Source organism: Caecibacteroides pullorum (assembly GCF_019239235.1).
Lineage (GTDB): Bacteria > Bacteroidota > Bacteroidia > Bacteroidales > Bacteroidaceae > Bacteroides > Bacteroides pullorum.
Genome location: NZ_JAAZTS010000004.1, coordinates 1 through 213,517, shown reverse-complemented (window position 1 = coordinate 213,517; position 213,517 = coordinate 1). Strand labels below are relative to the sequence as shown.

The following is a 213,517-nucleotide window of genomic DNA, read 5'->3' as shown; positions in this document are numbered from 1 at the left end:
CAAAATATCGAGATTATCTTCAGAATATCGCTGCTTGAAAAAGTTAACAACGCTCTTATCGTTGATAAAGAAAAGAGGGTGAATCGCGTATTACGACACACCCTCTTTTTTGTTGTTCTGTTGCTGGTGATTGATGAGATTTTTATGTAACCGGCTCTGTTTGTCGCTTTTTTATATTATCTTTGTTGTAAGGATTAACAACTTGGTAAGAAGAATATGAATGCGAATATGTCCAAACCTCAAGTCATCGTGTCCATGACTTCCTTTCCTGCTGCGATATCATATGCAGAACGGGCTATTCTGTCTCTTTTGGAAGGTTCTGTCCTTCCTGATAAAGTGGTGCTTTATCTTACCGTTTCACAATTCGGTGAAAATGGAGTTCCACAAAGCTTACTTGAACTGGCAGATAGAAATCCAATATTTGAAGTACGAAACTATGATCGGGATATCCGTTCATATCGGAAATTAATTCCGGCTTTGCACGATTTCCCAGATGCAATAATTGTTACGGTGGACGATGATGTCGCGTATCATAAACACATGCTGCGTGATTTACTGCGTTTACACGAGCAGTTGCCCAAGGCGGTATTAGCACATCGGGCCAAACGTATGAAGCCAGGACTTCCTTATCGTAAATGGACTAAATACAGATGGTATAGTTTTGTGCTGAGGAAGATACATATTGGCTTTAAGAATATACAGACTGGCGTAGGGGGAGTGTTGTATCCACCTCATTCTCTGAAATCGGAGATGCTGGATGTGGATCTGTTCACCCAAATTGCTCCAACAACAGACGATATTTGGTTTTGGGCGGCAGCTGTGGCTAATGGAACTCCGATCGTTCCTGTTCCCTTTGGATATAACAAACCTAAAGGGTTGGAAAAACCACGCGAATTGTCGTTGAAAACCACCAATTTTAAGTCGGGTATGGACCGAAATGCGGCGGCGTTGAAAGCGATTGTGGAGAAGTATCCTGAAGTTGGTAGAAGAATAGGATATGATATTAAAACAAATCAATCAGAAAATGAATGATAGACCGAAGGTGATTGTTTCATTAACTTCGTTTCCTGCAGCAATTCCTTATGCGGTGCAGGCAATACGTTCAGTGCTTGAAGGTTCGTTATTACCCGATAAGTTGGTGTTGTATTTGGATACGGACAAATTCCCGGGCGAGGTGCTTCCTCCGGAACTCGAAGCGCTTAAGGCCGAAAGCTCGATTTTCGAAGTTCGGTTTGATCCTGCCGAGATACGTTCGTATAAGAAATTGATTCCTGCATTGAGAGATTTTCCCAATGATATTATCGTGACTATTGATGATGACATCCTTTATCATGCGGATCTGTTACACGATTTGGTTGTCATGCACAAACGAGTGCCCGATGCCATTGTTGCACATCGTGTAAGGAAGGCTAGATTAAATGTTCCTTATCGTAAATGGAGAAAATACCATTGGTATGATTTTGTTTTTAAAAAAATCCATCGTACTCACTTGGCAATGCAGACGGGTGTGGGTGGGGTGTTATATCCACCTCATTCATTGGACGAAAAAATGCTTGATCCCTCTCTTTTTATGGAGTTAGCCCCTACTGTTGATGATGTATGGTTTTGGCTGGCAGCTGTGTCGCGTGGTACTTACGTGGTTCCTTTGCCCAATGGGAAACGAAAGCCCTTAGAAATAGGTAAACCTGGAGAAATTTCCTTGAAAACGGTAAATACCAATCCGGCTGACGATCGTAATCGTAAAGCGCTTGACAGAATTCTTGAACATTATCCGGAGATTAAACAAAAACTATAGAAAACAGTCATTTTAATATTGTTGAATGATCTACTATTTATCTAGAGACTATAAGTCCAATCGCATCAATGATGCTGGTAGCAAAGCTCGTTTGGACGTTGAGCAGGTTATGGATCAATTGGGATTTTCCCCAGCAGGGAAACGCCATAGCATCACTAAAAATCGGTTGTTCCATTTTGTGCGTACGATCGCCATAGTTGTTCGTATGTTGTTGTACGTCAATAAAGGCGACGTACTGATTTTACAATATCCTACGAAATATTATTCTATTATTTGCCGCTTGGCTCATATGCGTGGAGCAAATGTGATAACATTGCTACACGATTTGATTTGTTTTCGTAACAAACATAGTTCTCCTCAAGAGGAAATATGCCAGTTGAATAAGTCGGATGCAATTATCGGTCACAATCCAGCCTTTTGTAAATGGTTGTGTGATAACGGATTTGTAGGATATAACGGAAAAAAAATTATAGAGCCTCTTCGCATATTTGATTTCTTGTCTAGCTCCCAATCTCCGGACCGGAAAAAAACGTGGCCTTTGCATAAAGTCGTGTATGCCGGGCAATTGGCGCGTCGGAAAAACAATTTCCTATATGAACTGGGAACTTATGTTGAAGGTTATACCTTGAATGTGTATGGCAAGGGATTTGATAAGTCGAGTGCAGAATGTCCGGAAAAGTTTGAGATAAAAGGTTTTATGTTGCCCGATAAGTTGATTGAAAGTGCTGAGGGAGATTTTGGACTTGTGTGGGATGGAGACTCGGTTGACAGCTGCAGTGGAGATTGGGGAGAATATCTGAAGGTCAATACACCTCATAAGATTTCTCTGTATATTCGTTGTGGTTTGCCTGTTATTGTATGGCGCGAGGCTGCAATGGCTGGATTTATAGAGGAAAACGGTGTTGGAATATGCATTGATTCCTTACGTGACATAAAGAAAATCTATGAGTGTTTAACACGGGATGAGTATGAACAGATGTGTGATAATGTGCGTCGTGTAAGTGGTTTGATGTCTGAAGGAGGGTATTTTAGCAGGGCCATATCTAAAGTCGTTTCTCGTGTTACTGATTTAAAATAGAAATGATTTATTAATATTCTTAGGCACGAACGGGGTAGAATTCTATGAATAAATGCAATTGCTATTTATGTTATTCTGAGTTATTCGTGCCTAAGAGTTTTAAGGAGGTAATTTTATCCTAAGTTGGAATGTGTTAGCAAATTTTCCACGATCTGGTGCATGTCATAATATTTATATTCAGCTAGTCTTCCACCGAAAATAACTTTTTCTTCTTTGTCTGCCAGTTCCTTGTATTGTTGGTATAGACTGTTGTTCCGTTCATCATTTACTGGATAGTAAGGTTCCATTCCATCTTTCCATTCTGTAGAATATTCTTTGGAGATGATAGTTTTAGGGCAGCTATATACGTCTTGGCCGAACATTTCAAAATGTTTGTGTTCGATGATGCGCGTGTAGGGGATTTCCCTATCTGTATAGTTGACGACTGCATTCCCTTGATAGTTAGGCATATCCTGTATCTCTTCTTCAAACCGTACGGTACGATATTCCAACTTGCCAAAACGATAATTATAATATTCATCGATTTTTCCGGTGAAAACAATCTTATTTGCTAATCCTTCCCAATAAGACCGGTTTGCAAAGAAATCCACTTCTATCTTTGTTTCGATGCCGTCCAATAAACCTTCAATCAGTTTGTTGTATCCACCTATAGGAATGCCTTGGTATTTGTCATTAAAATAATTGTTGTCGAAAACGAGTCTGACAGGCAGACGTTTGATAATGAAGGCTGGAAGTTCCGTACATTTGCGTCCCCATTGTTTCTCTGTATAACCTTTTATCAGCCGTTCATAGATATCTTTCCCTATTAACATCTGTGCCTGCTCTTCCAAATTACGTGGAATCGTCACCCCATCATTTCTCATTCTGGCTGTTACTTCAGCCTTTTGCTCTTCAATTTTTGCTATTGCTTCAGCAGGGGTTGTAACTCCCCACATCTGATAAAAGGTATTCATATTGAAGGGCAGGTTGTATAGTTTGCCTTTATAGTTGGCTATAGGAGAATTGGTATATCGGTTGAATTCAACAATGGAATTGACAAAATCCCATACCTGTTTGTTGCTGGTATGGAAGATGTGTGCGCCATATTTATGTACGTTTATTCCTTCTACGTTTTCACAGTACAGATTACCGCCCAAATGAGAACGCTTGTCTATCACTAGGCAATGTTTACCTTGCTTGGTAGCAAGATGGGCAAAAGTTGCTCCATACAAGCCGGAACCGACAATCAAATAGTCATACTTCTTATCCATATTGTCAAATAGTGATACTTTCGAATGGAATGTTGTGTATTTTAGCAGCATATACAGGGAATTCGCTAGGGTACATGTATGGAGTTCCTATTCGATAAATTTTTTGGGCTTCGCTGAGCATATAAAAATCAATAAAAGATTTCAGATATATTTCGTATGAATTTTGGGGAATGTTATTCTTTTGCCCATCCATATGAATTAAAGTTCCTGGAATGATGTGCACTCCTTCTATTTGGACTGCCTTTTTCAGGAATGTTATGCTATCTGACGTGACTAATAAAGCTTTATCTTTGTGCATGGCTTTTAAGTTCTTTATGGAATCAAGGCATTTTTCGATGAGTTTTTCTACCTCATCTTTATTGTTGAGGGATTTAAAATGATATTCTTGAAAGTCACCAAGTAGATTTTGGAAGCGGAATACTGCAGCGTAATAGTTGTCACCCAATTCTTTCTTTATAGAAAGAATTCGTTCTTCTAAAACTGGCCCTGGGTGGAATAATTCACAAAACAATTCACCCCATCTGAATTTCCTTCTATTCTTATTTCCATTTGTATATGCATTATTTATATGTTCTAAACAATCCCTGTTACTATAATAGTGGACTTGTTTGTTTGTTTTTAATTTTAAGAGTCTTTTTGCAAGGTGCTCCCCCCTCATATATAACACTCTGCAATATTTAGGGTTGTCTGTATATTCATTCTTTTTAAGAATCCAATCGTATGTGGCTGGTAACAAATAGTCTTCTAACTTGAATGGATATGTATATCTAATCCTGAAAGGTATGTCATGATATTTGCAGTATGCATATAAAGAAATGATACCCTTAAACCTGTCACACATCCCTCCATGGAATGATTGTCCGTCAATCATGGCAATATATATGGGACTTTGGGCTTGCGGCTTGTTAAGTTCTTTTGATTTTAGTGCGATTTTTATTGTAAGTAAGAGCTCTTTAAAGAAGTGCCTAAATTCTAATAGTCTGTATTTTCTTCCGTAGTATGTTGCCATTGTTATGATTGCGGTTAATTGAAGATAATGTAATCAATATTTGTTTTAAAGTGAAATGGACAATGGATTAGCAGTGAAAGAACTATCGTTACCTCCTGTAATCCGTTCTTTACCAAAGATAATGGGAAACCAGAATTTTTGCATCTTTTCTTTATACCAGGCATGGCAACCAAAAGGTAGGCGGTTCTTATTTTCTTTGTAGCAAAGAGAAGGATACTTGTCGAAACTGAACTGTAATGCCTTTTTATAATCGGGGTAGGAAAAATTCATCCCATGTTTGTTTACTTCAATTGCGAAAAATAAGTCTTCGTTAGAAAAGTGTTTTTGTCGGGATTGATGGATATGAATGGCATCTTGTAACTGTTCTGTAGCTTGCAAATGACTTGATACTTTGCGCAAAGAGAAACCTCCATTTCCCACTTTGAAATCTTTTTCTGTACGGTATCGGTTGTGGAAATATTTGCGCCATTGTTTAAATAGTGGCAGTTGGAAAAGCATGGGTACTAGCCACGGTGCACCAATATAGTCATATCCTTCATTACACCAGTCTAGTAATTCATCACGGAAAACAAAAACATCCAGTTGACAGATTAGCAGATAGTCTGAATCACGGAAGCGCCTATAGAAGTCTGCTGACATCATAAGGCGGTTGTATCCAGCAATGTTACGGAAATATTCATCATCAAAAGCTTCCTCTTGGCATCCTGGAAATTCTTTTAATAATTGACTTATGTCCAATCCCATTGGGCGGATGAAAACAAATGGGTATGCTTTTAGAACTTGTCGGTTCTGTCGTAGAGAAATCCATTCATATTGTTCCAATCTTTCTTGATAGACTGGGACAATCACTTTCACGAGTGTGCGAGATGTATCCATATCTTTTTATTCCTCGATGTCGTTCAAGTCATATTGCTCGAAATAACTGAAGTCTCGTAGTGTGTTGATCCGTGCCCGTCCGCGTGCCCGTTTGGCAAGGAATTCTTCGTATGACTTTACTGCATAATGATTGATGCGTATGACATCCTGTTGCGGTTTACGGTCACCAAAGTGTTTTTTGATGGGGATACCATGGGAATCAGCTGGACGTCCCGAAATACGTGCTGCTTCATGACATCCTATCATGGTACAGACACGGCGTGGGTCAGCAATGCTTTTGACGTGGGTATTTAGTCGATGTTCGGGGAGAGAATGCTTGCGAAAACGTTCCATGATGCCTCCCGGTTCACGGGTCTTTGCACCTCCACTGCCATAGACTAACCAATTGATTTCTACGACTGCGAATTCCTCCATGCGATGCAGGAATTCTGGAATTGTTCGATCCTTTATCGGTACGATATATTCGTCAAGGTCAATGACTGCAATCCAGCGTGCTTCCGTCCGATGTCTTTCAAAGCAGTCGTCGTAGGCAGCTAGTTGTTGTTTTCTACCGGGCCAATAACGGTATTCCACTAGTCCAGACTTAATATAAGGTTCAAGTACTTCTTTGGTACAATCTGTACTTTCGTTATCGTAGATATAAAACTTTTCAACACCTTGTTTGTGGTGCCATTCTATCCATTCCTTGAAATAAGGCCCTTCGTTTTTGGCTATAGCACAAACCGTCAGATAATATTGTGGAACAGTGTGGTCATGCTTCATCCGATATTTCAGTCTGATCGCATTGAAAAGTCCATAGCGCAAAAGACCGCGCCATCTGTTTCTAGTCATTTTGTGGGGAATGACCCCCGCTATAATTTCTGCAAGAACTTTATTCATGGCTAATTTATAAAGGATTAGGTCATATTAATGTTCAAAGCTTGACTTTTCCGGTAAAATGTGCTCAAAGGCGTTTCGTATATTCTCCATGACTTGTGCATAGTTTCGAATATGTACATTATCGTTTAGACAGACCAATGAGTATGATTGTTCATAAATAGCTTTTACAGCCTGTTTGGGCCGTATCATGAGGGGGAACATTTTGGTGTCTCTGTAGGTATTGTACGGTTCAAAATTTCCCCGACAGATTTGCCAGGTACGGAAGAGCTCTGGTGTATAGTCAGTCAGAGCACGGAATCGGTTGGCTGATGTCTCGGTCAGTTCTTTGCCGGCGACAGCCCATACTTCTTCAAAAGTGGTTTTCAGATAGGGTTGTGCATTGTGTGGCGTACGGAGGGTGATAAATTTGCTATAGGGTTTCAGAATATAGTTCCAGCGGGCTCTTGAACCATAGCTTTTGTGGAACCATTTATCGTGGAAGCGGTTCATCACCTCTTTCTTGTCAAAATGGCGGTTGATGATTTTCAGATTGTTCTTAATTCTTTTATACCATTGCGACCATGAAGGGTTGTATAGGAAAGTAGCAATGTCGCAGGGCAACCCATTTTTGAAGAAACGTTCTGTTCCAATGGTACTCGTAATGTAAAAGTCATCGTTGAAATAGACAAAGTGTTCTGCCAAGTCGGGTATTTTGTGCAGATACCGTTCGATCACCACAGAATTGTAAGTGGGCAGGAACTCCTCTGGAATATAATCCTTATGGTTCACCAAATGGATTTTAGGGTTGTTCTCATCCAGCCATTCTGGTTTCTGTCCACTAGTCACAAAATGTATCTTGCGCACCCAAGGGGCGAACTTCTCCACTCCACGGAACCAATACTTCAGGAAACCGTAATCGCGAAAACGGGCTTCAGAGACTCCGTTCTTGGTATTGTCCTTATTACCGGAGTATTTCATAAAATCCGCTTGCCATTTTGGATCATTCATGTCAACCCATGTGATGATAAAATCTATATCCATAATTATGAGAACTTTCTGTGAAAACTTTTTGGTCTTGAGGCTCTAATTAATTGTTCGTCTCCAGCTTTTCTGCGTGCTTGAAGCGATTGTGGGTCCACAAGTATAACTCCGGTTGGCGCAGAATGGTTTGTTCTAGTCGCTGAAAATAGAGTGTTGTCAGTTCAAAATCTGGCAGTGATTGGAGATTTTCGTGAAGCTGAGTGAATTCGGCTTCGTAATAACCTCTTTTCTTCCTTTTTACGTCAAGGTAGAAGGCCTCAAATCCGTAATGCTTGGTAATTTTTTCTGTTCCTGTCAACACGGGAGTACTGTGATGCAGGAAAGGCAAGAAGAAACGTGATTCTTGTTTTCTAGGTGATTGATCGGCTATAAATCCAATAATGCAGACTTCGTGGCGATTGGCCAATTCTGTGATGCAACGGGCTGTTTTGTGCATCTCTACACAAGTTCCCCCCATACGTTCTCGAATGTGCATCATCAGTTGTTCCATACTTTTGTTGCGTAACTTATGGTAGATTTGGATACCTGTTGCGCTCTTCTCCAACCACAAGGGCATGGAGGATACCCATTCCCAATTTCCATAGTGGCCAATATAGATGGAAACGGATTTACCTTGTCTCAGCATTGAATTTACAGCTTCTGTATTTGTGAACTGCATTCTTTGTTTTATCTTCTTGGGGGATATGGAAGCTAACTTGCAGCTCTCTAGGGTCATGTCGATAAAATAGTGATAGAATTTTTTTTCTATCTGCTTGATTTTAGACAAACTTTTTTCAGGAAAAGATTCCGTTAAGTTTTTTCGTACAACCTTACGACGGTAGCGAACAATGTAGTATAACGGATAGAACAAACCGTCTGACAAGATGTAAAGCATACGGAAAGGAATGTATGACAGTAGCTTTAGAAAAAAATGAAGCAAACGGTATATCATAATATATTCATTATTGCTTTAGGGAATTTCCTGAAAATACGTTGCAAATATACAAATAATATACGGAACGGGAAAAACATAGGTGATGGAATGTGCCATTATGGCTATCCTATAGTGTTAGTCCGTTTATCCCACGGGTTTTGTTTGTGTGTACCCTTCTTTTTTCAGTAATTCGATAACCTTTTGTTTGAAGTCGCCTTGTACAATGATTTCACCGTCCTTGGCACTACCACCCACACCGCATTTGCTCTTTAGCATTCGGCCTAGTTCTTTTAGATCATCGTCGGTGCCTACAAAGCCGGTAACGAGGGTCACTACTTTACCCCCACGGTTCTTACGATCTAGTTGTACTCGCAATTTTTGCTGATTGGGAGAGAGGGTTTCAGCCTCTTCTGTATTTCCTGTTTCGTATTGGAAGTTTGGGTTAGTAGAGTAGACCACATTCAAACGGTCCTTCCAATCATTATTTTTGGTGTCTTTTGCCATTATGGGAGTTGATTATAAATTTTGCATCAAAAGTACGCTTTTGAGATGAAACTTCCAATCCGACGTAGAATTTATGTTAAGCTTTTCTGCGCATTTTCTCGGACATTGGAAAAAAAACAGTACTTTTGTCCATTACAATCTGATAAATTTATAGAAAACGATGAGCAGTTTGTTGCAGAATAGAGAGTCCTTGCGGGTGCCGGAGCCGACGTTGCGACGCCTTCCGTGGTATCTTTCTAATGTCAAGTTGCTGAAACAGAAGGGAGAACGTTTTGTCTCCTCAACTCAAATATCTAAAGAAATCAATATCGACGCTTCGCAGATAGCTAAAGATCTTTCGTATGTCAATATTTCGGGACGTACGCGGGTGGGTTATGAGGTAGATACGTTGATTGCCGTGCTGGAAGATTTTCTGGGCTTCACTAATTTGCATAAGGCTTTTCTCTTTGGCGTGGGAAGTCTGGGTGGTGCTTTGCTTCATGATTCAGGTCTGCGTCACTTTGGGCTGGAGATTGTGGCGGCTTTCGATGTCAATCCTTCGCTGGTGGGTACGAAACTGAATGGCATTCCCATTTTCCATACCGACGATTTCCGTCAGAAAATGCAGGAGTACGATGTGAATATTGGGGTACTGACTGTGCCCATTGAGATTGCTCAGCAAATAACGGACTACATGGTGGAGGGCGGCATCAAGGCCGTGTGGAACTTTACGCCTTTCCGTATCCGTGTGCCAGAGTCTATTGTTGTGCAGAATACTTCGCTTTATGCTCATCTGGCGGTAATGTTTAACCGCCTTAACTTTAACGAAATCAAGTAATGAAGATTATAGCTGTAGGAATGAACTATGCCCTGCACAATCGTGAACTAGGGCATGAACAGGAAAACAAGGAGCCTGTGATTTTTCTGAAGCCCGACTCGGCTATCCTGAAGGATGGCAAACCTTTTTTCCTTCCTGATTTTTCGAACGAAGTGCATTATGAAACCGAAGTGGTAGTTCGCATCTGTCGCTTGGGCAAGTGTATCGCGCCGCGTTTCGCTCATCGTTATTATGATGCTGTGACGGTGGGTATCGATTTTACAGCTCGCGACATGCAGCGCCGTTTCCGCGAGGTGGGTAATCCATGGGAACTTTGCAAGGGGTTCGATGGTTCGGCTGCTATTGGTAATTTTGTACCGTTGGCTGAGGTTGGAGGCGATGTGCAACGGTTGAACTTTCATCTCGATATAGATGGAAAAACTGTGCAACAAGGATGTACTGCCGATATGTTGTTCTGTGTGGACGACATTATTGCTTACGTCAGTCGTTTTATGACCTTGAAGATTGGCGACCTGCTCTATACTGGCACTCCCGTAGGAGTGGGCCCCGTGAGCATAGGGCAACATTTGGAGGGCTACCTGGGCAACGATAAACTGCTTGACTTCCATATCCGATAGACTACCCTGCAGGGGTACTGATGAATTTTCAATTATCAATTCTTCATTCTTAATTATGAAAATACGTGTAGGTTTTGGCTTCGATGTTCACCAGTTGGTGGAGGGCCGTGAATTATGGTTGGGCGGTATTCGCTTGGAACACGAGAAAGGACTTTTGGGGCATAGCGATGCTGACGTGCTGATACATGCCATTTGTGATGCCCTGTTGGGAGCCGCTAATATGCGCGACATTGGCTATCATTTCCCTGATACGGCAGGTGAGTTCAAGAATATTGATAGTAAAGTACTGCTGAAGAAAACCGTGGAGCTGATTGCTACAAAGGGTTATAAGGTAGGCAACATTGACGCCACCGTTTGTGCTGAGCGCCCTAAGCTGAAAGCACGTATTCCTGAGATGCAGCAGACTTTGGCTTGCGTGATGGGGGTGGATGTGGATGATGTTTCTATCAAAGCTACTACGACCGAGAAGCTGGGTTTTACTGGTCGCGAAGAAGGTATATCGGCTTATGCGACAGTACTGGTAGAAAAACTCTAAGTGCTGGGATTTTATTATTCATAATCATATATTTTAAATCTCTATGAAACGTGTTTTGTTTTTTCTGTTTCTGATGGGCGTAGGACTTGTTTCCTTGTATGCCCAAAAATCAGCCTTGAAGTTCAATGAGGCGGGTGAGTTCAAGATTGTTCAGTTTACCGACGTTCACTTCAAGTATGGCAATTCAGCTTCGGACATTGCGTTGGAACGTATTGATGAAGTGCTGAAGGCCGAGCGTCCTGACCTGGTTGTATTGACAGGTGACGTGATTTATGCCAAGCCGGCCGACAAGGGAATGCGTACAGTGCTCGAACGGGTGTCGGCCCATAATGTACCATTTGTCGTAACGTTCGGAAACCATGACGACGAGCAGGGCATGACCCGCACACAGCTATATGATATCATTCGCTCTGTGCCGGGCTGTCTGATGCCTGACCGTGGTGAGCAGGCTTCACCTGATTATACCTTGACGGTGCAGTCGTCCGACGGCAAGGGAAGCCATGCCGCCGTGCTCTATTTCTTCGACTCCCATTCCTATTCCAAATTGAAGGATGTGAAGGGGTACGATTGGTTGACGTTCGATCAGGTGGAGAACTACCGCCGCCAGAGCGCTGCGTTTACGGAGGCTAACGGAGGCCAACCCTTGCCTGCTCTTTCTTTCTTCCATATTCCGCTGCCTGAATACAACCAGGCTGCCTCCAGCGAAGGAGCCATCCTGATAGGTACACGCATGGAAAAAGCTTGTGCACCTGCCCTGAACACGGGAATGTTCACTGCCATGAAAGAAGCGGGCGATGTGATGGGTGTCTTCGTGGGCCACGACCATGACAACGACTATGCCGTGATGTGGCATGGCATCCTGCTGGCCTACGGACGCTATACGGGCGGAAATACCGTCTACAACCACCTGCCCAACGGTGCCCGTGTCATCGTACTGAAGGAAGGCCAGCGTACGTTTGATACGTGGATCGATCTGGCTGGTGGACAGCAGGTGAACCGTTCGACCTATCCTGACAGCTTCGTGAAGAAATAATCGTTCATTGAAGCCTGACGTAATGCAGCCTCGTGCAAGGTGTAGCTCCCACCATATAGGTGCGGGCCACCCGTGCCGAGGCTATTTTTATGGTTTCGCCCACCTGATAGGCGTGCTCGGTGGCGGGTAGTGTGCAGGAGTGGCGGCTGGCCGTGCGGGCATTGACGGTCAGCGCGACGCAGTTGCCCGACGCGTCCTTCAGCTGGAGCTGCTGGCGTACGTAGAAGAAGGCCGTGCCGTTTCGCACCCGTGTCTTGTAGGGATTGTCTTCCACGCGCACGGCGGTGACCCTCAGCGTCAGGTTTTCCAGTCTGTCGCCTTCCTTGCCCAGAAAAGTGCCGGTGGGCTTTTGGTGCATCTTGCGGCGCTGGATGTCCAGGTAGGCGGAATGGTAGATGCGGGCGATGAGCACGAAACGTGCCTGCTTTGGGATGCGTGGTTCGAACTTGTAGGCTATCCAGCCCAGGTAGGCAGGGTCGATGTTCAGTATCTCGTGAAGGAAGTGGCCGCGGTACTTGCCGAAGGGGATAAGGTCGTCGCCCCTGCTCTGCATGCGCTTGGCGTTGTATTCCGTCAGATACAGGCTGCGGATGGAGTAGAAGCAGAGGGTGCTGGCCATGCGCAGGGCTTCGTGGACGTCGGCCGAGAGGTCGCAGAGGTAGAAGATGGACTGGCGGCTGGGCAGGGGAGAGTAGACCCACAGAGTGTACTGCGGTTTTCCCTCGCGCGGAAGCACGACCAGATAGGCTCCGGCCTCCTTGTAGGAGGCTCTGCCCCGGTTGTACAGGTTCAGTTTCTGGTACAGCAGGGCCTGTTCGTTGTCCGATAGATTCGGTAGTTTTGGTTGGGCCATAAGCTGTTTTTCTTTCGTCCAAGATACGGTTTTTTTCTGAAAAAAGCAAGCCGTTGGGCGGAAAATTGAGGGAAGGCTAGGGAAAAAGTGACGTTTCGGTAAAGTACAAAGTGTCGCAGATTATGGCTGAATATCGGCAAAAAGATGTCTGATGGCTTTTTTTGCTGACTGGCTCCTTTTATGGAGAGGTTGAAATAGAGGGGAAAACGGGGCTGAATAGGCCTTCTCAGTGGGGCGGAAGCCTGTCTACGGGCATCCGATTGTATGTTTTGGGGCGGCGGAAAGTATGTTTTCGGATGGAAAAAGCAATGTTTTCTGTCAGAAAAGTGTATGTTTTCTGCTCCTAAAGTGCCACTTTACGCTGCTGAAGTTCATAGTTACGCCGCCAAAGTGCCACTTTTCTGTTGTTTTCGTCTCTGGCGGCGGTCGTTTTCTTCTATTTCAAATGTAAAGACTTTGCTATCCTTCTGATGGATAGCTTGATACGGAAAAACACTTCGTTCTTTGGCGACGGCCTTGCCTTTGGGCGGAAATACGCGATTCTCAGGCGGTCGGGAAATCAATGTGTCATTTCGTCAGAAGCGGACCATCAGCTCCAGTACCACCTTGTCCTGCTCCGATTCCTTGGCGATGCAGCCTTCGGGGTAGAAGTATTTCTCGTAGTTCAGGCGGATGTCCGTGCGGAAGGCCTTGCTGAGGCTGAAAGTGATTCCGCCCGTCAGTCGGTGGCGCTTGTAGTCGGTAATGGTCAGGGCACCCGTGGCTTCGTCGCGGGTCTTGGCGTCGCTCTGGTCGGTCATCATGTCGTAGCGGGCCAGGAAAGACATCTTCTGGAAGACTTTCTTCAGAGGCTGGTCGTAGTTGATGAAGGCGTCGACGGAGTGCACATCCTTGAAAGCGTTGTCCGAATACTGCTTGTAGAGGTATTCGCCTTCGATATGAAAGCGGCCTGCCTCATAGTAGGTGCCGATGTCGTAGGAGCGCATCCATACGTCTTCGGGCTTGATGCCCTGCACGCTCAGGGTGAGGTTCAGTCCTTCGGTGGGCAGGACGACGGCCTTGGCAGAGTAGTTCACCTCCTTGTGCCACACCTTCTGGTTGGTCAGTCCTGTGCCGTTGTAGAGTCCTCCTTCCAGTTTGACGGGCAGGGCTGTGGGCAGTTCGTAGCCCAGAGTAAGGCCCACGTCGCGCACGTTGCCCACCTGCTTGGCGATGAACGAACGGTTGGCGAAGTATTGCTGGTGGGGTGAGCGGTGGGCGTCGATGGTGAAGGGGACGCGCATCTGTCCGGCCGTCACCGTCAGTCCCTTGGCGGGGAAGATGCGGGCATAGGCATCGAGCATTTTGATCTGTCCTTCGTCCGAGAGGTCTATTTCCGCCTTGTAGGCCACGATGGGCAGGATGTTGCCCGTCAGGCTGACGCGTGCGTTGCGCACCTCGAAGCGGCCGGCTCCCATGCCCGTCTGGTATTCGTACTTGGCACGGATGGTTCCGTTCACTTTGGGCAGGTAGTCTTTGGTTTCCAGCTTTTCCTTGTCGATTTTCTTCCCGTCTTCATCGTTTCCCGCGCTTTGGGCGGAGAGGGTGGACGCGGCCATCAGGACGGCCGCCAGCAGGAGGATTGTTTTTTTCATTTTGATCGTTTGATTGTTTTTTCATTGATTTTCGGGGGCAAAGCTCGGAAATATGTGTTATGAAGATGTGTCATACATGTTTCGTTTGTGTTACAGCGATGAAAGTGCGGATATTTTTCTTATTTTTGTCCAAAATAAGAAAGAGGAGGAAATGCCGATGAAGGACTTTGCAGCCATCGATTTCGAGACGGCCAACGGCGAGCGGAGCAGTGTGTGCAGCGTGGGCATCGTCATCGTGAGGGACGGAGTGGTCAGGGAGAAAATCTACCGACTGATACGTCCCTTTCCCAACTATTACAGCTACTGGAATACGCAGGTGCACGGGCTGACGCGGCAGGACACCGACCGTGCGCCTGAGTTTCCGGCCGTGTGGCAAGAGGTGGCTCCGCGGCTGGAGGGCCTTCCGCTGGTGGCCCACAACAGCCCTTTCGACGAGGGATGCCTGCGGGCAGCTTTCAAGGCTTTCGGTATGGGCTATCCTGACTATACCTTCTATTGCACGTGTCGTGCCTCTCGACGTACCTTCGGCAAGCAGCTGCCCAACCACCAGCTTCAGACGGTGGCCGCCCGATGCGGCTACGACCTGACGCGCCACCACCATGCCCTGGCCGACGCCGAGGCTTGCGCCTGCATCGCTTTGGCCATTTTGTAGGCGGGGCGTGCGGAAGAATGGGCAAAAAACAGTACCTTTGTCTTTCCATAATAGAACCAACAATTTATGAACGGACCTGAAAAGAGAGTTTTGGTGGGCATGAGTGGCGGCATAGACAGCACCGCCACGTGCCTGATGCTGCGCGAGCAGGGCTACGAGATTGTGGGCCTCACCATGTGGGTGTGGGGCGACGAGCCGGTGGAGGCACGCCGTCTGGCCGAGAGTATGGGCATCGAGCACCACGTGGCCGACGAACGCGAAGACTTCCGCCGTACCATCGTACAATATTTCATCGACGAATACCGTGCGGGACGCACGCCCAACCCCTGTGTGATGTGCAACCCGCTGTTCAAGTTCCGCATCCTGACGGAGTGGGCCGACCGCCTGGGTTGTGCCTACATCGCCACAGGCCATTATACACGCATCGAAGAACAGAATAGCAAACGCTACATCGTGGCGGGTGACGACGACAAGAAGGACCAGTCGTACTTCCTGTGGCGGCTGGGGCAGGACGTGCTGCGCCGCTGCCTTTTCCCCCTGGGCGAATACACCAAGCTGAAGGTGCGCGACTACCTGCGCGACAAGGGCTACACGCTGAAGGCCGACGAGGGCGAGAGCATGGAGGTGTGCTTCATCAAGGGCGACTATCGCGATTTCCTGCGCGAGCACAGCCCCGAGATAGATACCGAGGTGGGCAAGGGGTGGTTTGTGAATGCCGAGGGCGTGAAGCTGGGCGAGCACAAGGGCTTCCCGTACTACACCATCGGGCAACGCAAGGGGCTGGAGATAGCCTTGGGCAAGCCGGCCTACGTGCTGAAAATCAATCCGCAGAAGAACACCGTGATGCTGGGCGACGCCGAACAGATGAAGACGCGCTACATGCTGGCCGAGCAGGACTGCCTGACGGACGAGGCGGAGGTGTTCGGAAGCGACAGCCTGACGGTGCGCATTCGCTACCGCAGCCGTCCCATTCCCTGCACGGTGAGCCGTCTGGAAGACGGACGCCTGCTGGTGCACTTCGAGGAAGAGGCATCGGCCATCGCACCCGGCCAGTCGGCGGTGTTCTACATCGGCCGTCGCGTGGTGGGTGGGGCGTTCATCGCTTCGCAACGGGGAATAGGGATGTATGTTGAGAATTGAAAATGGATAATGGAAAATTGAAAATGATATGAAACGAATGATTGGGTTATTGGTTGGCATCCTGACCGTCCTGTCGGCGGGTGCACAACAGGACACGCTGAAGTATCGCATCTGCCTGAAGGACAAGGCGGCTACGGAGTACTCCTTGCAGCGTCCGGAAGAATTCCTGTCCGCGAAGGCTTTGGAGCGCCGCCACCGCCAGGGATTGGAGGTGGACTCTACCGACCTGCCTGTGTGTCGAAGCTATGTGGACGAGATACGGCGGCAGGGAGTGAACATCGTGGTGACGGGCAAATGGGAGAACTTCGTGACGGTGTCGTGCAACGACTCGTCGGCCATCGGCCGCATCGCCGCCCTGCCTTTCGTGCGCTCCGCCGAACGGGTGTGGATGCGCCCTGCCAAGGAGGTGGTGACGCCCCAACGCGACTCGCTGGTGAACCGCCCCGAGAAACATCCTGAGAGCTACTACGGTGCAGGCGCCGCACAGATACAGCTGAGCCGCGGCGACAAGCTGCACGAGGCGGGCTTCCGCGGGCAGGGGATGACCATTGCCGTCATCGACGCGGGTTATCACAACGCCGACCGCATCACGGCCTTTGACATGAACCGCGTGCTGGGTGTGAAGGACTTTGTCAATCCCCGTGCCGATATCTTTGCCGAGCAGAGCCACGGCATGGCCGTGTGGTCGTGCATGGGGTTGAACCGTCCGGAGGTGATGGTGGGCACCGCTCCCGAGGCTTCCTACTGGTTGTTGCGTAGCGAGGACGACTACTCCGAGAACCTGGTGGAGCAGGACTACTGGTCGGCCGCCGTCGAGTTTGCGGACAGCGTGGGGGTGGACGTCATCAATACGTCTCTCGGTTATTACACCTTCGATGACCCTTTGAAGAACTATGAGTTCCGTCAGCTGGACGGCCGGTACGCACTGATGTCGCGCCAGGCTTCGCATGTGGCCGATAAAGGCATGGTGCTGGTATGCAGCGCGGGCAATGCGGGAGCCGGTCCGTGGAAGAAAATCACCCCTCCGGGCGATGCCGACAACGTGCTGACCGTGGGAGCAGTGGGCAAGGATGGCGTGCTGGCCACTTTCTCGTCCATCGGCAATACGGCGGACGGCCGCATCAAGCCCGACGTGGTGGCTGTGGGCTACAAGGCCGACGTGATGGGTACCGACGGTAACCTGACGCAGGCCAACGGTACTTCGTTCGCCTCGCCCATTATGTGCGGCATGGTGACCTGCCTGTGGCAGGCCTGCCCCAAGCTGACGGCCAAGGAGGTAATCGAACTGGTACGTCGTTCGGGCGACCGCGCCGCTTATCCTGACAATATTTATGGCTATGGCGTGCCCGACCTGTGGCAGGCCTATCAGGAATACCTGTCCCAATCCCGCTGACCATGGACGCTTTATCCCTATACGACCTCAACGCCCTGGTGCGCCGAAGCCTGGAGCAGTGTCTGCCCGATGAATATTGGGTACAGGCCGAGCTGAGCGAGGTGCGCATGCATCCCGCTACGGGGCATTGCTACGTGGAGTTCGTGCAGAAGGACCCGCGGGGCAACAACCTCGTGGCCAAGGCGCGCGGTGTCATCTGGAGCAACGTCTTCCGCCTGCTTCGTCCCTATTTCGAGGAAAGCACGGGGCAGGCCTTCGAGGCAGGCATCAAGGTGCTGGTGCAGGTCAGCGTCTCTTTCCACGAACTCTACGGCTTCAGCCTGACCGTGCATGACATCGACCCCACCTATACGTTGGGCGACATGGCACGCCGCCGCCGCGAGATACTGAAGCAGCTCGAGGACGAGGGCGTGCTGACGCTGAACAAGGAGTTGCCCATGCCCGTGCTGCCCCGGCGGGTGGCCGTCATCTCTTCGCCCACGGCGGCGGGTTATGGCGACTTCCGCCATCAGTTGGAGCACAATCCGCGGGGCTATGCCTTCCAGGTGACCCTCTTTGCCGCCGCCATGCAGGGCGACCGTGTGGAGGCATCCATTCTCGAGGCGCTGGATGCCATCAATGGCCGGGCGGAGCAGTTCGACGTGGTGGTCATTATCCGTGGCGGAGGCGCTACGTCCGACCTCTCGTGCTTCGACACCTACCTGCTGGCCGCCGCCTGCGCCCAGTTCCCCCTGCCCATCATTACCGGCATCGGGCACGAACGCGACGACACCGTGCTCGACTCCGTGGCTCACGTCCGCGTGAAGACCCCGACCGCCGCCGCCGAATACCTCATCGCCCGTATGGACGAGGCTGCCGACCGCCTGAACGACTTGGTTGTCCGTCTGCACGAAGGTGTGACCGCCCGCCTGGAGCAGGAGCGCCGGCGTCTGTACCAATGCCGCAACCGCATCCCCGCGTCGGCCGTCCGCCGCGTGTCGTCCGCCAAGCTGGAGCTGCTCACCGCCCGCAAGGACCTGCACCGCTCGGTAGAGACGCTGCTGGCACGTCACCGCCATCGGCTGGAGCTGCTCCGCCAACGCCTGGCCGACGCTTCGCCCGAGAAGCTTCTGGCCCGTGGCTACAGCCTGACGCTGAAGGACGGGCGTGCCGTGAAGGACGCCTCCCGGCTGCACGAGGGCGACGTGCTGGTGACGCAGGTTCATAAGGGAACACTTACTTCCATTGTAAAAAACATCAAATAGCAATCAAGATATGCCCGTACCCAAGAAAAAAGAAACCTATTCGCAGGCTATGGCCCGCTTGGAAAAGATTGTCAACCAGATTGACAACAACGAACTGGAGATAGACCAGCTGGCCGAAAAAATCAAGGAAGCCAACGAAATCATCGCCTTCTGCGAGAGCAAACTGACGAAAGCCGACCGGGAAATCGAAAAAATACTGGCCGAAAAGCAAGAAAGTGAAGAATAAAGAGTATTTTTGTTGCAAGTTGTACTATAGGAATACTCAAAATACAAAAGATATGAAAGAAATTGATTGGTCAAATCTGTCCTTCGGATACATGAAGACAGACTACAACGTGAGAATTTACCATCGTAACGGTCAGTGGGGCGAGCTGGAAGTATGCAGCGAGGAAACCATCCCCATGCACATGGCAGCTACCTGTCTGCACTACGGACAAGAAGCCTTCGAGGGCCTGAAGGCCTTCAAGGGCAAGGACGGCAAGGTGCGCATCTTCCGCCTGGAGGAGAACGCCGCCCGCCTGCAATCCACCTGCCGCGGCATCCTGATGCCCGAACTCTCGACCGAACGTTTCCGTGAGGCTGTGCTCAAGGTCGTGAAGCTGAACGAACGCTTCATCCCGCCCTACGAGAGCGGCGCGTCGCTCTACATCCGTCCGCTGCTGGTGGGTACCGGCGCACAGGTAGGCGTGAAACCCGCCAATGAGTACCTGTTCCTGATCTTCGTCACGCCCGTAGGCCCGTACTTCAAGGGCGGATTTGCCACCACTCCCTACGTCATCACGCGCAAATACGACCGTGCGGCTCCGCTCGGTACCGGTACGTTCAAGGTGGGCGGTAACTATGCAGCCAGCCTCCGTGCCAGCAAGGAAGCCCACGAGGGCGGCTACTCTGCCGAGTTCTACCTCGATGCCAAGGAGAAGAAATACATGGACGAATGTGGTGCCGCCAACTTCTTCGGCATCAAGAACAACACCTACATCACGCCGCTGTCCACCTCCATCCTGCCCAGCATCACCAACAAGAGCCTGATGCAGCTGGCTGAGGACATGGGCCTGAAGGTAGAACGCCGTCCCATCCCCGAAGAAGAGCTGGCTACGTTTGAGGAAGCCGGTGCCTGCGGTACGGCTGCTGTCATCAGTCCCATCCAGCGCATCGATGACCCCGAGAACAACCGTTCCTATGTTATCTCGAAGGACGGCAAGCCGGGTGAAATCAGCTCCAAGCTCTATCACAAGCTGCGCGCCATTCAGTATGGCGACGAGCCCGACGTACACGGCTGGGTAACCATCGTAGAATGACAGGCGTGAACGGAGACATCCAGATAACGACCCTCGTCGAGAACGTTGTTTACGGCAAGGGATTGCAGGGAGAGCACGGGCTTTCCCTGCTTGTTGAGGTAAGGGACCGCAAGGTACTGTTCGATACGGGAGCATCCGACCTTTTCATCCGCAACGCGCGGCTGATGGGCATCGACCTGCGCGAGGTGGATTACCTGGTCCTTTCGCACGGACATCGTGACCATACGGGCGGCCTGCACCATTTCTTGCGGCTGAACGAACGCGCCGCGGTGGTGTGCAAGCGCGAAGCCTTGCGTCCAAAGTTCAAGGACGAGCGCGAGAACGGCCTGATGCACCCCGATACCCTCGACATCGCCCGCTTCCGCTTTGTGGACGATACGGAGGAACTCCTGCCGGGTGTTTTCGTCTTTCCTCGTCTGCCTATAGCTGACGAGGAAGATACCCACTTCGACCGTTTCTACACGCTGATCGACGGAGAACGGCACCCCGACAGTTTCGACGACGAACTGGCGCTGGTGTTGAAGTGCGGACGCGACGTGGCCGTGCTGAGTGCCTGCTCGCACCGCGGCATCACCAACATCCTTCGTACGGTGCTGGATACCTTCCCCAACGCCAATCTGAGGCTGGTATTGGGCGGCTTCCACATCCGCACGTGTGGGGCCGGGAAGAACGAAGTGATAGCCCGCTACCTGGCCGATCACCTGCCGCAACGGCTGGGCGTATGCCATTGTACGGGCATCGACCAATATGCATTGTTTCATCAAATCTTCGCCGGCCGGCTGTTCTATAACTACACCGGTTGGGTGGAGACTTTCTAAATTATGGGAAAAGGAAAATTAGCCAAGTTTGCAGATATGCGGGATTACCCGCACGTGTTTGAATACCCCTATTCGGTTGTGGACGATGTACCCTTCGACATGAAGGGCCATTGGGGTGAAAGGTTCTTCAAGAACGACCGTCCTATCGTGCTCGAACTGGGTTGCGGTCGCGGCGAATACACCGTAGGTCTGGGCCGCCTCTTCCCCGAGAAGAACTTCATCGGGGTGGACATTAAGGGCGCGCGCATGTGGACGGGAGCCACCGAGTCGCTTCAGGCAGGCATGACCAACGTCGCCTTCCTGCGTACCCAGATTGAGATCATCGACCGCTTCTTCGCACCGGGCGAGGTGAGCGAGATATGGCTCACCTTCTCCGACCCGCAGATGAAGAAGGCCACCAAGCGCCTGACGTCTACCTACTTCATGGAACGCTACCGCCGATTTCTCGTGGATGGCGGACTGGTGCACCTCAAGACGGACAGCAACTTCATGTTCACCTACACCCGGTATATGGTGGAGCACAACCACCTGCCCGTTGAAGTGATGACCGAAGACCTTTACCACTCTGGCCTGGCCGACGAGATACTCGGCATCCGCACTTATTACGAACAGCAATGGCTGGACCGCGGGTTCAACATCAAGTACCTCCGCTTCCGCCTGCCGCACGAAGGCACCCTCACCGAGCCCGATGTGGAAATCGAACTGGACGATTACCGGAGCTACAACCGCAGCAAGCGGAGCGGACTTCAGACAAGCAAATAAAAACAGATATATTATGACTCTCTATCCGAAACTCATTCTCGACGCACTGGCCACCGTGCGCTACCCGGGCAACGGCAAGAATCTTGTCGAAGCCGAAATGGTGGCCGACAACCTGCGCATCGACGGTATGAAGGTCAGCTTCTCGCTCATCTTCGAGAAGCCCACCGATCCCTTCATGAAGTCCATGCTGAAATCGGCCGAAACGGCCATTCATACCTACGTGTCGCCTGACGTGGAGGTGACTATCAGTACCGAAAGCCGTCAGGCTGCCCGCCCCGAACCGGGCAAGATGCTGCCCCGTGTGAAGAACGTCATCGCCGTCTCCAGCGGCAAGGGTGGTGTGGGTAAGAGTACCGTGGCCGCCAACCTGGCCGTGGCCCTCGTGAAGCTGGGCTACAAGGTTGGCCTGCTTGATGCCGACATTTTCGGTCCCTCCGTCCCCAAGATGTTCCAGGTGGAAGACGTCCGTCCCTATGCCGAGCGCATCGACGGCCGCGACCTCATCATTCCCATCGAGAAGTATGGCCTGAAGCTCCTTTCCATCGGCTTCTTTGTCAACCCCGAGCAGGCTACCTTGTGGCGTGGCGGCATGGCCAGCAACGCTCTGAAACAGCTCGTGGGCGACGCCGCCTGGGGCGACCTGGACTACTTCATCCTCGACACTCCTCCGGGTACCAGTGACATCCACCTGACGCTGCTCCAGACGCTCGCCATCACGGGCGCCGTCATCGTCAGCACGCCGCAGCAGGTAGCCCTGGCCGACGCACGTAAGGGCGTGGACATGTACACCAACGACAAGGTGAACGTACCTATTCTGGGACTGGTGGAGAACATGGCATGGTTTACTCCCGCCGAACTGCCGGAGAACAAGTATTACATCTTCGGTAAGGATGGTTGCAAGCAACTGGCCGAGGAATTGAAGGTGCCTTTGCTGGGCCAGATTCCCATTGTGCAGAGTATCTGCGAGAGCGGTGACAAGGGTACGCCTGTGGCTCTCGACTCGGATACCGTTACCGGCCGCGCCTTCCTGCAACTGGCTGCTGCCGTGGTGCGTCAGGTAGACAAGCGCAACATCGAGATGGAACCTACACGGATTGTGCAGGTGAAGAAATAAGCATTCACCACAGAGGACAAGGGCGTCCTCTGTGGTGAACCAATTATGTAAAGAGAGAATTTCCTATTGCAGGCGGAACACGACCGGGAAAGTGTACTTCACGTTCACGGGTTTGCCGTCCTTGGTTCCGGGTGTCCAGTCAGGCATAGTAGTGGCTACGCGCAGGGCTTCCGCATCCAGGCTGGGGGCAACGCCTTGGACGATTTGGGCGTTGGTCGCCTTGCCATCGGTGTTGATGATGACCGATACTACCACTCGTCCCTGTATGTTATTGGTGTGGGCTTCGGCCGGATAGCGGATATTCTTGCTGAGGTGTTGCATTAGTCCCGTCATACCGCCGGGAAATTCGGGCATCTTGTCCACGGTTTCATAGACTTCGCCCGTTACGGGGGCGTCGGGGTTTCGGTAGCCTACTACTATCATCTCGTCTATCTTCTCCACCGGTTCGGGCGTCAGGCGGAACATGACGGGGACGGTGTATTTCACGTTGACCGGCTCGCCTTTCTGCGTGCCCGGTTTCCACTTGGGCATGCCGCTGATGACACGGATGGCTTCGGCGTCCAGGGCGGGATCAACGCCTCTCAGGATGCTCACGTTGCCGATGCTGCCGTCCTTGCCGACCACGAACTGCACGGTGACACGTCCCTGTGTCCCGTCCTTATGAGCCGCTTCGGGATAGCGGATGTTGGCGGACAGGTACTTCATCAGTCCCGGCATGCCTCCATCGGGGAATTCCGGCATCTTTTCTACGACTTCATAGACTTCCTCACCGCCATCGGTTGGGGCGTTTATGGCCTGTTGCGGTTTCAGGACGATAACCATGTTATTGGAGTCCATCTTGGACAGGGTTTTGGGATTTCCTGCCCAGCCCAGTATCTGTGCGTCCTTGCCTTTGTACAGGAATGCAATGCTGGCTTCGGGTGACGTTTCTATGCGGAATTCTCCTTTATCGTTGACCGTGCTTGTGGTCATTGACTGGAACTTCCGGTCGGTGATAATCTGTACGTTGCCCAGCGGATTGCCCGCTTCGTCTACAATCTTTCCTTTGTACGTCACCTTGTCGGACTTCTCCTGCTGGGGCAGGGGGACGATGTTTTCAGGCTGAGGCTGCACGTCGGGCGTTTCAGCTGGCGTGACGGCCTCGATGACTTCGGTTGTAATCTTCTGTGTGGCGCGTGCCACGGCCTCGATGTTGCTGACGATCATCAGCAGGGCGGCCAGCGGGAGGAACATCAGGTATTTGGTTCTCCCTATTGCTCGGGTTCTTCGTTTGTTCATCATAATGATACGCTTTTTTAAGGGTAATACATTGAAACTGTTATAGATGGTTGCTGCAGCCTTATGATGTGACAAACCCAACAGGTGGTATTGGTAGGTGCGGGAGTCGTGGCCGGTCTCCAGGACTTTTTCATCGGCCATGTACTCCAGGTTGGTGCGTATTTCCCGCTTCATGAGCCAGGCAAAGGGGTTGAACCAGCAGATGATGCATGCCAGTTCGCCCGTCAGCACGTCGATGGAGTGCCATTGGCGGGCATGGGTGCGCTCGTGGGTCAGAATCTCGTGCAGCTCGTCGCCGGTGTGGGCGTCGGAGCAGACGAATATCCAGCGGAAGAACGAGAAGGGGCCTTCTGCGCGGGGCAGGAGGTGTACGGTGGTGCCGTCTATTTTCTGCGTGGGGCAGCGGCGTGCCAGGCGGACGATGCCGGCCAGCTGGACGAGGAAGCGCAGGGCCAGCAGGGCGGCCACGAGCCAGTAGGCGACGACGATGCCGTCGGCCATCAGTTGCCGCCAGTCCGTTTCGGGCTGCGGCGTCAGGGTCAGCTCGGGCAGCACCACGGCGGCGTAGAGGTCGGCCATGGCTGCCATCGGCTCCTGCTGCACAATCCACTGCTGGATGTCGAGCAGCGGTACGGCGGCCGATACGGCGAAGAAGCAGAGCAGGGCCGTCCGCCGCCAGGCGAAGAACGTGTCCTTGTAGAAGAACAGCCGATAGAAGGCGTAGAACAGGGCTATCGCCACGTTGATTTTCAGAAAATAGACCATATCTTTCAATTAAAAATGAAGAATTAGGAATGAAGAATTAAGAATGTGGCGGATGAAGAACTTTTCTTGTGCGATGGAGAAATTCTTCATTTGTCCGCAAGGCGGACATTCTTCATTCTTCATTGAAAAGGAATTTTTCACTTTTCCTTTCCTTTCTCAATCATCTCAATTATGTCTTTCAAGTCGTTGGCCGAAATCTTCTGCTCCTTGGCGAAGAACGAGACCATCTCCTTGTACGAATTGGCAAAGTAGTTGCGGACGAAGCCGCTCATGAACGTCCGCTTGTATTCGCTTTCGCGGATGAGCGGGGTGTAGCGGTAGGTGTTTCCCACGCGGCTGGGCTTCACGTATTGCTTCCGCTCCAGGTTTTTCACAATCGAGGCCACGGTGGTGTAGGGCGGCTTCGGTTCGGGAAATTCGGCGAGGATGTCCTTCACGTAGCAGGACTCCAGCTTCCAGATGTACAACATCACTTCTTCTTCTTGTCTTGTCAATTTTTCCATGGAATACAGTTTTAGTTTGAATTCTATGCAAAGCTACGAATATTTCGTAATATTTCAATAGGCAGAAGGTTAATAAGTTTAAAAGGACGGGATTTATTTGTCTTTGGGCGGGCTGCCAAAAACTTTTGGGAGAGTTTCCGAGGTCTCGGACGGGCAGCCAAAAACTTTTGGGAAGGTTTCCGAGTGCTCGGACGGGTCGCCAAAAACTTTAGGGAGGGTTTCCGAAGGCTCGAACAGGTCGCCAAAAACTTTAGGGAGGGTTTCCGAGGTCTCGGACGGGGCGCCAAAAACTTTTGAGAGGGTTTCAGAGTGTTCGGAGGGCAGCCAAAAACTTTTGGGAAGGCTTCCGAGGTCTCGGAGGGGCTGCCGAAAACTTTTGGGAAGGCGTTTCCGCCGTCACTCACCGCGCAGGGCTTTGTAGCGCCTGTAGGCTTCGATGACGTGACGGCGGCTTTGCAGGATCTGCCAGCGGTAGACGAGGCAGGTGGTCAGGAAGTAAATGCCGGTTTGCAGCCAGAGGGCCTGGTATTCCCACTGCACTTCGTTCAGCGTGGCCCCCATGCTGTTGATGCGCACGTAGCCGTTGATGCCGAAGGTCGACGGGAACAGGTACGAGAAGTAGCGCCAGAAGGGCGGGATGGCTGAGGCGGGCCACGAGATGCCCGAAAGGAACAGCAGCGGCACGGAGGTGAAGACGAACAGCAGCATGCACGTCTCGCGGTTGCGGATGGCGATGGAGGCCGTCATGGCGAAGAAGATGCAGGCGCTCAGGTAGGGCAGGGTGAACAGGATGAGTTCGCCCGGCAGGGCTATCTGGTTGAGGCTGAAGAGCCAGGGTACGACGCAGAGCACGTAGGCTGACACCAGCGCATACACCAGGAAGTAGCTCAGTCCCTTGCCCATGACGATGCGCAGCGTGCCGTTGTAGTGGCGGTTGATGGGCACGAGGTCGCGGAACTGGTTCTTCTCGCGGGCCGTTCCGGCCGAGAGGCCGATGCCCAGTAGCAGCGTCTGCTGGATGATGAGCATCAGCACGGCGGGTATCAGGAAGGCGGCAAAGCCGTTGGTGGGGTTGTACAGCGCCACGTCCTTGTATTCGATGGGGTAGGCCGTCACCTCGTCCTGGCGGTCGGTGGTGTTTCCGGCGCGGGCTATCTTGATTTCCGTGTTCATCTCGAGCGACACTTCGGTGTTGGCGCTCAGCATGGCTTTGTAGTACATCAGTCCGCTCATATCGCAAAAGATGCTCACCTGCGTCTGCCGTCCGGCGGCAATGTCGTCGCTGAAGGTTTCGGGCAGGTAGACGATGCCGTAGGCGTCGCGGTTGCGCAGGGCGAGCTTGGCTTCCTCCATGTCGGCGCAGTGGGCCACAACGCGGATGTCGGGGCTGGCGTCGAGCATGCGCACGTACTGTCGGCTCAGCGTGCTGCGCGAGTCGTCCACCACCACGGCGGGCACGTCGCGCAGCGTCTCGTTGGTGTAGATGAACGAGTAGATCAGCGGGTAGACCAGCGGTACCAGGATGAAGAAAATCAGTACCCCCTGGTCGCGGAAGGTCGTGCGGAATTCCTGCCGCCAGATGTAGAACAGGTCGTAGACGCCCTGTCTGATATGTTGTTTGAACGTAGGTTTCTTTTTCATCACGGTACGTATTTATAGTAAATGAGGGCTGCTTTCAGTCGGTGGGCGATGAAGAACGGTAGCATCATGAACAGCAGCAGGGCCACGTAGTTGGTCCATGAATAGATCATCGGATACCCGTTCAGCGCCTGGTCCACGTAGATCAGGAAGTAGTGGCGCAGCGGGAAGAGGTTGGCCAGCGCCTGCAGTGTGGGGTGCATGCCCATGGCCGGGAACGACAGGCCGCACATCGAGAACGACAGCACGCCCCATAGCGAAGCGAAGCTCAGCCCCAGGCGCAGCGTAGGCAGCACGCCTATCATCAGTACGCCCATGCCCTGCGAGGCCAGCACGAGACACAGGGTGGCAAAGAGCATTGGCAGGATGCCGCTGTTGCAGGGGAAGTGCAGGAAGCCGTAGAGGTAGACGTTGTAGAGGATGCCCATCAGGAAGAAGACGACGGTGTGGGGCAGGAGCTTGCCGGCCAGCGATATCCAGATGGAGTTGTTGCCCGTGCGCAGCCACTGGCGGGCGGTGCGGTCCTTGATTTCCACGCCGATGGAGAATACCGTCACCATGAAGATGAGCAGCATCAGCACGCCCGGCGCGAACGTGTTGTTCAGGTAGACCGAATAGTTAATCCACGGATTGTTCAGCGGATGTGTGTCGATGACGATGGGCTGCAGGAATCCCATGGCCTGGTCTTCCGTCGCTCCCTTGGCGTAGAGCACCGAGCGGGCGGCGGCTCCCGAGGCCAGTTCGCTCATCATCTTCATGTCCTTGTAGAGCAGAGAGCCGGCAATGAGCAGCGTGTTGTTGGTGTAGAACGACACCTTGGGCTGCCGCTGGGCCTGCGCTTTGGAGGTAGTCCCTTCTGGAATGTAGTAGAAGCCGTAGATGTCGCCCCGCTGCATGGCCTGGCGTGCCTCGGTCACGTTGGGGTAGTGGGCCACGACGGCCGTCTGTTCGAAGGCGTCGAGGTTGCGCACCAGTTGCCGCGAGGTGGTCGTCATGTCTTCGTCCACCACGCCCACCGGCATGTTCTGCGGCAGCCCCGAGTCCATCAGCGTGGTGAAGAACACGTAGCAGAACAGCGGTGCCACTACCATGCAGAACAGGTAGAGCGGACGGGAGACGAGGCGCTTTCCTTCACGCTTCATCACGTTCCACAAGGCTTTGTATTTCGTTGCGTTCATTTCGATAATTGATAATTGAGAATTGAAGATTGAAAATGGGAGTAATCTTCATTCCTCATTCTTCATTCTTCATTTTTCCAGCACCACGCTCATGCCCGGCCGCAGTCCGTCGACCTTCTCCACTGGGCTGGCCTTCACTTCGAACGTCTTCAGGTCGAACTGGCCGGTGGTCTTCGTGGCTTTCCAGGCAGCGTAGGTGCCCAGGTCCTTCATATAGTACACTTTCAGACGGATGTCACGGTCCAGTGCCGGTACGTAGGCTTCAAACTCTGTACCCACGCTCAGCCCCTTCAGCAGGTCCTCGCGTACGTTGAAGCTCACCCACATGTCCTCCATCACGGCGATGTTCATGATGGGCGCTCCTGTGCCTACCAGTTCGCCCACTTTGGGGAAAATTTCCGAAACCTCTCCCGCCGTCTGGGCAATGAGGTATGTCTCGGCAATGTACGATTGTACTTCGGCTACAGCTCCTCGTGCACGTTGAACCAAAGCTGCTGCAGCTGCCTTGTCTTCGCGCTCGGCACCGTTCTTGGCCATGTCATACTGCGACTTGGCAGCCTTTTCCGTAGCGATAGCCGCGTCGCGCTGTGCCGTCACCTCGTCCAGCTTCTGTGCCGACATCACTCCCTGGTCGTACAGGTTCTTCACGCGTTTGTACGATTTTTCGGCAATGGTCACGCCGGCACGTGCTTTCTGCCACATTTCATAGGCGCCCTGGATCTGCTCCTGGCGTGCTCCTTTGATGGCTTTTTCGTTCTGTGCTTGTGCAGCGGCTTCGGCTGCCTGTGCCTGTTCCAGCTTGGCCTGTACGTCTGGCGCTTCCAGCAGGGCGAGCGTATCGCCTGCCTTCACTTGTTGTCCTTCTTTTACGCGGAACTCCAAGATGCGTCCCGGCACTTTGCTCGATACGCGGTATTCGTTGACGTCTGCTTGTCCTTGGACGATTTCCGGCCCTTTGTGAAGCATGAAGAAACCTACTAGGGCCACTACTGCGATGACGCCTACCAGTGTCAGGAAGGCCAGCAGCATGTTACTGTTTTGCGATTTTGTATCCATTTCGATAATTGATAATTTTATAATTGATAATTGAGAATTGATAATACTTCATTCTCCATTTTCAATTCTCCATTGATGTGAGTTCTCCCGTAGCTTTCTTCAGATAGAGATCTGTCAGTTTCACGTCTATCTGGGCGTCTATCTTCTCGGATTGGGCGGAAAGCCAGGCTGTGTGAGCTTCTAATACATTGCTGGCAGGGATTACTCCTTCCTCGAAGCCCAAGGTGGCGTAGCGCAGATTTTCATCTGCTTTTTCAAGGTTCTTTTCAGCCATTACCAGTTTCTTGGCTGCTTCGTTCACCTTGAAGGCGGACTGGCTTACCTGTAACTGGATTTTTTCTTTCGCCTCTTCCAGCTGATAGCGTGCGATGTTAGCTTCTGCCTTGGCTGCTTTCACCTTATTGATACCTTCGCCCCAGTGCCATAAAGGAACTGATACCATGACACCTACATTCCACATGCCTTTGAACTTCTTTTCGAAGCTGTTCAGTACGGACGGATTGGTAGCCATATAGCTTCCCATCAGGGCGATGGAAGGCAGCATTTCCGAACGGGTTACGTTCACCTTTTGATCATAGATTTTGGATGCCAGTTCCAAGCTACGGACTTCAGGGCGTATGGCATAAACACTTTCCATATTGATTTGGTTGCTAGCTATTCCGGCTTCTTCCAGGTTTTCTTCCCGTTCGTCCTCCAATACGATATCCGTCGTCAGGTCCAGTCCGCACAGTTGGCATAACAACATGCGCGACAGACTTAGCCCATCGTCCACTTTGGTCAGCGTCATTTCCGCTTCGTTAACTTTCACCTTCACTGACAGGCCATCGGCTTTTGTCGCTACTCCTTCGTTGATCATTTTGTCGACATCGCTTTCCAATTTCTTCAGCAATTCCAGATATCCTTCAGCCAGTTTCCTTTTGTGTACCAATGATACAACCTGCCAGTAGGCCTGGTCAGTGTTCAGTATCACTTCCTGCATGCCCGTGCTGTGCTGTTGGCGTGCCAGTTCTTCGGCATATTTGGTTATTTTATTGTAGGCTCGTATTTTTCCACCCATGTATAGGGGCTGTGTCAGGGTAATGGCGCCGACATACATGTTTCGTGTATCAGTGCGGAAAGCATCTACTAAAGAACTTCCTACCTGATTTAACGGACCTGCCAGGTCTACACTTCCAAAAGCTTGTAACAGCTGCATGAATTGTGGGTTTTGTAGCAGGCCTGGGTTTTGTGCAATCATGTTTTGTACTCCGTTCTGCAAAGCACCGCTCAGGTTGGTACCGATATTGGATAAAGCATCTTTCTGTGCATCACTCAGCAGTGATATTTCCTTCTGATTACGGATGTAGGCACCTGTTGCATCGAACTTAGGTAAATAATTTGCAAAAGCAGCCTTTTTTTGATAGTGTGCGGCGTTAATCTTCTCCTGGCTTATCAATAGCTCCTTGTTGTTGGCCATTGCTAATGCACGACAACTATCCAGGCTCAAGACCTGTTGTGCGCCTACTACATAGACCGATAAGCTTAATAAGGTGGAACATAAGAACTTTTTCATTGCATTCATACGCTATATCGCTTTTATTTTGATTGCCGAAACAGTCGGCAATGATTGCATAAACAACAATGCAAAGATAAAAAAGTTCTGTATACAGGTTTAAAAAAAACTGTTAACTTACGTTTTTGTGATAAAGCAAAGGGATAAAGCAGGACTTCTTTCTCGAAAGTCTTGCTTTATCCCTTTATGGTTGGTTGAGGATTCTTTAGGTTTTTATTTGAGTGAAAAACTTTGCGAGCCAATTAAGATTCCATCCGCAAAGATGTCGACACGGTAATTGCCTGCATATAGATATTCTTCTACATTCCAATATACTGTGACCGCTTGTTCTTCGCCTGTGTATTCAATGTATTTCTTGATGGAATAAGTCAGGTTTCGATTTTCGTATTTGAATGTATTTGCCTCGCTTTTGGTCAGTACTCCATTATCAGGTTTGGTGATGCGCAGATACAATGTCTTTTCACCCGTTTCAGCTGTGATATTTTTCACGATGCTGAAATCTATTTTGAATTTTACCACATTCTTCACCTTATCTGTTTCGCGTCCGCGCTTGTTTTGTGCCTCAATGCGAATATTGGTTACGTCAAGCTGTGCAGCTAATGCGACTTTTTCATTCAATGTCTTTTTCTCTTTAGACAGGCTGGTTATCTGTCGGGAGGCATCGTTATATTTGCGTGTTACGTCTTTGATTACTTCTTGCTGGCGGGCAGTCAGCTGGTTGAGTGAGTCGATCTGATTGATATAACTGATCATGACTTTTCTCAAGCTGGCCAATTCTTTTTTCAGTCGGCGTATTTCTGATGCATTGCTGCTTTTTACTGTCCTTAATTCTTCCAAGAGGCGTTGAGTTTTCAATTGTTCTTGTTCCAACAGAACGGAAAGCGAATCATTTGAAATTGTCAGTTTCAATTCGTCATATTGTTGTGCGAAGCGAGTGTATTCGTTTTCCAAATCTTCTTTTTCCAATTCGAATTCTTGTACCAATTCTTTGTTGGTTGTTTTTTCCATAACCAGTAATGTGGTTACTCCTATCAGCAGTAGGACGAGGGCGCTTCCTATGATAATCAGTGATTTGTTTTTATTCATTGTTTTGATTTGCTTATTGTTATCATTGTTTTTGGGCTTTTTCAGCTATGCATTTATACATTTTCAGCTTATTGTTTATTACAGGGGGCAAAAATAGGAATTAATTGTCAATTTGTTAACATTACTTGGAAGGTAAATGTTCATTTAACTAAAATTATTATGGAAAAATTTCTTTAATTGATAGTCTCGTCGTACTTTTGCACTGTCTTAAACAACTTTAAATAAAAGATTTAATTATGTCAAAAGTAACCGTAGTAGGTGCCGGTAATGTAGGCGCTACATGTGCTAATGTGTTGGCTTTTAATGAAGTGGCCGACGAGGTGGTAATGCTGGACGTAAAAGAAGGCGTTTCAGAAGGTAAGGCAATGGATATGATGCAGACAGCTCAGTTGCTGGGCTTTGATACGGTAATTACCGGCTGCACCAATGATTATGAGAAGACTGCCAATTCTGATGTTGTTGTCATCACTTCAGGTATTCCTCGCAAGCCAGGAATGACTCGTGAAGAACTGATCGGCGTTAATGCTGGTATTGTTAAGTCTGTAGCAGAAAATATCTTGAAATATTCTCCTAATGCTATTTTGGTCGTTATTTCCAATCCGATGGATACGATGACTTATTTGGCTCTGAAGTCTCTTGGCTTGCCTAAGAACCGTATTATTGGTATGGGTGGCGCATTGGATAGCTCACGTTTCAAATATTTCCTGTCTCAGGCTTTGGGTTGCAATGCTAATGAGGTAGAAGGAATGGTGATCGGCGGACACGGCGATACGACTATGATTCCTTTGGCACGCCTGGCTACTTATAAAGGACAGCCTGTAAGTACCCTTTTGAGTGAAGAAAAATTGAATGAGGTCGTTGCCGCTACAATGGTAGGTGGTGCTACTCTGACTAAATTGCTGGGTACGTCGGCTTGGTATGCACCAGGTGCTGCAGGAGCGTATGTCGTAGAGTCTATTTTGCATAACCAGAAGAAGATGATTCCTTGCTCTGTATATCTGGAAGGCGAATATGGCGAAAGCGATATCTGCATCGGTGTTCCTGTTATTTTGGGTAAAAACGGCATTGAGAAGATTGTTGAGCTGGAACTTACTGAGGATGAAAAGGCGAAGTTCGCTGCCAGCGCTGCTGCTGTCCACAAGACAAATGCTGCTCTGAAAGAAGTGGGTGCGCTTTAATTTAGTTTTTTATAAATATACATGGCCTTGTAACTTCTGAAAGGAAGTTATGAGGCTTTTTTCGTTTTTTTTACTTGTTTGATTGTTCGTTCAAAAAAATGGACTATTTTTGTGGAAAGAAGCAGGTTGAAAAGTATATATTTATGAAGAGAGTTTTAATAAAAGGGCAGGTTGTATGGATATTAAGCTTCGTGATTGCCTTGTTGGCGTGTTGTGCCGAAGGGGAGAAGAGAGAGGAAGTATCTGAACAGGATGCTTTCCAGGCTTTTTTTGCCAGTCATAGTGACTCTATCTCTGTCGCTCCCCGTTGGATGAGAGCGGAGGCACTGAGGCGAATGAATGAAGCAGAAGATAGTCTTGTGAAGTATAATTACCTGTCTTTGACGCTGAAAACTTATCTGATGACTTCACAAATTGATTCAGCGTGGTTGGTGTTGCATCATATTCAGCATTTTGCTGCACGCCAACCTTTCTCTCCACAAGTAGCAGACTTACAGTCCGAGTGTTTGAATATGGCTGGCAATCTGTTTGCCCGTACAGGTGTGATGGATTCAGCTAAAAAGGCCTTTCAATCTGCTTATGAATATCGGCTGAAGGGGACGCGCATTGCTGATGTGCCCGATATCCTGATGAATCTTGCAGATGCCTGCAACCGTTTGGGAGAGTTAGATTTGGGGGCTTCCTGGTATCGAAAAGCTTTGTTGCTGTGCGACTCCTTGGAGTTGCCGTCTACCAAGCGTACTCCGATTTACTATGGGTTGGCGCAGGTTTACGTTGCTCTACGTGATTTTGATCAGTGTGATTATTACTACAATCTGGCTGGTCAGGAATATGAGCGGATGCTCCCTTATGAGAAATACATCTATTTGAATAATCGGGGAACGTCCTATTATTATCGGGGGGATTGCCAGACGGCCATGTCTTATTTTCGAAAGCTTGTTGAATTGACAGGAGGATATCCTGACATGATGTTCGAACAGAACTTGGGAAAATTGAACCTGAGCGATTGCTTTTTACAATTGCAACAACCCGATTCCGCGGCTCGTTATATGGATGAATGCCGGCCTTTTTTCCAAAAGATAGGGATGACGACTGCTTTGTATTATCTGGATACACAAGCTATTGCACAGGCATTGCTTCAAAAAGAGTTTGGTGAGGCCCGTCGTGTGCTGTCTCATAGTGTGACGCCTCCCGATATTGATCCCGACATGGTACATATCCGCAATAAATATCTGCAACAGTTTTATGAGGAAACGGGAAACTACAAGCAAGCTTATTATTATCAAAAAAACAACTTGAGGTTGGATGACTCCATCCGCAACGAACGTGTTCGGATGCATACGGCCGATTTGGCTTTGCGCTATCAGCAGGACTCTACCCTGCTGGCCCATCGTGTCATGATACGTGAAACTGAGAATGAGGTGCTTAGGCTCAGGCAGGCTCATCTGATTGTAGCTTGCATGGCGGTTCTCGCTTTTTTGGTAGCTGTTTTCCTCTATTTGTATAATAAGAAGAAGCGTGCGTTGATGTTGGTGGAGAATCGTCGTATGGTTTCCTCCCTGCGTTTGGAAAACATTCGCAACCGTCTGTCTCCTCATTTTATTTTTAATGTACTCAACCAGGAGATGCTGAGCCGCAAGCAAGAGACCGAGCAAAAAGAACTGGCTTCTTTGGTGAAACTGATGCGAAGAAATTTGGAATTGGCCGAACAGTTGTGTGTTACGCTGGAAGAAGAATTGGATTTTGTCAAGACTTACATAGATTTGGAACGGCGTTCGTTGGGAGACAATTTTTTCCCTGTTATCCAGATTGCGCCCGATGTGCATCCAAGTTTGGTATTCCTGCCTTCTATGTTGATCCAAATACCTGTAGAAAATGCTGTGAAACATGCGTTGCGTGGAAAGGAAGGAGAGAGACGGCTTTGGATTGATATCTGTCGTCGTGATTCAGGTGAAGTCAGCATTCAGATTACAGATAATGGGGGAGGATATCGTCCCAACAGCCTTCATCGGGGAACGGGTACCGGTATGAAAGTCGTCATGCAAACCATTCAGATTCTGAATGCAAAGAACAAACAGGCGCTGGATGTGGAAGTTCACAATGTGGTTCTCCCCAGTGGTGAGACGGGATGTCAGGTTTCATTTCTTTTGCCTGTAAAGTACGATTACAGACTTTAAACGAGAAAAAAGAATTGCCGAATAATCCTTTATTTTTGTAGAATAGTTCCACTATTTAAACAAATAGTGCAAGACTTTCATTTCATTCTTTGCATTGGATTAATTTAATGCCTATATTCGCTACAGAAACAACGACAAATTAGTATGTGTGCATATAAGGTCATAGTAGTGGATGATGATGAAATGGCGGCGGAAGCTTTAGCGTTTGAGCTGGAGAAGAAGCCTGAGTTTTCACTGGACGGCATTGCTCGGAATGCGCGTCAGGGTAAGAAGTTGATTGCTGCAGTACGGCCAGATTTACTATTTCTGGATGTTGAGATGCCTGAGATGACAGGTATGGAATTGTTGCGCGATATTCGTGACAGCATTATCTGGAATATGAAAGTTGTTTTCTATACAGCCTATGACAAGTATATGATAGAGGCTATACGGGAATCGGCTTTCGATTATTTGCTGAAGCCTTTTCAGCCTCAGGAGTTGGATCAGATCCTGCATCGTTTTCTGCAACAGATGCAAGGAGGACAGCGGACAGGACTCGCTTCGATGCCATCGTCGATAAGCGATACGTTTATGGTATATACGCCGACTAATGATATGCGTGTGTTGCGGACCTCAGAAATTGGTTTTTTCCGTTATTCTTCCGAACGTAAGTTGTGGGAGGTCATTCTGAGCAATGATCCTCCGTTGACATTGCGCAGGGGTATGACGGCCGATTTGATTATTCGCAACTTGCCTAGATGCGTGCAGATCCACCAGTCCTACATTATCAATATGGATTATCTGATGTTGATAAAGGACAATCGTTGCCTGTTGTATCCTCCTTTTGACAGGGTGACAGAGCTGCTTGTCTCAAAAAAATTCAAGAAAGAATTGCAGGATCGTTTTTGCTTGTGAAAGTAAGACGACCGTTATATATATTGGTTAGGGAGTCAGCATGATTTTCGTGTTGACAAAAAAAAGAAAGCGTTAGGAGTAGATCCTAGCGCTTTCTTCGTATATAACAACAACCTGTTTGAAACAGTTGGTTGCGGATTATCTTTATTTGATCTCGAAACCTTTGTTGCGCAAAGTCACATTCAGCACCTTGGTGTAGTTGGCATATTGCTTTTCATCCAAGGTATTTTTCATCAGCTTCAGGTTACCGTAGACTGCGTTGCGCAACATCTGTTCGCGATTCTTTTTCGCCTTGGTTGCACGTGACATCTCTCGGTTGAAGAAATCGATGATGTTTGCTACTTCCTCATGCTGCTTGCTATCCAAATCCAAGTATTTGCTCAATCGGGCTACGTTAATAGAACCGTCCCATTTTGCAGTTTCAGTTACAGGTTGGTTACCTGCAGCAAAAGTTGTAACTGTCAGGCAGAATGCTGCCACGAATGTTAATCCTAAACGTTTCATAATACTTCTCATTTTTGTTAATCCTAAAAACTAATCCTATAAATCCAATAGCTAATACCTATTGAAACTAGGGCTGGGCGCCCAGCCTTTCTTTTTACCGATGCAAATATATGGATGTGTTTTATAACATAAAAATGATTGATAAAGAAAATGCTTTCCCAATCCTCATTTCTTGATATAAATCAAAATTTCAATCAATATAGAGTGTATTTCTTATAATTTGTAACATATTTGTAATAAAATGTAGATTATTGTTTCATATTGTTTTTTGGGGAATTTGGGCGAGGAGAAATGGCTTGGGCATAAAAAACAGGCAATGCATGGGTTGGAAGCCTTCTGCATTGCCTGTAATGGAGTATAAGTGTTTAGCGCGTTTTAGTCTTGAAGCTGGTGGTGCATGGCTTCTGCTGCGCGTCGTCCGTCGCCCATGGCGAGAATGACGGTCGCTCCACCGCGCACGATGTCACCGCCTGCATAAATGGTGGGGATGCTGCTCTGCATCTGTTCGTTGACGGCGATGGTGTTCTTGCGGCCCAGCTCCAGTCCTTTGACGGACTTGGGCACAATGGGGTTCGGCGATACACCTACGGCTACTACAGCCATGTCGATATCGAGTGTGACAGTAGCACTAGGGATGGGCACAGGACTGCGTCGTCCGCTGGAGTCGGGTTCGCCAAGCTCCATTTGTTGGAGGATGACTTGCTTCACGGCTCCCTTCTCGTCAGCGATGTATTCGAGCGGATTGTGCAGGGTCAGGAATTCGATGCCTTCTTCCTTGGCGTGCTTCACCTCCTCCAGGCGGGCGGGCATTTCGGCCTCGCTACGGCGATAGACGATATATACTTTCTCGGCACCCAGACGCTTGGCGGTGCGGCAGGAGTCCATGGCTGTATTTCCGCCGCCCACCACCATGACGCGCTTGGCGGGGTTGATGGGGGTGTCGGTTTCGGGGTTGGAGGCGTCCATCAGGTTGACACGCGTCAGGTACTCGTTGCTCGACATGATGTTCACGCTGTTTTCGCCAGGGATGTTCATAAAGTTGGGCAGGCCGGCACCCGAGGCGATGAACACGCCTTTGTAGCCTTCCTTCTGGAGTTCTTCCACACTTTCTGTTTTGCCGATGATGCAGTCCTTGACGAACTTCACGCCCATCTTCTCGAGGTTGTTGATTTCCACGTCCACAATCTTGTTGGGCAGGCGGAATTCAGGGATACCATATTTCAATACGCCGCCAATCTCGTGCAGGGCTTCGAAGACGGTGACATCATAACCATACTTCACCATGTCGCCTGCAAAGCTCAAGCCGGCAGGGCCTGAACCTACAACGGCCACCTTGATGCCGTTCTTGGGAGCCAGTTCGGGCAGGATGATGTTGCCGCTCTCGCGCTCATAGTCGGCCACGAAGCGCTCCAGGTTGCCGATAGCCACGGCGGGTTCGTTCATCTTCAGGTGGATACACTGGCTTTCGCACTGCTTCTCCTGCGGGCAGACGCGTCCGCAGACGGCAGGCAGCGAAGAGGTGTGCTTCAGCACGCGGGCGGCTTCGAGGAACTCGCCGCGCTCCACGTTCTTGATGAACGAGGGGATATTGATACTGACAGGACATCCTTGCATACACATCGGGTTGGCGCAATCTAGGCAACGCTTGGCTTCGGTCATGGCCTGTTCCTTGGTATAGCCTGTGTTCACCTCCTCCGTACGGGTTGTGGCGCGATAGACGGGGTCGAGTTCGTTCATCGGGCAGCGGGCGATGGCGGTACGTTCCTTTGGCTTCATGCTCTTGCGCAGGGCCTCACGCCAGGGGGCTTTGCGGTCGAGGAGCTCTTCCATCGGGGCGTTGGCCGTCATGGCTCTTCCTGCGGCAGCCGTCTCGGCCGATGCTTCCTCTTGTGGCGTGGCATGGCAGACAGAGGCTTCCAGATGGCTCAACTCTTCGCGCTCCACGTCCTTGAACGAACCCATGCGCTTGAACATTTCGTCCCATTCCACCTGGTGGCCGTCGAACTCAGGGCCGTCCACGCAGACGAACTTCGTCTTTCCGCCCACAGTGATGCGGCAGGCACCACACATGCCCGTGCCGTCCACCATGATGGTGTTCAGCGATACGTCGGTCGGAATGTTGTATTTTTGGGTCAGCAGGCAGCAGAATTTCATCATGATGGCAGGGCCAATGGCGAAACATTTGTCCACCTTCTCGCGCTTGATGACGCTTTCGATGCCTTCGGTCACGAGGCCTTTATTGCCATACGAGCCGTCGTCGGTCATGATGATGACCTCGTCCGACGACTTCCGCACTTCATTTTCGAGGATAATCAGGTCTTTGGTGCGGCCGGCCAGGACAGAAATCACACGGTTGCCTGCCTCTTTCAGGGCTTGGATGATGGGTAGCATCGGGGCCACACCCACGCCACCACCGGCACATACCACCGTACCGAAGTTCTCGATGTGTGTGGCTTGTCCCAGCGGACCCACTACGTCGAGGATATAGTCGCCTGCGTTCAGCTGGCACAACTTGGTGGACGAGAGGCCTACTTCCTGCACCACCAGCGTAATGGTGCCCTTCTGTACGTCGGCTCCTGCGATGGTCAGCGGCATGCGTTCGCCCTTGGCGTCCACGCGGACGATGACGAAGTGGCCTGCCTTGCGCGAGCGGGCAATGAGCGGGGCTTCCACTTCAAATTTGAACACTTTCTCCGAAAATTGTTCTTTGCTAATGATTTTGTTCATTATCTATAAATTTTGTTTGTATAATTACGTAATTGCTTTCAGATTGATAGATTTGCAAAGATACGGCTTATTTGTTAAAATCAAAGAAAGATGGGGCAGAAAGTTTGAGAGTCGAGGAGTTGGGGAGAGGTTTAGAAGCCAAAAAGTTAAGGAGCCAAGCCAATGCCTTGGTGTTCGAAACCTGACATTGAGCTTAACTCCTTAACTTCTGTATGCTGAATTCTAAAATCTCAGCTCTGAAATCTGAATCTTATTTTGTGCGGATCTTATATCCTGACACTCCATAATAGAGGATGAACAGGAAGCACGGCAGGCAGAGCCAGTAGGCCTGCTGGGGGCTGGTTACGTCCTTCAGCCATCCGTAGAGGGTGGGGATGACGGCACCGCCGAACATGGCCATGATGAGCAGCGACGAACCGGCCTTGGTAAACTTGCCCAGGTCGGCCATGGCCAGCGGCCACAAGGCAGGCCACATCAGCGAGCAACCCAGTGCCATGAACGAGATGAAGTAGATGGAAATCTCCTGCGGAGTCAGCACGACGAGCAGCGAGCCGATGACAGCCAGGATGGAGCACACCTTCAGCGCGGCGGCCTGGCTGATGTATTTCGGAATGAAGATGATGCCGCAGATGTAGCCGATGACGATGCCGATGGGGGCAATCCAAGCGTAGTTGGCGGCACCCGGCAGGCCCAGCGAGTTGGCATAATCGACGAGCGTACCCAGCGAAACGGTTTCAACGCCCACGTAGAGGAACAGGGCGAGGCAACCCAGCAGCAGGTGGGGGAACTGGAAGACGGACGTCTTGCCGGCGGCATAGCTCGATGCGCTGGAAGTGGTGTCGTCTTCGTCTTCACCCTCAGCCTTCACTTCGGGCAGGGGAGCGAAGAAAGCCATGATGCCCAGGGCTACGAAGGCGCAGATGATGATGACGAACGGCTTGTTCAGGTCTTCAATGCCGATGAGGTTCACGTCCTTGCCCAGCAGCCACACGATGAAGATGGACGGGATGGGCCAGGCCAGCTTGTTGCAGATACCCATGATGCTGATGCGCTTGGCGGCACTCTCCAGCGGGCCCAGGATGGTGATGTAGGGGTTGACGGATGCCTGCAGGTAGGCGTTGGCCGCACCGCTGATGAACGAAGCCAGCAGGAAGAGGCTGAAGCTCTTGTAGTCGGCCGAGAGGATGAACAGGTAGAAGGCCACGGCAAAGATGATGAACGACAGCGACATCGTGCGCTTGTAGCCGATGGCCTTGATGGTCAGTCCGGCAGGATAGCCGAATACGAGGAAGGGGATGAACGTCGCGGCGATAATCAGGTAGGAAGCGGCGTTCGAGATGCCCAGCGAGCCTTGCAGAACGGGTACAAGCAGTGAGTTGATGCCCAGCGCGAAGCCGATGGCGAAGAACATGATGCCGATGAACGTCAGCGGCAATGCGAAACTTTTGTTTTTTGCATTCATGATAAAATAGATTATTGGGTTAGAATTTTATTTAATTGATCATTGAGAATTGAAAATGGAGAATGAGCGCCATCCCTCCATTTTCAATTTTTCAATTCTTCATTTTTCAATCAATGATGTCGAAGCCGCAGTAGGGCACCAGTGCCTTGGGGATGCGGATGCCTTCGGGCGTCTGGTTGTTCTCCAGCAGGGCGGCCACGATGCGCGGCAGAGCCAGTGCAGAGCCGTTCAGCGTGTGGCAAAGCTCGGTCTTCTTCTCCGCCGTGCGGTAGCGGCACTTCAGGCGGTTGGCCTGATAGGTGTCGAAGTTGGACACGGAGCTAACCTCCAGCCAGCGTTTCTGTGCTTCGCTGTACACCTCGAAGTCGTAGCAGATGGCAGCCGTGAAGCTCATGTCGCCGCCACAGAGGCGCAGGATGCGGTAAGGCAACTCCAGCTTCTGGAGCAGGCCTTCCACGTGGTCGAGCATCTCCTGATGGCTCTGCTTGGAGTGTTCGGGCTTGTCGATACGCACCAGCTCTACTTTCGAGAACTCGTGCAGGCGGTTCAGGCCGCGTACGTCCTTGCCGTAGGAGCCTGCCTCGCGGCGGAAGCACTCGGTGTAGGCGCAGTTCTTGATGGGGAGCTGCTTCTCGTCGAGGATGACGTCGCGGTAGATGTTCGTCACGGGCACTTCGGCCGTGGGGATGAGGTAGAGGTCGTCCACCTCGCAGTGGTACATCTGGCCTTCCTTGTCGGGCAGCTGGCCTGTGCCGTAGCCCGAAGCGGCATTCACCACCGTAGGCGGCATGATTTCGGTGTAGCCCGAAGCGCGTGCCTCGTCGAGGAAGAAGTTGATGAGGGCGCGTTGCAGGCGAGCCCCCTTGCCTTTATAGACGGGGAAACCTGCGCCGGTGATCTTCACGCCCAGGTCGAAGTCGATGATGTCATATTTCTTCGCCAGTTCCCAGTGGGGCAGGGCGTCCTTGGGCAGCTCGGTTTCCATACCGCCCATCTTCACCACGAGGTTGTCCTCGGCCGTAGCGCCTTCGGGCACTTCGTCGTAGGGCACGTTGGGGATGGTGTAGAGCAGCTGTTGCAGGTCCTGTGCGGCCTGGTCCATGTCTGCCTGCAGAGTCTTGTTGGCTTCCTTCAGCTGGCCTACACGAGCTTTGGCCGTTTCTGCCTCGTCCTTCTTGCCTTCCTTCATCAGCTGGCCGATGGATTTGGACAGTGTGTTCACCTCGGCGAGGTTGTTATCGAGTAAGGTCTGTGTACTTCTACGCTTGTTGTTCAGGGCCAATACCTGTTCGATGGCCTCTTTGGCATTCTTGAAATGCTTCTTCTCCAGTCCGCGTACTACCGCGTCTGTGTTTTCTGTGATTTGTTTGATGGTAAGCATATCTTGTTTCGGTTAAGAATTATTTCTTGTTTTCGTGCGACAAAGGTAACTTATTCTTTCTTAAAAAGAAAGGGATGCAACCGTTTTTTCGATTGCACCCCTTGTCTTTATGTTGTCGGGAAACTATTATGCTTCTGCGCTTTCAGCCGGGATAACAGATACATAGCGTCTGTCTTCGCGACCTACTTTGAACTGTACTGTTCCATCTACCAAGGCGTAGAGAGTGTGGTCACTGCCCATGCCGATGTTGTTGCCCGGATGGAATTCTGTACCTCTCTGACGAACGATGATGTTGCCTGCCTTGCAAGCCTCGCCACCGAATATCTTAACGCCTAATCTCTTACTTGCTGATTCACGGCCGTTCTTAGAACTACCAACACCTTTTTTATGTGCCATTTCTTCTTACTGTTTAAATTTGATTAAGCTACTACTTCTTTGATTGTCAGTTCCGTAAACTGCTGACGATGACCGTTCAGCTTGCGGTAACCTTTTCTTCTCTTCTTGTGGAAAACGAGCACCTTGTCGCCCTTTACCAGCGGAGATACCACTTCGCAAACTACCTTTGCGCCTTCTACCGTCGGCAGGCCTACGGTTACGTTTCCGTCTTTGTCTACCAAAAGAACTTTCTCAAATTCTACTGTCGCACCAGCTTCTGCGTTCTGGATGTGGTGAACGAACAGCTTCTTGCCAGCTTCTGCTTTGAACTGCTGGCCGTTGATTTCTACAATTGCGTACATGCTTATAAATGAACTATATAAGTTAGCTCCGTCGGGTGGTCTCCAATCACTTGGAAAGCTCTTCGTCGAACCCGTTTCGGAATAATCGGGCACAAAATTACTGCTTTCGCGCGAAACGTGCAAATGTTTCTGCAATTATTTCTACTTTCAAAATGACCAGGCTCGTTAAAAGCAATCAGACAATGCTATTTATTAACACAGATATTAGCAGTTTCCCATTTATATGTATCAGAACATTTAATATTCAAGACTTGATTTCCTACCTGCATACGGAAATCACCTTTCTCAAGTATCCATTTTCCGTCAGCACCTACAAAAGCAAGATCACTTCCTTTGATAGTCAATGTTACAGTTTTGGTCTCACCTGGCTGTAATTCCACTTTCTTGAATGCGCGCAGCCTGCGATTCTCTGGTGTGAGCGATGCTACCAAATCGCTGCTGAACAACATTACAACTTCTTTACCTGCAATCTTTCCAGTATTTGTAACGTCTATTGTAAATTCCAGTTTTTCGTTTTCAGTAAAAGTATCTTTGTTCACACGCAGATTCCTGTAATCAAAAGTAGTATAACTCAAACCGTAACCGAAAGGCCATTGAACAGAAATTACAGCATCATAATCGTATGCACCTTCCATCTTATCCATTTCCTCGCTTACACGATAATCGTATGTAGTAAGTTCAGCTTGGTTTCTTGGATATGTATATGGCATCTTAGCACTTGGATTTGCATCACCGGCAAGGATATTTGCCAATGCATCTCCACCATAATTACCAGGCAACAAGATATTGATTACACCGTCTGCCAAAGGTTCAATGTCACTTATAATACGTGGACGACCGCCATTTATTACAAGAACAATAGGCTTGCCTGTCGTAGCAAGAGCTTTAACAAGGTTACGCTGGTTTTCAGAGATTGCAAGGTCTGCCAGATTTCCAGGAGTCTCGCAATATGAATTTTCGCCTATACATGCGATGATTACATCTACATTCTTTGCTGCAGCCACAGCTTTTTCTATTTCAGGAGTGCTTTCTTCGTAATACGCTCCTTCGGCAACGTATGTAACTCCTTGTTCTAGGGTTACCAAATCAGCGCCAAACTTGTTGCTTACAGCTTCGTAGATGGTATTATACTCACCTGCAAAACGGTCGGCAAGATGTCCTTGCCATGTATAACTCCATCCGCCGTTAAGGCATCTCATTGAATTTGCATTAGGACCTGTCACGAGGATTTTCTTACCTTTTGCCAATGGTAATATGTTATTATTGTTTTTCAGCAATACTTCCGATTCTTCGGCTGCTCTAAGTGCGATTGCGGCATGTTCCTTACTGCCGAATTTAGGATAATCCTTATAGTCAGTATTAGGTTTTTCAAAAAGTCCCAAACGGTATTTCAGACGGAGAATACGACGTACGGCATCATCAATACGACTCATCGGCACTCTTCCCTCTTCTACCAATTCCTTCAACAGTGTACAGAAATCAAGATTGTAAGGTTCCATAGCCATATCGATACCCGCATTGATGGCAATTTCAATAGCTTCCTTTTTGTTGGCTGCTATTCTTTCACGAGTATATAGGTTATTAATATCCGCCCAGTCGGTAATCAACATTCCGTCCCATTCCAGATCTTCTTTAAGCCATTCTGTGAGTAACTGCCTGTTGGCATGCACAGGCACACCATTAATGGAAGCACTGTTTACCATTATTGTCAGCGCACCAGTTTCTACGCAAGCCTTAAACGGAGCAAAACACTTCTCTCTCAAATCAGATTCTGATATATATGCAGGAGTACGGTCTTTACCAGTACGGGACATGCTGTAACCAAGGTAATGCTTGACAGAAGCAGCTACACGGTCTTCTGAAACATGATTAGGGTCATCTCCCTGAAAACCACGAACAGCCTCACTGCCCATTATGGCATTAACCAGACAGTCCTCCCCATAATTTTCCCAAACACGCGACCAGCGAGGATCTCTTGCCATATCCACCGTTGGTGAATAAGTCCAAGGACAGTTGCTTGCTCGTGTCTCGTATGCAGTTATAACGGCCGACTCGTATGTCAGTTCAGGATTAAAGGATGCACCAAGATTGATATTCTGCGGGAAAAGCGTTCCACCAAGGGTATAAGTAGTACCATGATTCTGATCCAAGCCGTAAATACAAGGAATACCTATTTCCTTCATAGATACTTCCTGAATATAACCGATGATTTCTTTCCATTTCTCACGGCTTTGAGCAACCGGTCCGGGAGCATTCAGTACAGATCCGACCTTGTACTTTCCAATTGCATTTTTTACTTTTTCCTTATCCAGTTTGAACTCTCCGCCCACCACATTGCCAAGAACATCTATTGACAGTTCTGTCATCTGTCCGACCTTTTCTTCCAAGGTCATTCCCGCTAATGTAGCTTCAACCTTCTTCTCTATTTCTGTATCTTTCGTCAAACTGACAGGAGTTGCCGCCTGTACGAAGCAGGCAGCATTTCCTATTATTGACGATACAAATAATACTTTTCTTAAATTCATATTTATCAATCTTTTTCTTGGTAAATAAATTATTCTTCGTAAGTAATTCTATCAACGTAATATCCGAAACCTACACAAAGGAATCCATCTTGCGAATTCAACAAGTCAAGTATCTCATGTGACATAATTATGTCACTAACACCGTCCGCATAAACATCAAACTCAGGGTACCCGGGAAGTTCTGTCCACCATCCGGAAGAGAATCTGATTTTATGATAGCTATCATCAGATTTAATTGAGTAATATACCTTTAATTTTGTTCCTACAGGCAAATTCTTCACATCATTCTGCACCGCATCAAACAACCTGTTTGGATCACCTTCAGGTAAATCCCATGATACATAATGATGTCCATTCCATAATTCAACTTCCAATGGAGAGTCTTTTACCGTAACTGCAAGTTCTGTCTTTATCTCACCATCAATAAAGAAACTAACATTTTCTCCGGATTTGGATATACCTGTCAATACATAATCTCCGTCTGCAATTGCAGGTGAAATGAATGTAAGACGAGTTGAATACTGTTCAACGAATGTAGTGATTGTATTTCCACCCAATGACAACGAAACGACCTTGTCAAGATTCAAACCGGTAATAGTCCACTCAGCATCAGGACGTTTGTTTTCAGGTCCTGCAGTAATCAACGGCTTGGAAGTAACATCCATTGTATTAGCACCGTATCTACTGCCTTCCACATCTATAAATTCCACACGATACTCACCGTCAGACAATTCTGAAGGAATTTTAAATTCAATATAACCATCTGATTCCACGTATGTTATATCAGAGATTTCCACTTCCTGATTAGTTTTAGACTCGGCAATGTTTATCTGCTTTAATGCTACTTTTGCAACCTTTTCAAGATTTGTTCCACTAAGACGTGCCCATCCTCCAGTTGCGACAATACGTTCTGATATTACTTCTTCACTCTGAGGATCTTCAGCCAAAGCTTTTATTTTTACAAGTCCTTCACGGAAAGTTGTCTTTCCTACAGGAGTGGAGACATCAACCCTAAGATGATAAACACCAGCATTAAGATTCATCTCGAGCGTCTTTTCTGTTCCGACTTCTTCACCGTCAAGAGTCCAAACCACAGAAGTGAAATCAGCAGGCGTAGTTGTTACTGTTATTGAAAACAATACATCCCTGTCTATTTCAGAAATAGTTCCCAGTCCACCATTAGCGTCACGCTCCGGAAACGTAGGAGCTATGATACGAGGCTCGTCATCTGCTGTTGCAGTAGAAAATGGCTCTTCTTCACTACAAGATGTAAAAGAGAAACCTGCACCGAGCAATATAAATAATATCCAATATATATTTTTCATTTTAATACGAAATTTAAATTGTTTAGTGTTGGAAAAAACTGGGCGGAAGCTCTTGCACAAATCAAACGGAATACATATCTTTGCGATATTAAAATGATATCACTTTAAAACAATGCGTATGGAAACAAAAGAAATGAATTTCAAAGGTTTTAAGATGAACGGCTTCCTGGCCCTGTTTCTCTTTCTGTTTGTATGGGCGGGTGCCACGGTGTGGTGCTTCGTGACGGGCGGCGTGCTGCTCTATGTGCTGGGGACGGTGATGTCCGTGTTGTGGATCATCCTGAACTGCGGCTACATGATGCTGGAGCCCAACGAGGCACGGGCCATGGTGTTCTTTGGCCGGTATAAGGGCACGTTCCGCGAGACGGGCTTCTTCTGGGTGAACCCCTTCATGGAGGCCAAGAAGCTGTCGCTGCGTGCACGCAACCTCGACGTGGAGCCCATCAAGGTGAACGACAAGATAGGCAACCCCGTGCTGATAGGCCTCGTGCTGGTGTGGCGGCTGAAGGACACGTACAAGGCGATGTTCGAAATCGACTCGCAGACCATGGCCAGCGCGGGCACCACGTCGAGCGACGGCAAGGCGGTGAACATGGGCAACGCCGTGGCCAACCGCATGAACGCCTTCGAGAACTTCGTGAAGATTCAGAGCGACGCCGCCCTGCGCCAGGTGGCCGGGCAGTATGCCTACGACGACAACGAGGGCGCCGACGGCGAACTGACCCTCCGCTCGGGCGGCGAGGAAATCAACGACCAGCTGGAGCAGAAGCTCAACGAGCGCCTGGCCATGGCGGGTATCGAGGTGCTGGAAGCCCGCATCAACTACCTGGCTTATGCGCCCGAGATTGCGGCCGTGATGCTGCGCCGCCAGCAGGCGTCGGCCATCATCAGTGCCCGCGAGAAGATTGTCGAAGGGGCCGTGTCGATGGTCCACATGGCGCTGGACAAGCTCTCGAAGGACGAAATCGTGGAGCTGGACGAAGAGAAGAAGGCGGCCATGGTGAGCAATCTGCTCGTGGTGCTCTGTGCCGACGAGGCTGCCCAGCCGGTGGTGAATACGGGGACGCTGAACCATTGATGGCTTAAAAACACGGAAGCGTTATGTTCGGATTGAATCAAGGCAGTGAAGTAATCTATCAGTGCAGCACCCGCCTGACGGCCGGCTCCGGCATCGGAGTGGGGGTGTTCATCGCGCTGGTGTTTGCCTGGATACTCGGCCGCGACTGGCTGCTGATGGACAAGGGCAACCTTTGGATGATTGCCGTCTTCATGCTGGTGGGCGTGCTCATCGCCCTGCGGGGCGTCTACCTCTATTGCCGTCCGCGTGTGGAGACGAGGCACATCGTGGTGGGCAACCTGACGCACCGCCTCTACCTGCGCAACAAGCCCCTCTTCGTGCTCTTTACCGGCGGCGTGTATGCGCTGGTGGTGGTAGGGGTGACGCTCGTCTTCGACCTGATAGAGTGGGCGGTGGAAGGCTTCGATGCCGCCGTATGGGCCGACCGCTTCCGCCTGCGCAACCTGATGATTGTGGCGCTGGCCTTTGTGGGCGGCGCGCTGAAGTATTACCTGGATTATTACTATTACAGCCGTTGGCTGAAGAACAATGGATAATTGATAATGGACAATGGATAATTGGAGGCTTATTATAGGAGTTTTGCTCTTCCTGCTGGGCGGAAGTGCCCTGAAGGGATGGGCGCAGGACGACCGTCGGGTGCGTGCGGAGCGCATTTACGAACACCTCATCGAAGGTCGGGGCGACAGCATCTATGCCGCCCTCAACGACGAGGCGCAGCGACAGCTCTCGCCCGCCGTGTTTGCCGACACCTGGCGCCAGCTGACGGGTCAGTTTGGCGCATTGCAGTCGGCTGGAGCCTGGACGCAGGAAGCCGTGCAGGGTGTGGAGCTGTGCCGCCGCGACCTGACCTTCGAACGCTACCGCCTGCGCCTGCTTGTGGGTTTCGACGCCGACGGGCGGCTGAACACCATTCGCGTGGTGCCCGCCCCCGAACCTGCCGGAGCGCCTGCCGTGGCCTTCGACCGCACGCTGATGGAAGAGCGCGACACCGTGGTGGTGACCGACGGCTACCGCCTGCCCGCCACGCTGACCCTGCCCCGCCTGAAGGAGGAGGGCCGGCGCGTGCCCTGCGTAGTGCTGGTACACGGCTCGGGTCCCAACGACCGCGACGAGACCATAGGCCCCAACAAGCCCTTCCGCGACCTGGCCTGGCTACTGGCCTACCGCGGCATTGCCACCCTGCGCTACGACAAGCGCACGAAGGTCTACGGCGCCGATTGCGTGCCGCAGGGCCGCCGGCTGGACATGGATGTGGAGACGGTGGACGATGCCCTCTCGGCCGTCCGTCTGGCAGCCGGCCTGCCTCAGGTGGCGGCCGACAGTGTCTTTGTCCTCGGCCACAGCCAGGGCGGCATGATGGCCCCGCGCATTGCCCAACGTTCGCCGCAGGTGGCAGGCATCATCATCGTGGCCGGACCTGCCCGTCCCTTCGAGGACCTGCTGGTGGAGCAGTCGGAATACCTCGCCTCGCTGACCACGCCCAGCGAGCAGACGCGTGCCCGGCTGGACGAGCTGAAGCGGCAGGTGGCCAACGTGAAGCGCCTGGGCACGCCCGCCTTCAGCGACACCATCGCCCTGCCGCTGGGCCTGCCCAAGGGGTATTGGGAATTTCTACGCGCCTATCGCCCCGTGGAAGTGGCCTCAGCTCTGACCTGCCCCCTGCTGGTGCTTCAGGGCGAGCGCGACTATCAGGTCACCATGCAGGACTACGGCCTGTGGCTCATGGGCCTGCTCACCCGTCCCAAGGCGCAGCTCAAGTCCTATCCCGCGCTGAACCACCTGTTGCAGGAAGGCAAGGGCAAGTCCACCCCGCTGGAGTATAACGAGGCGCGCCCCGTGCCCTCCTGCGTGGCCGACGACGTGGCCGGCTTCATCCGCGGCAGGGATGTGCGTTGATTGTTGTTTGTCTGGTAAAAATACGTATAAAGTGGCAACAAAGAAAGAAAATACAACCAAGAGTTTTGTCCTGCGCGTGGACGCCGCCACGATGGATGCCATCGAGAAGTGGGCGGCCGACGAGTTCCGCAGCACCAACGGCCAGCTCCAATGGATCATCAACGAGGCCCTGCGCAAGAGTGGGCGGCTGAAGAAGGCGAAGAAGCGTCCGGCCGATGAGGACCCCGCGGACGAAGCGGAGGGTAAGACTCCCGAAAAAGAATAAGACGATGGAAATGATGAAAAGACAGATGATATTATGGATGGCAATGCTCTGCCTGGTGCTGGGTGTGGAAGCCCAGCCGGTGGCCCGCACAGACTGGTCACGAGACTTGGACTCGCTGGCCCGATGGCTGCCCCAGCGGCACTACGACTTCTTTACCGTCCGTAGTCGAGCCGATTTCGACCGAGGTATTGAGGCCTGGAAACGCCGGAGCCGCAATGGGCTGTCCGACCTGCAGATGTCCTTGGGGCTGCAGCAGTGGATTGCCACCTTCGGCGACCTGCACACCAACCTGAACTTCACCCCTCTGCTCGACCGCAACCGCCTGCTGCCCCTGGGCCTGAAGTGGATGGCCGATGGCTTGTACGTCGTTACCGCTCCCGTGGGGCAGGAAGCCATGTTGGGTTGTCGGTTGGTGGAGCTGAACGGTACTGCTGCCGAAGTGGTGGCCGACAGCCTGGGCACCCTCTTCTCGGCCGACAACGAGGCGGTGCGCAAGACGATGGTGCCCAATTACCTGTGCTTCGTCCAACTGCTGGAACACTTCGGATTCGTGTCGGACGGTCGCGTCACGCTCAAGCTGGCTTCAGCCGATGGCAGCCTGCAGGAACACGAGCTGACGTCCGGCCCCATAGACCCCAAGCAGCTGGCTACCTTCCGTCCGAGCGGCTTGCCCCTCTGCTATCGGAATGCCCGTACCCTTTTTACCCTGCACTACGAGGCGGCGGACAGCCTCCTCTACATCCAGTACAACAAGTGTTGGAGCAGGGAGCTGGAAGAAGCCAATGGCAACAAGTCGGTAGCCTCCCGTCTGCCTTCGTTTGCCGCGCTGGAGGACAGTGTGTTCGCCACGCTCCGCCATCGGCCCGTCAGCAGGCTGGTGTGGGATGTCCGCTTCAATGGGGGCGGCAATTCGCAGCCGGGCACCCGTCTGGCTGAAAAGCTGGCCGACTTCATGCATCGGATGGACAACCCGCCCCGCGTTTATGTGGTGTTGGGGGCGGCCACCTTCTCGTCCGCCATTCTGAATGCGCTGGACTTCAAGCGCCTGTTGGGTGCCTGCTGGGTGGGAGAGGAAACCTCCGGCAAGCCCAACCATCTGGGCGAGGTGCGCAGCTTCACCCTGCCCGCTTCGGGCCTGCAGGTGCAATACTCCACCAAGTATTTCAAGAACGTGGACGAAGAGGTCGATACGCTGGTGCCCGACGTGCACATCCCGATGACTTTCGACGATTATCGGCAGGGAGTGGACCCTGTCTATGAGTGGATTAAAAAACAATGACGATTATGATACGAATCAAGTCTTTCAATCTGTTTGGTGTGAACTTGGGTCCTTTCTCGGCCCACGATTGTCCCGATGTACATTTCCGCCCCGCCGTTGTCGATTGGGTGATGGAAGGCGTGGCCCTGCTTCTGGTCGTGCTGGGCTGGGTGGGCGTGCTTTGGCAGTATACCACGCAGGGCGGACAGGCGGATGGCAATATGTGGGTATCGGCCCTCCTGTCGACGCTCGTGTTCGCGCTGATGGTGACGGGTGCCCGCCTGCCCGTGCGCTTCATCCGCTTCCCTGTGCGCGTGAATGCCCGCAACGTAGGGCAGCAATACGTGTGCGTAGTGCGTCTCCTGCGGGCGTTCAACGTCTGCATCAGCCTGCTCTTTGCCGTCGGCCCCTGGAGCGACCACCATCTCTGGGCACGCATCGCCTGCCTGGCCGCGCTGGTGCTGATGGCCCTCTCTCTGGCCGTCTATTACGTTGTGACCCTGCGGCTGAAGTGATGTAAATATGTTTTATCGCTCCGAATCGGAGGCCCGCACTCCCGCCTTCGCCCGCCGACCGGATGGAGCAGTTTCTTCCAGTGTTGATTATCAGGCATTTGCAAACTTTCTGGCGTCTCTCTCGAAGACTCTAGGGAGTCGTGGCTCGACACTCTAGGGAGTTATGGCCGATGACTCTAAGGAGTCTTGACCCATGACTCTAGGGAGTCTTGACGGGTGATTTCGGGGTCTGAATGTTGTGTAAAGATGATTTACCGTTCGGCTCGGTCTCGGTGTGTGTGGAGAAGGGGGGCACGCACAGCTGCGCTTGACAAATTGGGAATAATCTTCCTCAATACCTCAAACCTCATGCCTAATACCTAAAACTGACTATTCCCCTCTTCATAATACCTTTTTTTAGGTATTGCCCCCTTTGAACTGTCCCCGTACCTTTGCGCCAACAAAAATTATAAAAAATAAGTGAAATGAAACAAAAGGTATGGGGCCTGTCATTGGGCCTGATGCTCTGTACAGGAGCACTTTACGCCGACGAGGGGACAACCTCTCAACGGACGGAGCCCGACGGACGGGCCAAGCTGGCAAGTATCGAAGCTGTACAGCAAACCGACGCCGAAGCCGCTCCCCGCAAGCGGCGCTTCACTATCGGCGGCTATGGGGAAGCCGTTTACAGCTACAATTTTTATAGTGACAACTACCTGCGCTACGACAGCCCGCAGAACTACAAGGACGACACGCACGGACGCTTCGACCTGCCCCACGTAGTCATCATGCTGGGGTACGACTTCGGCAAGGGCTGGACCATGGGTACCGAAATCGAATTTGAACATGGCGGTACGGAGAGTGCCGTCGAGATTGAGGAACACGAAGGCGGTGAGTACGAAAGCGAAGTGGAGCGTGGTGGCGAAGTGGCCCTCGAGCAGTTTTGGATTCAGAAGTCCTTCTGCCCCCAGTTCAACATCAAGCTGGGCCACATGGTAGTGCCCGTCGGCATGACCAATGCCCACCACCTGCCCACCGAGTTCTTCGGTGTCTATCGACCCGAGGGCGAGAACACCATCCTGCCCTGCACGTGGCACGAGACGGGCGTCAGCCTTTGGGGCCGTGCCGGCCAGTGGCGCTACGAAGCCATGCTTCTGGCAGGCCTCGACTCCGACCGCTTCGGCAGCAAGGAATGGGTGAAAGGTGGAGCGGGCAGCCCCTACGAATTCAAGATAGCCAATTCCATGGCGGGCGCCTTCCGTGTGGACAACTATTCGGTGAAAGGCCTGCGCCTCTCGCTCAGCGGCTATGCGGGCAACTCCTTCAGCAATACTCTGAAGAAGGCCACCAACGCCGTTTACGACGATGTGAAGGGAACGGTACTCATCGGCGCGTTCGACTTCTGCTACGACGCCCACAACTGGGTGGCGCGCGGCTCGTTCGACTATGGCCACCTGTCCGACGCCGACCTCATCACCCGCTACAACCAGAGCTTCTCCAAGGACTCTCCCTCGCCCAAGCAGCCCGTGGCCTCGAGTGCCATTGCCACAGGTGTGGAGGTGGGTTACGACTTCCTTTCCCTCAACCCCAGACGTGCCGACAAGGAGCAGCGCCTCTACCTCTTCGGCCGCTACGAGTACTACGACTCCATGTACAAGACTGCCAAGGCCGTGACCCACTACGAGGAGTATGGCCGCCAGCGTCTGGCCGTGGGCGTCAACTACTATCCGCTGAAGGAAGTCGTGCTCAAGGGCGAATATTCCATCGGCCTCCTCAAAAGCAAGTTCAACAACGAGCCTGCCGTGTCGGTAGGCGTGGCCTATGCGGGCTTTTTCAACTTGTAATAACTCATAATAATCAAAACATAAGACACAATGAAAACGTTTCTGAAATTTCCGCTCTGTCTGGCTCTGGGAGCCATGATGGGCATGAGCATGACATCTTGTAGTGACAACGACGACCCTATCGACGGAACCGAGCTTTCGGCTCAGGAGAAGGCCTTGAAGGAAGTGGTGGCCGACTTTGCCGACAAGACCGTGATTCCTTCGTATCAGGGCATGGCCGACGCCGCCATGAGCCTTCACAGCTTGTGCATCGACATCCGCACGAAGAAGCAGGCTGGTACGCTGACCACCGCCGACGTAGAGGCCGCCTGCGAGGCCTGGAAGCTGGCGCGCGACTATTGGGAGAAGAGTGAGGCCTGGCTGTTCGGCCCTGCAGGCGACTACAACGTAGACCCCCACATCGACTCCTGGCCGCTGGACAAGACGGGTATGGACGCGCTGCTGAACAACCCCGCCCAGATGGCGCAGATGGACGACGAAGGCAACTATGTGGGCAATTACCTGGGCTATGCCCTGCAAGGTTTCCATGCCATCGAGTACCTGCTCTTCGAGCTGACCAACACCAATGCCAGCGGCAACGCTACGGCCAGTTCGACCAGCGTGGCCCACAACCTGAACTACACCACCGAAGAGCTGAACTACCTCGTAGGGCTGGCAGGCGACCTGCGCAACCAGTGCATCCTGCTGGAGGCCTGCTGGGCAGGAACTGAGAACGTATCGGCCGAGAAGCAGCAGATTCTGACCGACACCGAACTGGACAAGGGCAAGAACTTCGGCGATAACATCAAGAATGCAGGCGCGGCAGGCAGTGAGTACAAGAACTACCTCGACGTGGTGTACGACATGATAACGGCCGGCATACAGAACATTGCCAACGAGGTGGGCAACATCAAGATTGGTAACCCCACGGGCAAGGGACTTCCCTCGGGCGGCATGGAGTACGACCCCAGCTACATCGAGTCGCCCTACAGCCTGAACTCCATCCGCGACTTCCTGGGCAATGTCATCAGCATCCGCAATGCCTATCAGGGCTCGCCCTCGGTGGACGGTACCATTCAGGTGGCAACACACACACTGAGCACCTACGTCGCCACGCTCAATGCCGATTTGGACAGCCGCGTGAAGGCCGCCATCCAAGACGCCTACGACAAGATAAGCCTGATGGGCGAACCCTTTGCCTACACCTGTGGCGCGGCCGAGTACGATAAAGTCAATCAGGATGCCATCGATGCCTGCAATGTGATGAACGATATCTTCGACGAGGTGAAGACGTTGTTGCAGGCCAACCATTAAAGATAGAACAGAAAAAAAGAAAAGTCAATGATGAAAAAGACCTGTTTTTATGTAATCCTTGGAGCCGCTCTGAGCCTGACGGCCTGTAGCGACGACGACGTGAAGGGCGACAACCCTTCGCCCGAGACGCCCGATGAGCTGCCCGACTGGTACTATACGGGCGGCGAACTGGGTACCACCTCCAACTCTACCTCGACGGCCTTCGAAGACCCTACGGCTGTAGTCGAGGCCGACGCCACCATGAACGCTGCCTTCAACCGTGGCGAGCAGTTCTTCGAGAAACCTTTCACGTCCAACTTCGACGGCATGCGCCATGGCCTGGGGCCGCTCTACATCCGCTCTTCGTGCATCCATTGTCATCCTGGCTACGGGCATGGCAAGAGCCAGAACAGCGGCACGTTCAACACCAACGAGATAGGAAACGGCTATCTGCTGGTGGTTTACAACCCCGAGACCGAGGCCTATGTGCCCTGGCTGGCAGGCATGCCGCAAACTTATGCCGTGGCCCCCTTCAAGGCGCCGCTCGACGAGTCGCAGATTACCATCACCTGGCATGAATATACCGACGCCTTCGGCAACAAGTTTCCCGACGGCGAGACCTACCAGCTGCGCTACCCCGAGGTGGACATCCCCAGGAGTGCTATCTACGTGGCCAACCGCGGCTACGACGTGGGCGAGTACGAGGTGCGTCTGGAGTCCACTATCGGCATCTATGGCACGGGCCTGCTCGATGCCATCAGCGACGAGGACCTCAAAGCCGAGTACGCCAAGCAGGAGCAGGACGGCTACCTGCCCAATGGCCTGAACCCAAACATCTTCGCCAACGGCGACTGGACGGGGCAGTATGCCAACACCGCTCAGGGTGGCGACGGTACGAAGTATCCCTACCGCTATACCTACGCCCTGAGCCGTGGCCCCTTGCAGGACGCGGCGGGTGCCAATGCCTTCTGGAACATCACCAACGCCACGCGCAGCGACCGCCGCTTCCATTACCTCGACGCGGCAGGCTCCTACGCCCAATATGCTTCGCAGGACCCTGACATTCAGGCGGGCTTTCCCAGCTACATCGCCAAGGTGTCCACACCCGAGGAACACCCTGAATGGTTCACGGACAACGTGGCGGACAACATCTACAACTACCTGACGTCGAAGACGCTGCCCGTCGAAGTGAGCGACCAGGACTACATCGACCTCATGGTGTGGCATCGGGGCCTGGCCGTGCCTGCCGCCCGCAATGTGGACGACGAGGACGTGCTCCGCGGCAAGGAACTCTTCTCGGAGATAGGTTGCGCCTACTGCCACAAGCCCACCTGGACGACGGGCGACGACGAGATACGCGACCCTGCCCGCTTCTTCACAGGCGACAAGGCCAAGCAACTGCCACGCTATCCGCATCAGAAGATTTGGCCCTACACCGACATGGTGCAGCACAAACTTCACATGGTGAACGACATCCGCACTGGTTGGTGCCGCACCACGCCGCTCTGGGGGCGCGGCCTGCACCAGCGTTGCACAGGGGCCGAGTATGCCGACCGCCTGCACGACTGCCGTGCGCGCACCACGATGGAGGCCATCATGTGGCACGGCACCAGCGAGCAGAGCGATGCCTACTACACCGTCCAGAAGTTCCGCGAGCTCTCGAAAGAGGACCGCGAGGCGGTGGTGAAGTTCATCGACTCCATCTGATGGCTCCACGCTTCACTGATTACACTGCTTTGCACAGATTAAAACATAGAGTTCGTCTGTGTAAAGCAGTGCTTTCTGTGGTGGAAAGCACTGTTTTTCCTATAAACTCTTTTCTGGTATGAAAATCTTGCGAAATCTTTCCTTCGGCCTGCTGGGCCTGCTTGTCTGTGTATTGATGGCCGCCACGTGTGTGGAGAAGGTGTGGGGCACTCCCTTTGTCGTGCGCCACGTCTATGGCTCGCCCTGGTTCGTGGCCTGCTGGGCGCTGATGGCCGTTACGGGTATGGGTTATCTGTGGCGCCGTCGGGTGCAGAAGCGTCGGGCTGCTTTTCTGTTTCATCTCTCCTTGGCGCTCATCCTGCTGGGGGCGCTGGTCACCCACGTGTGGGGCGTACAGGGGCGCGTACACTTGCGGCAGGGCGAGGCGGTGGAGGCCTTTACCCTGTCCGAGGGGCGGACGGCGGCCTTCCCCTTCCGCCTCTCGCTGGAGGAGTTCAGGGTGGAGTATTATGCGGGCACATCGGCACCGAAAGACTTCGTGAGCCGCTTCACGCTGGCCGCAGGCGATGAAGTGCATCAGGGCGAGGTGTCCATGAACCGCATCTTCCGCCATGAGGGCTACCGCTTCTATCAGTCGGGCTACGACTCCGACGGACAGGGCGTCACCTTGTCCGTGGCCTGCGACCCTTGGGGCATCGGCCTCAGCTATGCGGGCTATGCCTTCCTGCTGCTTTCGGCCCTGGCCTTCTTCCTTGAGCCTCAGAGCGGGTTCCGACGCCTGCTCCGCCATCCTTCGCTTCGGTCGGCGGGCGTGGCAGGCCTCTTGCTGGCCGCTCCCTTCGTGCGGGCGGCCGAAGACCTGCCGCGCACCTTGCCGCGCGAGACGGCTGCTTGCTTCGGTCGGCTCTATGTCTACTACAACGACCGCGTCTGCCCCCTGCAGACGCTGGCCAAGGACTTCACCATGAAGCTCTGTGGCAAGCCCACGTATCGGGGCCTCACAGCCGAGCAGGTGCTGACGGGTTGGTTCTTCTACTACGACGACTGGAAGCGCGAGCCGTGCATCCGCGTGAAGAGTGCCGACGTGCGCCGCCTGCTGGGGGTGGAGGGGGGCTATGCCTCGTTGCAGGACTTCTTTGGCCCTGATGGCTACCGACTCGATGCCGAAGCCTTGGCCGACGCTTCTATGGCCGACGCGAAGGCCGTGGGCGAGGCCAACGAGAAGTTTAGCCTGGTGAGTAGCGTGGCGACAGGGGCGGCGTGGCGCATCTTTCCCTATATGCCCCCGTCGTCGGCCGATGCTTCCCGCCTGGAGTGGCTCTCCCTGGCCGACCGCCTGCCGCGCGACATGCCCCTCGAAGAAGGCACCTTCGTGCGTGGGGCGATGAACTACGTGGCCGAGCAGGTGGCGCGCAAACACTTTACGGAGGTGGAGCGGCTGGTGGGCAAGATAGGCCGCTACCAGCAGCGCGTGGGTGGGGCGTTGCTGCCTTCTGACCTCCGCTTTCGTGCCGAGCGGGTCTATAACCAGGTGAACGATAGCTTTCCGCTGGCCGTGGCCTCTGTCGTGCTGGGACTTTTCTCCTTTGTTTATTCTGTCCGCTGCCTGATGCTTCATCGGCGGGAGAGGCGAGGGGTAAGTCGTGTACTGCTGGGCGTATTGGCTCTGATGGCCTGTTGGCTGGCAGGCCTGATGGTGCTTCGTGGCCTGGTGAGCGGCCACCTGCCCATGTCCAACGGGCACGAAACGATGCACCTGCTGGCCTTTTGTGCCGCCCTGCTCACCCTTGTCTTCTATCGTCGCCTGCCTTTGACACTTCCCTTGGGCTTCCTGGTGTGTGGGTTGGCGTTGGTGGTGTCCATGCTGGGCGAACGCAATCCGCAGGTGGGCCAACTGATGCCTGTCCTTGCCTCGCCCCTGCTCAGTGTGCATGTGGCGGTCATCATGGTGGCCTACGCCCTGCTGGCCTTCGTCATGCTCAATGGGGTAGCGGCACTGGTTCTGCTTGCTTCGCGCAGGGAGTGTGAAGCTCAGGTGGAGCGCCTTCAGGTGGTGAGCCGCCTGCTGCTCTATCCGGCCGTCTTCCTGCTGGCGGCAGGCATCTTCATCGGAGCCGTGTGGGCCAATGTGTCGTGGGGCCGCTACTGGGGATGGGACCCCAAGGAGGTGTGGGCGCTGGTCACGATGCTTGTCTATGCCCTGGCGCTCCATCCTGCTTCGTTGCCCTGCTTCCGCCGTCCGTTGTTCTTCCACGTATTCAGTGTGGTGGCCTTTTTTTGTGTGCTGATTACTTATTTTGGTGTCAATTTCCTTTTGGGAGGCATGCACAGCTACGCATGAAGCGTGCTTCCCTATTTCTTCTTTATTTTCAGACTTTTTCAGTTAAAAGATACGGTTGTTTAAACTTTAATCCTTTTCTTTGTTCTAAGTAATATATTCAAAAACTGAACAGACATCTATTAGAGAACGAATGAAAGGGAAATGTTTATGAGAGGTTTACAATGTATCTGCAAGATTGCTTTGTGGAGCATGCTCCTTGGATGGGGGATATGCGCCCAGGCACAATCGTACGAAAAATTATGGAAGCAAGTGGAGCAGGCACAAAAAAAGAGTCTGCCACAGACAGTCGTGAATTTGACAGGTGAAATCTGCCAGAAAGCATTGGCCGAAAAAAACTCGCCACAACTGCTGAAGGCCTATCTCTGTCGGGCTGCTTTTCAGGAGCGTCTGACTCCAGACAGTCTTTATACACGCCTGAACGAGATGGAGCAATGGGCCGCTACGGAAACAAATGAAACCGACCGTGCCATCCTTCATTCGATCTTGGCGAGCGAATATGCCGGCTATTGGCAGAATAACCGTCGTGTCATTGCCGCACGAACAGACTTGGCTACGGACAAACAACCAACTGACGTTCGCGAATGGACACCTCGTCAATTTGTGGAGAAAGTGGATGCTCATGCTCTGGCTTCGACCCACGATGTCGATAGGCTCATCAAGACCTCGACAGACGGCTATCAGCCTTTTGTGGAGCAGGGCGAACAGAGTGCTTACTACAGTCACGACCTCTATCACCTGCTGGCGCGTAGGGCCATCAGTGCGTTGAAATCCATGACGGGAGCGAGAGCCGACTCCTTGATGCAAACACGCATCGCTACCCTCTACCAACAGATGATGGATACCTATGCTGCTCGCCCTGACGGAGCGGATGCTTGCCTGCTGGCCACGCTCGATTATTGGGAGTGGAAGAATGGTAGTGCTTCGCAGGATGAGGCTGCTTACCTGCAAGCTCTTGACGAATTGATGACTCGCTATACCGATCGTCCCTTGTGTGCCGAAGTTTACCTGCGTAAGGCCCAATGGATGAGCCGTGGAGGGGAAGGACGAAGTGTGGGCGAGGCCATCCGCCTGTGCGATGAGGCTATTCGCCGCTATGCTTCCTATGCGCGCATCGGGCAAGTGAAGCAACTCCGTGCTGAACTCTTGCGCCCGCAACTGGCTATTTCTGCCGAAGGTATAGGCTATCCAGGCGATACCTTGGATTTGCGCGTGCGCTATCGTACGATGGATGCACCTGTCACATTGAATATCTATGCCACGAACCTGAGTGGCTATTCTACTCGCTATGATTGCAATAACGATAAGACTTTCCGTAGCTTGTCGCCTCGCCGAGTCTATAGTCGGCAACTCACTTTGAATCCTTTGCCTGCTGAACATAAGTCGGAGGCTGATCTTCCTTATCTGGAGAGCATCACAAACCTGCCCTTGCCTGTACCTCAGGAGGCGGGTGTCTATGTTGTGGAAGTCGTTCCTCAAGCCAAGAATGGCCGCACGAGCCGTTGCCTCTTGCCTGTGAGCCGCCTGCGTGCCCTGACGCTCGACTTGGGCGAAGGACAGATAGAAGTGACCACACTCGACGGTCGTAGTGGCCATGCTGAAGGGGGCGTCTGCGTCTGCTTCTATTCATCGAGCGACGAAGAGAACCGCCGCCTGCTGAAAGAAGTCGTGACCGACGAGCAGGGAAAAGCCCTTGTGACTCTTGAAAAGTATGACTATAACACCTGCTATACCCTTAGTAAAGGAACAGACACGGCATTGCCTTCTACAGGTGTGTATTTGAGCCGCTTGTCACGAACCTCGACCGATAATCGCTACGAACTTTCGCTCCTCACCGACCGAAGCATTTATCGCCCTGGTCAGACCGTTTACTTGAAAGGAGTTGTATATAATAAAGGAAAAAACAGTGCCCAAGTGGTAGAGGGCGAATGGGTGAGCCTGGAACTGCTCGATGCCAACCTCAAACAAATAGCCACCCGACGTGTACAAACCAATGAGTTTGGTTCCTTTACCGTTGACTTTGCTCTGCCTTCCGTTTGTCTGAACGGTCAGTTCATGGTGCGTGCCCAAGGATATATATTGGGTGCCGCCCGCTTCCAGGTGGAAGAGTACAAGCGCCCGACGTTCGAAATCACCTTCCAGCCCGTCACCATTCCCTATTGTCTGGGCGAGACAGTAACTCTTCGTGGCGAAGTGAAGGCTTTCAGTGGGGCCTCTGTTCAGGAGATGCCACTGGCCTGGAGCTTAAAACGATATGACCGCCTGCGTGGCTATCTGAATACGGACAAAATGCTGAAGGCCGACACTGTTCGGCTTGATGCGCAAGGTCGCTTTGCCATCGACATCCATTTGGAAGGCGAAGTGGCAAAGGCTCTTCAGCCCTGGCAAGTCAGACAAGGTTATACTTTCGAAGTAGAAGCGGCCGTTACCGACGAGGCAGGCGAAACGCAAACTGCCTCCTACACTCTTTCGGCCAGCTCGCAGGCATTCAACCTGAACCCATCCATCCCCACGCAAGTGTGCAAGGAAGACACTACCCAATGGATGATTCATGCTTCCAATCCCCAAATGTCGCCCCTCACACTGATTGCTGACTGGCGTATCGAGCCTGAAACGGAAGATGGAGAATTGATAACAAAGGATGCCAAGCCCACCTTGAGCGGGCGATGTCTCACAGGCAAGAATAATCCTTCAGACACTTGGCATAATGTACCTTCAGGCCGTTATCGCCTGACGGCATGGGCTACCGACTCGTTGGGCCATCGGGTGGAGAGTACCGCTTCGTTCGTCCTCTTCTCGAAAGAAGACCGCCGTCCGCCTGTCCACTCTCCTTTCTTCTTCCACGAACGGAATATGGAGGTGGCTGCTGGCGAAAAGGCCTCTTTTTGCCTAGGTACTTCGTTCAAGGACGCTTGGGTGTGGATGGATGTCTTTACAGGTGGAAAGCGCGTGGAGAGCCGCCTGTTGCAACTCTCAGACACCCTGATGTGCGTCGAGATGCCTTACTTGGACAGTTACGACGAAAGCGTCACGCTCCTGTTCAACACCCTGAAGGAAGGCGAGCTGTATAGCCGAACCGCTTTCTTGAAGCGCATCCAGCCCAATCGCACCCTGCAGATGAAGTGGGAAGTCTTCCGCGACCGCCTGCGTCCTGGTCAGGAGGAAGAATGGCGTCTTGTGGTGACTACGCCCGAAGGCCTGCCCGCCTCGGCCGAGATGCTGGCGTTGATGTACGACGCTTCGCTCGACAAGCTTTATCCCAACCGTCAGTCATGGGGAGTCTTCTTTGCTCCGCAACTCGACTGGCGCAATGTGCGTCTGAATACGGCCAGTCGCCTCTATCTGTCGCCCTACTTCACGATACCCGACTGGAAAATACCTGGCTGGTCGTTCGATCGCTTCTGCTCGCCGTGGCTGGTACCCCAGGTCATAGAGATACGAGATGACGCTCTCGTCGTAGGATACGGTTCCAGCCGGACGCCCACCTTGGTAGGAGGAACCGTCTTGCAGAAGTCTGCCTCCAACGCTATCTTCAACACGAAGGAAGAAGCTGGCCTTGCCGTGGAAGTCCCCTACGCACCTCCTACGGCCGACGATGTCTTGTTTGAAGAAGAAGTGGTGAATACCGCCGAAACCCTCCAACCCGATGCCGACCTCCGCACCAACTTTGCCGAGACGGCCTTCTTCTATCCCCAGCTCCGCACCAACGAACGGGGCGAAGTGGTTGTGGCCTTCACCCTGCCGCAAAGCCTGACCCGATGGAACTTCCGCGGCTATACCCATACGAAGGACATGCAGACAGGTTTGCTCGAAGCATCGGTTGTCAGCGCCAAGGAATTCATGCTGCGCCCCAACCTGCCGCGCTTTTTCCGCATGGGCGACCAGGCTCAGGTGGCCGCCACGGTGAGCAACCTGACCGAGGGCACGATAAAAGGGCGTGTGACATTACAATTGTTCGACCCCACAACCGAAAAAGTCATCCTGACCCGCCGCGAAAAGTTTGAAGCGGAAGCCGGCCGCAACGCCGCCGTCGGCTTCGCCTTCAATGTGGACGACCGTTATCCCCTGCTGGGCGTACGTCTCACGGCCGATGGAGGTAACTTCAGCGACGGCGAGCAGCATGTTCTCCCCGTGCTCAGCAATCAGGAGTATGTGACGGAAACCTTGACCTTCGACTTGAAGGGCAACGATGCCTGCACGCTCCGCCTCGATACGTTGTTCAACCGTAACAGCTCCACTGCCACCCAACGGCGCCTGACCGTCGAGGTGACGGGCAACCCTGCCTGGATGGCCATACAGGCCCTGCCTTCCTTGACGCAACCCGACGGCGAGAATGCCATCTCGTGGGCCGTAGTCTATTATGCCAACACCTTGGCCGCCGCCATCGCCCAGTCGCAACCTCGCATCCGCGAAGTCATCGAGGCTTGGCAAGCCAGCGGGCAGAGCAAGGAAACCTTCCTCAGCCGTCTGGAGCAAAATGAGGATTTGAAAAATATGTTGTTGAGTGAAACGCCCTGGCTGGCCGAAGCCACTTCGGATACGGAGCGCATGCAACGCCTCGTACAGCTGTTCGACGCCAACCGCCAACGCAACCTCACTCTCTCGGTCCTTACCCGCCTGAAGGAATTGCAAGGCGAGGACGGCGCCTGGAGCTGGTACAAAGGTATGGGCAGCAGTCGTGACATTACCACCTACATCACCACCCTGCTTGTGCGCCTGCCCCTGCTGACAGGCAGCCCGCTCGACGCCGATGCTTCGGCGATGAAGCAACGTGCCTTTGCCTACCTGCATCAGGAAGCCCTCAAGGAGTACAAACGCCTGCGCGAAGCCGAACGCAAGGGCACGCAGATAACCGCCCTTTCGGCCGATGCCTTCGACTACCTTTATCTGCTGGCTATGGATGCCGACGCGATGAAGCAGGCTGACAAGGAGGTACACAACTACTTCCTCTCGCTTCTGCCCCGCCAGCTGACCACGGCCTCCATACAACGCAAGGCGCAAACCGCCGTCATCCTGCAAGCTGCAGGGCGCAAGGCCGATGCCCAAGCTTTCGAAGCCTCACTCAAGGAGCACCTTGTGCAGGAAAAGACGATGGGCGCCCACTTCGCCTTCAACGACAGCTACTATAGCTGGGGCATGATGCCCGTCACCACCCACGTGGCCGCCATGGAAGCCCTGTCGCGCTTCGAAGGCAACGCTACTATTATGGAAGAGATGAAACGCTGGTTGCTGAAGCAGAAGCAGACGACCCAATGGAATACGCCCGTCGCCTCGGCAGACGCCATCTATGCCCTCTTGTGCAACGGTCGCAACTGGCTGGCCGACCGTGGCGACGTCACTCTCACCTTGGGGCATGAACGCCTCCGTACTACTGACGCTTCCGCCCGCTCGTTGCAAGGCTTGGGATACATCAAGGAAACTTACGAGGAAGGCAACGCCGCCCTCAACGCCCGTACCCTCGAAGTGGAGAAACACGACGAAGGCATGGCTTGGGGAGCCGTCTATGCTCAGTATCTTTCGCCCGTGGCCGATGTCCGAGCACAAAGCACTGGTTTGTCCATCGAAAAGCAATGCTTTGTCGAGCGTAAAACAGCCTTTGGCCGTTCGGAACTCCATCCGTTGGAAAAGGAAGGCGGCCTTCGCGTAGGCGACAAGCTGGTCATCCGCCTTGTGCTCCGCCTCGACCGCGCCATGGATTACGTTCAGCTGAAGGACAGCCGTGCCGCCTGCCTCGAGCCGACCGCCACGCTCTCGGGTTACCGCTGGACAGGAGGATTCGGTTACTATGCTGAGACGAAGGATGCTTCGACGCGTTTCTTCTTCGACCACCTGGGCAAGGGTACCTACGTATTGGAGTACAGCTGCCGTGTTTCGCAAGTCGGCACCTACCAATCGGGACTTGCTACCGTCCAATGCGCCTATGCGCCTGAGATGGCTGCCCATTCCTCGGCTGGTACACCTCTGCAGGTGAAGGAATGAGTAGGGAAACCAAAAACTTGCCTAAAATATGTAGAGCAGGATGTTTCTTCGGCTTGAATTTTGTAAATTTGCGGCAAGTAATAAAGATAAAGACGAAATAGATGAAACGATTTTTTGCGATAATTGCTTTGAGCATGGGGTTGACGGCTACGCTTTCGGCACAGGCACGCTTCACTTCGAGCACCCAAATGCAACACTTGGGGCAGATTGAATGGAAGCGTCCTGTAACCGTGCAGTACACCATCACCAATACGGGCGACGAGCCTTTGGTGCTTTCCGAGGTGGAACCCGATTGTGCCTGTACGGCCGCCCGCTGGACAAAGACCCCCATCGCGCCTGGCGATAAGGGAACGGTGGAAGTGACTTTCGATGCCGAAGCGTTGGGACATTTTCAGAAGGCCGTGGCTATATTCACCAATGCATCCCCTAATTTGGTGTATCTGAAGTTCGATGGTGAGGTGGTGACGGAAATCAAGGACTTTGCCCGTACCCATCCCTATCTGGTAGGACAAATACGCATCGACCAAAACGAGATAAACTTCCCTGACGTGCAGCATGGCGAGCATCCTGTGGTATATCTCAGTGTGGTAAACCTCTCCGACAAGCCTTATGAACCTGTCCTGATGCACTTGCCACCCTATCTGGAGATGAAGGCCGAACCTGAGGTCTTGCAGCAGGGCGAACGTGGTACACTGACCTTGACATTGAACTCTGAGAAACTGACCGATTTGGGTTTGACCCAGTCGTCTGTTTACCTTTCTCGCTTTTTGGGCGATAAAGTCAGTGAGGAGAATGAACTGCCCGTTTCTGCTATCCTTTTACCTGATTTTTCTGGGTTGACGGAGACAGAGCGCCTGAATGCTCCTGCCATTCGCCTTTCGGCCGAGGACATCGACTTGAGCGGCGATTTGGCGAAGAAGAAACGTGCGCGGCGAGACATTACCGTGACCAATACAGGGCGTTCGCCTCTTCAGATCAGTAAGCTTCAGGTGTTTCACCCAGCGGTGGGCGTCAGCTTGAAGAAGACCGTCCTCCAACCTGGTGAATCCACCCGCTTGCGTGTTTCTGTTACAAAGAAAAATATAGGCAAACATCGTCGTCACTTGCGTCTGTTGCTGATTACGAACGATCCTACGCAGCCGAAAGTAGAAATCAACATTAAAGCCAAATAACCATGGAACATCCTGAAAACTGTGCTGAATACAAGGGCTTGACCGTCAACGCAGGCGTTGAGCAACCCTCGTCCGTGAATCCTTATCTGAAGAACCGTCCGCGGCGTAAGAAACGCGAACTGACCGTGGCCGACTATGTGGACGGCATCCTGAAAGGTGACGTCACTGTTTTAAGTCAGGCTGTGACTTTGGTCGAGAGTGTAAAGCCTGAGCATCAGGCCGTGGCTCAGGAGGTTATCGAGAAGTGCCTTCCCTACTCGGGCAATTCTGTCCGCATTGGCATCAGTGGTGTGCCAGGTGCTGGTAAGAGTACGTCTATCGATGTTTTCGGACTTCATGTCCTCGAACAATATGGAGGAAAGTTGGCCGTGTTGGCCATTGATCCCAGTAGTGAGCGTAGCAAGGGCAGTATTTTGGGCGACAAGACTCGTATGGAGAAGCTTTCTGTCCATCCGAAATCCTTTATTCGTCCCAGCCCTTCGGCAGGGTCGTTGGGAGGAGTTGCACGCAAGACGCGCGAAACCATTATCCTTTGCGAAGCTGCCGGCTATGATAAGATTTTTGTCGAGACCGTGGGTGTAGGGCAGAGTGAGACGGCTGTCCATTCAATGGTCGATTTCTTCCTGCTCATCCAGTTGGCAGGTACGGGTGACGAGTTGCAGGGCATCAAGCGTGGTATCATGGAGATGGCCGATGGCATTGTCATCAACAAAGCCGATGGCGACAACATCGAACGCGCCCGTTTGGCTGCTGCCCAGTTCCGCAATGCCCTCCATCTTTTCCCTGCTCCCGAGAGTGGATGGACACCCCAAGTGCTGACCTATTCAGGTTTCTATAACTTGGGTGTAAAGGAGATTTGGGACATGGTCTATAAATATATTGACTTCGTGAAGGAGAACGGTTATTTTGTCTATCGCCGCAACGAGCAGAGCAAGTATTGGATGTACGAAAGCATCAACGAGCACCTGCGCGATAGCTTCTATCACAATCCAAAGATCGAAGCTTTGTTGGCCGATCGTGAGCAACAGGTTCTGCAAGGCAACCTGACCTCGTTTGTAGCTGCCAAGTCGTTGCTCGACACATACTTTGAAGATATGAAAGGCGGTGAGTAAGGGGAGATCAGAACCCCGTAACAAACTCATCGAAGCTGGTGTCGGTAATGCCAATCTTTTCTTTCAGGCGCATTTTCTTACGTGATATACTTCCCTTGGCTATGTGGTAGATTTCTGCCAATATGGCCAAGGGAAGTTCCATTTTCACCAGGCAACAAAAGTCAATCTCTTCATCCGTTAGTTGTGGATAAGTTGTTCGTAAACGTCGGGTGAAGTAGTCGAAGCAAGCGTCAGTATTATTGCGTAAAGTTTGCCAGTCTTCTTGGGAAAGGTGAAGGGCGCCTGCCTGGTTTCGACTGCGCATGAGCAGGGGAATGGTGATTTCGTTCAGCTGCTTAAAGTATTCTATCTTCTGGGTTAGTTGGGCGTTTTCGAGTTGTTCCTTTGCTTCCTGTTCTTTCAGATAGCGTATTTCCATTTCCTGTCGGGATAGTTGTGCTTGCATCAGGTCGCGGTTGAGCAAGGCTTGACGGCGGCGGGTGTAGATGTAGTAGATTCCCCACAAAATGATGAGAAAGCCAACGAGAATAGCCAGACGGTAGACTTGTAGTATGCGACGTGTCAGTTGGCTTTCACTTCTTTCGATCTGTTGTTGTTGCTTGCGATATTCGCTGATGGCGTGTACTTTGTCCAATAGTTCGGCTTTTTTATCAGCATCGAGCGAGTCGCGATAGCGCACGTGTTCGCGCAAGAAGTCAAAAGCTTTGAGGTTTTCACCGCGATGGTATAGGGCTTCGGACATATAGCGGTAGGCATCCGTTTTGCGAGACAGGGGATACATTTCGGCTATTTGGCGGAAGTAGTAGTGTGCCGAGTCGTTGCGGGCGATGTGGAAGCGGATGCCTTTGCAGAAGGTTCGGTAGAAATTCTGTCGCCCCGCACCTGTGGCGATAGCACGTTCGATGTCTGCCAGGGCGGAGTCGGGTTGCTCCATATAGAGATGGACTACGGCCATTTCGGCTTGTAGTTCAGCTTGCTTTTCAATGCTGACGGAAGCGGCGTATTGGTCGGCCATGCGTAGTTCTGCCAAGGCTTGGTCAAATTCTTTTTTGCTTTTGGAGCGGCTGCTTCGGATAAGTCCGATGCGTACCAGCATCAGGCTGTCCTGTTCTTGCAAGGCCTTGTCGAGGGCTTTGTTCAAGAGGCGTGTCTCTTGTGAGGCGAAATGATTGAAGCGGCAAAAGTCAGCTTGCGCGATGTCCAGCTCCATTTGCAGGCGCGACGGTGATGGAGTGGGGAGGTACTGGCGGGCTTTCTCGTAACACTCCTGAGCGCGTAGCAGGAAGAAATCCTGATGCAGCTTTTTTCCTTTGAAGAAATAGATGAGGCTGATGTGAAGCGAATCGTCTGCTTCTATGGCCTGCTGTAGCCCTTTGTCGAGCAGACTGTCTGGTAATAGAACGGAGTCGTGCAGGGCAATGCTGTCCCAAAATAAGCTCGGGAATTCTTCGTGGCGGTGGTTGCACGCACTTAGCCATGAGGCAAACAAAAGGAATAACAGGACTTTTCTCATAATTATTGCAAATATATACAGAAAGTCTGAAACTTCCTCGTGAAGCTCTATTTTTTTGCTTTTGGAGGACGTCTGCTGTTATTTGTACATCGTGTACATTATCGTTTAGCTATTTATCCATTTGAAAAACAGTGATTTGTTTCTCTTTCTTATGTACATCGGGTTTGCTTGTCCGCTTGTGCGTTATCCTATAATTTTGCCGTCGAAAGTCATCACTAAGCGATGCAATGGCTGGATTTTGACAAGATTAACCATCTATACTATCAATACGCTATTTTGTGATTTTATGAAAGAGAGAGTTTTGACATTGATTATGTGTGTGTGCCTGGGTGCGGGAGCGCTTTGGGCACAAGTGAGGCAAGTAACGGGCGTGGTTACTTCTGCGGAAGACGGACAGCCTGTTATCGGCGCTTCGGTGCTGGTGAAAGGAGCCTCGCAAGGTACAGTGACGGACGTGGATGGCAAGTTTGCCTTGGACAATGTACCGGCTTCAGCCAAGATGCTGGTAGTCTCGTTCGTTGGTATGAAGACACGTGAGGTGCCGGTGAGCGACCGCGTGGAAGTTGTGTTGGAGAGCGATCAGCAAGTGCTTGATGAAGTGCTTGTTACGGTGGCGTACGGTACGGCCAAACGTTCGTCGTTGACGGGAGCTATTTCTTCTGTCGATCAGAAGCAGATCGAGCTGCGCCCTGCTTCGAGCGTTACTTCCGCTTTGGAAGGAAGCACTTCAGGTGTGCAGATCAACAGCACTTACGGAGCGCCGGGCAGCTCGCCTGAGATCCGTATTCGTGGCATCGGGACGGTGAACGGTTCCAGCTCGCCCCTGTATGTGGTGGACGGCGTTCCCTTCAGCGGAAGTATCGCCGACATCAATCCTGCTGATATTGAAAGTATGTCTGTGCTGAAAGATGCCGCTTCGTGCGCTCTTTATGGTAATCGTGCTTCGAATGGTGTCATTCTGATTACCACCAAGAAAGGTACGGCTGGAAAGCTGAGTTTCAATCTGAAGGTGAATCAGGGTATCTACACGCGAGGCATCAAGGAATATGCCCGTACGGATGCGCGGCAGTTTATGGAAGCCAGCTGGCAGAACCTGCGTAACGCCCGCATTTCCGCAGGCGACGCTCCCGACGTGGCAGCCCGCTATGCTAGCGAAAATTTGATTGGCGAGCAGCTTTACCTGAACATTTTCAACAAGCCCGACAAAGAGCTGTTTGATGCTGACGGACGCCTAGCTGCAGGCGTGCAGATATTGCCCGGTTACGCTGAAGATCTCGATTGGTACAAGGCGGCCATCCGCAACGGCCACCGTCAGGAGTACCTCTTCAGCGGGAATGCCGCCAACGAGAAGAGCGACTATTACTTCTCCCTGGGTTACCTCGACGAAGAAGGCTATGTACGCAACTCGAGCTTCAGCCGCCTGTCGGCCCGTGTCTCCGTCAACCTCACCCCGGTGAAGTGGCTGAAGGCGGGAGTCAACCTGTCGGGCAGCCATCAGAATTCCCAGATTACGGCCGGCGACCAGGATGCGTCGTTCACTAATGCCTTCATGTATTGCCGCCAGATTGCGCCCATTTACCCTGTGCATCTGCATAACGCCGATGGCTCTTACCGCCTGACGGCCGACGGGCAGCGACAGTACGATCCCGGCTACTACACCGACGACAAGGGCGTTGAGATAGCTACCCGCAATCAGTATGCCGACCGCCACGTGGTATGGGAAAACGAACTGGACAAGAACGAGACCGTGCGCAATACGTTGCAGGGCATCGCCTATATGGACGTCAAGTTCCTGAAGGATTTCACGTTCACCGTAAAGGGCGACATGAACCTGAGTCAGTCGGACAATACGGCTTACGACAACGCCGTCATCGGCAACGGAAAGGGTAGCAACGGCCGCGGACGCCGTGAACTCTACCGCTACAAGAGCTACACCTTCCAACAGCAGCTGAAGTGGACGCATCTCTTCGGCGGGCATTTGCTGGACGTGCTGCTGGCGCACGAGAATTTCTCCTATAACTATAATTTTCTGTATGGATTCAAGACGTCGCAGATTTTTGCCGGACGTCCCAATTTCAGCAACTTCACCGAGATGACCAGCCTGGACAGCTACGAGAACAACTACCGCACGGAAAGCTACCTGGGACGCATCCGCTATAACTACCGCGACCGCTACAATCTCGAAGTATCTTTCCGCCGCGACGGTTCCTCGCGTTTCCATCCGGACAACCGCTGGGGTAACTTTGGCAGCGTGGGAGCCAACTGGATCATCAGTGAAGAAGATTTCATGAAGGATGTCAGCTGGGTGAACGACCTGAAGCTGCGCGCCAACTACGGCCAGGTGGGCAACGACGCCGGAGCCGGATACTACGCCTACATGAGCCTCTACTCCGTGGAGCAGAACGCGCATAAGGGAGCGCTCTACCTGACGCAGAACGACTCTTACGACCTGAAGTGGGAAACAGGTGAGGCCTACGGTGTGGCCGTTGAGGCACGCCTCTTCGATCGCTGGAACCTGAGTGCCGAGTATTTCGACAAGCGCAACAAAGACCTCCTGTTCGACATCTACCTGCCTCTTTCGGCCGGTGGCACTTCGACCTCTGCCGCCGAGTCGACCGTGACGCGCAACCTGGGAACCATCTCCAATCGCGGCATCGAGGTGAACACCGACGTCGACGTCTTCCGCAACCGGAACTGGACCATTAACCTGGCGGCCAACGCCACCTGGTTGAAGAACAAGATCGTGAAATTGCCCGATCAGAACAAGGACGGCATCATCTCCGGTCCCTACAAGATTGTCGAAGGCAAGAGCCGTTACGAATTCTTCACCTACACTTTCGAAGGCGTGGACCAGCTGACGGGCAATTCGCTCTACAAAGCCAATCTGAAGGACTATTACGTCACCCTGCCCGACGGCACGACGCTGGGCAACAAACAGAGCGGCGTTGACATTACCAAAAAGGCAACGGTGATTGGCGGCGTTCCTTACGTGACCAACACTACCTACGGCCAGCGGGAATTCCACGGATCGGCCCTCCCCACGGTGTATGGCAGCTTTACGGGCACCATCGGCTACAAATCGCTCACTCTCTCTGCTCTCTTCACATATTCGCTGGGCGGAAAGACGATGGACGGTGTCTACCAGTCGCTGATGACTACCGGCACCAGCCCGAGCAACTATCATGCCGACATCATGCAGTCGTGGGCGAAGGCTCCCGAAGGAATGGACGAACATTCGCCCGACCGCATCCGGAAGGACGGCATTCCGCAAATCAACAGTACGTTGAGCTCGGACAACAATGCCGTCTCTTCCCGCTGGCTCACTTCGGCCGACTATCTGGTGGTGAAGAACATCACCCTGGCCTACCGCCTGCCGCAGGCGTGGGTCACCCGCATGGGACTCCAGGCCATGGGACTGAACGTCAACTGCGAGAACCTCTGGACCTTCACCGCCCGACAGGGCATGAACCCCCAGCAGTCTTTCTCTGGCGGACAGGGCAATTACCTCGTGACGCCGCGCATCTTCTCCGTGGGAGTGAGTGTGACTTTGTAAAACCGTAAACACCGAATTCGTATGAAACTGAAAAATAGATTTTTCCTGGCCGCCGCGGCAGCGCTGCTGTCTGCCTGTTCGGCCGACTACCTCGACACCCTGCCGCAATCGTCTACCGACACGGGCACCGTCTTCGAAACGACCGAAAACGCCCGCATGGCCGTCAACGGACTCTGCCTCATGATGACCCAGCAATACCTCGGACAGCAGGGCGTCAACGGCGAGGGAACCATCAAGACCTGGTATGGCAACTATCCGGGCAACGACTTCCAGAAGTGCAACCTGACGGGATGGGCGCCCATCATCAACGCCACGTACATGGAACGTAACTCCGTGCTCTACTGCTACTATCCGTGGTTCTACTATTATAAGCTCGTGGGCAACGCCAACCGCATCCTGGCCAACATCGACAAGGCTGTGGGGGCGGAAGAAGAACGGCTCTTCATCCGTGCACAGGCGCTCACCGTCCGTGCCTACGCCTACCTGATGCTTAGCCAGCTCTACTGCCACCGCTGGGCGGACAGCAACCAGGGCGCCTCGCGCGGCCTGCCCCTGCGCATCGACACGTCGGACGGCGACCTGCCCGCTTCGACCCTGGCGCAAGTATACACGCAGATCTATACCGACCTCGACGCCGCCATCGACGGCTATACGCGCAGCGGCCTGACGCGCCCCCGCGACGACAACCACAGCCCCGACCTTGCCGTGGCCTACGCCATCTATGCCCGTGCCGCCCTGACGCGCGAGGACTGGGCCGCAGCCGCCAAGTATGCCCCCCTGGCACGCAAGGACTATCCGCTGATGAGCAATGCCGACTACGTGGACGGCGGGTTCAGCACCCCCAACAGCGAATGGATCTGGAGCAGCTACAGCGCTCCCGACCAGACGCTCTACTACTTCTCCTTCTTCGCCCAGCAGGGCAGCAACTCCAGCGCCAACATCTGCCGCAGTTATCCCTGTGCCATCAGCAAGGAGCTCTACGACCGCATCCCTGCGACCGACGTGCGCCGCCGCATGTTCCTCGCCCCGCAGGAGGGCGATGCCTACAACACGGCCAATGGTCGCGTCACCGCCGGCCCTTTGCTGGAGCGCGCCCGCCGCGACTACGCCTCGAAGCTCTTCTCTTCGAGTCTCATTTACGCCTACATGCAGTTCAAGTTTCTCTGCACCGGCCAGCCCGGCGTGGGCCAGCTCAATCACTTCCGCTCTGCGGAGATGTACCTCATCGAGGCCGAAGCCCTCTGCCGCCTGGGCGGCATGGACGCCGACGTGCAGGCCCTGATGCAGGCGCTGGTAAAGGACAGCGGCCGCGACCCGCAGTATGCCTGCACCAAGACGGGCGCCGACCTGCTGGAAGAAGTCAGGCTCTACCGCCGCATCGAGCTTTGGGGCGAAGGCTTCGACTGGTTCGACCTGAAGCGCTGGCGCCTGCCCATCGAGCGCCACGCCCATCCCACGGGCAGCTTCCACGCCCAGTTCGCCGTCAGCGTGAAGCCCGAGGAAGGCAACCAGTGGACGTGGGTCTATCCCGCCAAGGAGGTGGACTACAACGGCGCGCTGGACAGTTACATCGAGTGATAGAACTTCTTTACCCTAACCAATTTCATATTTTTTTCTTCATCTATTCTCTCTGATGTCAGGTCGGGAGGCCCGGTTTCTGCGGAAGCCGGCGTCTCCCGACGTTTTTTGTATAAAAACAAAAAAAATATTTTGTCTTTTTATTTTTTGTTTGTTGAAATTCACTACATTTGCGGCATTTAATATCTAACAAAATAAAAAGACATGGAAAAAGAAGTAATGATGAACGGCGAGAACGTTCGTGAGGCTTATGAAGCCCCTAAGTGTGAAATGATTGAAATGCAGAATGAAGGTGTATTGTGTGCAAGTGATGTAACCAATACCAGGTGGGATGGATTGCAGGAGAAAGATTATAGTAGTGTATGGGATTAGTGAAAAATTGTATGAGACAAATGAAAACAAGAAATTTTTTATGGACTTTGCCCTTGGCTGCTGTAACGTTGGTAATGGCGGCTTGTAGTAATGACGAAATCATAGGTGGTGAGAGCCAGTTAGGTGAAACGGTAAAGATGACTTTTACGGCCGATGCACCGCAGACGCGTACTATTTTGCTACCTGTTGAACCAAGTACTGACTGGCGTGGGGTAGAATGGCAATTAGGAGATGCCATTTCTGTATTTGATAAAAACAATGCCAACAATTGTTTTGGAAATTATGATGAAGACGATTTAGGTAAGTTCTCCGGTACAGCTGTGGAGAGCGATTCTTATATAGCTGTTTATCCATATAACAAACAAATGGTATGTAATGGCAAAACAATTTCAGGTTTGTCTCTTCCTTTCACTCAAGAGGCTGTAGCGGGTACTTTTGCACAAAATTTGAGTTTGGCATGGGCACAAACGACTTCTGGCAGTATGTTTCTAGAATTTCATCATCTTTGTGCGGTAGTAAAGTTTAGCATTTTTGGTCAGGAAGCGGAACAGGTGGAAACTGTGACATTGACCGATAATGCCCAAAAAACATTGGGATATGATAAATTTGGTATAGTTATTCAAGGTGAAGGCGAGGAAGAACAGGCTTCTCTTAATGAGAGAGGAGAGTCTTTTTCTTCTATCGTGTTGAATGCTCCCGAGGGCGGCTTTGTTTCTGGTTCTGATTATTATTTTGTAATACTTCCAGACAAAGAACAGGCAGAGAACGCTCCTTTCCAATCGGGGCTTACCCTTTCATTTAAGATGAAAGATGGAAATACTATAGAAAAAAGAACAGACAAAGCGATAGAGATGAATGTCGGTGAAATTGCTAATTTGGGTAGCATTTCGTTGGAAGAAAAGAAGATTACGAACAAGGAATTAATTGATGCATTGGAAAATGTTGTTGTGTATCCTGAAACGTTCGATAAAGATGAAAATGGTTTTGTACCCATTACAGGAAAAAATGAAGATATAATAGCTGGAATAGTATCCATGAATATAGATAACTACTATCCTTTCTTGACGGATCTTTCCGGTATTGAATATTTATCTAATTTGGAATACCTATATTGTTCTCAGCTTGAGATCGAATCATTAGATGTCAGCAGCCTGAAAAAATTGAAACAACTGAGATGTAATGACAATCCTGATTTAAAGACTCTTAATGTTAGTGGCTTGACAAATTTAGAAACATTGGAATGCTCCAATACAGGGTTAACGTCATTGGATGTGCGTGGATTAGAAAATCTGCAACAGTTATTGTGCGAAAATAGCAAATCTTTGTCTTTGACGTTGGGAACTCATTTAAACTTGATAGAATTGAGTTGCAATGGATGCAATTTATCTTCACTGGATGTCAGCAGTTTTACGGCCTTGGAAAAATTAGATTGTGGTAATAATCAGAATTTGAAATCTTTGACGCTTGGTAATTTGTCTGCTTTGACTTATTTAATGTGTTATAGATGCCAATTATCGACGCTGGATGTCAGTGGTTTGACCAATTTGTCTGATCTAGATTGTGCAGAGAATAAACTCTCTGAGCTCGATTTGAGAAAGAATGAAAATCTGACTTCTTTGTATTGTGGCGAACAGGTAGATTGTAATGACGACAATAAGATGCGTCTCTATTTACCGGAGAGCCTGGTAGATATGTGGAATAATGATTGGGAAAGTTCTTCTAGGTATGTTGAGTTAGTAACTGAATAAATTTATAAAATTAAGGCTATTTCAGACCTGCGAACTCCCCCCGCCGCTGGCAGGGCGTTTTCTCGCATCGTGAAAAGCTCCCGCCGTCGGCAGGGCGTTTTCTCGCATCGTGAAATGCTCCCGCCGTCGGCAGGACGTTTTCCCGCATCGTGAAATGCTCCCGCCGTCGGCAGGACGTTTTCTCGCTCCGTGAAATGTTCCTGCCGTCGGCAGGACGTAATTGCAACGATTGAATCTTTAAAACAGAAGAGCCTATGAAGGAAATTTTGTACAACTTCTCGCGCGTCCGTGCCAAGAATGCGCAGCACGTATTGTTCCTCACCCATGCCCTCGCGGCCATTCCGCAGGAAGTGGCCGAGGCCCGCGGCTTTGCCGCCCGTCTCACAGCCTTTGCCACGGCAGCCGCCAACGAGCAGGAATGCTTCCGTCCCGGCAGAGCGTTTCTGGATACGGCCGACATCGTGGCCGCCGACCGCGCCCGCGACGAGCTGTTCTACTTCTACAATCAGGTGATCCAGGCTTATGCCTCCTACCATCCCGACGCCGAACGCCGCAAGGCAGGCGCGACGCTGGCCTTCGCCTTCCGCGAGGCGGGAAACGTGGCCAAGGCCGACTATGCCTCGGAAACGGCTTCGCTGACCGACCTTGTCGGGACATTGCGCAGCGAACCCTATGTGGCCGCTCTCGCCGTCCTCGGACTGGACGAAGCGCCCGACGAGCTGGAGGCGGTGAACCAGGCCTTCGACGCCCTCTTCGTGAAGCGCACGGCCGAGGAGCGCGACCGCGCCCAGTCGTGGAACATGAAGACGCTTCGTCCCCTTTCCGACGCAGCCTTCGACGACTTGGCCAAGGCCATCAACGCCCTCTACATTTCCAACGAACTGGTCGCTGGCGATGAGGCCATCCGCACGGAGCTGGGCAAGGTCATCGACGACGTGAATGCTGTCATCGTCCGCCTGAAGAAGACGATGAACCAGGGCGCGGCTGGCGTAGATCCCAGTGAAGACGAGCCGGGCGACACCACGCCTACGCCGGAGCCTGAAGAACCCGAACCCGGCGGCGACGAAGGCGGAAGTCCGTTGTAAATGGAGAATTGATAATGGATAATGGAGAATGGAAAATGGCAAACTTTCTGTTCTCCATTTTTATTTCTCCCCGCAACGCCCTTGCTTTTCTCCCGCTTTGTGCTAACTTTGCCGTCAGTAAAACCAAGATATGGAATTCACGTTGGTACAAGTTTTAGTACAATGGCCCATGCCAGAGCTGCCTGAGGATTGTCATTAGCCATAGAACATCGTTTTGTCCTTGTATTCTGACCGACTTTTACAGGTTTGGAGTTGATGCTGAAAATTTGGAAACAACGCCTTTACGAGATAGATAGTGTATTGACACGATTCCCGGAGAAATCCTTGCGGATTCCAAGGATTATTACGATTTTTGCTATGAAATTATGTATAAACAGACAGATGGCAGTCAATAACCAGACTACACACTGATTTACTGAAAAGTCTATCATCTGTGCACTTGTTCATGTGCAGATGTTTTTGAGAGATTAATTCAAATATCATCCATATAATTAATTCAATCGTACCATGAAAATGTATAGATTAACTTTAGGTCACATCATGGCCATATTGTTTTTTTCATTGGCAAGTATTACAACTTTTGCACAATCACGGGTGCAATCCGTATCCTTGGCAGGCAATGCTTATGTTACCCAACGTGCTGATAAGGTCCATATTTCGGATAACGGTGTGGAAAACTGGAACAGTCCCCAGACCACTGTCAGTGCATACTTTCATGTCGACAAGCCGCAGACCATCACACTATCGCTCCAAGGCACAGGTCACGCCACTATGCGTATGACATGCAACGGCAAAGAACAGGACATCAAGTTCGACAGCGACGAACCGACCGTTGCCGGGAATCTGAAAATCAAGATCAGTAAGCCCGGTTATGTCCGTGTGGACCTCAAAGGCATGAAGCGTGATGGCGGGAACTTTGCCAACATTACCAACCTGATGGTTGCATATACAGATGGCAACATAACGTGTGTACACGATTTCTCCAACTACTGGGGACGACGAGGTCCGTCTGTGCACTTGGGTTATACTCTACCAGAGGGGAATGATTATGAATGGTTCTATAACGAGGTGACTGTTCCACACGAGGGCGAAGTGATGCATAGCTACTATATGGCGGCAGGCTTTGGCGAAGGATACTTTGGTATGCAATATAACTCAAAGACAGAACGGCGCATCCTCTTTTCCGTATGGAGTCCGTTTGACACACAAGACCCGCGTAATATTCCCGAAGACCAGCGTATACGCATGCTGCGCCAGGGCGATGGAGTGAAAATCGGAGAGTTTGGCAACGAGGGTTCGGGTGGCCAGAGTTTTATGATTTACCCGTGGAAAGCAGGTACGACATACTCATTCCTGATGCATGTACGCCCCGACGGAAAGGGCAACACGATATACACGGCCTACTTCTATGCCACGGAGGAAGGAGAGTGGCGCCTGGTTGCTGAGTTCCTGCGTCCACAAACCAACACATGGTACACCCATCCCCATTCTTTCCTGGAAAACTTCAATCCGGAACAAGGCTATCTGACACGTAAGGTGCAATTTAAAAACCAATGGGCACGTACTACAGACGGCCGTTGGGTGCGTCCTTTGAATGCAACCTTTACCAACGACGGCACAGCACAAGCTGGTGTGCGTCTGGACTATGCGGGTGGACAAACTGCCGACGGAAAGGCTCTGTTCCTGAAAATGGGCGGTTTTTTCGACGAGAATGTCCAAGCTGGTACACGCTTCCCTCTGCCTGCTTATGATACCACACAACCCCCACAGATCGATTGGCAGGCCCTGGAAGAACTTGGAAAAACAAAGTAAATACATCGCGATTACTGCGAATTCGGGGAGAATGATACAGACGGCATAATCAAAATACAATGTCATCCTGAACGCAGTGAAGGATTTCAATGCACAGACAGCTGCTTGCGAGATTCTTCACTGTGTTCAGACTATACCTAAATATAAAAATAAGAGTTGTTTTAAGCGAAGCTAATGACAAAATACTGACACTTTTCTATTTCGAGATATTCTTATTTTTATTTTTTCATTTTTCATTTCTCCCCGCAACGCCCTTGCTTTTCTCCCGCTTTGTGCTAACTTTGCCGTCAGTAGAACCAAGCTGAAACAAGATATGGAAATACAAGCCAACTATATCCGCCGCATTGAGATCGACGGCCTGTGGCACCGCTACAACGTGGCCTGGGACCTGCGCCCCGACGTCAACATCCTGGCCGGCATCAACGGCGTGGGCAAGACCACCATCCTGAACCGCTCCGTGGGCTACCTGGAGCACCGCACCTCGGGCGAGGTGAAGAACGGCGAACTGGAGGGCGTGCGCGTCTACTTCGACCGCCCCGACGCCACCTCCATCCCCTACGACGTCATCCGCTCCTACGACCGTCCGCTCGTCATGGGCGACTTCACCGCCCGCATGGCCGATCCCAACGTGCGCTCCGAGCTCGACTGGCAACTCTACCTGCTGCAGCGCCGCTACCTGGACTATCAGGTGAACGTGGGCAACCGCATGATCGAGCTTCTGGGCAGCGACGACGATGCGCAGCGCGCCCTTGCCCCGCAGCTCTCCTTGCCCAAGCGCCGCTTCCAGGACATGATCGACGAGCTCTTCGGCTATACACGCAAGACCATCGACCGCCGCAGCAACGAAATCGCCTTCTATCAGGACGGCGAACGCCTGCTGCCCTACAAGCTCTCTTCGGGCGAGAAGCAGATGCTCGTCATCCTGCTCACCGTGCTCGTGCGCGAAGGCACCCACAGCGTCCTCTTCATGGACGAGCCCGAAGCCTCGCTCCACATCGAGTGGCAGCAGAAGCTCATCGGCATGATCCGCCGCCTGAACCCGCAGATGCAGCTCATTCTTTCCACCCACTCGCCCGCCGTCATCATGGAAGGCTGGCTCGACGCGGTGACGGAAGTGAGCGAGATAACAACGGAAATGAAGAATGAAGAATTAAGAATGAAGAATTAACAATGTACAGTCTCTTCTTTCGCCATTCATCAATTATTCTTCATTCTTCATTCTTCATTCTTCATTTTTATGTCTCTCACCCTCCGCCATAACCTCACCTCCGACTACTTGGACGCCGCCCGCCGCCTGTCGCCGCCGAAGAAGCGCCGCCGCATTGTGGCCTATGTCGAAAGTTACGACGACGTGGCCTTCTGGCGCACGCTGCTCTCCGAGTTCGAGACCGACGAACGCTACTTCCAGGTGATGCTTCCCTCGCAGACTTCGCTGTCGAAGGGAAAGAAAACCGTGCTGCTCAACACGCTCAATGCTGACAAACTGGGCGGCAGCCTCATTGCCTGCGTGGACAGCGACTACGACTTTCTGATGCAGGGAGCTACCGCCCTGTCGCGCCGCATCAACCAGAACCCCTACGTGCTGCAGACCTACGCCTACGCCATCGAGAACTACCTGTGCTACGCCGAAACCCTGCACGACGTCTGCGTGCAGGCCACGCTGAACGACCGTCAGCTGCTCGACTTCCCCGAGTTCATGCGCCGCTATTCACGCCTGGCCTATCCGCTCTTCCTGTGGAACATCTGGTTCTACCGCCGCCACGACAACACGACCTTCCCCATGTACGAGTTCAACCAGTGCGTCCGCCTGCAGGACGTCAGCCTGGCCCATCCCTACCGCTGCCTGGACGACGTGCGCCGCCGCGTCGACGCCAAGCTTTCCGAACTGCGCACCCGCTTTCCGCAGGACATCGAGCACATCGACGCCTTGGGCGAGGAACTGACGCAGCTCGGCCTGACGCCGGACACGACCTACCTCTACATTCAGGGCCATCACCTGATGGACGGCGTGGTGATGAAGCTGCTCAACCCCGTCTGCACGCAGCTGCGCCGCGAACGCGAGAAGGAGATTCGCCGCCTGGCCGTTCACGACGAGCAGTTCCACAACGAACTGACCGCCTACGAGAACAGCCTGGCCGCCGTCCAGCTGATGCTGAAGAAGAACGACGGCTACAAGGGCCTCTACCTCTACCAGTGGATGCGCGAGGACGTGCAGCGGATACTGGAAATGAAATAAAGAATTTAGCTTATGGAACTATTGAAACGTATTGACGAACTCTTGATAGGCTGGGGAATGAACCCAGCCACAGCCGACTGGCTCGACCAGTTCATCGCTTTCATGCTGGTACTGCTCCTAGCCTTTGTCGCCGATTTTATTTGCCGCAAGGTGTTGCTCAGGGCCATCGCCCGTCTGGTGCAGAAGACCAAGGCTACGTGGGACGACATCCTGTTCGACCGCCGCGTGATGGGCTATCTCAGCCACATGGTGGCGCCCGTCATCATTTACCTGTTCATTCCGGTCGTCTTTGCCGATACCGACTCGGTGACGCTGAACTTTATCCGCCGCCTGTGCTACATCGTCATCATTCTTTCCTTTCTCTTCTTCATCAATGCCTTCCTCAAGGCCGCCTATACGGTCTACAGCGAGAAGGAATCCATGCGCGACCGTCCGCTGAAGGGCCTGCTCCAGACGTTGCAGGTATCGCTGTGGACCATCGGAATCATTGTGGTCGTAGCCGAACTGCTGGGCAAGTCGCCTCTGTCGCTGCTGGCCGGACTGGGAGCATCGGCCGCCATCCTGATGCTGGTGTTCAAGGACAGCATCATGGGCTTCGTCAGCGGCGTGCAGCTCTCGGCCAATGACATGCTGAAGGTGGGCGACTGGATCACGATGCCCAAGTACGGAGCCGACGGAACGGTCATCGAGGTGACGCTGAACACGGTGAAGGTGCGCAACTTCGACAACACCATCACCACCATTCCGCCTTACCTGCTGGTAAGCGACTCCTTCCAGAACTGGCGCGGCATGCGCGAGAGCGGTGGCCGTCGCGTGAAGCGCAGCATCAACATCGACATGACCAGCGTACGTTTCTGCACGCCCGAGATGCTCGCGAAGTACCGCAAAATCCAGCTGCTGAAAGACTACATCGACCAGACCGAAGCCGTGGTTCACGCCTACAACGAAGAGAACGGCATCGACAACGAGGTGCTGGTGAACGGCCGCCGGCAGACAAATCTTGGCGTATTCCGCGCCTACCTCACCGCTTACCTCAAGAGCCTGCCCGTCGTGAATAAGGAACTGAACTGCATGGTGCGCCATCTGCAACCCACCGACCACGGCTTGCCCATTGAGCTTTATTTCTTTTCTACGATCAAGGATTGGATTCCCTACGAGGGTGTGCAGGCCGATGTTTTCGACCATGTGCTGGCCATTATTCCCGAGTTCGACCTTCGCGTTTTCCAATCGCCTTCGGGAGCGGACTTTCAGCGGTTGGCGGAGAAACAGCATTAGAAAACTGTGGTTTCGTTTGTCGCTGCTCTTACCTTTGCGTATATTTGCGCTGAAATTTATATTAATACATTAAAAAAGAAGAATTGATTTATGAAGACGAGAGTATTTTTAGCTGTAGCGTTGGTGTTTTCGTTGGCTATGATGTCCTGTGGCAACAAGAAGGCGGCAGAGGCAAATTCGGAAACGGCCACGCAAGTTTGTGATTCTGCATGCACAAAAGGCGCAGGAGAATGTTGTGCCAACGATAGCGTTTGCAAGGGAACCTGTAACGGAACTTGTGCCGGCGATTGCGAGAACGCATCCTGCCCGAAAAAGGCGTGCGACAATGCTTGCGAGAAATAACCTTTCGATAAAGAAATAAAAAAGATCGGGGCGTGTCCACAGAGGATACGCCTCGATTCGTTTCATATTAACTGCAATAATATGCGTATTGTTATAGAATGTCGCATTTTGATTGAAAAAAGTAACGGATTTGTTTGCATGCTATGAAATAATCTCTACCTTTGCAGCGTTTTAAAGTCAAAAAGAAGATAAGATGATTCAGAACTTTACATATATTCTGCTGTGCGGCATTATTATTCTGCTAGGAAGATGTAGCGGAAGTGAGTGTCGTGCGTGATTATATGTATGTTGAATGATATATGAAGCCTTTCTCACTTCCGTAGTGCGAAAGGCTTTTTTGTTGGACATAACTATAAATACGATATACAAGATGAGTGACAGATTATTTATTTTCGACACAACGCTCCGCGATGGTGAGCAGGTTCCGGGATGTCAGTTGAACACGGTAGAGAAAATCCAAGTGGCCAAGCAACTGGAACTGTTGGGCGTGGACGTTATTGAAGCGGGCTTCCCCATTTCAAGTCCGGGCGACTTCAATTCGGTGATTGAAATATCCAAAGCAGTGACATGGCCTACCATCTGTGCCTTGACACGTGCCGTACAGAAAGATATCGACGTAGCGGCTGAAGCCCTGAAATATGCCAAACACAAACGTATCCACACGGGTATCGGTACTTCGGATTCGCACATCCGCTATAAATTCAACTCCAATCGTGAGGAAATCATCGAGCGCGCCGTGGCTGCCGTGAAGTATGCCCGCCGCTTTGTGGACGATGTGGAGTTCTATGCCGAAGACGCCGGACGTACGGAGAATGAATACCTGGCCCGTGTCATCGAGGCCGTCATCAAGGCGGGAGCGACGGTGGTGAACATCCCTGACACGACAGGTTACTGCCTGCCTTCGGAGTATGGTGCCAAGATCAAATACCTGATGGAGCATGTGGACGGTATTCACAACGCCGTTATTTCCACTCATTGCCATAACGACCTGGGTATGGCAACGGCCAATACGATGGCAGGTGTATTGAACGGCGCCCGTCAGGTGGAAGTGACCATTAACGGTATCGGCGAGCGTGCGGGCAACACGTCGCTGGAAGAAATCGCGATGATCATCAAGTGTCACAAGGACATCGACATCGAGACGAACATCAATACGCAGAAAATCTATCCAACAAGCCGCATGGTGTCCAGCCTGATGAATATGCCTGTCCAGCCCAACAAAGCCATCGTGGGACGTAATGCTTTTGCCCACTCTTCGGGTATCCACCAGGACGGCGTGTTGAAGAACGTACAGACGTATGAAATCATCGACCCGCACGACGTGGGTATCGACGACAACTCCATCGTACTGACCGCCCGTAGCGGACGTGCTGCTTTGAAGAACCGTCTGCATGTGTTGGGCGTAGAACTGACACAAGAAAAGCTGGATAAAATATACGAAGAATTCCTCAAGCTGGCCGACAAGAAGAAAGACATCAACGACGACGACATCCTCGTCTTGGCCGGTGCTGACCGTACCCAAAATCATCGCATTAAGTTGGAGTATTTGCAAGTGACCAGTGGTGTGGGCGTTCGCTCTGTAGCCAGCCTTGGTTTGAATATCTCGGGCGAAAAGTTCGAGGCGGCCGCCAGCGGAAACGGTCCGGTAGATGCTGCCATCAAGGCTTTGAAGAAGATTATCGACCGTCAGATGACGCTGAAGGAATTCACCATTCAGGCTATCAGCAAGGGTAGCGACGATATGGGTAAGGTACACATGCAGGTGGAGTACGACAACCGCATCTATTACGGTTTTGGTGCCAATACCGATATCATCGCCGCTTCTGTCGAGGCGTATATCGACTGTATCAATAAGTTTAAGTCATGATTTTAATAGTAACCATTGATAGATATGAATACACTCTTTGATAAAATATGGGACGCCCACGTGGTACAGAAGGTAGAGGACGGCCCTACACAACTTTACATCGACCGTCTCTATTGCCACGAGGTAACCAGTCCGCAGGCTTTTGAGGGTTTGCGTGCCCGCGGCCTTCGTTGTTTCCGTCCTGAGAAGATATTCTGCATGCCCGACCACAACACGCCGACGCATGATCAGGACAAGCCGATTGAAGACCCGGTTTCTCGTACACAAGTAGATACGTTGGCTAAAAATGCCGAGGAATTTGGCTTGACACACTTCGGCATGATGAATCCAAAGAACGGTATCATTCACGTCGTAGGTCCTGAACGGGGACTGACGTTGCCAGGTATGACCATCGTCTGCGGCGACTCGCACACTTCGACCCACGGAGCAATGGGAGCCGTAGCTTTCGGTATCGGTACCAGCGAGGTGGAGATGGTGATGGCTTCGCAATGCATCCTTCAGACGCGTCCCAAGACGATGCGGATTACCGTCGATGGTCAGCTGGGCAAGGGTGTAACGGCCAAGGACCTGGCTCTCTACATGATGTCGAAGATGACAACCAGCGGTGCCACGGGCTATTTCGTGGAATATGCGGGCGAGGCCGTACGCAGCCTGACGATGGAGGGCCGTCTGACTTTGTGTAACCTCTCCATCGAGATGGGGGCACGCGGCGGCATGGTGGCACCCGACGAGGTGACCTTCGCCTACATCAAAGGTCGTGAATATGCTCCGAAGGGCGAAGCGTGGGACAAGGCTGTGGCTTATTGGAAGACGCTGAAGAGCGATGACGATGCCGTTTTCGACAAGGAAGTGCGTTTCGACGCCGCCGACATCGAGCCGATGATTACTTACGGTACCAACCCCGGCATGGGCATGGGTATCACCGCTCACATCCCTACGACCGAAGGCATGGGCGAGGCGGCACAGACTTCGTTCAAGAAATCACTGGGTTACATGGGCTTCGAGCCGGGCGAGTCTCTGTTGGGCAAGAAGATCGACTACGTTTTCCTTGGTGCCTGCACCAACGGCCGCATCGAGGACTTCCGTGCTTTTGCCTCCATCGCCAAGGGACGCAAGAAGGCTCCGCACGTGGTGGCTTGGCTGGTGCCCGGCTCGTGGATGGTCGATGCGCAGATACGCGAGGAAGGACTCGACAAGATATTGGCCGAAGCTGGTTTCGAAATCCGTCAGCCGGGCTGTTCGGCCTGTCTGGCGATGAACGACGACAAGGTGCCTGCAGGCAAGTATGCCGTGTCCACGTCGAACCGCAACTTCGAAGGACGTCAAGGCCCCGGTTCGCGCACACTGCTGGCCAGCCCGCTGACTGCTGCCGCGGCCGCCGTGACGGGCGTGATTACCGACCCGCGGACATTGCTGGATTAAAACAGTGTTTTGTAGTCCGTAAAGCATTGCTTTAGGGACTGCAAAGCATTGCTTTATTGAGAACAAAGAAAAGATGTATCGTAACATTCAATAGACGAATAATGAAACAGAAATTCAACATCATAACCTCCACCTGCGTTCCCCTTCCGCTGGAGAACGTGGATACTGACCAGATTATCCCCGCCCGTTTCCTTAAGGCGACAACCCGCGAGGAGAAGTTCTTTGGTGACAACCTCTTCCGCGACTGGCGCTACAACGCCGACGGCACACTGAACAAGGACTTCGTACTGAACAACCCTGCCTATAGCGGTTGTATCCTCGTGGCCGGTAAGAACTTCGGTTCGGGCTCCAGCCGCGAACATGCTGCCTGGGCCATCGCCGGATATGGCTTTCGCGTGGTTATCTCCAGTTTCTTTGCCGATATTCACAAGAACAACGAACTGAACAACTTCGTGCTTCCCGTCGTGGTGAGCGAAGGTTTCCTGAAGGAACTGTTCGAAAGCATCGCTACCGACCCCAAGACTGAGGTGGAAGTGAACCTGCCCGCCCAGACCGTGACCAACAAGGCAACGGGCCGTAGCGAGACCTTCGAAATCAATGCCTACAAGAAGCATTGCCTGATGAACGGACTGGACGACATTGATTTCCTCGTGGAAAATAAAGATAAGATAGAAGCATGGGAAAGCAAGTCAAAATAGAAATCATGGACACCACCCTGCGCGACGGGGAGCAGACCAGCGGCGTGTCCTTCGTGCCCCATGAGAAGCTGATGATAGCTCGTCTGCTGCTCGAGGAGCTGAAGGTGGATCGCGTCGAGGTTGCCTCCGCCCGCGTGTCCGACGGCGAGGCCGATGCCGTACGCATGATTTGCGACTGGGCTGCTCGACGTGGCCTGTTGCAACGTGTCGAGGTGCTCGGCTTCGTGGATGGGCATGCGTCTGTCGACTGGATACACGCCGCAGGGTGCCGTGTCATCAACCTGCTGTGCAAGGGCTCGCTTAAACACTGCACCTACCAGCTGAAGAAGACGCCTGAGGAACACATCGCCGACATCCGTGCGGTGGTGGACTACGCCGAGGGGCTCGACATGGAGGTCAATGTTTACCTCGAAGACTGGAGCAACGGAATGAAAGACTCGCCCGAATACGTCTTTCAGCTGATGGACGCCCTTGCCGATACGGGTATCCGCCGCTTCATGCTGCCCGACACGTTGGGCATACTCAACCCCCTGCAAGTCATTGAGTTTATGCGCAAGATGAAGAAGCGCTATCCTGATACTCATTTTGACTTCCATGCCCACAACGACTACGACCTGGCCGTATCCAACGTATTGGCGGCCGTTTTGAGCGGTTGCCGCGGCCTGCACACCACCATCAACGGCCTGGGCGAACGTGCCGGCAACGCCCCGCTGGCCAGCGTGCAAGCCATCCTGAAAGACCACTTCAACGCCGTGACGGGTATCGACGAGAGCCGCCTGAACGAGGTGAGCCGTGTGGTGGAGTCGTACTCTGGCATCGCCATCCCTGCCAACAAGCCCATTGTGGGCGAAAACGTCTTCACGCAGGTGGCGGGCGTACATGCCGACGGCGACAACAAGCGCAACCTCTATTACAACGATCTGCTGCCCGAACGCTTCGGTCGCCGCCGCGAGTATGCCCTGGGCAAGAACTCTGGCAAGGCCAACATCCGCAAGAACCTGGAAGATCTGGGACTGCAGCTCGACGATGAGTCGATGCGCAAGGTCACCGAGCGCATCATCGAGCTGGGCGACAAGAAGGAGCTCGTCACGCAGGAAGACCTGCCCTACATCGTTTCCGACGTGCTGAAGCACGACGTCCGCACCGAACGCGTCAAGCTGAAGAGCTACATCGTCAACCTGGCCTACGGGCTGAAGCCGATGGCCACCATCAAGGTGGAAATCAACGGCAAGGAGTACGAGGAGAACAGCAGTGGCGACGGTCAGTACGATGCCTTCGTCCGCGCCCTGCGCAAGGTGTATAAGGGCACGCTGGGCCGGCGCTTCCCCATGCTGACCAACTACGCCGTCAGCATCCCCCCCGGCGGGCGCACGGACGCTTTCGTACAGACGGTCATCACGTGGAGCTTCGACGACAAGGTGTTCCGCACCCGCGGACTGGACGCCGACCAGACGGAGGCGGCCATCAAGGCTACGATGAAGATGCTGAACCTCATCGAGGACGGCTTTGGAGAGCCTTCGGACCCCCCTTTGCAAAACACCGGCGTGTAGCCGAGACCGGAGCAGCGTGTAGTTCGGAGCGGAGCAGCGTGTAGTTGTGACCGCACCGGCGTGTAGTTCGGAGCGGAGTGGCGTGTTTCCGGTCCGTCTCTCGGAAGAAGGTTGGGAAGCAGTGTAGTTTTAAGAAAAATTAGAGCCGGAGATACGGAATAAAATGTTTATTTTGAGCGTCGAAATAAAGGAAGAATATGAAAAAGATAAGCCTGAAACCTTGGCAGCGCTACGTGCTGGTGTTCCTCTTGCTGCTGGCCATTAATGGTTTTCTACGCTGGATAAGCCCCGGCGAGGAGTGGAAGGATGGCAACCTGCTGGTGAACCTCGTGGCGACGGCCGTGCTTACCGCAGGTTTCATCGCCGGCGACCGCGTGCGCCTCAAGAACAAGAAATACAAAGATAAAGTGGAAGAATTACTAAAAAACAACGAATAAACAACATGGAACTGAAAGTAGCAGTGTTGGCCGGTGACGGTATCGGCCCCGAAATATCCGCCGTAGGCGTGGATGTAATGACCGCCGTATGCGAGAAGTTTGGACACAAGGTGTCGTACGAATATGCCCTCTGCGGCGCGCACGCCATCGACGAGGTGGGCGACCCTTTCCCCGAAGAGACCTATCAGGTATGCAAGAACGCGGATGCCGTGCTCTTCTCCGCCGTGGGCGACCCCAAGTTCGACAACGACCCTACGGCCAAGGTGCGTCCCGAACAGGGACTGCTGGCCATGCGTAAGAAGCTGGGGCTCTTTGCCAACATCCGCCCGGTGCAGACCTTCAAGTGCCTCCTGCACAAGTCGCCCCTGCGTGCCGAACTGGTCGAAGGCGCCGACTTCCTCTGCATCCGCGAGCTGACGGGTGGCATGTATTTCGGTGAGAAGTACCAGGACAACGACAAGGCCTGGGATACGAACTACTACACCCGTCCCGAGGTGGAGCGCATCCTGCGTGTGGGTTTCGAGTACGCCATGAAGCGCTGCAAGCATCTCACCGTAGTCGACAAGGCCAATGTGTTGGCCTCTTCCCGCCTTTGGCGTCAGATTGCCCAGGAGATGGCTCCGCAATATCCCGAGGTGACCACCGACTACATGTTTGTGGACAACGCTGCTATGAAGATGATTCAGGAGCCGCATTTCTTCGACGTCATGGTGACCGAGAATACCTTTGGCGACATCCTCACCGACGAGGGTTCCGTTATCAGCGGTTCGATGGGGCTGCTTCCCTCAGCCTCTACGGGCGAGAGCACGCCGGTCTTCGAGCCCATCCACGGTTCGTGGCCGCAGGCCAAGGGGCTGAACATCGCCAATCCGCTGGCACAGGTGCTGTCCGTGGCCATGCTCTTCGAGTACTTCAACCTCAAGGAAGAGGGTGCCTTGATACGTCGTGCCGTCGATGCTTCGCTCGATGCCAACGTACGCACCCCTGAGATTCAGGTGGAAGGCGGTGCCAAGTACGGTACGAAGGAGGTCGGCGCCTGGTTGGTAGATTATCTGAAAAAAGCCTGACGTACCATGATAGCCAGGAATCTCATCGACCTTGTGGGCCGCACGCCGCTTATGGAGCTTGAGGCCTACAGCCGCTTGCACGGCTTGACGTGCCCGCTGGTGGCGAAGCTGGAGATGTTCAACCCCTCGGGCAGCGTCAAGGCACGTACCGCCCTAGCCATGATCGAGGATGCCGAGGCGCGCGGCTTGCTGCGTCCGGGCGCTACGCTCATCGAGCCCACCAGCGGCAATACGGGCATTGGACTGGCTATGGTAGCCACTATCAAGGGCTACCGCCTTGTCCTCACCATGCCCGAGACGATGAGCCTCGAACGCCGCAACCTGCTGAAGGCGCTCGGTGCGGAGATCGTGTTGACACCTGGTGTCGAAGGTATGGCAGGTTCCATTGCCAAGGCCGAAGCCCTGCGCGACGCTACGCCCGGCGCCGTCATCCTCCAGCAGTTCGATAATCCCGCAAACGCCGCCGTGCACGAGCGCACCACCGGCGAGGAAGTGTGGGCCGACACGGACGGGCAGGTCGATGTCTTTGTGGCGGGCGTCGGTACGGGCGGCACCGTCAGCGGCGTGGCCCGTGCGTTGAAGAAGCATAACGCTGCTGTACGTGTGGTAGCTGTTGAGCCCGCTTCCTCGCCCGTACTCAGTGGCGGTAAGGCGGGGCCGCATCGCCTGCAGGGCATCGGCGCCAACTTCGTGCCCGGCAATTACGATGCTTCTGTCATCGACGAGGTGCTTTCCGTGGCCGACGACGACGCCTTTCGTGCCGCTCGTGAACTGGCTGCTACCGAAGGTCTGTTGGCGGGCATTTCTTCGGGGGCTGCCCTCCATGCCGCGTGCACGTTGGCTTCCCGTTCCGATCTGCAAGGCAAACGCATTGTGGTGCTCCTGCCCGATACAGGCGAGCGCTACTTGTCGGCGGGATTGTATTGATTGCGCATCGTTATTAGTATATTAATTAGAATAAATATGAGGAAAATCGTCCTATCCATCCTTTTAACTCTGGTCTCTTGCCTTACAGCTCTGTCGCAAACCTATGATGAATGGTGTGAACGTGCCGTAGCCGCTACGGAACAAGATAGCCTTGAATTAGCAGAAAAGTGTATCCGTCAGGCCTTGAAACTGGAGCCAGCCAATCCGCGCAATGCCCTTCTCTTTTCCAATTTGGGTACCATTCAACGTAGCCAGCGTCGCTATGAGCAGGCTTTGGAGTCTTATCGATTGGCTTTGAACATGGCTCCCATGTCTGTACCTATTTTGATGAATCATGCTACTCTTTCGCTTGAGCTGGGGCATAATGATAAGGCGCGTGCTGATTATTCACAGGTTATTGAATTAGAGCCTTACAATGTTGAAGCATTATTGATGCGAGCTTATATTTATATGCAGCAACGTGACTACAAGTTTGCTCGCCTTGATTACGATACGCTTCTGAAAGTGGATCCACAGAATTATAGCGCTCGTTTGGGACTGGCAACTTTGTGTCAAAGGGAAGTACGTTATGACGAAGCGTTGGTCGTGTTGGATGGTATGCTGGCCGATAAAGGCGGGACGAAACCTTATACTACTGGTGAATTGGCCACTGTTTGTGTGGCTCGTGCCGGTGTGGAGCTTGACATGTTGAAGCCCGACCAAGCCTTGCTGGATTTGGATGAGGCCATTCGCCTTGATCCTCGTCAATCGGAAGCTTATCTGATGCGTGGTCGTGTACATCTGATGTTAAAGAAGAAAACACTGGCCAAACGCGATCTGGAAAAAGCAGTATCGTTGGGCGTGCCTCAAAGTGAGGTACGAGAGTTGATGAATCAATGCAAATAGGAAAGTAGAGTATCAGACAAAATTTCGGATGAGCTTTACAAACTCTTTCCCATATTTCTTTTTCTTATAGTCGCTGATGCCGCTTACGTTGCCGAAAGCGTCGAGCGTGGTTGGTCGTTGAACGGCCAGCAGATGCAAAACTTTGTCGGACAGGACGAGGTAAGCAGGCAGTACCTCTTCGTCAGCCAGTCGTTTGCGTAGGCTTCTAAGAGCTTCGAAAAGGTCGGTGCTTTCTCCGCTTTCCATGCCCAGAGACAGTTCGCGCATGACGGGAGCAGATGTCCTTTTTCTCCTTCCTCGTGTGGCCGATATCTCTTCTCTACGTATCACTACCAGGTGTGCCTTTTCCCTGCCAAATAGCACATCACTTCCGGCTGGAGTAATCTTCAGATGGTTGCTTTCGTTGTAGGCCACCTCGAAATATCCCATTTGCAACATCTGTAGCAGGTAGTCCTGCCAGTCGCGGGCCGGTATATCGCGTCCGGCACCATAGGTTTTCAGTTGGTGATAACCTTTTTCTTTCAGTTCTGCATTCAGATTGCCGCGCAGGATGTCTACCAGCATCGGGGTGCCTACCTGCTGGTTGGTACGGGCGATAGCACTCAATGCTTTTTGCACGATGATGGTACCATCGAATCGTTCAGGAGGATTTTTGCATACGTCGCAATTGCCGCAATCGTGCATTCGTTGCTCGCCGAAGTAGTTCAGCAGGATGCGTCGGCGGCAAATGTCGGCCTCGGCATATTGTTGCATGCGCTGGAGTTTTTCTAGATTGATTTCACTTTGTCCACTTTCGGTTGCAAATTTGGTTAGCATGATGAGGTCGGCCATCGAGTAGAACAGCAGCGTGTCGCTTGGCAGGCCGTCGCGTCCTGCACGTCCTATTTCCTGATAGAAACTCTCGATGCTCTTGGGCAGGTTGTAGTGGATGACCCACCGCACGTTGCTCTTGTCGATGCCCATGCCGAAGGCGACGGTGGCACATACCACTTGTACGCGGTCGTTGATGAAGTCGTCTTGCGCACGGTTACGCTTTTCGGTTTCTAGTCCTGCATGGTAGATGGCGGTTCGGATACCGTTTTTTTGTAGCATTTGTGCCACGTTTTCCGTATTTTTTCGGCTCATGCAATAGATGATGCCACTTTCTCCCCGATGTTGGGCAATGAATTCAAGGATGGCTTTATTCTTTTCCTTCGATTGGTATCCCCGTTTGACGGTGAGGCTCAGGTTAGGACGGTCAAATGAAGAAAGGAAGATACGAGGCTCTCGCAGGTGAAGTTGCTTGACAATGTCTTCGCGTGTCAACTTGTCTGCCGTAGCGGTAAGGGCGATAATGGGTGTTTGTGGGAAGAGGCTACGTAAAATGCCAAGTTGGGTGTATTCGGGGCGGAAGTCGTGTCCCCATTGCGAGATGCAGTGTGCTTCGTCGATGGCGAAGAAGGAAACGTGTATGTCGCGCAGGAAATAATTGGCTTCTGCCACCAGCTTTTCGGGAGAGATGTAGAGTAACTTTAATTTCCCTTCCATGCAGGCACGTCGAATGCGTAGGTTTTCCGTTTCGTCGTTGTTGCTGTTCAGAGCTGCTGCGGCAATACCATTGTTTCGGAGACTCTCTACCTGGTCTTTCATGAGTGAGATGAGTGGTGATACCACAATGGCAGTCCCTTTGCAAATGATGGCTGGCACTTGGTAGCAGACAGACTTCCCGCCACCTGTCGGCATCAGCACCAGTGCATCTTTATTCAGTAGCAGGTGGCTGATAATTTCCTCTTGTAATGGACGGAAATCGGTATATCCAAAATAGGTTTTAAGTACTTGTTGTATTGGGTTCATCAGTTGCTGTCTGCTTTTTTTCTTGGGCAAAAATACAGCAATTATTTGAATATCCGTTTCTCTCTTCTCATGAATGTTCGGAAAAGCTTTCTTCAATTTTGGAGGGAAGTGTTAAATAATTATTCCTTTATTCAACTTTTTTTATCCTTTCGACGTTGAAAAAAAGTACCATAATTCTTGCATATTTCAAAAAAAAAACAGACTTTTGTCAAGCCTTATAAAATAGGCAATTAATGTACAACCCCTAACCAGTTTATTTGATGAGTGATTTAGAAAACAAAACGCAAGAAGAGGCTCCGAAAAAACGCCCCTATAATTTGCGTGAGAAAAAAGAAAAAGATGCGGCTTATCGCGCATTGATCCGTCCAGAGTTGGCTGACGAACTGTATGACAAGATCCTTAATATCATTGTTGTGCAGAAAAAGTACAGAGATCGTGACTATTCTGCCAAAGATTTGGCCAAAGAGTTGGAAACCAATACCCGTTACTTGTCTGCTGTAGTCAATTCTCGTTTCGGAATGAATTATTCCTGTCTTTTGAACGAATATCGTGTGAAAGAAGCTATGCATTTGCTGAAGGACAAGCGGTATGCCGACAAGAATGTGGAGGAAATCAGTACGATGGTAGGTTTTGCCAATCGTCAGTCTTTCTATGCCGCTTTCTATAAGAATGTAGGCGAAACTCCTAACAGCTACCGCAAGAAGCATGCGGAAAAGAAAAAATAATCCGACTCCTGAAGAGGAGATAGATTGAAAGGAAATATCTGGGGATTTTCCCTCCCCGGATACTTCCTTTTTTATTTGTAATCCCAATAAGCTGATAATATGAAAAAGCATTTCTTTTCAATGGTAGCTGCCTTGTCTATGCTGACGGCATGTGGAGGCGCTTCTCAACAAACGACTGCTGAGGCAGAAAAATTTGATTATAACGTGGAACAATTTGCTGATTTACAGATTTTACGCTATCGCGTACCTGGATTTGAGGAACTCTCACTCCAGCAAAAACAACTGGTTTATTATCTGACAGAAGCCGCTTTGCAAGGTCGGGATATTCTCTTTGACCAGAATGGTAAGTACAATCTTCGCATTCGTAAGGCATTGGAGGCCGTTTATACAGGTTATAAGGGCGACAAACAGTCGGCCGACTTCAAGGCAATGGAGGTTTACCTCAAGCGCGTATGGTTCTCCAACGGCATTCATCATCACTACGGATGCGAGAAGTTCGTACCGGGCTTCACACCCGAATTCTTCAAGCAGGCTTTGGCCAGTGTCGATGCTTCTGAGCTTCCTATGGCCGAAGGGCAGACGCTGGAGCAATTCTGTGACGAGATTTTCCCCGTCATTTTCGATCCGGCCGTGATGCCCAAGCGCGTCAATCAGGCCGATGGCGAAGACCTGGTGCTCACCTCCGCTTGCAACTACTATGAGGGTGTAACGCAGAAGGAAGCCGAAGACTTCTACAACGCTCTGAAAGATCCCAAGGACGAAACGCCCGTTTCCTATGGACTAAACAGCCGTTTGGTGAAGGAAAACGGCCGTGTTCAGGAAAAGGTATGGAAGGTGGGTGGACTTTACGGTCAGGCACTCGAGAAGATTGTCTACTGGCTGAAGAAAGCCGAAGGCGTAGCCGAGACACCCGAACAGAAAGCCGTCATCGCCAAATTGGTGGAGTATTACGAAACTGGCGACCTGAAGACCTTCGACGATTATGCCATCCTGTGGGTGAAGGATCTGAATTCGCGCGTGGATTTCGTGAACGGCTTTACCGAAAGCTATGGCGATCCGCTGGGTATGAAGGCCAGCTGGGAGTCGCTTGTCAACTTCAAGGACCTCGAGGCTACTCGTCGTACGGAAACTATCAGTGCCAATGCTCAGTGGTTCGAAGACCATTCGCCCGTGGACAAGCAATTCAAGAAAGAAGAAGTGAAAGGCGTTTCGGCCAAGGTTATCACCGCCGCCATCTTGGCTGGCGACCTCTATCCTGCCACGGCCATCGGCATCAACCTGCCTAATGCCAACTGGATACGTAGCCAGCATGGCTCCAAGTCGGTGACCATCGGCAACATCACCGATGCCTACAACAAGGCCGCCCATGGCAATGGCTTCAACGAAGAGTTTGTTTATAGCCAAGCCGAACTGGATAATATCAACAAGTATGCCGACCTGACCGATGAACTTCATACCGACCTGCACGAATGCCTCGGTCATGGTTCGGGCAAGTTGCTTCCTGGTGTCGATCCCGATGCCCTGAAGGCTTACGGCTCTACTATCGAAGAAGCCCGTGCTGACTTGTTCGGCCTCTACTATGTGGCCGATCCCAAGCTGGTTGAGTTGGGACTTCTGCCTGATGCCGATGCCTACAAGGCCCAGTTCTATACCTACCTGATGAACGGCCTGATGACTCAGCTGGTACGTATCGAGCCGGGTAATCAGATTGAGGAAGCCCACATGCGCAACCGTGCCCTCATCGCTCGTTGGGTGTACGAGAAGGGAGCGGCCGACAAGGTGGTTGAATTGAAGAAGAAGGACGGCAAGACCTACGTGGTAGTGAACGACTACGCCAAGGTGCGCACCCTCTTCGGCGAATTGCTGGCCGAAATCCAGCGCATCAAGTCGACAGGCGACTTCGAAGGTGCCCGCCAGCTGGTCGAAAACTATGCCGTGAAGGTCGATCCCGAACTGCATGCCGAGGTACTCGAACGTTACAAGAAACTGAACCTGGCTCCCTACAAGGGTTTTGTCAATCCGAAGTATGAGCCTGTGACCGATGCCGAAGGCAACATCACCGACGTGAAGGTGACCTACGACGAAGGCTATGCCGAGCAGATGCTTCGTTATAGCAAGGACTATGCAACCCTGCCTTACGTCAACGAATAAGGTCTGACGTACGCTATACCTGTCTTTAGGCACGGATGCCACGGATTTTCACGGACAAACCGATGTGACAATTCGTGTCGTTCGTGCCTAAAGTGTCCAAAGAAACAGTCTTATATTGTTATTTTCTATATATTTGAATGATGGATTTACACGAACAACTGAAAGATATCAAGACCCAGCTCCGCCTTTCGATGAACGGAGCTGTGTCGCAAAGTATGCGCGAGAAGGGGCTTGTCTATAAACTGAACTTTGGAGTCGAGCTGCCCCGCATCAAGGGGATTGCTGCCGCCTATGAAAAGGATCACACTTTGGCTCAGGCTTTATGGAAGGAAGATATCCGCGAGTGCAAGATACTGGCCGGTTTGCTCCAGCCTGTCGAAACCTTCCTGCCCGAGATTGCCGACATATGGATAGACACCATGCCCACGGTCGAGATTGCCGAACTTACGTCGATGAACCTTTTCCAGCATCTGCCCTATGCACCCGCCAAGGCTTTCCGTTGGATAGCGGACGAACGCGAGTTGGCGCAGGTGTGCGGCTTTCTCACCATCGCCCGTCTGCTTCAGAAGAAGGGCGATATGGAAGATCGTGTGGCCAATGAGTTTCTCGACCAGGCCGTGTCGTGTTTCCTCGCCGGTTCTTATGCAGTACGCAATGCCGTTTCCGCCGCCCTCCGCCGCTTCATGGAGCATAGCGAGGAACATGCGTTCAGGGCTTGCCGATGTGTGGACGGTATGAAAGATTCTTCATCCGAGAGTGAACGCTTGCTCTACGAGGTGGTAAGTGCGGTGGTCGAATGACTTGGTGGTGGTTGTAACTTTTCCCGCTTTTCCTTTTGCTTTCCACAAAAAAGGCTTAACTTTGTTGGCTGATAAAAAAGAAAATGGACTGAAGGATGGAGGTTCAAAATGTGAAAGATACGGTCAAGCAGATATTCACCGAATATCTCAATGCGAACGGGCATCGGAAGACTCCCGAACGCTATGCCATACTTGATACCATCTACTCCATCGACGGCCATTTCGACATCGACACGCTCTACTCGCTCATGGCCGACCAGGAAAAGTTCCGCGTCAGCAGGGCTACCCTCTACAACACCATTATCCTGCTCATCAACGCGCGGCTGGTCATCAAGCACCAGTTCGGCAATTCGTCGCAATACGAGAAGAGCTACAACCGCGATACGCACCATCATCAGATTTGTACCCAGTGTGGCAAGGTGACGGAGTTTCAGAACGAAGACCTCCAGCACGCCATCGAGCACACCAAGCTCAGCCGCTTCAACCTGACACACTATTCTCTCTATATCTATGGGTTGTGCAGCAAGTGCGAGCGGGCCAACAAGAAAAAATTGAAAAACAACATTCATAAGAAAGAAAAATGAAAGTAGATGTACTGTTAGGATTACAATGGGGCGACGAAGGCAAAGGCAAAGTCGTCGACGTACTGACGCCGCGCTATGACGTGGTGGCCCGTTTTCAGGGTGGCCCGAATGCCGGCCATACGCTGGAGTTCGAAGGCCAGAAGTATGTACTCCGCTCGATTCCTTCGGGAATTTTTCAGGGCGACAAGGTGAATATCATCGGTAACGGCGTGGTGCTCGACCCGGCCCTCTTCAAGGCTGAGGCCGAAGCGCTCGAAGCCTCGGGTCACGACCTGAAGCAACGCCTTCACATTTCGAAGAAGGCTCATCTCATCATGCCTACCCACCGTCTGCTCGACGCCGCCTATGAGGCTGCCAAGGGCGATGCCAAAGTGGGTACGACAGGCAAGGGCATCGGTCCTACCTATACCGACAAGGTGAGTCGCAACGGTTTGCGCGTGGGCGACCTGCTGCACAACTTCGACCAGAAGTATGCCGCCGCCAAAGCCCGCCATGAGCAGATACTCAAGAGCCTGAACTTCGAATACGACTTGGCTGAGGCCGAAAAGGCCTGGTTCGAAGGTATCGAATACCTGAAGCAATTCCAGCTGGTGGACAGCGAACACGAAATCAACGGTCTTCTGAACGAAGGCAAGTCCGTCCTCTGCGAGGGTGCACAGGGCACGATGCTCGACATCGATTTCGGTTCCTATCCTTTCGTTACTTCGTCCAACACCATCTGTGCGGGTGCCTGCACGGGTTTGGGCGTGGCTCCTTGTAAGATTGGAGATGTCTATGGCATCTTCAAGGCCTATTGTACGCGCGTAGGTGCCGGTCCTTTCCCCACCGAGCTCTTCGACGAGACGGGCGACAAGATCTGTACCCTCGGACACGAATTCGGTTCCGTTACCGGCCGTCGTCGTCGTTGTGGATGGATCGACCTCGTAGCATTGAAATATGCCATCATGGTAGACGGCGTGACGAAGCTCATCATGATGAAGAGCGACGTGCTCGACACGTTCGAAACCATCAAGGCTTGTGTGGCCTACAAGATGAACGGCGAGGAAATCGACTACTTCCCCTTCGACATTGCCGAGGGCGTGGAGCCTGTCTACGTAGAGCTGCCCGGTTGGCAGACCGACATGACCAAGATGCAGAGCGAGGACGAGTTCCCCGAAGAATTCAATGCCTACCTGTCCTTCCTCGAAGAGCAGCTGGGTGTGCCCATCAAGATTGTGTCCGTAGGTCCCGACCGCGAACAGACCATCGAACGATATACCGAAGAATAATTCGGATGCGATAGACAAAACGTAGGCTTTCCTGTCCGTTTCAGGAAGTCTACGTTTTTTGTTCCTTAAAACATAGTTTTCATTCACTTAAAACACCCTTTTCTTCATGAAGACACATCTTTTAGCTTTAGCCCTTTTAGTAGGGGCTTGTTTGTCACTTCCCGTACGTGCTCAAAGTTATACGCCTACGGAAGAAAATCTGAAATCTCGCCAAGAGTTTCGTGATGCCCGTTTCGGCATTTTCCTCCATTGGGGCTTGTATGCCATGCTGGCTACAGGCGAATGGACAATGACCAACAATAACTTGAATTATAAAGAGTATGCCAAATTGGCAGGCGGATTCTATCCTTCGAAATTCAATGCCGCCGAGTGGGTGGCCGCCATTAAGGCTTCGGGTGCCAAGTATATCTGTTTCACCAGTCGCCATCACGAAGGTTTCTCCATGTTCGATACGAAATACTCCGATTACAATGTGGTAGACGCTACGCCTTTCAAACGCGACATTTTGAAGGAGCTGGCCGACGAGTGTCACAAGCAGGGCATCCGTCTGCATCTCTATTATTCACACCTCGACTGGTATCGTGAAGACTATCCTTGGGGACGTACGGGTAGGGGAACAGGCCGTCCTGACGCCAAAGGCAACTGGCCGAGCTATTATCAATTCATGAACAACCAGCTGACGGAGCTGCTCACCAACTATGGCCCGATAGGTGCCATCTGGTTCGACGGCTGGTGGGATCAGGATCAAAATTCCGATTTCGACTGGCAATTGCCTGGTCAGTATGAGCTGATACACAAGTTGCAACCCGCCTGCCTCGTGGGCAACAATCATCATCAGGTGCCTTTCGAGGGCGAGGATATCCAGATTTTCGAACGCGACCTGCCGGGTGAAAACAAGGCCGGTCTTTCGGGTCAGGACATCAGCAGCCTGCCGCTGGAAACGTGCGAGACAATGAACGGCATGTGGGGCTATAAGATTACCGACCAGAATTATAAGTCGACTAAAACCTTGATTCATTATCTGGTAAAAGCCGCCGGCAAGGATGCCAACCTGCTGATGAACATCGGCCCCCAGCCCGACGGATGTTTGCCTCAGGTAGCTGTAGAGCGTCTGAAGGAGATGGGCGAATGGATAAAGACCTATGGCGAAACCATCTATGGTACACGTGGCGGTTGCGTGGCTCCTCATCCTTGGGGTGTGACTACGCAGAAGGGTGATCGTTTGTTTGTCCACATCCTTGATTTGCAGGACAAGGCACTCTTCTTGCCTTTGGAAGGCCAGAAGGTGAAACGTGCGATGGATTTTGCAAGCCGTCAGGCCTTGAAATTCAAGCGGGTGGATGGTGGCATCGTTCTTCAGCTTGACGAAATCCCTACAGAAGTGGATAAGGTTGTAGAATTGCAACTTGATTGATTGGGACGTAAAACAATGGAAAATTTATAATCTGTGTTAATTCCTGAGGCTACTTGCCTGTCATCGCTTATCTTTGGCAAACTATTTGCACTTGGTAGAAAAACGCATATTGTCAAATGATTAAAATAATAGAGAATAGATTATGGTAATAGGAATGCAATGGATTATATTTATCGGCGTAGCCGTTGTGAGCTGGTTGGTGCAGATGAACCTGCAAAACAAGTTCAAGAAATACTCGCAAATACCTACAGGTAACGGTATGACAGGTGCCGACGTGGCTCGTAAGATGCTTAACGACAACGGCATCTATGATGTGCAGGTTACTTGTACGCCCGGTCATCTGACCGACCACTACAACCCTGCCAACAAGACCGTCAACCTGAGCGAGAGCGTTTACTCCAGCAACAGTATCATGGCCGCCGCCGTAGCTGCCCATGAGTGCGGACACGCCTTGCAACATGCCCGTGCCTATGCGCCGCTCACCCTGCGCAGCAAGCTGGTGCCGGTCGTTTCGTTTGCTTCAAACATCATGACGTGGGTACTGTTGGCCGGTATCTTGTTGCTGGACGTCAATTCGAACTTCCTGCTGGCAGGTATCATCCTCTTTGCGGTGACCACGCTGTTCAGCTTCATCACTCTGCCGGTGGAAATCAATGCCAGCCGCAGGGCGTTGGTATGGCTCAGTGCGAGCGGCATCACCAACTCCTACAATCACGCTAAGGCCGAAGACGCCCTCCGCTCTGCCGCCTACACCTATGTAGTGGCCGCCTTGGGTTCGTTGGCTACGCTTATTTACTACATTATGATTTTTATGGGCCGTCGCGAGTAATGTCGCTTTGTCGATAGCCTTTGTAAAGAATGGTTACGGCCGATATCTTTCTTCCTTTTTCGAGGAGAATAGATGTCGGCCGTATTTCTTTTTATAAAGATGATGCTTGTTTGGCGAAAAATGGTTATCTTTGACCGCTGGTATTGTTAACTTTAACCAATTTCTATATGATTAAAATCCGTTTTGTTTCGAAGGCTTTGTGCCTTGTTGTATTTTCATTGTTTGTGCAGATGGGTTTGTATGCCCAGAATGAGAAACCTTTTGTTATTCCCGAACTGAAAGAGTGGAAGGGGAGTGAAGGGGTTTTTACTCCTTCGGCTGATATGCGTGTCGTTTATGCGCAGGAAGCCTTACGTTCTGTGGCCGAAGCCTTTGCCGCCGACTATGGGCAGATGTTTGGACTCACTCTTGAAGTAATTCAGGGCAAGCCTTCTGCTGGTGACATTTATTTTACGCTGAAGAAAGACAAGAAGTTGGGTCGAGAAGGTTATGCTATCCGTACGGATCGCTACGTCACCGTCTCTGCCCCTGAGGCTGTTGGTGCCTACTGGGCTACGCGAACTTTGCTCCAGATGAGTGAGCAGACAGAAAACCATCAGTTGCCGAAAGGTCAGTTGCGCGACTGGCCCGACTACGCCATGCGCGGCTTTATGATGGATTGTGGGCGCAAGTTCATTCCCATGTCCTATATGCGCGACCTGGTGAAGATGATGGCCTATTATAAGATGAACACCTTGCAGGTACACCTCAACGACAACGGCTTCAAGCAGTTCTTTGGCCACGACTGGGGACGCACCTACGCCGCTTTCCGTCTGGAGTGCGATACCTATCCCGGCCTCACCGCTCGCGACGGTTACTACACCAAACGCGAGTTTATCGACTTCCAGGAAGAGGCTGCTTCACGTTTCGTAGAGATTATCCCCGAAATCGATGCGCCTGCCCATACGCTGGCTTTCACCCATTACAAGCCTGAGATAGGTAGCCAGGAATATGGTATGGACCATCTCGACCTGTTCAATCCCGAGACTTACAAGTTCATGGACGGCCTCTTCAAGGAATATCTGGAGGGTGACAAACCTGTATTCCGCGGCCCGCGTGTCCACATCGGTACCGATGAGTACTCCAATAAGAAGAAAGACGTAGTCGAGAAGTTCCGTGCCTTCACCGACCATTACATCCGTCTGGTGGAAAGTTACGGCAAGCAGGCCTGCGTATGGGGCGCTCTGACTCATGCTGCCGGCGAAACGCCCGTCAAGTCGGAGAACGTTATCATGAGTGCCTGGTACAACGGATATGCCGACCCCAAGGAGATGGTGCGTCAGGGTTATAAGCTCATCAGCATCCCCGACGGGCTGGTTTACATTGTGCCTGCTGCCGGTTATTACTACGACTACCTGAACACTCAATACCTCTATGAGAAGTGGACGCCTGCCCATGTGGCTAAGGCTGTCTTCGAGGAGAAAGATCCTGCTATCTTGGGCGGCATGTTTGCCGTATGGAACGACCACGTGGGCAACGGCATTTCCGTTAAGGATATCCACCATCGTCTCTTCCCCGCCTTGCAGACGCTGGCTACTAAGACTTGGGGTGCGCAGGTCGATTTACCTTATGCTGACTTCGACCGTCTGCGTCAGGGCTTGAGCGAAGCTCCTGGCGTCAATCAACTGGGACGTATTGGACGCACCGAAGGCCTGGTTTATGAAGTGGCCGAAGTACATCCAAATACCAATCTCGCCCACGAGGAGATTGGCTACGGCTATACCGTCAGCTTCGACCTCGAGGCAGCTGACGAGGTTCCCGGTACTGAGCTGTTCCGTTCGGATAACGCAGTCTTCTACCTGGCCGACCCCATTAGCGGACGTTTTGGCTTTGCACGCGATGGCTATCTGAACTCCTTCCAGTTCCGTCCCTATCCGGGCGAAAAGCTGAACGTGCAGGTGAAGGGGGACAATCGCTCCACTTCGCTTCTCATCGATGGTAAGATCGTCGAGACGATGGACATCCAGAAACGCTACTTCAACGGTGGCAAGGATTCCATGAACTACGTCCGCACCCTCGTATTCCCGCTCAAGAAGGCCGGCTCATTCAAGAGTAAAATTACCAACTTGAAAGTTTACAACCATTAATCCCTTATCCCTTATGAAGAATCTCAATCTCCCCGCTTCCCTGCTGTGCTCGCTTTCAGGCACGGCGGTCGTACTGCCTCTTCTTTCCTCCTGCTCTGCGCAGAAGAAGGCCGAAGCTAAGCCATACAACATCGTCTACATCATGACCGACGACCACACGGCGCAGATGATGAGCTGCTATGACCAGCGCTACATCGAAACGCCCAACCTCGACCGCATCGCCGCCGATGGTGTGCGCTTCACCAACAGCTTTGTGGCCAATTCGCTGAGTGGTCCCAGCCGTGCCTGCATGATTACGGGCAAGCACAGCCACGCCAACGGCTTCACGGACAACACGACCTGCGTGTTCGACGGCTCCCAGCAGACCATGCCCAAGCTGCTCCAACAGGCGGGCTACCAGACGGCCATTGTCGGCAAGTGGCACCTCGAAAGCTTGCCCACCGGCTTCGACTATTGGGAAATCCTGCCCGGCCAGGGTGACTATTACAATCCGCGCTTCATTACCATGCAGAACGATACCGTTGCTGAGAAGGGTTACCTGACCAACCTTATCACTGACAAGAGCATTGACTGGATGGAGAACCAGCGCGACAAGGATAAGCCCTTCTGCCTCTTCATCCACCATAAGGCTATCCATCGCAATTGGTTGCCCGAGCTGAAGTACCTCTCCTTGTACGAAGACAAGACTTTCTCTATGCCCGATAACTTCTATGACGACTACGAAGGTCGTCCGGCCGCTGCTGCTCAGGAGATGAGCATCTGGAAGGACATGGACATCATGTATGATACAAAGATGTATCGCAAAGACCTGAAGTCGCCGCTGAAGGGTGCTTACGAAGCTTATGTCGGCCGCCTTACGCCTGAAGAACGTGCCCAATACGATGCCTTCTACGCGCCCATCATCGAGGAGTTCTACAAGAAGAACCCGCAGGGCCGCGACCTGGCCGAATGGAAGTACCAGCGCTACATGCGCGACTATGCCAAGGTGGTGAAGTCGCTCGACGATAACGTGGGCCGTGTGCTCGACTACCTGGAGGCGCAGGGCCTGCTGGACAACACCCTCGTGGTCTATACCTCCGACCAAGGCTTCTACATGGGCGAGCACGGCTGGTTCGACAAGCGCTTCATGTACGAGGAGTCCATGCGTACGCCGCTCGTGATGCGTCTGCCCAAAGACTTCCAGACCCGTGGCGACATCCCGCAGATGGTTCAGAACATCGACTACGCGCCTACCTTCCTCGACCTGGCCGGAGCACCTATCCCCGACGATATCCAAGGCGTCTCCCTGCTGCCCCTGCTCCGTGGCGAAAAGCCGGCCGACTGGCGCAAGTCGCTCTATTACCACTTCTACGAGTATCCGGCTGAGCACATGGTGAAGCGCCACTATGGCGTGCGCACCGAGCGCTACAAGCTCATCCACTTCTACAATGACATCGACGAATGGGAACTTTACGACCTGCAGGAAGACCCCACTGAGATGCACAACCTCTACGGCCAGCCTGGCTACGAGCAGGTGACGGAAGACCTCCGTGCCGAGCTGAAGAAGCTCCAGGCCCAGTATCAGGACCCCATCGAAGAGAAGCTTCAGGCCGAAAAGGCGCAGAAAAAGTAAACTTTATTATCTATCGGATGAGTGGCAGGCCCCCGTCGTCTGCCGCTCATCCCCCTCTTTCCCTGTTGGCAGAAGCAAAGGTATGCCATCTTCTTCAGGCGGCCAAAAACGGGGTATTTGTATGTCCTAAAAATCTGTTAACGAAAATCAGATTTCGTGTTAATAAAACTAATGCGTTGATTTGCAGGGAGGAAAACGATACTTTCGTGCGTACAAAGCGGTGCTTTCCGATTGGCAGCGCAGCGTGCGTGTGCTGTGGATTTTGGTGTTGCACTTCGCTTTGTGTTTTTTATGTCTGCACGGTTCTTGTGGCTATACTTTCAGGAAAGCGTTTATTGGCTTGGGAAATAGTAGATAAAAGCGTGACGTGTGACAATTGTGACAAATGACAATTAGTAAATCTGTCACAGAAAAACGGGAAATAGAAAATTAATACTATATATATTATATATAAATATATAATATATATAGTATTAAAATATTTAACACTCTCTTCCCGATTCAGGTTAAAAAGTCGATTTTACTAATTGTCATTTGTCACAATTGTCACACTGTCACGTTTTCGTTTCTTTCCAATCTCCAAAGAGCAACACATCCTGTTCTTCTTGAATCGTTGTATTTAGAAGCGTAGAACAACCAAAAACAATCAGAAATATCCAAGCATAAATCTTTAATTATCAGTATATTCTAAAAATTAACACTTTTCGACTGCTTTTTGATGCTTCCCAAATTTCCACATATTTTTGAGACGTATTTCTGACGTGGAGAATTTGCGGGGCTTGTTTTTTGTCACACCGTGCAGACAGTTGACAAGGGTTTACAACCGTTTACAACAAGCGACAATATCCGCCCCGACATTCAGTGACGGTGGAACTCAAATGAAACTTGACAAATGGAACTATAGTGATTCACAGGCTGTTCGGCTCACCATACGTTATGCATTTAACTCTACGATGAGCAAATATAAAGGAAGGGGTGCCGGTCAAAGTGAAAAGAATCGTTTATAAGATTCAGATTTAGAGAATTACTTTACTAAAAAGGGAGAACCTGACGGAAATACGCCGAAAGATTTTCCTTTTTTTTCTCCGCTCGATGCTCGTAACTAATTTACCTTTGTAGCACTTGAAAGAAATTTTGAATAAAAATGTTACCTTTGTTATTGATGTTATCAGCTTAAACAATGAGTTAAAACAGAAGTGGAATATCGGAAACGAATTGCAAGGAAAAGAGAAGAAACGACCCAAGTTGATGTCCTTTTTGAGTTAATAATCAATAAAAGCGTTAAATCTTCACCCTTTAGAATGTACAATTAAAGACAATGACCATATTTCGGACTTATTATCTATAAAATATTGAGTAATAATCGGTTGTAAATACTAGCTATGTATGTTTCAGTTTTTCAGACTGTTAAGTGTTTTGTTGATTGCAGATGCCCTGAAATGATGCTTGTGCTCTTGGTAATTCGCCAGCTTTTGAGTATCTTTGGGATGGCAATGGAGACAAGAACACTTTACAACGATTTCCCGACTTTTCTGAAGCGCTTTTTCCCCGGCAAAGTGCAGAAGATTTCGCTTAATGCGGGATTCACGTGCCCCAACCGTGACGGAACGGTGGGTTACGGAGGATGTACGTATTGCAACAACCAGACGTTCAACCCCGAATATTGCCGTACAGAGAAGACAGTGGCCGTGCAGTTGGAGGAAGGGAAACGCTTCTTTGCGCACAAGTACCCCGAAATGAAGTACCTGGCCTACTTCCAGGCCTACACCAACACGTATGGCGAACTGGAGGCGCTGAAGCGCAAGTACGAGGAGGCATTGGCAGTGGACGACGTGGTGGGGCTGGTCATCGGTACGCGTCCCGACTGTATGCCCGATGCCTTGCTGGACTACCTGGAGACGCTGGCTAAGGGGACATTCGTGCTGGTAGAGTATGGCATCGAGAGCACGCTGGACCGCACCCTGCGCCGCATCAACCGTGGACACACGTGGCAGGCGGCGATGGACGCCGTGGAGCGTACGGCCGCCCGCGGGCTGCCCGTAGGCGGACACGTCATCCTGGGGCTGCCTGGCGAGTCGCGCGAGGACATGTTGGGACAGGCGGCGGACATCTCGCGTCTGCCACTCGACACCCTGAAGCTGCACCAGTTGCAACTGATACGCGGTACCCGCATGGCGCGCGAGTACGAGGAGCGGCCCGAAGACTTCCACCTGTTCGACGACGTGGACGAATACATCGCTCTGGTGGTGGATTACATCCAGCGTCTGCGCCCTGACCTGGTGCTGGAGCGCTTTGTGTCCCAGTCGCCCAAGGAGCTGCTCATCGCACCCGATTGGGGGCTGAAGAACTACGAATTCAACCACCGCCTGCAAAAAAGAATGAAAGAACTGGACGCCTGGCAGGGAAAGTTGTATAATCAATAAAAATATTGTATTTTTGCACCACGTATCATGACTGGAATGAATCCAAATAAGACTATCAAAGTATGAATCAGAAAACATTGATTAAAGGAAAAGTACATTACGTGGGAGTGAACGACCGTAACAAACACCTTTTCGAAGGAATGTGGCCTTTGCCCTACGGTGTTTCTTACAACTCGTATCTGATAGACGACGACATCGTGGCGCTGGTGGACACCGTGGACGCGTGCTTCTTCGAGACGTATCTGCGCAAAATCCGTTGCATCATCGGCGACCGCCCTATCCAATACCTCATCATCAACCACATGGAGCCCGACCACTCGGGATCTATCCGCCTTATCAAGCAACACTACCCCGACATTGTCATCGTGGGCAACAAGCAGACCTTCGGCATGATCGAGGGCTATTATGGCGTGACGGGCGACCGCTACGAGGTGAAAGACGAGTCGATGCTCGACCTGGGCCACCATAAACTGAAATTCTACCTGACACCGATGGTACACTGGCCCGAGACGATGATGACTTTCGACGAAACCGACGGCATCCTCTTTGCCGGCGACGCTTTCGGCTGCTTCGGCACGCTGGATGGCGGCTTCCTCGACACACGCATCAACCTGGACAAGTACTGGGAGGAAATGGTGCGTTACTACTCCAACATCGTGGGTAAGTATGGCAACCCCGTGCAGAAGGCACTGGCCAAGCTGGGACACCTGCCCATTACGACCATCTGTTCAACCCACGGGCCGGTTTGGACGGAGAACATTGCTCGCGTGGTAGGCGTTTACGACCGCCTGAGCCGCTACGAGGCCGAGGAAGGTGTGGTCATCGCCTACGGCAGCATGTATGGCAATACGGAGCAGATGGCCGAAGCCATTGCCGCCGAGCTGTCTGCCCAAGGTATCAAGAACATTGTGATGCACAACGTAAGCAAGAGCAATCCTTCGTATATATTGAAAGATATCTTCAAATATCGCGGCCTCATTGTGGGTAGCCCCACGTACAGTAACCAGATTTATCCCGAAGTGGATTCGCTCCTCTCCAAGATACTGGTGCGCGAGGTGAAGGGACGCTATCTGGGCTGGTTCGGGTCGTTTACGTGGGCAGGTGCCGCCGTGAAGCGCATCGCCGAGTTTGCTGAAAAGAGCAAGCTGGAAATTGTGGGCGACCCTGTAGAAATGAAGCAAGCCATGAAGGAGATTACCTACGAGCAGTGTGAGAACCTGGCTCGCGCCATGGCCGACCGCCTGAAGAAGGATCGGAAATAAATATTACTAACCTTATAAATTAATCAGACATGAGACTAATCATTCAGCCGGATTACCAATCCGTATCGAAGTGGGCAGCTCACTATGTAGCTGCGAAGATCAAGGCCGCCAATTCTACGGCGGAGAAACCCTTTGTATTGGGATGCCCCACAGGTTCTTCACCCCTGGGCATGTACAAGGAGCTGATTGACCTGAACAAGAAGGGACTCGTTTCCTTCCAGAACGTTGTTACTTTCAACATGGACGAATATGTAGGCCTGCCGAAAGAACACCCTGAAAGTTACTATTCTTTCATGTGGAACAACTTCTTCAGCCACATCGACATCAAGCCGGAGAATACCAACATACTGAATGGCAACGCTGCCGACCTCGACGCCGAATGTGCCCGCTACGAGGAGAAAATCAAGTCGTACGGTGGTATTGATCTCTTCATGGGTGGTATTGGTCCTGATGGTCACATCGCCTTTAACGAGCCGGGCTCTTCCCTTTCGTCTCGTACCCGCCAGAAGACGCTGACCACGGATACTATCATTGCCAATTCACGCTTCTTCGACAACGATGTGAACAAGGTGCCCAAGACGGCTTTGACCGTAGGTGTAGGCACTGTACTCAGCGCCAAGGAAGTAATGATCATTGTAAATGGCCACAACAAGGCACGCGCCCTGTATCATGCCGTAGAAGGCCCTGTAATGCAGATGTGGACTATCAGTGCCCTGCAGATGCACGAGAAGGGTATCATTATCTGCGACGATGCCGCTACTGATGAACTGAAGGTGGGTACGTACCGCTACTTCAAGGACATCGAGGCCGACCACTTGGATCCAGAGTCACTTTTGAAGTAAAACTTTTTAAATGAAGAATGAAGAATTAAGAATGAAGAATTTCCCAGCGTACGGAATAATTCTTCATTCGGAGGCGAAGCCGATATTCTTCATTCTTCATTTTTTTATCCTTCCTCCAGCCATCCGGCTCCCTGGCGTATGATTTCCGCCTCGCCCTGCGTACAATCCACTACCGTAGAACCTTCCATGTTGCCGATGCCGCCGTCAATGACGAGGTCCACCGTGTCGCCCCATTTCTCGTCAATCAGTTCAGGGTCGGTGACGTATTCGATGTCTTCATCTTCGTCGTGAGGCAGGGTAGTGGTCATAATGGGTGCATCCAGTAGGCGTGCAATTTCTCGGATAATGGGGTTGTCGGGCATGCGGATGCCTACTTCCTTGCGGTTGCGGAAGATTTTGGGTAGGCGTGTAGTGCCGTTTAGGATGAAGGTAAACGGGCCGGGCAGGTTGCGTTTCATCAGCTTGAAGGTGGCGTTGTCCACCTTGGCATACTCGCTGATGCTGCTCAGGTCGTAGCAGATGATGGAGAGGTTGTTCTTCTTGGGGTCGATGTCCTTTAGACGGCAGATGCGTTCGATGGCACGTTCCTTCAGGCCGTGGCATCCGATGGCATACATGGTGTCGGTAGGATAGATGATGAGGCCGCCGTCGTTCAGTAGGTCGACTACGCGTTGCAGGTCGGCGGGGTTGTTGTTCTTGTTGTAGAGTTTCAGTAGCATGACTTTGGGCAATAATGGTTACGCAAATGTAGTCATTTTTCCCCTCTTTGCGTTTATTCTTTCCGCATTTCCTTATCCAGTTTCTTGATTTTTTTCCACGCTTCCTTAAACTTGGGGCAGAGGGCCACGGCTTTCTCATAGTTGCGCAGGGCAGCTTCCTTCATGTCGTGCTTCAGGCATTCGTCGCCCATGTTGATGTATTCGCGGGCATATTTCACGAGGGTCTTCTCCTTTTCGAGTGCGGCGGTACGCAGGGCACGGTTTTCTTCGCGCAGACGGTTGATGACGTTCAGCTTGCGGCGGATGAGGCGCTGGGCGGCGGGGCGTTCGATGTCGTAGCGCGAGTGGATGGCCTTGAAGAACTCCGTGAGGAAGGTATCGAAGTCGCCACGGTCGAAAGCCTTGGTTGCGGCAGCATATTGCACGTCGGCCTGTGCCTGCTTCAGGGCGCGGTCGATGGCCTGGCGGTTGTTGAAGCGTTCGGCGAATTGTACGATTTCGGGGCGGACGAAGACATCGGCACGGCTGACGGGCTTTCTTAGGCGGATACCTTCGAGCGAGGTACATCGGCTCAGGGCCACGTAGGTCTGCCCGCCCGCAAAGACACCGCCCGTGAAGTCGATGACCACGCGGCTGAACGTCAGTCCCTGGCTCTTGTGGACGGTGATGGCCCACGCCAGACGGACGGGAAACTGGGTAAACGTGCCCAGTTCTTCTTCCTCGATCTGCTTCTTCTCTTCATTGTAGGTGTAGCGGATGTTGCGCCATGTCTCGCGGCGTACGTCGCAGGCACGGCCGTCGTCGGTGGTGATGTAGAGCGTCTCGCCGTCGAGGTCGAAGCCGCTCACCACGCCGATGGTGCCGTTTACCCACCGGCGTTCGTAGTCATTCTTGATGAAGATGACTTGTGCGCCAGGCTTTAGTACCAGTTCCTGCGAGGTGGGCAGGCTGCTTTCGGGAAAGTCGCCGTGCACTTCTCCGAGGAAGCTTTCGGGCTGGCCGGGGAGCTCCTTCAGGCGTCGCTCGTTGATGTAGTCTACGTTGTCGCGGCGGGTGGCCAGGGTGATGTAGAGGTCGTCGGCGTCGGCGGGCTCGGTGGCTGTGGTGTAGCGGGTGTTGAGCAGCTGGAGGTCAGCGGAGCCGGCGGTGTTGTTGCGGATGTGGTCCAGCACGCCGATGAATTGCGGGTCGCTCTGGCGATACACCTTCTGCAATTCGACCGATACCAGTTCTATCTGGCTGAATACACGGGCCGAGAAGAAATAGGGCGTGGGGTAGAAGCGGTTCAGGATGTCGCGCTCGTCAGCCTTCACCACAGGCTCCAGCTGGAAGACATCGCCCACGAGCAGCAGCTGCTTGCCGCCGAAGGGTTCGCGAAGGTTGTGGCTATAGACGCGCAGGATGCGGTCGACGGCATCGATGATGTCGGCCCGCACCATTGAAATCTCGTCGATGATGACCAGCTCCAGCTCCTCGAGCAGCTTGCGGTGGGGCTTGGTGTACTTGAAGAACTCGTGGATGCGTCCCTTCTGCAGGCTCAGGTTGGGATCGTCGGGCAGCAGGGGGTGGAAGGGTAGCTTGAAAAAGCTATGCAGGGTACTTCCGCCCGCGTTGATGGCGGCGATGCCTGTGGGGGCTAGTACGACATGTTTCTTGCGTACGTTGTCGCAGACGTAGCGCAGGAAGGTCGATTTGCCCGTACCGGCCTTCCCCGTCAGGAAGAGCGACTGGCGGGTGTACTTCACGAGGTTCAGGGCGTCCTGAAACTCACGGTTGCTGGTGTCGGGGAGGAAGGCTTTATCCATTCTCCATTATCCATTTCTGAATGGCTTTCGCTATACCGTCTTCGTCCACCGTATCGGTGATATAGTTGGCGGCGGCTTTTACTTCGTCACGGGCGTTACCCATGGCGATGCCGATACCTGCATGGCGAAGCATGGAAATGTCGTTACCTCCGTCGCCGAAAGCAATGGTGTCTTCGAGGCGAATGCCGAAGTGGCGGATGATCTCGTCGATACCCCGTTGCTTGGTGTTGCCGCGAGCGGTGACATCGACAAAGGCCGGATGCCAGCGGCCCATCTCGCAATGGGTGAGGGAAGGCACTACTTCCGCCTCTTGTGTCTCGTCAAGGAAGGGTGTCAGCTGGAAGATTTCCTTGCCGTCGATAGCTTCATGGAGAGGTGTGTCGGGGAGGGGTGTCGTGACACGCAAGTGTTCGTGGAAGATCTGTTGCACGCGCTCGTCGGGCTGGCAGACGCAGATGGTGTGTTCGCCCACTACGATGCAGGGGATGCTCCGCTGGGCACAATAGTCGGTGAGCGTGCGGACGTCGTCGGCTGGTATGGAGCTCTTGTAGATCACTTGGTCGCCCACGAAGCAATAGGCGCCGTTCATCGTGACATAACCGTCTATCAGTCCTCGTTCCTGCAAGGGACCCAGGTTGTTGATGATGACGCGCGGACGGCCGGTAGCGATGAAGATGCGGTGGCCTTTGGCCTTGGCGGCCGACAATGCCTCGACGGCCGAGGCGGGTATCTCGTGGGTGCGGAAGCTGACGAGCGTTCCGTCGATGTCGAAAAACAGAGCTTTGGTCATTGCGTTCAATTCTTTATCTGGGGCACAAAATTAAAGATTTTAGGCGGAATAATCTAGTGCATTCTCTTTCCTTTTTCAGGAAATGGCGAAGATATTTCGTACATTTGTACCCCCTAACCTATAACAAGTTTTTGTATATGAAGAAACATGTTTTGAAAGATTGGCTGGTGGCCGTTCGGCCCTGGTCGTTTCCTGCCTCGGCTATGCCTGTGGCGGTGACGTTGGCTTATCTCTATTGGATGCAACAAGACGTGAACTGGACAAACGGTGTATGGGCGTTGCTCAACATCATCGTGTTTCATGCCGCAGGCAATACGTGGAGCGACTATTTCGACTACAAGCACCACGTGGATCGCGAAGACACCCATGGCGTGCGTACGCTGACAGGCGGCCTCTTCCGTCCGCAGGAGATTTTCCGCCTTTCGCTCTCGCTGCTCGTGGTGGCGCTGATAGCAGGTGTCGGATTGATGCTTCGGACAGGGCTTCCCCTATTATATATAGGTATCGGCGGAGCGGCTTGTACGCTGCTCTATCCGGCGTTGAAGTATCGTGCGCTGGGCGACGTGGTTATCTTCGTGGCTTATGCGCTGCTGCCCATGTTGGGCACGGCCTATGTGGCGACGGGTACGATGGATTGGTCGACGATGTGGGCAGGTGTCCCTGTGGGGCTCATCACCGTAGCTATCCTGCACGCCAACAACACGCGCGACATTGAAACCGACGTGCGGGCCGATATCCGTACCTTGGCCATGACGGTGGGTGCACGGACGTCCATGCTGGTTTATTATCTGGAAGTGTTGCTCCCCTTCGTGTGGATCATCGGCTGTGCCGCCACAGGAGTCTTTCCTTGGTGGAGCCTGCTGGTGCTTCCTGCGCTGATACCTGCCGTGGGCAATGTGCGTCTGATGGCTTCTTACTCGATGTGTGGCATGGAGGGCATCTCTCGCCTCGACGAGCTGACGGCCAAGCTCCAGTTATTGTTTAGCCTGCTTTTTGCCTTGTCGTTCGTTTTAGCCCGTGTATTCTCATGAAAAGATTGGTCCTGTCCATCGTGCTGGCCACCGTGTTGTGGTCGGTCATGTTTTCGCCTCTGACGGCGCCGCATGTCAACTTTTGGCTGATGATGTCTCTTTCGGCTCTGACGCTCTCCGTCTTGTCCCTTCGTTTCGATGCAGGTTGGCGGCGTGAGTCTGATAGCAGCTGGACGAATCTGTTGCTGGGCATAGTCATTGCCGTGGCTTTGTGGGGCATCTTCTGGACGGGCGATAAAGTGTCGACGTGGCTTTTCGACTTCGCCCGCCCGCAGGTTAATCTGATTTATGGCATGAAGGAGGGAGCATCGCCTTGGTTGCTCTCCGTCTTGATGCTGGTATTGATAGGCCCTGCCGAAGAAATCTTTTGGCGTGGATATGTGCAACGCACGCTTTCGCGGCGTTGGACTCCTAATGCCGGCTTTGTGGTGACGACGTTGGTTTACGCGTTGGTGCATGCTGCTTCGTGCAACTTCATGCTCGTGATGGCGGCACTGGTGGCAGGCGTGGTGTGGGGCGGACTTTACCGCTTGTATCCGCGACGTATGTGGGCCATCATCGTGTCGCATGCAGTGTGGGATGTGGCGGTGTTCGTCTGGTTCCCCATCTGACGGAAGATTGGCTTCGGTCAGGGCGCGCTTTGGCGGGCAGAGTGGAAAGCACTGTTTTCTTCTCGATAAAACGATGCTTTCCCATCAAGAAAACATAGTTTTACGGATAAGTGATAGATGGAATAAAGAAGTGAAACTTTATAAATCAAAAGGAAATGCAATATAATTTCGATGAAGTAATAGATCGCCGCGGCACCGATTCGGTGAAGTGGGACGGTATGAAGAACGTTTGGGGGCGCAACGACCTGACGGCTATGTGGGTGGCCGATATGGATTTTCGTACGCCGCCTTTTGTGATGGATGCCTTGCGCCATAGGCTGGAGCACGAAGTGTTGGGATATACCTCGGCTTGTGAAGGTTGGGACACCACCATCTGCCGCTGGTTGCAGAAGCGCCATCAGTGGGAAGTACGCCCCGATTGGCTGACGTTTGTGCCGGGTATTGTGCGTGCCCAGGCTTTTGCCCTGCTCTGCTTTACGCAGCCGGGCGACCGTGTGCTGGTAATGACGCCCGTCTACCATCCCTTCTTCCTTGTTACCGAACGGCTGAAGCGCGAGGTCGTGTGTTCGCCGCTCGACCTGCGCGACGGGCACTATCACATCGACTTCGACCGCCTGCGTCGCGACGTGCAGGGATGCAAGGCACTCATTCTCTGCAATCCTCACAACCCTGGCGGGCGTGTGTGGACGGTGGACGAGCTTCGTCAAATTGCCGACATCTGCAAGGAAAGCGGTACGTTGGTCATTTCCGACGAAATCCATGCCGACCTCACCTTGCCGCCCTACAAGCATCATCCTTTTGCTTCGGTAAGCGAGGCGGCTGCTTCCAATTGCGTTACCTTCATGGCGCCCAGCAAAACGTTCAACATGCCTGGCATTCAGAGTTCCTTTGCCATCGTGCCCGACGACACTTTGCGCGAACGCTTCCAAACCTTTATGGAGGCGGGCGAATTTTGTGAAGGGCATCTTTTTGCTTACATTGGATGCAAGGCTGCTTTCGAGCACGGCGAGGAGTGGCTGGAGCAGATGCTGGCTTACATTCAGGGCAATATAGACTTCACCGAAGCCTATCTGAAGGAGCATATCCCCTCCATCGGCATGATACGCCCACAGGCTTCCTATCTCGTGTTTCTCGATTGTCGTGCTTTGGGGCTTAGCCAAGAGGAGCTGGAGCATTTGTTTGCCGACAAGGCCCGTCTGGCACTGAATTCGGGCACTATGTTTGGCGAGCCCGGCCGTGGTTTCATGAGGCTCAATGTAGGTTGTCCGCGCCAACAGCTTCGTAAAGCTCTCCAACAATTGGAAATGGCTGTTAATATGCAATAATCAAGCTGTTAAAACACTATGGAATACAAGGTTTATCTTTTCGACTTCGATTACACGCTGGCCGACTCGTCGCGAGGCATCGTCACTTGTTTTCGCCATGTGCTCGACCGTCATGGCTACACTTCGCCTACGGATGATGACATCAAGCGCACCATTGGCAAGACGTTGGAAGAGTCTTTTTCTCTATTGACTGGCGTGACGGATGTTGCCTGCCTGGCCGAATTTCGTCGTGAGTACGTGAAGGAAGCTGATGTCTATATGACGTCCAATACAGTACTTTTCCCCGAAGTGGAAGGCGTGCTTCGTCGGCTGAAGGCGGGTGGTGCACAATTGGGTATCATCTCTACGAAGTTTCGCTATCGCATCCGTGAGCTGCTCGTGGCCAAAGGATTGGACGATGTGTTCGACCTTATTGTGGGTGGTGAAGATGTTTCGGCTGCCAAACCTTCGCCTGAAGGCGTATTGATAGCTTTGGATCGCTTGCATGTCCGTAAGGAAGATGTGCTTTATGTGGGCGATAGTGTGGTCGATGCCGAGACGGCTCAGGCGGCCGATGTTAGCTTTGGAGGTGTCACCCATGGTGTTACGACGTATGCAGAGCTTTCCGCTTATCCTCATCGGCTTATTATGGCGAGTCTTGAGGAATTGGTTTAAACCAAAAAGAAGCGGCCAATTATTTGGTCGCTTCTTTTATGTGGTGTCACCAGGAATCGAACCGGGGACACAAGGATTTTCAGTCCTTTGCTCTACCAACTGAGCTATGACACCATTGCTTTTGATTTGCGGTTGCAAAGGTAGTGAAAAATTTGGATTCTGCAAGCGGTGAGCGAATAAAAAACACTGGTTTAGGAGTAACTTCCTTATAACCAGTGCTTAATGAATGAATCTTTTTTTAATTATTTTCTTGTTGTTTCCCTTATTCGGCAGGTTCAGTCGTGTTTCCACCATTTTTTAGAGGATTCCATCCTTGGGCTTTCAATTCGAACTCCTGACCGTCACGGGTAATGAGGGCACAACCCAGCTCGGGTTTGGTGATGTGTCCTATCAGCTTGACGCCTTCCATGTCGGCCACTTTTTCGTGGTCGGCGATGGGCACAGTAAACAACAATTCGTAGTCTTCGCCTCCGTTCAGTGCACAGGTAGTTAGGTTCATATTGAACTCTTCGGCCATGACTGCCGTTTGGTAGTCGATGGGGATGTGTTCTTCGTAAACGCGGCAACCTACCTTGCTTTGCGAGCAGATGTGCATCAGTTCGGACGAGAGGCCATCGGAGATGTCCATCATGGCTGTGGGCTGTACGCCTACCTTGTGCAACCGCTCGATGATGTCTTTGCGGGCTTCGGGCTTGAGTTGGCGCTCCAGCAGGTATTCCTTGCCGGCGAAGTCGGGCTGTACGTCCTTGTCGGTACCTTTCAGTACGGCCTTCTCGCGCTCCAACAGCTGGAGACCCATATAGGCCGCACCCAAATCTCCGCTAACGCATATCAAGTCGGTTTCCTTGGCGCCGTTGCGATAGACGGTTTTGCCTTTTTCACCTTCGCCGATACAGGTAATACTGATGGTGAGGCCTGTGTAGGACGAGCAGGTGTCACCACCCACGATGTCCACATTGTAGGCCTCGCAAGCCAGACGGATGCCGGCATACAGTTCCTCCATATCTTCCACGCAGAAGCGTTTGGACAGTCCCAATGAGACGGTAATCTGTTTGGGAGTGCCGTTCATGGCGTAAATGTCGGAGAAGTTGACCACGGCGGCCTTGTAGCCCAGGTGCTTCAGAGGCACATAGGTCAGGTCGAAGTGTACGCCTTCGAGCAGGAGGTCGGTGGTGACCAGCACTTCCTTGTCGGCAGGATAGGAGAGCACGGCGGCATCGTCGCCGATGCCGTAGCGGGTCGATTCGTTTTTAGGTTGGATACCTTCGGTCAGATGGTCTATGAGGCCAAACTCGCCGAGGGTAGCTATTTCTGTTCTCATCTTTACTTGTTTATAATATCAAATATCGTTTGTCTCAAGCACGGTTGATGAGTTCGCGCATGATTTCGGTCATGCGGGGTTGGGCGGCGTCGGCTGCCTTCTGAACCTCTTCGTGCGACACTTCTACAATCTTGCCCTCTACACCCAGGTCGGTGATGACTGATACGCCGAAGACCTTGATGCCGCAATGGTTGGCCACGATGACTTCGGGTACGGTGGACATGCCAACGGCGTCGGCGCCCAGGATGTGGAAGAGTTTGTATTCGGCAGGCGTTTCGAACGTCGGACCCTGTGTGCCCAGGTAAACGCCGTGTTGCACCTTGATGCCTTTTTCGGCGGCAATGGCATCGGCCTTGCGGATGAGTTCCTTGTCGTAGGCTTCGCTCATGTCCGGAAAGCGGGGACCGTAGGGGATGTTCTTGCCGCGCAGAGGATGTTCGGGGAAGTAGTTGATGTGGTCGGTGATAATCATCAGGTCGCCGATTTCGAAGGCTGGGTTGGTGCCGCCGCTGGCGTTGGACACGAACAGTGTCTTGATACCCAGTTCGCGCATGACACGGACGGGGAAGGTTACTTCCTTCATCGAATAGCCTTCATAGTAGTGGAAGCGGCCCTGCATGGCCATGATGTCCTTGTTGCCCAGCTTGCCGAAGATGAGCTTTCCGCTATGCCCTTCGACGGTCGAGACGGGGAAGTTGGGGATATCCTCGTACTTTATTTCATACTTCTCGGTGATTTCGCCGGCCAGGCTTCCCAAACCGGTGCCAAGGATAATAGCTGTTTCGGGTTGCGTGTGCATCTTACTTTTGAGGTAAGCTGCTGTTTCTTGAATTTTTTCTAACATAGCCAATAATGTTTTGGTTAAAGGATTCTTGTTGGTTCAATAGGATTTCCACTTCGATGGGGATGGCGTAAATGTAAGGCTTCAGGTCTTCGCTCAATGCTGGTTGGGCCTTGAGCCGTGCCGCGTCTTTCTCGGTTGTGATGATGAGACGCTGGCATCCCTCCATTTGTGAAAATTCTTTTTCGATGAGCCTCAGGTCTTTCTCGTTGAAGTCGTGATGGTCGGAGAAGGAGAACTGTCTGAGGCTTTTGGCGTAGAGCTTTACTTCTTCGACGAGCGGTTGTGGCGATGCGATGCCGGTGACGAGGAGTACATGCTCTTCACCGCTCAGTACTTTGGACAAGGGACGGTCGGCCATGGCTTGTGGAAATACGGCTACAGGCATGCCATAACGTATGCGTGTGAAGTAAAGTTGTTGGAAGGGATACAGGCTGAGCTGCTTCCCTGTGATATTGAAGTCAATCGGCTTGATGTCTTGCGGACACTTGGTGACGATGATTATCTGTGCACGGGTCTTGCCCGAGGCGGGTTCGCGCAACCGTCCTGCGGGCAGCAGGCTGTCTTCGGTAAACAGGCGGTTGTAGTCGGTCAGCAGAATGTTCAGGCCTGCCTGCACGTAGCGGTGCTGGAAGGCGTCGTCCAGCAGGATGACGTCGGGGCGGGGATTGTCCAGCTCCAGCAGTTGGCTGATGCCATGGCGGCGGTCGACATCGACCGCTATACGTGCCTGAGGGAATTTCTCTTTCATCTGATAGGGCTCATCGCCTATCTGGGTGGCATTGCTATGGGCGTCTGCCAGTATATAGCCTTTGCTTTTGCGCTTGTAGCCGCGGCTCAGTACGGCGACGTTCAGTCCTGCCTGTTGCAACAATCGTATCAGATACTCCGTGTGAGGCGTCTTGCCCGTACCGCCTACGGTCAGGTTTCCGATGCAGATGACAGGGACGTCAAAGCTCTTCGACTGGAGAATCTTCCAGTCGAAGAGCTTGTTACGGAGCCATACTCCCCCTCCATAGATCCATGAGAGGGGGAGAAGCCAGCGGTGTATGGGTACAGTACGTTCTGTCATCTGTACAGGAGCGGTATTATTCTACATTCAGTTCGAAGGGCAGGCGTGCCTGGATGCGGTCGCGCTTGTCGAAGTTCTCCAGGATGCTGAACTGGCGGTAAAGTTCGCCAGTCTTGCCACTGAGGAAGCGTGACTTGAGGTAAGTGCCCGGATTGGTGCTCATCAGCATCTCGAGGAACGTCTGCTTGGCCGGATAGGATACGACGGTATAGGCATCGATGCCGGCTTTCTGGCAGGCAATCTCCAAGGCGCGGTCCAATCCGCCCAGCTCGTCGACGAGGCCCAGCTCCTTGGCGGTGCTGCCCGTCCATACGCGGCCTTGGGCAATCTTGTCCAGCTCCTCCTTGGCAATACCGCGCCCTTCGGAGCAGCGGGTCAGGAAGAGGTCGTAACCTTGGTTCACCATCTTCTGCATCAGGGCCTTCTCACCCTCGTTCATGGGGCGGCCGGTAGCGCCGAAGTCGGCGTATGCGTTGGTCTTCACTACATCGAAGTCAAGACCTATCTTGTCGGTCAGTCCCTTCACGTTGGGGTACATACCGAAGATACCGATGGAGCCTGTCAGGGTAGTGGGCTCGGCCACGATGGTGTCGGCATTGCACGACATATAGTATCCGCCCGAGGCGGCATATTCGCCCATGGAGACGATGACGGGCTTCTCTTTCTTCAGTTGGCTGACGGCATACCACAGCTGCTCGGAGCCGTAGGCACTTCCGCCGGGTGAGTTTACGCGGAGCACGACGGCCTTTACATCGTCATTCTCCTGCAGGCGGCGCAGGTCGCGGATGACCTTGGAAGGGATGATGGTAGGTTGGTCGCTGAACGATGAACTTTCGTAGTCGACGATTTCGCCGCTGGCGTAGTATACGGCCACGATGTTGCCGCTTTTGTCTTTCGGCTGGTTCTTACGCACGTTCACCATGTCCTGCAATCCCAATACGGGCAGGTTGTCGTCCTTGTCGAGGCCGGCCAGGGGCTTCAGGTAGTCGCGTACGTCGTTCTTATATATTAAGGTGTCCACCAAGCCGCATTTCACGGCTTCTTCCGAAGGTTCAAACATGATCATGTTGTCAGCATACTGGTTGAGCTTGTCTACGCTGACGTTGCGCGACTCGGATACGGCCTTGGTCACTGCGCCCCATACAGAGTTGATGTAGGCCGTCACCTGTTCACGGTTGGCAGGGCTCATTTCGGTGGCGATGAAGGGCTCGACGGCCGACTTGTAGGTACCCACCTTGAAAATCTGCATCTCGACGCCTATCTTTTCGAGCAAGTCTTTGTAGAAGATGGGAGTCGAGGCGATGCCTCGCCATTCGAGCGAACCTTTGGGATTCATCAGCACCTTGTCGGCTACGCTGGCCAGGTAGTACAGGCTCTGCTGGTAGTTATCGGCATAGGCTACGATGAACTTGCCGCTTTCCTTGAAGTCGAGCAGCGTGTTGCGTATCTCCTCGATGGCAGCATAGCCGGCGGTCAGGTAGCTGAGCTGCAGGTAGATACCTTTGATGTTTTCATTTTCCTTGGCCTTGCGGATGGAGGAGAGTATGTCGTCTAATCCATATACTTGATAATCGTCACTGAACAATGTCTCGTAAGGCATCGCCTCGTTTCTTTCTCTCAGTTCGCCTTTCAGCTCGAGCATCATGACGGAGTTGGAGCTTACTTGTGTTTCGGCTTCGGATGAGGCCAGGGCGCTGAACAGTATCAGCATGCCTCCAAAGAACAGCACGACGCAGGACAGGATGATACCCGTGACGGTCGCGAAGGTAAATTTGAAGAAATCTTTCATATTGGTAGTCTTGTTAATTGCTAACTTTATTAAGCTAACAAAGATAAATAATAAGGTTGATATTTTCTTTATCTGTCGCCAACTTTTTTGTTTTGTCACAAGAAAGTCTGTCTTTCGCCTGAAAATATCCCTTGCGTCAGGGCGATTTGCTTGTCTTGCAGGGGCGTCTGTGACTATTTGTGCGGAAAAGGCTGTTTTGTCAGGTGGAAAACGGTGCTTTCTTCCTACGAACGCAATGCTTTATGATATACGAAATAATGGAATAAAGTCGTATCTTTGCACCCGCAAAAAAGTAATAGCAGTGAATTTGATTATTGACATAGGGAATACGGTGGCCAAAATTGCCCTTTTTGAGGGGGCAGATTTGAAGGATGTGGTCTACGACTCCAACTTCACGCTGGAGTCGCTACCTGATGTCTGCCGCCGCTATCCCATCGAAAAGGCTATTGTGGCTACGGTTATCGACCTGACAGACGAGGCAGAAGCCCGTTTGGCTGAATTGCCCTGCCCCCTGTTGAGGCTGGGTGCTGATACCCCTCTCCCTGTGGAGAACCTTTATGAAACGCCCCGCACGTTGGGCTACGACCGTATGGCGGCTGTGGTGGGCGCTGCTGAGCGATTCCCTGGTAGGGATATTCTGGTAATAGATGCCGGCACATGTATTACGTATGAATTTGTGGATGCGGCCGGCCGATATCATGGCGGAAATATTTCGCCCGGCCTACAGATGCGTTTCAGGGCTCTGAACCACTATACAGGGCGCCTTCCTCTTGTCGAGGCTGAGGGACGCTTGCTCCCGATGGGAAAGGATACAGAGACGGCCATCCGTGCAGGAGTGTTGAAGGGTATTGAATACGAAATGGCAGGCTACATCCGTGCAATGAAAGATAAATATCCTGAACTTTTGGTTTTTTTAACGGGGGGCGACGAATTTTCTTTTGATACAAACTTAAAAAGTATCATCTTTGCAGACAGATTTTTAGTGTTGAAAGGATTAAACCGAATATTGATATACAATAATGACGAGATATAAACAGACACTCTTGGCGCTTGTGCTCAGCTTGTTTTGCGGGGAAGTAATGGCCCAAAATAATACAAACTCACCTTATACAAGGTATGGATACGGGCATCTGGCAGACCAGGGGTCGAGTAATAGCAAGGCAATGGGCGGAGTGGCCTATGGCTTGCGCGACGGTACGCAGGTGAACTTTGCCAATCCGGCTTCCTATACGGCGGTTGATTCCTTGACATTTATTTTTGATGGAGCAGTTTCGTTGCAAAACACGAACTTCAGTGACGGTACGCTGAAACAGAATGCCAAAAATTCCAGCTTCGATTATATTACCATGCAGTTCAGATTGGCTCGCTGGTGTGGTATGAGCTTGGGTTTGATTCCTTTTTCGAATGTGGGTTATAGCATGGGAGAATATAGAGAAGATACTGAGAATTCTTCTAATTCCAGCTCTGTGATCTACTCTGGCGAAGGAGGCTTGCATCAGGCTTATGTCGGATTAGGATTTAAAATATTTAAAAATCTTTCTGTTGGTGCAAATATTTCGTATCTTTGGGGAGATATAGCACGGACTTCGTACCTGACATTCCCCTCGGACGCCAATAAGTTTCCTTATCAGAAAACGTTGGACGCTGTTTGGAAAAGCTATAAGCTCGATTTTGGCGTACAGTATACGCAAACCTGGGGAAAGAAGAATGCGTTGACATTTGGAGCCGTGTTCTCTCCCAAACACGATTTGGGAGGTAAAACCTCGATTAGCGAAGCGGTAGGTAATTCTACAACCGGAGCTACTTATACTTCGCGCGACAGTGTGGCAACTTATGGTATTCCGTTGTCTATCGGTGCTGGCTTGGCTTATGTATATGACAAACGTCTGACGGTGGGAGCCGACTTCCTGTTGCAGGAATGGAACAAAGTAAGCTATATGAACAATGCCGATGCGTTTTGTTCCAGAATGCGTATCGGAATAGGAGCTGAATACATCCCTAATCTGATAGGACGTAGCTACTTCGCTCATGTCAAATATCGTTTGGGAGCCTATTATTCGCTTCCTTACTATAAGATAGAAGGTGAACGTGCCGCAAAGGAATTTGGAGTATCTGCCGGTTTTGGTCTTCCGATACCGCGTACCCGCTCCGTGTTGAGCGTGACAGCACAGTATGCGAAGACCCACGGATCGAAAGTGACCTTTGTCGATGAAAATACATTGAGGCTTGTCGTCGGTGTGACATTCAACGAACGCTGGTTCTTCAAACGGAAAGTGGATTAAGGTATTTGGACATTGAAACATAACAACTAAAAATTTGAATACAATGAAAATTAAGACGCTTGTAGCTGTATTGCTCCTTGCTGGTGGAGCGACCGGCGCTTACGCACAAAATGACTGTAAAGCCAACAGTAGTATTTCTCACGAAGCTGCTAAGGCGAAGAACTGGAAAGATGCCTATGCTCCCTGTATGGAAGTGTTGAAGGATTGTCCTACACTGAGATTTTATACCTTTACGGATGCAGAAGATATTCTGGCTGGTTTGATGAAGCCTATCAAGGATCGTAATTCTGCTGAATATCAGAAATATTTCAATGAATTGATGGAAGTGCATGACTTGAAGATGAAGTACATGCCCGAATTTGCTTCCAAGGGTACCAAGCTGACTTACTCTGTAGCCGGTGCTTTGGGACGTAAGGCTATCGATTACTTGACTTATGCGCCGAAACCCGATTTAAAGCAAGCTTATGGTTGGTTGAAAGAGTCTGTTGAAACAGACAAGGCTGAAACTTGGAGTCCTATCTTCTATTATTTCATGGACGCTTCTATGCGTATCGTGAAGGCTGACGTTTCTCATACAGATCAGTTCTTCCAGGACTATCTGAACGTAGGTCAATATTTGAATGACGCATTGGCTGCTGAGACTGCTGCTGCCAAGAAAACCAACATCGAAAAGATGAAGGAAACAGTTGACGCTATTTTTGTTAACAGTGGTGTGGCTGATTGTGAGTCTTTGCAGAAGATTTATGGTCCTCAGGTAGAAGCTAATCAGAATGACTCTACTTTCCTGAAGAAGGCTATCAGTGTGCTTAAGATGATGAAGTGTACGGAAAGCGAAGCTTACTTCCAGGCTTCTTACTATATGTATAAGATTAATCCGACCGCTGATGCTGCTGTAGGTTGTGGATATCAGGCATATAAGAAGGGAGATTATGATACAGCCGTGAAGTACTTTGATGAAGCAATCAATTTGGAAACAGACAATGCTAAGAAGGCTGAAATGGCTTATGCTGCTGCCGCTGCTATGTTTGGTGCCAAAAAGTGGTCGCAGGTACGTAGCTACTGTTACAAAGCTCTTGGTTTCAATGAAAACTTTGGTAATGCTTATATCTTGCTGGCCCAGGCTTATGGTTCAAATCCTCGCTGGAGTGATGAACCTGCCTTGAATAAGTGTACTTACTATGTAGTGCTCGATAAGCTGCAGAGAGCTAAATCTGTTGATCCTTCTGTAGCTGATCAGGCTAATGAACTGATTAGAACTTACTCTGCTCACGTGCCCGAAACCAAGGATCTCTTCATGTTGGGTTACAAAGCTGGAGACCGCATTACGGTTGAAGGTTGGATTGGCGAGAGCACAACCATCAGATAAAAATATATGTCTCTGAGACCTTTACAAGTCGTAGTACATAAGAATTTAAGCATAACCATTGCCTCAATGGCAATGGTTATGCTTCTTTTATTCTCTTCCTGTTCTGGACGTAAGAAGGAATTGGGCGAGGCTATTACCGAACGCGATTCTTTACCTGTGATGGATACTCGTGGAGTTACTACATTGGTGTCCGATTCAGGAGTTATACGCTATCGTGTAAATGCAGAAGAATGGAAGGTTTACGATCGTAAATCGCCTTCATATTGGGCTTTTGAAAAGGGAGTATATGTCGAGAAGTTCGATTCGTTGTTTCAGGTCGAAGCCAGTATCGAAGCGGATACAGCCTATTACTATGACAAGCAACGGTTATGGAAGTTGATAAGCAATGTGCATATTCAAAACCTGAAGGGAGAGAAGTTTGATACCGAGTTGTTGTATTGGGATCAGAATAAGAAGAAAGTGTATTCAGATAAAGAGGTGCGCATTGAACAGCCTGACCAGATCATTTATGCTGTGGGGTTCGAGTCGGATGAACAGTTGTCCAAATATGTTTTCTTTAAGACGAACGGTATTTTTTATATAGACGAAGAAAGTGGGGAGGCACCAGCCGACTCCTTACAAACAGACTCTGTCAATTGATTTTCTATATATGGGGATATTGATATCTTTATTGGTTACGATGGCTTTCTCCGCTTTCTTTTCAGGGATGGAGATTGCTTATGTTTCTGTAGATAAGCTCCGCTTTGAGATGGATAAGAAGCCAGGAGTGACGACGTCCATATTGTCTTATTTCTTCAGAAATCCCAATAACTTTATATCTACGATGCTGGTAGGCAACAATATCGCTCTGGTCATTTATGGTATTTTGATGGCACAGATTATAGAGGGATATCTATTGGCTGGAATCATTGACAATCATTTTCTGCAGGTATTGATTCAGACTGTCATTTCTACGCTGATTATCCTTGTGACAGGAGAGTTTTTGCCCAAGAATCTTTTTAAGATCAATCCGAACTTGATGCTGCGTGTTTGTGCAGTTCCTCTGTTTGTGTGTTATGTCGTCCTTTTCCCAGTTTCTAAGTTTGCTTCGTGTTTGTCTTTTCTATGTTTGCGCATATTTGGAATACGAGTCAATAAAGAAGCTTCAGATAAAGCTTTTGGCAAAGTCGATTTGGATTATTTCGTTCAGTCGGGTATCGAGAATGCTGAAGACGAAAAGGAACTGGATACGGAGGTGAAAATCTTTCAGAATGCACTCGATTTTTCGAATGTCAAGATACGCGATTGCATTGTACCACGCACGGAGATTGTGGCTGTCGATATGGAGGATTCTCTTTCCCTCGAAGAACTCAATAATCTGTTTGTCGAGTCAGGACTGTCGAAAATTATTGTGTACAAAGGCAATATAGATAATGTCGTGGGATATATCCATTCTTCGGAGATGTTCCGCAATCCGACAGATTGGCGCAATAATGTGAAGGAAATTCCTATTGTACCCGAGACCATGCCAGCTCATAAGCTGATGAAAATTTTTATGCAGCAAAAGAAAACGTTGGCTGTGGTTGTCGATGAGTTTGGTGGAACTTCTGGCATCGTGTCGCTCGAAGATTTGGTGGAAGAAATTTTTGGAGATATTGAAGATGAACATGACAATACGTCTTATGTATGCAGGCAAATAGCCGAACATGAATATTTGTTGTCTGCCCGCCTTGAAATAGAAAAAGTAAATGAAACTTTTACACTTGATTTGCCTGAATCAGATGATTATTTGACAATCGGAGGTCTGATTCTGAATACTTATCAAAGCTTCCCCAAGTTGAATGAAGTGGTTGTTATCGGAAAGTTTCAGTTTAAAATCATCAAGGTTACAGCTACTAAAATAGAGCTAGTAAAGCTGAAAGTGGTCGAATAATTTTTATAAAGCGTAATTTTTCTTGGAATAAATAGATGTATATTAGCATTTTTTGTATCTTCGTGCGCTAAAAACTGTTTGGAGCGAGAAAAAGAATAATAAACAAATAAATCAATTAATAAAAAATGGCAACATTACAAAACATTCGGTCTAAAGGACCATTATTGGTGATTGCTGTGGGCTTGGCATTGTTTGCCTTCATTGCAGGTGATGCATGGAGGGTTTTGCAGCCGCATCAGTCACAAGATGTGGGTGAGGTGAATGGTGAAGTACTTTCAGCCCAAGATTATCAGTCTTTAGTTGAGGAATATGCAGAAGTGGTCAAATTCTCGAGTGGCAATAACTTGACAGACGACCAGATGAATCAGCTGCGAGACGAAGTTTGGAGAACTTATGTTAATAACAAACTGATAGAAGCTGAGGCTAAGAAATTAGGCTTGACAGTATCTAAGGAAGAAATAAAGTCTATTATTAATGAGGGTACTCATCCGCTTTTGGCTCAAACTCCTTTCCGCAATCCTCAGACAGGTGCTTTCGATAAGGATATGTTGATGAAATTCTTGGCTGACTATGCTAAGATGAACAAAAGTCAGATGCCTGCACAATACGCTGAATACTATGATTCTATGTACAAGCTGTGGTCGTTCATCGAGAAAACGCTCGTACAGACTCGCTTGCAGGAAAAGTATAGTACACTTATTGCAAAATCATTGCTTTCCAATCCTGTTGAGGCTCAATCTGCTTTCGATGGCCGAGTAAATCAGATGGATTTGCAGTTGGCTGCTATTCCTTATTCTACAATTGCTGATTCAACGGTGAAAGTTACAGATGCAGAGTTGAAAGCTGCTTACGATGAGAAGAAAGAACAGTATCGCCAATATGTAGAAACTCGTAATATCAAGTATATTGATGTACAGGTAACTGCCAGCGAAGAAGATAAGGCGGAATTGCGCAAGGAAATGGATGAATATACTGCCCAGCTTGCTGCTGCAACTTCTGATTATGCTTCACTGGTTCGCTCTACTGGTTCAGAGCAGCCTTATGTGGACTTGTATTATACCACAAGAGCTTTGCCTTCTGATGTTGTCGCACGTTTGGATTCTGTGTCTGTAGGTGATGTGTTTGGTCCTTATTACAATGCTGCCGACAATACATTGAACTCATTCAAGAAATTGGCAAAGGCCGCTTTGCCTGACTCTATCCAATACCGTCAGATTCAGGTTGCAGCTGAAACTCCTGAGAAGACAAAGGCTTTGGCTGACAGTATTTATGGAGCCATTAAGGGTGGAGCTGATTTTGCAGAATTGGCTAAGAAGTATGGACAAACAGGTGAATCTGTTTGGATTACTTCTGCTAACTACGAAGGCGCTCAGGTGGATGGCGATAATTTGAAGTATATTACGGCTGTTGTAGATGCAGAGACAAACGAGTTGAAGAATATTGCTTTGGGACAAGGTAATGTTATTCTTCAGGTAACTGCCAAGAAAGCTGTTAAGGATAAATATAAAGTGGCTGTGGTTAAGCGTACGATTGAATTTAGCAAGGAAACTTATAGCAAAGCTTACAATGACTTCAGCCAATTCATTGCTTCCAATGGAACGCTGGAAGAACTTGTAGCCAATGCAGAAGATGCTGGCTATAGACTGCTTGACCGTACTGATCTTTACAGCGCTGAACACAACATTGGTGGTGTTCGTGGTACAAAGGAAGCCTTGAGATGGGTGTTCTCTGCGAAGCCAGGTGAAGTTTCTGGTTTGTATGAGTGTGGCGAAAGTGATCACATGATGGTCGTTGGATTGGTTGCTGTAAATCCTGAAGGCTATCGTCCCTTGTCTGCTGTACACAATGAACTGAGAATGCAGTTGGTACGTGACAAGAAGGCTGAGAAAATTATGGCTGATATGAAAGCTGCTAATGCTTCTTCGTTTGATCAGTATAAGAACATGTCTGGTGCAGTTTCTGACTCAGTGAAGCATGTTACATTTGATGCTCCGGCTTTCGTATCTGCATTGCGTAGCAGTGAGCCTTTGGTTAGCGCATATGTACCGGTAGGCGAAGTTAATCAATTGAGCGCTCCGATAAAGGGTAATGCAGGTGTCTTTGTTCTGCAGCCTTATGCGAAAGATAAACTTAATGAAACTTTCGAGCAGCAAGCTGAAGTAGACAAGTTGCAAAACATGTATACCAACTTGGTTGTGAGACAGTTTATCAACGATCTTTATCTGAAGGCAGAAGTCAAAGATGAGCGTTATCTGTTCTTTTGATAAATAATTTAGATTATAATATTGATGCAGGAGCTGTCCAAATCGCTTGGATGGCTCCTGTTGTTTTTATGCAACTTTATTTTTACCTTTGCATAGTTGAAACTTTAAGAAATGTAGTATGCAAAAACAACCTCTTTTGGGAATGACTTTGTCCGAGTTGCAATCTGTCGTGAAATATCTGGGGATGCCTTCTTTCTCTGCCAAACAGATTGCGTCTTGGCTGTATGACAAGAAAGTAGATTCTATTGATGAAATGACCAATCTTTCCTTAAAGCATCGTGAAATGTTAAAAGAAGAATACGAGGTTGGTGCATACTCTCCTGTAGACGCAATGCGTTCTTCAGATGGTACCGTGAAATATCTTTATCAGGTTGGAGAGGGGCATTACGTGGAAGCTGTTTATATACCAGATGATGATAGGGCAACTTTGTGTGTCTCTTCACAGGTTGGCTGTAAGATGAGTTGTAAGTTTTGTATGACAGGCAAGCAGGGCTTTTCGGCTAATCTGACAGCCAATCAGATCTTAAATCAGATTCATTCGTTGCCTGAAAGAGACAAGCTTACGAATGTAGTGATGATGGGAATGGGTGAACCACTGGATAATTTGGATGAAGTACTGAAGGCTCTTGAGATAATGACCGCTACTTATGGTTACGCTTGGAGTCCGAAGCGAGTGACGCTTTCTACTGTCGGATTGCGTAAAGGCCTGAAGCGTTTCATTGAAGAAAGCGATTGCCATTTGGCTGTGAGTCTTCATTCTCCGTTACCTTTGCAACGTAGAGAATTGATGCCGGCCGAGAAAGCTTTTTCTATTACAGAGATTGTAGATTTGTTACATGACTATGATTTTAGTAAACAACGCCGTTTGTCTTTTGAATACATTGTTTTCAAGGGCGTAAATGATACAGTTCCTTATGCAAAAGAACTGTTGAAGCTTTTGCGTGGTTTGGATTGTCGTGTGAACTTGATCCGATTCCATGCCATTCCAGGTGTCGACTTGGAGGGGGCGGATATGGACACGATGATTCGTTTTCGCGATTATTTAACATCACATGGCTTGTTTACAACCATACGTGCTTCTCGTGGAGAAGATATATTTGCAGCTTGTGGAATGTTGTCTACTGCCAAACAGGGGGCGGAAAACAAGAATTAATATAAATTATTAACTTTGGCATGGCGGATAAAGGCATTCTTTGTAGTTTTGTGAAATTTAAAAAGGTGAAGATATGAAAAGGTTCTTGTATTACTTTAGTCTGTTTGTGGTATTGGCTGTGTTCTCATCTTGTGGTGGTAAGAAGAGCGGCAAGGGATTGTTGACTCCTACATCCAGTGGTCGGGCATATGAGATTTTGGTTGTGATAGACCAACAAATGTGGGAACGTCCCGCTGGTCGTGCTCTCTACGATGTCCTTGATTCAGACGTACCTGGCTTACCTCAATCTGAGCGTTCTTTTAGAATTATGTATACCGATCCTGCTCATTACGACGCAACGCTAAAGTTGATTCGCAATATTATAGTGGTCGATGTACGTGACATCTATACTCAACCCAAGATGAAGTATAGTAAAGATGTATATGCTTCTCCACAGGCTATATTGACGATACAGGCGCCTGACGAGGAATCCTTTGCCCCCTATGTGGCAGAGCATCGACAGGCTATTATCGATTTCTTCACTCGTGCCGAGATGAACCGTCAGATCACTATACTGGAGACTAAGCACAATAATTTTGTATACAACGAGGTGAAAAAAATGTTTGATTGCGAAGTGTGGGTGCCAGGTGAACTGACTTCTCATAAATTAGGGGAAAATTTCCTTTGGGCAGGAACCAATACGGCAACAGGCGATCAGAACTTCGTGATCTATTCTTTCCCTTATCGCGATAAAGATACTTTTACGAAGGAATATTTTCTGGCCAAGCGCGATTCAGTGATGAAGGTTAATATTCCTGGGGCGCGCGAAGGTATGTATATGGCAACTGATACATTATTGACGGATGTAAAGCCAATTTCCGTTCAAGATGCTTATGCGCTTGAAGCACGTGGCTTATGGCGTATTAAGGGTGACTTTATGGGAGGGCCGTTTGTTTCCCATATGCGTTTGGATGAAAAGAATCAGCGTATTATTGTTTCTGAAATCTTTGTTTATTCACCAGATAAATTGAAACGAAATTTGGTTCGCCAGATGGAAGCATCCCTTTATACATTACGTTTGCCTGCTAAAGAACAGAAAGCGGGAAACGGAAAGGAACTTCAGAATGAAAAGGCGTCCAATGATACAATTATTAACGAGAAGAAATAAGAATGGAAGATAATAAGATAAGAATCGGCATTACACAAGGCGATATCAATGGAGTTGGTTATGAGGTAATTTTGAAAACATTTGCAGAGCCTGCAATGTTGGAATTGTGTACCCCTATCGTATATGGTTCCCCAAAAGTTGCTGCTTACCATCGCAAGTCTCTTGATTTGCCGACTAATTTCAGTATTGTAGAGTCGGCAGAAGATGCAGCTCCAGATCGTTTAAGTATTGTCAACTGCAATGATGATGAAGTGAAAGTCGAGTTTGCCAATCCTACTTTTGAAGCAGGTCATGCCGCTTTAGCTGCTTTGGAGAAGGCTGTTGAAGAGTATAAAAAAGGGCTGATTGATGTGATTGTGACGGCTCCTATCAATAAACATACAATTCAGTCAAAAGACTTTCATTTCCCTGGTCATACTGAGTATATTGAACAAACACTTGGCGAGGGTGAGAAGGCGCTTATGATTTTGATGAAGAATGATTTGCGTGTGGCACTTGTTACAGGACATATCCCTGTGAGTAAAATCGCCTCAGTGTTAAATAAGGAATTGATAAAGGAAAAATTACGTATATTCCATCGCTCATTGAAATTGGACTTTGATATTGAGATACCTCGTATTGCTGTTCTTTCGCTTAATCCACACGCTGGTGATGAAGGCCTGTTGGGTACTGAAGAACAGGATATTATTATTCCTGCGATGAAAGAAGCTGGTGAAGAAGGTATTCTTTGTTTTGGTCCTTTCCCTGTCGATGGTTTTATGGGAGCAGGTGGATTTTCACATTTTGATGGTATATTAGCCATGTACCATGATCAAGGTTTGGCACCTTTTAAGGCACTTGCGATGGATGAAGGTGTGAACTTTACGGCTGGACTTCCTGTCGTGCGTACTTCGCCTGCACATGGTACTGCCTATGATATAGCGGGGAAAGGTGTTGCATCTGAAGATTCATTCCGTCAGGCTATTTATGTAGCGATTGATGTGTACCGTAATCGTCAGCGTGATCTGCAGGCTCGTTCCAATCCGCTTCGGAAATTGTATTATGAGAAGCGTGATGACAGTGACAAATTGAAGTTGGATTCAACAACAGAAGCGGAATTATAATATGGTGAAGGCAGAGATACAGCAAGTCAAGTTGCGTTTTGGCATCATTGGAAACAATGAAGCCTTGCTGCGAGGAATCGATGTTGCTATGCAAGTGGCACCGACAGACTTGTCTGTACTGATAACTGGAGAGAGTGGTGTCGGAAAGGAAAGTTTTCCGCAGATTATACATCAATATAGCCGTCGCAAGCATGGACAATATATTGCTGTAAACTGTGGTGCTATTCCTGAAGGGACTATTGATTCGGAATTGTTTGGGCATGAGAAAGGAGCCTTTACTGGGGCTATCAGTGAGCGTAAAGGTTATTTTGGTGAAGCAAATGGTGGTACTATCTTTTTGGACGAAGTAGGCGAATTACCTTTGCCTACCCAGGCGCGCTTGCTTCGCGTGCTCGAAAGTGGGGAATTCATAAAAGTGGGTTCTTCTAAGGTAGAGAAGACAGATGTTCGCATCGTGGCTGCTACCAATGTCAATTTGGTGCAGGCCATTGCCGAAGGGCGATTCCGTGAAGACTTGTATTATCGTTTGAACACAGTACCTATTCAGATACCGCCTTTGCGTGAACGGGGAGAAGACGTTGTTTTACTTTTCCGTAAATTTGCTTCTGATTTTGCCGAGAAGTACCATATGCCTCCTCTACAATTGACTGAGGATGCACGCCAGATGTTGATGGCCTATACTTGGCCTGGTAATGTGCGGCAGTTGAAGAATATTACAGAACAAATTTCTATTATTGAGGCTAATCGGGAAATTAATGCAGATATTTTGAAAAATTATTTGCCTGAGAATAATGCACAACGTTTGCCTGCTTTATTAGGAAATAAGGAAAGTAAAGGGTTTGGTAGTGAACGCGAGATTCTTTACCAGGTCCTATTTGATATGCGCCAGGATGTGACGGAGCTGAAAAAGCTTGTTCATGAGATTATGACTGAGCGGGCGGCTACAGGTGCGGGGAGTGGCAGCATTAAATCGTCTTATTACACTTCTCCTTCTCAACCTCAGCTTGTGACACCTGCAACGGTTGAACCGAATGTGACTACCATTATTCATTCTGCTGTGCAACCTGCAACTCCGCTTTCATCTTCTGTGAATGATGATGATATTCAAGATACAGAAGAGTATGTAGAAGAATCGTTAGCTTTAGATGATGTAGAAAAGGATATGATCCGTAAGGCTCTTGAGAAGCACCATGGAAAACGGAAAAGTGCGGCTCAAGATTTGAACATATCCGAGCGTACTTTATATAGAAAAATAAAGGAATATGGGTTGGATTAAAAAGATTGGAATTATCGCTGTTTGTGCTTGTTTGGCTTTTATTGTGTATTCATGCCGCATTTCTTTGGGATTAGCTCCGATTAGTTCCATTGATTATACGAAAGTTAAGACAATTTCTATTTCCGATTTTCCTAATCGGGCAGAGTATGTATACGCACCTTTGGCAGTGGAATTTAATACGAAACTGAAGGATATGTTTATACAGCAGACTCGTTTGCAGATTGTAAACTCTGGAGGTGATTTGGAAATTGATGGTGAAATTACTGGATATAATCAATATAATGAGTCTGTAGATGCCAGTGGCTTTGCTTCGAAAGTGAAAGTTACGTTGACGGTGAATGTACGATATGTCAACAATACTAATCATGAAGAAGACTTTGAACAGCAGTTCTCAGCTTTCCAAACTTATGATTCAGGTCAGTTGTTGACTGATGTACAAGATAATCTGATAACGTTGATGGTTAAAGATATTACAGAACAGATCTTTAACGCAACGGTCGCTAATTGGTAAAAGATGACGGCTGTTCAGTTACAACAATGGATTCAGCATCCAGAAACTTTAAATCAGGATTCGTTGTATGAATTGCGAACATTAGTTGCGCGTTATCCTTATTTTCAGTCCGTTCGTTTGCTGTATTTAAAGAATTTATATTTGCTCCACGATGTGAGTTTTGGTGCAGAATTAAGAAAGGCTGTACTTTATGTTGCGGACAGGCGATCTTTGTTTTACCTTATTGAAGGTGAGAACTATAAATTAAATCGTAACGAACAATCTGTTTCTATCTTGGAGAAAGATGAACCTGGAATTGATCGTACTTTGTTTCTTATAGATGCTTTTCTTTCAAAAATGCCGGATGTACAATCTCAGTCGTCAGAGCTGGATTATACAATGGATTACACAGCTTATTTGCTACATGATGATAAAGCGGATGATGTTGTCGAGAATAAAATGCGGCCTTTACGTGGGCAGGACTTGATTGATGGTTTCTTGAACAAGATGAATGCGGATGAAAAGAACCTTCCGACTGAGCAAATGAATGCTGATAAATCTCAAATGGATAAAGATGTTTTGTTGGCAGATGTGTCGGAAGAAAGTACTTCACCTTTGATTTCAATGCCGATTTCTGTTAATGATGATCAAGCAGAGGATGAAGAGGAAGAAAAGGGTGAAGATTGTGTGGTAGAAAGAGAGGATGATAGCTATTTTACTGAAACATTGGCTAAAATTTATATAAAACAGCACCGATATGAGAAGGCACTTGAAATAATTAAAAAGTTAAGCTTGAATTATCCAAAAAAAAATGCTTACTTTGCAGACCAAATCCGATTTTTGGAAAAATTGATTATTAACGCTAAATCAAAATAAGTAGAAATGTATTTATTATTAGTTATTTTAATGTTGCTTGCATCTGTGCTGATGTGCTTCATTGTTTTAATTCAAAATTCGAAAGGAGGCGGTTTGGCTTCCGGATTTTCTTCATCCAATCAGATTATGGGTGTACGCAAAACAACAGATTTCTTGGAAAAAGCTACATGGACATTGGCTGCCGTAATGGTTGTTCTTAGTATTGCTACTGCTTATGTGTTACCGTCTGCTACTGTACGTGAAGGTGATGTAATTATGGAGCAGGCACAACAACAGGAAGCAACCAATCCTTATAATATGCCTGTAGGTACAGCTGCTCCTCAGACGGAAGCTCCTGCGGCAAATGCTCCTGCAGACTCTGTAAATTGATATAAAATTATAATTTCTGAAATAGCGGGATTGCTGCATATTATTATGGAGCAATCTCGTTTTTTGTTTCTCATAAACAGTTGATATAATGAATTCTACTTCCCAAATTCATCAGACATTACGTGATTCGGCGGGTATACGCTGGATGGTTCTGTTGTTCTTGGCTTTTGCCATGTTCTGTTCCTATATCTTTATGGATATTTTGTCCCCCATTAAAGACTTGATGCAATCTACTCGCGGTTGGGACTCTACGGCTTTTGGAACAATGCAAGGTTCTGAAACCTTTTTGAATGTATTTGTCTTTTTCCTCATCTTTGCAGGTATTATCTTGGACAAGATGGGGGTACGTTTTACGGCTGTCCTTTCTGGAGCAGTGATGCTTGTGGGAGCTGTTATAAATTGGTATGCTGTAACTGAGAGTTTCCAAGGTAGTGGCCTTGAGACTTGGTTCAATAATAATTTGAACTATATTCCTGGTTTTGATGAACTGGGCATTTCTCCGTTTTATGAGGGCATGCCTGCATCTGCCAAATTTGCGGCTGTAGGTTTTATGATATTTGGCTGTGGAGTTGAAATGGCTGGCATTACAGTGTCTCGTGGTATTGTCAAATGGTTTAAAGGACGTGAAATGGCTTTGGCAATGGGATCGGAGATGGCTCTTGCCCGTTTAGGAGTGGCTACCTGCATGATCTTTTCACCAATGTTTGCTAAATTGGGGGGAGTGATTGATGTTTCTCGTTCTGTTGCTTTTGGCGTAGTGTTGCTAATGATTGCATTGATAATGTTTATCGTCTATTTCTTTATGGATAAGAAATTGGATGCACAAACAGGTGAGGCCGAGGAAAAGGATGATCCGTTTAAGATAAGTGATTTGGGAAGTATTTTGTCAAGTAGCGGTTTTTGGCTGGTTGCTTTGTTGTGCGTATTGTATTATTCTGCTATTTTCCCTTTCCAGAAATATGCAGTTAATATGCTTCAATGTAATCTAGTATTTACAGAAGTACCGGCTGACTCTTTTTGGGCAACCAATACTGTGACTGTTATTCAATACTTGATTATGTTGGTTGTAGCTGCTGCTGCTTTTGCTAGTAATTTCTCTAAGCGCGCCTCCATGAAAAATGGTCTATTGGTTGTGGCAGGTGTAGCATTGGTTATTTTCTGTTATATGGGTTATATGCGTCAGAGTGCAGAGACTGTGTTTGCGGTATTTCCTTTGCTTGCTGTTGGTATTACGCCGATTCTTGGGAACTATGTTGATCATAAAGGAAAGGCTGCCAGTATGTTGGTGATTGGTTCTTTGTTGCTGATTTTCTGTCATTTGACGTTCGCATTTGTTTTGCCTGCACTTAAAGAGAGTGCTGTTGGAGGAATTGTAGTTGCTTATCTCACTATTTTGGTTCTGGGAGCAAGTTTTTCTTTAGTTCCGGCATCTTTGTGGCCAAGTGTGCCTAAGTTGGTTGATGCAAAAATTATCGGTAGCGCATATGCCCTTATTTTTTGGATTCAGAATATTGGGCTCTGGTTATTTCCCTTGTTAATTGGTAAGGTTCTTGATAAAACCAATCCTCAACTCGTGGCAGATTTACAGAATGGAGTGATTACGCCTGAGGAAGCAGCAGTTTCTTATGATTATACAGCTCCGCTTGTTATGCTTGCTTGTCTAGGTGTAGCTGCTTTGATTTTGGGTTTTGTTTTGAAGGTTGTAGATCGTAAGAAAGGGCTAGGCTTGGAAGCTCCTAATATCAAAGAATGATATTGTCGGATGTCGGAGAGGCAAGTGAAATATAATCTTTTGAATACAGTTCCTGTATGTGCAGGGAATGTTTGTACGGAATGGGAGGGTGAGTACGCGGTACTCATCCTTCCTCGTTTTCGTAAAGCGTGGATGCAACGTTGGCTGTTGCCCAAGTCTTTGTCATCGCATGTACGTATTCAACTTGAGGAACATGGAACGGCTGTATGGAGATTGATTGACGGACAGCGCACTGTGCAGGAAATTATTGAACTGCTTGCGTCACATTTTGGTGGAGATGAGAGCTATCCTTCCCGTGTAGCTGCTTATTTTATGCAGCTACAAAAGGATGGACTTATTCATTTGAGGGCTTTGAGATGAAGATTGATTTAGTTTTCTTCTCTATCTACTTTTAATAAAGCTCCTGTATTGGTATCGAACAACACTTTGGTTGTGGATTTCTTGTTGAATAATACGGGAGCAAGATATTCTTGTGTACCAAATTGGGTTATAGGGAGTTCATTGTCGAACAGATTTTTACCTTGATAGGTCAGTATAACTTTTGCTCTTCCTGGTACATTGTAGATGATGCCTTCTAACTTCTTTTTCCCTTCGGTGGTCGAAAGGTTTGGGACATTCATGTTTTTAATGCTGATATAAATCGGTTCACCTGCTAAATTGTCATTGTCTACGACACCCAATTTACGTGAGAAACGTAGTGCTATCTCATCTTCTTTCTCTTGTGGTACAATACGGATATTGAATATTTTTGTTTCTTTCTTTTCTTTACCGGCAAACATTTCTGTCATGGCTTGTTCTTGTAAGTTCAGGTTGTCTAACATGATTTTCAGTTGGTTGCCATCGGTTGGCATATTGTCTGCTTCACCTCGTACTAGAGCGTTCTTACTTTCGCGTATATTATAAATTTCTTTGGCGACTAGTTCGGCCATTTTGGCATTGGAGCTCGCCATCAGGATTTCTTCGGTCAAGAAACTACGCGCATCAACATCTTTGATTGTTTTTCCTTCTTTAGACTTATCTGGTGTATTTTCTTTCTTACCACTAAAAGGTAGATTGATAGAACGTACGATGCCATTTTCTGTCAGTTCCATTAGGGGAGCTACGGTCTTGTCTTTCATCTTTACGAAATAGACATTGTCTTTGTCGGGTACTCCGATTACGCCTGTTTCTATTTTGTCGATTGTCCAATAGACTTCGGGTTCATCCGATACACCTGAAAGGCGCAGGTAACGGTCAGCATAACGACAGAATTCGCCAGGGGTGTATGTATGCTTAGTGGTATGTACCTTTATTTCAATTTCAGTCTGCGGGAGCATATAAGTGACTCCATAATCTTTGCCTTGTGTCACTCCCACGGTAACTTCTGTTTGTGCTGATGCCAAAAGGCTCATTGTGAGTACAGATGACAGTAAGAATATATTTTTCTTCATGCTTCTTTGGGTGTTAGTTAGTGTTTTCTTTAATTTAACAAAGATAGTTAAGTTATTTTTGCCGTGAATAGATTTTGCCATAATTAACAAAAGAAGTGAGCCACGAATTGTGCAAATTTGGTATTAGAGTTGTTGTTCTAATTTGCACAATTCGTGGCTAGAGAGTTAATTAGGTGCTTCTTATGGTAGCTTCAAGTTAACTTCGGCAATACCCACCCGGTCGTCGTTTAGTAAAATACGTAGGTCGCTGGCTGTCGTACCGCGGAAGGTATAGGTATGCGGCTTGTTGTATTCGCTGACGGTACCCGAATAAACGGTCAGGAACTGGCCTCCACCACCCGAGAGTTGTATTTCGAAGTTGGCGGGCAGCTTGTTGTCGCGGGTGAAGGTTACAGTTACTTCATCTACTTTCGGATTACCTTTCAGAGCAAAAGTTAGATAGTCTCCTTTGTTCCCTTGCCAGAAGGTCTGGTTGTCGCCGTCCAAAACATGAAGAGCGCTTTCGGGATTGGTGCTGGCTGTTACGGGGTTTTCAGGTTTTTCAGCCTCTAAGCGAGCATTACGTGTAGCATAGTTTTCCACGCGGAGTATGGTAGTTTGGCGGATGTCTTCGGACGAGGCGGCGGCCATGACGACGAATTCACCCGGCTCTACCACCCATTTCATGTCGGCGTTGAGCAGCTCCAACTGCTTGCGGTCGAGGTGGAAAGTGACTTGCTTCGTCTCACCCGGCTGGAGATGGACGCGCTCGAAGCCGGCTAGATTCTTTTCGTAAGTCGTGACGCTGCTTACCACGTCGCGCGTGTAGAGCTGTACCACTTCGTCGCCAGCCCGACTGCCGGTATTGGTCACGTTTAGGGTGACGGTGACCGTTTCGTTCGGGGTGATGACGGTAGGACTGATCTTGAGGTCGGAGTATTCAAAGGTGGTATAGCTCAAGCCGTAGCCGAAGGGGTAGAGGGCGCCGTTAACACGCGACATGTTACCGTCGGGACCGGTATTCTTGCCGCCGTCCACTTGCGATGAAGGCTTGCAGGGGAAATTGAATGGTATTTGTCCCACACTTTTGGGGAAGGTGACGGTGAGCTTGCCGCCGGGGTTGTAGTCGCCGAAGAGCACGTCGGCCACGGCCGTGCCACCCTTGGAGCCGGGATACCAGGCCTCGACGATAGCAGGTACGAACTTGTCGGCCCAGTTGATGGAGAGCGGACGGCCGTTGATAAGTACCAGCACGACGGGTTTGCCCGTGGCCTGTACGGCCTGGAGCAGTTTCTGCTGGCGGCCGGGCAGGTCGAGGCTGCTGCGCGACTTGTTCTCGCCGCAGGTGCGCTGGCCGCCTCCCAGCACTACGACGGCCACGTCGGCACGGCGGGCATTGGCCACGGCACGGTCTATCTCGGCCTGTTCGTCGTCGGTCAGCGGATATTCTATCAGTTCGCTTTCGGGCCAGTGGGCGTCCACCGGGTCGCAGCCCTTGGTGTAGAGCACTTCGGCTTTGCCTTCCACTTTGGCCTGGATGCCTTCGAGCACCGTCGTCACGTCGACGGCCAGCGGGCCGTAGTGGGTCAGCGCATAACCTTCTTCATTGGCGTTGGGACCGCAGACGGCAATAGTCTTGACGTGGTCGATGTCGAGGGGTAAGGTCTGTTGGTCGTTCTTCAGCAGGACGATGCTCTCGCGCGAGGCCTGCAGGGCCACGTCTTCGTTAGCAGGGTTCTCTACTTCGGCATCGGCGCCGGCCAGGTCGGTCTGGTAGGGAGTGTCAAAGAGGCCGACGAGGAACTTCACACGCAGGATGTCGCGTACGCGGTCGTTTATCACGTCTTCGCTCAGGCCGCCCTCCTTCACCAGCTCGCGGAGCGGCTCCACGAACGATTCGGGCGAGCGGAAGGTGCAGCGCACGTTCAGTCCGGCCTCCACGCTCTGGCGCACGGCGTCCTTCATGTCCTTGGCCGTTCCGTGCTTGGTGTAGAGGTATTCTACGGCGTCGCTGTCCGACACGACGTAGCCCTTGAAGTCCATCTCGCCGCGCAGGCGGGTGGTGAGCCAGTAGAAGCTGCCCTGGATGGGGATGCCGTCGTAGTCGTTGTACGAGCTCATCACGCCCAGCAGGCCGGCTTCCTGAATGACGCGCCGGAACGGATAGACGTGTATCATCTCCACTTCGCGCGGCGATGTCTGCGGGTCGACGCGCGCCATGCCCTCACGGGCACCCTTGTTGTTGCTGTAAGCTACGAAGTGTTTGCCCGTTGCGGCTATTTGGTGGTTCTTTTGCATGCCTTTCACCATCTCGATGCCCAGTTCGGCCACGAGGTAGGGCGACTCGCCGTACACTTCTTCATAGCGTCCCCAGCGCTGGTCGCGGCCCACGTCGAGGATGGGGGCATAGACGTTGGTGTAGCCCAGCATGCGGGCTTCGCGTCCCGTTATCTCGCCGATGCGGCGCACCAGGCTCCGGTTCCAGGTGTGCCCGATGCCCAGCTGGGTGGGGAAGTTGGTGGCGCGGTAGCTCTCCACGCCGCGGATGCCTTCGTTGGTGAAGTCCACGGGGATGCCCAGGCGCGTCTCTTCTATGAAGAAGCGTTGCACTTCGTTCAGGGCCCAGGCGTGGCGCGAGGCCGGCCATACGTTTTCGTTGTCCGACGGCGGCAGGCCCCACTGGCGGAAGCCGTTCAGGTGCTCGTCGATGGCGCCGATGCCGTCCTTCCACAACGCCTGCTTCCATTCGGGGGTGGGCAGGTCGTCCTTCAGTACGCGCTGGTAGCCGTAGAGGGTTACCATCTGGCAGGTCTTTTCGTCGAGCGTCATCTGTCCCAGCAGGTCTTCGATGCGTGCGTCGATGGGAGCGTTGGGGTCTTCGTAGACATCCTTCACGCCGTTCTTGTTAAAATCAATCCAGCCCTTGCGGTACATTTCCGTCTTGGTAGGCTTATAGGTTTTCGGAGTTGTCTTGGTTGTCTGGGCATAGAGGATGGACAGGCATCCGCCGGCCAGCAGGGTCGTTACAATCAGTTTCTTCATGGATACTCAGATTTTTGTTTTTTGCAAAAGTAGACATTTTCAATTAATGTTTGATGGTAATATTGTCCGTTTCGGTGGATAATATTTTCCAAAAGGTACTTACTATGTCCGTTTCCGCTCTTTTTGTGGCATTGTCGGCTACGCATACCGCAATTTTTTTGAGCAAGGAGGCGGACAAATGAAAATAAGTTTCTATCTTTGTAGCCACGATTTCTATAAACCGTGCATCAAGACTTCGGGGTTGACTGGATTTGACAGCGGGTAGAAATGGTAGGTAAGCATGCAGTGGGTCGGTAATTTCCACTCTAATCTCAGTTATCAAACTTTTATCTGGCAACGAAAATTATGCTCTCGCTGCTTAATCGAAGTACAGTAGATTAGCTTTATTTCCGCCAAAGTGGTGGAAACGGGATGTCACTCAAAAGCTCTTGTTCCGAAGCGTTTGGTAAAGTGGCACAGCAAAATCGGGAATAGCTCAGGTCTTTCTCCGCGGCCTTTGCGAAGTTTTAGGAGATAAGGTGCAGGTTGGTGGCTCTGGTCTTGCCTGCATTCGAAAATCGAAGGCAGAGATAAGCATGTAGAAAGCTTATGATTTCCTCGTTTGGACGAGGGTTCGATTCCCTCCAGCTCCACTATATCGGAATTCTGATAGCAGGGCCTTTGAACTTGTAGTTGTTCAAAGGCCCTTTTGATGTTCTTTCGCAGCACAATCCGGACAAATGCCTTTCAGTACATAGTTGATGCTGTGGAGGCTGAAGCCTTCAGGTAGCTTTACCATCGGTGTGGGAATGTTGGTAAAGCAGAAGGTTCGGTTGCACTTCTCACAATGGAAATGGGTGTGCAGGTCGTTCACTTCGCATGAGCATGATGAGCTGCATACGGCATATTTGAATGAACCTGTTCCGTCGTCGATGCTGTGGATGAGGTGGTGTGATAGGAAGAGGGTGAGGGTGCGAAAGATGCTTGAACGGTCCACTGTGTCGAGTCTGTCTTCCAGATCGGCCAGCGAAACAGACTGACCGGCTTGCATCATGGCTTTTAGTACCAGCAAGCGTATGGCGGTTGGTTGTATTTCTCGTTTGGCTAATAACTCCAGATAAGTATTTTCCTCCATATAATCTTTTATTTTATCAATTTCTGTATCCGCATGGCGTTAAGTACGGCCAGCAGGGCTACCCCTACGTCAGCAAATACGGCTTCCCATAAAGTTGCCATTCCAGCTGCTCCCAGTACCAATACGGCTATCTTAACTCCCAATGCAAGCAGGATGTTCTGCCAGACAATGCGACGTGTTTGTCGTCCAGTTCGTATGGCGGTGGCGATGCGTGAGGGCTGGTCGGTCTGTATCACGACGTCGGCTGTTTCGATGGCTGCGTCGCTTCCCCATTCTCCCATGGCAATGCCTACGTGGCTCAAGGCCAGGGCAGGTGCGTCATTGATGCCGTCGCCGACAAAAGCTATGCGGCAAGTGTTGTCCTGCTTCAAGTTTTCTATATGTTTCACCTTGGCTTCGGGCAGTAAATCTCCGTAGGCCTGTTCAATACTTAGCTGCTGTGCAAAGGTAGTGACAATGGATTGTTTGTCACCCGAAAGTATCTGAATTTTTTTAATGTTCAACTCCTTTAGTTCGTTGATGGCCTGTCGGGCATCGGCTTTCAAGGTGTCGGTTAGGGTGAGATAGCCGATGTATTGGCCATTGACGGCACATGCTACGATTGTTCCTTTTACTTCATGCAAGGCTGAAGGATAGGCGATGCTTTCACGTTCCAGCAGGTGAATGTTTCCTACCAATACTGTTTGATTGTCGAGGGTGGCTTGTATGCCGCAACCTGCCATTTCTTCGACGTTCGATATGGACAATAGGCTGATACGATGAGTTTGGGCGTAGCGTATCAAACCTGCTGCCAATGGATGCGTGCTGTCCTGTTCTGCCGAGGCGGCTAACTGGATAAGGCGTTCTCCGCTGATACCAGGCTGAGGTACGCAAGTTTGCACATCGAATTCGCCTCGGGTAAGGGTGCCGGTTTTGTCGAACACAACAGTATTGATACGGCTGATAGCATCTAGATAGTTTCCTCCTTTGAACAAGATGCCTTGTCGTGACGCGGCTCCGATACCTCCAAAATAACTCAGCGGAATACTGACCACTAGTGCGCAGGGGCACGATACAACCAGAAAGACCAATGCACGGTAGAGCCAATCGCTGAACACATAATCGAAGGTATCGCCGCATAGCGACCAGAGCCAAGGGATAAGGACGATAAGAACTGCCAGGGCGGTGACGACAGGCGTATAGACGCGGGCAAACTTGCGGATAAACAGTTCGGCGGGTGCTTTCCGCTCCGAGGCATCCTGTACCATACGTAGAATGCGCGACAAGGCACTGTCGGCAAAGGGTCGTGTGACATGGATCTGTACTGTCCGTTCTGTAGAAATCATGCCCGCCAACACTTCTTCCTCTCTTTTTATATCGCGGGGTAGACTTTCACCAGTCAGGGCCGCCGTGTTGAAGTTGGCGTTCTCATTACATAAAGTTCCGTCGAGGGGAACACGTCCGCCTGCTTTGACTTCAATCACTTCTCCTATCTGTACTTCTTGTGGGGAGACCTCTATAGCCTGTCCGTTGCGGATGACAACAGCCTTTTCTGGACGGATATCGAGTAAAGCACGGATGTCTCGACGGGCTTTGTTTACTGCCTTGTCCTGAAAGTGTTCTCCTAACGAGTAGAAAAGCATTACCGCTACGCCTTCGGGGTATTCGCCGATGGCAAAAGCACCGATGGTTGCAATAAACATCAGGGTAAATTCGTTAAAGTATTCTCCTCGAGCCAGTCCTTCCCAAGCCTCCTTCAATACAGGGAGGGCTACAGGCAGGTAGGCAGCCAGATACCAGACGAGGGATATACCTTTCTGTTGAAACATGGTAACTTCTGTGGCTTGTAATATGATACCTCCAATCAGTAATAGTCCTGATAACATCATCCGACCATATACTTCTATAAAACCTTTTTGCCTGTAACAGGCGGTATGCACGTGATTGTGCGAACAACATTGGCAACTCATCTTTTTTCTTGTATTGTTTTACCTGCTACAAAGGTAAGGTTTTGAGGATGCAACTTGGTTGCAAACTTGGTAAGATACAAAATAAATTTTATATTTGTCAAAAGATTTATAGAGCTGGTTGGTATAGCTTGAAGGTCCGTCCGTATTTTTGTGAACAATGTGGTTGATAGAGTTGTTTTGATTTGACAATCAAATATTTGTTATGAAACATTTTGTCCTTTTATTGTCTGTTATTAGTTTGCTGGTTGCGTGTGGCAGGCAGCGAGAGGCACAGGTTGTTGGCGATTCGGCAACCTTGGGGGAGAGAATGGAGGAGAAACATGATACATTATCGGCAAGGGAAGAAATAATTTTGCCTGAAGTGTCTTTGTTAAAGGCTTCTGATGTGATATTGGCCAAAGAACTGCTTTACGACAAATATACTTTGGACGACGTTTATCCTTATAAAGACACGGTGCGTTCTTTCAAATGGGAGGTGATGCGTAAGTGTCTGGCTTATATTGAAAACATGCAGCAGGATTCTGTCCGCTGGGTTGTGTTGCAGAATTATCGAAATTTGAATAGTGAAGCTCCGCTGGTGCGTCGCTATGTACGTAATGCCTACCATCGTGTAGCCGATACATTGGGTGTGGAGCGTTATCAATCTGTACCTCTTTATCTTTTGACTGATACGTTGACTCCCGAACGTTACGGGCGTGATGGCACCATCGCCTATCTGCAGGGGCGTGAAGGTAGCTTTTGCCGTATCCTGCCGGCTACGTTCGAAGAAGAATGGCTTGTACCTGAACGTTATCTGAAACCCTTGGCAGACACTACAGTTTTTCACCACGTCATCTTTGTCGATCGTCGTGACCAAAACATTGCTACGTTGGAGCGGACGGGCAGAGGAGAATGGAAGATACGCAGCATGAACCCTGCCACGACAGGTCGGCATGTGCCACCTTATGCGCAGGAAACTCCTCTTGGCATGTATCTCGTTCAGCAAAAGAAGACGCGTATGGTTTTCCTGAAAGATGGTTCGGCTGAGACGGGGGGATATGCTCCCTATGCCAGCCGTTTCACCAATGGTGCCTACATCCATGGAGTGCCGGTCAATGTGCCACGTACAGCCATGATAGAGTATAGTTGGTCGCTGGGTACTACGCCCCGTTCACACATGTGTGTACGCAATGCCACGTCTCATTCAAAATTCATTTTTGATTGGGCGCCTGTGGAGCAAGCGTTAGTGGTCGTCATTGAATAGAGGAAAGAGCATTTGTCACTTTTAACTATCTGTCTGACAGACGTTCGGACGAAATTCTGTAATTTTGCGCCCGAACGTTTTAGGATTTTCCAGAATGAAGTTACGATATATCCTTTTGTGTCTGTTGTGGTTACTTCCGTGTACAATGTGGCGGGAGGAAGGTGGCGTATCTCAACGTCCGACAGCTTCTCTTGTTTCGGAAGCGGATGCCTGCCGCAGTCTTTACCACGACATGGGACTGGAAGGCGTAGTCAACTGGAAAGCCTTCCGACAAGCCGTAACAGGTTATCAGCGTATTGAAGGGCGTAAGCGCGACGTATTGACGCTGATAGATTTCTCTTTGCCTTCCACGGCCGAACGCTTTTTTGTGTTCGATATGGCTCGGCGCCGTTTACTTTTCTCTTCTGTTGTAGCCCATGGGAAAAATAGTGGTGAGAACTATGCCACTTCTTTTTCCAATGAATACGGCTCCTATAAAAGTTCCCTTGGCTTCTATCTTACCGGCTCCACTTATCAGGGGAGTAACGGCTATTCTCTCCTTCTTGACGGATTGGAGAAAGGTATCAATGACCGTGCTCGCGAGCGGGCTATCGTAGTACATGGTGCTGCCTATGCCGATCCTTCAGTGGCCAGTCGGGGTGGAAGGCTGGGACGCAGCTTCGGATGCCCTGCTTTGCCGCAGAAATTGTCACGCCCCATTATTGATGCGATCAAGGACGGAAGTGTGATGTATATTTATGCTCCCACGCCTGAATATCTGGCTCAAAGTACAGTGCTGAATGCGAGTGACCTGCCTGATGCTATTTGATATAAATCAATTCGTCTGCTTTCCTTTTTTTGCTAATTTTGCACCCGATTTCAGGAGAATATATACATGGCTAAGTCGGTGGAAATGACGGAGGGACGTACCCTGCCGCAAATTTTTTATTTTGCGTTGCCCCTGCTGATGGGCAATCTGTTGCAGCAGACCTATTCGATGGTCGATGCTGCTATTGTCGGAATATTCTTGGGCATCAATCCGTTGGCCGCGGTTGGCGCCAGTACTTCGGTTGTTTTCTTGATTTTGGGATTCTGTAACGGCTGTTGCGGAGGATTTGGCATCCCTGTGGCACAGAAGTTTGGTGCACGCGACTATGTCACCATGCGTCGTTATGTGGCAGTCAGCCTTAAGCTGACAGCTGTCATGTCCTTGTCGTTGGCGGTGATTACAGCCTTGCTTTGCGGCTGGATTTTACGTCTGATACGCACGCCTGAAAATATTTTTGATGATGCCTATTATTATTTGCTGGTCACCTTTATAGGCATTCCTTGTACTTTTTATTATAATCTTCTCTCCAGTGTCATTCGTGCATTGGGCGACAGCAAGACGCCTTTCTGGTTTCTGTTGTTTTCTACCGTGCTGAATATCTTGCTCGACCTTTTCTGCATTCTTGTGTTGGGGTGGGGAGTAGCCGGTGCCGCTATTGCCACGCTGATAGCCCAGGGGGTGTCGGCAATCTTGTGCTACTTTTACATGATGCGTCATTTCGACATTCTTCGCACGACACCTGCCGAGCGACGTTTTGACGGTCGTCTGGCGCGTACAATGCTTTCTATCGGTGTACCTATGGGACTTCAGTTCTCTATTACTGCCATTGGCAGCATCATGCTTCAGAGTGCCAACAATGCGTTGGGTACCGCCTGTGTAGCCGCCTATTCGGCTGCCATCCGCATCAAGATGTTCTTCATGTGTCCTTTCGAAAGTCTGGGTATTGCCATGGCTACCTTTGCCGGCCAGAACTATGGTGCCGGCAAACCTGAGCGCATTTGGCTGGGCGTGAAGTCCAGTGCACTGATGATGATGATTTATTGGGCATTTACCTTCTGCGTGCTCATGCCGGGTTCGCGCATGTTTGTACGGCTCTTTGTGGATGCTTCCGAGGTGGAAATCTTGGCCGATGCCGTGTTGTTTCTTCATGCCGCCGTTTGTTTCTTTCCTGTGTTGGGATTGCTTTGCATCCTGCGCTACACCATCCAAGGATCTGGCTTCACCAATCTGGCCATGCTTTCGGGGGTGTCCGAAATGATAGCCCGTATTTTGGTCAGTGTCATTGCCGTGCCTGCCTGGGGGTACATTGCCGTTTGCTTCGGCGATCCGACGGCATGGGTCTTTGCCGATGCTTTCCTCATTCCTGCTTTCATCTATGTTTATCGAAGGATGAAACGGACGGCTTTCACCGTTGTTTCTTGATTCGGGGCATTTCGAGGGGTCGAAACCCATTTTTGAAACGGAAAAGTACATTTCGAGGGGTCGAAACCCATTTTTTGAAACGGAAAAGTACATTTCGAGGGGTCGAAATCCATTTTTTGAAACGGGAAAATGCATTTCGAGGGGTCGAAATCCATTTTTTGAAACGGGAATGTGCATTTCGAGGGGTCGAAACCCATTTTTTGAAACGGGAATGTGTATTTCGAGGGGGAGAACCCATTTTTTGCATCGGATAAAACAATGCTTTCGGATGAAGAAAGATGTAAACAGCTACTTGAGCAGCTGGAAAAGATAAATTGCCCAAGAATACGATTGATATCGTAAACTTGGGCAATTCTGCAAGTTTTATTTGATGAGGGAATTATTTTACCCAGTTGCCTGTCATCCAGTCGCAAGCGGCTTTGATGTCGTCCAATGAAGCATAGCTCAGGTTGGCGTCTACCTTGTTGCCTTCAGCTGCAGCAAAGACATCGTTGGTATAGATACCTTTCTCGCTGTCTACATCGTTGGCGATGGTGGTGTTGATGATGCTGGAAGTACCATCGGTCAGCGCTGTTTCGGTTTCAGTACTTTCTACGGTCAGCGCCTTGCCTTTGCCACAAATCTGTGCGTTGTCCATCGTAACTTGGGTACCGCGACGCAGGCGTACGCCTTGCTTGGAACCACCGTTGCCTACGAGGATGAGATTTTTCAGTGTAGGATGGGCGATGGGAGTAGCGCTGTAATTGTTTTCGTTGTTGTCGGCCTCGATCAGGCAGTCACAGTCGTAGCCCAGAGTAGCTTCTGCTTCCTGATAAGCCACGAGGTCGGTAGCTGTACCGTTCCATCCTTCTGTCCAGTCGAATGAGTCGTCGCTACAGCTGATGACTACCATGTTGCTGATGTTGACCGATCCGCCGAAGAATTCGAAGCCGTCGTCCGATCCTTTGTAGGCTACACAGTGGTCTACTGTTGTTCCGTTGCCTACGCCATAGAAGCTGATGCCGTTGGCTTCGTGTTCTTCATCGAAAGCATAACCTGTGTACTCCAGGCGTACGTATTGCAGCGTTCCTGAGTTGTCCTTGTCGTCGTTGCCTCCATATTCGGCACCGCCGATTTCAGAGCTTCCCTTACCGCCTTCGGCATTGGTATGGGCGCGGCCACAGATGTGGATACCGCCCCAAGCGCCTGCTTCCTCTTTCTCGGATGTCATTACGATAGGAGCGTCTGCCGTACCTTTGGCATTGATTTTAGCTCCCTGTTTAACGAGGATGTAGTCTACGTTGTCGTCATAGACAGAGATGATTTTTACACCCGGTTCGATGTTCAGTGTAGCGCCTTCTTCTACGGTATAGGCGCCGCTCAGTTTATAAGTGTTGCCAGATTTCAGGGTAACGTCTTCGGTGACAGTTCCGCTCAGGGTTGTGCCATCGGCAATACCGTTGTTGTCACCGTTGTTGGTTGTTTCGTCGTCGCTACATGCGGCAAAGAGTGTCATACCGGCCAAAAGGGCCATTGAAAACAATTTTCTGTTCATAATTTAAAGTTTTAAGTTATAGAGTAATGTATGATTTTGTCTTGAATGTGGTTAGAAATTATAGCTGATGCCTACTTCGAAGGCTGTGCCTTCCTTAAAGCGTTCCACTTCCACATATTCGCCTGTCTTGGGAACTTCCTGCTTGAAGACGATGGCACGGTTCAGCAGGTCGCTGACCTGGAGGCGGGCACTGAGGTGTCGGTTGAAGCTGTAGCTGGCATTAAAGTTCAGCGTATGGACAGCCATCTGGTCGATGTCGCCCAGCTGTGACACGCCGACGGCATGGATGCGCTTGCCCTGCAGGTTGTAGAGGAGCGACAGGTTGAGCTGGCGGTCTTCATCGAAGCGGGGCGAGTAGGTGAGGTCGGCATTCAGCAGGATGGGCGAGGCGCCTTGCAAGGAGCGGTCCTTGTTGGTGTAGGCACCACCTTCGGGCAGTTTCACGTTGGTGTACATGTAGGAGACGTTGGCACCCAGGCGCAGGTCGCGCACCAGCTGTTTGCGGAATTCGAGTTCCACGCCCGTCGCCATACCCTGGTCGGCATTCTGGAAAGAGTGCATGGTGGCTCCGCCTTGCAGCTTCTGGATACGTTCGATGGGGTTGTCGAGGAACTTGTAGTAAACCGTTGCTGAGAGCATGTCGCCATTTTGGCCAAAGCGTTCGTAGCGCAGGTCGAAGTTGTAGTTGTAGCCGTTCTGCAGCTCCTCGTTACCGCGGATCTGTGCTGAACCGTAGGATTCCTGATAGAGGAAGGGAGCCATCTCGATGAACGAGGGGCGCGTCACGGTGCGCGAGAGCGACATACGCAGGTTGTTTCGTTCGTTCATGGTGTATTTCAGATTGACGGTGGGGAAGAAGTCGTTTTTGTTCAGGTCGCGGCGACGCTGATACTTCTGGTCGCCTTCGATGGCGTATTCCACCCATTGCTTGGTCATTTCGTAGCGCAGGCCGACGTTGACGAGCAAGGAGCTGAGCGGATAGAAGTCCGTCTGGATGTAGCCAGCGTAGATGTCCATACCGGCGCGGTAGGTGTCGTGGGGCTGCATCTTGCGTTCGATGACGATGCTGCCGTTCTCTACATTCTCCTGATTGAGGAAACCGTCGGTGTCGTAGATGTTGTCGATGGTGGGGTTCAGCTTGTTCACGTTGTAATAGAAACGGGTACCCATGTAGTCGCGGTCCTTGTTCTTGTAGGCCACACCCATCTTGACAAAGTTCTGTTCCGTCCAGTTGTATCGCAGGTCGAGGTTGCCCACCCATTCCTCTTCGTTCAGTTCGCCGAAGTAGCGCATGGTTTCCTGGCGGTTCAGCTTGAAGAGCTGTAGGTTGTCGTCATCGTCCTTGGTGAACATCACCTGGCGGCGGTCGGGCTCTTCGCTACCTGTTTTTCCATAAGAGCCTGCCCAGTTCAGTTCCCATTGGCTGCCCAGTTCATGGTGTCCGTTCAGCTGGTGGTTCTGGAGGGTATAGATGTGGGTGATGTCGTTGCTTCCCCACAGATTATGCCCTTCGGCGTCCACACCTTCGCGGCTCTGATAGGAGTCGCTGGCATTGCGGGCATAGAAGAAGGTATAGCCGATGCGGTCGTGCTGGCGCAGGGTGTAGCCCACGGAGGCCAGGGCGGCCATTTTCAATGTAGAGGTGTATTCGTCATAGGTGAAGTCGTTCTGTACGTTGCCTGTGGCTTCGAGTGTCTTGTAGAAGGCATCGTCCATCCGCTGCGTCTCGTTGCTGAGGCTGAAAGAACCCAGCACACTCAAGGTCTGTTCGCCCACGGCAAAGTTGCGTCCGAAGCCCAGGTTACCTCCGAATTCGGGCAGAGCTGTACGCTTGTCCACATCGAAAGTGGTATTGAAGATGTTGTGTTGTGTTACATATTCGTCGAAGTCCAGCAGCGGCATGTCGTATATCTTTTCGTCGAGCGAGGACGTCTTGAAGAGCGTACCGTCGCGGTCCATCTGATAGAAGTCGCGTCCCAGGGTATTGAACCGTCCTCCAACGTTGAAGCTGGCGGTCAGGAATTCGTCTGTTACGTTCTCCTTCGTACTGATATCAATGTGCGCGCCGCTATAGTCGGCAAAGGCGCTGGCATCATAGACTTTGCTGACGGTGATGTTCTGCACCGTACTCGAGGGGAAGAGATCGAGCGGGATGAGCTTGTTGTCGGGGTTGGGCGAGGCAATGGGCAGTCCGTTCAGTGTGGTGGAGCTGTAGCGGTCGCCCAGTCCGCGCACGATGAGCTGGCCCGACTCGGCGATGGAGATACCCGTAATCTGCTTCACGCCTTCCTGTACGTTGCCGATGCCTTTGATGCTCATTTCCTTGGCGCCCAGGTTTTCGATGGCTAGCGTAGCCTTCTGGCGCTCCACTTGCAGGGCGCGTTCGCCCTCCAGATTCTTTTTGGCCACGACAGACACCTCGCCCAAGGTCTGCGCATCGGTTTCCATCTCGAAGTTCAGAATCGTTTCGCCGTTTACCTTTACCTGGCTGGCGTTGATATCTACATAGCCCACGTAACGCACCACAAGGTCGTACACTCCGTCGGGCACTTGGAGTGTATAGCATCCGTCAATGTCGGCCACGGCGCCTTGGGTGCTTCCGGCCACCTGCACAGTGGCTCCGGTCAGCGGTTCTTTCGTCTGTTTGTCGGTAATGGTTCCTTTAACGGTACCTGCCAAGGCTGTCATGGCAGAAAGGATAAGGAATAAAATAAGGAAGAGGATTTTCCCTAAATCTACTTTCATATTCATCTTTTATGCGTTTCTTATTTCCGCTGCAAAGATGAGGAGACGGGGTTACATGCTCGTTACACGGCGTGTACATGTTTGTTTCGGAAACGTTACGCGGGTGTTACATTCCGCTTCGGGGCATTTCGCGCCCGCGAAATCCCTTCCTGGAACCGGAAAATGCGTTTCGCGTCCGTGAAATCCGTTTCTGAAACGGAAAAATGCGTTTCGCACCCGCGAAATCCGTTTTCTGAAACGGAAAAATGCGTTTCGCGCCTGCGAAATCCGTTTTCTGAAACCGGAAAATACGTTTCGCGCCCGCGAATCCCGTTTCCCGAAGTCGGAAAGTGGATTTCGCGGGCGCGAAGCCGTGTGTCGGTCAGTGCGGCCTTTACATCCCGAAGGCGTAGCGGCCGATGGACTCGTAGGATGCGCTGACGATGCTCAGCACCGTGATGCCCAGCGTACAGATAAGCAGGGCGGCACGCGTGTAGTTGTCGCTGCGGAAGGCGGCGATAGGTTCATCACTCTTGTTGATGTACATGGCCTTCACCACGCGCAGGTAGTAGTAGAGCGAGATGACCGTGTTAGCCAAGGCGATGAACACCAGCAGGTGGAAGCCGCTGTGGAAGGCTGCCGCGAAGATGAAGAACTTCGAGAAGAAGCCTGCAAACGGCGGGATGCCCGCCAGCGAGAACAGGCAGAGCGTCATGAGGAACGCCAGGCGCGGGTTGGTCGTGTAGAGGCCGTTGTATTCCGTCAGCGTGAATTTGTGTGCGCGCAGGGCCACGATGGTGATGACGGCAAACACGCCCAGGTTGGCGAAGAGGTAGATCAGAATGTAGTAAACCAGTGCTGTCATACCCTGTGCGCTGCCGGCGATGACGCCCAGCATGATGTAGCCTGCCTGCGAGATACTCGAAAAGGCCATCAGGCGCTTCAGGTTCTCCTGGCGCAGGGCGAAAAGATTGGCCAGTGTGATGGAGGCAATGATGATCCAATAGAGGAGCGTTTGCCACTGCTCAACCATCGGTGCGAACACTTTGACAAGCATGGCCATCAGCACGAAAGCGGCCGAGCCTTTGGAAATGACACTCAGATAGGCCGTCACCGTCGAAGGAGCACCTTCGTAGACATCGGCTGTCCATAGATGGAAGGGTACAAGTGAGATCTTGAATCCCATACCTGACAGGAAGAACACAAAGGCCATTATTTGCAGGGCACTGCCGTCCAGATGAGCAGGAATGTCTGCAAAATAAAGTGTACCCACTGTGCCATAGATAAGCGAGATGCCGTAGAGCAGCAGGCCGCTGGAGAACAGTGCCATCAGGATGTATTTGGCGCCAGCCTCGGCCGAGTGGTGGCGGTACTTGTCGAAAGCCACCAGCGCGGCCATCGGCACGCTGGCCGTCTCCAAGCCGATGAAGAACATCAGGAAGTGGCCGGCGGAAATCATCAGATACATGCCCAGCAACGTGGAGAGGGTGAGGAAGTAGAACTCACCTTGCTTGTGGTACGTGTCGGGGCGACGCATCCATTCGTGTGCCATCAGGAAGACAATCAAGGTACCGATGCTCAGGATGGACTTCACGATGTGCTGGATGGGCGAATTGTAGTACATACCGCCGAAAACTTCGGCCACGGGACCGGGCACAATGGTTACCAGCGTATGTAGGGCCATGAGAACCACGGGCAGCATAGTATTCAGCACGGGCCGTCCGTCACGCTTGTGCGCATCGGGACTCATGAACAGGTCGGCTATGAAGAGGATGAGGATGACAGCTATCAGCGACAGCTCTTCTTTCATCACGAGAAATTGACTATAATCCATTTTGTTAATTGTTAATTGAAAATTGAAAATTGAGAATTATTGAATGGAGAACTGAAAATGGATTGTTAATTTTCAATTCTCCATTTTCAATTATCCATTTATCAGTGTTACGATGGGCAGCACGCTGTCGCCTATCATTCCGCTGATCCACCACGGAGCCATACCCAGGGCAGCTACGCAGACGATGAGGATGATAACCGCCGTGCGTTCGTCCCATGTGGCGTCGGTCAACGTCAGGTGATGCTCGTTGGTACAGGTACCGTAAAGTATCTTGCCTACCAGACGCAGGATGTAGACCGCCGTGATGACAATACTGCAGCAGGCGATCACGGTCCACGTGCGATGGAACACGTCGGCATGCTGGAAAGCACCGTTGAAGATGGTCATCTCGGCCACAAAGCCGCTCAAGCCCGGCAGACCCAGGTTGGCCAGACCGGCAATGACATAGCAGACGGAGAGGAACGGCATAATCTTCATCAGGCCCGACAGCTCGCGGATGTCGCGGGTGTGCGTCCGTCCGTAAATCATACCGATGAGGGCAAAGAAGAGGGCCGTCATCAGGCCGTGGCTCAACATCTGGAGCACGGCACCCGTACAGGCCGTCTGGTTCATCATCAGGATGGCGAAGAGCACCAGGCCGCAGTGGCTCACCGAGGAGTAAGCGTTGATGTATTTCAAGTCAGTCTGTACGCAGGCCGAGAAGGCACCATAGACAACCGAAATACCTGTCAGTATCAGGAATATCCAGCCCAGCTCATTGGCAGCTTCGGGCATCAGATACATGGCGATGCGGAAGCAACCATAGCCTCCCAGCTTCATCAGCACGCCCGCGTGGAGCATGGACACCGCCGTCGGCGCCGAAGCATGACCGTCGGGGCTCCATGTGTGGAAGGGGAAGAGGGCACCCAGCACGCCAAATCCCAGGAAGGTGAGCGGGAACCAGATGCGCTGCTGTTCGACGGGTATGTTGTGCAGGGCGGCTATTTCGGTGAGGTTCATCGTGGTGGCGCCGCTACCGTAGTAGATGCCCAGGATGCCTATCAGCAGGAAGGCCGAACCGCCCATCAGCATCAGCGTCAGCTTCATGGCAGAGTATTCCTTGCGGCCCGAACCCCACACGCCGATGAGCAGATACATCGGTATCAGCGCCACTTCATAGAACATGAACATGGTGAACAGGTCGATGGAAATAAAGAAACCGAACACGCCCAGTGACAGGAACGTGAACCACAGGAAATATTCCTTGGTGAGCGGCTGCAGTCGCCATGAGGCGAAGGTACCTGTAAAGACAATGATGGCCGAAAGCAGCAGCATGGCTACGGATATGCCGTCTACTCCTACCGAGTAGTGGATGTTGAGGGCAGGATACCAGGCTACGTCGGCGCAGAAAAGCATTTCGTTGGTAGCTCCTCCGGCACGGGCGTTGAGATACATCACGGTGAGCACACCTGCCAGCACGAGCAGAGCCGAAGCTCCCGTCACCATCACGGCGCGTATCTGGCCGATGCCGCGTGCCAGCCACAGGCCGAGAAGCATCAGCAGGGGAATCAGAACGAATAAGGATAAGAAATTCATTTTATTTAATGGATAATTGAAAATTGAAAATTGAAAATGAAAAGTTGAAATCTCCCTTCTCCATTTTCCATTATATAATTAAAATAAGTATCAATGCCAGTGCACCCAGCAGGAAGACCAGGGCATATTGCTGAACGCGTCCACTTTGCAGGCCGCGTATCTCGTCGCTGGTCGCTTCGGCACTCCAGGCCAGGAAGTTGAAGAACCCGTCCACCACGTGGCGGTCCCACCAGGCGATGGGGCGGCTGATACACCCGAAGATGATCTTGTGCGTGATGAACTGATAAATTTCGTCAATGTAGAAGCGGTGGTAGGCAGCTGTCCACAGGCCACGGAAGCGACGTTGCAGGGCGTCGGCCAAAGGCTGGCGCTCATACAGGTACATCGGAGTGGCAATCGCAATGGCCAGGGCAGCCACGGCGATGCTTGTGCCGGCCACGCTCTTGTCGATGTGGATGTCGTAGGCCAGTCCGTTTGACGAAACTAGGTGTCCGAAAGGAATGAAACCAGCCACAAGGGTAATGGCAGCCAGTACCATCAGCGGTAAGGTCATGCTCAGCGGGCTTTCGTGCGGTGTGTGTTCAGCATGAAGTTCCTTGTTCTCTTTACCCCAGAAGATGCCGAAGTAGAGGCGGAACATATAGAAGGCTGTCATGGCGGCGATAATCGTCATAATCCATCCCATGGCAGGGCTGAACTGGAAGCAGGCGGTCAGAATCTCATCCTTCGAGAAGAATCCCGAGAACGGCGGGATGCCCGCAATGGCCAGACAGGCGATGAGGAATGTCCAGTGGGTGATGGGCATATACTTGCGCAGACCTCCCATGGCTGACATCTCGTTGCTGTGGACGGCATGGATGATGCTGCCCGCGCCGAGGAAGAGCAGGGCCTTGAACATGGCGTGGGTGAAGAGGTGGAACATGCCGGCCATGTAGCCCAACCCACCTTCGTGAGGGTCGGCCGACGTACATACGCCGAGGGCCACCATCATGAAGCCGATCTGCGAAATGGTGGAGAAGGCCAGCACGCGCTTGATGTCGCTTTGTACACAGGCTACTGATGCTGCATAGAATGCAGTGAAGGCACCCACGTAGGCCACGATGTGAAGTGTCTCGGGCGCATAGGCGATGAACAGCGGGAACATGCGTGCCACCAGATAGACACCCGCTACCACCATTGTGGCGGCATGGATGAGGGCGCTGACAGGCGTCGGACCTTCCATGGCGTCGGGCAGCCAGATGTGCAGGGGGAACATGGCGCTCTTGCCTGCACCGCCGATGAACATCAGCCCCAAGGCCAGCGGAAGCATGGCACCACCTTTGGCCAAAGCCATCTCAGTGGGCGTGAATGTATAGGTGCCTACGTAGTAGCCATACACCAGGATACCGATGAGGAAGCCCAGGTCGGCGAAGCGCGTCACGATGAACGCCTTCTTCGAAGCGGCGATGGCGGCAGGTTTGGTATAATAGAATCCGATGAGCAGATAGGACGATACACCTACCAGCTCCCAGAAGAGGTACATCTGGAAGATGTTGGTGGCTACTACCAGCCCCAGCATGGACATGGTGAAGAGCGACAGGAAGGCATAGTAGCGCTGGAAGCCCCGCTCGCCCTTCATGTAGCCGAAGGAGTAGATGTGTACCATCAGGCTGACGGTGGAGATGACGATGAGCATCACTACCGAGATGGGGTCGAGCAGGATACCCATGTCGATGCTCAGGTTCTCGCTGAAGGGCAGCCAGTGGAAGTTGTAGGGCATCAGCGTGGCATACGTTCCGTCGGCCAGTCGCGGCGCGCTGAAGTAGCTCCAGGCCGTCAGGTAGGAGAGCACGGCCACTGCGCCCAGCACCACGGTACCGATGAGGCCCGCCGTGCGGTGTGTCATCCATTTGCCCCCAATCCCCAGCGTGAGGAAAGAGAGGAACGGAAGGAGAAGAATAAGAATTGTATATTCCATAATAATGGATAATTTAAAATTGAAAATTAAAACCTAATACCTAAAACCTAAACCATCAGAATCACCACTTCATTTCATCCAGATTGTTCACCTGAATGCTTCGGATGTTGCGGTAGATGTTGATCATGATGGCAATGGCGATAGCTGTTTCCGCAGCCGAGATGGCGATGGAGAACAGGGCGAAGAAATAACCTTCAAGGCTTCCCGGAAAAAGAAAGCGGTTGAACACGGCAAAGTTGATGTCTGTAGCGTTCAGTATCAGCTCGATGGAAATCAATATGGCCAGTGTGTTGCGGCGGGTGAAGAATCCGTAGATACCCGCAAAGAACATGATGGCCGACACGATCAGGTAATATTCCATGTGTATCATAAGTCGTAATCTTTTTATGTTGTTATCTCTTTCGTGCAATGAGCAGCCCGCCCACGATGCAGGCCAGCAGCAGGAGGCTGACAGCCTCGAAGGGCAGCAGGTAGCCGTATTTGTCGCTGCTGAACATCTGTTGGCCGATGGTACTGAAGCTGACTTCTATCGGTTTTAGGTCGGTCGTGGCCAGGAACTTGTGCTTCAGGGTGATGAAGAGCACGATGGCGGCTCCCGCGACGGTGGTGCCGAGTCCGGCTAGGAACTTGCTCCGCTTCAGCTTGACGGCTTTGTCGCCCTCGCCGCTGGTGAGCAGGATGGAGAAAACGTAGAGCACGACGATGCCGCCCGCATATACCATGATCTGCACAGAGCCTAGGAAGGTATATCCCAGAAGGAAGTAGATGCCGGCCGTACCGAAGAGTACGAACAGCAGATAGGTGGCCGAACGTACCATGCGGGTGGTGGTCACCGTCAGCAGGGAGAAGACGGTGATGAAGGCCGCCAGAAAGTAAAATATGACTGTTTCAAGAGTTATTTCCATTTCTTCTTAATCATTAGTGGTTAGTTTTTTCTTCTCTTCCACATGGCTGCCCGGGTGGTTGAGGGTGAGGATGAGTTTCGAGCGGTCGAACACGGCATGTTCGAACTGCTGGTCGAAGGTGATGGCGCCGTGTGGGCAGGCGTTGACGCAGAGCTGGCAGAACATGCACGAACCGAGGTTGTACTCATACTTGGCAAGTATTTTTTTCTTCTTGCCGTCCTCTGTCTCGACGGTTTCGCTTGTCACGCGGATGGTGCCGTTGGGGCAGGCCATCTGGCACAGGCCGCAGGCCACGCAGCGGTGCTCGTTCTGCTCGTTGTGGGGCATGACGAGGGTGCCGCGGAAGCGGTCGAACATCTTCAGCTCCTTGCGGTTTTCGGGGTATTGCTCCGTTACCTTGGGCGTGAAGAACTCACGCATGGTGGTCTTCAGGCCGATGGACAAGCTCTTGATGCCCTTGAAGAAGCTGCTGAAATAAGTGTTGTTATTTTCCATTATTGCTGATTGATAATTTTTATACCTAATACCTGATACTTTTAAAAGTGCAGTTCGTATGCCACCACGATGCTCATGAGCAGCAAGTTGAGCATGGACAGGGGAATGAGGTATTTCCATTCCAGTGTGAGGATCTGGTCGATGCGCAGGCGGGGGAACGTCCATCGCATCCACATCATGAGGAACACGACGAAAAATGCCTTGCCGAAGAACCAGACGACCCCGGGGATGTAGTCCATCGCCGTGTTGAAGCCGTCCAGTCCCGCGATGTGCAGCGGCATCCATCCGCCCAGAAAGACGGTAGCGGCAATGGCGGCCACGATGAACAGGTTCAGATACTCCGCCAAGTAATAGAAGCCAAAGTGCATGCCGCTGTATTCTGTGTGGTAACCGGCAGTCAGTTCGCTTTCGGCCTCGGGTAAGTCGAAAGGCCCTCGATTACATTCGGCGTTTCCGGCGATGAGGTAGATGATGAAAGCGATGACTGCAGGAATGTGCCCTTTGAAGATGAGCCATCCGTCGGCTTGTCCACTTACGATTTCCGATATTTGAAGTGTACCAGTCAGTACTACCATTGTCAGAATACTCATTCCTACAGATAGCTCATAGCTGACAATTTGTGCACCGCTTCGCATGGCGCCGATGAGCGAGAATTTATTATTGGAACTCCATCCGGCCAGCAGGATGCCCACTACACCGATACTCGACGCGGCCAGTAGGAAGAAGATACCCACGTTGAAGTCAAGTACTTCGAGTCCCTTGTTCATGGGCAAACAGGCAAAGGTGAGGAATGAGGCCAGAATCACCATGTAGGGAGCCAGGTTGTAGAGGAAGCGGTCGGCACCTTTGGGGGTGAAGATTTCCTTGGTGAGCATCTTAAACACGTCGCAGAACACCTGCAGGGAGCCGTACTTGCCCACACGGTTCGGGCCGAGGCGGCACTGGAAGAAGGCACACACCTTGCGCTCCATGTAGATGAGGATGATGGCGAGGATGGCATACATCAGCACGATGCACACGCCTATGACGACACACTCGATGAAGACCGCCAGCCCTTCGGGCATCAGGGAGGTCAGCATTTGGTGTATCCAGCTTGTTACAATACTAAAGTCAAACATTTATTTAATTGATAATTGATGATTGATAATTAAGAATGGGCAACAGGCAATCCATTCTTCATTTTCCATTCTCCATTGATTATCTGTCGATGTCGGGCACCACATAGTCCAGCGTACCTCCGATGGCGATGAGGTCGGCAATCTTCGCTCCGCGGCAGATGGTGTTCACGGTGCCCACCAGCGGCAGGCCTGTGGCACGGTAGTGCAGACGATAGGGAGTCTTGTCGCCACGGCTCTCGAGGTAAACGCCAAACTCGCCGCGGCTGCCTTCGACGGCGGCATACCAGCTGCCTTCAGGCACGCGGATGATAGGTTTCATCTTCTCCTGATAGGGGCCTTCGGGGATGTTGTCGATGAGCTGCTCGATGATGTGGAGGCTCTCTTCAATCTCGTTCATGCGCACCATGTAGCGGGCAAAGCAGTCGCCTTCGGTGCGGACTATCTCGTTGAACTGCACTTCATTGTAGGCAGCATAGGGCATGCGCTTGCGCACGTCGCAGGCCCATCCGCTGGCACGGCCTGTACCTCCTGTCGCTCCGAAGGAGATGGCGTCCTCACGGCTCAGCACGCCGATGCCCTTGAGGCGCTGCTGGGCGATGATGTTGCCTGTGAAGATGTCGTGATACTCCTTCAGGTTGTGGCGCATGTAGGGGATGAATTCCTTGACACGCTTCACGAAGTTGGGATGGATGTCGGCCTGCACACCTCCGATGGTGTTATAGTTCAGGATGAGGCGTCCGCCGCAGGTCTCCTCAAAGATGTCGAGCACCTTCTCGCGGTCGCGGAAACCATAGAGGAAGGCTGTCGTGGCACCCAGGTCCTGGCAGAGGCAGGAGAAGAACAGGATGTGCGAGTCGATACGCTGCAGCTCGTCCATGATGGTGCGGATGTATTGCACGCGGCGGCTCACCTCCACGCCCATGGCCTTCTCGATGCACATGCACAGCGCGTGGCGGTTCTGCATGGCGCCCAGGTAGTCCAGACGGTCGGTCAGGGCCAGTGTCTGCGGGTAGGTCAGGCTTTCGTTCATCTTCTCGATGCCGCGGTGGATGTATCCGCAGTTCACGTCAATCTTGTGGATGTTCTCGCCCTCGAGCGATACTCGGAAGCGCAGCACGCCGTGCGTGGCAGGGTGTTGGGGGCCGATGTTCACTACATATTCGTCGTCGCCGAAAAGCACCGTCCGTTCTTCGGTCGTCTCGCCGTCTTGTGTGGCCTTTATTTCGAGGGTGGTGTCCACGGTCTCTTCGTTGGTCATGCGCAGGGGGTTCTCCTTCTGTGGGTCGTTATCCTTGCGCAAGGGATAGCCTACCCAGTCGTTGCGGAGAAAGAGGCGTCGCATGTCGGGATGTCCCACAAAGCGGATGCCGAAGAAGTCGTATACTTCGCGTTCAGGAAATTCGGCTCCGCGCCAGATGTCGGTTACCGAAGGCAATTCGGGTTGCTCGCGATCGAGGGTCGAGGTTTTTACCACTATGCGTTGACCGTTTTCGGTCGATTCTAGGTGGTAGACTACGCCAAGGCCTCTCAGCGCGCCTTCCGCGTCCTTTTCGTCGGGTACTCCCCAGTCCATGCCCGTCAGGCTTTCCAGAAAGTCCATTTTCTGTTCGTTCTTCAGGCGCAGCATTTCGTCGTGCAGCTGCCTGGGCTCGATGTATAGTGTCTTTTCTTCCATATTATTCTTCATTCTTCATATCCTCGTTCTTCATTTTTCTGTTCACTCCTCCGAAGAATTTTTCAATCTTCACCTTGCGCTGCAGCTGCATCATGCCGTAGAGGAAGGCTTCGGGGCGCGGAGGACAGCCGGGCACATAGACGTCGACGGGCAGTATCTGGTCCACGCCCTGCACCACGTGGTAGGACTTGCGGAAGGGGCCTCCACTGACGGCGCATCCGCCCACGGCCACGACGTATTTGGGGTCGGCCATCTGGTCGTACAGGCGTCGGAGTACAGGAGCCATTTTGTGGGTGATGGTGCCGCTTACGAGGATGACATCGGCCTGTCGGGGACTGTTTCGGGTTACTTCGAAACCGAAGCGAGCGATGTCGTATCGGGCGGCACATACAGCCATGAATTCGATGCCACAGCAGCTGGTAGCGAAGGTCAGAGGCCAGAGGGAATTGCTGCGGCCCCAGTCGATAAGCGTATCTAATGCTCCTACTACGACGTTCACGCCGCCGGCGTTCAGTTCTTGAATGATTTTCTCGAGTGTTTCGTTGTCCTGAAATTCTTCGTAAGGGATGGACTTGATGACGGGTTTCTTCGTTACTTCCATTCGAGTGCTCCTTTCCGCCAGGCATAAGCCAGTCCCAGCACTAATACAAAGAAAAAGAAGAGGATGCCTGTTAAAGTTTGCGGTCCCAGTTGCTTCACAGTGATAGCCCATGGAAAAAGAAAGACCGTTTCTACTTCAAACATTAGAAAAAGAATAGCGAAGAGGTAATAGCCTACGCGGAACTGCATCCATGAACGGCCTCGGGTAGGAATACCGCATTCATAGGGCTCCATCTTCTGTGGATTGTACGAGCGGGGCGCTATCGCATGAGAAATGGCGATGACTACGCCCACGAAAATGACAGCCGTCAACACGACGGTAACTAAGAAGGTAAAATTCATAAATCTGACAAGATTTTAGTGTTTGTTATGGGGAGACGTTTCTCCCCTTTTCATTTTCGGTCTGCAAAATTACAAATAAGAATTTATCTATTTGTAATCTCGGAATGACAAAAAATGGTTTTTTTTACACTTTTTATCCTATGTCAAACTTAACTAAAGTAATGCTCGATTTTCTTGATCATCATACTTAGGCAGAAAACAACAACATGATCTCCTGGTTGTATTAGGGTATTACCTGTTACGACGACACCTTCGCCCTGACGGATAAGGCCGCCGATAGTGACTCCTTTGGGCATACCTAAATCTTTAACTGGATGTTTGGTGATCTTGGAGCCTGCCTTGACTGTGAATTCGGCTACATCGGCATTGGCCACAGTCAGGCACTTTACGTTGCTTACGTCGGCATCAAGCATCATTTGGTAGATATGGCTGGCGGCTATCATCTTCTTATTAATTACAGTGCCGATATCTAAGCTTTCAGCCATGCCGATGTAGTCGATGTTTTCTACTTCTGCTACAGTTTTACGTACACCCATACGTTTGGCGGCCAGACAAGCCAAGATGTTTGTTTCAGAATTGCCTGTCAGTGCCACAAAAGCTTCTGTATTCTTCAATCCCTCTTCCAACAGTAAGTCCATGTCGCGACCATCTCCATTTATGATCATAATTCGATCATCTAATATTTCGCTCAAGCGATTGCATCGGCTCAGGTCGTTGTCGATGATCTTCATTTGCATGTAATCGGGGATATATTGTGCTGTTCGTGTGGCAATCCGACTTCCTCCCATGATCATAACGTTGCGTACGTCAGGATAATCTTCCTTGCCCGCTACTTTGCGTACGTAGGGGATATATTTGCGTGTAGTGGTAAAATAGACAATATCATGCAGCTTGATGACGTCGTCGCCTCGTGGAATAAGTGTCTCGTTGCCTCGTTTGATTGCTACGATGTGGTAGGGAAGGTCAGGACCTCCTAATTGGTGTAGAGGTATGTTTAGAATTTCTGCCTTTTCACGCATTTTGGTACCTATCAAGATCAGGGCTCCTCCACAGAATTCCCACCATTGACGCACCCAACTCATGCGGATAGAGGCTACGATTTCTTTGGCGGCCAACATCTCTGGATAGATCAGTGAGTGGACACCCAATTTTTGGAAAAAATCTTTGTTTTTGGGCAATAAGTATTCGTAGTTGTCTATGCGGGCAACGGTTTTTTGTGCGCCAAGATTAGCTGCTAGCAAGCAAGCTGTGACGTTGCGGCTTTCATCAGGAGTGACGGCGATAAACAAGTCGGCATCTTCTACGCCTGCTTCCTTCAGGCCAGATACGGATGTCGGAGAGTCGTTGAAAGCCATCAGGTCGAAGTTCGATCCGAAGGCGTTGAGGCGTTCTTCGTTTTCATCCATCAGGATGATGTCTTGCTTCTCGCGCGAGAGCAACTTGGCTAGGTGTGTGCCTACTGCGCCGGCACCAGCTATGATGATTTTCACTTTACAATCAGAATATTAATGGTTAATTATTCATTGTCTATTGTTCATTGATAATTGGTGGCAGATGCCTTCTTCGTCCATGCCGCACAGGTGGTAGAGCTCGGCCACTGTACCATGTTCGATGAACTGGTCGGGCACGCCAATACGGCGCACGTCGGGCTTGTAACCATGGTCGGCCATAAACTCCAGCACGGCGCTGCCCATGCCTCCGCTGATGACGCCGTCTTCCACTGTGACGATGCGTTGGAAGCGTTGTCCTATCTCGTGGAGCATTTCCTCGTCCAGTGGCTTGAGGAAGCGCAGGTCGTAGTGGGCGATAGACAATCCTTGCTCTTTTTCGGCTCGCGCGATGGCGCGTGCTGCTATGTTGCCGATAGGACCCAGTGTGACGACGGCTATGTCCGTGCCATCCTTCAGGCGGCGTCCTTTGCCCACGGGTATCTCTTCCAGCGGGCAGCGCCAGTCGAGCAGTACGCCCCGTCCACGCGGATAGCGGATGACGAACGGCCCTTTGTCGGGCAGCTGGGCGGTGTACATCAGGCGGCGCAGTTCGTGCTCGTCCAGAGGCGAGGCGATGGTCAGGTTGGGGATGGGGCGGAAGTAAGCCAGGTCGAACACGCCGTGGTGTGTGGGGCCGTCTTCGCCCACCAAGCCAGCACGATCCAGACAGAGTACTACAGGCAGGCGCAGCAGGGCGATGTCGTGTATCACGTTGTCGTAGGCACGCTGCATGAAGCTCGAGTAGATGTTGCAGAAGGGTTGCAGCCCTTCCTTGGCCATGCCGCCCGAGAAGGTGGCCGCGTGTCCCTCGGCGATGCCCACGTCGAAGGCGCGGTCGGGCATGGTTTCCATGAGCTTGTTCATGGAGCAGCCGGTGGGCATGGCGGGCGTCACGCCCACGATGCGTGGGTTCTGCCGTGCCAGTTCCACGAGCGTCTCGCCGAAGACGTCCTGGTAGAGGGGCGGCAGGTGGCTGGTGTCGGCCAGGATGCGTTCGCCCGTGTCGGGGTTGAACTTGCCGGGCGCGTGCCACACGCCGGGATCTTTTTCGGCCGGCTCGAAGCCCTTGCCCTTGGTGGTGTGCAGGTGAAGTATCTTGGGGCCCTTCAGGTCCTTGATATCGTGGAGCACGCGGGCCAGATTCTTCACGTCGTGTCCGTCGATGGGCCCGAAGTATCGGATGTTCATGCCCTCGAAGATGTTCTGCTGCTGGGCGGCCATGGACTTCAGGCTGTTGGCAAAGCGGATGAGGGCCTTGCGCCGCTCTTCGTTGAGGATGCCCATCTTGAAGAGGATGCGCGACATCTTGAAGCGCAGCTGGTTGTAGCGGTTGCTCGTGGTGAGGTTAAAGAGGTACTGCTTCATGCCTCCCACGCTGCGGTCGATGGCCATGTCGTTGTCGTTCAAGATGATGAGCAGGTCGTTCGGCGTGGACGAGGCATTGTTCAGCCCCTCGAAGGCCAGTCCGCCGCTCATGCTGCCGTCGCCGATGACGGCCACCACCCTGCGGTCTGTTTCGCCCTTCTGCCGGGCGGCCACGCACATGCCCAGGGCGGCCGAAATGGAGTTCGACGCATGTCCGCAGGCAAAGGTGTCGTATTCGCTCTCTTCGGGCGAGGGGAAGGGCTTGATGCCCTTGAAGCGGCGGTTGGTCGAGAAGGCGTCGCGACGTCCCGTCAGTATCTTGTGCCCATAGGCTTGGTGCCCCACGTCCCACACGATGCGGTCGTAAGGCGTATTATAGACGTAATGTAAGGCCACGGTGAGTTCTACAGTACCCAGGCTGGCGGCAAAGTGTCCAGGGTTACGCGCCACTTCTTCGATGATGTCCTGTCTCAATTCCTTGCAGACTTCGGGCAGCTGTTCTACCCTCAGTTTCCGCAAGTCTTCAGGGGTAGTGATGCTGTTCAGCAAGCTATATGTAGTCAGGTCCGTATCCATCTTTCTATTGCTATGGTATGTTATAATAGAATGCAAAAGTAACAAAAAGAAATCGGATGTCGGAAATAATTTGCGGAAAAACAATGGATGGCGTGCGTTTCGTCGTTTGGATAAACGCATCGAGTTATGTTAATAAAACTAATACATTGCTTTGTGAGGTGGAAAGCAGTGCTTTCGTGCAGGTAAAACGGTGCTTTCTGTTTATCATTACGGGCAGTAGGGAACTGAATGTGCAGATTGTTCGGAAAATGGCAGGTCGCTTGTCTGTCGGGGCGTGAATGGGAAAGCTTGTATCGGCCGACATTTTCAGGTGGGCGAAAATCTTTATTGGGAAAGATGTTTTCTTGAAATATAGTCTTATCTTTGCGAAAAACTAATTCTTTTTTTCATTATGAGTACAATCTTACAGCTTGCTCCGCAGAATGTGTGGAAGCATTTTTATTCACTGACCCAGATACCCCGCCCGTCAGGGCATGTAGAAAAAGTGACCGAATTTCTGGTGAACTTCGGCAAAGAACTTGGATTGGAGTCGTTTGTCGACGAGGTCGGCAATGTCATCATTCGTAAGCCAGCTACTCCAGGCATGGAGAATCGCAAAGGGGTCATCCTGCAGGCCCACATGGACATGGTGCCGCAGAAGAACAATGATACAGTACATGATTTTACAAAAGATCCGATCGAAACCTATGTGGATGGCGATTGGGTGAAGGCTAAAGGTACGACTTTGGGTGCCGACAATGGCTTGGGCGTAGCGGCTGCTATGGCGGTGCTCGAGGCTCAGGACTTGAAGCACGGTCCTTTGGAAGTGCTCATTACGAAGGATGAAGAGACGGGCATGTATGGTGCTTTCGGCCTTAAGGAAGGTACACTGAAGGGGGATATCCTGCTCAATCTCGACTCGGAGGATGAAGGTGAACTCTACATCGGTTGCGCAGGTGGTATCGACATCACTGCCATGCTGGAGTATAAGGAAGAGGCACCTGCCGAAGGTTTTGTAGCCCGCAAGCTGACGTTGAAAGGGCTTCGTGGCGGACATTCTGGTTTGGAAATCAATCAGGGACGAGGCAACGCCAATAAGTTACTGGCTCGTGTGGTACATGACCTGTTGGTCGAGTTCGATTGCCAGCTGGCTAGCTTTGAGGGTGGTAACATGCGCAATGCCATCCCACGCGAGGCACATGCCGTTTTGCTGTTCAACCCAGAAGATATGGATGGGCTGAATGAATACATTCAAGAATATGAAGCTCAGATCAACGATGAGTACACGACTATCGAGAGCAACATCAGCTTGAAGATGGAGGAAACAGACGTACCTGCTGCTGTAGTACCAGAGGAAATTCAGGACAACATGATCAATGTGCTGATGGCTTGTCAGGACGGTGTGATGCGTATGATACCGACTGTGCCCGATACAGTAGAAACTTCCTCTAATCTAGCCATCGTCATCATTGCCGGCGGAAAGGCGGAAGTGCGTATTTTGGCGCGCAGCTCGTGTGACACGATGAAAGATTTTCTGGCCGACAGCTTGGCCTCTTGTTTCTCGATGGCTGGTATGAAGGTAGAGTTCAGCGGAGCCTATTCTGGCTGGCAACCTAATGTCAATTCTCCTATTTTGCAGGCCATGAAGTTGTCTTATAAAGAACAATTTGGAGTTGAACCTGCTGTAAAGGTCATCCATGCCGGATTGGAGTGTGGCATCATTGGCGCTACCTATAAGAATCTCGATATGATTTCTTTTGGCCCAACGTTGCGTTCTCCTCACTCACCTGACGAACGTGCTTATATCCCAACAGTAGCGAAGTTCTACGATTTCTTGGTTGCTACGCTGGCCAAGACTCCTGAGAAATAAGTCTTTTATATAATATAAGGTATAAGGACCGCATTCCTCCGTATAGGGATGCGGTTTTTTTCTGCCAATCTGTCTGCCTCGCATGACAAAAAATACATTTTGGCAGAGAATGGTATGTGTGAACTTTAGAAAAATTGATGCAGGTCAAGAAATATGCTATAAAACATGTTTTTTACCTTCTGAACGCTTGCGATTTTAAATAAAGGCACTAATTTTGTGTTGTAAAACATGAAATCAATGAGATTTCGGTAAGTTTTCAATAGGATAACAAAATTGTTTTAGGAGGATAACAAAATGAAAATGTTAAAGAAAATCTTTAAGAATGTCGGAAAGGCCGACAAGAACATTTGGGGTTATGTAATGCTCTAAGCATTTACATCCCCCAATTGAAAAAGAGAATTGAAAACCAGTTTCAACTATTAGTAAAGAAAGGGTTTTGATTATGAAAAAATTATTGGTTTATTTGATAAATGCTTTGTCCATTATGGGCGAAAGCGAAATGCTCTCCATGGGATATGGAAGCGAGAGATAAAGCACATTTAGTTGAAAAACAAATTAATAATAAGCGGAGACGTACGTTGAGTATATCTCCGCTTTTTTATTAGTCGTCTGGGATAGATGTTCAGAATGTTTCGCCAGGTTGAGGCCAACAAGGTGAAGGTACATGCATCTTTTGCATGGCTTGGTCAAACTCTTGTACCATTTCAGGGTATTTGTCGGCCAAGTTGGTTGTTTCGGATGGATCTTCCTTTAAATTGTATAACTCTAAAGGCTGGTCGGGTTTGATGGTTACGCATTTCCAGTCGCCTTTGCGTGCAGCACGTTGCTTGCCTGGGAATTCCCAATAAAGCATTCGATCGTTTGTGTTTATCTGCTGACCATAGAAAAGAGGGAGAATATTCATACCATTGAGGTCCTTGGGCAGATAGGCAGTAGCTTCAGTCAAAGCGGCAAGTGTTGGCATCATGTCTGGGAAATAGATCATGTTTTCGAGTTTCTGTACAGGGACTTTACCGGGCTGGTTAACGATGAAGGGGACGCGTATTCCGCCTTCATAGAGCATTCCTTTCCGCCCTCTGAAACCAGCATTGCAGTTCAACACTTCGAGAGGGGCTTGAATAGCAGCTCCATTATCTGATGCAAAGATAATCAGCGTGTTTTCTCGTAAATTGAGTTGCTCCAGCTCGTCTAGCAACCGGCCGATGGCAGCATCCATGTGTGTGATGAGGGAAGCGTACCGTTTGGTGTCTGGTGTCCATGTCTCTTGCCCTTCATACCATGCCGTTTGGTCTATGTTATAGGGCTCATGAGGTGCATCGTAGGCAAGGTATAGAAAGAAGGGATTGTTTTTATTTCTGCGAATGAAAGCAATGGCATCATTGGTGCTCAAGTCGTTATTGTGTATGCCATGTTTCCCGTTTGCATTTTCAGGGATATTGATGAGCGAGTCACCATGGAAACGATAGTAGGGATAATAGTAGGGTGAATTGCTATGGACAGTAGAAATGGTCCATCCGTAGAACTCATCAAAGCCTCGATGGTTGGGAGACGCACCTTTGTCGTAGCCGTCCAAGTGCCATTTATTAACCAGGCATGTACGATAACCTGCTGCGCTGAGCACGGTGGCGATTGTCGTGTCTTGGGGTAGCAGATTGGCTCGTCGTACGATCGTGGAGTCTCCGCCAGGATTCACTTTGATGCCGGCAATGCCTCCAGCAGTACACATATTATCGCGTATACGAGTATTTCCTGTATTTTTTCCTGTCATCAATGCGCATCTTGATGGTGAACTAATGCCACTTCCTGCATAACATTGTTCAAAGCGTGTACCAGTTTCAGCTAACTTGTCGATGTTGGGCGTCTGTACGTATTTGTTGCCATAGCAGGATAGATCTCCGTATCCCATGTCGTCGGCCAAGATGAAGATGATGTTTGGCCTGTCGGGTGTTGCCTGTTTATCCTTCTCATGCGTGGAAAGGCAGGATGTGAGAGCAATGCCGGCTGTGCACAAGCTGCCGGCAAGAATAAGGTTTTTCATGTCAAAAAGTGGATTATAGTTGGTTTTCGATGCTAAATATATAATAAAGAAAAGTAAGATATGGCAGCCTGAGTCGATAAATAACGCTTTGAAGGTGCGAAAAGAACAAAAGCAAAAGTGCCTCAGTCAAAATAGACAGTTTGTGTGATACCTAATTCATTGTTTCCTTTTTGGTAATATACCTAATTCTAGTGATTGTGACATCCATGCCGATGCGCTATCTTTGCAACATCAGATTTGAATGAATTAGTTAGTCATAATTACGTAACCACTTTTATTAAGGTAAATAAATCCCCGCTTCCCGATGTGATATCGTGGAGCGGGATTTTTTTTTAGAGCTATTACAAATTAACGCAGATTGATGCAGGCAATTATAGATATCTGTATCAATCTGCGTAATTTATGATGAAGGAATACTTTTAAAGTTTCTCCTTGATGTCGCTCAACTCCACTAGCTTGTTGACGATGGCATAGATGGTGAGGCCGGCGGGCGAGTGTATCTGCAGCTTGCGCGCGATGTTGCGGCGGTGGGTGATGACGGTGTGGATGCTCAGGAAGAGCTTGTCGGCAATAGCTTTGTTCGTCATGCCCTTCACAACGCAGGTCACGATTTCCTTTTCGCGCTGGCTCAGCGTGTCCGATTCGTTGTCCTTCTCCTCCTCTTCCTCCTCGTCGCCACGGAGCAGGCCGTTCAGCTTGGCGGCGATGATGTCGAGGTCGTCGCAGATGGAGAAACGCTCGTCGTAGTCCTTCAGCACGTTGTTGTGCGTTACCGACGAGATGAGGGCGATGTACTTCACACCCGTCAGGCGAGGATGTTCGGCCTTGAAGGCGGGCAGGTTGAACCATCCGTCGAACGAAGGATTGATGATGACCATGTCCGGCTGGTGCAGGTGGGCGTAGTGGCTCAGCGCTTCGACAGAGTTTACCTCGATGGGATGGATGTCGAGGTTGGGGATGCGTTTCAATACGGCCGATACGCCACTTCGGATGATGATGGACGCTTCGGCCACGACTATCTTCAAGGACTGGTTATTGGTGCTCATCTTTCAGTCTCCTTTCCATTTGCGCCACGGCGGGCACAAACATATAGTCCTCCACCTGGCAGTGCGACGCCAGGTCCTGCTCACAATTGAAGATATCGAACAGGACGGCGTTCAGCAGGTTGTTGTTCTCCTTTTCGGGGTAATACTTGATGATGATGTTCTTCAGTTCCGTCAGCTTGCGGTCTATCTGGTTGTGGTGGCTGGCGAAGGTGGCGATGTCATAGGTGTCGGACAAGTGGCCTCGCAACAGCCCGTCCACGTAGGTGAAGACAGCCTGGTTCTCGTACTCCATGTGGCGGCGCACCTCCTTGGCATATTCGTCGAAGAACTTCAGGATGAGGAAGGCCACATCGTTGGTGCCCGAGCAGTCGATGGCCTCGATGAGCTTGCGTCGGATGGCAGGCAGGTTGAAGTCGAGAAAGTACGTGTGCGCCCGCTTCAGGTAGTCCATCAGGGCGGTGAGCGAGAAGTCGTCCTCCTCGCCGCTGTACGTGTAGGGTTCGTGGCTGATGAAGTTGGCTACGGCCAGAAAGGTCTTGTAGTCCACTCCCTGTGCCTGGCAGACGTCCTTCACCGAACGGTCGCCGAAGCCCAGCGACAAGCCGAAGCGGCTCATCACCATCAGTAGGGAGTAATTGTCGCAGATGAGGTCGCTCATCTTGTCTGTGGCGCGGTATTTATGAGGTTCGTTCATGGGCGTAAATGCTTGTTACTGTTATAACTGCCTTATGGCAGCGGTTGTTCTTTACTCGGCCGCAAATTAACGATTTTTTGGTGGATGGCGCAATCCCCATTTGTAGGTATTTCATTCTTGGATGGAAAGCAATGCTTTCGTCCTCGCAAAACGGTGCTTTCGTCCTTGGAAAGCACTGTTTTCTTTCCTTTCCTCAAGCAAACTAAATCTTTTAGTTCTTATTAACGAGAAAAATTAGTTTATGAACTAAATTCTTTCGTTATTTGCGGAAAACAAAAGGTAATTATGAAAGGACTGACCGCAAAAGAAGAAGAAATCATGGGCTTTTTCTGGGAAAAAGGCCCGCTGTTCGTAAAAGAAATGCTAGCTTTTTATGACGAGCCGAAGCCTCATTTCAATACCCTGTCCACCATTGTGCGCGGGCTCGAAGAGAAAGGTTACCTGTCGCACAAGGCCTATGGCAACACCTATCAATATTATGCCACCGTCAGCCGCGACGACTTCAGCCGCCGTACCTTGCGGAGCGTCATCAGCAAGTATTTCAATAACTCCTACCTGGGCGCCGTGTCGTCGCTGGTGAAGGAGGAGGACATCTCGCTGAAGGAGCTCAAGGAACTGATACAGAAGGTCGAGGAGGGGCAGTTATGAGGAAGCGCTTGCTCTTGATAATGGGGTTGCTTTGTGGCTTCGTCTTGCTTTCGTGGGGGCAGTCGGACGGCAAAAAGGAGCCGAAGCTGTTGGTGGACGGCTGTTTCTTCACCGAATCGCCCTCCGAACTTCAGGGAGCCACTTACCAGATGTCTATTCTGAAGAGCGACGACGGACGAACGATGATGCTGGTGACGGGTATTAAATTGAGCGAAGAATCGAAGAAATATGCCGTTCCCCTGTTGGAAGTGAAGGATGCCAACTATTGGCTGGAGAAGGCGAAAGAGAACAAAGAGTTCCTGTCAATAAGCGATTACGTCCCCAAGATGGCCTTGAACGAGGGCGAGCGCATCAAGCCCTTCAGTGTGCAGGCCACGGACGGCACCCGCTGGACCGATGGCAATACGCAGGGACGTCCGCTGGTGTTGAACTTCTGGTACACAGGTTGCGGCCCTTGCATCCGCGAGATGCCCGAGTTGAACGGGTGGATGGATGCCTGTCCCGACGTGAACTATCTGGCCGTCACCTGGAATACGCCCGAACAGATACAGAAGATTGTAGAGCGTCGTGGCTTTCGCTTCCATCAGGTGGCAGGCGACTCCGCGTTGTGGAATATGTTCGGCGTGCAGCAGACGCCCACAACGGTGGTACTCGACAAGCAAGGCGTGGTGCGCAAGCTCGTGATAGGCACCAGCCAGCAGAAGCGCGATGAACTGCTGGAGGCTATCCGGCAGGTGTCGGGCGAGAAACAATGATCAGTTGGATAATTTAGAATAGAATCCGTATGAAAAAGATATTATTGATAATGTTGTCCGTGCTGTGCTGGTTAAGTGGGTACGCACAACTGAAGGTGGTGGAGAAACCTTACTTCCTGGGTGGGGAGACAAGGCTGGAAGTGAACCGTGTATCTCTCTATGATGATCGTACGGTGGTCGACGTGGACTATTATGCCGGAGCCATGGGAGATGAAATCAGGTTGTCCCCTTCGGCCACTTTGTCGGCCGGAGGCAAGCAATATGCCTTGAAGAAGGCTGAAGGCATTTCGACCGCGGAGGATTTGGAGGTAGCCGCTAACGGGAAAGTCAGCATGCAGTGGACATTCGAGCCACTTCCGCTCGATGTCGCCACGTTTGACTTTCAGGAAAATGTGGACCGTGGTTGGAAGCTGAATCAGATACATTTGGACGGCAAAAAGCCCGAAATCGTTGTGCCTGAACGTTTGATCAGTCATCGGCCTGACTATGATCGCCCTCTGCCGACGGCCGAGCCTGCCTTTGGAAAGTTCCGCATCACCGTCCGTTTCTTGGGCAAGGTATCTCCGGGCAATATCCGTTATGGCTTGAGCGAATGGGGCGCGCAGTCGTTCCTGCCTGTTTCAGTCGAAGAGAAGGACGGCGTTTGTGTGATAGACGACTACCTGACCCATCCGGGGTTGAAGTCATTCTACGTGGGCAGACGGAAGTTTTCGGTCTTTGTGGTGCCAGGTAGCGAGGTGACGATGACCATTAACTATTATGCCATGCAGATGGCGGGTACGCATCTCTTTGGCGAAGAATACAAGGACGTGCAGAAGGTGTGGTTCGGGGGTGATTACGACGGGCTGAACACAGTCTTGGCCAACGGCCCTTATAGCCTGGATGCGACCGACGAACTGGATGATATCGGTACCTTGTCGGTGGACGAACTGAAAGAGAAGGTATTGGCTTATTACGCACGGGTGAATCAGTGGCTGGAGAACGATGCTTCGCTCAGTGAGCCTGTGAAGAGGTTGTTGCACTTGGAATTGCAGGCTCTTACATTCAGCAACGTTTCCTCTGCCAAGTACATCATAGGTTATGCTCCACGGGCTAAAGGGCAGAAGCGGGGCAACTTGGTAGAAGGGCCTGGCTTCCGCGACGAAATCATGGCACTTGACTCCCTCCGCTCACCGGCCATGATGATGACTACGCGCTATTCGAGCATTGTGTCGGCCTTGAGTGAGGCTCACGACCTTGCCGCAGACCATGCCTGGTGCAAGGATATGGAAAGCACGGCCTTGAACGAGATGGCGCGCCGCTATCTGGGACGTATGGCTCCGCTGCCCGATACGTTGCTGGCCAAGGTGGACAGCTTGCAGACGTCTGCCATCCGCGAATATGTCCTGACCAAACACCACGAATACGCAGAGGCTCTGAAAAAGTCTGCCAATGAAGGCGACGGTTACACCATTGCTACGCTGGACGCTTCCGTCAGGGGCGACAGCCTGTTGCCGGCCATTGCTGCCCGTCACAAGGGACGTGTGGTGTTGATAGACTTTTGGGCCACGTGGTGCGGCCCGTGCCGTCAGGCCATGAAGAGCATGAAGCCGATGAAGGAGGAACTGAAGGGCAAGGAGGTGGACTTTGTGTTCGTGACCGACGAAACCTCTCCGCAGGTGTTATGGAAGAAGATGATTCCCGACATTCACGGCGAGCATTATTATCTGACCAACGCACAGAATGCCGACCTGTTGAAGAAATATCAGTTCACAGGCATCCCCGCCTACCTGATACTGGACAGGGAAGGCCGCGTGGTGTACCAACATGTAGGTTTCCCAGGCACGGAGGTTATGAAGCAGGAGTTGGAGAAAGCATTAGGAACGTTTTAAGTTGACAAATGAATATGGGAACCTTTTTAGTTTATATACTCAAGTCTGCCGCCTGCCTGGCGGTATTCTACCTGTTCTATAAATTGCTGATGAGCCGCGACACGTTTCATCGCTTCAACCGCTTTGCCCTGCTGGGGTTGCTGGTGCTCTCGTCCGTGCTGCCGCTGGTGGAAGTCAGCGTGAATCGTCCCGCTCCTGTCCACGAGACGATGCTCACGTTGGAGCAACTCCTCCTGCTGGCCGATGTGCAGACGGAGGGCGAGGCTGTGGCTCAACCCACTACGGCCCTGTGGGTGCGCGTGGCTCTGCTGGTCTATCTGGCGGGCATTGTCTTCTTTGCCGTGCGTAACCTATGGTCGCTGGGGCGGCTGGCTGTCTTGCTTCGTCGAGGCCGTCTGGAGCAGCTGGCCGACTGGTTGCCGGGCAGGACAGAGAACGTAAGGTTGGTGGTGCACAATCGTGACATCGCCCCTTTCAGCTGGATGTGCTACATTGTCCTCTCGCGCAAGGACCTTGAGGAGAACGGTCGCGAGATACTCATCCACGAGCTGGCCCACATCCGCAACCATCACTCGTGGGACCTGCTGTTGGCCGACCTTTGCATTTTCGTGCAGTGGTTCAACCCCGCCGCATGGCTCCTGAAGCAAGAATTGCAGACCATCCACGAGTACGAGGCCGACGATACCGTGTTGCGCGAGGGCGTGGACGCAAAGAAATATCAGATGTTGTTAATAAAAAAAGCTGTCGGCACAAGGCTCTACTCTATGGCCAACAGCTTTAATCACAGTTCACTTAAAAAACGTATCACTATGATGTTAAAAGAAAAGTCAAGTCCGTGGGCGCAGGTGAAGTACCTCTATGTACTCCCGCTGGCGGCACTGGCCGTGTCGGCCTTTGCCCGTCCCGAAGTGTCGGCCGTGGCCGACGAGCTTTCAAGCGCCAAAGTTAATGATTTGGTGGCAAGTATGAAAACAAATCAGGTAGAAACTGCCTCCGTCGCGGTGAAAGATACCTTGATGCCCGACGAGCCCGTCTTCGAGGTGGTGGAGCAGATGCCCGAGTTTCCCAACGGGGGCGTAACGGGGCTGACGGAGTATATCAAGCAGAACCTGCGCTATCCCGCCGAAGCCAAGAAGGCAGGCACGCAAGGACGCGTGGTTGTCCAGTTCCTGATCAACAAGAACGGTGCCATCAGCGATGTGAGTGTGCTGCGCAGCGTTGACCGCCTGCTCGATGCCGAGGCTGTCCGCCTCGTTCGCTCCATGCCCAAGTGGAAGCCGGGTATGCAGAAGGGGAAGGCGGTGACGGTGAAGTACACCTTGCCTGTGCAGTTCAGACTGAAGGATGTGGAAGCGGAGGCTTCGGACAAAAAGAACCATCTGATTATCGTGGAAGGGGCTCAAACGGGCTATGCGGACATATCGATACAGGTGAACGGTCGGGAGGTGACTCCTGAAATCCTTCGCGCCCTCAATCCTGACCGTATTCAGTCAGTTTCCATTCTGAAGGAACCTGTCGATGTGGCGAAGTACACGACGGACAAGAGCAAGAAAGCCGTGATGCAGGTCACGCTGAAGAAGGAAGATCCGAAAGCTTTGGCAGGCGCCGTGTCCACCATCCGCGTGTCGGACAACGCCTCGAAGGCGCAGGTGGTAATTGACGGTGTAATGGTGGATGGGGCCAAGTTGAAGTCCTTGTCACCCGACCAGATTGAGTCTATTAACATTTTGAAGCCCGAGGAAGCTAATATCTTCTATGGCGAGGCAGGCAAGAACGGCGTCATTGTTGTCCGTACCAAGTCCGCAGCCAGTGCGAAGGACGGCGAACTGAAGGTCAGCGGGCAGGTGGTGGACCCGCAGGGCGAGCCCGTTATCGGCGCCTATATCACAATTGAAGGTACGACCAACGGTACTGTGACCGACGTGGATGGCAAATTCACGCTCACGGCCCCTAACGATGCCATGCTCAAGGTGGGCTATATTGGCATGAAGGAGGCCCGGCTCAAGGCTTCACCTATTTTGGTAGTGAAGCTGGAGGAAGAATGAGCATAGCTATGATGAAGTACTTGGCGTGGCTGCTTGTCTGGATTGCTTGCTGTGGAACCGTGTGGGGAGCTTCCCCGTCCGATAGGAAATTCGTTATTCGTTGGAACTTGAAGAATATGCCCGACAGTGTGAAGGGGGTACTTTATGATTTCAATCCCCACATGAGCGCCGCCAAAGCCATTGCCGAGTTCTCCTTGCAGGACGGACTGATGGTCTATGAAGATACGATTTCCCGCCCTCGTCATCTGAGGTTTTTCGGTTGGGGAAAAGGTTTTCCCAACTGGGTGCTCGACTTGTGGGTGGAGCCTGGCGGTTGGATTGACTTTCAGGGCGAGGACAAGTGGTTGAACCGATGGACGGTGACGACCAACATCGGCCTGCAGAAAGACATGGTGGGTTATGAGGCCTGCGTTGCCGCTGAGGTGGAAGAAATCCTCCGTCTGGACGCAGAAACCGAGCGAGGGGACAGCTTATCTTTGAAACGCTTGCGTGAACTGAACAATCGTATTGTCAGCAAGGGACTTTCCTATCTGAAGACGATACCCGTAACGGAAGCATGGTTGGATAAGTTTCTGGAAATCGCCTGGTATGCCACAGGCCAACAAGACTTCCTGGCCTCCTGTCGTCCCGACTTCCAGCAGCTCTATGCCCGTCTTCCCCTCGATTGGCAGAATACGGAGAGGGGGAAACTGATGGAGTCGTACGCTTTTCCCGCTCCTACGGTGGATGAAGGTGACGAGATGGTGGATGGGCTTCTTTATGACGCTGAAGGCGGGAAGCATCACTTGTCCGAGCTGAAAGGCCGCTACATTCTGCTTGACTTTTGGAGCGTGGCTTGCGGTCCTTGTCGCATGGCAGAGCCGGAGCTGAAGGAGATAGCCGAAATCTATGCGGATAAGCTGGCGTTGGTAGGTATTTGTACCGACGATAAAGAGCGGTGGACTACTTTTCTGTCCGAACACGAGATGCCCGGCCACCAATGGAACGAACTGAAAGCTGGCGGGCGGACGCTTGCGTCGCGTTACAAAATGAGCGGCATCCCTTATTTTGTACTGATAGCTCCCGACGGGAAGATACTGGAGATATGGAAAGGTTATCGGATGGGAGTCTTGAAAAAGAAGTTGGAGAAACAGGTATTTGCCTTGTCAAAGTGACACTTTGATTTCCCAAGTCCGCGAGAATCGCGTATTTCGGACGCGAGGCGGGCTTGGTGGAAAAGAATGGAGTAGCAACCACCTTTCTCTCTTATAGACAGGAAGATAGCGAAAACTTTACATTTGAAATAGCGTGGAAAACCGCCATTTGAAGCCGCCGAAACGAGGTTTTTGTCCTCTTTCGGCGGTTTTTTCATGGGAAACAGGCGTTGTTCGGCCTCAAAACATACCCACTTTTGCTTGAAAAACGGCTTTCTTTCGTCATAAAACCTGCTTTCTGCTTGCAGGAAACCTATGTTTTACCGACAGAAAGTGGACGTTTTGTTACCAAAAAGTCTGCTTTTTCTGTTTTCGCTTCCTGCTTTTCCCTCTTTTTCTTCTTTTCTTGGCTTTTCTGGAAAAAAGGCTTGTCAGTAAAATGAAGGATTTGCTTTCTTTTTGTTATCCCTGTCCGTAAGGGCATGGTTTTTCCGTTTAAAATAGTATCTTTGTACTTTGTGAACGTAAACGAGACTTTGAAATGAAAAACATCCTGCTTTTGACTGCTCTATTGGCTGCCTGGCTGACGCCCGCGCTGGCCTGCACTTCGGCCGTCGTGTCCGGCCGGGCGACACCCGACGGTCGCCCCTTGTTGTGGAAACATCGCGACACTGATTTTCTGAAAAACCACGTGGAATATGTCCGCGGCGAGAAGTACGACTTCATTGCCGTGGTCAATAGCGCAGACTTCCACCTGAAGCACGAAGCGTGGATAGGGACCAATTCGGCAGGTTTTGCGCTGATGAATACGCAGAGTTATAACCTCGTGGACGTGAAGGACGGCGAGGAGCGGGGCGAGGCCAACGGCCGCGTCATCTATCGGGCACTTGAGGTTTGTGCCACGGTAGACGATTTCCGCCACTTCCTCGACACCCTCGCTAAGCCCAGTCGGATAGAGGCTAACTTTGGGGCAATAGATGCCCAAGGAGGTGCCATGGTGTTTGAGGTGGATTACTATACCTATAAGATATACGACGCCAACGACCCTGCTACGGCGCCTGACGGTTATGTGGCTCGCACCAACTTTTCCCAGTCGGGACAGTACGGGCCCGGAGCAGGCGTAGTGCGCTACAAGGAGGCCGTGCGGGTGTTAGATCCTTTGGCACGTGCGCAAGCTGTCAGTCCCCAGCATATTTTTAACGATCTGTCCCGTTCTTTTCACAACTGCCTGCTAGGCATTGACCTTCGCCAGTCTCCTTTCACAGGATCGGAAGCTTCGGGCTGGTTTGTGGAGCAAGACTTCATTTCGCGAAGCAGTACCTCCTGTTCTGTTGTAGTACAAGGTGTGAAGCCGGGCGAGGCTGCTGAACAGACGACGATGTGGACGGTGTTGGGCTATCCGCCTACGGGCGTGGCTGTTCCGTTGTGGGTAGACGAGGAATTACCATCGATGGTAACAATGGACAAGACGTTGGGTACCTCACCTTTGTCTGATGCTTCTTTGCATTTAAAGGATCAGGTGTTTTCTCTGAAGTGGGGTATGGGTAGCGATCGTTATATGCACTGGGCTTTGCTATATAATGCTGAGGGTAGTGGCTACATGCAGCGCCTGGCTCCCCTTGAAGAAGAGAATTTCCGCCTGGCGGAGCCTGTATTGGAAGGTTGGCGCCGCAAGGGTCGGGTGGACAGGCAGGAGATGCAGGCGCTTTATCGCAAGTTGGACAGGGAAGAGATGTGGAAGTGTTACAAGTAATGAAAAGATATATAGAGAGAAAAGCATGAAGAACAAACGAACGATGCTGGCGGCGTTGCTGGGCCTTTGTGTGGCCCTGCCCCAGCAGGCACAGAATAAGTCCATCTATCACAAAGGGTGGATTGATTTCAACAAGAACGGCGTGAAGGATGTCTACGAGGACCCTACGCAGCCGGTGGACAAGCGGGTGGACGACTTGCTTCGCCAGATGAACATCAATGAGAAAACCTGCCAGCTGGCCACCCTCTATGGCTACGGGCGTGTGCTGAAGGACTCTCTTCCTACAGAACGATGGAAGTCGGAGGTGTGGAAGGATGGTATCGCCAACATCGACGAGATGCTCAACGGCGTAGGCGGCAAGTCGCACCGAGTGGAACAGATGCTCTATCCTTTCAGCAACCATGCCGAAGCCATCAACCGTGTGCAGCGTTGGTTTGTGGAAGAAACGAGGCTGGGTATTCCCGTGGACTTCAGTAACGAAGGCATCCACGGCCTGAACCACACCAAGGCTACACCTCTGCCTGCACCGATAGCCATCGGCAGTACGTGGAACCGTGATTTAGTGTATCAAGCAGGTACCATCGCCGGGCAAGAGGCGCGGGCTTTGGGCTATACTAATGTCTATGCTCCTATCCTCGACGTGGTGCGCGATCCCCGCTGGGGCCGTACGCTGGAGTGCTACGGCGAAGATCCTTATCTGATTGCTTCGCTGGGTGCGGAGATGGTAAAGGGCATCCAGTCGCAGGGCGTAGCTTCGACGCTGAAACATTATGCCGTCTATAGTGTGCCCAAGGGCGGACGCGATGGTAATTGCCGTACTGATCCGCATGTAGCGCCACGCGAATTGCACCAACTCTATCTCTATCCTTTCAAGAAAGTTATTCAGGAGGCTCATCCGATGGGTGTTATGAGCAGCTACAACGATTGGGATGGTGTGCCTGTGACGGCCAGTTACTATTTCCTTACCGAACTGCTGCGCGAGGAATATGGCTTTGACGGCTATGTGGTGAGCGATAGCGAGGCGGTGGAGTATGTCCAGACCAAGCATCGCGTGGCCGATACCTATGACGAGGCTGTGCGCCAGGTGCTCGAAGCAGGTTTGAACGTGCGTACCCATTTCACGAAACCGGCCGACTTCATCCTGCCCATTCGTCGTCTGCTGGAGCAGAAGAAGATATCGATGGCTACCATCGACAAACGTGTGGCCGAAGTGCTGCGTGTGAAATTTCGCCTGGGATTGTTCGACCATCCGTATGTGGAGGACACGAAAGCTTCGGACAAGGTGGGAGGTGTGGACCGCAACATGGACTTTGTCAAGCAGATACAGCAACAGTCGCTTATTTTGCTGAAGAACGAAGGTAACCTCCTTCCGCTGGACCGTCAAAAGATTCGTAAGGTGCTCGTTACTGGTCCGTTAGCCGATGAGAGTAACTTCATGGAGAGTCGTTACGGCCCCAATCGCTTGGAAAAGGTAACCGTGCTTGACGGCCTCCGTGCCTATCTGAAAGGCAGGGCCGAAGTGGTTTATGCCAAGGGATGCGATATCGTAGACAAAGGGTGGCCCGCTACCGAAATTCTGCCCTCTCCGCTGACTGATGAAGAGAAGGCAGATATGGTTGAGGCTGTACAGAAGGCTGGAGATTGTGACGTCATTATCGCTGTATTGGGCGAGGATGAATACCGTACAGGCGAAAGCCGTTCACGTACCTCGCTCGACTTACCTGGCCGTCAGCAACAGTTGCTAGAAGCCCTCTATGCTACAGGCAAGCCTGTCGTGCTGGTACTCATCAACGGCCAGCCACTCACCATCAATTGGGCTGACAAGCATATCCCCGCTATTCTGGAAACTTGGTTCCCTAACTGTCAGGGCGGAACGGTGATTGCCGAGACCCTTTTTGGCGAGCACAATCCGGGCGGTAAGCTCACAGTGACCTTCCCAAAGAGTGTGGGACAGATTGAACTGAACTTCCCCTTTAAGCCGGGGTCTCATGGTGCACAGCCTTCTTCGGGGCCCAATGGCGCAGGTTCAACACGTGTCTTAGGCGAGCTTTATCCTTTTGGTTACGGTTTGAGCTATACCACTTTCGATTATTCCGACCTTGAGGTGACGCCGCTCGAACAGTCTACTCAGGGTGACTATACCGTTCGTTTGAAGGTGACCAATACTGGCAAGCGGGCAGGCGACGAAGTGGTGCAACTTTACGTGCGTGACAAGGTGAGTAGCGTCATTACCTACGACTCGCAGCTCCGTGGTTTCGAACGCGTTTCTTTGCAGCCGGGTGAAACGAAGGAAGTCATTTTCCACCTCACTCCCGAAGACCTTCAGCTGTTGGACCGCAACATGCGCTGGACGGTAGAGCCGGGTGAATTCGAGTTTATGGTCGGTGCATCGAGCCAGGACATCCGTCTGAAGCAGACGGTGCAGGCGTTGCCTTGATGGAATTTTTATTATTTTGATGGTAGAGGGGAGGGACAGTATAACTTTTTACCCCTTCACGCAATATGTGTGATACCCTCGCAAAACTCTGCATAGGGAATCAGAAAAGTACTACTTTCACTCTGTAAAATCCCTCTTTGGCTTGCTAAACATCAACTTTAGCAAGCCAAAGAGGGATTTTATTGTATTCGCCTTCATGGTTTCACAGACCCTTAACTTTCTGTTGCTGAACTATGTTTTGTGAAAGATGGGTGAACGGGTGAAAGAATTCACAGGTCTTGCGCCGAGAGTCATGTTCCGCTTGTCCACTTACGTGGACAACACAGATAGATTTTGAATCAAGTGCAGTATGGCGGATGCTTTCACCGCAATATGCTAATAAACAATATATTGATGTGAAACTTCACAGGATTACAGCCCTCGTTTTTTGGAGAAAGGTTTGAAAAACACTAAAGGGTGATTATAACGGTTGAAGTACTTATCGAAAGCTATGAAGCAGGTGAGCAGGTAGTATATATGGTGGCTGTGGCGAATATTTATGTTGTGTAAAAAATCTGCGGTTCTGAAGAATAATCCGTTTATGTTGTTCTGCCGTTTGTTGTTGTTGCTATGGCGGAGAGTACATCACGGTACGGCAACGTGTATTATTCTTTTGTTTGTATCTTAGCTTTTTCTATATCTTATTGAAAAAATATTACTGTTTTAGTGATATGTATATATTAATTTAGTATCTTTGTAGAGACGGATTTAATGTATGATTTATTTGTCATTACAATGTGTATTTTTTGTGAATGTGTTTAATAAAATGATATAATTATGGAAATGTTTAAAGACGAAAAAACAAGTGAAGGAAAAGCACCGTATGAAGCACCGGTTGTAGAATGTATAGAAATGGTTATGGAAAATAGCTGCTTAATATCTACTAGTGGTATTGAAAGCTACGATGAAGAAAAAGGTTTTTGGGATTAATGTATTGGGTGGATTATGAGGAAGATTGGTTACTATGCAATAGTAGCTTTCATTGCGATTACTGGGTGTACAAAAGAGGAATTCTCAGGCAATGGAAGTATAAAAGGTAATTATACACTGAAAGTAGAGATAGAGAATGGAAGTGATACCCGTACAGCTGTTGACAATGAAAATCGTGTGATATGGGTGAAGAATGATCAAATAGGTGTTTGGGGGAATAAACGTACTGTTAATGCATGTTTTAAGTATAACGAAATGTCAGATGACGGTTCGATAGCTTCTTTTAATGGAACACTTGAAGATGATGAGCAACCGATTGCAGCTTATTATCCTTATAGAATGGAAGCATCATTGATTGACGACAAACTATCTTTTACTCTTCCATCGGAATATGAGTATACAGAATGTAGTAATGCCCCTATGATAGGGGTGAAACAGGAAAATGGAAATTTTCTGTTCAAGCATCTTTGTGGATTAATGAAATTGACTTTAAAAGGTGTTCCGGTTGGTTCCTCAAAACTTATAATCAGTTCAGAAGGTGAGAATGCAAAAGGAATTTCCGGTCAGGCTATAGTAACAGATATAAAGGGGGAAAATGCAATTCTTACAATTAGTGAAGAAGGCTTGAATACAGTAGCCGTGAATGTTGATGCAAAGGAAGTATCAGATAAAACGTTCTATATACCATTGCCGGTAGGTAAATATTCACAAATTTCAGTATCATATAGTATGGGAGATAACGTATATTTCCAAAAAACAATCTCGGATTGCCAAATAAAAAGAGGTGTAATTTTGAAAATGCCTGAAGTACCTGTTTTGAATGAGGGAGAGATGTTGGAAGAATATTTGCAAACAATTCGAAATTATATTTCGACTTTGATGGAAGATTCCCAAAATGATGTGGAGCTTGTGAAGGATGGACTTATTTCATGGCTTGAACAACAATCTTACGTTTCTGATATAGAATACGATGATAGCAAAGATTATGTAACTATAACTTATTCAAATGGTTTACAGTCTATGGTATCTTTTGACTATGTGGAGGATTCAACTGCCGTGGCTGATACTAAAACCGTAACAGAAGAGGTGTCATATGAATCTACAATATATGACGTAGCTTATGTGGGAGGAGAAACATTGGCTGTCTCTGGGCCTGTGCTATATTTACAAGGAACGGAGTGGGGATGGTATGGTGATGATTTAGATGATGAATTTGAGGATATTTGTGAAATAATAGAAAAATCTCCGATTAATGCTAAAATGGAAAAGTCTTACAAGGATATTTTTGTGTTGAATAGATTAGAAAAATATAGTACAATTCTTATTTCCAGTGCTCATGGCGCTGGTAATATACAAGGAGGATTTGGTATTCAATGCGATGATATACAACAAGATAGTATTGACAGATATGGAAATAGTGTTTTGCCTAATTTGGATTGTGTGATTTTTAGAAATACTATCGGTGGTGGTATAATAACACGATATAAATTTTTAGATTCTTATTTTATTAAGCCTGAATATTTTGATAATTATCAATGGCCTTCTACTTATTTTATATATGGAAATTATTGTTGGAGTTATGAGTTGGGAAAACATATTACTCCAAGTTTCTGTGGTTATAAATGTAAGACTAGTGTCACTAATAATGTACAGATGTCCAAAGAATATTTTGGTTATCTGTTTAATGGAGTAACTCATGGAGATGCTGTTGGAAATGTTGAGAAACGTGAATATGGCTACTTTGGTCTAGGACATATGTGTGAGTTAGTATCTTCTGATAAGTATAAGAAACAACGTTATTTCAGCATTACGACAAATTCTGTAAAACATATGGATGGGGTATTTGGTGGAGTAAAAGTTACTGGTAAATTTAATGGATATAACAATTTGAAAAAGCAAGGTATACAATATGGGGTCTTTTATCGTAAAAAGGACAATTCTGAATTTATCCCATCTGACCCTGCTGTAGAATTTGCAACCTTTAGTGAGTACTCTTTTCCGAAGCCATTGGATCAGGAAGGCAATCTTACCTTAGGTATATATAATCTTGATCCAGAAATGGTTTATCAATTTACCTTAGGCTTTAAATATGGAGAGAAATATTACTATGGTAACGTATGTGAGTTTACGACCGGAGCAGAAATGGATAGAGAAGCCTTGATAGATTATTATTATCAAGCTGATGGAGATAATTGGGATGCTGATGCCAGAGCGAATTGGTGTACGGATAAACCAATCAGTGAATGGGCCAATGTAACAACATCTGTTTTAGATGGTAATATGAGAGTGACAAAACTGACTTTCCCTGAATTTTCTGAAAAGGTAGAGAATATCAATTTGCAAAGATTGGATAGTCTTACCACTTTGGAGATAAACGGTGTGCATTTGAAAAGTTTGGATGTGTCCGGACTAATGCGCTTAAAATGCATTGAGGATGATTCAAGATCAAGCTCTGTAAACGGAACAAGCTCCATAGATTATGTAAACCTTGCCGGTTGCAAGAATTATACAAATAAATGGGGATTAGGAATTCCATTTAATTATGGGAAAAATACCAATCTGTCGGGATGTGTAAGTTTAGCCGGATCTTTTTATATTTATGAACATATGGAAACATTAAATTTATCTGGATGTACTGCATTGGAATATATTAATAATACGAATAATATTAATTTAAAAGAACTTGATGTTTCAGGCTGTTCGAGATTGAAGGAAATTGATATTAATCAATCAAATGATAGAATGGCATTAAACAAGATTTCCTTAACAGGCTGTACTGAATTGAAGGCATTATATTGTAATTCTTGTGAATTAACAGCGTTGGATGTTTCATCATGTAATAAATTGGAACAGCTTTATTGTAATGATAATCGATTGACATCATTGAAGTTAGGTGAATTACCTTTGCTGTATGATTTGTATTGTGCAGGTAACCAATTGGCTTCTTTAGATATAAATCAGTGTAAGTCATTGCAGACACTTTCTTGCGGTTGGAATCAATTGACAACTTTGAATGTTTCTACATTTAATGAACTTAGTAGAATATATTGTGATAATAATCTATTAACATCCATTGAGATTCCGAGTAATTATAGTTTAGGGACTTTGTCTTGTAAAAACAATAAAATCACCACTCTTGATTTGTCAAAAATGTTCTCAGATCAGAGTAGTGTGGAGGCTCAGGATAACTATATTACATTAGTTAAGTTTAGAAATAGAATGCATGAGATAAAAAATAAAAATAATTTTACGTTATGGGGGGAATATAGTGCTAGTAATAAGTATTACTCTAGTATCGATCCTCATTATGAGTATCCACAACACCAGTATGCTGAATAAATGGTAGTAGATATTCAGCAAGTAGGATAATGTGAGTTAACTTATTTTTTATCTCTCTAATAACTACATTTGAGAACGGAGGTACGCCAGTATCTCCGTTTCTTGTTCGGGGTGGAACCAACGGATGTCAGTGTCGCGCTTGAACCAGGTCATTTGCTTGCGGGAGTAGATGCGGGAATTTTGTTTGATTTTCTCCACGGCAAAGTCCAGTGTCCACTCACCGTCCAGGTATTTGAAGAGTTCCTTGTAGCCCACGGTGTTCAATGAGTTGTAGTCTTTGTGCGGATAGACGCGGCGGACTTCTTCCAGCAGGCCGTCGGCCATCATCTGATCCACGCGGCGGTTGATGCGGTCGTAGAGTTCCTCGCGGTCGCGGGTCAGTCCCACCTTGACGATACGGAAGGGGCGGGGCTTGATCTGCTGGGTGCGGAAGGATGTGTAGGTTTTCCCCGTCATGTAGCAGATTTCGAGGGCATGGATGACACGCTTGGGGTTTTTCAGGTCAACTATCTGGTAGTACTCGGGATCAAGCAGGCGGAGTTCGGCGCAGAGGCGGTCAAGGCCTTCCTCTTCGTAGCGGTGGAGCATCAGTGCGCGCGTCTCATTGTCTATGGTAGGGATGTCGTCGATGCCTTTGCAGACGGCATCCACATACATCATGGAACCGCCGGTCAGTACGACGACTTCTTTTTCTTTGAACAGCTGTTCAAGAAGTTTCATGACTTCCGCTTCGTATTGGGCGGCGCTGTAGTAATCGGTCAAGCCCAGCGTGCCCACCATGTAGTGCTTCACCCGTCGGAGCTGTTCTTCGGTTGGGGCGGCGGTACCTATCTTCAGCTCTGCGTACAATTGACGTGAGTCGGCCGACACAATACATGTGTCGAACGCTTCTGCCAGTCGCAGGCTCAGTTCCGTCTTGCCTACGCCGGTGGGGCCTATGAGTACGAGGAGAGTCAAGGGGGAATGAAGAATTAAAAATGAAGAATGAAGAATTTGGGGCAATGGGATGAATTCTTCATTCATCCGCAAAGAGGAAATTCTTCATTCTTCATTGCATTTAGTATCTGTCTTCGTCGTAAGGATTGCCGCCGCTACCCTCGTCGAAACCGCCGAAGCCGTCTTTGTCGAAGTCGTCCATATCGAAGTCTTCGTCGCCGTAGAAGTTTTCGTCGAGGTCAAGGGCCGCATTGTTCTTGGCTTCGAATTCAGCGAAGTCTACCGTCTGTTTGGGAGCATCGCCTTCTTTCTTGGTACATTTGGCACCCTTCATGTGCTTGCCGGTGATGATTTCACTAAGCTCGATGAAGAAACAGCGTTCAGTCATGTAATCGAACACGTAGAGCAACTTTTGTTTTTCGTCTTCTACCAATTCGTCGATGCGGGTTTCTTTCATCACCCAGCTGTCTATTTCGGAGTTGTCGTCCATTTCTTCCAAGGTCACTTCTTTCTCCTTTTCCCAATCTTCATCACAGATGAAGAAGGATGTCATCTGGTCATCTGTATATCCAACAGATTGGAGAATAGCCTTGTGGAAGTCATAGAAAGTGGCTTCCGGATCGATTTGTATTTCTCTGACAAAATCGTCCGATTCGTCAGAGATAAGGGTAAATCTATAAATCATAGTTTGAGTTTGTTGGTTACTAGAGTTTGTTAGTTTATTATTTTCCTCCAGGAATAATACCACGTTCTGAACTTCGTATGAAGTCGACGATGTAACGTATTTCGGGTGTCATTTCCATCTCCGCTTCTATTTTGTTCAGGGCATCGGTCGTGTTGAGGCCGCTTTGGTAAATGAGGCGGTAGGCATTGTGGATGGCCTCGATGGTCTCGTTGGAGAAACCGCGACGGCGCAGTCCTACAATATTGAGGCCTGCATAACAGATCGGTTCACGTCCGGCGATGATGTAGGGCGGGATATCTTTGCTGAAGCGGCATCCTCCTTGAATCATACCATAGCCGCCTACGCGACAGAACTGGTGCATCAGGACGTTGGCGCTAATGATGGAGTTGTCGTCAATAACGATTTCTCCAGCCATTTTCGTGGAGTTTCCAATGATACAACCGCTACCGATTAGAGCATCGTGGGCTACGTGGACCCCTTCCATCAACAAGTTATTGCTACCTACAATGGTACGTCCTTTGGCTGCTGTGCCACGGTTGATGGTCACATTTTCGCGGATGGTATTATTGTCACCTATCTCGGCAGTTGTTTCTTCGCCCCTGAACTTCAGGTCTTGCGGAATAGCACCGATGACAGCGCCGGGAAAAATGGTGTTACCGTTTCCGATGCGGCTACCATACAGGATACTGGCGTGGGCCATTATCTTGTTGTTGTCACCGATGACTACATTCTTGTCAATGAAGACAAAAGGAGCGATTTCCACGTTCTCGCCGATCTTCGCTTCGGGATGGATGTATGCTAAGGGACTGATCATAATATAAATGAAGAATTAAGAATGAAGAATGAAGAATTCAGGCTGCACAATGAGGCGTGTTCCAAAGAAATTCTTCATTCTTCATTCTTCATTATTAATTTTATTTGTTCTTTACTATCTGTGCCATGAACTCAGCTTCGCAGACTACTTTCTCACCTACGAATACGTATCCTTTCATGGTGGATACGCCGCGGCGGATAGGAGCCAACAGTTCTACACGGAATATCAGTGTGTCGCCTGGCACTACCTTCTGGCGGAACTTCACGCCGTCTATCTTTAAGAAGTAGGTAGAATAGCGTTCAGGTTCGTCGACGGAGTTCAGCACCAGCAGGCCGCCTGTCTGTGCCATGGCTTCGATCTGGAGTACACCTGGCATGACTGGTTCTTGCGGAAAGTGGCCGACAAAGAATGGTTCGTTGGCTGTGACGTTCTTCACGCCTACGATGTAGTTGGCACCAATCTCGATGACCTTGTCTACCAGCTGCATGGGATAGCGGTGGGGGAGGAGTTCGCGGATGCGGTTCACGTCCATGATAGGCGGACGGTTGCAGTCATATGTTGGAGCCTGTATCTCGTGCAGGCGGATTTCCTTGCGCATCTGACGGGCAAACTTGTTGTTGATGGTGTGACCCGGGCGGGTGGCAATGATACGGCCTTTGATGGGTTTACCGATCAGTGCCATGTCGCCGATGACGTCGAGCAGCTTGTGGCGGGCACATTCGTTGGGCCATACCAGTGGTTTGTGGTTGATGTAGCCCAGTTGCTTGGCGTCCATGTGGGGCACGCCCATCACGTCGGCCAGCTTGTCGAAGTTTTCCTGCGACATTTCGCGTTCGTAGATGACGATGGCGTTGTCCAAGTCGCCTCCCTTGATGAGACCTGCCTGAAGCAGAGGCTCAATCTCGCGTACAAAGACGAAGGTGCGGCTGGCTGCCACTTCATCCTTGAACTTGCCCATGTCTTCCAGCGTGGCAAACTGGTTGGGAAGGATGATTGAATCATAGGAAACCAGTACGTTCAGGCTGAAGCTCTCGTCGGGCAACAGGATGATGGACGAACCGGTCTTTTCGTCGCGGAACTCCGTCTTCGACTTGATGATATAGAAGTCTTTTACGGCGTTTTGCTCTTCGAATCCTACGCGTTCTATTTCTTTTACATAATATTGGGCGCTTCCGTCCAGAATAGGGAATTCAGGTCCGTTCACTTGTATCAGGCAGTTGTCTATACCCAAAGCATAGAGGGCTGCCATGCCATGTTCTACGGTGCTGACCTTTACATTGTTTTTGGCCAGTACAGTGCCACGTGTCGTCTCGACCACGTTTTCGGCCACTGCGTCGATGACGGGCTGTCCTTCGAGGTCGGTCCGCTGGATTTTATATCCGTGGTTTTCAGGAGCCGGGTTGAAGGTTACGGTCAGGTTGAGGCCTGTGTGGAGGCCTTTTCCACTGAGCGAAAAGCTGTCTTTCAGAGTCTTTTGTTTCAACATGGATTATTTCTTTAATTGTTGTTTCAGTTCATTCAATTCTTTGCGGAGCGCATTTAGCTCGAAATACATGTCGGGCAGCTTGCGGAAGATAGCCTGCGACTTGAAATAGGGCTTTTCTTCCATAGGCGGTGTGCCTATCAGTCGCTGGTTGCTTTCAGTGCTGCTGGGCACGCCCGACTGGGCACCAAACGTTACTTTATCGCCGATATGGATGTGACCGGCGATGCCTACTTGTCCGCCAAACATACACCATTCGCCTATCTTGGTCGAACCGGCGACGCCTACCTGTGCGGCCATCACCGTGTGTGAACCTATCTCGTCGTTGTGGGCTATCTGGACGAGGTTGTCCAGCTTCACACCGCTGTGTACGATAGTGGCTCCCATGGTGGCGCGGTCTACGCAAGTATTGGCACCTATCTCAACGTTGTCTTCGAGAATCGTGATGCCGATTTGTGGAATTTTTTCGTATCCTTCGGGTGTCGGGGCAAATCCGAAGCCATCGGCGCCGATGACGCATCCGGCATGCAGGATGCAGTTGTTGCCTACACGGCAGTCGTGATAGACGGTTGCGCCCGGATAAAGGATGCAATGACTACCTACGCGGGCTCCGGCACAGACAGTGGCATGCGGATGCAGGGCAGTGCCGTCGCCGATTACTACTCCATCACCTACGTAGGCAAAGGGGGCTATGTAGACGTTTTCTCCCACCTTGGCTGTGGGGGCTACGTAGGCCAACGGGTCGATACCCTTCAGTTGCGGTTTGCTCTGTTCGTAGAGCGTAAGTAGCTTGGCAAGGCTCTCATAAGCGTTATCCACCTTGATAAGGGTGGCTTTTATTTCATGCTCGGGTTCGAAGTCCTTGTTCACCAAGATGATGCTGGCCTTCGACTCGTAGATATAGGGAGTGTACTTCGGATTGGACAGAAAAGAGATGGCGCCCGGGATTCCTTCTTCAATTTTGGCGAAGGTATGCACGGTCGCATTTTCGTCTCCTACGATTTCTCCCTGTATATAGGCAGCTATTTGTTTGGCTGAAAATTCCATGTCTGTTTCTTGCTAAATGGTTTTCAAAACACAAATAACGGACTTTTTTTTTATATTTCCTTGTCCTTGGGTGAATATTTTATACTTATCTATGCAGCCTCAGGTAGCAAAGGTAGTATTTTTTTACCTTCTTCGAGAGCAGCTGGATGTTGAGCATGTCCGATGCATCGGCGATGTTCTTCGTGGTGCCGTCCTTGTAGAGAATGTCGATGCTGTCGTCGGCAGGGTTGTACATGTTCTTTTCGATGCGGGGGACGGAGACGAACCAGGCGGCTTCGGCAGGCGTCACGTCCAGCGCGGCAGCTATCTGTGCCGTCAGTTCCTGCTTGCGCTCCTCGGTGGCGGGTTCGGTAGAGATTTCCACCTTGAACAGGCGGCGGTCCACCATGCCCGTACTTAGCGTAGACAGGACCTTGTCGGGATGGTCGCTCCATACCTTGAGAGCTGTCCAGATGTCGTTGTCGTCCAGGCGGATGAAGTTCTCCAGGCAGGCCGGGTCGTCGTAGAAGCGCGTACGGTCCACGTCGTTGTAGAGGAAGAAGCGCAGGGCGGGCGAGGCGAAGAGGTCTTCGCCCTTGGCGGCCAGCTCCTTGGCACGGAGCAGGGCGGCGATGAGCATCCGCTCGTAGGCCACGGAGGCCTTGTGCAGATATACCTGCCAATACATCAGACGGCGGGCCATGAGGAAGTTCTCGATGGAGTAGATGCCTTTTTCCTCGACGACGAGGTGGTCGTCCTTGACATCGAGCATCTTGATGATGCGCGCCGAGCCGATGTTTCCCTCGGTGACGCCCGTGTAGAAGCTGTCGCGCCGCAGGTAGTCCAGGCGGTCCATGTCGAGCTGGCCGCTGACCAGCTGGTGGAGGAAGCGTTTGGGATACTCATCCTTGAATATCTGGATGGCCAGCGTCAGCTGCCCGTTCATCTCGCGGTTGATGCGCTCCATCAGCAGCAGGGAGATGTCTTCGTGGGAGACGCCGCGTACGATGGTGTCTTCCAGCACGTGCGAGAAGGGCCCGTGGCCGATGTCGTGCATCAGGATGGCGGCCTTGACGGCTTCCGCCTCGCTGTCGAAGATGAAGTTGCCCTTGGCCGTCAGGTGCTGGATGGCCTCGGTCATCAGGTAGAAGGCGCCGAGCGAGTGCTGGAAGCGTGTATGTTGGGCGCCGGGATAGACCACGGACGATAGGCCCAGCTGGCGGATGCGCGTCAGGCGTTGTAGCAGTGGATGGCACACGAGGTCGTAGAGCAGTCCCTTCGGTATGTTGATGAACCCGAAGACGGGGTCGTTGATGATTTTGCGTTCGTAGCTCATGATTTCTGTTTTTAGGGTGAGGATTGGATGGGACGATGGGCAGATGGTCTCCGTTTATCGTCTGTGTACTCTCGGTTCAAAGCCTTTAAACCGTCAGTTTACTCCGTTTAAACTGTCAGTTTAATAGCTTTAAACTCTCAGTTTATTACGGTTAAACTGGCAGTTTATTTTTAGTAAACTGAAATAAACTGCTTGGTGGCTGATTACCAATAAGTTTCCTCGACGTAGTTATCGAACTCCGGTTCGGCTTTCAGCCCTGCCTGGCGGAAGACGTTGGCTATGGCCTGTTGCTCCTTGGGCGTGATGAGTCGTTCGCCCTTCCGGCTTTGGAAGTAATAGCTCCGGCAAGAGAAGCAGGCCATGATGCGCCGTCTGATGTCTGCCTCCAGTCGGTGGGGGATCTCGTCGAACAGCTTCGTCATGCCTTGGGCGAAGCGCACGGGCGTGCTGTCGCGGTAGTAATCGCATCCCTTCTGTGCATGGGCGACGCAGGCAGGGTGCACAATGCGGATGGGGCCAGGCTTGGCCGAAGCCTCTGTTGCCGTCAGCTGACGATAGGCGATGGCGCGCAGGCATTGCGGAGCGCGGGGACAGGCCCCGTCGGCGGCAGGACAGTAGATATAGTCTTTGGGCATGTTGTCCGTCTTTCCTGAGGCGGTGGTAACGTTGTTTTCGTGATTCATGGTCGGATTTCTTATTTGTTTACGCCCAAAGGTAGGAGATTTCAAGGAGATAAACAAGGGGGAGGCGGGGAGAGTGGGGAAGAAATCTGTACATCTATCCGTAATTCCCGTTATTTCTTCCGTAATCTGTATACAAGGCGGAGGCTTCTGTCGCTGTATCTTTGCATCAGAGACTTTAATGCTTTTTCGTCATGAAGATGTATCTGTTGATTCCTGTCCTTCTGTTGCTGCCTTGGATGGCGGTGGCTTGCACGTCAGACCCTGAATTGGATATCGAACCCACCGTACCCGAACAGCCTGCCCAGCCGGAGGAAGGAGAATCGGAAAATGAAAATCAAGAGAATATGGAAACAAGTACAATCAAACTGAAAGTAGGCGGAAAGACATTCACCGCCACGCTGGTAGACAACTCTTCGACCCGTGCGCTGAAGGCGCTGCTGGCCGAGGGAGACCTCACCATCGAGATGGAAGATTATGCACGGATGGAGAAGGTGGGCCCGATAGGTACTACCCTGCCGCGCAACGATGAACAGATTTCGACCGTGCCGGGTGACCTGATTCTGTATCAGGGCCGTTATTTCGTCATCTACTACGGGCGCAACAGCTATTCGCTCACCCGTCTCGGCAAGATTGACAACGTGTCGGAAAGTGAACTGAAAGCCGCTTTGGGCGACGGAGACGTCACCGTGACCCTCGCTTTGAGTGGCGAATGATGTAGAATGTATAATAAGGTGTAAGACATGAACAGAAAGAAAAATCTCTCCTGCCTGCTGGCAGCTCTTCTGCTGACAGGCTTCACCGCCGCTGGTGCGGCAAACGTTACGGACAAGTGTAACCCTTCAAAACAACATGATATGGAAAAATTGGAATTGACCAGCGAGTGGGACAAGGTGTTCCCGCAGAGCGACAAAGTGAATCATAGTAAAGTGACCTTCCACAACCGTTACGGCATTACGCTTGTGGCCGACCTCTACGTGCCGAAGCAGGCGACGGGCAAGCTGGCAGCCATTGCCGTGAGCGGACCGTTCGGAGCTGTCAAGGAGCAGTCGTCCGGCCTCTATGCGCAGACGTTGGCCGAGCGTGGCTTCCTGACCATTGCCTTCGATCCATCGTTTACGGGCGAGAGTGGCGGCCAACCTCGCTATGTGGCTTCGCCCGACATCAATACGGAAGACTTCTGCGCGGCAGTAGACTATCTGTCAACCCGCGATGATGTAGATCCTGAACGCATCGGCATCCTCGGCATCTGTGGTTGGGGAGGCATGGCCTTGAACGCTGCCGCCATCGACACGCGCATCAAGGCGACGGTCACTTCGACCATGTACGACATGAGCCGCGTGAATGCCAACGGTTACTTCGACTCGATGGACGCCGACCAGCGTTACGAACTTCGCCGCCAGCTCAACGCCCAGCGCACGGCCGACTACCGCAACGGCTCCTACGAACGTGCCGGCGGTGTGGTGGATCCGCTGCCTGCCGACGCACCCCAGTTCGTGAAAGACTACTATGCCTACTACAAGACGCCGCGCGGCTATCACAAGCGTTCGCTCAACTCGAACGACGGATGGAACAAGACTTCTTCGCTGTCGTTCATCAACATGCCTATTTTGACCTATAGCAACGAGATACGTAGCGCCGTCCTGATGATTCACGGAGAGAAAGCTCATTCGTGCTACTTCAGTCGGGATGCCTTCCAGAAACTGACGGGCGATAACAAGGAACTGCTCATCATCCCCGGCGCCAACCACACCGACCTGTACGACAACCTGCAGGTAATACCTTTCGACAAGATTGAGAGCTTCTTCAGAGAGTATCTGAAGTAAGATGATAAAGCATATTCATTCAATGAAACAGGGGTGTCGTTCAATCTTATGTATGAACGGCACCCCTGTTATATAATGGAGCTTTTCGCAGAATCAAAGAATAGCCTTCAGTTGCTCAGCCATCTGCGCCTGTACTTCCTGTGCGGCCTTGCGGCTGGCGGCGGCGAAGTTTTCTGTCTTGTCCACGTAGATGATGCCACGGCTGGAGTTGACGATAAGGCCGCACTCTTTCGTCATGCCATACTTGCAGACTTCTTCCAACGAGCCGCCTTGTGCGCCTACGCCAGGTACGAGCAGGAAGTGGTTGGGCACAACCTTGCGGATGTCTTCGAACATGCGTCCCTGTGTGGCACCTACTACGTACATCATGTTCTCGTCGTTAGCCCACTGCTGGCTCTTGCGGAGTACTTTCTCGAAGAGGCGTTCGCCGTCTACGTCCATCGTCAGCTGGAAGTCGTGCGACCCCTTGTTGCTGGTCAGTGCTAACAGGATGACCCACTTGCCTTTGTACGTGAGGAACGGCGTCACGCTGTCCTCGCCCATGTAGGGAGCTACGGTTACGGAGTCAATGTCCAGCTCCTCGAAGAAGGTACGGGCATACATGGCCGATGTGTTACCGATGTCGCCACGCTTGGCATCGGCAATGATGAACTGGTCAGGATAGTTTTGCTTGATGTAGTTCACTGTTTTCTCGAAGGCAATCCATCCCTTTACGCCCATGCTCTCGTAGAAAGCCAGGTTGGGCTTGTAGGCGATGCAGAGGTCCTGCGTAGCGTCGATGATGGCCTTGTTGAAGGCAAAGATGGGGTCTTCTTCCTTCAGCAGGTGTTCGGGAATCTTCTTGATGTCCGTGTCGAGCCCCACGCAGAGGAACGACTGCTTCTTCTTGATGTTTTCAAAAAGTTGTTGCTTGTTCATATCTTCTGTTTTTAACTGTATTACAATTCGCTTTCTTTTAACCGTTCTGCATTCTCGGCCACGATGAGGTGGTCGATGCAGTCCTGTATGTCGCCATCCATGAAGGCGGCCAGGTTATAGATGGTGTAGTTGATGCGGTGGTCGGTGATGCGTCCTTGCGGATAGTTGTAGGTACGTATCTTGGCCGAGCGGTCGCCTGTGGAGACCATTGTCTTGCGCTTGGAGGCGATGTCGTCAATGTACTTCTGGTGCTCCTTGTCGTAGATGAAGGTGCGCAGACGCGAGAGGGCACGCTCCTTGTTCTTGGGCTGGTCGCGCGTCTCGGTACACTCAATGAGGATTTCCTCTACGACACCTGTGTTGGGGTTCTTCCAGTTGTAGCGTAGACGCACGCCGGACTCTACCTTGTTCACGTTCTGGCCGCCTGCACCGCCGCTTCGGAAGGTGTCCCACTTGATTTCGCCTTCGTTGATCACCACGTCGAACTCTTCGGCTTCGGGCAGTACGGCTACCGAGGCGGCCGAGGTATGTACACGGCCCTGTGTCTCCGTGGCAGGCACTCGCTGTACACGGTGTACGCCCGACTCATACTTCAGTGTGCCATACACGTTCTCGCCCGTAACGGAGCAGATAATTTCCTTGAAGCCGCCTGCGGCTCCTTCGTTGGCGCTGGACACTTCGAGCTTCCAGCCCTTGATGTCGCAGTACTTGGAGTACATGCGGAAGAGGTCGCCTGCAAAGATGGCCGCTTCGTCTCCGCCCGTACCGCCACGTATCTCGAGGATGGCGTTACGGCTGTCCTGCGGGTCGGCCGGAACGAGCAGCAGCTTGATGTGCTCCTCCAGTTCAGGCAAGCGTGTCTGGCAGGCATCAAGTTCCTCGCGGGCCATGTCGCGCATCTCGGCATCGGTTTCGTTGGCGATGATGTCCTTGGCTTCGTCGATACCGTTCAATACCTGCATGTATTCCTTGCGGGCGTCCATCAGGTCGCCCAGTTCCTTATATTCCTTCGTCAGCTTGACGTACCGCTTCTGGTCGGCAATGACTGCCGGGTCGGTAATCAGTGTCGACACTTCCTCGAAGCGGGCCACGAGGCCGTCGAGCTTTTCCAGTATGGTGTTGTTTTCTGCCATTTATTTCGTTTTATTCTATTATTACCACAACCTCCCCTCAATCAGCCACGCCAGCAGTGCCGCAACTACGACCACGCCTACGATGTTCAATACCCATTTCTTGGGAGTCATGCGATACTTCGCCTTATCGGCTTCGGGAGCAAGATGGGGACCAGAGTAGATTCCAGTGGCTGCACCGATGATGGTGTAGTTCAGGAATCGGAGAACAGGCGCATCCCACTGGTCGCTGAGGACGTAAAGTCCGAAGCAGAAGGTAAGGATGACAATGGCCACGAGAATGACTTTGAACAAGTGTTTCATATCTTTGTCTATTTATTGTTTTACCACAATCTTCCCTCAAACAGCCACGCCAGCAATGCAGCCAGCAGGAAAAAGCCGACAACAAGCCAACTCCATGTCCGGCGCGAGAAGCGGTTCTTCACCCGCTGCTTCTCGTTGCTGAAATACTGGCTGCCTATGTAGGATCCGATGAGAGCCGGCAACAGGTAACAGACGCACTTCAGGAATGGAATATCCCACTTGTAAGCCACAAAAAGGATAGCTCCACAGACGGCTACCATGCCAATGCCTATCAGGCAACCTTGATGTTCTCGTTCCATAATTCTTATCTTGAAGAGTTGTTCTTGTTACACTAATTTCTCAAGCAGCCAAAACGCAGTGGTGACTATGCCTATCAGTAGCGCTAACCGCCACCATCGCAACCGGCAGCCCTTCTCCTCTCCGCCTTCGAGACTGGACAGGTAACCTACCACCATGGGCGGACCTATGACAGCCAGGCTGTGCAGATAGTCTGAACCGATGCGTGTAGCTACAACGCTCAGTGCGGCACCTGCTACAATCCACAGTATGACATACAGAATGAGCTTTCCAAGAGTTTTCTTCATGACCTTGGAGTGTTATTTATCTCTTTTACCGTGTCTTTATTTCTTCTTGCGGCGGGTATTGCTCCGGTAATATTGCCCCCAAGCCAATACACACACCACAATCAGACCAATGACTACATAGCCCATAGCGCTCAATATCTTTTATTAATACCTGAACTCACCGAACTCCGAGCGGATAATCAACTCCTTCTTGTCGCTTTCCTCGATACGGCCGATGACCTGTGCGTCGATGTTGAACGACTTCGAGATGGTGATGACTTCCTCGGCATGCTCGGGCGAGAGGTAGACTTCCAGACGGTGTCCCATGTTGAATACCTTGTACATCTCCGCCCAGTCCGTGTCGCTCTGCTCCTTGATGGTGCGGAACAGGGGAGGTACGGGGAAGAGGTTGTCCTTGATGACGCGGCAGTTGTCGCCCACGAAGTGCAGCACCTTGGTCTGTGCGCCGCCCGAGCAGTGTACCATACCGTGAATCTGGGGGCGCAGGGCGTCGAGCAGTTTCTTGACAACCGGCGCATAGGTACGGGTGGGCGAGAGGACGAGCTTGCCTGCATCCAGCGGACTGCCTTCTACCTTGTCGGTCAGCTTCAGCTGGCCGCTGTACACCAGTTCGTCGGGCACGGCCTTGTCGTAGCTCTCCGGATATTTCTCTGCCAGGTACTTGGCAAAGACATCGTGGCGGGCCGAGGTCAGGCCGTTGCTGCCCATGCCACCGTTGTATTCCTTCTCGTAAGTAGCCTGTCCGTAGCTGGCGAGGCCCACGATGACGTCGCCCGGACGGATGTTGGCGTTGTTGATGACGTCGCTGCGCTTCATGCGGCAGGTCACGGTAGAGTCTACGATGATGGTGCGCACCAGGTCGCCCACGTCGGCCGTCTCGCCGCCCGTGGCATAGACGCCCACGCCCATTTCACGCAGCTCGGCCAGCAGTTCGTCCGTGCCGTTGATGATGGCGGAGATGACTTCGCCCGGCACCAGCAGCTTGTTGCGTCCGATGGTGGAGGAAACGAGGATGTTGTCCACCGCTCCTACGCAGAGCAGGTCGTCGATGTTCATGATGAGCGCGTCCTGCGCGATGCCTTTCCACACCGAGAGGTCGCCCGTCTCCCGCCAGTACAGGTAGGCCAGCGAGGACTTGGTGCCTGCACCGTCGGCGTGCATGATGTTGCAATACTCCGGGTCGCCGCCCAGTATGTCGGGGATAATCTTGCAGAAGGCCTGCGGGAAAATGCCCTTGTCGATGTTCTTGATGGCGTTGTGAACATCCTCTTTCGATGCGCTTACGCCGCGCATCATGTATCGTTGATTACTCATGAGATAATGTATTTTTGTTCAATTGAATATGCAAAAGTAACAATTATTCGGCAGATAGCCTACTATGCGGCAGGCATTTTCCAGATATTCTGCTTGTTGTTTTTTTCCATATAGAAATTAAGGGTGTTGCTTTTAGTAGAAAGGATTGTTTTCTCATAAAGAAAACGGCCGTTTCTTTATGGGAAAACAGCCGTTTCTAAATGATAAAACACAGACTTGTGTCATAGGTAATTTTAGAATTGCACTTGTGGAGCTTGCTCAGCACCTTCAGTTGCCTCGAAGTAGGCGCGCTTGTCGAAGCCGAACATACCAGCAAGGATGTTCTTGGGAAAGCGTCGGATGGTGGTGTTGTAGGTCTTGGCCGCGTCGTTGAAGTTCTTGCGGGCTACATTGATGCGGTTTTCCGTGCCTTCGAGCTGGGCTTGTAACTCCAGAAAGTTCTGGTTGGCCTTCAGGTCGGGGTAGTTTTCGGTGATGGCAAGCAGTTTGCCCAGGGCGGTGGCCAGCTGGCCCTGTGCCTTCTGATATTCGGCCAGCTTCTCGGGCGTCAGGTCCGTGGGGTCCACTTTGATTTGGGTGGCCTGGCTACGGGCGGCGATGACGCCTTCCAACGTTTCCTTTTCGTGAGCGGCATACCCCTTGACGGTGTTCACCAGGTTGGGGATGAGGTCGGCACGGCGTTGGTACTGCGTCTCCACGTTGGCCCATTGGTTGCTGACGTTCTCGTCCATGCCGACGAGGCTGTTGTAGCCGCTGACGGTCCAGATGGCGATGATGGCCACTACGGCTACAATGATGATAATCGTTACTTTTTTCATATTGTTCAGTAATTTGATAGATTAATAAAATAATAGCAAATTCTTGGGAAGGTCAGAATCGGGAACCGGCACCTCCGCCTCCTCCCATTCCTCCGCCGAAGCTACCTCCACTGAATCCTCCGCCACCTCCGCTTCCGAAGATGAAAGGACCTCCGCCTCCTCCTCTCCGTCCGCGATAATTGTCATCGTAAGATTGCTGGCGGCGTATCACCTGATGGCCACAGTTACGGCAGGTGTAGGTTACGTCTTCCGTTCTGACACCGTTGCGAAGTGCAATGAGGCGGCTGGAGCTGCGCTGCAATTTGTGCTGGCCGCATTTGGGACATTTGGAAGCTGCGTGCATAGCTATGACTGCGAGGAAAACACCTACCGCTACGATACCGAAAAGTACCAGAAAGACGCTACCTGCACCATCGTCATCTCCGTCGGCTGGCAGGTCGTTCTCCATCGAACCGTCCAGGCGTGCACAGGTAGCACGGATGCCGGCCACCATGCCTTCACTCCATCGGTTTTCCTTCAAATAAGGTATCATATGGCGTGTCTGGATGCGTTTGCAAATGGCATCGGGCAGGGGGCCTTCCAACCCATAACCAGTATAGAACTGGATGCATCGTTGGTCGGTAACGAGCAGGATTACGAGTCCGTTGTCCTTACCTTTCTGTCCTACTCCCCATGAATTAAGCAGCTGATGGCAGAAGTCGAAGCAGTCTGCTTCGCCAATGGTGGGAACTACGGCCACTACAGTCTGAATACCGGTCTGTTGTTCCAGAGCATAAAGCATGCGGTCAATGCTGTCGCGAGCTGCCACATTGAGTATGTTCTCGGGGTCACATACATAGCGAGTTTTGTCTACTAGGTGTACTTTCGGTAGATTCTCTGGAGTATAAACAACTTGTGCCCATGTCGTCAAACAAAGAAGCTGACAGAATAAGATAGAAAGTATAATTTTCTTCATGAAGATATGTATTCGTTCTTTTAGTGAATATATGTCCCAACAAAATCGCGGACTTTGCGGGTATAAGCCTCAGTATTTTCTTTATAAGCTACGGCATGTTCGGCTCCAGGCACAATCCAAAGTTCTTTTGGAGCTGGTTTGGCTTCGTACAGTGGATGTACCATCCATGTGGGTACGAAAGTATCGGCATCGCCATGAATGAAGAGCATGGGGAGAGTGCATTTCTTTACTTGCTCCAATGGAGATGCTTCTTGGAAACTCCAGCCGTATTCTATGTGGCATAATGTACTGGCTACATAGAGTAGTGGAAAGGCAGGTAGACCAAACTGATTTTTTAGTTCGCCTTTAAATTCATCCCAAGCACTGGTATAGCCACAGTCTTCTACAAAACATTTGATAAAAGGTTGTTGGTATATTCCCTGTTGTACTTCGCCTGATACACACATTGTTGTGGCTGCTCCCATTGAAATGCCATGTACTACCATCTCTGTGTTTCCTCCAAAAAGATGATTGGCTTCTTCTGTCCAACGGAGTACGTCGAGTCGGTCTTTCCAACCCATTTGTACTTCAGTACCTCCACTTAGTCCGTGCCCATAGAGATCAGGTAGTAAAATGTTGTATCCCAATTGACGGTTGTACAGATAACCTATCATCATCATTCGGATGGAATTGTCTGTATATCCGTGTACAATGACTGCCGTATGATTGGTTGAATCGGCTGCTGGTACATAAAGGGCATGTAAAGGAGTGCCTTCATCATTTTCAATATAGAGGTCGTGTAAAGCTTCAGCTGCTTGTAGGCTGTCGATCCAATGTCCCACTTCGGGATAAGTTTGCCGCATATATTCAAGCGAACTTTCAATGTTACGACTGCGGCTAACCAGCTCTTCAGGTTTCAGGGCATATCCTAGCATGTAGTATCCGGCACATAATAGTAGGGCCGCTATGGCTATGACAGCTATCAGGCTGTATTTGATGGCTTTTCTCATTCTTTATTCAGCTATTTATTCCATATTTCCCATGATACAAAAGCCTGGAGTAGTAGCATTTCCAATCCGTTTTTTACGGTGGCCCCCTGCTCTATGCCTTTTTTCATAAAAAGAGTTTCACTGGGATTGTATAATAGGTCGTAAAGCAAATGTTTCGATGTCAGTTGGTTGTAGGGGATGTCTGGACAAAAATCTACTTTAGGATACATGCCTAGCGGAGTCGTATTCACGATGACGGTATGTTCCTGCATAATTTCAGGCGTCAGTTCTCCGTAGGTTAATATATCATTCCTTTTTTTAGTACGTGATACGAAAGTAGATTGGATACCCAAATTGGCTAATCCATGAAAAACTGCTTTGGAAGCTCCTCCTGTTCCTAAAATAAGGGCTTTAGTATGATGAGGCAATAATAAGGGCTCAATGGAACGCGTAAAACCAATGATGTCAGAATTGTAACCTACTAGTTTTACTTTTCCTTTAGCTTGAGGGATTATTTTAATGACGTTTACGGCACCTATTTTAGCAGTATCCTTGTCTAGTTCATCTAGGTAAGGGATGACTTGTTCTTTATAGGGAATGGTGACGTTGAGGCCGCGGAGATTGGGATTTTCTTCGATGACTTCCATGAAGTCTTCGATACGTGGTATTTCGAAGTTTACATATTCAGCATCAATATTCTCAGACTGAAATTTTTCGTTGAAGTATCCGATGGAGAATGAATGCTTCAGCGGATAACCGATTAAACCGTATTTGTCCATAATTAAAAGGTAGATTTATTTGGTTGCTACATAAAGGGTACAGATACCGAATGTTAATCGCCGGAAACGTACCTGGCTGAAACCGGCGTTGCGTATAGCCTGCTGCATCACTTCGCCTTGCGGAAAAGCGCGAATGCTTTCGGGTAGATAAGTGTAGGCACTGTTGTCCTTGGATATCAGTTTGCCAATAAGCGGCATTACTACTTTAGAGTAAAGAGTAAATAGTTGCTTCATGGGAAAGCGGTCGGGTGTAGATAACTCAAGGATAACCAAATGTCCGTTAGGGCGAAGTACACGACACATTTCTCCAAGTGCAATATCCAGATGCTCAAAATTGCGGACACCGAAAGCTACTGTTACTGCATCGAACGTGGCATCTGCAAAAGACAACGCTGTGCAATCTTCGCGGGCGAAAGATACCTTATCCGCGAGACCTGCCTGCTGTACCTTTTCACGGCCTACTTCCATCATGCCTTCCGAAATGTCAGCACCAATAAGAGACTGTGGTTGTAGCTCACGGCAGGCCAGGATGGCAAAATCGCCCGTACCGGTAGCTATGTCCAGTATTTGTTGGGGGTGATAGGGACGGAGTGTATGGATCGCTTTTCTACGCCAACTACGGTCGATACCCATTGAGAGGGTGTGGTTCAGTTGGTCATACGTTGGAGCGATATGATTGAACATGCGTTCCACCTGTACAGCTTTTGTACCTTCTTCGCCGTATGGCTTAATATGTTCCTGAGGATAATCCATAAAAATAGGTATATTCTTGCGCAAAGTTAAGAAAATAAGTAGTTCAGTGTGTAACTTGTGGCATATTTTCCAGTATATTCGTTATCTTCTTTATTTGAAGAAGCTATAAGAATATTTGGATATAGAAGCTTACTTATACCCGTTTGGGTATAAATCTGTGTAGCTTTTGGTTAATTATACCCATACAGGTATAATCAGTGAAGAATTTTATTATATTTGTACCCGAAAGGGTATAGATATGACTTATACAGTAATTGCAGATTTTGTAAAGGAAATGCGTCGTCAGTTTGGTTTGACGCAAGTGGACCTGGCAGATAAGTCGGGTGTAGGGTTACGTTTTGTTCGCGATTTGGAGCAGGGTAAACAGACCTTGCGGATGGATAAAGTGAATCAAGTGCTCAGTTTGTTTGGCCGTCAGGTAGGGCCTGTGGAGGTTGATGTAAAAACAAGGGAGGATAGGTTATGAAACGGGCTAAGGTATATCTGTACGACCGGTTAGCTGGCAGGTTGATAGAAGATGAAAACGGTTTTACTTTCACGTATGACGCTAGTTATTTGGCTTTGTCTGATGCAGCAGCTGTTAGCCTTACACTACCATTGACGGAGAAGCCTTATCATGATACGGTGCTTTTTCCATTCTTTGATGGACTAATACCCGAAGGCTGGTTGCTGGACATTGCCGAGCGGAGTTGGAAGATTAATCAACGTGACCGCATGTCGCTTCTGCTAGCCTGTTGTAAAGATTGTATTGGAGCTGTCAGTGTGATACCAGATAATGAAACAGAGGAGGAAAAGTCATGAGTCGATGCCTGTATTGTTATAAAGAATTAAGTGAGGGAATGAAAGATTTTCATCCGGCTTGTGCTCGCAAGTTTTTTGGTGTCCGTATGGCTCCTGAGTTGCCTTACGTGCGCAGTCAACTGGGTGATTTAGCTCGTGAAGTAGTACGCAGCCAAACTACCCTTACTGGGGTGCAAGCTAAACTTTCTCTTGATATTAACAGAGGTGGGCGTAATGAACCTGATCGCTTTACCATAGTAGGATTGTGGGGACGTTTTATTTTGAAGCCGCAGACGCAGTCTTATCGTGCTTTGCCTGAATTGGAAGATGTTACCATGCACTTGGCCGAAGCTGCCAAAATCAATGTAGTACCTCATAGTTTGATACGTTTCAGCGATGGTGAATTGTGTTACATTACCCGCCGTATCGACCGTCTGCCCGATGGTCATAAGGTGGCTATGGAAGACATGTGCCAACTGTCCGAACGGCTTACAGAGTATAAGTATAAGGGCTCTTACGAGCAGATAGCCAAGCTTATTCGTCGTTACTCTTTTACACCACAGCTCGATGTTATTAATTTCTGGGAAGTGGTAGTCTTTTGTTGGATAACAGGTAATGCTGACATGCACCTTAAAAACTTTTCGCTTTACAATCTGATAAATGGATATACGCTTACTCCGGCTTATGACATGTTGTCTACTGCACTGGTGATTCCCGAAGATACGGAGGAGCTCGCTCTTACTCTTAACGGGAAGAAGAATCGTTTGCGTAAGATGGATTTCTACAAGGCTATTACTGCTTCGGGAGTAGAAGAAAAAGTGATTGAAAATCTGGCTCGCCGATTCAGTCGAGCCCTACCTAAGTGGTTTGGACTGATAGACCAGTCTTTCTTGCCTGATGATATGAAGAGACAATACAAAAAGCTTATCTTGCGTCGTGTGGTGATGTTGCGTTGACAGTCTTGCTGGTTGGGTAAAACAGACGCAGATTACATGGAATAGGGATAGTGACATTCGTGCTATTCCGCGTAATCCGCGTTAAGTGTATGTTAGGAGCAAGTGTGCTCTTGTATTACTTGTTTAGGTATTCTGTTACATTCTTTTCGATACGTGCAGCAATGTCTTCAGCTGCTTCGCGAACAAATTTCTCGCCGGTGATGTGCTCATACAGTTCGATGTAACGTTCGCTGATAGAGGTCACAATTTCGTCGGTCATCTCGGGAACCTGCTGGCCTTCCTTACCCTGGAAACCGTTGTCCATCAACCATTCGCGTACGAATTCTTTGGAGAGCTGCTTCTGGGGTTCACCTTTCTCGAAACGCTCTTCGTAGCCTTCGCTGTAGAAGTAGCGGCTGGAGTCGGGTGTATGGATTTCGTCCATCAGATAGATCTGGCCGTTGTGCTTGCCGAATTCATATTTCGTATCTACCAGGATGAGGCCACGCTCGGCAGCAATTTCTGTACCGCGCTTGAAGAGGGCCAGTGTATATTTCTCCAGCAGGGCATATTCTTCGGGAGTAGCCAGACCCTTGGCCAGGATTTCCTCCTTGGAGATGTCGGCGTCGTGTTCACCGATTTCGGCTTTGGTCGTCGGAGTGATGATGGGTTCGGGGAACTTCTGGTTCTCCTTCATTCCTTCGGGCAGGCGTACGCCGCAGATTTCACGCACACCGCTCTTGTAAACACGCCAGGCCGAGCCGCAGAGGTAACCGCGAACAATCATTTCTACAGGGAAACCTTCGCACATTACGCCGACGGTTACCATCGGGTCGGGTGTAGCCAGCTTCCAGTTGGGGCAGATGTCGGTCGTGGCATCGAGGAACTTGGCGGCAATCTGGTTCAGCATCTGGCCCTTGAAGGGGATACCTTTCGGCAGGATGACGTCGAAGGCCGAGATACGGTCGGTTGCTACCATGACGAGCTTTTCGCCGTTGATGTTGTACACGTCACGTACTTTTCCGTGATAGACACTCTTCTGTCCTGGAAAGTTGAAATCAGTTTTAGTTAACGCTTGTTTCATAACTGTTATGTATTTTGATTAGTGTTAGTCGTTTGGCTTTTCTTCTCTTCTTTCTGGCGTTCGCGTTCGGCTTTCTGTTCTTTCTCAAACTTTTCGTATGCCTCCACAATCTGTGTTACCAGTTTGTGACGGACGATGTCTTTCTTGTTCAGCTCAATGAAGCTGATTCCCTTCACACCTTTCAGTATTTTCAGGGCCTGTACGAGGCCGGAAGTCTGCGAGGAGGGGAGGTCGATCTGCGTCATGTCGCCCGTCACAATCATCTTGGTGTTCATGCCCATGCGGGTGAGGAACATCTTGATTTGGGCAGTCGTAGTGTTCTGAGCTTCGTCGAGGATGACGACAGCATCGTTCAGTGTACGTCCGCGCATGAAGGCCAGCGGAGCTATCTGGATGATGTTCAGCTCCATGTATTCCTTCAGCTTGGCGGCGGGTATCATGTCCTGCAAGGCGTCGTAGAGCGGTTGCAGGTATGGGTCTATCTTGTCTTTCATGTCGCCGGGCAGGAAGCCGAGCTTCTCGCCTGCCTCCACGGCGGGGCGGCTGAGGATGATTTTCTTGATTTCCTTGTTCTTCAGGGCACGCACGGCCAGGGCGATGGCGGTGTAGGTCTTGCCCGATCCGGCCGGGCCGATGGCAAACACCATGTCGTTCTTGTGGAAGGCATCCACCAGCTTCTGCTGGTTTTCGCTTCGGGGGATGATGGGCTTGCCCGTCACACTGAACACGATGACGTTGCCGCTCTTTTCCGCTTGCGGAGCATTGCCTTTGATGATGTCGATAATGGCTTCTTCCTTCAGCGAATTGTATTCAGCACAGTGCTTCTCCAGCTTGATGATGTTTTCTTCGAAGGCACACATTTCTTCTTCATCGCCTAGCACCTTGATGACGTTGCCGCGCGCCACAATGCGCAATTTGGGGTAAAGAGCCTTGATCAGCTGCATGTTGGCGTTGTTTACACCGTAAAAGATGACCGGGTCGATATCTTCGAGGACAATCAGTTTTTCTATCATTGATATGTTTTAATTGTTCATTGAAATGCCTTGCAAAGGTAATGAAACGTTTGGAAAACCGTGTCACTTCGTACCGTTATTTTTCAACACCGGCTTGACGACGATACCGTTTGCATTCTTGGTGCAGCGGATGCACTCGTGCCGCAGGCTTTCTTCCTTCATGTTGAAGAGGATGTTGGGGTTGAAGTGTTGGCCGTTGATGCGTGTTTCGAAGTGCAGGTGCTCGGTAGTGGCTCGTCCTGTGCGTCCTGTCAGAGCGATGGCTTGCCCGGCCTTTACCGTGTCGCCGCTTTGCACCAGGTTTTTGGAGTTGTGGCTGTAGACGGTCTCCAGGCCGGAGGGATGGCGTACCACAATGACATTGCCGTAGGCACTGTAGGGTTTCGACATGCGTACCACACCGGCGAAGGCACTGCGGATGGTGTCGTTGGCCCGCGTCTTGATGTCGATACCTGTATGCCGCCCGTCACCCCGTCCGTAGGGCGAGATAACTTTGCCGCCGGGCAGGGGGAAGCAATAGTCCTTTTGCCCCAGGCTGTCGAGGTGCAGCAGGATGGTTTTACTCTTGTCGAACAGTCCCGGAGTAGCCACACGGATGTGGTTCACCTCCATGTTGGAGAAGGTGCCTGTCTTCTGCTGGCCCTGTATCTGTAGAGGGAGCAGAAGACAGATGAGGAGGAATAACACTGTTTTCATTCGAAGTAATGAATGTTTCCTCCGTCGGATGAGGCATATTTCCTTAAAAGTTCCTGTGTCATTTCGGCAGTCTGTTGCAGACGGGTGGTGTCGCCGTCGTAGCCATTGATGATGGCCAGAATGTGGCGGGTACCGACGTCCATCTTGGTACGTTCGTTGTCGCTAGTAGGGGTACCGATACCGCCCACGGCGTCGCGGAAGACGGGCAAGCCTTCGATGTTGAGCACACCGCGGCCGATGCCCTCGAACGGTTCTTCGGCCCGGCCGATACCCAGGCAGAGGTCGGTGCCCTGTATCTTGTCGGCATCGAAACCGCCGATGCTGTAGCCTGTACGCAGGGAGACGAGGTTGATGAGGTCCACCAGTGTATCAATCTGATACAGCTCCAATCCGCGGAGCAGACGCCGGCGCAAAGCCTCGGCAGAAGGACGGTAACGGCTGGGGTCCTTGCCGCAGCGTTTGTAGGCTTCGCGGGTGGCGGCAATGGCGGGCTGGTGCTTGATGCCTTCGGTGGTGTCGGCGGCACGCAGTTCTTCGGTGAAGGCGTTTATTTCCTGCCAAAGTCCTTCGCTATGAGGCGTATTGGTCACTTCGGCATAGACGGCTGCTCCGCAGTATTCGGGGCAGCGCGATTTCAGTTCTTCGGATACGGTGAGATTATACATAATCATAGGGTTGTTAGGGGTTAATCATGATTCCCGACAGCATCCTGCCCGACTTGATTCCCAGCCTGCGGGCAGAGAAGAAGTCTTCGTGGCGGGTGTAGGTACAGATGCCGGCGGTCTCTATCTGCGTGTCGGGCAGGCCGAAGCCCAGCAGTTGCAGCTGGTTGGCGGCCCACAGGTCTATGTGATGCTTGTGGGTATCGTTGTGCCATTCGGCGATGTAGGGCATGGGGAAGTTGGCGGTGCGGAAGGCTTCGTACACTTCTTCGCCCACTTCGAAGGCGGCAAGCGAGATACCGGGGCCGATGACGGCCTGCACGTCCTTGCCCTCTGTACCGTAGAGTTCCCGCATCCTTTCCAACGTGTGCAGGGCGATGCGGTTCACTGTTCCCCGCCAGCCGGCATGGACGGCGGCGACGGCGCGGTGCCTTTGGTCATACAATAGAATAGGAATGCAGTCGGCCGTCGAGATGCAGAGGCAGACGCTCGGTTCGCAGGTGATGAGGGCGTCGATGCCTTGCAGGCGTTCGTGGCGTGTTTGCGGGTCGGCCTGCAGATAGTCGGTGTCGATGACGAGGGATGCCGTGCCGTGCGTCTGCCAGGGGATGATGAGTTCCTGCGGGCGTTGCGGCAGGGCTTCCAGAAGCTGTTCCTGGTTGCGGCGGACGTTCTCGGCCGAGTCACCTGTGTAGGGTGTGCAGTTCAGCGAGGCATAGGTGCCTGTGCTGACGCCGCCGTGGCGGGTGGTGCTGAAAGCAAAAATGTCGGAGCATGCATCGTTTAATGCATACTCCAACATTCGTTTGTCGGGGCTGAGGCGGCTCATTGCTTGTCGTCCTCCCAGTCCTCTTCTTCGTATTCGAAGTCTTCGAGGTCTTCGATGTCGTCCTCGTCCACATACTCGATGCTGAGGTCCTCGTCTTCGCCTTCGTCGGCCAGCTCCTCCTTCAGGTGGCTCATGTCCTTGGGGCGGTGGGCGATGCTTTCTATCTTGCCCTCAATCTTGTTGCTCTCCTTGTTCAGTTCCTCCCACAGGATATCCTTCAGCACGTTGATGCCGAGGCCCGAGATGGCGGAGATGAACACGTGGGGCACGTCCTGGGGCAGGGTCGGCTCTATCTCGTCCATCAGCTCCTGGTCCAGCATGTCGCACTTGGTGATGGCCAGTACGCGCTGCTTGTCCAGCATTTCGGGGTTGAAGTTCTTCAACTCGTTCAGCAGGATGTTGTATTCCTTGGTGATGTCGTCGCTGTCGGCGGGTACCATGAAGAGCAGCAGCGAGTTGCGTTCGATGTGGCGCAGGAAGCGCAGACCCAGTCCGCGGCCTTCACTGGCTCCTTCGATGATGCCGGGGATGTCGGCCATGACGAACGACTTGCCTTCACGGTAGGACACGATGCCCAGGTTGGGCTCCATCGTGGTGAAGGGGTAGTTGGCTATCTTCGGCTTGGCTGATGATACGGCCGAGAGCAGAGTTGACTTGCCGGCGTTGGGGAAGCCCACCAGTCCGACGTCGGCCAGCAGCTTCAGCTCCATGATGACGGTCATCTCCTGCATCGGTTCGCCGGGTTGTGCGAAGCGCGGAGCCTGACGGGTAGCCGTCTTGAAGTGCCAGTTGCCCAGTCCGCCGCGTCCTCCCTTCAGCAGGATCACTTCCTGTCCGTGTTCGGTGACGTCGCAGATGTACTCGCCCGTCTCGGCGTTGTAGACCACCGTGCCGCAGGGCACCTCGATGACCTTGTCCTCGCCGTCCTTGCCGAAGCTGCGGTTCTTGGAGCCGCTTTCGCCGTGACCGGCCATGATGTGGCGGTCGTAGCGCAGGTGGAGCAGGGTCCAGTAGTTGCGGTTGCCGCGCAGGATGACGTGCCCCCCGCGTCCGCCGTCGCCACCGTCAGGCCCTCCGTTGGGCACGTATTTGGCGCGGCGCATGTGTGTGGAACCTCGGCCGCCCTTGCCCGAGCGGCAGTATATCTTTACATAGTCTACAAAGTTCGATTCTGCCATAATGCTATAATATTATAGATGCGTTGGCAAAGATACGAATAATTTCGCATACATTAGGATATAGGAAGCTATTCGCCTTTCATTTCTTGGCACACCTTGTCTATATATTGCACAAATGCATCGGAAAAGACATAAGTGTCGGCTTTGGCGGCTGCTTCGTTGTAGCGGCGGACGAAGGCCGGTATGTCGCAAAAACAGTCGATGGCGGTCTGAAGCCCCAATTGGTCACGGATGAGAAATACCATGTAGTCGCCGGTGGTATGTCCTCCAAAGTGGGCGCAGCCGGCGGCCTCTTCAAATTGCTCGGCTGTAATTTTTCCGGCTGCATAGTCGCACGTCAGGTTGTCAAGTTGTTTCAGTACTTCGGGGGTTGCGGCATAGTCGTCGTTGTACATCTTGACAATCTCCGGCCCGTATAGTCCCAGTTTGGTGACGGGCATTTCAGGTTTGCTGATGAGGTCGGTCGTGCCTTCCATTTGGTTGTATACGAGAGCCGTCAGTGCCGGGTCGTCCGAGTCCTTCGGATAGCGCAAGTCCCAGAGCGCATCCATGTAGTGATGGTGCAGTTCGTGGGCAGCTGTGTTGATGAACCCTTCCTTGCCGTCCTCATACACCTGGTTGATGTCGAAGAATACGGCTCCGCCCATGGCGCGCGACTCCGGGTCGAAAGCCAGATAGAACATCGGCAGGTCGGCCAGGGGCAAATCTTTCGCATCAGCCGGCAGGAACTGTTTCACTCGGCTGTATGCCTGTTCCATGAGTTGCTCAAAATTAGAATGGTGCAAGAAATGTTCCAGCGAATCCATCCGCTGGCGGATTTGATAGAAGTTTACGATAAAGTAATTTTCAAAAGGAGCGTCCGTTGCCATCGGCTGCAGGGCGATGCTATCGGCTATGGCCCGGCAGGCAGGGTCGAAGACTATCGTGAATGCCTTGCGGATATTCTGTTGCCATTCTTCCCAATCGGTACGGATACTGAAGAATGACTGATAGCCTTTTGTCGCAAACAAAGCTTCCCAATCGGCTTCGGAAGGTTGCTTCCCCTGTTCGGCTGCCCGTGCCAGTTCGATGAAGCGGACGGCCGATTCGATGGAGTATCTTGGAGAGGTCTGTGCTTGGATGTCCCAAATGAAGGATGCTAGAAGGCAGAATGTGATGATACAATGTTTCATGTGTAAATGAGTAATTAAGTAAGACATAAGTTCAGTAAAAAAAGTTCTATTGCTGAAACTATGACAAAGGTAAATAAAATTCTTCCGTGATGCAAGTCTGTAGATTTATGATGTAGAGATGTTGTCGGCTACAGATAGGCAGACTTGCCGGAGTTGCAGCACGCCCGAGATGGTGGGAGAGGAAAAGCCCGGTGCAGGAAAGAGGGTGTGTCGTAATACGCGATTCACCCTCTTTTCTTTATCAACGATAAGAGCGTTGTTAACTTTTTCAAGCAGCGATATTCTGAAGATAATCTCGATATTTTG

Annotated in this window: 181 protein-coding genes, 1 tRNA gene, 1 other RNA gene and 1 pseudogene; 101 read left to right on the top strand and 83 right to left on the bottom strand. The window is 50.9% G+C overall.

Annotation, left to right across the window (positions count from 1 at the left end; genetic code table 11):
• Positions 1-216 precede the first annotated feature (216 nt).
• The 3 genes from HF894_RS05405 to HF894_RS05395 are packed head-to-tail and all read left to right on the top strand — an operon-like array spanning position 217 to position 2,873.
• Positions 217-1,032, top strand: coding sequence for a glycosyltransferase (locus tag HF894_RS05405; RefSeq protein ID WP_075318568.1), 816 nt, complete (start codon positions 217-219; stop codon positions 1,030-1,032).
• Entirely contained in the window at positions 998-1,795 is a 798-nt protein-coding gene (locus HF894_RS05400; RefSeq protein ID WP_246593135.1) for a glycosyltransferase, read from the top strand. The genes HF894_RS05405 and HF894_RS05400 overlap by 35 nt, the downstream gene beginning before the upstream one ends.
• Positions 1,796-1,820: 25 nt before the next feature.
• Positions 1,821-2,873 carry a hypothetical protein gene (locus HF894_RS05395; RefSeq protein ID WP_075318570.1) on the top strand — a complete coding sequence of 351 codons (1,053 nt, stop codon included), beginning with the start codon at positions 1,821-1,823 and terminating at the stop codon, positions 2,871-2,873.
• A 113-nt stretch (positions 2,874-2,986) separates the two neighbouring features.
• Here HF894_RS05395 and glf read toward each other — a convergent pair whose 3' ends face one another.
• From glf to HF894_RS05360, 7 genes are all read right to left on the bottom strand, one after another.
• Positions 2,987-4,123: a UDP-galactopyranose mutase gene (glf, locus tag HF894_RS05390; protein WP_204971362.1), complete on the bottom strand. Its 1,137-nt coding sequence runs from the start codon at positions 4,121-4,123 to the stop codon at positions 2,987-2,989.
• A gap of 4 nt (positions 4,124-4,127) precedes the next feature.
• On the bottom strand, positions 4,128-5,132 hold the full coding sequence (locus tag HF894_RS05385; RefSeq protein WP_204971361.1) for a hypothetical protein: 1,005 nt from the start codon (positions 5,130-5,132) through the stop codon (positions 4,128-4,130).
• 45 nt (positions 5,133-5,177) lie between these two features.
• A complete protein-coding gene (locus HF894_RS05380) occupies positions 5,178-6,008 on the bottom strand; it encodes a DUF5672 family protein (RefSeq protein ID WP_204971360.1) in 831 nt (276 codons plus the stop codon).
• Positions 6,009-6,014: 6 nt separating this feature from the next.
• Positions 6,015-6,839, bottom strand: a complete 825-nt coding sequence (locus HF894_RS05375; RefSeq protein WP_234984062.1) for a glycosyltransferase family 92 protein — start codon at positions 6,837-6,839, stop codon at positions 6,015-6,017.
• Between the two features lie 75 nt (positions 6,840-6,914).
• Positions 6,915-7,907 carry a Stealth CR1 domain-containing protein gene (locus HF894_RS05370; protein WP_204971359.1) on the bottom strand — a complete coding sequence of 331 codons (993 nt, stop codon included), beginning with the start codon at positions 7,905-7,907 and terminating at the stop codon, positions 6,915-6,917.
• 46 nt (positions 7,908-7,953) lie between these two features.
• Positions 7,954-8,838 (bottom strand): lysophospholipid acyltransferase family protein, encoded by an 885-nt coding sequence (locus HF894_RS05365; protein ID WP_204971358.1) that lies wholly within the window; start codon positions 8,836-8,838, stop codon positions 7,954-7,956.
• 126 nt (positions 8,839-8,964) lie between these two features.
• A complete protein-coding gene (locus HF894_RS05360) occupies positions 8,965-9,324 on the bottom strand; it encodes a translation initiation factor (RefSeq protein ID WP_075318573.1) in 360 nt (119 codons plus the stop codon).
• Positions 9,325-9,484: 160 nt separating this feature from the next.
• Between HF894_RS05360 and HF894_RS05355 the strand changes: the two genes are divergently transcribed.
• From HF894_RS05355 to HF894_RS05340, 4 genes are read left to right on the top strand one after another with little or no spacing between them, the layout of a single operon-like run.
• Positions 9,485-10,141: a redox-sensing transcriptional repressor Rex gene (locus HF894_RS05355; RefSeq protein WP_204969919.1), complete on the top strand. Its 657-nt coding sequence runs from the start codon at positions 9,485-9,487 to the stop codon at positions 10,139-10,141.
• Positions 10,141-10,758 carry a fumarylacetoacetate hydrolase family protein gene (locus HF894_RS05350; protein WP_075318574.1) on the top strand — a complete coding sequence of 206 codons (618 nt, stop codon included), beginning with the start codon at positions 10,141-10,143 and terminating at the stop codon, positions 10,756-10,758. The genes HF894_RS05355 and HF894_RS05350 overlap by 1 nt, the downstream gene beginning before the upstream one ends.
• A 55-nt stretch (positions 10,759-10,813) precedes the next feature.
• Entirely contained in the window at positions 10,814-11,293 is a 480-nt protein-coding gene (gene ispF / locus HF894_RS05345) for a 2-C-methyl-D-erythritol 2,4-cyclodiphosphate synthase (RefSeq protein WP_204971357.1), read from the top strand.
• Positions 11,294-11,336: 43 nt separating this feature from the next.
• Positions 11,337-12,326 carry a metallophosphoesterase family protein gene (locus tag HF894_RS05340; protein WP_204971356.1) on the top strand — a complete coding sequence of 330 codons (990 nt, stop codon included), beginning with the start codon at positions 11,337-11,339 and terminating at the stop codon, positions 12,324-12,326.
• A gap of 4 nt (positions 12,327-12,330) precedes the next feature.
• On the opposite strand, the gene HF894_RS05335 is transcribed toward HF894_RS05340, so the two are convergent.
• On the bottom strand, positions 12,331-13,179 hold the full coding sequence (locus tag HF894_RS05335; RefSeq protein WP_204971355.1) for an exodeoxyribonuclease X C-terminal domain-containing protein: 849 nt from the start codon (positions 13,177-13,179) through the stop codon (positions 12,331-12,333).
• 575 nt (positions 13,180-13,754) lie between these two features.
• Entirely contained in the window at positions 13,755-14,813 is a 1,059-nt protein-coding gene (locus tag HF894_RS05330; protein WP_204969915.1) for a porin, read from the bottom strand.
• 157 nt (positions 14,814-14,970) lie between these two features.
• On the opposite strand from HF894_RS05330, the gene HF894_RS05325 reads away from it, so the two are divergent.
• The 9 genes from HF894_RS05325 to HF894_RS05285 all read left to right on the top strand — a co-directional run bounded on the left by HF894_RS05325 (position 14,971) and on the right by HF894_RS05285 (position 23,234).
• Positions 14,971-15,465: a 3'-5' exonuclease gene (locus HF894_RS05325; RefSeq protein WP_204971371.1), complete on the top strand. Its 495-nt coding sequence runs from the start codon at positions 14,971-14,973 to the stop codon at positions 15,463-15,465.
• A 66-nt stretch (positions 15,466-15,531) separates the two neighbouring features.
• Positions 15,532-16,605, top strand: a complete 1,074-nt coding sequence (mnmA, locus tag HF894_RS05320) for a tRNA 2-thiouridine(34) synthase MnmA (protein WP_204971354.1) — start codon at positions 15,532-15,534, stop codon at positions 16,603-16,605.
• A 28-nt stretch (positions 16,606-16,633) separates the two neighbouring features.
• Positions 16,634-17,998 carry a S8 family peptidase gene (locus HF894_RS05315; protein WP_204971353.1) on the top strand — a complete coding sequence of 455 codons (1,365 nt, stop codon included), beginning with the start codon at positions 16,634-16,636 and terminating at the stop codon, positions 17,996-17,998.
• A 2-nt stretch (positions 17,999-18,000) separates the two neighbouring features.
• Complete coding sequence (gene xseA, locus HF894_RS05310; RefSeq protein WP_204971352.1) at positions 18,001-19,242, top strand: exodeoxyribonuclease VII large subunit; 1,242 nt, start codon at positions 18,001-18,003, stop codon at positions 19,240-19,242.
• 10 nt (positions 19,243-19,252) lie between these two features.
• On the top strand, positions 19,253-19,468 hold the full coding sequence (gene xseB, locus HF894_RS05305; RefSeq protein WP_021846923.1) for an exodeoxyribonuclease VII small subunit: 216 nt from the start codon (positions 19,253-19,255) through the stop codon (positions 19,466-19,468).
• Positions 19,469-19,487: 19 nt separating this feature from the next.
• Positions 19,488-20,540 carry a branched-chain amino acid aminotransferase gene (locus tag HF894_RS05300; protein WP_262484408.1) on the top strand — a complete coding sequence of 351 codons (1,053 nt, stop codon included), beginning with the start codon at positions 19,488-19,490 and terminating at the stop codon, positions 20,538-20,540.
• Positions 20,537-21,358 (top strand): MBL fold metallo-hydrolase, encoded by an 822-nt coding sequence (locus tag HF894_RS05295; protein ID WP_204971351.1) that lies wholly within the window; start codon positions 20,537-20,539, stop codon positions 21,356-21,358. Before HF894_RS05300 ends, HF894_RS05295 begins: the two co-directional genes overlap by 4 nt.
• A gap of 3 nt (positions 21,359-21,361) precedes the next feature.
• Positions 21,362-22,120, top strand: coding sequence for a tRNA (guanosine(46)-N7)-methyltransferase TrmB (trmB, locus tag HF894_RS05290; RefSeq protein ID WP_204969909.1), 759 nt, complete (start codon positions 21,362-21,364; stop codon positions 22,118-22,120).
• A gap of 13 nt (positions 22,121-22,133) precedes the next feature.
• Positions 22,134-23,234, top strand: coding sequence for an Mrp/NBP35 family ATP-binding protein (locus HF894_RS05285; RefSeq protein ID WP_204971350.1), 1,101 nt, complete (start codon positions 22,134-22,136; stop codon positions 23,232-23,234).
• Positions 23,235-23,297: 63 nt separating this feature from the next.
• Here HF894_RS05285 and HF894_RS05280 read toward each other — a convergent pair whose 3' ends face one another.
• From HF894_RS05280 to HF894_RS05250, 7 genes are all read right to left on the bottom strand, one after another.
• Entirely contained in the window at positions 23,298-25,277 is a 1,980-nt protein-coding gene (locus HF894_RS05280) for a M56 family metallopeptidase (protein WP_204971349.1), read from the bottom strand.
• Positions 25,278-25,414: 137 nt separating this feature from the next.
• Positions 25,415-25,780: a BlaI/MecI/CopY family transcriptional regulator gene (locus HF894_RS05275; protein ID WP_021846930.1), complete on the bottom strand. Its 366-nt coding sequence runs from the start codon at positions 25,778-25,780 to the stop codon at positions 25,415-25,417.
• A 396-nt stretch (positions 25,781-26,176) separates the two neighbouring features.
• Positions 26,177-27,421: an ABC transporter permease gene (locus HF894_RS05270; RefSeq protein WP_021846931.1), complete on the bottom strand. Its 1,245-nt coding sequence runs from the start codon at positions 27,419-27,421 to the stop codon at positions 26,177-26,179.
• A complete protein-coding gene (locus HF894_RS05265) occupies positions 27,421-28,596 on the bottom strand; it encodes an ABC transporter permease (protein ID WP_021846932.1) in 1,176 nt (391 codons plus the stop codon). The genes HF894_RS05270 and HF894_RS05265 overlap by 1 nt, the downstream gene beginning before the upstream one ends.
• A 69-nt stretch (positions 28,597-28,665) precedes the next feature.
• Positions 28,666-29,652: an HlyD family secretion protein gene (locus HF894_RS05260; protein ID WP_204971348.1), complete on the bottom strand. Its 987-nt coding sequence runs from the start codon at positions 29,650-29,652 to the stop codon at positions 28,666-28,668.
• A gap of 61 nt (positions 29,653-29,713) precedes the next feature.
• Positions 29,714-31,204, bottom strand: a complete 1,491-nt coding sequence (locus HF894_RS05255) for a TolC family protein (RefSeq protein ID WP_204971370.1) — start codon at positions 31,202-31,204, stop codon at positions 29,714-29,716.
• Positions 31,205-31,417: 213 nt separating this feature from the next.
• Positions 31,418-32,290, bottom strand: coding sequence for a coiled-coil domain-containing protein (locus HF894_RS05250; protein WP_021846936.1), 873 nt, complete (start codon positions 32,288-32,290; stop codon positions 31,418-31,420).
• Between the two features lie 236 nt (positions 32,291-32,526).
• Here HF894_RS05250 and mdh point away from each other — a divergent pair, with 236 nt between their 5' ends.
• The 3 genes from mdh (at position 32,527) to HF894_RS05235 (ending at position 36,539) form a co-directional block, all read left to right on the top strand.
• Positions 32,527-33,468, top strand: coding sequence for a malate dehydrogenase (gene mdh, locus HF894_RS05245; RefSeq protein ID WP_021846937.1), 942 nt, complete (start codon positions 32,527-32,529; stop codon positions 33,466-33,468).
• A gap of 143 nt (positions 33,469-33,611) precedes the next feature.
• A complete protein-coding gene (locus HF894_RS05240) occupies positions 33,612-35,645 on the top strand; it encodes a histidine kinase (protein WP_204969904.1) in 2,034 nt (677 codons plus the stop codon).
• Between the two features lie 144 nt (positions 35,646-35,789).
• A complete protein-coding gene (locus HF894_RS05235) occupies positions 35,790-36,539 on the top strand; it encodes a LytR/AlgR family response regulator transcription factor (protein WP_021847161.1) in 750 nt (249 codons plus the stop codon).
• Between the two features lie 144 nt (positions 36,540-36,683).
• Here HF894_RS05235 and HF894_RS05230 read toward each other — a convergent pair whose 3' ends face one another.
• The 8 genes from HF894_RS05230 to HF894_RS05195 all read right to left on the bottom strand — a co-directional run bounded on the left by HF894_RS05230 (position 36,684) and on the right by HF894_RS05195 (position 47,200).
• Positions 36,684-37,043, bottom strand: a complete 360-nt coding sequence (locus HF894_RS05230) for a hypothetical protein (protein WP_021847160.1) — start codon at positions 37,041-37,043, stop codon at positions 36,684-36,686.
• A 375-nt stretch (positions 37,044-37,418) separates the two neighbouring features.
• Positions 37,419-39,770, bottom strand: a complete 2,352-nt coding sequence (locus HF894_RS05225) for a bifunctional dihydroorotate dehydrogenase B NAD binding subunit/NADPH-dependent glutamate synthase (RefSeq protein ID WP_204971347.1) — start codon at positions 39,768-39,770, stop codon at positions 37,419-37,421.
• A gap of 250 nt (positions 39,771-40,020) precedes the next feature.
• Positions 40,021-41,232: a glucose/galactose MFS transporter gene (gene gluP, locus HF894_RS05220; RefSeq protein WP_021847158.1), complete on the bottom strand. Its 1,212-nt coding sequence runs from the start codon at positions 41,230-41,232 to the stop codon at positions 40,021-40,023.
• A 106-nt stretch (positions 41,233-41,338) separates the two neighbouring features.
• Positions 41,339-42,613: a serine--tRNA ligase gene (gene serS, locus HF894_RS05215; RefSeq protein ID WP_021847157.1), complete on the bottom strand. Its 1,275-nt coding sequence runs from the start codon at positions 42,611-42,613 to the stop codon at positions 41,339-41,341.
• A gap of 126 nt (positions 42,614-42,739) precedes the next feature.
• Positions 42,740-43,009, bottom strand: a complete 270-nt coding sequence (gene rpmA, locus HF894_RS05210; RefSeq protein ID WP_021847156.1) for a 50S ribosomal protein L27 — start codon at positions 43,007-43,009, stop codon at positions 42,740-42,742.
• 23 nt (positions 43,010-43,032) lie between these two features.
• On the bottom strand, positions 43,033-43,350 hold the full coding sequence (gene rplU / locus HF894_RS05205; RefSeq protein WP_075318590.1) for a 50S ribosomal protein L21: 318 nt from the start codon (positions 43,348-43,350) through the stop codon (positions 43,033-43,035).
• 185 nt (positions 43,351-43,535) lie between these two features.
• The gene (locus HF894_RS05200) at positions 43,536-45,875 is read right to left on the bottom strand and encodes a glycoside hydrolase family 3 N-terminal domain-containing protein (protein ID WP_021847154.1); all 2,340 of its coding nucleotides are present in this window, start codon (positions 45,873-45,875) and stop codon (positions 43,536-43,538) included.
• Positions 45,876-45,904: 29 nt separating this feature from the next.
• A complete protein-coding gene (locus tag HF894_RS05195) occupies positions 45,905-47,200 on the bottom strand; it encodes a hypothetical protein (RefSeq protein ID WP_021847153.1) in 1,296 nt (431 codons plus the stop codon).
• Positions 47,201-47,318: 118 nt separating this feature from the next.
• Between HF894_RS05195 and HF894_RS05190 the strand changes: the two genes are divergently transcribed.
• From HF894_RS05190 to meaB, 13 genes are all read left to right on the top strand, one after another.
• Positions 47,319-48,278: an SPFH domain-containing protein gene (locus HF894_RS05190; protein ID WP_204971346.1), complete on the top strand. Its 960-nt coding sequence runs from the start codon at positions 47,319-47,321 to the stop codon at positions 48,276-48,278.
• 23 nt (positions 48,279-48,301) lie between these two features.
• Positions 48,302-48,814 (top strand): hypothetical protein, encoded by a 513-nt coding sequence (locus HF894_RS05185; protein WP_204971345.1) that lies wholly within the window; start codon positions 48,302-48,304, stop codon positions 48,812-48,814.
• A gap of 13 nt (positions 48,815-48,827) precedes the next feature.
• Positions 48,828-50,174 (top strand): alpha/beta hydrolase, encoded by a 1,347-nt coding sequence (locus tag HF894_RS05180; protein ID WP_204971344.1) that lies wholly within the window; start codon positions 48,828-48,830, stop codon positions 50,172-50,174.
• Positions 50,175-50,265: 91 nt separating this feature from the next.
• Entirely contained in the window at positions 50,266-50,439 is a 174-nt protein-coding gene (locus HF894_RS15315; RefSeq protein WP_308552666.1) for a DNA-binding protein, read from the top strand.
• 4 nt (positions 50,440-50,443) lie between these two features.
• Positions 50,444-51,718: a S41 family peptidase gene (locus HF894_RS05170; protein WP_204971342.1), complete on the top strand. Its 1,275-nt coding sequence runs from the start codon at positions 50,444-50,446 to the stop codon at positions 51,716-51,718.
• A 5-nt stretch (positions 51,719-51,723) separates the two neighbouring features.
• A complete protein-coding gene (locus HF894_RS05165) occupies positions 51,724-52,212 on the top strand; it encodes a hypothetical protein (RefSeq protein WP_204971341.1) in 489 nt (162 codons plus the stop codon).
• 464 nt (positions 52,213-52,676) lie between these two features.
• Positions 52,677-54,035, top strand: a complete 1,359-nt coding sequence (locus tag HF894_RS05160) for a hypothetical protein (RefSeq protein WP_204971340.1) — start codon at positions 52,677-52,679, stop codon at positions 54,033-54,035.
• Positions 54,036-54,065: 30 nt separating this feature from the next.
• Positions 54,066-55,328, top strand: a complete 1,263-nt coding sequence (locus tag HF894_RS05155) for an imelysin family protein (protein ID WP_021847141.1) — start codon at positions 54,066-54,068, stop codon at positions 55,326-55,328.
• Positions 55,329-55,358: 30 nt separating this feature from the next.
• Positions 55,359-57,014, top strand: a complete 1,656-nt coding sequence (locus HF894_RS05150; protein WP_204971369.1) for a di-heme oxidoredictase family protein — start codon at positions 55,359-55,361, stop codon at positions 57,012-57,014.
• Positions 57,015-57,132: 118 nt separating this feature from the next.
• Entirely contained in the window at positions 57,133-59,355 is a 2,223-nt protein-coding gene (gene ccsA / locus HF894_RS15310) for a cytochrome c biogenesis protein CcsA (protein ID WP_204971339.1), read from the top strand.
• Between the two features lie 147 nt (positions 59,356-59,502).
• Positions 59,503-65,331 (top strand): alpha-2-macroglobulin family protein, encoded by a 5,829-nt coding sequence (locus tag HF894_RS05140; RefSeq protein ID WP_204971338.1) that lies wholly within the window; start codon positions 59,503-59,505, stop codon positions 65,329-65,331.
• Positions 65,332-65,432: 101 nt separating this feature from the next.
• The gene (locus HF894_RS05135) at positions 65,433-66,503 is read left to right on the top strand and encodes a DUF1573 domain-containing protein (RefSeq protein WP_204971337.1); all 1,071 of its coding nucleotides are present in this window, start codon (positions 65,433-65,435) and stop codon (positions 66,501-66,503) included.
• A 2-nt stretch (positions 66,504-66,505) separates the two neighbouring features.
• Entirely contained in the window at positions 66,506-67,615 is a 1,110-nt protein-coding gene (gene meaB / locus HF894_RS05130; protein ID WP_204971336.1) for a methylmalonyl Co-A mutase-associated GTPase MeaB, read from the top strand.
• Between the two features lie 7 nt (positions 67,616-67,622).
• Here the strand turns inward: meaB and HF894_RS05125 are convergent, their stop codons facing one another.
• Positions 67,623-69,128, bottom strand: coding sequence for a tetratricopeptide repeat protein (locus HF894_RS05125; RefSeq protein WP_204971335.1), 1,506 nt, complete (start codon positions 69,126-69,128; stop codon positions 67,623-67,625).
• Positions 69,129-69,414: 286 nt separating this feature from the next.
• On the opposite strand from HF894_RS05125, the gene HF894_RS05120 reads away from it, so the two are divergent.
• The 18 genes from HF894_RS05120 (at position 69,415) to HF894_RS05035 (ending at position 91,982) form a co-directional block, all read left to right on the top strand.
• Positions 69,415-72,681 (top strand): SusC/RagA family TonB-linked outer membrane protein, encoded by a 3,267-nt coding sequence (locus tag HF894_RS05120; RefSeq protein ID WP_204971334.1) that lies wholly within the window; start codon positions 69,415-69,417, stop codon positions 72,679-72,681.
• A gap of 21 nt (positions 72,682-72,702) precedes the next feature.
• Positions 72,703-74,259: a RagB/SusD family nutrient uptake outer membrane protein gene (locus HF894_RS05115; RefSeq protein WP_204971333.1), complete on the top strand. Its 1,557-nt coding sequence runs from the start codon at positions 72,703-72,705 to the stop codon at positions 74,257-74,259.
• 204 nt (positions 74,260-74,463) lie between these two features.
• Positions 74,464-74,631, top strand: a complete 168-nt coding sequence (locus HF894_RS05110) for a hypothetical protein (RefSeq protein WP_204971332.1) — start codon at positions 74,464-74,466, stop codon at positions 74,629-74,631.
• A complete protein-coding gene (locus HF894_RS05105; RefSeq protein ID WP_218417845.1) occupies positions 74,622-76,379 on the top strand; it encodes a hypothetical protein in 1,758 nt (585 codons plus the stop codon). The genes HF894_RS05110 and HF894_RS05105 overlap by 10 nt, the downstream gene beginning before the upstream one ends.
• Positions 76,380-76,633: 254 nt before the next feature.
• Positions 76,634-77,464, top strand: a complete 831-nt coding sequence (locus tag HF894_RS05100; protein WP_204971330.1) for a DUF6261 family protein — start codon at positions 76,634-76,636, stop codon at positions 77,462-77,464.
• Between the two features lie 507 nt (positions 77,465-77,971).
• Positions 77,972-79,276, top strand: coding sequence for a DUF3472 domain-containing protein (locus HF894_RS05095; RefSeq protein WP_246593133.1), 1,305 nt, complete (start codon positions 77,972-77,974; stop codon positions 79,274-79,276).
• Between the two features lie 313 nt (positions 79,277-79,589).
• Complete coding sequence (locus HF894_RS05090) at positions 79,590-80,444, top strand: AAA family ATPase (RefSeq protein WP_204971329.1); 855 nt, start codon at positions 79,590-79,592, stop codon at positions 80,442-80,444.
• 69 nt (positions 80,445-80,513) lie between these two features.
• Entirely contained in the window at positions 80,514-81,512 is a 999-nt protein-coding gene (locus HF894_RS05085; protein WP_204971328.1) for a DUF4435 domain-containing protein, read from the top strand.
• 12 nt (positions 81,513-81,524) lie between these two features.
• Positions 81,525-82,787, top strand: coding sequence for a mechanosensitive ion channel family protein (locus HF894_RS05080; RefSeq protein ID WP_204971327.1), 1,263 nt, complete (start codon positions 81,525-81,527; stop codon positions 82,785-82,787).
• Between the two features lie 90 nt (positions 82,788-82,877).
• Positions 82,878-83,129 carry a hypothetical protein gene (locus HF894_RS05075; protein ID WP_021847123.1) on the top strand — a complete coding sequence of 84 codons (252 nt, stop codon included), beginning with the start codon at positions 82,878-82,880 and terminating at the stop codon, positions 83,127-83,129.
• Between the two features lie 370 nt (positions 83,130-83,499).
• The gene (locus HF894_RS05070; RefSeq protein WP_021847122.1) at positions 83,500-84,996 is read left to right on the top strand and encodes a 2-isopropylmalate synthase; all 1,497 of its coding nucleotides are present in this window, start codon (positions 83,500-83,502) and stop codon (positions 84,994-84,996) included.
• Between the two features lie 24 nt (positions 84,997-85,020).
• Positions 85,021-86,418: a 3-isopropylmalate dehydratase large subunit gene (gene leuC / locus HF894_RS05065; RefSeq protein WP_204971326.1), complete on the top strand. Its 1,398-nt coding sequence runs from the start codon at positions 85,021-85,023 to the stop codon at positions 86,416-86,418.
• Between the two features lie 101 nt (positions 86,419-86,519).
• Complete coding sequence (leuD, locus tag HF894_RS05060; protein WP_204971325.1) at positions 86,520-87,116, top strand: 3-isopropylmalate dehydratase small subunit; 597 nt, start codon at positions 86,520-86,522, stop codon at positions 87,114-87,116.
• Complete coding sequence (locus HF894_RS05055; protein ID WP_021847119.1) at positions 87,095-88,666, top strand: alpha-isopropylmalate synthase regulatory domain-containing protein; 1,572 nt, start codon at positions 87,095-87,097, stop codon at positions 88,664-88,666. Before leuD ends, HF894_RS05055 begins: the two co-directional genes overlap by 22 nt.
• A 197-nt stretch (positions 88,667-88,863) precedes the next feature.
• Complete coding sequence (locus HF894_RS05050; RefSeq protein ID WP_204968807.1) at positions 88,864-89,103, top strand: hypothetical protein; 240 nt, start codon at positions 88,864-88,866, stop codon at positions 89,101-89,103.
• A 5-nt stretch (positions 89,104-89,108) separates the two neighbouring features.
• Positions 89,109-90,170 (top strand): 3-isopropylmalate dehydrogenase, encoded by a 1,062-nt coding sequence (gene leuB / locus HF894_RS05045; RefSeq protein ID WP_204971324.1) that lies wholly within the window; start codon positions 89,109-89,111, stop codon positions 90,168-90,170.
• Between the two features lie 6 nt (positions 90,171-90,176).
• Positions 90,177-91,097: a cysteine synthase A gene (gene cysK, locus HF894_RS05040; protein ID WP_204971323.1), complete on the top strand. Its 921-nt coding sequence runs from the start codon at positions 90,177-90,179 to the stop codon at positions 91,095-91,097.
• A 36-nt stretch (positions 91,098-91,133) separates the two neighbouring features.
• Entirely contained in the window at positions 91,134-91,982 is an 849-nt protein-coding gene (locus HF894_RS05035) for a tetratricopeptide repeat protein (protein ID WP_204971322.1), read from the top strand.
• Positions 91,983-91,994: 12 nt separating this feature from the next.
• Here HF894_RS05035 and recQ read toward each other — a convergent pair whose 3' ends face one another.
• The gene (recQ, locus tag HF894_RS05030) at positions 91,995-93,806 is read right to left on the bottom strand and encodes a DNA helicase RecQ (protein ID WP_204971367.1); all 1,812 of its coding nucleotides are present in this window, start codon (positions 93,804-93,806) and stop codon (positions 91,995-91,997) included.
• A gap of 269 nt (positions 93,807-94,075) precedes the next feature.
• On the opposite strand from recQ, the gene HF894_RS05025 reads away from it, so the two are divergent.
• From HF894_RS05025 to nagB, 12 genes are all read left to right on the top strand, one after another.
• Positions 94,076-94,540, top strand: coding sequence for a helix-turn-helix domain-containing protein (locus HF894_RS05025; protein WP_021847113.1), 465 nt, complete (start codon positions 94,076-94,078; stop codon positions 94,538-94,540).
• A gap of 99 nt (positions 94,541-94,639) precedes the next feature.
• Positions 94,640-96,691 (top strand): dipeptidyl-peptidase 3 family protein, encoded by a 2,052-nt coding sequence (locus HF894_RS05020; RefSeq protein ID WP_204971321.1) that lies wholly within the window; start codon positions 94,640-94,642, stop codon positions 96,689-96,691.
• 140 nt (positions 96,692-96,831) lie between these two features.
• Entirely contained in the window at positions 96,832-97,491 is a 660-nt protein-coding gene (locus tag HF894_RS05015) for a DNA alkylation repair protein (RefSeq protein ID WP_204971366.1), read from the top strand.
• 95 nt (positions 97,492-97,586) lie between these two features.
• Positions 97,587-98,075: a Fur family transcriptional regulator gene (locus HF894_RS05010; RefSeq protein ID WP_021847110.1), complete on the top strand. Its 489-nt coding sequence runs from the start codon at positions 97,587-97,589 to the stop codon at positions 98,073-98,075.
• Positions 98,072-99,343 (top strand): adenylosuccinate synthase, encoded by a 1,272-nt coding sequence (locus HF894_RS05005; protein WP_075318698.1) that lies wholly within the window; start codon positions 98,072-98,074, stop codon positions 99,341-99,343. The genes HF894_RS05010 and HF894_RS05005 overlap by 4 nt, the downstream gene beginning before the upstream one ends.
• A 106-nt stretch (positions 99,344-99,449) precedes the next feature.
• Complete coding sequence (locus tag HF894_RS05000) at positions 99,450-100,757, top strand: alpha-L-fucosidase (protein ID WP_204971320.1); 1,308 nt, start codon at positions 99,450-99,452, stop codon at positions 100,755-100,757.
• 142 nt (positions 100,758-100,899) lie between these two features.
• A complete protein-coding gene (locus HF894_RS04995; RefSeq protein ID WP_204968800.1) occupies positions 100,900-101,586 on the top strand; it encodes a zinc metallopeptidase in 687 nt (228 codons plus the stop codon).
• Positions 101,587-101,762: 176 nt separating this feature from the next.
• Positions 101,763-103,712, top strand: a complete 1,950-nt coding sequence (locus tag HF894_RS04990) for a family 20 glycosylhydrolase (RefSeq protein WP_317196529.1) — start codon at positions 101,763-101,765, stop codon at positions 103,710-103,712.
• A 13-nt stretch (positions 103,713-103,725) separates the two neighbouring features.
• Positions 103,726-105,324, top strand: coding sequence for a sulfatase family protein (locus HF894_RS04985; protein ID WP_204971318.1), 1,599 nt, complete (start codon positions 103,726-103,728; stop codon positions 105,322-105,324).
• Between the two features lie 1,493 nt (positions 105,325-106,817).
• Positions 106,818-107,747: a TIGR01212 family radical SAM protein gene (locus HF894_RS04980; RefSeq protein ID WP_204968797.1), complete on the top strand. Its 930-nt coding sequence runs from the start codon at positions 106,818-106,820 to the stop codon at positions 107,745-107,747.
• A gap of 62 nt (positions 107,748-107,809) precedes the next feature.
• A complete protein-coding gene (locus tag HF894_RS04975) occupies positions 107,810-109,009 on the top strand; it encodes an FprA family A-type flavoprotein (RefSeq protein ID WP_021846654.1) in 1,200 nt (399 codons plus the stop codon).
• Between the two features lie 29 nt (positions 109,010-109,038).
• Complete coding sequence (nagB, locus tag HF894_RS04970) at positions 109,039-109,851, top strand: glucosamine-6-phosphate deaminase (RefSeq protein ID WP_204971317.1); 813 nt, start codon at positions 109,039-109,041, stop codon at positions 109,849-109,851.
• Between the two features lie 104 nt (positions 109,852-109,955).
• Here the strand turns inward: nagB and HF894_RS04965 are convergent, their stop codons facing one another.
• The 3 genes from HF894_RS04965 to HF894_RS04955 are packed head-to-tail and all read right to left on the bottom strand — an operon-like array spanning position 109,956 to position 113,165.
• Positions 109,956-110,570 carry an L-threonylcarbamoyladenylate synthase gene (locus HF894_RS04965; protein WP_021846652.1) on the bottom strand — a complete coding sequence of 205 codons (615 nt, stop codon included), beginning with the start codon at positions 110,568-110,570 and terminating at the stop codon, positions 109,956-109,958.
• 53 nt (positions 110,571-110,623) lie between these two features.
• Positions 110,624-112,375, bottom strand: a complete 1,752-nt coding sequence (locus tag HF894_RS04960) for an ATP-dependent DNA helicase (RefSeq protein ID WP_204971316.1) — start codon at positions 112,373-112,375, stop codon at positions 110,624-110,626.
• Entirely contained in the window at positions 112,368-113,165 is a 798-nt protein-coding gene (locus tag HF894_RS04955) for a Cof-type HAD-IIB family hydrolase (protein ID WP_204971315.1), read from the bottom strand. The genes HF894_RS04960 and HF894_RS04955 overlap by 8 nt, the downstream gene beginning before the upstream one ends.
• A 137-nt stretch (positions 113,166-113,302) precedes the next feature.
• Between HF894_RS04955 and HF894_RS04950 the strand changes: the two genes are divergently transcribed.
• The 4 genes and pseudogenes from HF894_RS04950 to HF894_RS04935 form a co-directional block, all read left to right on the top strand.
• Positions 113,303-114,196 (top strand): prenyltransferase, encoded by an 894-nt coding sequence (locus tag HF894_RS04950; protein WP_075318705.1) that lies wholly within the window; start codon positions 113,303-113,305, stop codon positions 114,194-114,196.
• Positions 114,193-114,807 (top strand): CPBP family intramembrane glutamic endopeptidase, encoded by a 615-nt coding sequence (locus HF894_RS04945; protein WP_204971314.1) that lies wholly within the window; start codon positions 114,193-114,195, stop codon positions 114,805-114,807. Before HF894_RS04950 ends, HF894_RS04945 begins: the two co-directional genes overlap by 4 nt.
• Before the next feature lie 155 nt (positions 114,808-114,962).
• Positions 114,963-116,132, top strand: coding sequence for a MalY/PatB family protein (locus HF894_RS04940; RefSeq protein WP_204971313.1), 1,170 nt, complete (start codon positions 114,963-114,965; stop codon positions 116,130-116,132).
• A gap of 18 nt (positions 116,133-116,150) precedes the next feature.
• Positions 116,151-116,783: pseudogene (locus tag HF894_RS04935) on the top strand (HAD-IA family hydrolase); the annotation flags it as partial.
• A gap of 44 nt (positions 116,784-116,827) precedes the next feature.
• On the opposite strand, the gene HF894_RS04930 reads toward HF894_RS04935, so the two are convergent.
• The 6 genes from HF894_RS04930 to HF894_RS15345 form a co-directional block, all read right to left on the bottom strand.
• Positions 116,828-116,900: transfer RNA gene (locus tag HF894_RS04930), tRNA-Phe, on the bottom strand.
• A 148-nt stretch (positions 116,901-117,048) separates the two neighbouring features.
• On the bottom strand, positions 117,049-118,107 hold the full coding sequence (gene thiL / locus HF894_RS04925) for a thiamine-phosphate kinase (RefSeq protein ID WP_204971312.1): 1,059 nt from the start codon (positions 118,105-118,107) through the stop codon (positions 117,049-117,051).
• 34 nt (positions 118,108-118,141) lie between these two features.
• The gene (locus HF894_RS04920) at positions 118,142-118,951 is read right to left on the bottom strand and encodes a purine-nucleoside phosphorylase (protein ID WP_204968790.1); all 810 of its coding nucleotides are present in this window, start codon (positions 118,949-118,951) and stop codon (positions 118,142-118,144) included.
• Complete coding sequence (gene lpxK / locus HF894_RS04915; RefSeq protein WP_204971311.1) at positions 118,908-120,020, bottom strand: tetraacyldisaccharide 4'-kinase; 1,113 nt, start codon at positions 120,018-120,020, stop codon at positions 118,908-118,910. Before lpxK ends, HF894_RS04920 begins: the two co-directional genes overlap by 44 nt.
• 16 nt (positions 120,021-120,036) lie before the next feature.
• Entirely contained in the window at positions 120,037-121,809 is a 1,773-nt protein-coding gene (sppA, locus tag HF894_RS04910; RefSeq protein WP_204971310.1) for a signal peptide peptidase SppA, read from the bottom strand.
• A gap of 199 nt (positions 121,810-122,008) precedes the next feature.
• The gene (locus HF894_RS15345; RefSeq protein ID WP_366927989.1) at positions 122,009-122,116 is read right to left on the bottom strand and encodes a hypothetical protein; all 108 of its coding nucleotides are present in this window, start codon (positions 122,114-122,116) and stop codon (positions 122,009-122,011) included.
• Between HF894_RS15345 and HF894_RS04900 the strand changes: the two genes are divergently transcribed.
• The 15 genes from HF894_RS04900 (at position 122,111) to HF894_RS04830 (ending at position 138,160) form a co-directional block, all read left to right on the top strand.
• Entirely contained in the window at positions 122,111-122,842 is a 732-nt protein-coding gene (locus HF894_RS04900) for a type III pantothenate kinase (protein WP_204971309.1), read from the top strand. The two genes, HF894_RS15345 and HF894_RS04900, sit on opposite strands and share 6 nt — an antisense overlap.
• The gene (locus tag HF894_RS04895) at positions 122,829-124,091 is read left to right on the top strand and encodes a PorV/PorQ family protein (protein ID WP_204971308.1); all 1,263 of its coding nucleotides are present in this window, start codon (positions 122,829-122,831) and stop codon (positions 124,089-124,091) included. The genes HF894_RS04900 and HF894_RS04895 overlap by 14 nt, the downstream gene beginning before the upstream one ends.
• A 43-nt stretch (positions 124,092-124,134) precedes the next feature.
• Complete coding sequence (locus HF894_RS04890; RefSeq protein WP_204971307.1) at positions 124,135-125,457, top strand: hypothetical protein; 1,323 nt, start codon at positions 124,135-124,137, stop codon at positions 125,455-125,457.
• 6 nt (positions 125,458-125,463) lie between these two features.
• The gene (lptC, locus tag HF894_RS04885; protein WP_075318716.1) at positions 125,464-126,096 is read left to right on the top strand and encodes an LPS export ABC transporter periplasmic protein LptC; all 633 of its coding nucleotides are present in this window, start codon (positions 125,464-125,466) and stop codon (positions 126,094-126,096) included.
• Between the two features lie 10 nt (positions 126,097-126,106).
• A complete protein-coding gene (locus HF894_RS04880; RefSeq protein WP_075318717.1) occupies positions 126,107-127,369 on the top strand; it encodes a hemolysin family protein in 1,263 nt (420 codons plus the stop codon).
• A gap of 125 nt (positions 127,370-127,494) precedes the next feature.
• Positions 127,495-129,633: a SurA N-terminal domain-containing protein gene (locus HF894_RS04875; RefSeq protein WP_021846636.1), complete on the top strand. Its 2,139-nt coding sequence runs from the start codon at positions 127,495-127,497 to the stop codon at positions 129,631-129,633.
• Between the two features lie 118 nt (positions 129,634-129,751).
• Positions 129,752-130,786 (top strand): 23S rRNA (adenine(2503)-C(2))-methyltransferase RlmN, encoded by a 1,035-nt coding sequence (rlmN, locus tag HF894_RS04870; protein ID WP_204971306.1) that lies wholly within the window; start codon positions 129,752-129,754, stop codon positions 130,784-130,786.
• Positions 130,787-130,859: 73 nt separating this feature from the next.
• Positions 130,860-131,933, top strand: coding sequence for a DUF4837 family protein (locus HF894_RS04865; protein WP_204971305.1), 1,074 nt, complete (start codon positions 130,860-130,862; stop codon positions 131,931-131,933).
• A 2-nt stretch (positions 131,934-131,935) separates the two neighbouring features.
• Entirely contained in the window at positions 131,936-133,036 is a 1,101-nt protein-coding gene (pdxA, locus tag HF894_RS04860; RefSeq protein WP_075318719.1) for a 4-hydroxythreonine-4-phosphate dehydrogenase PdxA, read from the top strand.
• Position 133,037: 1 nt separating this feature from the next.
• Positions 133,038-134,312: a sigma-54 interaction domain-containing protein gene (locus HF894_RS04855; RefSeq protein ID WP_021846632.1), complete on the top strand. Its 1,275-nt coding sequence runs from the start codon at positions 133,038-133,040 to the stop codon at positions 134,310-134,312.
• Positions 134,299-134,823, top strand: a complete 525-nt coding sequence (locus tag HF894_RS04850) for an LptE family protein (protein ID WP_021846631.1) — start codon at positions 134,299-134,301, stop codon at positions 134,821-134,823. Before HF894_RS04855 ends, HF894_RS04850 begins: the two co-directional genes overlap by 14 nt.
• 3 nt (positions 134,824-134,826) lie before the next feature.
• Entirely contained in the window at positions 134,827-135,678 is an 852-nt protein-coding gene (locus tag HF894_RS04845; protein ID WP_204971304.1) for a tetratricopeptide repeat protein, read from the top strand.
• Between the two features lie 6 nt (positions 135,679-135,684).
• Positions 135,685-136,047: a preprotein translocase subunit SecG gene (gene secG / locus HF894_RS04840; protein ID WP_021846629.1), complete on the top strand. Its 363-nt coding sequence runs from the start codon at positions 135,685-135,687 to the stop codon at positions 136,045-136,047.
• 88 nt (positions 136,048-136,135) lie between these two features.
• Entirely contained in the window at positions 136,136-137,800 is a 1,665-nt protein-coding gene (locus tag HF894_RS04835) for an MFS transporter (RefSeq protein ID WP_021846628.1), read from the top strand.
• Positions 137,801-137,809: 9 nt separating this feature from the next.
• A complete protein-coding gene (locus HF894_RS04830; RefSeq protein ID WP_021846627.1) occupies positions 137,810-138,160 on the top strand; it encodes a PqqD family protein in 351 nt (116 codons plus the stop codon).
• An 8-nt stretch (positions 138,161-138,168) separates the two neighbouring features.
• Here the strand turns inward: HF894_RS04830 and HF894_RS04825 are convergent, their stop codons facing one another.
• Both HF894_RS04825 and HF894_RS04820 read right to left on the bottom strand, forming a co-directional pair.
• Complete coding sequence (locus tag HF894_RS04825) at positions 138,169-139,230, bottom strand: DUF4831 family protein (RefSeq protein WP_021846626.1); 1,062 nt, start codon at positions 139,228-139,230, stop codon at positions 138,169-138,171.
• 180 nt (positions 139,231-139,410) lie between these two features.
• Positions 139,411-142,251 (bottom strand): beta-glucosidase, encoded by a 2,841-nt coding sequence (locus HF894_RS04820; RefSeq protein WP_204971303.1) that lies wholly within the window; start codon positions 142,249-142,251, stop codon positions 139,411-139,413.
• A gap of 237 nt (positions 142,252-142,488) precedes the next feature.
• Here HF894_RS04820 and ssrA point away from each other — a divergent pair.
• Positions 142,489-142,886, top strand: a transfer-messenger RNA (tmRNA) gene (gene ssrA, locus HF894_RS04815).
• Positions 142,887-142,927: 41 nt separating this feature from the next.
• Here the strand turns inward: ssrA and HF894_RS04810 are convergent.
• Both HF894_RS04810 and HF894_RS04805 read right to left on the bottom strand, forming a co-directional pair.
• Complete coding sequence (locus tag HF894_RS04810; RefSeq protein WP_204968779.1) at positions 142,928-143,365, bottom strand: Fur family transcriptional regulator; 438 nt, start codon at positions 143,363-143,365, stop codon at positions 142,928-142,930.
• Positions 143,366-143,373: 8 nt separating this feature from the next.
• A complete protein-coding gene (locus tag HF894_RS04805) occupies positions 143,374-145,314 on the bottom strand; it encodes a heavy metal translocating P-type ATPase (protein ID WP_204971302.1) in 1,941 nt (646 codons plus the stop codon).
• A 202-nt stretch (positions 145,315-145,516) separates the two neighbouring features.
• Between HF894_RS04805 and HF894_RS04800 the strand changes: the two genes are divergently transcribed.
• The 3 genes from HF894_RS04800 to HF894_RS04790 all read left to right on the top strand — a co-directional run bounded on the left by HF894_RS04800 (position 145,517) and on the right by HF894_RS04790 (position 148,787).
• Positions 145,517-146,557 carry a L,D-transpeptidase gene (locus HF894_RS04800; RefSeq protein ID WP_204971301.1) on the top strand — a complete coding sequence of 347 codons (1,041 nt, stop codon included), beginning with the start codon at positions 145,517-145,519 and terminating at the stop codon, positions 146,555-146,557.
• 145 nt (positions 146,558-146,702) lie between these two features.
• On the top strand, positions 146,703-147,365 hold the full coding sequence (locus tag HF894_RS04795; RefSeq protein WP_021846735.1) for a murein L,D-transpeptidase catalytic domain family protein: 663 nt from the start codon (positions 146,703-146,705) through the stop codon (positions 147,363-147,365).
• A gap of 66 nt (positions 147,366-147,431) precedes the next feature.
• Positions 147,432-148,787, top strand: a complete 1,356-nt coding sequence (locus tag HF894_RS04790; protein ID WP_204968776.1) for an MATE family efflux transporter — start codon at positions 147,432-147,434, stop codon at positions 148,785-148,787.
• A gap of 379 nt (positions 148,788-149,166) precedes the next feature.
• Here the strand turns inward: HF894_RS04790 and HF894_RS04785 are convergent, their stop codons facing one another.
• The 14 genes from HF894_RS04785 to dxs all read right to left on the bottom strand — a co-directional run bounded on the left by HF894_RS04785 (position 149,167) and on the right by dxs (position 166,977).
• Positions 149,167-150,321 (bottom strand): hypothetical protein, encoded by a 1,155-nt coding sequence (locus HF894_RS04785; RefSeq protein WP_204971299.1) that lies wholly within the window; start codon positions 150,319-150,321, stop codon positions 149,167-149,169.
• A gap of 51 nt (positions 150,322-150,372) precedes the next feature.
• A complete protein-coding gene (locus HF894_RS04780) occupies positions 150,373-153,072 on the bottom strand; it encodes a TonB-dependent receptor (RefSeq protein WP_204971298.1) in 2,700 nt (899 codons plus the stop codon).
• 367 nt (positions 153,073-153,439) lie between these two features.
• Positions 153,440-154,879: an NADH-quinone oxidoreductase subunit N gene (locus tag HF894_RS04775; RefSeq protein WP_204971297.1), complete on the bottom strand. Its 1,440-nt coding sequence runs from the start codon at positions 154,877-154,879 to the stop codon at positions 153,440-153,442.
• Positions 154,880-154,969: 90 nt separating this feature from the next.
• Entirely contained in the window at positions 154,970-156,454 is a 1,485-nt protein-coding gene (locus HF894_RS04770) for a complex I subunit 4 family protein (RefSeq protein WP_204971296.1), read from the bottom strand.
• 70 nt (positions 156,455-156,524) lie between these two features.
• Positions 156,525-158,411 carry an NADH-quinone oxidoreductase subunit L gene (gene nuoL, locus HF894_RS04765; protein WP_204971295.1) on the bottom strand — a complete coding sequence of 629 codons (1,887 nt, stop codon included), beginning with the start codon at positions 158,409-158,411 and terminating at the stop codon, positions 156,525-156,527.
• 61 nt (positions 158,412-158,472) lie between these two features.
• Positions 158,473-158,781 (bottom strand): NADH-quinone oxidoreductase subunit NuoK, encoded by a 309-nt coding sequence (gene nuoK, locus HF894_RS04760; RefSeq protein WP_204968770.1) that lies wholly within the window; start codon positions 158,779-158,781, stop codon positions 158,473-158,475.
• A 22-nt stretch (positions 158,782-158,803) separates the two neighbouring features.
• A complete protein-coding gene (locus tag HF894_RS04755; RefSeq protein WP_204971294.1) occupies positions 158,804-159,316 on the bottom strand; it encodes an NADH-quinone oxidoreductase subunit J family protein in 513 nt (170 codons plus the stop codon).
• Between the two features lie 6 nt (positions 159,317-159,322).
• A complete protein-coding gene (locus HF894_RS04750; protein ID WP_075318734.1) occupies positions 159,323-159,811 on the bottom strand; it encodes a 4Fe-4S binding protein in 489 nt (162 codons plus the stop codon).
• A gap of 41 nt (positions 159,812-159,852) precedes the next feature.
• Entirely contained in the window at positions 159,853-160,929 is a 1,077-nt protein-coding gene (gene nuoH, locus HF894_RS04745) for an NADH-quinone oxidoreductase subunit NuoH (protein WP_021848585.1), read from the bottom strand.
• Positions 160,930-161,008: 79 nt separating this feature from the next.
• Positions 161,009-162,604: an NADH-quinone oxidoreductase subunit D gene (locus tag HF894_RS04740; RefSeq protein WP_204971293.1), complete on the bottom strand. Its 1,596-nt coding sequence runs from the start codon at positions 162,602-162,604 to the stop codon at positions 161,009-161,011.
• Between the two features lies 1 nt (position 162,605).
• Positions 162,606-163,205 (bottom strand): NADH-quinone oxidoreductase subunit B, encoded by a 600-nt coding sequence (locus tag HF894_RS04735; protein ID WP_204971292.1) that lies wholly within the window; start codon positions 163,203-163,205, stop codon positions 162,606-162,608.
• On the bottom strand, positions 163,196-163,546 hold the full coding sequence (locus tag HF894_RS04730; protein ID WP_021848588.1) for an NADH-quinone oxidoreductase subunit A: 351 nt from the start codon (positions 163,544-163,546) through the stop codon (positions 163,196-163,198). Before HF894_RS04730 ends, HF894_RS04735 begins: the two co-directional genes overlap by 10 nt.
• Before the next feature lie 149 nt (positions 163,547-163,695).
• Complete coding sequence (trkA, locus tag HF894_RS04725) at positions 163,696-165,036, bottom strand: Trk system potassium transporter TrkA (RefSeq protein WP_021848589.1); 1,341 nt, start codon at positions 165,034-165,036, stop codon at positions 163,696-163,698.
• A 30-nt stretch (positions 165,037-165,066) separates the two neighbouring features.
• Entirely contained in the window at positions 165,067-166,977 is a 1,911-nt protein-coding gene (gene dxs, locus HF894_RS04720; RefSeq protein ID WP_204971291.1) for a 1-deoxy-D-xylulose-5-phosphate synthase, read from the bottom strand.
• Between the two features lie 56 nt (positions 166,978-167,033).
• Between dxs and HF894_RS04715 the strand changes: the two genes are divergently transcribed.
• Positions 167,034-167,255, top strand: a complete 222-nt coding sequence (locus tag HF894_RS04715) for a hypothetical protein (RefSeq protein WP_204971290.1) — start codon at positions 167,034-167,036, stop codon at positions 167,253-167,255.
• A gap of 113 nt (positions 167,256-167,368) precedes the next feature.
• The gene (locus tag HF894_RS04710) at positions 167,369-168,826 is read left to right on the top strand and encodes an aminoacyl-histidine dipeptidase (protein ID WP_204971289.1); all 1,458 of its coding nucleotides are present in this window, start codon (positions 167,369-167,371) and stop codon (positions 168,824-168,826) included.
• A gap of 622 nt (positions 168,827-169,448) precedes the next feature.
• On the opposite strand, the gene HF894_RS04705 is transcribed toward HF894_RS04710, so the two are convergent.
• The 3 genes from HF894_RS04705 to HF894_RS04695 all read right to left on the bottom strand — a co-directional run bounded on the left by HF894_RS04705 (position 169,449) and on the right by HF894_RS04695 (position 172,604).
• Entirely contained in the window at positions 169,449-170,864 is a 1,416-nt protein-coding gene (locus HF894_RS04705) for a sulfatase-like hydrolase/transferase (RefSeq protein ID WP_204971288.1), read from the bottom strand.
• 419 nt (positions 170,865-171,283) lie between these two features.
• On the bottom strand, positions 171,284-171,910 hold the full coding sequence (locus HF894_RS04700) for a response regulator transcription factor (RefSeq protein ID WP_204971287.1): 627 nt from the start codon (positions 171,908-171,910) through the stop codon (positions 171,284-171,286).
• Complete coding sequence (locus tag HF894_RS04695; protein ID WP_204968764.1) at positions 171,897-172,604, bottom strand: hemerythrin domain-containing protein; 708 nt, start codon at positions 172,602-172,604, stop codon at positions 171,897-171,899. Before HF894_RS04695 ends, HF894_RS04700 begins: the two co-directional genes overlap by 14 nt.
• A 285-nt stretch (positions 172,605-172,889) precedes the next feature.
• Between HF894_RS04695 and HF894_RS04690 the strand changes: the two genes are divergently transcribed.
• The 5 genes from HF894_RS04690 to HF894_RS04670 are packed head-to-tail and all read left to right on the top strand — an operon-like array spanning position 172,890 to position 179,077.
• On the top strand, positions 172,890-173,252 hold the full coding sequence (locus HF894_RS04690) for a BlaI/MecI/CopY family transcriptional regulator (RefSeq protein WP_022020699.1): 363 nt from the start codon (positions 172,890-172,892) through the stop codon (positions 173,250-173,252).
• The gene (locus tag HF894_RS04685; RefSeq protein WP_204971286.1) at positions 173,249-174,007 is read left to right on the top strand and encodes a TlpA family protein disulfide reductase; all 759 of its coding nucleotides are present in this window, start codon (positions 173,249-173,251) and stop codon (positions 174,005-174,007) included. The genes HF894_RS04690 and HF894_RS04685 overlap by 4 nt, the downstream gene beginning before the upstream one ends.
• 29 nt (positions 174,008-174,036) lie before the next feature.
• Positions 174,037-175,878 carry a TlpA family protein disulfide reductase gene (locus tag HF894_RS04680; RefSeq protein WP_204971285.1) on the top strand — a complete coding sequence of 614 codons (1,842 nt, stop codon included), beginning with the start codon at positions 174,037-174,039 and terminating at the stop codon, positions 175,876-175,878.
• 14 nt (positions 175,879-175,892) lie between these two features.
• Positions 175,893-177,923: a M56 family metallopeptidase gene (locus tag HF894_RS04675; protein WP_204971284.1), complete on the top strand. Its 2,031-nt coding sequence runs from the start codon at positions 175,893-175,895 to the stop codon at positions 177,921-177,923.
• Positions 177,924-177,931: 8 nt separating this feature from the next.
• Complete coding sequence (locus HF894_RS04670; RefSeq protein WP_204971283.1) at positions 177,932-179,077, top strand: TlpA family protein disulfide reductase; 1,146 nt, start codon at positions 177,932-177,934, stop codon at positions 179,075-179,077.
• Between the two features lie 292 nt (positions 179,078-179,369).
• On the opposite strand, the gene HF894_RS04665 is transcribed toward HF894_RS04670, so the two are convergent.
• Positions 179,370-179,540 carry a hypothetical protein gene (locus HF894_RS04665; protein ID WP_021848602.1) on the bottom strand — a complete coding sequence of 57 codons (171 nt, stop codon included), beginning with the start codon at positions 179,538-179,540 and terminating at the stop codon, positions 179,370-179,372.
• Between the two features lie 57 nt (positions 179,541-179,597).
• On the opposite strand from HF894_RS04665, the gene HF894_RS04660 reads away from it, so the two are divergent.
• The 4 genes from HF894_RS04660 to HF894_RS04645 all read left to right on the top strand — a co-directional run bounded on the left by HF894_RS04660 (position 179,598) and on the right by HF894_RS04645 (position 187,554).
• A complete protein-coding gene (locus tag HF894_RS04660; RefSeq protein ID WP_204971282.1) occupies positions 179,598-180,809 on the top strand; it encodes a C45 family peptidase in 1,212 nt (403 codons plus the stop codon).
• Between the two features lie 25 nt (positions 180,810-180,834).
• Positions 180,835-183,246: a glycoside hydrolase family 3 N-terminal domain-containing protein gene (locus HF894_RS04655; protein ID WP_204971281.1), complete on the top strand. Its 2,412-nt coding sequence runs from the start codon at positions 180,835-180,837 to the stop codon at positions 183,244-183,246.
• Positions 183,247-184,062: 816 nt separating this feature from the next.
• Entirely contained in the window at positions 184,063-184,215 is a 153-nt protein-coding gene (locus tag HF894_RS04650) for a hypothetical protein (protein WP_204971280.1), read from the top strand.
• 15 nt (positions 184,216-184,230) lie between these two features.
• On the top strand, positions 184,231-187,554 hold the full coding sequence (locus tag HF894_RS04645) for a hypothetical protein (RefSeq protein ID WP_204971279.1): 3,324 nt from the start codon (positions 184,231-184,233) through the stop codon (positions 187,552-187,554).
• 63 nt (positions 187,555-187,617) lie between these two features.
• Here HF894_RS04645 and miaA read toward each other — a convergent pair whose 3' ends face one another.
• From miaA to HF894_RS04610, 7 genes are all read right to left on the bottom strand, one after another.
• A complete protein-coding gene (miaA, locus tag HF894_RS04640) occupies positions 187,618-188,577 on the bottom strand; it encodes a tRNA (adenosine(37)-N6)-dimethylallyltransferase MiaA (protein WP_204971278.1) in 960 nt (319 codons plus the stop codon).
• 34 nt (positions 188,578-188,611) lie between these two features.
• Positions 188,612-189,175, bottom strand: a complete 564-nt coding sequence (locus tag HF894_RS04635; protein WP_021848606.1) for an IS1096 element passenger TnpR family protein — start codon at positions 189,173-189,175, stop codon at positions 188,612-188,614.
• A gap of 37 nt (positions 189,176-189,212) precedes the next feature.
• The gene (lpxA, locus tag HF894_RS04630) at positions 189,213-189,989 is read right to left on the bottom strand and encodes an acyl-ACP--UDP-N-acetylglucosamine O-acyltransferase (protein WP_021848607.1); all 777 of its coding nucleotides are present in this window, start codon (positions 189,987-189,989) and stop codon (positions 189,213-189,215) included.
• A gap of 100 nt (positions 189,990-190,089) precedes the next feature.
• Entirely contained in the window at positions 190,090-191,475 is a 1,386-nt protein-coding gene (locus HF894_RS04625; protein ID WP_021848608.1) for a bifunctional UDP-3-O-[3-hydroxymyristoyl] N-acetylglucosamine deacetylase/3-hydroxyacyl-ACP dehydratase, read from the bottom strand.
• A 3-nt stretch (positions 191,476-191,478) separates the two neighbouring features.
• Entirely contained in the window at positions 191,479-192,519 is a 1,041-nt protein-coding gene (lpxD, locus tag HF894_RS04620) for a UDP-3-O-(3-hydroxymyristoyl)glucosamine N-acyltransferase (RefSeq protein WP_021848609.1), read from the bottom strand.
• A gap of 85 nt (positions 192,520-192,604) precedes the next feature.
• Positions 192,605-193,834, bottom strand: a complete 1,230-nt coding sequence (locus tag HF894_RS04615) for an HD domain-containing protein (protein ID WP_204971277.1) — start codon at positions 193,832-193,834, stop codon at positions 192,605-192,607.
• Positions 193,835-194,037: 203 nt separating this feature from the next.
• The gene (locus HF894_RS04610; RefSeq protein WP_021848611.1) at positions 194,038-194,517 is read right to left on the bottom strand and encodes a DUF6078 family protein; all 480 of its coding nucleotides are present in this window, start codon (positions 194,515-194,517) and stop codon (positions 194,038-194,040) included.
• A 191-nt stretch (positions 194,518-194,708) separates the two neighbouring features.
• Between HF894_RS04610 and HF894_RS04605 the strand changes: the two genes are divergently transcribed.
• On the top strand, positions 194,709-195,230 hold the full coding sequence (locus tag HF894_RS04605) for a cyclophilin-like fold protein (protein WP_204971276.1): 522 nt from the start codon (positions 194,709-194,711) through the stop codon (positions 195,228-195,230).
• A gap of 27 nt (positions 195,231-195,257) precedes the next feature.
• Positions 195,258-196,340 carry an alpha/beta hydrolase gene (locus tag HF894_RS04600; RefSeq protein ID WP_204971275.1) on the top strand — a complete coding sequence of 361 codons (1,083 nt, stop codon included), beginning with the start codon at positions 195,258-195,260 and terminating at the stop codon, positions 196,338-196,340.
• A gap of 93 nt (positions 196,341-196,433) precedes the next feature.
• On the opposite strand, the gene pyrF is transcribed toward HF894_RS04600, so the two are convergent.
• From pyrF to ubiE, 11 genes are all read right to left on the bottom strand, one after another.
• Positions 196,434-197,258 (bottom strand): orotidine-5'-phosphate decarboxylase, encoded by an 825-nt coding sequence (gene pyrF / locus HF894_RS04595; RefSeq protein ID WP_204968751.1) that lies wholly within the window; start codon positions 197,256-197,258, stop codon positions 196,434-196,436.
• A 20-nt stretch (positions 197,259-197,278) separates the two neighbouring features.
• A complete protein-coding gene (gene prfA, locus HF894_RS04590; protein WP_204968750.1) occupies positions 197,279-198,391 on the bottom strand; it encodes a peptide chain release factor 1 in 1,113 nt (370 codons plus the stop codon).
• A gap of 21 nt (positions 198,392-198,412) precedes the next feature.
• Entirely contained in the window at positions 198,413-198,691 is a 279-nt protein-coding gene (locus tag HF894_RS04585; protein WP_204968749.1) for a hypothetical protein, read from the bottom strand.
• Between the two features lie 20 nt (positions 198,692-198,711).
• Positions 198,712-198,990, bottom strand: a complete 279-nt coding sequence (locus HF894_RS04580) for a hypothetical protein (protein ID WP_204968748.1) — start codon at positions 198,988-198,990, stop codon at positions 198,712-198,714.
• Between the two features lie 27 nt (positions 198,991-199,017).
• Positions 199,018-199,275: a hypothetical protein gene (locus tag HF894_RS04575; RefSeq protein WP_204968747.1), complete on the bottom strand. Its 258-nt coding sequence runs from the start codon at positions 199,273-199,275 to the stop codon at positions 199,018-199,020.
• Positions 199,276-199,419: 144 nt separating this feature from the next.
• Positions 199,420-200,589, bottom strand: coding sequence for an AIR synthase-related protein (locus HF894_RS04570; RefSeq protein ID WP_204971274.1), 1,170 nt, complete (start codon positions 200,587-200,589; stop codon positions 199,420-199,422).
• A gap of 233 nt (positions 200,590-200,822) precedes the next feature.
• On the bottom strand, positions 200,823-201,407 hold the full coding sequence (locus HF894_RS04565) for a LemA family protein (protein WP_204971273.1): 585 nt from the start codon (positions 201,405-201,407) through the stop codon (positions 200,823-200,825).
• Positions 201,408-201,459: 52 nt separating this feature from the next.
• Positions 201,460-202,362, bottom strand: coding sequence for a TPM domain-containing protein (locus HF894_RS04560; RefSeq protein WP_021848623.1), 903 nt, complete (start codon positions 202,360-202,362; stop codon positions 201,460-201,462).
• Positions 202,363-202,382: 20 nt separating this feature from the next.
• Entirely contained in the window at positions 202,383-203,351 is a 969-nt protein-coding gene (locus tag HF894_RS04555) for an alpha/beta hydrolase (protein WP_075318762.1), read from the bottom strand.
• An 11-nt stretch (positions 203,352-203,362) separates the two neighbouring features.
• Positions 203,363-204,109: a shikimate dehydrogenase family protein gene (locus HF894_RS04550; protein ID WP_021848625.1), complete on the bottom strand. Its 747-nt coding sequence runs from the start codon at positions 204,107-204,109 to the stop codon at positions 203,363-203,365.
• Between the two features lie 15 nt (positions 204,110-204,124).
• Positions 204,125-204,862 carry a bifunctional demethylmenaquinone methyltransferase/2-methoxy-6-polyprenyl-1,4-benzoquinol methylase UbiE gene (gene ubiE, locus HF894_RS04545; protein ID WP_204971272.1) on the bottom strand — a complete coding sequence of 246 codons (738 nt, stop codon included), beginning with the start codon at positions 204,860-204,862 and terminating at the stop codon, positions 204,125-204,127.
• A 238-nt stretch (positions 204,863-205,100) separates the two neighbouring features.
• Here ubiE and HF894_RS04540 point away from each other — a divergent pair, with 238 nt between their 5' ends.
• Genes HF894_RS04540 through HF894_RS04530 form a run of 3 tightly spaced genes read left to right on the top strand, consistent with a single transcriptional unit; the run spans position 205,101 to position 206,598 of the window.
• Complete coding sequence (locus tag HF894_RS04540; protein WP_075318763.1) at positions 205,101-205,328, top strand: helix-turn-helix transcriptional regulator; 228 nt, start codon at positions 205,101-205,103, stop codon at positions 205,326-205,328.
• On the top strand, positions 205,325-205,663 hold the full coding sequence (locus HF894_RS04535) for a HipA N-terminal domain-containing protein (RefSeq protein WP_021848628.1): 339 nt from the start codon (positions 205,325-205,327) through the stop codon (positions 205,661-205,663). The genes HF894_RS04540 and HF894_RS04535 overlap by 4 nt, the downstream gene beginning before the upstream one ends.
• Entirely contained in the window at positions 205,660-206,598 is a 939-nt protein-coding gene (locus HF894_RS04530; RefSeq protein ID WP_204971271.1) for a HipA domain-containing protein, read from the top strand. Before HF894_RS04535 ends, HF894_RS04530 begins: the two co-directional genes overlap by 4 nt.
• 115 nt (positions 206,599-206,713) lie before the next feature.
• Here the strand turns inward: HF894_RS04530 and HF894_RS04525 are convergent, their stop codons facing one another.
• The 8 genes from HF894_RS04525 to HF894_RS04490 form a co-directional block, all read right to left on the bottom strand.
• Entirely contained in the window at positions 206,714-207,661 is a 948-nt protein-coding gene (locus HF894_RS04525; protein WP_204971270.1) for a phosphoribosylaminoimidazolesuccinocarboxamide synthase, read from the bottom strand.
• A 5-nt stretch (positions 207,662-207,666) separates the two neighbouring features.
• Complete coding sequence (locus HF894_RS04520; RefSeq protein ID WP_075318766.1) at positions 207,667-208,674, bottom strand: PhoH family protein; 1,008 nt, start codon at positions 208,672-208,674, stop codon at positions 207,667-207,669.
• 63 nt (positions 208,675-208,737) lie between these two features.
• The gene (locus HF894_RS04515) at positions 208,738-209,370 is read right to left on the bottom strand and encodes a M23 family metallopeptidase (RefSeq protein ID WP_204971269.1); all 633 of its coding nucleotides are present in this window, start codon (positions 209,368-209,370) and stop codon (positions 208,738-208,740) included.
• Positions 209,367-210,035: a B3/B4 domain-containing protein gene (locus HF894_RS04510; RefSeq protein WP_204971363.1), complete on the bottom strand. Its 669-nt coding sequence runs from the start codon at positions 210,033-210,035 to the stop codon at positions 209,367-209,369. The genes HF894_RS04515 and HF894_RS04510 overlap by 4 nt, the downstream gene beginning before the upstream one ends.
• 13 nt (positions 210,036-210,048) lie before the next feature.
• On the bottom strand, positions 210,049-210,861 hold the full coding sequence (gene pgeF, locus HF894_RS04505) for a peptidoglycan editing factor PgeF (RefSeq protein WP_204971268.1): 813 nt from the start codon (positions 210,859-210,861) through the stop codon (positions 210,049-210,051).
• Complete coding sequence (gene obgE, locus HF894_RS04500; RefSeq protein ID WP_072544472.1) at positions 210,858-212,039, bottom strand: GTPase ObgE; 1,182 nt, start codon at positions 212,037-212,039, stop codon at positions 210,858-210,860. The genes pgeF and obgE overlap by 4 nt, the downstream gene beginning before the upstream one ends.
• A gap of 68 nt (positions 212,040-212,107) precedes the next feature.
• On the bottom strand, positions 212,108-213,211 hold the full coding sequence (locus tag HF894_RS04495; RefSeq protein WP_204971267.1) for a DUF5700 domain-containing putative Zn-dependent protease: 1,104 nt from the start codon (positions 213,209-213,211) through the stop codon (positions 212,108-212,110).
• Between the two features lie 105 nt (positions 213,212-213,316).
• Positions 213,317-213,517 (bottom strand): hypothetical protein (locus HF894_RS04490; RefSeq protein WP_204971266.1); only part of this gene is annotated, 201 nt, incomplete at its 5' end.

Bases quoted from the DNA above. Each gene is read 5' to 3' on its own strand.
- HF894_RS05405 (WP_075318568.1), top strand. From the start codon at position 217: ATGAATGCGAATATGTCCAAACCTCAAGTCATCGTGTCCATGACTTCC.
- HF894_RS05400 (WP_246593135.1), top strand. From the start codon at position 998: ATGATATTAAAACAAATCAATCAGAAAATGAATGATAGACCGAAGGTG.
- HF894_RS05395 (WP_075318570.1), top strand. From the start codon at position 1,821: ATGATCTACTATTTATCTAGAGACTATAAGTCCAATCGCATCAATGAT.
- glf (WP_204971362.1), bottom strand. From the start codon at position 4,123: ATGGATAAGAAGTATGACTATTTGATTGTCGGTTCCGGCTTGTATGGA.
- HF894_RS05385 (WP_204971361.1), bottom strand. From the start codon at position 5,132: ATGGCAACATACTACGGAAGAAAATACAGACTATTAGAATTTAGGCAC.
- HF894_RS05380 (WP_204971360.1), bottom strand. From the start codon at position 6,008: ATGGATACATCTCGCACACTCGTGAAAGTGATTGTCCCAGTCTATCAA.
- HF894_RS05375 (WP_234984062.1), bottom strand. From the start codon at position 6,839: ATGACTAGAAACAGATGGCGCGGTCTTTTGCGCTATGGACTTTTCAAT.
- HF894_RS05370 (WP_204971359.1), bottom strand. From the start codon at position 7,907: ATGGATATAGATTTTATCATCACATGGGTTGACATGAATGATCCAAAA.
- HF894_RS05365 (WP_204971358.1), bottom strand. From the start codon at position 8,838: ATGATATACCGTTTGCTTCATTTTTTTCTAAAGCTACTGTCATACATT.
- HF894_RS05360 (WP_075318573.1), bottom strand. From the start codon at position 9,324: ATGGCAAAAGACACCAAAAATAATGATTGGAAGGACCGTTTGAATGTG.
- HF894_RS05355 (WP_204969919.1), top strand. From the start codon at position 9,485: ATGAGCAGTTTGTTGCAGAATAGAGAGTCCTTGCGGGTGCCGGAGCCG.
- HF894_RS05350 (WP_075318574.1), top strand. From the start codon at position 10,141: ATGAAGATTATAGCTGTAGGAATGAACTATGCCCTGCACAATCGTGAA.
- ispF (WP_204971357.1), top strand. From the start codon at position 10,814: ATGAAAATACGTGTAGGTTTTGGCTTCGATGTTCACCAGTTGGTGGAG.
- HF894_RS05340 (WP_204971356.1), top strand. From the start codon at position 11,337: ATGAAACGTGTTTTGTTTTTTCTGTTTCTGATGGGCGTAGGACTTGTT.
- HF894_RS05335 (WP_204971355.1), bottom strand. From the start codon at position 13,179: ATGGCCCAACCAAAACTACCGAATCTATCGGACAACGAACAGGCCCTG.
- HF894_RS05330 (WP_204969915.1), bottom strand. From the start codon at position 14,813: ATGAAAAAAACAATCCTCCTGCTGGCGGCCGTCCTGATGGCCGCGTCC.
- HF894_RS05325 (WP_204971371.1), top strand. From the start codon at position 14,971: ATGAAGGACTTTGCAGCCATCGATTTCGAGACGGCCAACGGCGAGCGG.
- mnmA (WP_204971354.1), top strand. From the start codon at position 15,532: ATGAACGGACCTGAAAAGAGAGTTTTGGTGGGCATGAGTGGCGGCATA.
- HF894_RS05315 (WP_204971353.1), top strand. From the start codon at position 16,634: ATGAAACGAATGATTGGGTTATTGGTTGGCATCCTGACCGTCCTGTCG.
- xseA (WP_204971352.1), top strand. From the start codon at position 18,001: ATGGACGCTTTATCCCTATACGACCTCAACGCCCTGGTGCGCCGAAGC.
- xseB (WP_021846923.1), top strand. From the start codon at position 19,253: ATGCCCGTACCCAAGAAAAAAGAAACCTATTCGCAGGCTATGGCCCGC.
- HF894_RS05295 (WP_204971351.1), top strand. From the start codon at position 20,537: ATGACAGGCGTGAACGGAGACATCCAGATAACGACCCTCGTCGAGAAC.
- trmB (WP_204969909.1), top strand. From the start codon at position 21,362: ATGGGAAAAGGAAAATTAGCCAAGTTTGCAGATATGCGGGATTACCCG.
- HF894_RS05285 (WP_204971350.1), top strand. From the start codon at position 22,134: ATGACTCTCTATCCGAAACTCATTCTCGACGCACTGGCCACCGTGCGC.
- HF894_RS05280 (WP_204971349.1), bottom strand. From the start codon at position 25,277: ATGGTCTATTTTCTGAAAATCAACGTGGCGATAGCCCTGTTCTACGCC.
- HF894_RS05275 (WP_021846930.1), bottom strand. From the start codon at position 25,780: ATGGAAAAATTGACAAGACAAGAAGAAGAAGTGATGTTGTACATCTGG.
- HF894_RS05270 (WP_021846931.1), bottom strand. From the start codon at position 27,421: ATGAAAAAGAAACCTACGTTCAAACAACATATCAGACAGGGCGTCTAC.
- HF894_RS05265 (WP_021846932.1), bottom strand. From the start codon at position 28,596: ATGAACGCAACGAAATACAAAGCCTTGTGGAACGTGATGAAGCGTGAA.
- HF894_RS05260 (WP_204971348.1), bottom strand. From the start codon at position 29,652: ATGGATACAAAATCGCAAAACAGTAACATGCTGCTGGCCTTCCTGACA.
- HF894_RS05255 (WP_204971370.1), bottom strand. From the start codon at position 31,204: ATGAAAAAGTTCTTATGTTCCACCTTATTAAGCTTATCGGTCTATGTA.
- HF894_RS05250 (WP_021846936.1), bottom strand. From the start codon at position 32,290: ATGAATAAAAACAAATCACTGATTATCATAGGAAGCGCCCTCGTCCTA.
- mdh (WP_021846937.1), top strand. From the start codon at position 32,527: ATGTCAAAAGTAACCGTAGTAGGTGCCGGTAATGTAGGCGCTACATGT.
- HF894_RS05240 (WP_204969904.1), top strand. From the start codon at position 33,612: ATGAAGAGAGTTTTAATAAAAGGGCAGGTTGTATGGATATTAAGCTTC.
- HF894_RS05235 (WP_021847161.1), top strand. From the start codon at position 35,790: ATGTGTGCATATAAGGTCATAGTAGTGGATGATGATGAAATGGCGGCG.
- HF894_RS05230 (WP_021847160.1), bottom strand. From the start codon at position 37,043: ATGAAACGTTTAGGATTAACATTCGTGGCAGCATTCTGCCTGACAGTT.
- HF894_RS05225 (WP_204971347.1), bottom strand. From the start codon at position 39,770: ATGAACAAAATCATTAGCAAAGAACAATTTTCGGAGAAAGTGTTCAAA.
- gluP (WP_021847158.1), bottom strand. From the start codon at position 41,232: ATGAATGCAAAAAACAAAAGTTTCGCATTGCCGCTGACGTTCATCGGC.
- serS (WP_021847157.1), bottom strand. From the start codon at position 42,613: ATGCTTACCATCAAACAAATCACAGAAAACACAGACGCGGTAGTACGC.
- rpmA (WP_021847156.1), bottom strand. From the start codon at position 43,009: ATGGCACATAAAAAAGGTGTTGGTAGTTCTAAGAACGGCCGTGAATCA.
- rplU (WP_075318590.1), bottom strand. From the start codon at position 43,350: ATGTACGCAATTGTAGAAATCAACGGCCAGCAGTTCAAAGCAGAAGCT.
- HF894_RS05200 (WP_021847154.1), bottom strand. From the start codon at position 45,875: ATGAATTTAAGAAAAGTATTATTTGTATCGTCAATAATAGGAAATGCT.
- HF894_RS05195 (WP_021847153.1), bottom strand. From the start codon at position 47,200: ATGAAAAATATATATTGGATATTATTTATATTGCTCGGTGCAGGTTTC.
- HF894_RS05190 (WP_204971346.1), top strand. From the start codon at position 47,319: ATGGAAACAAAAGAAATGAATTTCAAAGGTTTTAAGATGAACGGCTTC.
- HF894_RS05185 (WP_204971345.1), top strand. From the start codon at position 48,302: ATGTTCGGATTGAATCAAGGCAGTGAAGTAATCTATCAGTGCAGCACC.
- HF894_RS05180 (WP_204971344.1), top strand. From the start codon at position 48,828: ATGGATAATTGGAGGCTTATTATAGGAGTTTTGCTCTTCCTGCTGGGC.
- HF894_RS15315 (WP_308552666.1), top strand. From the start codon at position 50,266: ATGGATGCCATCGAGAAGTGGGCGGCCGACGAGTTCCGCAGCACCAAC.
- HF894_RS05170 (WP_204971342.1), top strand. From the start codon at position 50,444: ATGGAAATGATGAAAAGACAGATGATATTATGGATGGCAATGCTCTGC.
- HF894_RS05165 (WP_204971341.1), top strand. From the start codon at position 51,724: ATGATACGAATCAAGTCTTTCAATCTGTTTGGTGTGAACTTGGGTCCT.
- HF894_RS05160 (WP_204971340.1), top strand. From the start codon at position 52,677: ATGAAACAAAAGGTATGGGGCCTGTCATTGGGCCTGATGCTCTGTACA.
- HF894_RS05155 (WP_021847141.1), top strand. From the start codon at position 54,066: ATGAAAACGTTTCTGAAATTTCCGCTCTGTCTGGCTCTGGGAGCCATG.
- HF894_RS05150 (WP_204971369.1), top strand. From the start codon at position 55,359: ATGAAAAAGACCTGTTTTTATGTAATCCTTGGAGCCGCTCTGAGCCTG.
- ccsA (WP_204971339.1), top strand. From the start codon at position 57,133: ATGAAAATCTTGCGAAATCTTTCCTTCGGCCTGCTGGGCCTGCTTGTC.
- HF894_RS05140 (WP_204971338.1), top strand. From the start codon at position 59,503: ATGAGAGGTTTACAATGTATCTGCAAGATTGCTTTGTGGAGCATGCTC.
- HF894_RS05135 (WP_204971337.1), top strand. From the start codon at position 65,433: ATGAAACGATTTTTTGCGATAATTGCTTTGAGCATGGGGTTGACGGCT.
- meaB (WP_204971336.1), top strand. From the start codon at position 66,506: ATGGAACATCCTGAAAACTGTGCTGAATACAAGGGCTTGACCGTCAAC.
- HF894_RS05125 (WP_204971335.1), bottom strand. From the start codon at position 69,128: ATGAGAAAAGTCCTGTTATTCCTTTTGTTTGCCTCATGGCTAAGTGCG.
- HF894_RS05120 (WP_204971334.1), top strand. From the start codon at position 69,415: ATGAAAGAGAGAGTTTTGACATTGATTATGTGTGTGTGCCTGGGTGCG.
- HF894_RS05115 (WP_204971333.1), top strand. From the start codon at position 72,703: ATGAAACTGAAAAATAGATTTTTCCTGGCCGCCGCGGCAGCGCTGCTG.
- HF894_RS05110 (WP_204971332.1), top strand. From the start codon at position 74,464: ATGGAAAAAGAAGTAATGATGAACGGCGAGAACGTTCGTGAGGCTTAT.
- HF894_RS05105 (WP_218417845.1), top strand. From the start codon at position 74,622: ATGGGATTAGTGAAAAATTGTATGAGACAAATGAAAACAAGAAATTTT.
- HF894_RS05100 (WP_204971330.1), top strand. From the start codon at position 76,634: ATGAAGGAAATTTTGTACAACTTCTCGCGCGTCCGTGCCAAGAATGCG.
- HF894_RS05095 (WP_246593133.1), top strand. From the start codon at position 77,972: ATGAAAATGTATAGATTAACTTTAGGTCACATCATGGCCATATTGTTT.
- HF894_RS05090 (WP_204971329.1), top strand. From the start codon at position 79,590: ATGGAAATACAAGCCAACTATATCCGCCGCATTGAGATCGACGGCCTG.
- HF894_RS05085 (WP_204971328.1), top strand. From the start codon at position 80,514: ATGTCTCTCACCCTCCGCCATAACCTCACCTCCGACTACTTGGACGCC.
- HF894_RS05080 (WP_204971327.1), top strand. From the start codon at position 81,525: ATGGAACTATTGAAACGTATTGACGAACTCTTGATAGGCTGGGGAATG.
- HF894_RS05075 (WP_021847123.1), top strand. From the start codon at position 82,878: ATGAAGACGAGAGTATTTTTAGCTGTAGCGTTGGTGTTTTCGTTGGCT.
- HF894_RS05070 (WP_021847122.1), top strand. From the start codon at position 83,500: ATGAGTGACAGATTATTTATTTTCGACACAACGCTCCGCGATGGTGAG.
- leuC (WP_204971326.1), top strand. From the start codon at position 85,021: ATGAATACACTCTTTGATAAAATATGGGACGCCCACGTGGTACAGAAG.
- leuD (WP_204971325.1), top strand. From the start codon at position 86,520: ATGAAACAGAAATTCAACATCATAACCTCCACCTGCGTTCCCCTTCCG.
- HF894_RS05055 (WP_021847119.1), top strand. From the start codon at position 87,095: ATGGGAAAGCAAGTCAAAATAGAAATCATGGACACCACCCTGCGCGAC.
- HF894_RS05050 (WP_204968807.1), top strand. From the start codon at position 88,864: ATGAAAAAGATAAGCCTGAAACCTTGGCAGCGCTACGTGCTGGTGTTC.
- leuB (WP_204971324.1), top strand. From the start codon at position 89,109: ATGGAACTGAAAGTAGCAGTGTTGGCCGGTGACGGTATCGGCCCCGAA.
- cysK (WP_204971323.1), top strand. From the start codon at position 90,177: ATGATAGCCAGGAATCTCATCGACCTTGTGGGCCGCACGCCGCTTATG.
- HF894_RS05035 (WP_204971322.1), top strand. From the start codon at position 91,134: ATGAGGAAAATCGTCCTATCCATCCTTTTAACTCTGGTCTCTTGCCTT.
- HF894_RS05025 (WP_021847113.1), top strand. From the start codon at position 94,076: ATGAGTGATTTAGAAAACAAAACGCAAGAAGAGGCTCCGAAAAAACGC.
- HF894_RS05020 (WP_204971321.1), top strand. From the start codon at position 94,640: ATGAAAAAGCATTTCTTTTCAATGGTAGCTGCCTTGTCTATGCTGACG.
- HF894_RS05015 (WP_204971366.1), top strand. From the start codon at position 96,832: ATGGATTTACACGAACAACTGAAAGATATCAAGACCCAGCTCCGCCTT.
- HF894_RS05010 (WP_021847110.1), top strand. From the start codon at position 97,587: ATGGAGGTTCAAAATGTGAAAGATACGGTCAAGCAGATATTCACCGAA.
- HF894_RS05005 (WP_075318698.1), top strand. From the start codon at position 98,072: ATGAAAGTAGATGTACTGTTAGGATTACAATGGGGCGACGAAGGCAAA.
- HF894_RS05000 (WP_204971320.1), top strand. From the start codon at position 99,450: ATGAAGACACATCTTTTAGCTTTAGCCCTTTTAGTAGGGGCTTGTTTG.
- HF894_RS04995 (WP_204968800.1), top strand. From the start codon at position 100,900: ATGGTAATAGGAATGCAATGGATTATATTTATCGGCGTAGCCGTTGTG.
- HF894_RS04985 (WP_204971318.1), top strand. From the start codon at position 103,726: ATGAAGAATCTCAATCTCCCCGCTTCCCTGCTGTGCTCGCTTTCAGGC.
- HF894_RS04980 (WP_204968797.1), top strand. From the start codon at position 106,818: ATGGAGACAAGAACACTTTACAACGATTTCCCGACTTTTCTGAAGCGC.
- HF894_RS04975 (WP_021846654.1), top strand. From the start codon at position 107,810: ATGAATCAGAAAACATTGATTAAAGGAAAAGTACATTACGTGGGAGTG.
- nagB (WP_204971317.1), top strand. From the start codon at position 109,039: ATGAGACTAATCATTCAGCCGGATTACCAATCCGTATCGAAGTGGGCA.
- HF894_RS04965 (WP_021846652.1), bottom strand. From the start codon at position 110,570: ATGCTACTGAAACTCTACAACAAGAACAACAACCCCGCCGACCTGCAA.
- HF894_RS04960 (WP_204971316.1), bottom strand. From the start codon at position 112,375: ATGGATAAAGCCTTCCTCCCCGACACCAGCAACCGTGAGTTTCAGGAC.
- HF894_RS04955 (WP_204971315.1), bottom strand. From the start codon at position 113,165: ATGACCAAAGCTCTGTTTTTCGACATCGACGGAACGCTCGTCAGCTTC.
- HF894_RS04950 (WP_075318705.1), top strand. From the start codon at position 113,303: ATGAAGAAACATGTTTTGAAAGATTGGCTGGTGGCCGTTCGGCCCTGG.
- HF894_RS04945 (WP_204971314.1), top strand. From the start codon at position 114,193: ATGAAAAGATTGGTCCTGTCCATCGTGCTGGCCACCGTGTTGTGGTCG.
- HF894_RS04940 (WP_204971313.1), top strand. From the start codon at position 114,963: ATGCAATATAATTTCGATGAAGTAATAGATCGCCGCGGCACCGATTCG.
- thiL (WP_204971312.1), bottom strand. From the start codon at position 118,107: ATGAGAACAGAAATAGCTACCCTCGGCGAGTTTGGCCTCATAGACCAT.
- HF894_RS04920 (WP_204968790.1), bottom strand. From the start codon at position 118,951: ATGTTAGAAAAAATTCAAGAAACAGCAGCTTACCTCAAAAGTAAGATG.
- lpxK (WP_204971311.1), bottom strand. From the start codon at position 120,020: ATGACAGAACGTACTGTACCCATACACCGCTGGCTTCTCCCCCTCTCA.
- sppA (WP_204971310.1), bottom strand. From the start codon at position 121,809: ATGAAAGATTTCTTCAAATTTACCTTCGCGACCGTCACGGGTATCATC.
- HF894_RS04895 (WP_204971308.1), top strand. From the start codon at position 122,829: ATGACGAGATATAAACAGACACTCTTGGCGCTTGTGCTCAGCTTGTTT.
- HF894_RS04890 (WP_204971307.1), top strand. From the start codon at position 124,135: ATGAAAATTAAGACGCTTGTAGCTGTATTGCTCCTTGCTGGTGGAGCG.
- lptC (WP_075318716.1), top strand. From the start codon at position 125,464: ATGTCTCTGAGACCTTTACAAGTCGTAGTACATAAGAATTTAAGCATA.
- HF894_RS04880 (WP_075318717.1), top strand. From the start codon at position 126,107: ATGGGGATATTGATATCTTTATTGGTTACGATGGCTTTCTCCGCTTTC.
- HF894_RS04875 (WP_021846636.1), top strand. From the start codon at position 127,495: ATGGCAACATTACAAAACATTCGGTCTAAAGGACCATTATTGGTGATT.
- rlmN (WP_204971306.1), top strand. From the start codon at position 129,752: ATGCAAAAACAACCTCTTTTGGGAATGACTTTGTCCGAGTTGCAATCT.
- HF894_RS04865 (WP_204971305.1), top strand. From the start codon at position 130,860: ATGAAAAGGTTCTTGTATTACTTTAGTCTGTTTGTGGTATTGGCTGTG.
- pdxA (WP_075318719.1), top strand. From the start codon at position 131,936: ATGGAAGATAATAAGATAAGAATCGGCATTACACAAGGCGATATCAAT.
- HF894_RS04855 (WP_021846632.1), top strand. From the start codon at position 133,038: ATGGTGAAGGCAGAGATACAGCAAGTCAAGTTGCGTTTTGGCATCATT.
- HF894_RS04850 (WP_021846631.1), top strand. From the start codon at position 134,299: ATGGGTTGGATTAAAAAGATTGGAATTATCGCTGTTTGTGCTTGTTTG.
- HF894_RS04845 (WP_204971304.1), top strand. From the start codon at position 134,827: ATGACGGCTGTTCAGTTACAACAATGGATTCAGCATCCAGAAACTTTA.
- secG (WP_021846629.1), top strand. From the start codon at position 135,685: ATGTATTTATTATTAGTTATTTTAATGTTGCTTGCATCTGTGCTGATG.
- HF894_RS04835 (WP_021846628.1), top strand. From the start codon at position 136,136: ATGAATTCTACTTCCCAAATTCATCAGACATTACGTGATTCGGCGGGT.
- HF894_RS04830 (WP_021846627.1), top strand. From the start codon at position 137,810: ATGTCGGAGAGGCAAGTGAAATATAATCTTTTGAATACAGTTCCTGTA.
- HF894_RS04825 (WP_021846626.1), bottom strand. From the start codon at position 139,230: ATGAAGAAAAATATATTCTTACTGTCATCTGTACTCACAATGAGCCTT.
- HF894_RS04820 (WP_204971303.1), bottom strand. From the start codon at position 142,251: ATGAAGAAACTGATTGTAACGACCCTGCTGGCCGGCGGATGCCTGTCC.
- HF894_RS04810 (WP_204968779.1), bottom strand. From the start codon at position 143,365: ATGGAGGAAAATACTTATCTGGAGTTATTAGCCAAACGAGAAATACAA.
- HF894_RS04805 (WP_204971302.1), bottom strand. From the start codon at position 145,314: ATGAGTTGCCAATGTTGTTCGCACAATCACGTGCATACCGCCTGTTAC.
- HF894_RS04800 (WP_204971301.1), top strand. From the start codon at position 145,517: ATGAAACATTTTGTCCTTTTATTGTCTGTTATTAGTTTGCTGGTTGCG.
- HF894_RS04795 (WP_021846735.1), top strand. From the start codon at position 146,703: ATGTGGCGGGAGGAAGGTGGCGTATCTCAACGTCCGACAGCTTCTCTT.
- HF894_RS04790 (WP_204968776.1), top strand. From the start codon at position 147,432: ATGGCTAAGTCGGTGGAAATGACGGAGGGACGTACCCTGCCGCAAATT.
- HF894_RS04785 (WP_204971299.1), bottom strand. From the start codon at position 150,321: ATGAACAGAAAATTGTTTTCAATGGCCCTTTTGGCCGGTATGACACTC.
- HF894_RS04780 (WP_204971298.1), bottom strand. From the start codon at position 153,072: ATGAATATGAAAGTAGATTTAGGGAAAATCCTCTTCCTTATTTTATTC.
- HF894_RS04775 (WP_204971297.1), bottom strand. From the start codon at position 154,879: ATGGATTATAGTCAATTTCTCGTGATGAAAGAAGAGCTGTCGCTGATA.
- HF894_RS04770 (WP_204971296.1), bottom strand. From the start codon at position 156,454: ATGAATTTCTTATCCTTATTCGTTCTGATTCCCCTGCTGATGCTTCTC.
- nuoL (WP_204971295.1), bottom strand. From the start codon at position 158,411: ATGGAATATACAATTCTTATTCTTCTCCTTCCGTTCCTCTCTTTCCTC.
- nuoK (WP_204968770.1), bottom strand. From the start codon at position 158,781: ATGATACACATGGAATATTACCTGATCGTGTCGGCCATCATGTTCTTT.
- HF894_RS04755 (WP_204971294.1), bottom strand. From the start codon at position 159,316: ATGGAAATAACTCTTGAAACAGTCATATTTTACTTTCTGGCGGCCTTC.
- HF894_RS04750 (WP_075318734.1), bottom strand. From the start codon at position 159,811: ATGGAAAATAACAACACTTATTTCAGCAGCTTCTTCAAGGGCATCAAG.
- nuoH (WP_021848585.1), bottom strand. From the start codon at position 160,929: ATGTTTGACTTTAGTATTGTAACAAGCTGGATACACCAAATGCTGACC.
- HF894_RS04740 (WP_204971293.1), bottom strand. From the start codon at position 162,604: ATGGAAGAAAAGACACTATACATCGAGCCCAGGCAGCTGCACGACGAA.
- HF894_RS04735 (WP_204971292.1), bottom strand. From the start codon at position 163,205: ATGGAAGTAACGAAGAAACCCGTCATCAAGTCCATCCCTTACGAAGAA.
- HF894_RS04730 (WP_021848588.1), bottom strand. From the start codon at position 163,546: ATGAATTTTACCTTCTTAGTTACCGTCGTGTTGACGGCTGTCATTTTC.
- dxs (WP_204971291.1), bottom strand. From the start codon at position 166,977: ATGGATACGGACCTGACTACATATAGCTTGCTGAACAGCATCACTACC.
- HF894_RS04715 (WP_204971290.1), top strand. From the start codon at position 167,034: ATGTCGGAAATAATTTGCGGAAAAACAATGGATGGCGTGCGTTTCGTC.
- HF894_RS04710 (WP_204971289.1), top strand. From the start codon at position 167,369: ATGAGTACAATCTTACAGCTTGCTCCGCAGAATGTGTGGAAGCATTTT.
- HF894_RS04705 (WP_204971288.1), bottom strand. From the start codon at position 170,864: ATGAAAAACCTTATTCTTGCCGGCAGCTTGTGCACAGCCGGCATTGCT.
- HF894_RS04700 (WP_204971287.1), bottom strand. From the start codon at position 171,910: ATGAGCACCAATAACCAGTCCTTGAAGATAGTCGTGGCCGAAGCGTCC.
- HF894_RS04695 (WP_204968764.1), bottom strand. From the start codon at position 172,604: ATGAACGAACCTCATAAATACCGCGCCACAGACAAGATGAGCGACCTC.
- HF894_RS04690 (WP_022020699.1), top strand. From the start codon at position 172,890: ATGAAAGGACTGACCGCAAAAGAAGAAGAAATCATGGGCTTTTTCTGG.
- HF894_RS04685 (WP_204971286.1), top strand. From the start codon at position 173,249: ATGAGGAAGCGCTTGCTCTTGATAATGGGGTTGCTTTGTGGCTTCGTC.
- HF894_RS04680 (WP_204971285.1), top strand. From the start codon at position 174,037: ATGAAAAAGATATTATTGATAATGTTGTCCGTGCTGTGCTGGTTAAGT.
- HF894_RS04675 (WP_204971284.1), top strand. From the start codon at position 175,893: ATGGGAACCTTTTTAGTTTATATACTCAAGTCTGCCGCCTGCCTGGCG.
- HF894_RS04670 (WP_204971283.1), top strand. From the start codon at position 177,932: ATGATGAAGTACTTGGCGTGGCTGCTTGTCTGGATTGCTTGCTGTGGA.
- HF894_RS04665 (WP_021848602.1), bottom strand. From the start codon at position 179,540: ATGCCCTTACGGACAGGGATAACAAAAAGAAAGCAAATCCTTCATTTT.
- HF894_RS04660 (WP_204971282.1), top strand. From the start codon at position 179,598: ATGAAAAACATCCTGCTTTTGACTGCTCTATTGGCTGCCTGGCTGACG.
- HF894_RS04655 (WP_204971281.1), top strand. From the start codon at position 180,835: ATGAAGAACAAACGAACGATGCTGGCGGCGTTGCTGGGCCTTTGTGTG.
- HF894_RS04650 (WP_204971280.1), top strand. From the start codon at position 184,063: ATGGAAATGTTTAAAGACGAAAAAACAAGTGAAGGAAAAGCACCGTAT.
- HF894_RS04645 (WP_204971279.1), top strand. From the start codon at position 184,231: ATGAGGAAGATTGGTTACTATGCAATAGTAGCTTTCATTGCGATTACT.
- miaA (WP_204971278.1), bottom strand. From the start codon at position 188,577: ATGAATGAAGAATTCATCCCATTGCCCCAAATTCTTCATTCTTCATTT.
- HF894_RS04635 (WP_021848606.1), bottom strand. From the start codon at position 189,175: ATGATTTATAGATTTACCCTTATCTCTGACGAATCGGACGATTTTGTC.
- lpxA (WP_021848607.1), bottom strand. From the start codon at position 189,989: ATGATCAGTCCCTTAGCATACATCCATCCCGAAGCGAAGATCGGCGAG.
- HF894_RS04625 (WP_021848608.1), bottom strand. From the start codon at position 191,475: ATGTTGAAACAAAAGACTCTGAAAGACAGCTTTTCGCTCAGTGGAAAA.
- lpxD (WP_021848609.1), bottom strand. From the start codon at position 192,519: ATGGAATTTTCAGCCAAACAAATAGCTGCCTATATACAGGGAGAAATC.
- HF894_RS04615 (WP_204971277.1), bottom strand. From the start codon at position 193,834: ATGAGCTACGAACGCAAAATCATCAACGACCCCGTCTTCGGGTTCATC.
- HF894_RS04610 (WP_021848611.1), bottom strand. From the start codon at position 194,517: ATGAATCACGAAAACAACGTTACCACCGCCTCAGGAAAGACGGACAAC.
- HF894_RS04605 (WP_204971276.1), top strand. From the start codon at position 194,709: ATGAAGATGTATCTGTTGATTCCTGTCCTTCTGTTGCTGCCTTGGATG.
- HF894_RS04600 (WP_204971275.1), top strand. From the start codon at position 195,258: ATGAACAGAAAGAAAAATCTCTCCTGCCTGCTGGCAGCTCTTCTGCTG.
- pyrF (WP_204968751.1), bottom strand. From the start codon at position 197,258: ATGAACAAGCAACAACTTTTTGAAAACATCAAGAAGAAGCAGTCGTTC.
- prfA (WP_204968750.1), bottom strand. From the start codon at position 198,391: ATGGCAGAAAACAACACCATACTGGAAAAGCTCGACGGCCTCGTGGCC.
- HF894_RS04585 (WP_204968749.1), bottom strand. From the start codon at position 198,691: ATGAAACACTTGTTCAAAGTCATTCTCGTGGCCATTGTCATCCTTACC.
- HF894_RS04580 (WP_204968748.1), bottom strand. From the start codon at position 198,990: ATGGAACGAGAACATCAAGGTTGCCTGATAGGCATTGGCATGGTAGCC.
- HF894_RS04575 (WP_204968747.1), bottom strand. From the start codon at position 199,275: ATGAAGAAAACTCTTGGAAAGCTCATTCTGTATGTCATACTGTGGATT.
- HF894_RS04570 (WP_204971274.1), bottom strand. From the start codon at position 200,589: ATGAGTAATCAACGATACATGATGCGCGGCGTAAGCGCATCGAAAGAG.
- HF894_RS04565 (WP_204971273.1), bottom strand. From the start codon at position 201,407: ATGAAAAAAGTAACGATTATCATCATTGTAGCCGTAGTGGCCATCATC.
- HF894_RS04560 (WP_021848623.1), bottom strand. From the start codon at position 202,362: ATGAAGAAAATTATACTTTCTATCTTATTCTGTCAGCTTCTTTGTTTG.
- HF894_RS04555 (WP_075318762.1), bottom strand. From the start codon at position 203,351: ATGAGAAAAGCCATCAAATACAGCCTGATAGCTGTCATAGCCATAGCG.
- HF894_RS04550 (WP_021848625.1), bottom strand. From the start codon at position 204,109: ATGGACAAATACGGTTTAATCGGTTATCCGCTGAAGCATTCATTCTCC.
- ubiE (WP_204971272.1), bottom strand. From the start codon at position 204,862: ATGGATTATCCTCAGGAACATATTAAGCCATACGGCGAAGAAGGTACA.
- HF894_RS04540 (WP_075318763.1), top strand. From the start codon at position 205,101: ATGACTTATACAGTAATTGCAGATTTTGTAAAGGAAATGCGTCGTCAG.
- HF894_RS04535 (WP_021848628.1), top strand. From the start codon at position 205,325: ATGAAACGGGCTAAGGTATATCTGTACGACCGGTTAGCTGGCAGGTTG.
- HF894_RS04530 (WP_204971271.1), top strand. From the start codon at position 205,660: ATGAGTCGATGCCTGTATTGTTATAAAGAATTAAGTGAGGGAATGAAA.
- HF894_RS04525 (WP_204971270.1), bottom strand. From the start codon at position 207,661: ATGAAACAAGCGTTAACTAAAACTGATTTCAACTTTCCAGGACAGAAG.
- HF894_RS04520 (WP_075318766.1), bottom strand. From the start codon at position 208,674: ATGATAGAAAAACTGATTGTCCTCGAAGATATCGACCCGGTCATCTTT.
- HF894_RS04515 (WP_204971269.1), bottom strand. From the start codon at position 209,370: ATGAAAACAGTGTTATTCCTCCTCATCTGTCTTCTGCTCCCTCTACAG.
- HF894_RS04510 (WP_204971363.1), bottom strand. From the start codon at position 210,035: ATGTATAATCTCACCGTATCCGAAGAACTGAAATCGCGCTGCCCCGAA.
- pgeF (WP_204971268.1), bottom strand. From the start codon at position 210,861: ATGAGCCGCCTCAGCCCCGACAAACGAATGTTGGAGTATGCATTAAAC.
- obgE (WP_072544472.1), bottom strand. From the start codon at position 212,039: ATGGCAGAATCGAACTTTGTAGACTATGTAAAGATATACTGCCGCTCG.
- HF894_RS04495 (WP_204971267.1), bottom strand. From the start codon at position 213,211: ATGAAACATTGTATCATCACATTCTGCCTTCTAGCATCCTTCATTTGG.